The sequence below is a fragment of the Pontibacter sp. LHS2 genome (genome assembly GCF_058932845.1).
The window spans coordinates 1,787,813-1,980,296 of record NZ_JBZYWG010000001.1; the positions used below are offsets into that span (position 1 = coordinate 1,787,813).

The following is a 192,484-nucleotide window of genomic DNA, read 5'->3' on the forward strand; positions in this document are numbered from 1 at the left end:
TACCGGTGACGCTATTGAAATAGTCCGGCTCCAGTGCTGCTATACCTTGTTCTTTATAGTAGGTATAGATGGCCTGTGCGATCGGGTGCTCTGACTTGGCTTCGATCGAAAAGAAAAGCTGCTCCAATCGTTCCTTCCCTTGTACCCCATTGGCCCATACTACATCGGTCACGGCGGGTTTGCCCAGTGTGATAGTGCCCGTCTTGTCAAGCAGAATCGCATTCGCTTTGTAGGCATCTTCCAGACTTTGCGCGTCTTTGATCAGGATGCCGTTTTCCGCGCCCTTGCCCACTCCCACCATGATCGCAGTAGGCGTGGCCAGTCCCAGCGCACAGGGGCAGGCGATCACCAGCACCGAGATCATCGACACCAGCGCCTGCGATAAATAGGCTTCGCCACCAAGCACCACCCAGGCCACAAAAGTCAGTACTGCGATCAGCAGCACAACAGGCACGAAAATCCCAGCGATCTTATCGACCAGCTTCTGCACCGGCGCTTTACTACCTTGTGCCTCCTGAACCATCTTGATGATATGGGCCAGCATGGTTTCGCCTCCGGTTTTGAGGGCAATCAGTTGCAAACTGCCTTTCTGGTTGATCGTACCGGCAAAAATCTTATCACCAGCCTGTTTCTGTACCGGCAAAGGCTCGCCGCTCAGCATACTTTCGTCTACATAAGAGCCGCCTGACGACACTTCTCCATCCACTGGCACCCGATCACCAGGCAACAGTAGCACCTGGTCGCCTATACGCACCTCTTCTATGCGTATTTCGGCCTCAACCCCGTTGCGCAGCACACGCACTGTCTTCGGCTGCAGGCCCATCAGTTTCTTAATGGCTGCCGAGCTCCGGCTTTTGGCGCCTTCTTCCAGGTATTTACCCAGCAAGATAAAGGCAATGATCACGGCTACTGCTTCGTAGTAGACATGCGGTTCCAGCCCACGGTCCAGGAAAAACCGGGGATATATGGTGTTGAACACACTGAAAGCGAAGGCTATACCTGTACTCAGTGCTACTAACGTATCCATGTTGGCGCGCAAGTGCTTTGCCTGGCCCCAGGCATTCACGAAAAAGTGGCGCCCTGCCCATAGCAGCACTGGTGTAGTGAAAGCCAGCATTGCCCAGTTGCCCCAGCTAAATGTGTTGTGAAAGAACATACCCAGCACAAAAACCGGAAAGGCCAGTACAGCTGCCGCAATGGTTTTAGTTTTTAAAACCTGCAGCGCTTTCTCGTGTCGCTCTTCCAGTTCCTGCTCAGTTTGCTGGTCTATCAGCAGCTCAAAGCCGATCTCCTCCAAAGTATCGCGCAGTTGAGCTGGCTGTACCTGCTGTGGCGCATAGGCCACCTGTACGGTTTTACCGGCAAAGTTCACGTTGGCCTCCTGCACCCCCTCCACTGTGCGCAGCATGCTCTCGATGCTGGATGCACAGGAGGCGCAGGTCATCCCCTCTACTGGAAATGTATCTTTCTTATATACTGTTTTCTCTATTGTTGCCATTCTATGTCCTTGGTTTGTCTTCCAATCAATACAAAGGTACGCCCCATGTGAGCGTCCACTGTTACACTATCTTTTAAAAGGTTTACAGATTTTTGACTTGAACAGCTCCTCGGTTTACTTGGATAACACCGGTTTGACAGACGATGCTACTGAATGGAACTTTATGGGGAGGGGGTTTTTGTTTTTAGTATTACAATTGTTTAAGTTCGGTTATAAATACTGATAAATATCAGTGCAAATCCGCTACTCAAAAACATGTGCTACGTAATTTACTAAGCACCTGAACCTTACATATGTTGAAAACAAACCAGACAACGCATCTGCATGCAGCATCGCGCACGACTTATTTAGTGCTGTTTGCTTTTGCGGGTTTACTGATCACACTTCTCGTTCTGGTCTCCAACACGTTCTTCCAGGCTCGCCAGGTTCAGCTCAACCATGATGCTTATGTCGTACTGGCACTGCAGGAGTTAGAGCTGATCGATAACCTCCGGAGTAGCGACGATGCCATACACAAAGCCATTCTGCTGTACCTGACCACAAACAGTGAAGCAGAAAAAAACAATTACGAACAGGACATTCACACAGCCCAGGCGCATAGCGCCGAGATCGTCACCCAACTAAAAGGCATGATGGGAGATGCGAATCGCAGGAGGCTGTTGCGAGATTTTGAAAATGAAACAGCTTCGCATGATACCCTGATTGCGCGTTTGCTTCAACTTAGCCGTAGCGGAAACACGGCAGAGGCACTGGCCTACAACCGTATCGTGATCACGCCGGAGTACAGGCAGCATCAAAACCACCTCAATGAGTTAAGTGCCAGTATACGGCAGGCCACCCGTCAAAGCGGACGCCAGGCATCCGTATCAATCTCGTCATTTGTTAACAACTACAGGTTCATACTTGCGCTTATTGTGCTGATCAGCCTTGCCGCCCTGCTCCTGCTCCGCAACGTGATCCAACGGCTTCGCTTTGACAACAGACTGCTCAATGCTGAAATGAAGCAGCGACAGGACCTGCAGAGAGCGCTGCTGGATAGCCAGATCCAGTATAAGATGCTTTTTGACTTGAATCCCATGCCGATGTGGGTATATGACCGCCTGAACATGCAGTTTCTGGACGTGAATGAAGCTGCCCTTCGCGAATATGGGTATAGCAGAGAGGAGTTTCTGGCACTGAGCATATTTGATATTCGGCCGGAAAATGACGTTCCGCTGCTTAAATTCAGAATGGACCAGGTTGACAAGCAACAATCGCAGCAGAGCAGAATTCGCCATAAGCGCAGCGATGGCAGTGAGTTTGAAGTCGAAGCGATCTCACACGCCCTTCCACGGCATGGTGACAGCATGCCACGTCTGGTAGTGGCCATGAACGTGGACGAGCGCCTGCAGATGATAGATAAGTTGCAGAAAAGCGAAAAACAGCTGCGTGAGATCAGCTCCAGCATACCAGGGGCTGTTTTTCAGCTAGAAATGAATAGCACAACCCAGTACTCCTTCACATTTGTCAGTGAGGGCATCCGTGACTTATTCCAAATAAGCCCTGAGGAGGTATACGACAACATTGAAGCACTCTACCGCCACATTGAGCCTGAAGACATTTCACTTGTTTGGGAAGCTATCAGTGCCTCCTACCGTGACCTGTCTCCACTGGTTGTAGTCTTTCGGATAAGAGAGCCGCAGGATGGCAAGTGGAAGTGGGTGCAAACACACGGACTACCTACCTGGAAAGAGGCAGGTCACGTGATTTGGAACGGTACTATGATCGATATTACAGATCAGATTACAGCGCAGGACAAACTGATGGCCAGCGAGGCAAACCTAAGGGCACTGCTTGACAGCTCCCCACAGGCCATCTACCTGCTCGACAAGTCTATGCGCATCATGATGTGCAATTCTGTGGCCAAGAAGGACGTGCGGAACCTGATGATGAAGGAGCTCAAGACAGGCATGAATTTCATAGACTTGGTTGGCAAAGAAAAAGGACAGCAGTTCCGGGAACAGCACAAACGCGCGATGAGAGGCGAGACGATCCTTTACGAAGAGGGTCATGGCGACTACTGGCACGAAATAGCACTCCGCCCAGTACTCGGACCAGAAAACCGGGTGTTGGCAGTTGCCCTTACAGTGCTCAACATCTCGGAGCGCAAACTCGCCATGGAAACCATCAAGCGAAACGAAGAACAACTGGCGCGTGCTCAGCAACTGGCCTTGCTCGGCAGTTGGGAGCTCGACGTAGAGAATGATCTGATTTATTGGTCTGACAGCGTATATGACATCTACGGCGTCAGTAAGATGTCCTTCGTCCCGACACGCCTCAATTTTATGCACTTCTTGCCCGAGGCCGAGCACGCACAAGTACTGGCAGCCCTGGAGGATGCGACTGTGAACAATCGGATCTTGTCTGTTGAGCATACCGTTGTGCGACCTGACGGAAGCAAGCGCATTGTTTATACAGTAGGGGAACCTGAATACGATGAGCATGGCAAGTTTATCCGGTTTCATGGTTCTACACAGGACATCACAGATCGAAAAAAGGCTGAACAGGAGGTCTTGAAAGCGAAAAATTTGCTGCAATCCACGCTCGAGAACATTCCGGAGCTGATCTTTTCAGTGGACACTTCCCTTAATGTGCTCTATGTCAGCCCACAGTGCATTGAGTTGACAGGCTATACCGAAGAAGAGTTTTATAGCCAGCAAGACCTCTGGCACAGTATATTTCATCCTGAAGATAAAGCTTATGTGGAGCAGAACATTCTACCCGAACTACAACGGGGAGAGCGTCAGCATTACGAAGTACGCATCCTGACCAAAGACAATCAGAGTAAATGGTTGATGCTCCGCGTCTCTCCCAGAATAGACGAGAAAGGCATAGTTTACCGTCTTGATGGCTCAGCCTCCGACATGACATCCTACAAGGAGGCCCAGCACAAACGTGACGAGCTCACTGACCAGTTGCTGAAGCAGAACCAAAACCTACAGCAGTTCGCCTACATTGTATCACATAACCTGCGGGCTCCGATCGCCAACATCTTGGGCCTTACCACCATCTATAACAAGCACAAGCCAGACTCCCCTATGAACCCCCGGGTAATCGAAAACCTGTTCAAGTCTGCTAAGCTGCTTGACACCACCATAAGGGACCTGAATGACATACTTACCATCCGGAGTGAGCTTAACAATGTGCGGGAAGAGATCACTTTTGAGCAAGTCTATCACGAGGTATACGACAGCTTGCCTACTGAGCTGTTAGACAGGGACATCCGCATCGAATATGACTTCAAGGAAGCGCCTGCTGTAAATAGTGTTCGCAGTTATGTGCACAGCATTATGCATAATCTGGTTACAAATGCTTTGAAATACCGATCACCTGATAGAAATTTGCAGTTGCAGCTTAAAACTTTCACTATTCCTAACTATATTTGTCTCTGCGTATCAGATAATGGTCTCGGGATCGATCTGAGTAAAGATAAAGAAAAAGTCTTCGGTTTATACAAGCGTTTCCACTCGCACAGAGAAGGACGTGGTTTGGGATTGCACCTTGTTAAAACCCAGGCTGAGCTGCTTGGCGGCAAAGTAGAAGTAGATAGCCAGGTAAATGTTGGCACTACTTTTAACATATACTTTAGACACACCCTATAGTAATGAATATATTGAAAAGAGTAGTTTTGATTGATGATGACGAGGTGAACAATTTTGTTTGCGAAAGCATTATCCGAAATGAGCACTTTGCCGAAGACGTGTTCAGCTTTCAAGGAGCTGAAGAGGCACTAGATTTTCTGAAGTCTTCAGTTGAGCCATCAGGAGCTAATTTTCCTGACTTGATTTTCCTGGACATTAACATGCCAGGTATGGATGGTTGGAACTTCATAGAAGAGTACCGCAAGTTACCTGAGTACGCAACTCAGAAGTGTAGCCTGTTTATGCTTTCGTCGGCCGTGGACCGTAAGGACATACAGTGCGCCCGCAGCCACAAAGAAGTAAAAGAGTTTTTCTCAAAGCCGCTTTCTCCTGAAATTCTGGAGTTTATCAAAGAAGAATTTTTGATAAGGGTAGAGTAGTCTGCCTTTCTCAAAAGCAAGAGCGCATGCCCCGTCATTACCGACGCCGCATGCGCTCTTGCTTTTAACAGTCTTTTTATACCTGCCTTTCCTTTAATCTACCCGCTGTTCTATTTTCTCCATCTCGGCTATTTCCTGCTGCTGCGCCCGGATGATTTCCTCGGCCAACCGCTTCAATTCCGGATCGCTGATTCTGGCCTCTTCGCTTACAAGTATGGCTGATGAGTGGTGCGGTATCATGGATTGTATAAACTCATCATTCCCGACAAAGGCCTGGTTGCGCAGCATGATAAATGCTCCGATAGTCGCTATAACGCTCATAACTGCAATGATGGCGTTTAGCTTTTTGTCTTTGTACATGGAGCGCATCACTCCCAGCATGATCAACGCCATAGGAGCTACCATCAGGATGGTCATGTAAAGACGATTGAGGTTCAGACGAACATGACTCCATTCTGCTACATTGCTGAACATGACTGCATACATCACCACAAAGGAAAGCCCAAGCATCAACATTAGCTTCCCATAATTCCCATTCGTCATAATTCTTATATCAGGTTACATTATCAAGCGGCTTCCGCATTGGAGCTGTGGCTTTCTTATACTCTGATGGTGACATGCCGGTTACCTGCTTAAATTGTGCCGATAGGTGTGCTACGCTGCTGTAACCCAACTGAAAACTGATCTGGCTAAGCGTCAACTCATTGTATGCCAGCAGCTCTTTTGCCCGTTCCACTTTCTGCAGCACAACAAAGCGGGCAATCGTCAGCCCTTCCTCCGCCGAAAACAGCCCACTCAGGTAATGGTAATCACGACCGATGGATTGGGCCAGATAGTCGGATACATTCACGTCCAGGTTCTCGACCTCTCCGGAGCGAATCAGCTCAATGATGGCGATCTTGATTTTCTCTACCAGCTCCGCCTTTTTGTCTTCGATCAGCTCAAACCCGTTCTCCTGCAGAGATTCCCGTAGCTTTTGCATTTGCTCCGCAGTAGGCGGTTGTTCGAGCTTTACCTCTCCCAATTCGATGGCCACAGGATGCAGGTCAAGTTTGTCAAGCTCCTGTGTAACTACCTTAAGGCAGCGGGGGCATACCATGTTGCGGATGTGCAATGTATGTGGCTGTGTCATTGTCTTCTTCTAAAGGCATACACGCAGAAGCTATGTATTTTACAAATTCCCGGTGCCTGCCTGCTTATACTTACGCAAAGCTAACAAAACATTTTGCCCTGTGCACTTGCTGCCGTTAGCAGGCTGAGCTGTCTCTATTATACCCGCTTTGAATTATTAGTATACACTTCCTGTTGTACCCTTAATCAACCCACTGATACCTGCCTGGAGGCAGTAAATGGGGGTAACAAATAAAAAAGAGCAAGCCGGAATAATAGACTTACCTTTGTAGCTTGCAATAATCAATCATACATGACATTTAGCGAATTAAATTTAATAGAACCTATCCTGAAGGCACTACAGGCAGAAGGCTATACACAGCCTACGCCAATACAGGAACAGGCTATACCTCATCTTTTGGCAGGCACCGACGTGCTTGGCTGCGCTCAGACGGGCACAGGCAAGACAGCTGCTTTTGCCATACCTGTGCTGCAAATGCTGCACAATCAGAAAAACAGAGCATCTAACACCATCAAAACGCTTATCCTGACTCCTACGCGGGAGCTGGCCATACAAATAAATGAAAGCTTTGCCGCTTATGGCAAAAACACAGGCGTACGCCATACCGTTATTTTCGGTGGCGTGTCGCAGCATGCACAGGTTCAGACTATAAAGCGCGGCGTAGACGTGCTGATCGCGACACCAGGTCGACTGCTCGACCTGATCGGTCAGGGCTTTATATCATTGAAGCACGTGGAGTTTTTTGTGCTTGACGAGGCCGACCGCATGCTGGACATGGGCTTTATCCATGATATCAAGCGCATCATCCCGATGCTGCCGAAGCAACGCCAGTCGTTGTTCTTCTCAGCCACGATGCCTCCTGTAATTCAGGCGTTAGCTGATACTATCCTGATAAATCCGGTGAAGGTAGAAGTAACGCCTATCTCATCAACAGCTGAGAAAGTAGGCCAGGCTGTGTACTTTGTAGAAAAGAACGACAAGCGCGAACTGCTGCGTCACCTCCTCACTGAGTCTGAGATTGACCGCGTACTGGTATTCACCAGAACAAAGCACGGTGCTGATCGCGTAGCAAAGGACCTCAACAAAGCCAATATTCAGGCAGAAGCCATCCATGGTAACAAGTCGCAGAATGCACGTCAGCGGGCGCTAAGCAACTTCAAGGCAGGCTCTACCCGTGTGCTGGTAGCTACAGACATTGCCGCCCGCGGTATTGACGTAGAAGAACTATCACATGTGATCAACTTTGAGTTACCGAACGAGCCCGAAACCTACGTGCACCGTATAGGTCGTACAGGTCGTGCCGGCAACGCAGGTATTGCCCTCTCCTTCTGCGACGTAGAAGAGCGTGCCTACCTACGTGACATTCAGAAGCTGATTAACAAGCAGATCAAAGTGGACGCAAACCATCCGTTTGCTTTACCAGAGCACTTGTCAGTAAACCTGGAGAATGCCAAGAAGCCGAAAGGCCCTGCCGGAGGCGGCGGACGAGGCAGAGAGCCCCGCAATAGCAGCGCCCCTAATAATGGCAACCGCCCTGCTGCAAGTGGCAGCAGACCATCTGGAAGTGGTAATAACCGTTCTGGCAGAAGCGAGGGAAACAGTCGCGCAACAGCAAGCGCTGGCACAAGTAGCCGCTCAGCTAACGGTAACCGCAGAAACTGGCGTGATAAAAAGGGCAGTAGCCATAGCAGACCATCAGGAAATCTGGAGTACTAGTATTCCATAACACAAAAAAGCCCCGCCTCTTCTGAAGAGGCGGGGCTTTTTTGTGTTTTAAGGTATAGGCTATACCTTAGATTCGGCTTTGGTCGCTGTCGTTTGGTTCTGTGTCATCTTCACCAAATGGTTGTTGGCGACTGCGAATTCCATTTACATCATCGTCCATGGCGGTGTCGCTGCCCTCGTACTCAAAACCAGGACCCTGCGCAAACTCCTCTGTGCTCTTGGGGTTGTTGGCGCCGTAGCCCGTTGTTTCGTTACCCTGTATATGCAGGTTTTCCAGACTGTCTTTCTGGTCTGCCCGCTCCAACGCTCCCCCATACCCTACATTGCGTTTAGCAGACGGATCGGGTTTGTTGCCCATCGTCTGACCTTTGCGATGCTCGTCACTTATGTTTTTAGGGCTGTTGGGCGTGTTTTGTATATCTTCATCTCTGGTTGCCATAATTCAATTCATTTGTTTACCTGTGTATACGCTCTCCCGGAAGTTCAGTTAGGTATAGCATCACTTACTTAACATAACAAATCAACCAAACACTATTATACATCTCACCTATCTTTCGATTATCTTTGAACGAAATAATGCGGACGGATGGCACGTATGGCATCCCGATTGCGTTACAGGAAGAACCAGCAGCGAAAAGGCTTATGAAACTATCGAAAATATACGACCCGCGTGAGATGAACTCTTACCAGTTTGTGGCTATGACGGGCTTGGTGATGACCATTTTGGCGAATGTGATCCTCCTGTTTATTGACAAAACAGTGGATGATTTTAATGCGCTATACCTTTGCTGGTTTGTATTCTTCGGGCTGGGAACCATTGCCAATTTCAACAGCAGACCTAGCGATCACGATCATCACCACCATCATTAAGCCTCTGACTTAAAGTTTATTGCTTTAAGAACTCCAGTAGTGCTTTGTGAAACTGATCCGGTGCTTCAATGTGCGGGATGTGCCCCACACCTTTCAATTCAAATAGCCTGGCATTAGGTATGGCACCTGCAGTTTGCTGGCCCAGTTGCGGGTACTGCCCATATTGCTTTCGTTCTTCCTCGTTCTCAATGTAGGACTTCCCTACTACCGTGCGGTCTTCCAATCCAATTGCCAGAAGCACAGGCATCTTCAGCTCACTAAATTCATATACCACCGGCTGCTCATAGATCATGGCATAGGTATGCGCTGCCACACGAGCCACCAAGGGGTAGTCTGGACTGCGCAACTGAGCAGCAGGTATACGCACCCACTCATCGTAGGCTGGTTTCCAGGAGGTATAGTAGGTTTTGTGATAATCCCGAATGCCTGATTCAGTACGTTTCAGTTCTTCCTGGTACAACTCCTCCAGGCTTTTGTAAGGCACAATACGCCTGTAATCCTCCAGTCCGATCGGGTTTTCAAGCACGAGTTTGGCAGTTGTCTCCGGATACATCAGCGCAAAGCGAGTAGCCAGCATGCCACCCATCGAGTGTCCTACGACTACTGCTCCGTTTATTTTCAGGTGATCCAACAGCTGGCGTGTGTGCTGGGCCAATTGGTGGAAGCTATAATGCACCTCAGCCTTATCCGATTTGCCGAAACCCAACTGATCAGGCACGATCACCCGAAAGCCCTGTCCGGCCAGGAAATTCATCGTTTGTTGCCAATAGGCGCCCAGAAAGTTCTTGCCATGCAGGAGCACCACTGTTTGCGGATTTTTGAAACTGGGTGGCGGCGACACATCCATGTAAGCCATCTTGTACTTCTGCCCCTCCTGCTCTACTTCCAGGTAATTAACCGGATAACGGTACGCGTAATCACTCAGGGTGGCATTGTAGGTCCGCTGCGACTGCGCCACGGCAGAAACCTGGAAAAGCAAAAGGAATAGAATAAGGTATAGGGTAGATTTCATCAGTTTCAGGTATAGGTACTGCTCTTTCTACTCATAGCAGGCACCAAGAGTTATGATGCAAAAAGCCCGGCACTGCAGGCACCGGGCTTCTCTACTGAACTATTCTAACAACATAAACTACTGTACTAACACCTTTTTGGTATGATAGCGGTCTCCTTGCGCTACCTGCAAGAAGTAAAGCCCCCGGCCAAAAGGCGTCAGGTCTATCTCCCGCTCATATGTTCCTGTAAGTTTCTCGACTGTGTCCACAAACACTTCGCGGCCCTTGTCATCCATTACCCGCACGACGGTGGTGCCTTTGTTTTTGAGCGCAAAATTCATCTTGAAACGACCATTGTTCGGATTCGGTGAAAAATTGATTTCTTCCACTTTCAGCTCTTCGCGTGACTTCATTTCCACAGGGGCGCCAGTCGCCTTCAGTTGTTCTTTATCAGCTTTTGTTGCATCTTCTACTTTAACCTTGTGCATGATAAAAATCGCCCGGTTAGGTCTGGCAAAATGAAGCCCTATCTCCTCTCCTGATACCTCTGTTTCTTTTCCGTCACGGTCGATGCGGTACACCTTTCTGTCCTCCCCGTCTGTTATGATCCTAATGTAGTTCCTTTCTGCATTCATAAGCAGGGAGTCGGCAAGAAGTCCCTTAGGCAAAGTCTCTACCATTATTCGCTCGATTTCTCTTGGGTTTATGGCCATCACACGCTCTCCATTGAGCATTCGCAGTGAAAAGGCTGAGTCACGGGGCATGCGTATAAAGACGTCAGGATTACCCGCAATAGTCAGGTTCTTCCCTTGCTCACGAAGCACTTCGATGCGCTTCACCATCTCTTTGCTCATACTATCGGCAGACAGAGAGAGCACACGCACCTCTTTTAGAGCACGCAGCATAGCGCTATCTCCCTTCATACCCTGTACCCTTGCCTTGTACATGGCATTCCCCTCTCTGCCTAAGGTATAGGCTCTCACTTTCCCGTCCAGCATACGCATGTGTGCCGTGTCAAGCCGTGCCGCTTTAAGGGCTTTGGCAATGGCCTCCTCGGTCTCGGCTGTGAAAGTGGTATCGATGACCACCGTTTTACCATCTACCGTGCGAATCATCTTGATATGCATCTTATGCTTCTCCTGGCCCGTTTCCTGCGCCAGAGACTGGTATAATGGCAAGAGCCCCATCAGCAGGGCGAGGGCTAGTCTGATTAAGGTCTGAAAGTTGATGAAGAGGTCCATAGTGATGAGGTATAAGGAGTTAGCAAATCATTTCTACAAATGTACGCTGGCACGTAAGCCCTAAGCGTTAAAGCCAGGTTAAAGTCTGTTAAGGAAAAGTTAAAGTAATGGACAAGCCAAGCGAAATACGTAAATTTGTTATGTGAGCAAACTGACTATCATAGGTGTTATCGTGCTGATGAGCATATCGTTACTCGGTATGGTCGGCCTTCAGCTGTATTGGATATCGGATGCCATACAGGTGAAGCAGGAGCAATTTGACCGGAGCGTACACGAGGCGCTGGCCCGCGTAGTTGAAAAGCTGGAAACGCAGGAAGCCGTGTCGGCAGTGGCCAGCGGAATGGCCACGCTTCAACAACCCGTACAAGAAACGGTGCCACTGCATGGTATACCTTCTCTTACACAAGTAGCTTTCTCCAGCCCCAGGCAGTCAGAATCTTCTGATCACCCTCAGGGCACCAACACGGTTGCCTCACAAAGCCAACCCCAAGGTATAGCAACAGCAGCAGGTATAGCACTGTCAGAAAAGCAACAAACAGATAAGCCCACGCTCTCCAGAACTCTGAAAGGCCAGGCCCATCCCAATGCCGGCAACATTAGTTATCGGGTTGAGTTCAGATCCTTAGACTCCTTGGTGCATCACTTGTTACCCCCTGGCGTGCGTATGCCAGCTATGCCAGCCATCCCAATGGAGCAGCTACGGCACATGGCAGCCTGGCAAGCGCAGACAGACTCTTTACACGCACGTGCTTACCGCCTGAGCGATAAAGGAGCGGTGCGTGTCCGTAGACTGCCGGATAGCACTGTCAGGTATACCCGTCAGGTAAATGGCCGGAGCGTTCATTTTTCGGTTGATACACTGCAGTTCATTGCCTTGCACCTGGACAGTCTCCGCCGCAACAACACGTACAGCCAGGTGCTTTCACCAGCTGAAATAGCCTCGATCAATGTACGGAAAGACAGTATTTTCATTTTCAAAAAAGGTAACGCTTCCCGCAATAACCTGACAGAGGTAATTGTATCGGATCCGGGCATCGTCACTGGCAACAAAATCACTTTCCGGAGCATACACAGACCAGAAGAGCGGAAATCTGTGCAGGAAGCAACACAACGCGACATAACACTCCGGACCAGTGCTCAGACGGCTACTATACCTGCCGCATCAAAACCGGCTCAGAGCAGGCCTGCACCTGCCAGTCCCCCTACTCCTGACCCTGCCAAAATTGAGGCTAAAAAAGAAAAGCTGAATGATGTCGTAGAGAAAATGGTCGTGGAATACGTGGCCAAAGACCTCCCCCTGGCACAGCGAGTGAACCTGAACGAGCTAAAGCCCATGTTGCAAAGCGAACTGCATGACAAAGGCATTGCGTTGGATTTCGGCTATTGGGTACTCTCTGGCCAGCAGGATACCGTTATGGCCAGCCATTTGCCTGTGAGCGGCATCAACTCCTTCGCTACCTACAAGGCCAGCCTGTTCCCGAACGACATCTTTGACAAGTCAGATCACCTTGCCGTCTATTTCCCTGACAGTCAGGCGTACGCATTGAAATCACTTTGGATGATGCTGGTCTTTTCGGCGCTCTTCACTCTGATCATGGTGGCCACTTTCGGCACAACGATTCACATCATCTTCCGGCAGAAGAAACTCTCTGACATGAAGAACGACTTCATCAACAACATGACGCACGAGTTTAAGACGCCGATTGCCACAATCTCACTTGCCGCTGACGCCATCTCCAACCCCAAGGTATACGCCCGACCGGAGAAGGTGCAGTACTACACCGGCATCATCCGGCAAGAGAATAAGCGCATGAACTCCCAGGTGGAGAATGTGCTGCAGATTGCCCGACTCGAGAAGAATGATTATCAGATGAACCTGACCAGAACCGACCTGCATGCTTTGGTACTCAAGGCCATTGAGAGCATATACCTGCAGGTAGAGGAGCGCCAGGGTCATATCACTACTGAGTTGCATGCCACAGGGACCGAACTTGAGCTGGACGAAGTGCATTTTTACAACGTCATCTGCAACCTGCTCGACAACGCAAACAAATACTCTCCCGACCGCCCAGCCATCCGGATAGCAACCTACAACACAGCCGGAGGCACACTGCTGGCCGTGGAGGATAAAGGGATGGGCATGACACGGGACACGCAGTTGCGCGTATTTGATAAGTTTTATCGTGTGCCGACCGGCAACCTGCACAATGTGAAGGGCTTTGGACTGGGACTCAGCTATGTAAAAGCGATCGTGAAAGCGCATAACGGCACTATAAAACTTCAAAGTGAGCCGGGCAAAGGCAGCCGTTTTGAATTATTTTTGCCAGCCAGTGCCTAATCTAGCCTTAGCCATGCAACCAGAGCAGCCGGCACAGCATCTTTAAATAAAAGCCTATACCTATAATCCGTCATGCCATGAGCGACAAAGGACTGAACATATTGCTTGCCGAGGACGATCCTAATTTTGGCATCGTGCTCAAAGATTATCTGGAGCTGCATGACTATGAGGTAACGCTCTGCCCCGACGGCTGTCAGGCCATCACGGCTTTCCGGAAAGGAAGTTTTGACCTCTGCATACTGGATGTCATGATGCCTGGCAAAGACGGTTTCACATTGGCACGCGAAATCAAGAAACTACAGCCTGACATGCCGCTGATTTTCCTGACCGCCAAAGCGATGCGGGAGGATATGCTTGAAGGCTTCAAAATCGGTGCAGATGACTACATTACCAAGCCATTCGACTCAGAGGTGCTCCTTTACAAAATAAAGGCGATCATGCACCGTAAGGGCGGCAACCCAGCCGCAGAAAAGCAGGAAGTAACAGAGTACAACATCGGGCAATACCGGTTTCAGTACAAACTCCGACTGCTGCATCATAACGGGGACATCCAGAAACTGTCACCGAAGGAGGCCGAACTGCTGCGCCTGCTCTGTCAGCACCTGAACGACGTGATGCCGCGCGAAGAAGCGCTTTTGCGCATCTGGCACGAAGACAGCTACTTCACAGGCCGCAGCATGGACGTCTACATCGCTAAACTCCGCAAATACCTCCGCCATGACCCAGCTGTGGAAATCATCAACATCCACGGGCAAGGCTATAGGCTATGCGCCCATAACGGGGTGATGTTATAGCTCGATGCGTTATGCCGGGACTAAGGCAAGCCAAACCAACGATACTTTTTACATTTCACGTCAAGCACAGGTATAGCAAAGGGCTTAACCTTGCGCCCGCTATGGAATTATTTGCTTAAAATTTATTTTGCCATAACACTAGACAAATATCCCAAGACTATTATATTTGGTCCACTTTTTAAACAAACTTAACCATCATTCACATTTCACACATGAAAAAAATTCTACTTTTTGTTTTGCTTGCAGTTAGCTTCTCAGCTTGTGGCCCTCAGATCTATACTGCAGCGTCTTTCAAAGAAGTCAAAGCAAAACACGAAACACTGGCCATTGTACCTTTCGATGTGCTGATCGAATCCAGAAAACTTCCGAAAGGCGTAACACCTGAGATGGTGAAGCAGCAGCAGAAAGACTACGGCTATGGCCTGCAGGGCGACGTGTACGGCTTCTTCTTAAAGGAGATGTCAAAAAACAAGTACACTGTTAATTTCCAGGACGTTAGTAAGACCAACGCACTGCTGTCAGAGGCTGGCATCACATATGATAACATGAACACGGTGTCCAGAGACGAGATCTGCCAGATACTGGGCGTGGATGCTATCATCTCTGGAAAAGCGACTATGTCACAGCCAATGTCTGATGGTGCTGCCATCGCAGTTGGCTTGCTTGTAGGTGCCTGGGGCCCAACCAATAGCGTGAATACGTCCATCACCATCCATGAAGGCCTGAAGGGTGATCTGCTTTGGAAATACGACTACGCTGCCTCTGGTAGCATCGGCAGCAGCAGAAAATCTCTGTCGAATGCCCTGATGAGAAACTCTTCAAAGAAATTCCCTTACAAGAAATCTTAATCTAAGCGTCGACTGTTTGGCAAGCTGTTAAGCTGCTATGTTCAACAGGAAACGTAAAAACCCCTGCAGGTATACCTGCAGGGGTTTTTTATGGGGTGTATTCAAAAAATGCAGGCCGCTCCCAAAGGGAACGGCCTGCACATCTCACCAAAACACTTTAACAATCTATATTTTCTTAAAAAGTATAGCCAATTGAAGCTTTGATCACCCGGTTGAAGGTGTCGAAGTTGCGGTTGGCATCTACGGTAGTCAGACCGTAATCGTAGCCGGCGCTTAGGTTAAAGCCACTGGCAAAGCGGTAGCCTACACCTCCGGTTGCCGCCACATCCAACTCACGAAAGCCGCTGTTCATATCCCACTCCTGGTTCAGGGCATTAAAACCCAGTGCTCCTGCACGAACCTGTACCTTGTTTGAGATCAGGTAGGAGAATTGAGGACCCGCGAAAATATGGAAGCCATCGCCAATAAATATCTTCGCCAGAATCGGTAAATCAATGTATTCTGCCTTGTTGGTCACGGTAACCCCGGCATTCAGAAAGTCAAATTGCTCCATCGGGATCTTGCCAACCAGACGCATACCTTTCTGAGAATACAGCAGACCTGGCTCGATCTCGAAACCCGGCGCTATAGGAATAGACACTACACCGCCCACATGAAAGCCTTCCCGCATCTCGCGGCTCAGGGAACCGTTGGTCATATCCATTAGGTCCTGTGCACTGTTTATGGTTTGCCCCTGCCATTCGGCCATGTTCACACCCGCTTTTATACCGATGCGCACGGGCTGCTTTTGCTGCGCATTTGCCTGAGTTGCCGCCATTCCCAGAACGACGGCCAGTAGTAGAAATATCTTTTTCATCACACCTATCCTTAAATATTGAAAAACAAGAAATAAGCTGCGCAGCTTACTATGCCTGATGTAAGAATCGTGCCAAATTGGAGTCAGGTGTATTCAAAAAAGTTCATAATCAGGTATAATTATTTAAAAATCAATTAATTACGATTTAAAATAATTATTAAGCAGCAAAAATGGTGTAAATAAAGCAAGCTAAATCATGCATCTTATTTGCCCACAGGTATAGTTGCACCTTACCTTTGCAGCCCCATGGCTCAGAACAGAGGCAGGCATAATGATATAGGCAGATGAATGATAAAAGACAGGTACGGCTCAACAGATTGGCCGTGCACAGGGTAGGCAACAAGGCAAAGGAAGAAGGCGTGATCGCTTCGAAAGAACTGGTCGATCTGCGGGATGAACAACTGAGTGATTTGCTGACCAATTACTTTCTGGCTCCTTTTAAGCAGGAGGAGTTTTTCCGCTTTCACCATACCTCCGACCTGGCCCTGAACGAAATGTTTGCCTACTCGGCGCTGATGTTCACAGAGCCACAGAAGTTTCTGGAGTACTCGGTGCATGTGCTCAACCACCTCTACGAACAGTCGGACCACCCGAAAGTGAAAAGCGGTGAACTCTACGTGGTGCACCTGTCGGGCTGCGTAATGGAAGACGACATTGTGGACGCGATCGGCATATTCAAGTCTGAGAACAAAGATACCTTCCTGACCTTTCAGGAAGAAGATGATGACCTGAGCATGAACTACCATTTCGGGGTAAACATCAAGAGTGTCGACAAAGGCTGTCTGATCTTTAACACTGAGGCCGAAGACGGTTTCCGGGTAAAGATCGTGGACGCCAACAGCACAGACGCCGTGTTCTGGAAAGAGGACTTCCTAAACGTGACGGAGCTCAAGGACACCAACTTCAACACCAAAACGGCGCTGAACCTGTGTAAGGATTTCTCGGAGGAGGTATTTGCCCAGACGGACAGCAAAAAAGCACAGGTAGACTTTATTAGCCGCTCTGTAGACTATTTCTCCAAAAGCGAGACTTTTGATCTGGAGGAGTTTACGAGCAGCGTGATCGATGAGCCCGAAACGGCCGAGCGCTTCAAGAACTACACACAGGCTTTTGCAGAGGAGCGCGACATCGAGGGATTCACTGATTTTGCGATCAACAAGAACACGGTGAAGAACATGAAGCGCAAGTTCCGCAACTTCATCAAGCTGGATACGCAGATTGAGATCAAGTTCAGCGGCTATAACCCGGAGCAAAGTGAGCAGTATGTGGAGCGCGGCTTCGATCAGGAGCGTGGTATGCATTTTTACAAGGTATACTTCCACTCGGAATCTTAGCGTTATCTGCTCACAGAGCCTGATCAGAAACTATACCTGAGCACGGCTTGTTGCAAATAGACCTATACCGAAATACCGGAACAATATTTGATATAGAAAAAAGCACCTATGATAAGCTTTAAAAGAGATATGAAAAAGTCAGTTCTTGCCACCTTGTTTTTTGCCTTTGCTGCCACTGCTGTGTTTGCGCAGGCCCCAACTCAAAAGGTCGGCACTACCCAGCATGCCCCTAAAACACTGGATCAGCGTGCTGATGATATGACAGCTGGCATGGTGAAGAACCTGCGCCTTAACGCAAAGCAGGCTACTGCGCTGAAGGATGTAAACCGCAATAGCATAAAGCATGCTGAAGAGGCTCGCACCAAGTATAAGGACGACCCACGCAAACTGGCGGAGCAAATGGATATTATCAGCCAGACAAGGCTTTCGCTGATCAAAGACATCCTCACAGAGCATCAGTTTGCCCAGTACCAGTCACGCCGCGAAGAGAAGATGGGCGTGCCGCGTGAGGCCAGAAGCAACCCTGGCCAAAGTCAGGGCCAGCAGTACGATAACAACTATTAAGTAGTAACCCTATAGAAAACCAGAAAAGCATGGCGTCCGCCATGCTTTTCTGGTTTTAACCCACTCGTTGGTTTTCCGGTTGATTGATTCGCTCGTCAACTTCCATGTCAGTAGGTATAGCGGTGGCTACTTGCAACGCTGGCGCCACGGCCAGCGGCTGCGCCTGTTGTGCTGCCAGTGCCTCCTGTTCCCGCTGATAGGCTGTCACAACAGCTCCTGGCGGTTTAAACAGGATGTCCCACGCTTCTCTGAATGACCGTGCATGCAGCAGGTCTTTCCAGATATCTACCCATTCATGAAACACGAGGTAGATCGGGTTGAATGAGTTGACTGGTTTGGTCAGACCATACGTTGGGCGCTCTTCTTCAGTCTGAAATGTACCAAATAGGCGGTCCCAGATGATGAAGGTTGAACCGTAATTCTTATCGATGTATTTCGGATTGGAGCCATGGTGCACCCGGTGGTGCGAGGGTGTCACAAAGATATACTCGATGGGTGCAGGCAGCTTACTGACTAACTCCGTATGCACCCAAAACTGATAAAGTACTGCCAGTTGATGGCATACAAAGAAAGTAAAGGGATCAAAACCGAGGAAAGGCACCGGCAGGAAAAACAGGAACTTAATATGCTGCGTCCAGCCAGTGCGGAACGATACGGAAAAATTCATCTTCTCGGAAGAGTGATGCGTGACGTGGGTCGCCCACCAGAAGCGCTGCTCATGTGAGATACGGTGCGCCCAGTAGCGGCAAAGGTCTACCATCACAAATGCTAAGGCAAAGCCCCACCAAGAGCGCGGTATGGCCCATGGCACTGCATTGTAAATCTCAAGCGAAATGTAAAACAGTGTGACCTTAAGCAACGCGCCAAGCACCACACTGCCCGCCCCGATGGCCACCGCTGCCATAAAATCGCGTTTCTCGTAGTAATCTTTTTTCTTTTTGACACCGACATACCACTCTATCAGCACAGAAGCTACAATGATAGGCGCCGCAAAATGCATAATGGTCAGGTTATCCAGCTCAGTTATGTGATCAATTGTAAAAGCTTGCTTCTCCATGATTTATCAGTTTGTGCACGGATATAGCTTATTGTAACGACCAACACCGGAAAGGGTTAATTACCAGATTGTGACTTTTTACACTATAGCGGGTATAACATTGATTTAGCTTTACTTAGGAGACAGCTGTATCATCATAAAAAAATTGATTTTGTGAAAAAGGCTATGTATTCTTGCCGATAACAAGCATACAACATGAACATCCGCAAAAAAGTAAAAGTTACTATACCTGCAGGCACCAACCGCTATGTTGCCATCGAACAGTTTGTAAAAGCCGCTGAGAAGGAAAATTGGAGTGAGCAGGAAATCCAGTTTGTGATTGACGAAGTGGTAGAGGCTGAGGACAATGCCAAAGGGTTGGAGGCACTTCAATATTATCTGGCATAAAATAAAGCCGCACCGGGGCTATACCTGCCCCGGTGCGGCTCTTATCAATTTCAGGCAGACTTCAGGAAGCCTCGTTTTGCTCCAAAGGTTCGAGCTGTAACTCAGCCTGATGCTTTTGCAGTACCCCGATAATAAAATCGATATGCTCTTTCAAATCTACTCCAAACAGTTCAGCGCCTAACCGTACTTCCTCACGATCTACAGAGGCGGCAAATCCGCTCGTTTTTAGTTTCTTCATCACTGACTTTGCCCCCAGGCCTTCCAAACGCTGAGGCCTCACCTGCGCACAGGCAACAATAAAGCCCGTTATTTCATCGCAGGCGATCAGGGCTTTGTCGAGGGTGGTTTCGTAAGGTACGCCCCAGTGAGTATAATGCGCAGAGATGGCATGGGCGATCGTCTCCTCCCCTCTTTCCCGCAGCAGGTTTACGATCACATGAGGGTGCTGCTCCGGGTAGGCCTGGTAATCAGCGTCGTGGAGCAGACCGGTAATAGCCCACTGCTCCGCGTTTTCACCCAGTTTGCTGGCGTAGGCCTCCATTACGAGTTCTACGGTGCGTGCATGGCGCAGCAGACTCTCACTGCTGGTCATCTGCTCCAGTATGGCGCGTGCTTCATCTCTTGTCATAACTTAATCAGCTTTATGAACCTCCAATATAAGCAAAATCACGCTACGGGACTGCCCCAGCTCCAGATTATGGGCTTAGTTGTTCATCGCAAAGCCATAATAACTCGGCTGGAAGTCGGTTTCCTCGAAATCAGGAAATTCAGCTTTCGCAATCTGCACGTCTTCCCACTTTCCATAAATGTTGTCTTTGCGACCCACGAGTATATCTATGTGGTTTTTGAAGCGTCTGTTCATGGTGTCACGCACTATGTACTGCCCATCAAGTTCATCTGAAATTCCGCGCACCCATACCGTATCGCCATACTGTATATCACCGCCCCAGCGGGTCAGCATATCCCGTGAGAGGGCAATCCAGCGATGTCTTTTAGGGTTTTTGGGGTTGATGCGGGAGCCGTCGGCTGTGATGAAGGGATTTCCGTCGGTCTGGCCTTTTTCGGGGTAGTAAACCGTGGCCGTAACGGTAAAAGTTTCTGGGTAATCGGGGTATTCTTGTACTTTTTCTATGAGTCGGGGTGATAGTAGTTCTGGCTGGTTGCTCTCGTTCGGAGGGCTTGAAACTTCAGGTTTCAGAAAAGCCATTTCTTCGAAAAAAGTTACAAAAACGGAGACCATTACTGCGAGTATTTTGACCCTTAACATATGCAATCCATTTCGTGAAACATCATTTTCATAACAATAACACGCTTAAACGGCGGGCCATGTGATTAAGTTTTAGAAAATGGATTGATACAGGATGGATCGCTGCTACTATATCTTAATTCAAAATATCTAATTAAAGAGCAAATTCTACTCAAATCCCAGATTTTGAAGGTAAGTCAGCCTATCAAAAAAAATTAGAATTATCACTAAAAATTTATAGTTAAAATCAAAATTATTGCATTAGTAATGTTTAAATACAGTTGTTTTGAAGGAGTAACTCACGCTCATAATTGTAATTTACAAAGCACATCAATCGGCACTTAGTAGGATACCTGTACCTTAACTATGCTGCTGCTTCTTCTTGAAGTATTTGTCATAAACGACATAACCTATAAAGAGGGCAAGGCTTATACCTCCTACCCAAATGAGCCCATTCATCAGGCGTTCATCATCTTCGCCCAACCAGGCCAACAGTATGGTAAGCGGAGTGATACCTGCCAGGGTGGCGCCGATAAACTTAAAGTATCCCATTTTAGTTATACCAGCCACAAAACTGACTGCGTCATTAGACAGGAAAGGAGAGACTCGGGCTATGATCACTGCCCAGACACCGTAATCTGAAACGAACCCGCAGACTTTCTCCTCTGCCTTTTGGCCAATGATCTTGCGTACACCCGCCTCACCCAGGCCCCGGCCGATCAGGTAGCCTATAGTAGATGCCACCAACACAGCCGCCAATGCAATGAGTGAACCCCATACCGGCCCATAAGCGATAATAGCCACCAGCATAAGCGCCACCACGTTGATTACCAGCAAGAACATCTGTGCAACCATGGCCAGTATAATGAAGAATGGTCCCCAAAAACCAAACTGCTCTACCCAGGATGAGATGCGCTCCTCATCGCCGCTTGTAAGCACGTCCCATCCTTCCTGAATATTCGCCTGAAAGTCGGATGAAATAAAATAAGCACCCACCAACATGGCAATAATAGCCGCTGTCACCAAAAGGGGCCATTTACTTTGCTTGGTATCTTCTTGCTTTGTAGCTGTGTTGTTCATCATTAAACAGTCTTTTAATGTTTAGACGTAGATTGATCTATTGAGGTTGAAGGTTCCAGCATACCGGTGCGTGGACTGATTTGCGCCCTGTGCTCGTATACCTTGCCGGCTCCGTCAGGAGAAATAGAATAGCGCCAGGTATACTGCTGTGCCCCCCCTATCGTGCTGCTTTGGTGTAACTGCTGCGCGGACAGTTCACGCTGGCTCAGCGGTGGTTCTACAGGTATAGCAGCCTGCTTGTCCACATGCTCTCCATAGATCAAGGCTGCTACCAGCCCGGCTAGCAGGCCACCCAAGTGCCCTTCCCATGAAATGCGTTCCTCAGACGGAAACAAACCGTAAAAAAGGCCGCTGTACAAAAATAGAATAGCTAAGGAAACAGCCAGCCCAGCCCTGTCGCGGCGCACGATGCCATTGAACAACAGGAAGCCTGCTAAACCATACACCACGCCGCTTGCTCCCACATGGTAGGCATCCCGGCCAATAAACCAGGTAAATAAGCCGCTCAGCACATAGACCAACACAAATACCCGCAGTGCGACCGGGCGGTGCAAAAACAGAATGAAGCCGGAGAGCAGCACCAGCGGAAATGAATTGGACAGCAAATGGATGAGTCCAGAGTGGATGAGAGGCCCCATAAACACCCCGATCAGTCCCAGAAAATCGCGGGGATAAATGCCCAGCCAGACCAGATTGACCTCACTCAGGTAAGAGAGCAGCGCCACGAGCCAAATGAGTCCCACAAACAAAGTCCCGGGCAGAAAACTATAAGCAAAACGCTCATTTTCGGCTTTCAGGTCTTGGCGGCTATGCAGAGGAATTGCTCGCATCATAGGGCTTTATGTGGAGGAGGTAGAATTGCTCCTTTTGTTGTGGTCAGACTATACGTACGCGGGTGTAGGCAGGTCATGAATAAATAACCCTACCTATTGGCAAGATAAGGGCTGTCAGGCACAAAACGTATGCGTTATACCTACTTTTCACGTTCTATACCGTATCAGTTCCATTTCAACTTTGCTTTTAAGCGTATAAAAGTATCGTCAAAAACTAATTTAAGATTTGAGTGGTTATAAGATTGATTGCACTACGAGTACCATGCACGCGAATCCTTTTCACCCCCTGACCAACCGTCTGGCAGCAGTATGCTTCAGCCTCCTGAGCTGCATACTGCTGTTAAGCTCCTGCGAGAGTACAGACACAAGCAGGGCAGCTTATGCGCGGGACGAAGAACAACAGCGTGAGTTTGCACCGGAAGAGGTACCCTATACCCGACCTAACACCCTTATTGAAGCGATCGAGCACCCTTCGCCTTGGGTAGACTCTGTATTTGAGACATTGAGCCCGGAGGAACGTATTGCGCAGCTTATCATCATTGAGGCTTTTTCGAACAAAGGCCCGAGCTATGAAGCTGATGTAATGAACCTGGTGAAAAGGTATAAGATTGGCGGCATCATCTACTTCCAGGGTGGCCCCGTGCGGCAGGCTGTCCTGAACAATCGACTGCAAGCTGCCTCTAAAGTGCCGCTTCTTATATCGATGGATGCCGAAACTGGTGTGGGAATGCGTCTGGATAGTACGGTACAGTATCCTTTTCAGATGATGATGGGTGCTATTGAGGACAACGGCCTGATCTATCGTATGGGTGCTGAGGTGGCCGAGGAATTCAAGCGGCTGGGTATGCACGTTAACTTCGCTCCGGTGGCCGACATCAACAACAACTCTCAAAACCCCATTATCAGCTACCGTGCTTTTGGAGAAAACAAGCTGGATGTTACAGCCAAAAGTCTGGCCTATATGCGCGGCATGCAGGAGAATGGCATCATTGCCGTGGCCAAGCACTTCCCTGGCCACGGCGACACAGACGTGGATTCCCACTATGACCTGCCTGTGATTCCGCATGACCGTGCCCGACTCGACTCGCTTGAGCTATACCCCTTCCGGGAGCTGATCAAGCATGGCATTGGCGGTATTATGGTAGCACACATGCACATGCAACAACTCGACACGACCCAGAATCTACCCTCAACCCTTTCCAAACCCATTGTGACCAGTTTGCTCAAAAATCAACTGGAGTTTAAAGGACTGGTCTTCACGGACGCGATGGTCATGAAAGGCGTTACCAAATACTTCCCTCCCGGGGAGGCAGAGGCTCGTGCCCTGATCGCGGGCAACGATGTGCTGGAGCGTCTCAACAGTGTCCCTAAAGCGATTCAGGCTATCAAGCAGGCTATTGCCCGGGGTGAGATTTCGCAGGACGAAATCGACCACCGCTGCAAAAAAATGCTGGCCGCCAAAGCTTGGGTTGGCCTTGACAGGTATAGGCCCATTGAACTGAACAACCTGTACGAAGACCTGAACCCGGGTATGGCCGACAGCACCAATCATGCCCTGGCCGAAGCAGCTATGACGCTGCTCAACAACCGAAAGAGCTTTTTGCCCATCCGCCAGAAAAAGCGACAACGCATTGCCACACTTTCCTTTGGTGTGGTACGCCCCAGTATTTTCCAGCGAGAGATCAACAAGTATGCCCGCATTGATACTGACTTCGTCATTTCCCGTAAGGCCAATGCCAAAGAGATCAAGCGAATGAAGCAGCAGCTCAAAGGTTACGACCTGGTGCTGGTGGGACTTTACGGCCCCAGTGTGACCCCGAGCAACCGGCTAGGATACTCTAAGGAAGCTACTGCCTATGTATCGGACCTGGCCCGCTCCGACCGTGCCATCATGACACTATTTGATAACCCCTATACCTTGAACCAATTTCCTGACATACACAAAAGCCGTGTACTTATACTTGCTTACCAGGCGCACAAGCACGCGCAGGTGGCTGCCGCTAAACTGCTGTTTGGTAAAATACCTGCCCGCGGCAAACTGCCCGTTACCGTAAACAGGCACTACCAGTACGGACATGGCATCAGCAAGGACAAACCGCTGCTGGCTGTAAGTCCGTAGTATCTTGTATGGGGGCTTTGCGTATTATGGCAGTAAAGGCATCGCCTGACAACACCAACCCTAAAACTTTGAAAAATAAATGTTTAATACTAGAACAACGTACTTAGTAGGCATACTGGCAACCCTGCTCCTATGGAGCTGCGAAGGAAACCGCACCGCTCAGAACACAGAAGAAATAACCGTAGATGTACCCGCTGACACTGCCCGTGTGGAACGCACCGGCCGGACTGTAGGTGAGCGGCTGGAGTCGCTGCGCGGTTGGATGAACGAGAAAGTCGAGCGAGGCGATACTGCCATCCAGCGCGAGATGCCCGAAATCAAAGATGACTTCAGAAGACGATCCGCTGAGATCGAGGAGAACCTGGACAGCCTGTCCGCTGATTCGAAAGCGGAGTACGCCCGGCTGAAGGAGCGCTACGAACGCTGGGAGAACAGGCAGGAACGACGACTGAATACGCCGCTGGACCGTGCTGAACTGGATCAGTGGGAAGAGCAACTGCTCCGGGAGTTCCAGGAAGTCGAGAATATTGCGCCCCAGGACATGCGCGAAGCATACCTCACTTTTATGGGTGTGATACGGGCCAAGCGCCGTAACTGGACCCAGCACGACTGGGACTACGTGGATAACGTTTATGGCCAACTGAACCAGCGCCGTCGCCAGGTAGAGAACCAGATATCCAACAGCGACAAGCTCAAGATCAGAGCGCTGCAGGCAGAGTACCTGACTTTGGAGGGTGCTGCCGATGCCCAAAGTACCATGCGCAACATGCGTAATTAATGTCTTGGTAAAACTATTTTAGATATTTCCGGTTTAGGCCCTATACCTTTACACAGGTATAGCAACCAGCCTTTGGCATGCTGGCCTATACCTTAATTTAAACGAATACAATGGAAAAAGCGACATTTGGAGGAGGATGCTTCTGGTGCACCGAGGCAGTGTTTCAGGATCTGGCAGGCGTACAGAAAGTAGAGTCAGGTTATGCAGGCGGACATTTGGAGAACCCTACCTACAAGCAGGTAACTTCTGGCATGACCGGCCACGCTGAAGTGCTGCAAATAACCTATGACCCGGATACTATTAGCTACGACGAGCTACTGGAGGTATTTTGGAAAACCCATGATCCGACCACACTGAACAGACAGGGTAACGACATAGGTACGCAATACCGCTCTATCGTGCTGTACCATAACGATGAGCAGCGCGAAAAAGCAGAAAGGTATAAGCAGGAGTTGAACGCAGCGGGGGCTTTCAATGACCCGATAGTGACCACGATTGAGCCTTTGCAGGAATTTTACCCAGCCGAAGACTACCACCAGAACTACTTCAACACACACGGCCACGAGCCTTACTGCAGCTTTGTGATCCGTCCAAAAGTAGACAAGGTCAGAAACGTGTTTGCTGACAAGCTCAAGCCTGAAGCCAGAAAATAGTCAAACAAAACAAAAGCGTCAGCCATAATGAAGATGGCTGACGCTTTTTTCGTCTCAAGCTGGTAGTTATTAACCGTGTAGCTGCACCCATTGCTGGGCTATGATCGTTTTGGCATCGGCAAAACTCTCTCTCAGAAGCTCTTCACGGGTATAGCTTACCAGTTCAATATGCTCGTGCTCATCGTCTTTGCCACCCCCTTCGGCATGCTGGTGCGATACCTCCGCATAGTATAGCAGCACTTTCTCAGTTGTGCCACCCGGCGATGAGTAAAAGGTATGCAGGTGCTTCAGGTTGTCCACACCATAGCCAATCTCTTCTTCTATCTCGCGGGCGATGCTGGTTTCCGGGCTCTCCCCCTTGTCTACCATGCCTGCCACCACTTCTATCAGGTCTGATTCAGAACCTACCCGGAACTGCCTGGTCAGGATGTAGCGCTGTTTTTCTGTATCGTATACCATCGCAGCCACAGCAGTGCCCCGGTCAAATTGCTCACGGGTGAAGGTATGGCCGTTCTGAGCTACGGTTAGTTTATAGATCTTGAAGTAGCCGTCATAGGCCGTTTCTCTTTTTTTGATTTCCATAAGGGCGAATATAGGCAAAGCTAAGGTATAGCTTGCCGCTAGGTTTAGGTATAATGTTAGAGTTCGTTATTCCGGAAAGCAGCCTTTTGTGTGCGCTCTGTGAGCCCTGACATGGAAAGCGGGGTTTCACTTTCATAGCCTTTCTTGGCTCGCTGCTCCCCTGTTGGGCCGGGCAACATGCGGTTGAGCACAGCAAATATGTCGGTCGTTGTCTCTGGTGAGAGTCCGTGTATGAAAGCGCCAACCTTGGCAGGTATAGACGTTACCACTTCAGCGTCACCGTTCCGGCAGGCATCCAGAATCGACTTGGCTGATTCCTCTGCGCTAATGGAGGTAAGCGGACTTGAGTCTACAATTTTAAACAGGGTATACTCCTCTTCGTGCTGCCCTTTGATATTGGCATGTCGCGGACTGCCTGTCTGCATCAGGCCGGGAGAAGCACATGTAACGGTAATGTTATACTGCTTCAACTCAGCTCTTAAGCCTTCTGACAAGCCTACCAATGCAAACTTGCTGGCGCTGTAAGGCACCAAATGCGGTACACCCAGCTTTCCACCGATAGAGGCTATGTTGAGAATACGTCCGCTACCGCGTGCCTTCATAGAGGGCAGTACCGCCATAGTAGTATAAAGAGGACCCCAGAAATGCGTCTGCATGGCTTCCTCAAAGTCTTTCACGGTCATTTCCTCCAGTGGTCCAGCTGTGATAATACCGGCGTTGTTGATCAGCACATCGATCTGTCCAAACTGCTGCTGCACCTGCACGATCATCTGCTCTACCTGGTTCTGCTGTGTTACATCGCAGGTCAGTACCATTACATCGGCTCCGTTTCCTGCCAATTCCATGCGGGCATCTTCCAGTTGCATTTCATCGCGCGAGCAAAGCACCAGCCGGGCTCCCTCCTTGGCCAGCTGCCGTGCCATGACAAAACCGAGCCCACGGGCACCACCGGTAATCAATACTACTTTGTTGCGGAAGCTGTAGGCATTCAGCTTTCGGTTGATGGCACGGGCGGCAAGCAACGCTCCCGCTCCGGCTGCCAGCCACCACAGGTTTCTTTTTTGTTCCGTTTTCATAGTTGATAGGTATAGCAAATAAAGCCTGACACAGCCTACAAACAGCTGATCTGGCTTTCTTGTCTACGGGAAGGCAGGGTATGTAGGTTTGTGTGCTTTAAGCAGGCAGGTACAGGACTGCTTATTTCTTCTTCCTGAATGGATTTATACCTTGGTTCTTGCTGGTGAACACTTCGTTCTTAGGCATTGGGGTATAAAGCAGTTTCACCGATACGACTCCGTAATGATCTTTTGTATTGGCGTGACGGTCCACGTTATCGAGGTAGTCGGTAGTTGTGATATGGTACATGGCCTCGGGCGCTATGCTGATCTGGTCAGACAGGCGAAACCGTATGCCTCCCCCAAAAGGAATAACACCGGCTATAGCCGGATATGATCTCAGACGATCATAAGTGATATCGGAGTTAGCAGGCCTGTTGGTTGGATAAGAGCTAGGCGTATAATAAATAAAGCCTATTCCCCCTTTCACAAACGGTACGGCAAAACGCTTGCGCAAAGACCGGTAGTTATTGGACCCGGCGTAGCTGTCCATCAGGTTGTATACCAGCATACCTGACACTTCGATCACCCTAGACTCAAAAGTGATATTGTCTTGCGGGGTTTTCTCGGATGCCCCCAGCTTGATGTACTCTACTTCACCGCTAATAGACCAGAAAGGATTATATTTGAAAAGGGCGCCTATGCTAAAAGCCGGGCCGATGTCATTGCAACCGTAGCTGCCGCATATGTCGCTTTTCACGGCAGCCACACCAGCGCCGGCCTGGATCACCAAACCGCGTTCCGGAATCTTGCTCATGCCCATACGGCGGATGGCACTATTCTGCGCCTGTGCAGTAGTGCTTACTAGAAGGATGATCGAGAATAATAATAGAAGGAAGTAGTTGCTCCTGCTCATGCGTTAGACAGGTTTCTCTTTAAAGTTTGTGTGGAATGCGGCTCGCTTTTAAACAAAAGCAGGCTGGCTTCCCCTATTTACGCAAGGCCAAAAGAAAGGATCAGCAAAATTAATGGATACATTATAATATAGCCATGATAAAATAAATAGTGTCATACCTTACACTACTATTCCAGAGTTTATAAAGACACTTTGTCTAATCATCAATGACCAGTTCCTGAAGCAGTTGCACGAAAATCCGGACGCTTTTTGTTCAGCAACTGAACGAAGTCGATCACAAGGGCAGTTGCGTCCGGATAAAAGGCAGGATTGATGTTTTCGTAGATATCCGTTGACTTATGGTAGTGCGGATGGTCTTCAACGCCAAAGTACACGAACGGAATCTGACGCTTGTGGAATTGAAAATGGTCGGATTGTTTTGTCCAGTCATTCTGGCCTTGTTCCGGTCTGTCATGGCCTGTTAGCAACTTGGCCTGCGGCCTTGCCTTAACCTGCTGCAGCAGCGGCAAAAGGGCCGGATAGTGGTAGGCACCACTGGCATACAGTTCCCCTTTGTTGTTGAGGCTGAGCATATCCATGTTCACATTCAGCTGAATCTGATCCAGCGCAAGCGGCGGATGCTCGAGGAAAGCGTTAGCACCCTGCAAGCCCAATTCTTCACCATCTAGTGCAGCAAATACTAAGGTATAGTAAGGCTTGTTCTTCTTAAAATAAGCAGCGGCGGCAAGCAGTGCCCCTATGCCAGAAGCATTGTCGTCTGCTCCATTGTAAATTTCGCCTTTGCGTACTCCTACATGATCGTAGTGCGCTGTCAGGACGATGGCTTTATCAGTCTTGCCCGGTATAAAACCTACCAGGTTCACAGCTTCATCTACTACAACGCCCCTGCTTTCCAAACGGAAGGTATGGCGGTAGCTGTTGTTATAAGCTTGAAGTCCTATCTCGCTGAAACGCTTTTCTATATAAGCCTGGGCCATCCGGTTTCCTTCGGTTCCGCTTAGTCGGCCAGCCATCGAATCCGCTGACAGGACCTGCACGTCCCGCAGTAAAAGTTGGGGATCAAGTACCGCTTTCTGAGCAATTGCCGATAGTTGCAGCGCACATACAAAGAGGAAGGCAAAAGAGAGACGGCGTTTCATAGGTTTTATTTTAGGGCGAATTTACTATAAAATAGCAAGTTCGCCCTCACTAAATATTAACCGTTCACAACAGGCCAGGAGATCCAGCTTTTCTGGCGCACAACAGCTTTCTTTTGCTGCTCAGACACGCGACGCTCTACCTGCTGTGTAAAGCTCCCATCTTTCTCAAAAACCTCCCCTTTCAGAACCCAGCCTGTTTTCACATAGTCCTGTACTCTATTTACTAATGCCTGTAAATCAGTGGCTTCAATTACGTCGAATTCCATGTTCGTTCCTGTTTTAAATGGTCTTACAAATGGTTATCAGATGGTATTTAAACAAGGAGCGTGCCACTTACGTTCATTGAATGTAAATGTTACAATAAATTTAAAACAAACTACATAAATGCCCTCAGTAGCACCCAAAAGCCTTTTCAAACGCTCTAATAGCAAAAAGGGCCGGTCAAAAAACCAGCCCTTTTTGCAAACACAACTAATTGTATTCTAATTCTTTACATTAATAAAAGCAGGTACCTCGACAGGTCCTACAGATGTCTGGATAGTCGGCTTAATTTGAAGCAATACGTCTGGTCGACTCGTACCATCAGTTTTAGAAAGCATGGTAACCAGGCGCAACAGGTTGTTGTACCCCGGTTTACCATTTTCCTCCGTTATCCGGATCGGCGTGCGCACATTGATGGTATTAAGTCCATGGCGAAGTTCCACCGGCTCATCCACGATCCCGCTTAGCGTCTGCTTACCATCAAGCAGCAATTGCCACTTCAGCTTGGTAACTGTCATGCTACGGTCTTGGTTGCCTTCGTCCAACTCAACGTTCAACCCGAGGCTTGAATATGCTGACAGGTTATTATCAGAAAAAGCAGAAAGGAGTAGTGCTGCTTCGCCCAGCGAAAAGTCTTCCGGTCGTTTTTTGTTCAACACGTTCACACCGTTCAGTTTTACTTCATTGACACCTGACAGGCTATACTTGGCTTCCTTAAAAGCATCTACATCGCTCTTTGTGCCGCAAGAGAAAGCGAAAAAGGCTATACCTAGCAGCAGGGCGAAACTTAAGAGATTTGTCTTTTTAGTCATTTGCTTTATAATGCTCAGCGCTTAATCACTTTGCCTGAGCCTGAAATAGTTGAGTTAACAGTTGGGTTTCCTTGATAGTACACGTTGCCGCTTCCACTGATAGTGACTGCCAGATTCGTAGCGGCACTTACTTCTACATTGCCTGAGCCACTTAGTGCTACTCCTGCGCTTTCGCTGCTCAGCCTGAATGACTTGATATTGCCTGAGCCAGAGAGGTTAAGTTCTTCTACATCCGTATCTCCCAACATTTCTATTGAGCCCGAACCAGTCAGTCTGCTGTTTACTTTGGATGCTGACACATTGATTCGAAGATAGCCGGAGCCATCCAGCACTGCCCGAAAGTCAGTTGTCTCAAACTCATCCTGTAGTTCTATGCGCCCTGAACCAATCAGTTCGGCGCTATTCATTTCCGGCACAGTCATATGTACCTCAACTGTCTTGTGGCTGCGCAGGCACTTATCAAAGCTGAGGTCCCACACTCCGTTTGAAACATTGGTATTGATTGCGTCCAGCACATTAGGCTGAGCTCTTACCTCGATTCGTTGCGTAGCTCCCCGTCTGACAAAAACACGCGTATCGCCGTTCACCCGAAGTCCACTAACCGCGTTCAGGTTAAATTCACGACTTTCCACATCGCCCCGACCCCGAATACAGTCTACTTCGTCGCCACAGGAAGTAAAGAACAAGACTGGCAGGATGAGAAGCACCATCCAGCGTGTAAAATTAGTAGATTTCATAGTTTTAGGTAGCTTAATTAACGTTGCAAGTTAGCTAATCTTGCTACAGCCACATCAAACCACCTATTCCATCCACTCAATATTTTACAGCCATTACTAAATTTAGCTGAAATGCCCCACTTTTTGACCTCGCTGATTTACGAGCATGCCGCTGTCAGTCACAAACAAGCCCTGCAGGTATTCGCTCTCGAAATAAAAAGGGTAGTCACGGTTATTAGTGCGGGCCAGTTTACCGATAACGCGGGCGCCACGTTCCGTCATATGCACAAGTTGCAGCCTCGTAGTCAGAAAGAATTGCTCATCCGGCGCATTGTTGAACACTACTCTGCGCAACACGAGTCGGCTGTCCAGCCCCTGTGACGATGGCGCGGTTCTGACGCTCTGTTGCTGTTCCGGCTCATAAACCTGACTGCCACGTGTATCTCTTCCCATGGCATGTGTATCGCGTGGTTGCCCGCTGGTACTGGCTATAAGTTGTGCATCAGCATTTCGCCAGCCTTTGCTGATTGCTGCTAAGCGATAGCCGCGGCCAGGATGCGTAGCGGAGCTTCTTTCTTCGGATAGCACTTTTATGGCGGCCTGCGCCTCTTCCAAGCTAGCCCCCATCTTACGGAGCACAAACCCTGAAAATTCATCAGCTTCCAGTTCATCACCATGGTTACTGCCCTGTCGCGACAAGGTATGGCCATTGAGGTGGTGGCCGATCTCATGCGCCAGGATGCTCACGCCCGCCCAATCCGTATGCACGGCGTTGTTGATCGCAGCCAGAAAACGTTCATCGTACAAGATATAACGCTTGCCATTGTAAATCACAGCGGCGGCATTCTCAATATTTGCACTACGTACCTCAAAGCGTGGTTTCAGACCTATTACATCGATGATCTCACCTATCACGTCGCGGGGTGCGGCTTTAGTAGCGCCATATAGCGCAGGCGCAGGCACCGTCTCTGCCATTACGCCAACAATCGGTGTAAGGGCCAGCAGCAGTGCCAGGCTTATTCTCTTCAATTGATTCATATTATTTCCCTTTCTGTAAATGGATGTACACAGCATATCCAAAACGAAAAATGGGCGGAAGCTGGTATACCCTTCCATGCAAGTACTTTGCCAGAATTACGCTGTTTTATCCTTTGAAAGGCGCACTTACACCTATTCATGAAAGAAAGCGACTACGCTGGACGGCTTTGTAACCGTAATAAAAGCAGGTGATTCGATGTTGCCGACCGGCGTCTTGATCGTTGGCTTAATTTTGAGGGTGACGTGTTCCCGTATATCCGTTCGCTGCCCCAGTAGTGTGATCAACCTTGACAAACCAGTGTAATTTGGCAGGTCACCGTTTGAGGTCAGCCCGACAGGCGTAGCGATCGGCAGTTGATTCAGGCCCTCTTGCAGTACCATGGTCTCTTCAATAGTGCCAGTCAGGGCTTCCTCGCCATCTACTTCCAACAGCCATTTCATGCGGGTGATGGTGAGATTCCGTTCTGTTTCGCTTTGGTCCTGCAGGGTTACATGCAGCGCCAAAGTAGAGCTTACCTGCAGCGAATTGCTTGTTACAGCTGCCAGCAAACTGTCACGCTCTTCGTGCGAAAAACCGCGACGCTCCTGTATCCGCTGCTCTACATCGATGCCGTTCAGCTTGATATGCCGAACGCTTTGCAGGCTGTACTTTGCCTCCGTAAATGCCTTGATATCCTGTGCCTGCTGGCAGGAAAAACCAACCAGCAACATGACTAGCACGACAGCCAAGCTCCGTATTTTATTCATCCCTAACTGATTATTGTACATCTTGATAAGCAAATAACGCTCCAGTAGGTATAATCTGTTTCAAGTATAGCAACAAAAAAAGCAGGTATAGCTCATCGCCATACCTGCTTCTCCCTATAGTTATCGCTTTGCTGATCAGGTTGCCCCGAGCGGCTGATGGTGCTTATGCACATCCTCGCCAGTCTCCATGAAGCGCTTAAAGTACCGAAGGTCCTTCTCAACCATGCTCTTGAGCATAGGATTCAGCATTTTGGCAGCCAATCCGCCCACAGAGCCTGCCGGAGGGCTATAGGAAATCACAGCCTGCACAATGGTACCGTGGCCATCAGGAGAGTCAGAGAAGCGTACCTCACCGGCGTTGTCTATGTCAGCGTTGGGTAAAGAGCGCCAGGCGATCAGTTCGTTTTCCTTTTCGCTGATAATATCCGCATCCCACTCAATCGTACCGACACCTCCTGGTATCTTGGCAACCCAGTGTGAGCGCTGCGGACCGTTAGACTGCACACTTTCGAGGTGCTCCATGAACTTAGGCAGGTTTTCGAGCATGCGCCAGAACTGATATACCTCCTTGCGCGGACGCTGCACCGTGATGGTCTTGATGATGTCTACAGAAATATCCTCATTCTCGGCTGTGTCGCGACCGATCAGTTGGTTCATAGGGCAGAAACCGGTAAATCCTCTGAATAGCAGCAAGCCACCAGCCAGTGTTGTTAGCAAACCCGCCGTGCCGGACTGCCGCAGACCTACCAGTGCCATGGCGGCGCCACTTACTGCCGAGAGCACGCGTTCCGGACGGCTCACGTTAATGTGGCTCGACCCCGAGGCAGGTGGAAAAATATGCTCCGTCTGAAGCATTTTAGAATAATCAGGTTTATATGTATCCATAGCTTATTGGTTTTGTTCTATTTTGATATTATGGATACGTGCTTTGGGTCTATTATAGTTACTGTGAGTCGATTTTAATAGCACTATTTGATTTCAAGGAGCTTGCTTGCTCTAAACAACAAAGCCCCGGTTGATCACCGGGGCTTTGACGTTACTTGATATCAGGTTTAGCTTATTTAAATTTGCCTTTCAGCATGGCAAGTTTTGCTGCAAAGTCATTCATTGGTTCCTCTTCGCGCTTGGCGTTGCCTTTCTTGCTGCCACCTCCAGTTGGTCTGGCTGCGGCTGGGTCACCTTTCATGCTGAGAGAGATGCGCTTGCGCGGCACGTCTACTTCCAGTACCGTTACGTCCACCTTCTGCCCTACTTTGACCACGTCATGCGGATTGCTTACAAAGCGGTCTGACAGGTGACTTACGTGCACAAGTCCGTCCTGATGCACACCAATGTCAACGAAAGCGCCGAAAGCGGTGATATTGGTCACGAGGCCAGGTAGCTTCATGCCTTCGCGCAGGTCCTTCATCTCATTCACGCCTTCTGTGAAGCTGAACGCTTCAAAGGTCTGACGCGGGTCACGGCCCGGCTTGGCAAGTTCGCTTACAATATCCTGTAAGGTAGGCAGACCCACTGTGTCGGTTACGTAGTTCTTGAGGTTGATCTGCTTGCGCAGTTCATCTTTCTGGATCAGGTCCTGCACAGTTACGCCCAGGTCTTTGGCCATTTGCTCCACGATCGGGTAGCTTTCCGGGTGCACCGCTGAAGCGTCAAGTGGATTCTTGGCGCTGCGAATGCGCAGGAAGCCTGCCGCCTGTTCAAAGGCCTTGTCCCCAAGACGAGGTACTTTTTTCAGCTCAGCACGGCTGCTGAACGGTCCGTTCTGGTTGCGGAAGTCCACTATGTTCTGCGCAAGTGATGGGCCCAGACCTGATACATAAGTCAGGAGTTGCTTGCTTGCGGTATTTACTTCCACACCAACTGCGTTCACACAGCTCATTACCACATCATCAAGTGAGTGCTTCAATGCCGACTGGTCTACGTCGTGCTGGTACTGGCCTACGCCGATTGATTTTGGATCGATCTTCACCAATTCAGCCAACGGATCCATGAGGCGACGCCCAATGGACACGGCGCCGCGAACGGTCACATCCTGATCCGGGAATTCCTCGCGGGCTACGTCAGAAGCAGAGTAGATAGAAGCACCGCTTTCATTCACCATCACCACTTGAACCGAAGCAGGTAGTTTCAGGCTTTTCACAAACGCTTCGGTCTCGCGGCTGGCCGTACCGTTACCGATCGCAATGGCCTCTACCTCAAAGCGGGTCACCATATAGCGGACCGCCTGAGCAGCCTCGCTTTCCTTATGTTGTCCGGTATGCGGATAGATAGTCTCGTTATGCAGCAGTTTGCCCTGTTTGTCCAGTACCACTGACTTTACACCTGTTCTGAAGCCAGGGTCAAGCGCCAGAACGGTTTTCTGGCCGAGTGGTGAAGAGAGTAGCAACTGGCGCAGGTTGTCAGCGAATACGCGAATCGCCTCTTCATCTGCCCGCTTTTTGGAGCTGAGGCGCACTTCTGTTTCCATGCTCAGCTTGAGCATGCGCTTATAACAATCCTTGGCAGCCAGCTTCACCTGCTCTGAAGCCGCATTGTTGCCTTTCACGAACATACGCTCGAGTCTGTCAAGCGCTTCTTCTTCGTCTGGCTGTGCGCTGAGCAGCAACACCATCTCTGTTTCGCCGCGGCGCATAGCCAGAATGCGGTGCGAAGGGGCTTTCTCGATCGGCTCTTCCCACTCAAAGTAATCCTTGAACTTCTGGCCTTCCTCTTCCTTGCCCATCATCACACGGCTTTTGAACGTGCCCTTCTTCTCGAAAAGCTGACGCATGGTAGCACGTGCCTCGGCGTTCTCATTCATCCACTCGGCCATGATATCGCGAGCACCAGCTAAGGCTTCCTCGGCATCTTTCACCTCTTTCTCTTCTGAGATGAAGTTAGCAGCCTCAGCCGCCACATCAAAACTCTCCTGCTCAAACAGGCGCTGTGCCAATGGCTCGAGGCCTTTCTCACGGGCAATGGTAGCGCGGGTGCGGCGCTTCGGTTTGTAAGGCAAGTAAATGTCTTCGAGCACGGCCATCGTTTCAGCGGCCATGATCTGCGCCTCCAACTCCGGTGTCAGCTTCTCCTGGTCCCGTATGGACTTGAGGATGCTCTCACGTCGCTTGTCAAGTTCGCGTAGTTGTTCCAGGCGGTCGCGCACGGCTGCTACCTGTACTTCGTCGAGGGAGCCGGTCGCCTCTTTTCGGTAACGGGATATGAAAGGCACTGTGGCGCCTTCATCCAGCAATTTTGCCGTGGCTTCCACCTGCTTGATGGTGATGGACAGCTCGGTGGCAATCTTGATTAGGTGGTCAAGGTTTAATTCCATGTATTTGGGTAAAGAGTAATCTAAAGTCAGGCGGGAAAAGCACAGCCAAAGGTATAAACTAAGCCCTGCATGATTCGCCCGCACATTTTCCCCTGTTTCGGGATATACCTTCTTGCTTAAGGAACGTCAAATTTAAACGATATTGCCAGAAAGCGAAACAACTTAGTCGTGTAAATTGACCTTAACCCCTAACATACTGTCGCACTGTTTGCTTAATATTTTCATACCTTCGTTGACTTGAGATTCCTAAAACACGATAAAATCAGCCTGTGGGTGCTGTTCTGCCTGTTACTTTGCGCTTTGCAGGGCTGTGTGGTGCAGCGCATCGATCACACGCCCTATGTCCAGACAGACTATTACCGCCATACCTCGCAGGCGCTCGAAACGCAGCCCCCTGTTACAAGTCAAGCTGATTTGCTGCAGGTTGGTTGGGCCAAAGTGAACATTACTCCTCCTGTAGGAAGTCCGCTGGCTGGCTACGGCAAACGCAGAGGGCTCCGGTATACCGCAGTGCATGACTCGGTGTGGGTGCGTACTTTTGCTTTTGACAATGGGCAAACTGAAGTCATTTTTGTCGCGCTGGATATGCTCATTGCTCCCATGACGGTTGCTGCAGCATTGGAGAAAGAATATGCCGGGCTGGGCTTGAGTCCCGGGCAGGTATACCTGAGCGCTACCCATACCCATAGCAGTTTCGGGGGATGGGGGCAGAAGTTGGTGGGAAAACTCATGGCCGGCAGGTATAGCAAGCAGCTGGTACAGCAGACCACTGCCCATATCATACAGAGTATACAGCTGGCCAGGCAAAATAAGCAGGCCGCACAGCTCGGTTATGGTACCGCCTACGCACCCCAGTTGGTTCACAATCGTCTGACAGGCTCAGTTGCTGGACGGGATTCCACCATTCGTTTTTTCAAGATAGAGCAGGCTTCCGGTAAGACAGCCGTCCTTGCCACTTTTGCGGCACACCCCACCATCCTGCCGTCCATGGACCCAACGCTTTCGCGTGACTACCCGGGGGAGTTTGTGGACCAGCTGGAAAAAAACGTGGATTTTGCCGCCTTTGCAGCCGGCGCAGTAGGCAGCCAGGGCGTAGTTCCCCCGCACGGTGATAGCTATGAAAGCACGGCTGCCGTGGGGCAGCAGCTGGCAGCGGCCATACAGGAGAAGCTGCAGACAGTGGCATTAAGTTCTACGGCCCGACTTGGCTATTCCAGGCATTCCCTTTTGCTGCCCAAGCCGCAGTGGCGCCTCAACACGGATTATCGTTTCTCCCCTTTTCTTTTTAACTGGCTGTTTGGCAAATACCCTACCTATATAAACAGTATGCAGTTAGGCGAAGCTGTGCTTTTGGGTGTTCCGGCTGACTATTCGGGGGAGCTCCTGCCCCGCCTCGAGCAGCAAAGACTTCCAGTACTTGTGACTGGGTTTAACGGTGGCTACATCGGGTACATCACACCTGACGAACACTATTCATTGAAGAAGTACGAAACACGCGCCATGAATTTCTACGGTCCGAAAAGCGGAGCATACCTGACAGAAATCCTGAGCAGAATTCTCCAGCTCTACAAGCGGCCTCAAAACAAATAACTGCTCTGTTAGCTATACCTGCACCACTCCCCCGAAGAGCATAAATTGATATTGGGCACCTTTTCAGCCGAATAAATCCAATATACAACTCCCATATCACTCATATTCATATCATTGTATTAAAATAGTTATAAACAAAACCGTTGATAAACGGGTTTATTATAATGTAGGCCTTAAAATCCTCACTTTGTGTTACTTAAATCTTTGAATATGGAAACGTTTTTGCCAGATATAGCTAGTATACTCTTTTTTATGACCTTTGCCATTTACTCTTTACTCGTGATTTTCATGCTTGTATGGACTTACCATGACGCTGAGAGTCGCGGTGTGATGGGATGGCTGGTTGTTATCCCGGCTTTTATGACCGGTACTTTGCTGGGGGTGATTCTCTGGCTGGTATTCCGACCGGCTCCAAAACCAGAGCCAGTATGGGTAAGAGTGCAAGAGTAGGTGATTTGATGATAGATTGTTAACCAGCAGCCAGGTAATATACCTGGCTGCTTTCGTTTTATACGTACCTCTAAGCACTAATCTGCTATTTTTTAGACTATCAAACGGATTAAGTTCGTTAATTTGCAGTATAGTCTATGAACAAATGAAGTCAATTCGCCTCCTCCTATACCTATCCCTGTTTGGTGCCTCCTTATGGCTCAGTTCCTGCAACGACTGTGAAACAAAAGTAGCTCAGTTTGAAAATGGCGACAATACCTGGACCGTGTATAACGCAAGGGATACCCTGCTCATGATCGACAGCAGAACACCAGATACCACTCGCGTGTTTGTAAATACCCGTATTAACTCCGATCCTATACCTGGCGAAGGATTTGGCCCGGCTGATGTCTGCATCGAGCAATATTATACCCGGCGCACCAGTGTCATGCAGCATGCGAACCGGCGCTTCCCGGCATTAACGGTGGTAGCAGTTCGGATGCCCGACTCTATCACTGTAAGTTTGGTGGTAGCTGGAAGGGCTGAACTTCGCATCCCGGATATCAACACCCCGAATCATGCGACTTATCCGGTTGGTGGCATCACTTACCGGAATGTGTACGATCTAGCAAACCCTGACAGCGGCCCAACTGATGTGAGCCGCATTCTTTTCAACCGTGAGTTTGGCTTTCTACAGGTTGCTTATGCTGATGGACGCACGCTAACGCGCACTGTTGATTAATCCTAAGGTTCAGGGAAACAGTTACAACATTTATTTTTGCACTAACTTGCAACGCTCTGCCTCCAAAATGGCTCTTCTCATTAGGTATAGCTATACCTGATACAAAGGAACAATTTACCATTACAATCAAATTACACCCTAATGACACACAGTATTAAACTTGTCGGCGTATTTATTCTGACAACCCTGCTCTTTACCTCTTGCAAAGATTGCGATACCACCACGACTCAATTTGACGAAAAGGACGTGGAGTGGCTGGTTTATGATCGTACTGACACAATCCACTTTTTGAACGAGGTCGGTGATACCGTGACGTATGCCAATACTGCGCTCAGAGCGGAGCAAGTGCCTGGCGAAGGTTTTAACATCTCTGATGAATGCATCGAGCATTTTGATGTGCAGGCTTTCAGTGTAATGGAAGATATCGCCAGAAGCAGCACAAATAAGAATGCTAGTCCGGGCATTGCCACTTACTTCCTGAAGCGCGAAAACAGCCTGGAAGTATCAGTAGCTGTGAATGAACGAGGCGAGTATAAATTGAACCTGGCTCAACCAACCTATCCTTCTGTTGAAGTAAACGATGTACTGTATAGCGATGTGTATGAAATACTAAACAACGATGCCAGCAAGGTGACTAATGTAAAGCGCATATTGTTTAACAAGCAGCGTGGTTTCCTGAGCGTAGAGTTCTACAATGACAAAAAGCTGGAATTGATTTTCTAGTCTGAAAAACCAAATACACAAAAGGCCCGGCGTTGTTCACACCGGGCCTTTTGCATTTATCAAATGATACAAATTATCTAAGCGTACTGGCTTACGCTATCATGGTTAATGTCGTACAACACGTCCAATACCTGCTGCACGTGCTCGGCTGGCTTAGAAAGTGAATTGAATACATACTGCACTTCTCCTTTTCTGTCGATCACGTAAATGGAGCGGCCTGGCATGATGCCAAACTTGCGCGGCACCCCATACAGGTTTCGGATCTGCGCATCGCAATCGCTCAGCAAGGTGAAAGGCAGACGGTATACCCGCTCAAAACGCTTATGGGCGTCGGCCTTGTCGTAGCTGATGCAAACGATCTCCGTTTCCAGGTCCTGAAAGGTATCGTAGTGATCCCTGAACTCACAGGCTTGCTTGGTACAATCAGACGAACTGTCCTTCGGGTAGAAATACAGTACTACGTTTTTCTTCTTCAACAACTCGTAAAGTCGGAAAAACCCTCCATCCAATCGCTGCAATTCAAAATCAGGGGCTTTATCTCCAATCTTAACTACTTCTCTACTCATAATTTAAAAAGCTACTCTCTAAAAACCTTTCGTCCACCGAAAGGTTCAATTTGCAAAGTTAACACACTTCTTACTACAAAAGCCATACCTGACCCTCAATAGCTTAGCATATTTTTTTTGCACAAATTGCAGCATGCCCCAAATCACCGTTATCATACCCGCTTACAATGAAGAAAAATCCATCGCACACGTTATCAATGACATACCTGCCGATTTAGTACAGGAAGTGATCGTGGTGAACAACAACTCATCAGATAATACCGCTGAAGTTGCCCGTGCAGCCGGCGCCACCGTGCTGCACGAGCCCCGGCCTGGGTATGGTAATGCCTGTCTCAAAGGTATAGCTTACGCCGCATCCAGGCCTGCAGCGGAGCAACCCGACATCATCGTATTTCTGGACGGCGACTACTCTGACTATCCCGGTGAGCTGCCGCAGGTCATACAACCTATTCTGGATGGGAAAGCGGACCTGGTGATCGGCTCAAGGGTACTGGGGCAGCGGGAAGCAGGTGCCCTGATGCCCCAGCAAATCTTTGGCAACTGGCTGGCCACTACCCTGCTGCGCTGGCTCTATGGCGTCCGGTATACCGATCTGGGACCTTTTCGGGCCATTCGCTTCAGCACCCTGCAGCAGCTGGGTATGCGCGACCGCAACTACGGCTGGACGGTGGAGATGCAGGCAAGAGCGGCCAAACAAAAGATCAGGTATGCGGAAGTGCCCGTGAACTACCGCAAGCGCATTGGCGTGTCTAAAGTATCGGGCACGCTCAAGGGCTCGGTGCTGGCAGGGTATAAGATTATATTAACTATATTTAAGCTCCTGTAGCCTAAACCAGAGCAGCCGCATGACAATTCCTCAGCTTCTTCTTGTTGCCGTGTATGGTCTTTGTCTGGCCTTCATCTTTTGCTACAGCCTGGTGCAATTGCACCTGACCTACCTTTACTGGACCCGTCGCAAAACGGTAGCGGAGGCTATACCTGACGAAAGCTATACCTGGCCTGCCGTGACAGTGCAGCTCCCACTCTACAACGAGCGCTATGTGGTGGAGCGACTGATCGACGCCGTGGCCGCACTAGACTACCCTCGTCATCTGCTGCAGATCCAACTACTCGACGACTCGACTGACGATACAAGCGAACTGATCCAGCATAAGATCGCAACCTATGCCAGTACTGGCTTACAGCTGGAGCACGTGCGTCGTCCTGACCGCAGTGGCTACAAAGCCGGAGCCCTGCAGTATGGTTTGCAGCAGGCCATAGGGCAGTTTATCGCCATATTCGATGCCGATTTTGTTCCTGAACCTGACTTTCTGAGGCGCACTATACCTGCTTTCACACATGAGCAAGTGGGTGTGGTGCAAACCCGTTGGGGTCACCTGAACCAAGACTACTCACTCCTGACCCGGCTGCAGGCCTTTGGGCTCGATGCCCATTTTACAATAGAGCAGGTGGGTCGCAACAGCGGCAAACATTTTATAAACTTCAACGGTACGGCGGGGGTATGGCGCAAAAGCTGCATCATAGACGCCGGCGGTTGGCAGTCTGATACCCTGACCGAAGACCTGGACCTGAGCTACCGTGCCCAGTTACGGGGCTGGCATTTCCGCTACCTGCAGGATGTCAAAGCGCCCGCCGAACTACCAGCCGCTATGGGTGCACTCAAATCGCAGCAGTACCGTTGGACCAAAGGCGCCGCCGAGACCGCCCGCAAGCACCTGGGCAATGTACTGCGTACGCCTATGTCCCTCCCTACCCGACTACACGCTGTTTTTCACTTGCTCAACAGCGGCATTTTTGTGTGCGTTTTGCTCACGGCATTGCTCAGTATCCCGATGCTATACCTGAAACACAGTGTACCGGGACTAGAATTGCTTTTTGCGATGGGTTCGTTGCTGATCATCAGTTTGCTGGCTTTGCTGGCTTTTTACTGGACTTCCCGCTATCAGCAGACTGCCTCGGCATGGCGTACCACCAAGCGCTTTATACCTGATTTTTTCCTGTTTCTATCGATGTCGATGGGGATGTCGCTGCACAACACGGTTGCGGTACTGGAGGGATACCTGGGCCGTAAAACACCTTTCATCCGCACGCCTAAGCACAACTTGCAACACCGCCACGACTCCTGGCGCCAGCACGCTTACGCCATCACGAGCATTCATCCGGTCACCGTACTGGAGGGGCTGCTCGCATGTTATTTTGGCTATGGCATTTTGGTGGCTTTTGAACTGCAGGATTACGGTCTGCTGCCTTTCCATGTGATGCTGATGCTCGGTTTTGGTTCTGTTTTCGTATACTCGCTCTATCATAGCCGCCGCGCATGACCCTCGACCGAAAGCACATAGTGACCTATACCTTACTGGGAATATCGGCCCTGGTATACCTGGCGCTCGGCTATGCGACGCCCCGCGAGAATTTCGCACAACTGCTGCTGCTCACGTTGCTGGCTTTCGGCATCTACGCCTATGTCACCAACCAGAAGCTAAATGTATGGCATGGCATCGGGGCGGGGTTGTTTTTCAGGCTGCTGTTCTTGTTTGCTGTACCTGCCCTGTCTGACGATTACTTCCGCTTTGTGTGGGATGGGCGCCTGCTCCTGGCTGGTGAAAACCCTTACCTATACCTACCGGCACAGTTTGTGGGCGAAGAAGCCGCTGCTATACCTGGCCTAACAGCCGAACTGTTTTTGCATTTGAATTCCCAGCATTACTTCTCGGTATACCCACCGGTTTTACAGGGGGTATTCTGGCTGGCAGCTGCCCTTTCCCCCGAAAGCCTAACGGGCAGCATGTTGGTGATGCGGCTGATTATTCTGGTTGCCGAAGCGGGCTCTATCCTGCTTTTGCTCCGCCTCCTGCGCCGTATGGCCCTCCCCGACCGCTATGTGCACATCTACGCGCTCAACCCGCTTGTGATACTTGAGTTGACGGGCAACCTGCACATGGAGGCACTGCTTATTTTTTTCCTGCTACTCACCCTGTACCAGCTGCATTACCAGCGCTACCACATTGCGGCGGTGCCTTTTGCGCTGGCTATTGGAAGTAAGCTACTGCCCCTTATGTTTCTACCTTTTGTATGGCGCAAGCTGGGCCTGAAGCGTTTTATCGGATTCGGAATGGTAATGGCAGCGGTCCTTTTTCTAATCTTTTTACCGCTGCTTTCGCTGGAGGTGCTGCACAATATCTGGCAAAGCATCGATCTGTATTTCCAGCGGTTTGAGTTCAACGCCAGTGTCTACTACCTGCTCCGCTGGGTGGGTTACCGACTGACAGGCTACAACCAGATTGCTGTGATCGGCCCCCTGCTTTCGCTGGCAACATTCGTTGTGATTTTGTCGATGGCGGCGGTGAAGAAGCTGGGTTCGGTGCGCCGATTGGCCGGCTATATGGCGGCGGCCCTCACGGTATACCTGCTGCTGGCCACCACGGTGCACCCCTGGTACATCACGACGCTTGTAGCGCTCACTACCCTGAGTCACTTCCGCTACGCCACTGTCTGGAGCTGTCTGGCTATTTTCAGCTACTCCGCTTACCGTACCAGTGCTTATACAGAAAATCTGTGGCTTGTGGCGCTGGAGTATACCTTGGTTGGACTTTGGCTACTGGCCGAGCTATACCTGTACCGCCAGCAGAAGAAACACGCCAACCTGCCCCGGCAGAGTGTTGTGCAAACGAAGTGATTTTTAAGCCTGATACCATCCACCGTCATGGAGAAACCTTCTTTTTCTGACCGTATTTCATGCTTTCCTGAACTATGGTCTGCCCGTGGTAGGCACGGAATCAGCCTTCAAGTTCTACTACATGATTGCCGCCTCTGCCGTCACAGTTTTCTGGAGCAAGATGCCCGGCTTAGACCCAGCGAAGAAACAGCGGATTCATTCTCATCAACTGCATTTAACAGGTGCTATACCTAAGCTAACATTGATTAATCTGTTAAATTAGCTGTCCCTGCTCCTGCTGAAATATTAACCTATGACTGGAGTTATAAATACAATGCCCATACTTATTTGTACATGAAACTTTACCACCTGCTCCTGCTCACGATGCTACTCTCCTGCCAATCTTCTAAATTAACTGACGGGAAGGCTGCTGCGGAAAGGATTAACTTAGGTATAGCCGCCAGCACCAGCCAGAGCTATTCCTCCGAAACATTACAGATATACCCAATAACAGATCAGGTATACCAGCATATGTCTTTTCTGGAAACTCAAAGTTTTGGCAAGGTTCCCTGCAATGGCATGGTGATCATTGATCAGCAGGAAGCGATCATCTTCGATACGCCGACCACAGACCAAACAGCAATGGAGTTGATCGATTGGGTAGAGAAAAGTTTGGGATGCCGGGTCAAAGCAGTTGTCGCCACACACTTTCACGACGATTGCCTGGGAGGACTGAAGGCTTTTCAGCAACGAGGTATTCCAAGCTACGCCAGCCATCGAACGATTGCCCTGGCCGAAGCAAACCAGTCAGCGGTACCAGATCGCGGGTTTGAAGAAATGCTGGAGCTGAAGGTTGGAGCTGAAAAAGTAACGATCCTATACCCTGGCAAAGGACACACGCACGACAATGTGATTGGCTACTTCCCAAAGGCGGAGACGATGTTTGGTGGCTGCCTGATCAAGGAGATGGGTGCTGGCAAAGGCAACCTGGCCGATGCCGACACAGCCGCCTGGCCAATCACAGTAGCGAAGTTAAAAGCATCGTATCCTCGTGTCAAGTTTGTAATACCGGGGCACGGCAAAGTGGGTGGCCCCGAGTTACTTGACTATACTTTTCAGCTTTTCAAACAAAAATGATTTGCCGCCGAAGTTAACATCTTCAGGCTTTGGCGAGCTCAATTTTACTCCTCCCCAATATCCCGTAGTGGTGCTGTCAGGAATTCATTGAACGGTTTTATGGCTTTAAATCCTTCCAACACCGTGTTTAGAAAGTCTTTGCTGAGCACCACTTTGTCTGGTAACGGCATGGTAGCGTTCCAGCTTTTGAAGCGGAGATACTCAATAGCGGGATTGTCTTTGTCGTAGCCTTTTGGTGTAGTCTTGAGCTGCTCGCCTTGTATGCTGCCAAACCGCTCCTTAAAGTCAGGAGCCTGGATAATGCGCTCCAGTTCGTCCATGTTGTAGTCGATCTCCTGCCGCACAGCTTTGAGATAATCAGCGGGTGGCATCCATAAACCGCCAGCCAGAAAAGAATTATTATTAGCGGCCAGGTGCAGGTAGTAGCCCGGCAAAATGGACTTGCGGCCCCCTTCGGCAACGTAAGCTCCAAAGTGATCTTTGTAAGGACGTTTGTCATTGGAGAAGCGTACATCGCGGTAAATACGAAACACCAGGTCCTTGCCTTTCTGCCCGATCGCTGCCGGCTCGAAATGGGCCATCTCTTCGAGCATCTCATCCAAGAAAGTCATGTAGTTTTTGCGGGCGGTCTCATAGCGCGGCTTGTTTTCCTGAAACCATTCACGGTTGTTGTTCTGTGTCAGATCGGCCAGAAAGGCCAGTGTGCTTTTGTCTATTGTTGTTGCCATGGGCTGGTTCGTCTTGCTTTTAGCGATGCATTGGGGGTTTATACTGTTTGGCTGGTGGCTTTGTTTATAGCCATACCTGACAAGCCAATTTATACCTTTCTCACGAGCAAACAAATCTCAGTAGTAAGCTGTTAAAACAGAGAAGGATACGTCATCTTTTAGCCGATTTCGTACATTTAATTACGATCGCTTAGCTCACGCACATGGCACGCCTGCTACTTCTTGTTTCGCTGTTTCTGTACTCGCTGCCGGGTATGGCCAGCGATTCTACGGAGGTATGGCTCCTCGTCCCAGACCAGAAGCAGCAACTCCGCCAGGCCATTGCGCATTATCAGGACCTGAGCAACCGCATTTGGCATACCTTCCCCAGCAACTTACTACTCCGCCCAGGCGACTCCAGCCGCCATGCCCCTGCCTTGCGCGCCAACCTGCTCCTGACCGGAGATCTCACCAGCCCGGACACGACCGAAAACACTGCTTTCTATACCCGCCAGTTGGCAGCAGCCGTCGTGCGATTTCAGGCGAGGCACGCACTGAAGGCAGACAGCATCGTAGGTCCGCGCACAGTGGCTGCGTTGAACGTGCCACCTCTCCAGCGATTGCGGCAATTGCAGAATAGCCTGTACCGCTGGGAAGCCTTTAGCCGCGACCTGCCTCAGCCCTACATCATCATCAACGTCCCGGATTATACCTTGCGGTTGATCGACCAAGACAGTGTCTTGCTGCAGATGCGCACGATTGTAGGCAAACCCACTTTACCGACTATTGTGAATCACACACTGCTGCATACTATTGTTTTCAACCCCTACTGGTACATCCCTAACTCCATTGCTTCCAAAGAAATCTTACCCCTGCTCAAACGCAACCCCGGCTATCTGGCCAGCCGGGACATGGAGCTTTTCCGGCCTAAGGCGTTGGGTGGGTGGCAGAAAATAAGCCCCTGGGATGTGGATTGGAGCACGGTGTCAGCCGCCGGTTTTGATTACCGCATTGTGCAGGTAACAGGGCCGCATAATGAACTGGGACAGATGAAGTTTCTGTTCGATACCCGCGTGAGCCAGTACCTGCACGATACCAAAGACAGGCACCTTTTCGAACTGGAGCGGCGGGCCTTCAGCCATGGCTGCATCCGGTTGCAAAACCCCGAAGACCTGGCGCTATACCTGTTGCAGGAGCGAAGCGGTCTTTCGAACCAGCGCATCGAAAAAGTACTGGCATCAGAGAAAGACGAGCAGTTCATCCGACTTAAAAAGCCGGTGCCCCTCATCATTGTATACCTGTCGGTATGGGTCGATGAGTTTTCAATACTGCAGTTTCGGGAGGATATCTATGGGTATGACAAGTTAGAAGAAGCACAGCTCGGGCAATAAGGGCTAGCCCAGTTCCGGCCAGTTTTCCTGCAGGTCTTCCATCCTGTCCACATCGGAGAGGTAAGGCAACAGCGCATGACTCAGGTGCAGGCGCTTAATGTCGTGGAGGGTGTCAGAGAATACGTGCTCTGTGCTCCAACGCTTGTTTCTGAAAAACTCGGGATGCAGGTGCTTCATGCCCAGCAGGTAGTAGCCACCGTCCAGTGCCGGACCGATCACCACTTCGTGCGACTGCAGTACTTCAAAAGCCTGGTTGATGATCTCAGAGGTTAGTTGCGCACAGTCGCTTCCGATGATCACAACGGAGGTATAGCCTTCGGCAAAAGCCACTTCAAAAGCCATTTTCATCTTCTCGCCCAGATCGCCTTCAGGGTGCTGTACCTTTTTTTGGTAATGCTGCGCAGGCCAAAGATCGTCCTGTTCTACTTTTTCGGAGTAGTACACTGCTTTGTCCATGGACAGATTTTGAGTGATGTCGCGGGTATGGCGGAGCAGGTGCAGGTAAATATCGAGTGCCATTTCAGGCCCCACACTGGCTGCCAGGCGTGTTTTCACCTTGCCTAGTTCCGGGTTGCGGACAAAGAGCATCAACAGGTTTTTCTCAGTCATAAACTTTCGTTCCTTTTCGCAGCCAAACACCCCAAGTGCGGGTATAGGCATGCACTTTTGTTGTCTGTTCATGCCCAACATAGACGGGCATCCCTTGGTTTACCCACTCAAACAGGCCTCCATGCAGATTTCGCACCTGGGTATACCCTGCCGCCTGTAGTTGTTCTCCTATCTTTTCGCTACGATAACCGACAGCGCAGTAGACCACAAGGGGCGTATGTGAGGGTACGTCTTTCAGGTCAGAAAGGTCAAAGTCTACGTAGCCCACATACCTCGCCCCGGGCAGGTGACTTACCTGGTATTCGCCTTTGCTGCGGGTATCAAGTAGCAGTGGCGCTGTCCCTTGCCTCAGCTGCTGCTGCACTTGTGTAACTGAAATCGTATCGACGCTGTGACTGTACAGCTGCCGGAGCATCAGCTGGTATGCGGCATCAGCGGGCTGATTGCAAGCCGGGAGTAACAGGCAGAGCGTGAGTACCAGGTATAGCCGATGATGCCAGGTATAGCGCATAGGCAGATCAGGTCGTAGAGCCACCGCAGCTGGAACCGGCACCGGCCGTGCAACCATAGCAGTGCTGGTTCAGCATGATCTGACGCCCGTCGAGCTGCGCCAGGTCGAAATTGCGGATGTGCTGGGGCGTGCCGGGCTGTACCTTCAGCTCCAGCATCTGGTTGAAGTCGCAATCGTACAGGGCACCGTCCCAACCCACCGAGATGGTAGTTCGACACATCACATTGGCCGCCGCCACAGGGTTGAAGGCTGTCACCAGCTTCTCCATGTAGCTGCTATAGTTTCCGCTTTCCACCAGGTAGTCAAGGTAACGGCTGACCGGTAGGTTGGTGATACAAAACAAATGATCGAACACAATGCCGTAAGCGCTCAGCAGTCGTCGCTTAAACTCCGCTTCCAGCGACTTTTGACTCGACGGCAGGAAAGCTCCCGATGGATTGTAGACGAGATTCAACTCCAGGCCGCTTCCCTCCTGACCGTAACCGACCTGATTGAGCATCTGAAGCGCCTTGATGGATTTCTCAAACACGCAATCGCCACGCTGGGCATCGGTGCGTGAAGCTGAAAAGTAAGGGAGTGAAGACACTACCTGTACCTGATGCTGTTTAAAAAACTCTGGCAGGTCGCGGTATTTGGGATTGGCCAAGAGGATGGTGAGGTTACAGCGCACGATCACTTGCCGCCCCATCGCTGACAGTTGCTCCACAAACCAGCGGAAATCCGGGTTCATCTCCGGCGCACCGCCTGTCAGGTCCACAGTGGTGAGTTGCGGGGACTTGGCCAGAGCATCGAGGCAGAGCTGCATCGTAGCCCGGGTCATGATTTCTTTGCGGTCCGGACCGGCGTCTACGTGGCAGTGGCGGCAGGTTTGGTTGCACATCTTGCCCACATTCACCTGAAGGATACTCGTACTGGTAGGTCGCAAAGGGTACAGCCCGTGTTCCTGCAGCTTGGATCCGAAGAGCGGGAAATCACCTTCCTCCGTTCTCGCATGCTGCAGCACCTCCAGTTGAAAAGCCGGGTTGGCAAACTGGTGCTGCTGCGCCTTCAGCGATTTAACAGGTATAGGCATGGGCTACATGGTTAGGTCCTTGATCTTATTCATCATCTGTACGCCGTGTACCAGCGCAGCGCCTCCTTTAATGGCAGCGGCCACGTGCACGGCTTCCATCATCTGGTTCTCGTCGGCACCTTTTTCGAGGCAGTCAGAGGTATAGGCATCGATGCAGTAAGGGCACTGCACGGCATGTGACACGGCCAGGGCGATCAGGGCTTTTTCGCGTTCTGTCAGGGCGCCTTCTTTGAAAACCTCGCCGTAGTAATCAAAAAACTTACGGCCCATCTCAGGCTGCAACTCGCTGATGTTCCCGAATTTCTTCAGGTCCGCCGGATTGTAATACGTATTCTCCATATAAAAATAAAGTCTTATTTACCTTAAAGGTAACAAGAAACCCAGACTCCTGTTTTGTTAGCTCAGAATTGCGCTGAGTTGTCTGTGTAGATGATGGTATACGGGAAGGATGTTCAGTTGGCGGGATAGGTCTGCACCGCTTCCTGCTTCGGTCTTTTCGTCGAGCACGGTCAGATTGCCCATGCTGGCCTGCATGCGGTAGCCGTAAAGCACCAGTTCGTTCAGCAGTTCATCGGATTGCCAGTTGAGCATGGCCAGTGCCTCGGGGTCGAAGCAGTCGATGTGAAGGCCTACCAGGTAAGCGCCGCCTTTCGTACCCGGACCCACCACCATGCGTCCTGTGCTAAGAGCCTCCTGTGCCAGCAAGAGGTCGGTGGAGGTAAGTTCTACGCAATCAGCACCTATGCAAATCACGCGCTGGTAGCCCATGGAGTAAACTTCCTGAAAGGCATTCGCAAGGCGCTCTCCAAAATTACTCCCCTCCTGCCGCTCCGGATAAATGACCACGAGCGGAATGCCGGAGCCTTTGGAAACAAACAAGGTATGCTGCAACAGCAGGTCAGCCGCCTGTTGGTTCAGTTCGGGGCCATGCTCCTCCGTGAACGTTTTATAGCGGATCTGCTGCTCAGAGGTCTGAGCAAACAGTAAGATGACGGTATCGTGTTGTGGCGTATTCAAGAAGGAAAATTTTAAATAAAGGGCATCCACGAAAGGATAAATTCTTTGTGAGACTCTATTGGAAGGCAATTTATAAAGAAACCATATATAAAAAAGAGAATATTTGCGAAAGAAGTAACAATAGCTGCATAATCCCGCAAATAGAACTTTAACAACACAATATTTAACCTTATTTCAATCAGTGACTTGCGTCCAGCAGCGTAAATAGTCGTGCTTCCGTATATTTACAGCAATTCAACAATAGACCTGAACAAATGGCCATACAAACAATAAACCCTGCAACAAACGAAGTCATCAAAACATTTGAGCCTCATACCTCCGAAGAAGTAGAGCAGAAACTAAGATCAGCTGATGCCGCCTTCCAACAATGGAAGAACACCAGTTTTGGGGAAAGAGCCCGCCTGATGAACCGTTGCGCTGAGATCTTGGAGGAAGATGCAGAAAAGTACGGACGCATCATTACACTGGAAATGGGCAAACCCCTCAAGGATGCCATAGCCGAAGTGAACAAGTGCGCCAAGGTATGCCGCTACTATGCCGAGCATGCCGCTGATTTCCTGAAAGACGAAGAAGTGGAGTCCGGCGCCAGCCGCAGCCTGATCGCCTACCAGCCGCTCGGGGTAGTGCTGGCTGTTATGCCCTGGAATTTCCCTTTCTGGCAGGTATTCCGTTTCCTGGCCCCAGCCCTGATGGCCGGCAATGCAGGCGTGCTCAAGCATGCCTCCAACGTGCCGCAGAGTGCGCTCGCCATTGAGGAGATTATCCGTAAGGCCGGATTCCCGAAAGACATCTTTCATACCCTGCTGGTTGGCTCCAAAGAAGTAGATGCCATCATCGAGAATCCGATCGTAAAGGCTGTCACCCTGACTGGCAGCGAAGGCGCTGGTTCTAAAGTAGCCGAGAAGGCAGGTAGCGAGATCAAGAAAACCGTGCTGGAACTGGGCGGCAGCGATCCGTTCATCATCCTCGAAGATGCCGACCTCGAAGCGGCGGCCACTACCGCCGTCAAATCACGCATGGTCAACACGGGCCAGAGTTGCATTGCTGCCAAGCGTTTCATTGTGGTGGAAGGTATAGCGGATGACTTTTTGGAGAAGATGAAAGCGAAAATGCAGGCCCTCCGTACCGGCGATCCGCTCACTGAAGACTGCGATTATGGTCCGCTAGCCCGAAAAGACCTGGCCGAAGAACTGGAGGAACAGGTACAGGAATCCATTAAAAAAGGCGCTAAAGTCATCTTGCAGGGTGGCCACGAAAACAAAGACTCAGCCTATTTTAAACCGATGATCATCCAGGATCCAACCCCCGACTCTCCTGCCTATGAAGATGAGTTGTTTGGCCCGGTGGCGATCGTATTTGTGGTAAAAGACGAAGCAGAAGCTATTCGGATAGCCAATGATCACAGGTATGGACTGGCCGGCACTGTGTTCACAGGTGATCAGGAACGAGGTTTGCGTGTCGCCCGTCAGGTAGAGACCGGTGCCATGTTCGTCAACGCCATGGTCGCCTCAACCCCCGAAATGCCCTTCGGAGGCATCAAAAAGTCAGGCTACGGCCGCGAACTCTCCTATATCGGTATCCGCGAATTCACTAACCAGAAGAGTATTTGGGTGGGGTAAATCAAGCATACCCCACCACTTTATAAATCACAAAGCCCGTTACTTCGTGGATGATGCGATGCCAGAGCCGGAAGGCGTCAGGGTTAGGTATGAGCAGCTCGTCTGGGGTATAGCGGAGCTCGGTGGTGTAGAAATCGGTTGGGAAAACATCGGTGGCTATACCTGCTTTGTCGAAACAGGCTTTGGAACGGCGCATATGGAAGGCGGATGTCACAAGCAGACGGCGCTCCATCTCCGGATGCTTCTGTAGCACATCGCCTGTGAAGATGGCATTCTGGTAGGTGTTGTCGCTTCGGGTTTCGATGATGATGTCCTCTGCGGGCACACCTGCCAGCAGCAGAATTTCCTGTAGCATTTCGGCTTCGGGCCGACGGTCCATGGCTACGGTGCCTATACCTCCCGTGATTAGAAACTTATCTACTTTGCCCATGCGGTAGAGCTTCAGTGGATGCAGGAACCGGTCTGTACCCTTATTGGTGTGCACCCGGTCATCGGCAAAACCACGCGCCTGGGTCACGCCCGTCAGAATAATGGCTACGTCGTAATGCTCCACCTGCTCCATCGGAATACTTTCATATTCCCAGGCTCGCATCGTTACGTTTGCCAAAAAAGGGTTTGAGAAGACCAACAGGAGTACCGTAGCCGACACCAACGAGTATCGCCGCCATTTAGCTGATCGCAGGAAAATTGCCAGCAGCAGCAGTAAAGCAATCCAGATGATCGGCATCAGTAAATACTGCAGCAGCTTGGAGAGGATAAAGAACATAAAGCTTGTCAGGTATAGAAGGTGCCGCAAAGGTATAAAAGGCAACGCATCCCTGAAAGGCTAAGAATCTCAGTAGTGATCTGAGTTTGCAGTGAAAGAAGCATGAGGGACTAGGCCTCTTATACCTATTCCATCAAAAGTAATGAGGCCGTATAAAGCCTTTACTAACAGCTAAGGTATAGCCGTGTGCTTTTGTAGCCTGACTTAGACTTCGCCAAACTATTCCTTGCCAAATAGCCTTTCATCAAAAGAACCTCCTGAATACCCAAAGCAACACAGAAAGCACAATACTTAGCAGGATCATACTTGTAATGGGCATATAGAACCGGAAGTTTTCCCGCTCCACCCGAATATCACCTGGCAGGTGTCCAAACCAGCCCAGTTTGTCTCCGGCCAGCCAGACCACCAGGCCGATCACGACTATCGCTATACCTATCAGCACGATGTATTTCCCGAGTGGCTGCATACTTTTTCTTTTAAGTGAATCTGCCCTTGCTTACGGCAAAGCAAGTTTAGGGATTTATACCTTAAAAGCGTAAATTTGAATGTTAGAGTCACCCTAAAATTTACCCTATACCTTGAAAGTTTGCATTGCTGAGAAACCGAGTGTCGCCCGTGAGATAGCCAACGTGATTGGTGCGAAAACCAGAAAGGACGGCTATTACGAAGGCAACGGCTACCAGGTCACCTGGACTTTCGGCCACTTCTGCACGCTGCGTGAGCCTGACGACTACCGCCCCGAGTGGAAGCGCTGGAGCCTCTACGACCTGCCCATGTTGCCCGAGCGGTATGGCATCAAGCTGATGCAGGACAAAGGGGTGGTGCAGCAGTTCAACATCATCAAAAAGCTGCTCGATAACGCCGAGGAGGTGATCAACTGCGGTGACGCCGGACAAGAAGGGGAAGTGATACAGCGATGGGTGCTTACTGAAGCTAACTACCGCAAGCCCTTCAAGCGCCTTTGGATCTCCTCGCTTACCGAGGATGCCATTCGCCAGGGCTTTGCCCGACTCCGTGAAGGCTCCGAGTTCGACTCGCTCTACCAGGCCGGCAAGAGCCGCGCCATCGGTGACTGGCTTCTGGGCCTGAACGCTACCCGACTATTCACGCTCAAGTATGCACAGGGTCGGCAGACGCTTTCCATTGGCAGGGTGCAGACCCCTACCCTCGCCATGATCGTCAACCGCCACCACGAGATCGCCAACTTTGTGCCGCAGGCTTATTGGGAACTCAAGACTGTCTACCGCGACACCACTTTTTCGAGTACCAACGGCCGCTTCCACAAAGAGGAAGAAGGTCAACAGATACTGGAGGCCATTCAAAAGGATGAGCTTACCATCACCGACATCGAAACCAAGAAAGGTACTGAGAGTCCACCCAAGCTGTTTGACCTGACCTCGCTGCAGATAGAGTGCAACAACAAGCTGAGCATGTCGGCCGACGAGACGCTCAAAACCATTCAGAGCCTCTACGAGAAAAAGGTAGTCTCCTACCCGCGTGTGGACACCGTGTTTCTCCCAGACGATATTTACCCAAAAATTCCGGGCATCCTGCAGGGACTAACCAACTATCAAAGTGAAGTAGCGCCATTGCTGCAAAGCAAGATCAGGAAAAGCAAAAAGGTCTTTAACAACAACAAAGTAACCGACCACCACGCCATTATACCTACCGGTGCGCAAGCCAGTTTGTATGGACGTGAGGCGGATGTATATGACATCATCACACGCCGCTTCCTGGCCGCCTTCTACCCGGACTGTATTGTAAGTAACACGACAGTCATGGCAGAGTCGGCGGGCTATACCTTCCGGGTACGCGGCAAGCAGATTCTGGAGCCGGGTTGGCGTGTGCTCTATGGCGCTGACGATGTAAAATCGGACAGCCCTACAGGCAAGGACGGCAAAGAAGAGGAAGAGACAGCCGGCATCCTGCCTAACTTCGAGAAAGGCGAGCACGGACCGCATGCGCCACTGTTAGACAAGAAATGGACGAACCCGCCAAAAGAGTATACTGAAGCGACCCTTTTGCGTGCCATGGAAACAGCTGGTCGCCAGATAGACGATGAAGAATTGAAAGAGGCACTTAAGGAAAATGGCATTGGCCGTCCTTCAACCCGCGCCGCCATCATCGAAACGCTGTTCAAGCGCCAGTACATCCGCAAAGACAAAAAGAAGATCATACCAACCCAAATGGGCATCGACCTGATCGGGGTAATCCGCAACCAGACCCTGAAGTCGGCCGAGATGACTGGTCAATGGGAGCGCAAGCTGCGTCAGATCGAAGGCGGTTCTTTTAAGGCCGAGGCTTTTCTGCAGGAGCTGCAGGAGTTTGTGGTGAGTCTGGTGCAGGAGGTGAAGTACGATAAAGCTACCGTAACCATGGAAGCGCAGCCGGAGGCAGCGCCAACCAAAGGAGGATCAGCCAGGGGCGGCAAAGAAAAGGCTGCCACTAAAAAAACTATACCTTTAGCAGAGGCTGTACCCGGCAAAGGCCTTGGTGCCTGCCCTGCCTGCGGCGAGGGGCATATACTGAAAGGCTCCAAAGCCTACGGCTGTATCCGTTTCAAAGAAGGCTGCCGCTTTCTGATCCCAATCGAACAGCAGGGCAAAGCACTGACTGACAAACAGGTCATAGCCTTGCTTAGCAAAGGTAAGACGCCGGTGATCAAAGGTTTCAAAGACGAGCAGGGCAATAGCTTCGATGCCAGCCTGAAACTAGACAGCAGCAAGCAAGTGGTACTGGAGAAAGCAGAGAAAACTCCAGAGGTTGACCCTTTCGCGACCTGCCCAAAATGCCAGCAGGGCAGCATGCTCAAAGGCAAAACCGCCTACGGCTGCAGCCGTTTTCGGGAAGGCTGCCAGTTTGTGGTACCTTTCGAAATGGGTGGCAAGCAGCTCACCGAAAAACAAATCGGCACTTTGCTCACCAAAGGCAAAACCGGAAAGATCAAAGGTTTTACCTCCGCCAAGACTGGCAACAGCTTCGATGCGACGATAACCATTAATGATAACTGGCAGGTTGTATACCTGCTCAATTAAACAGCTTTTTAAATAGGTATACCCGGCTTATGCGTGGGTATACCTATTTAACTGAAAAAGCCACTTCATCAGTCGCCACATTCGTTCGGAAGTCAGTTGCTTCAATTGTCAGGGTATAATCACCCTGGCGCAGCATGGAGGCATTGAGCAGCGTATCGAACTCCAATATCTTCTTATCAGGGTAAGTGGTGAAATTGATAAAATCAGCGTCTCCTCCTATATCACGCACCCGTACCGTTAGCTCTTTCACTTTGTCTTTGTCGGAAGCAGTCAGCTTCACCCGAAGTCCCGATGACTTGGAGAGCTTTTGGTCTTTGGTAGGATTTCGGATTGTTAAAGCAGGCTTCGAACCATCTGGCTGCAGGCTCCCATCCTCAAACACATCTTCACAAGCTGTCAAAGACACGACAGCAATCACCGAGGCCAGCAATTTTGTAAATTTCATAATAAAGTAAATAGAAAAAAATAATCTGAAGGCCTGCAATTTACTAAATCAATGTAATTATCAAAAATTACAAAATAAAAAATATGCAATTACCCAACCAAACCTAATTCACCCCATCCAGGCCCAAACAAACCATTATCAACTATTTAGCAACCATACACCAACACTACCATTCACTAGTCAATATCAGAACACTTTACATAATTCAATTACCCCTATATAACTTAGCTTGCTTTATTAATATTTAAATACAATTTATAATTTCACTCATTTTGTTCATATGCTATGTTATGCCCATTCTTAGAACCTACATCTCAGCTGATCTTTGCAAGCAATAACTTATGAGCACTATAGCCGTAAAAAATACCGACGCACCCTATTTGGAGCGTCTCAAATTTGTTCTTTTTTCAAACCTAAAATTTAAGTAAAGCTATGAGAAGCTATGAAAATTTGGGCACAAACCCATACAATGACAATTATAGGTCTGAGAGCAGAGGCTCAGGCAGAAATTATTACTCAGGAGATTATGATCCAACCAGCCGTATAAGAGGCTCTTATGGAAGCGAATCATCAGGCAGAAGCAGCGATTCTTCCCGCATGGGTGGTTTTGGTAGCGGCCGTGATAGCCAGTCCTCTTCGGGCTATGGCGGCACCTCGTCTTATGGTCGTTCAGCTGGTAGCTCTAACTACGGCTCTGGCTCATCCAACTATGGTTCAGGATCCAACTATGGTTCCAGCTCAAACCGCCGTTATGGCAACAACGATTGGGATTCATCTAACCGCTATGGTGACCGTGATGCCTGGGATCGTGGCTCCGATGAAGTAAAATCATGGTTCGGCGACGATGATGCCGAACGCAGAAGAAGAAGAGACGATATGCGTGACCGTGACAGCGATAGCTATCGTTCAAACCGCGGTTACAGCGGCTCATCAAACTACGGCGGCTCTAACTATGGTTCAGGTTCATCCAACTATGGTTCTGGATCGTCTAACTATCGCTCCGGTAATTACGGATCAGGATCCTCATCAAACTATGGCTCCGGTTCATCTAATTACGGCGCTGGCAACTATGGCTCAGGCTCGTCTAATTACGGTTCTGGCAACTACGGTTCCGGCTCATCTAGCTACGGCTCAGGCTATGGCAGCGGCAGTAGCTATGGTTCATCTAACTACGGCAGCAGCCGTGGCTCAAGCGACTGGGATCGTGACAGAGACAGAGATCACGACAGAGGTTTCTTTGACCGTGCCGGCGATGAAGTAAAGTCATGGTTCGGTGACGAAGAAGCAGAGCGCAGAAGAAGAATGGACGAGATGCGTGACAGAGATCACGACAGCGACTATAACAGCCGCCAAAGAACGCATACTAGTTACGGTAACACCTACAGTGGTCCTCCGTACTCTTATGGTTCATCCTCTCGCAGAGACTATGAATGGTAGTAAACAGGAAGAAGGCTTATAGGCCATTCACCTGATTATACCTTTTAGAAATAAGGAAAAGCCCGGTCAATCATGACCGGGCTTTTTGCATGAGAAAAATAGCACAATTTATATATATCCTCCATTGACCTGTTTTTCGCTTCTGACTAATTTCACCCACATAAAACCAACCATAAAAACAGGTATTTCCTATGAAAAGATTCTTACTCGTATTCTGCTGCTTTGCACTCATGTCAGGCAGCGGATTCGCGCAACAGCTGGGCTTTAAAGGTGGCGCAACTTACACCACATTCAACGGTGCTGACACGGACAATTACAAGTACCGAGTGGGGTATACAGGGGGTATCTTTCTGCAGAAGCACCTTAACAATATGATGGGCGTACAGCTAGAGGCACTCTATACTTCGAAAGGTGCCCGCCGCGAAATCTACTCGGGTAGTAACCTGCAAACGGCTGAAGTATTTAAGTTGAACTACATTGACATCCCTGTATTGTTTCATGTATCGGCCAGTGGTGTGTTCTTTGACCTGGGGCCGCAGGTGTCCTTTATCTACAACGCTAGCCACATACACGAGGCGCACTCCAGCAGCGGCGACAAAATTGTAACAACCAAGCACGACATATCAGACAATCCTTACACCATTGATTTCGCCTACGTAGGCTCAGTGGGTTATCGCGCCACGAATGGCCTGGGCCTTGAAGTGCGCTATACCGGCGGATTGAAAAAAATTGATGATGAAGGTCCGTTCGTAAACCGAGAGCGCCGCAATGCAGGCTTCAGTCTTATGCTGAGCTACCTGTTAGGCGGACGTTAACAGGCTGTACCTTACATGAAGAGCCCTCCCATCTGGAGGGCTTTTTTTTATTGCTCCTAAGCCATCTCCCTAACCATTCGTAAGCAGGACGTCACAGTCTCTTTTCCTGTTTTCGGGTTGACAAAGCTTCTGACGACAGGTATATCTAAAAGAAAAAACCCCCACAAGTGTGAGGGCTTTTTCCGACAATTTAAATGTAATAGGGAAATTATAGGTAGTAGTTGTCTCTTTGTTGATTTAGGCCTCCTGCAGCAAGCTGTAGATGTGCTCATACTTTCTGATCGATCCTTCGCTTTCCAATGCGTTCAGGTCCTTCAGGTAGCCTTCTTTGATGTCGTATACCAGGCCGTAAAGCTTCGGCGGCTCATCGGTCTGCATGGCATTCTGGATGATAGAGGTCTTAGACAGGTTATGCACTTGCTCGATCACGTTCAGTTCTACTAATCTGCGCAGACGGGCTGTTTCATCCTCAATGGATGAGAACTCCTCTTCGTGCAACCTGATCACGTCTTTGATGTTGCGAAGCCAGTTATCGATCAGGCCATACTGCTTGTTGCCGGCAGCCGCCGCTACGCCACCGCAGCCGTAGTGACCGCACACGATGATTACTTTTACTTTCAGTACCTCTACTGCATATTGCAACACCGACAGCAGGTTCATATCAGTGTGCACGACCAAATTGGCTATGTTGCGGTGTACAAACATCTCCCCAGGGCCTGTGCCTGAAATTTCGTTAGCCGGCACGCGGCTATCGGAACAACCGATGAAGAGGTAGCGCGGTTCCTGGCCCATGGCCAGCTTGTTAAAGTAGTCTTTATCTTCGCTGAGCTTCTGCTCCACCCACTTCTTATTATTCTCGAATATTTTTTTCATAGTCTACTTTATACCTAGTGCATGTCCAGCACTTCTACTTCTTCTACATTTAGCACTTCCACAAATATGCCGCGCTCGTGAGCCGTTTTCTTAAACTCGTGGATAGCTTCCAGCACATCATAGTCGATGTACTCGGAGTTTGCCCCGTCAATGATGACATGACTGTTTTCCGGCAACTTCTCAAGTGTCAGCACAATACTGGCCTTGTTCAGGAATGATACGTGTTCACTCAGCTTGATGCGGATCGTCTCTGTATCGCGGTGCTCCTCCTTGTGGAAGAAGTAAGGCGACTTGTAATTTGCTTTCAGGATATAGAATACACCTACCGCCAAACCAATCAGGATACCCACCAACAGGTCCGTAAACAGAATCGCTACGATCGTCACCACAAACGGGATGAACTGTTCATGACCCAGCTTAAGCTGTCCTTTGAAGAGTGTTGGCTTAGTCAGTTTATAACCTACCATCAAGAGCACGGCAGCCAGCGCAGAAAGTGGCACCTGGTTTAGGAAACCTGCCAGGAACAACACAGAAAGCAAAAGGAATATACCGTGAATAAAGGCCGACATCTTAGTTTTACCGCCTGCTGCAATGTTGGCAGAGCTTCGCACGATTACGGCAGTCAATGGAATACCACCGAGCATACCAGCAATGATGTTACCAACGCCCTGTGCCTTCAGCTCGCGGTTGTTTGGAGTACGGCGCTTGTGCGGATCCAGCTTATCAACGGCCTCTACACTCAGCAAGGATTCCAGACTGGCGATGATTGCGATAGTAAAGGCAACCACATAAAGCGATGGATTCGTCAGTTGATCGAATGCAGGCATCCGAAGTTCATTCTGCAACGCACCTACGCTGGAGATTTCAGGCAAGTTCACAAGGTGAGTACCTGCTACAGCCAACTCAGGCAGGAAGTTAATGAACAAGTAATTTATAGCCACCGAGCCGATTACAACGATCAATGCGCCCGGCACAAGCTTGAATAGCTTAATGCGTTTCATGAATGGCTGTTCCCACAAGATCAAAACCGCAAGTGAGATAATACCAATGATCAGCGCACCCAGCTGAATAGCGCCGAATGCATGAAATATTTCTGAGAAGGTATTACGGCCATCTGGCTGAAAGAAAGTCATTTCGCCAAAGAAGTCGTCGTCAGCTCCCATAAAATGCGGAATCTGCTTCAGAATAAGGATTAGACCAATGGCGGCCAGCATTCCTTTGATCACAGATGAAGGGAAATAGAGACCGATAACACCGGCCTTTAGAAAACCAAGCGCAACCTGAAGCACACCCGCCAGCACAACGGCCAACAAAAAGGCTTCATAAGACTGCAGCGTTTCGATGCCGTTCAGTACGATTACCGTAAGTCCGGCCGCCGGTCCACTCACACTCAGGTGTGAGCCACTGAGCCAGGATACTACCAGACCACCTACAACGCCTGTGATAATACCAGCGAAGAGAGGAGCCCCGGAAGCGAGAGAAATGCCCAGACAGAGTGGTAGTGCTACAAGAAATACAACCAGGCCAGCCGGAATATCTTTACCAAGGCTTGCCATGTAATCTGGTTTAAAGGAAGTGTTTTTCATAATAAGGTGAGAGAGTAAAAATTCAGGTGAGGAGTTGAAACAGGAATTTCCAACTCACATCCCTGCGCCAGCCAACAGGCCGGCTGCAGGAACATAAGTCAGAATACTCACCTTATGTTTACAAATGTACGGGCGGGGTATTAACCCAGCATTAAAACCACATTAAAATGAAATTAAAATGCGTTTTTGGCTGAAATAAACCTGATTGCCTGCGGTAATCGCAAGGTGACAACCGTCCCTTCGTTCACGCGCGAATCTATTGAAATAGAGCCTTTATGGAGCTTAATGATACTTTCTGTCAGTGGCAAGCCGATGCCATGGCCTGTTATATTGCGCACATTATTAGCCCTGAAGAATGGAACAAAAACATGCTTGAGGTCGTGCGGCGCAATGCCTACCCCCTTGTCGGCAACCTGCAGTATTACTTCGCGCCGATCTGCGGAGAGCCTAACCGTGCTGTACTCTCCTTTTGGTGAGAACTTTGCGGCATTCTCAAGCACATTTACAATGGCGATCAGTAACAAGGCATCATTCCCTTTCACGATCAGGCGATCTTCGTCATCCGGCAAATTATCGAAGTCTATATCAAAGAGGGCACCCGGATGCCGCTTCAGGGCTTGCTCATGCGCCATCCACAGCAATTCATCAAATCGCAGCTGGGTGAGCTTTATTTTGGAAGTGTCGACGCTTGCCTGCGCAATCTGCAGCAGTCCGTTTGATAGCTCGGCAAGCAGCCGGGCGTCTTCCAGAATAGAGACCAGCACCCGTTGATACTCATCTGTCTCACGGGGTTTCATCAGGGCTACTTCCAGCTCGCCGATCATGGCAGTAAGGGGAGTGCGCAGTTCGTGTGAGGCATTGGATACAAAGGTGCTCTGCATCTCAAAAGCCAATTCCAGACGATCCAGCATTTTATTGAAGGTCTGAGCCAGGTATGACAGCTCATCTTTGCCGTCCGCATTGCTCAAGCGCAAATGCAGGTCCGAGGCACTGATCTTCTCCACCTCGCTCACTACATTCGTGATAGGCCGCAAGGCTTCGCGGGCAAAGGCCCAGCCAGCCAGCAAGATCACGACCATGGAGCCCATAAAGCCGACGATCAGAATGATCTTCAGATGTTGCAGCTTGCGCAAGCTGTATGCATCCACAGAAGAGGAAAGCACAATAAAATCGCCCTCGTTGTCTTCATATAGGACGCCCACCACCTGGCGCTCATCGTGGGTATACTGCACTATACCTTCCTGCTTCACACGCTCCAGTATGTCTGGGGCCACTTCCAGCTGCCCGTCTCCGTCTGAGAAGAACAAACTGCCATCGTTTCGGTAAATGCTCACTTTCTCAAAAGGAAGCACCCGGTAATAGCGAATCTGGTTAATGCGCTGAGCCCGTTCACTTACTTCGTCGGCATCGAGCACATGTGCAGCCGTGTCATAAGCCCGCCCCTCAATGCGCTTGTAAAAATCGTCCTGTCGGTAAAGTGAGGTGAAATAATAGATCACCAGCGAGAAAAGGACCAGGATAAGCGCAAAGATACCGGCAAACTGCAGAGTCAGTTTATTACGGATGCTCATGCGTCATCCTCCTTGAGCACATAGCCCATCCCTACCAGGGTATGGATTAGTTTACCAGGGAAGCCTTTGTCTATTTTTTTTCGCAAAAAGTTAATGTAAACATCGATCACGTTACTGCCCGTGTCAAAGGAGGTTTCCCAAACACTCTCAGTAATATCGACACGCGACACCACACGCCCCCTGTTGCGCAGCAGGTAATGCAGCAGGGCAAACTCCCGGGCTGTCAGATTGATGGGTTTGCCTCCACGGGTCACAGTCTTGCTGCTCATGTCCATTTCGAGGTCTGCGATGGAGAGTTTCTCCCCTCCCCCGTTATCACTTGAGCGGCGGGTAAGGGCACGAAGGCGGGCCAGCAGCTCCTTGAACTCAAAAGGTTTGGTAAGGTAATCATCAGCTCCGGCATCCAGGCCAATGATCTTGTCATCTGTAGAGCCGAGCGCCGTCAGCATAAGGATGGGAACCTGCGTTTTTTTCTTCCGGATGGCCTGACAGACCTCCAGTCCATTCATATGCGGCAGTATAATATCCAATATGATCAGATCATACTCATTCTGCAGGGCCATCTTCAGGCCAAAATTGCCATCGTAAGCCTGTTCCACTTCATATGACTGTTCTTCCAGTCCTTTCTTGATAAAGGAAGCTACTTTGGGTTCGTCTTCTACTAGCAGTATTCTCATATTCCTGTCACTTTTACGTCTTTACCCGGACAAGATACGATTAATACGCAACTGCGCTGTCCGGCAGCTTGCAGTTGCGCTAATATCTGTATATTTTAGATGAAGATAAGCAGTCTATGGCACACGATCATCACCACGGCGGCCACGGCCATCACCACCATCACGGGAGCGACAACATCAAGGTGGCTTTCTTCCTGAACCTGGGTTTCACCGTGATCGAGGTATTTGGCGGACTCTGGATCAACAGCATGGCCATTCTCTCGGATGCACTTCACGACCTGGGCGACTCCCTTTCACTGGGTCTTGCCTGGTATTTTAATCGTCTGTCACACAAAGGCAGCGATCAGCAGTTCTCTTACGGATATAAACGTTTTTCGCTGCTTGGCGCTATCATCAACTCGATCGTTCTATTGCTTGGGTCAGGTGTCGTGCTTTGGGTTTCGATTCCGCGTCTTTTCAATCCGGAGCCTGTGCACGCGCCCGGCATGATTGGCTTTGCCATACTGGGTGTGCTGGTGAACGGAGCTGCGGCCCTGCGGCTGAAAAAAGGCGAATCGCTGAATGAGCAGGTAGCGATGTTGCACCTGCTGGAAGATGTACTGGGCTGGGCAGCCGTGCTGGTAGGCGGTATTCTGCTCTATTTCTTCGACTGGCCTATTATTGATCCGCTGCTTTCCGTGTTTATCACAGCCTTTATCCTCTATAACGTAATACGCAACCTGCGCAAAGGACTCCAGATTCTGCTACAAGGTACGCCCGCCAATATAAGTTTGCAGGAAGTGCGCCGCCGCCTGGAATTACTCCCAGAGGTACGCTCTGTTCACGACCTGCATCTCTGGACGCTCGACGGGCTCAGCCATGTACTGACCATGCACGCCGTTGTGAACGATAATATGAACTTGGATGAGGCCCACAACGTGAAGCTACGCATACGCGACACCATGCAGGACGCGCAAATAAACCACGTGACGGTAGAACTGGAAATGCCGGGGCAGGAATGCAGGCAGGAGCACTGCACACCGGACCTGCCTAATTCTGGTTAAGCTGCACTGCCTGGCGCACCAAGTCACTGAAATACTCTTCGTCTATGTCTTCCAGCGAGCGAAGTTTGATGTGCGGCAGCTGACCGTTGCGGCTAACTAAGCGCTTGTTCGGGTCATCCAGTTCTTTCCCGCGGAAGAAGCCGAAGTGCAGTCCGCTACGTGAAGAGGCGAAGTAGCAAACAGGTCCGTAAAAGAAATAGCAGGGATTTTCCCAGCGCACACACTCTTCCAAGTGAGCAGCCGTCTGGCCGATGATGCGGCGTACTGCTTGCGCAATTAGCTGTTTCTCAGGTGTAAGTTTGTCGATGTATTCATCGACCTGGTTAGTAGATATCTTGCTTCTCATACAGGGTATGTATTGGCCTGAGTGGCCAGAGCCGTTAATTTACAGCTAAATATACATATCTTTTAATATTGGAGCAAAAAAACTGTTGATACAGTGAATTGACTCCCATGGCGCCGTTAGCAATACCTGCCATGCAATAGTGGCCTAATCACATCGTTCACAAATACTTATACCTTGGGTATAGGCTTATACCATTTCAAGGTGCTGCAACAACCTTTCTTCTAATTCGTCGAGCTGGCAAAAGCCACTGGCGAGCAACTCGGGTCCCATGCCGCCTTCCATGTATACACTGGGCAGATTCATAACACCCAGCATCTCTACAAACTCAAACTCCTTCTCTGTCGCGTCAATGATTTCTTCAGCTTCAAACAAGGTATAGAACAGGTTCTCCTGAATCCCGAAAGGACGGACCACATGGGCCAGCACCTGTGGGTCTGACAGGTTAAGGCCATCCGCATAAAAAGCTGAATGCATGGCACGCAGTATTTCCAGTGTGAGGGCTGGGCGCAGCCGACGCACAACATGCAGGGCTCGACAGGCGGGCTCCGTGTCATACACAAAGCCTTCCTGTAGAAACAGACTATAGTTAAACGGCAGGCTGGTACGCTCCTGCACCCGGTGCCAGCTTACTGCCAGGCGTTCCCGCTGTTCCCGGGAAATAGGTTCCCTGGCAAACGGGTGAAGCCCTCCGGCTATCACCTCTACAGAAAGCCGGCCATGCCACAAAGCGCGCAGACGCCGGATCACGTGCGTGAAGCCGTAGCACCAGGCGCACATGGGGTCGGTTACATATAGCAATACCGGGTTGTAAGGACTGTTGACCATAGGCAATTTTTACATCTTTCTTAGCTTTTACCCCAATGCAGTTGGTTAGGTTCAGGCATAGATCATCTTTATAGTCATCCCACCATCGATCACCAGATGCTGCCCTGTGATAAAGCCGGCCTTGTCTGAACACAGAAATAGTGCCGCTTCGGCGATATCCTGCGGCTCCCCTATCCTACCAGCCGGGTGCTGCTCTTTGTCTTCCCGGGTGTGTTGGGGTTCATAGCGTTCTTCTTCTTTTTGCCAGGGGCCCGTTTCGATCCATCCCGGCGCGATAGCATTGACCCGGATACGATCAGGTGCCAGGCTCACGGCCAGGGAATGGGTCAGCGCTTCCAGTCCGCCTTTGGAGGCAGAGTAGGCAAAGGTATCAGGTTCTGACATGAAAGCGCGTGTGCTTGTAATGTTAAGAATAGCCGGATGCGTTGCTTTGCGGAGCAGTGACAGGCCATACTTGGCGCAGAGCATCGGTCCACGCAGGTTCACAGCCAGCAGGCGGTCAAACGTAGCCATCTCTATTTCGTCCAGCTTGCCTGTAAAGGGATCGGCTATACCTGCGTTGTTCACCAGTACGTCCAGCAGGCCATGCGTTTCCCCCACTTTTTCCATCAGGGCAATTACCTCCTGCTCTGCACTGACATCGCAAGGTATAAAGGTAGCCTTCAGCTGTTGGCCCTGCAAGCGCTGCAGCGCTTCACGCCCGGCCTCCTCATCTGTGTCTGTCAGCACAACCTGCGCGCCTGCTTTTGCGAAAGCCTCTGCCATCCCTAAGCCTATACCTTGGCCGCCACCGGTAACCAGCACGACTTTGTCTTTATAATCTGCTGTAGCCATATATTAAGCTAAGTTTCTATACCTGTCTATACCTAACAGCAGACCCGCTGCCAGCCGGTGCTATACCTGTGCCATGCAGCGGGTCTGCTGTATTGTGCCTGTCGGCTTATTTTTTCTCGAGCTGCCGCTTGAGCTTGTCTTCCACATTTTTTAGCAGTTCGTACCAATTATCGCCATTGTCTTCCGCAAAGGCGTCTGTGCCCGGTATACCTACGCGCATGCTTAGCTTCTTGGCGTCTGTGGCGTGGTTCGCTTCTTCTTTGAAGTACACGTCCACGGAGTCAATCTTCTTGGCGTGGCGCTTCAGTTTGGTAATCGTGTTGCGAATGTGTTGCTGCACATCATCCGAAATGGAAATGTCTACAGCCTGTACGTCAATCTTGATTCCTTCGAAATTCTCTGTATAATTCATGTTCTGTCTTATATGTAGTTGATGAAGCGGGACCACCTGTCTTCAAGGCTTCCCGGTGCTGAAATTAAACGGCAGCATGCCATTAAAGTTTACGCAGACAATGAGAGCCGGAGAGCAACATCGCCGCCCTGCCTATCGTTTTTATGCATATTCACCCAACACTTACCGTTATGCAAAACTTACCTATCAACTGGCTGACAGAAGGATTGCTTGACTTTGAGTATAAAAAATACCGCTTGCTGGCCTACCTGCAGGCTGTCCGTTCTGAATTCGGGCAGCAGCGCCTCTACCCTGTTTTTTCAGACCTGATCATGCATTACCGTCACTTGCAGCAGGTGCGTGAACACAAGAAACTGGTATACGAATCGTTCCCGCAGCAAATCACCCGTGCCGACTTCGAGAAGCTGGAGCTGGTGTATGAAAAGATCGTACAGGATGACGAAACCATGGCCCAGATCGAAGAGGTGATCCAGTATGCCGCGCCGCTTTTTTCGGAGGCGCTGAGCGAAGGCAAGGAGCTCTATAACTTCATTGAGCGCCATCTGGAAATTAACCCGGTGGGGATTACGCCGATGTATTTTAACGAAGGCTATCTTTTCCTGGACGCCTTCCCGGGCAAAGAAACCCAGGTATACGTCTACCGCATCTCTGTTTTTGAGAACACTTATGAGAAGTACCGGGGTATCAACACGCAACTAGTCCGCACGGTGCGTCGAGGCCTGGCCCTGACACACGAAAACCTGAAGGTACAGCTGGTCAAAGAGAACCAGGAGCTACCCAATCCCGCTACTTTTGTTGTAGCTGCCAAGGTACCCTGCCCGATCGACAGCGCTCTGTTGCCAATCGCCAAGCGTTCGCTGGTAAAGTATGTGACCCACCTGGCTGCCTGAGCCGGACTTGGTGTATCGGGTATAAATTTATACCTTCGGACATCAAAAAACGAGATATACACCATGGAGATCAACCTCACCCGCGTAGACCAGGACTACCATTTTGAAGCCAGAGGCGCAGCCAACGTAGCGATAAACATAGATGCCAATCCTGAGATCGGTGGCCATAACGAAGGCGCCCGTCCAATGGAACTCATGCTGATGGGTCTGGGTGGCTGCAGCGCCATCGATATTATCAGCATCCTCAAAAAGCAGCGTCAGCCTATCGAAAGTTTTGATATCAACGTGAAAGCAGAGCGTCAGAAAGTGCAGGATTTCAATTTGTTCAGCACCATACACGTTCACTTCAAACTAGGCGGTCAGTTGGATGAGGACAAGGTTCGTCGCGCCATTGAGCTATCGCTGGAGAAATATTGCTCTGTTGCAGCCATTCTGTATAAAACAGCGACGATCACGCATTCTTTTGAGATTGTGTAGTATTTTTAGCGGCAATAGACAAAAGTCCCTACAGCCTTTCAGATCTGTGGGGACTTTTTTTGTTTTAGCCATTCTACAGCTATAAGCTCTATGGCTTCTGTTTCAGATACCGGGTCAAACCACCCCTACCCCTCCTTAGCCAAGGAGGGGAACTCCTTCTATTACTACCTGACAGGTATAAGCATTGTAGTTTATGTTACACACCACTGGTAGGTATAGCAAGACTAACTCGCACGCTAGCTATAAAACAAGCTGCAGTGCCAGGTGCACAAACGACGATTTTTTGTTTGAGCGGTCAGCGAGTTCAAAATCGTCTTGATTTTTTTGCTTACTGGGGGTAGGGGCCCTCTATTTTTTCATCAAGGAAAAAAGTGAGTGCCCGCCGCACAGGCGAAGCTATAAGACAATACTGTTCGATATACCATAAACTTACGCTACGCCAGTTACAAACTGGCCCTATGCAAAACCACAAGTTGCGCTAACGCTAAACTTGCGGTATGAATCAGAAAAAACAAACTCGCTGAACTTATATCTGGGCCAGAGGCCCCACCATAGTAGACACGAGCGTGGACGCTCGCGCCATAAAGCCCCCCCTGCTATACCTAACAAACCACCTTTCCCTCCACCAACCTCCCCTATTTACCGACGAATGACTAATAGGCTATATTAGGCTATTCATATAGAAATGCGACGCCTTGGTATATTCCATTTTCAGGAGTCAAAAACCCGGTTTTTCTTTACATCAGCAAGAAATTACAGAAGACCGGAAATATGAAAAGAGAACGTATACACCAACTCGAAAAAACTATGAAAAAGAGCCTGCTGCTCGCCCTGTTGGGTCTGAGCACTGTGCCGGCTCTAGCACAAGCACCTCAGGCTGCCCCACAACAAGCAGCTGCAGGTATGGCCGTGCCACGTGGCAACGCTACTATTGTCGGTATCGTGCAGGACGCTGATACCAAAAAACCAGTGGAATTTGCTACGGTGGCGCTGATCAACCTCGCCACTGGCAAACCGATCGACGGGGCCATGGCTGATGACAAAGGTCGCTTCACGATCAGCAAAGTGGCTGTTGGCAAATACAGGCTGCAGGTGAGCTTTCTGGGTTATCAGCAGAAGTTGGTAGAGGATGTTACGGTATCTTCTGACAATTCCAGTGTGAATGTAGGCGCTATTGCTATTGCCACGGATGCCAAAAAGCTCAGCGAAGTAGTAATCACCGGGGAGAAGCCGCTGGTAGAGGAGAAAATTGACCGTACAGTGTACAATGCCGAGAAAGATATTACAAACTCGGGTGGCAACGCAGCAGACGTGTTGCAGAAGGTACCAGCCCTTTCGCTGGACACAGATGGCAACGTGCAGCTGCGTGGCAGCTCCAACGTGCGCGTGTTGATTAACAACAAACCTTCTGCTATCATGGCGGGCAGCGTAGCCGACGCACTCAAGCAAATTCCGGCTGACCAGATCAAATCCGTGGAAGTGATCACCAGTCCTTCTGCCAAGTATGACGCGGAAGGTACAGCTGGTATCATCAACATCATCACCAAGAAAGACGGTGGCCTGCAGGGTGTAACCGGTTCGGTGGCTGCCACAGCAGGCACGCGCAACAGCAACGCCAATGCCAGCCTGAACATTCGTCGTGGCAAGCTGGGCATCAATGGTACCTTTGGTGGCAATATGTTCTACAACCATGGTAACATGAGCAATACCATCCTCTCGGGTAATAACACTAGCTTTCAGTTCGGCGAGACCCGCATTAATGGCAAATTCATGAACGCACTGGTTGGCTTTGACTATGACATCAACCCAAAAAATAATATCTCAGGTAGCATCCGTAGTAACGGCGGTATCTTCCGGATGGAAAATGACCAGGAAGTAAGTAGCGGCCGGGACAACGCTCTAAGCCTTGATTTCCGAAACCAAATTCGCAACCGCAACGAACGAATTGGCACTGATTATAATCTGGACTTTACGCATACCTTCAAGAAGCCGGGACAAGAGCTGGCGCTTCTTTCGCTCTACTCAGTTACCGACACAGACAATAACATCCGTCAAGATAATTTTAACACAGGAGAGACGCCATTCAGGCTGATCCGCAACATGAACGATGGGGCGAACAAGGAGCTCACTTTCCAGGCTGATTACACACACCCTTTCGCCAATAAAACCCTGTTTGAGATTGGAGCAAAGTCTATTTTCCGTGATGTGGAAAGTGACGCCCTAAATAGATCTATACCCATCTCAGGAAATGAGGAACGCCGTTTAATCGATTTCTTATACGAACAAGATGTGTATTCTTCATACATGACTTACGGGTTTATGTTGAAGAAGAAGCTAAACGTAAAACTAGGTGGTCGCTATGAGTATACTGATATTAAGGGCCGCTACAAGGCCATTGAAAACGATAAAGCACCAGAGGAAAGCAACTTCGTGGACGACTATTACAACTTTATTCCGAGTGTGGCCCTGTCTTATACACTGAATCAGAAGCATACATTTAAAGCGAATTATACACAGCGCATCCAACGCCCGTCATTCTTCTACTTAAATCCTTATTTGCAAGAGCAGACCTCAAACACGCGTGTGCAGGGTAATCCAAAACTCGAGGCCGAGCTAACTAACCTGTATGAAGTAGGCTACAGTACTTACTTTAAGACCACATCAATCAATGTGACTGGTTATATGCGTCAGACTGATAATGCGATTGAAACGGTGGCGAGTATTGACTCTGAGTACGACGAGCAGACCGAAAAACTTATTGATATCACAACGCTTACTTTTGCTAACATCGCCAAGAATAGAACCTATGGCGTGAGTCTGTTCGGTAATACCAAACCGACTAACAACTGGACTATAGGCGGTAGCTCGAATATATATTACGTTGACCTGAACGCGGGTGAAGGCCGAAGAAACAGCGGCTGGATGTACAACGTCAACTTAAACTCGTCTTACAACTTGGGCAAGGGCATTACGGCACAGTTTAATGGGGGCTTTAACTCCCGACGAGTGCAGCTGCTAGGTAACTTCGCTGCTTTCTCGTACCACACTCTAGCTTTCAAAAAAGAGTTGTTCGACAAGAAAGGTGGTATAAGCATAGGCATGGACAACCCATTCCGAAAGAGTATGCTGATGCGTAACGATGTGCGTGTAGCTGAAACAGAAGATTCTAGAGCTTACACTCAGCAGATCCGCATCAACAACTTCAACCGCGGCTTCCGTGTGAGCTTCGACTACCGCTTTGGCAAGATGGACCAGCAGCGTCCGCCTAAGCGCAAGAAGAGCATCCGAAACGACGATGCCAAGCAAGGTGACGGCAATGGCATGAACTAAACTTAACCCTTTCCTTTAACCCAGCAAAAAGCCTCTCCGCAATGGAGAGGCTTTTTCATTTCCTGCCTACAGTAGTTTTCATGTATTGCAACTAAGCCAGGCTATTATTTGAATTGTTCCAGCCAGGCAACTGCCTCTGTCTGATTGGTAAACATCAATGTAGGGTTTTTAGGCCTGTTTACTTTTATGTAGATGTTGGCCGCCATTTTTACCATCGGCGAACTCACCAAAATAGCACTGGCTGAAACTCCGGCATTGCCTTCATTGGCCAGGTAGTCACGGGCTTCTTTGGTGGAGTGCTTGACACGTGTGATATCAAACAAACTGGGGTACACCTGCTCACCGACATAGTTTAGCCGATCCTGCACGCATACACGGGCCTTTTCAAGGTCCAGCTCCTTTATCTCGTCATAAACACAATACAAGATTCCTCCCTTCAAATAAAGTTCGAGGCAATCCGTTTTAATTGGACTCTTTTCGTATTCTTTTTCGAAATTTGCCATTCAAATTTGAATTGGATCTATCGTTTGCATGTTCTGCTTTATCGAGAATGCGAACATAGCAAAACACATGGCAAAGATACGACATAATAACATCATTGATACGGTTGACTCCGTACTTTCTGTTTCTAAAAAAAAGGGGATCATTCACCTGCATGCCGAAGACCAAACACTTAGTGGTCAACACTTAACGCTTCATGGCAAACAGGTTCTGCACTTCGGCACCTGTGGCTATCTGGGGTTGGAGCATCACCCGCAGGTGAAGCGGGGTGCCATTGATGCGATCGAGCGCTACGGCACACAGTTCCCTATGTCGCGTACCTATATCTCCAATCCGTTGTACAGTGAACTGGAGGCACTGATCAGACAAATGTATGATGCTCCGGTTGTTATCTCTAAAAATTGTACACTTTCGCACCTCACTGTTATTCCCAGCATTATCCGCCAGTCGGACCTTGTTATACTGGACCACCAGGTACACGCCAGCGTGCAGGAAGCAGTTAAGAAATTGCTAAGCCAGGGCGTGACTGTCGAGATGGTACGCCACAATAACTTAGAGATGCTGGAAGACCGCATCAAGAAGCAGCGCGGCAAGTTTGAGCGTATCTGGTACATGGCCGACAGCGTGTACTCCATGTATGGCGACTTCGCACCGATCAAAGACCTGATCGCTCTGGCAGAAAAGTACGAACAGCTATACCTGTATGTAGATGATGCGCATGGTGCGAGTTGGGCGGGCAAAAACGGTACAGGCTATGCCATGAGCCAGATGCCGGATGGTCTATACCGTAAAATGATTTTGACGGCCAACTTAGGCAAAGCCTTCGGGGCCTGCGGTGGCTTGTCGCTCTTCCCTAACGAGGAGTGGTATAACAGAGTCAACAACTTTGGCGGACCGCTTACCTTCTCGGTACAGATAGAGCCCGCCACACTGGGAGCAGCCATTGCTTCTGCGAAGATCCACCTGAGTGACGAGATCTATACCTACCAGGAAGAATTGCAACGTAAGATCGCTTATTTCAACACCTTGCTTAAGCAGACCGACCTGCCCCTGGTACACGAAAGTGAGAGCCCTATCTTCTACATAGGTACAGGCACGATGGAGATGGGCAATCACCTGGTGCAGGCTCTGCTGCAGGATGGCGTATACGTAAACCTGGCTACTTTCCCTGCGGTACCTGCCAAGAACATCGGGGTGCGCATTACGATCTCGCTTACGAATGCTGATGAAGACATAGAAGAGCTGGTGCGCAAGCTGCAACTGCACTTCCACCTGGCTCTGGCTGCCACAAACCAGACCCAGGAAAACATCCGGAAAGCCTTTAAAATGCCGGCGCTGTCTCAACCTGTTGTACAGCATGAAACATCAGCAGCAGCTTCATCTGGTATCAGCCTGCAGTCCTATACCTCTATCACTCAGATCGAGGCTGCGCTTTGGAACGAACACCTCGGTCACCGGGCTATGTTTGACTGGGAAGGCATGCGCTTTCTGGAAGACTCGTTCAGCAACAACCCCGAGAAAGAAAACAACTGGACATTTCGATACTACACTGTGCGTGACCAGCAAGGCAAAGTCGTGCTAATGACCTTTGCGGCAATCGCCCTGCTGAAAGAAGACATGTTCTCGCAGGCCTCCATCTCCAAAGCGCTGGAGCGTGAGCGTGAGTTTAACCCCTACTACCTCACCACAACCGGTATTGTACTGGGCAGTTTATTCACAGAGGGCAACCACCTGTACCTGGACCGCAACAGCCCTTACTGGAAAGAGGCGCTAAAGGCACTTCTCACAGAGCTGAACAAAGAGCAGGAAGCAAACCAGGCCAGCAGCATCCTGCTGCGCGACCTCGACGATATGGATCCGGAATTGGATGAGTTTATGGTAGAGCAGGACTTCGTGAAAATGCACCTGCCGGAATCATGCGTGGTCGAGGACCTGAACTGGACAGACGAGGAGGGCTTCAGGAAAACGCTCTCCAAGAAAGGACGCGAGAATTTTGTACAGAAGATCAAGCGCAATGAGCACTTTTACGATGTGGCGATCAAAGACCAGCTCGACACCGATGAGTTGCAGCACGCCATTGCCTTGTTCCGCAACGTGAAGAACAACAATTTCGCCATCAATAATTTTCTGTTTCCAGAGAAGATGTTTCACCTGCTCAACGAGAGCAAGTCCTGGGAGTTTATCGTACTCTATATCAAGGAAGCGTACTCGATCAGTCGCAAGCCGGTGGCAGTGGCGTTCTGCCATAAAAATGCCGCGAATGTGTACAGCTTTATGCTGATCGGGATGGATTATGAGTACCTGATCACCTACGGAGTGTACAGGCAAACGCTTTACCAGGTGATAAAGCGCGCCAATGCATTGCAATGCACACAGGTCAACATGGGGATATCGGCCACCATTGAAAAAAAGAAAGTAGGCGCAACACCTTACCCTAAAGTCGGTTATTACCAGAGTAAAGATAACTTTGCACTGGAAATGATGGGGGCCACCTTTGCCGTCGAAAAAGAATAGCACCACACCGCTACAAGCGGTACAAAATAAAACGAGTGAAAGTACTGAAAGAGAGAATAGAGGAGATCATGACACTGATCACCGAGGTTGCCAACGGAAACTTCGACTACCAGATCGAAACCTCCGAGACAGGCGACGAAATGGACGCTGTCATTGCAGGTATAAACATGCTGGGACAGGAGCTTAAGAGCTCTACTGTATCCCGGGACTTTATGCAGAGCATTTACCGCGGCGTCGTAGACATGCTCCTTATTCTGAATCCTGACTTCACGATCAGGTCCGCTAACGAGTCTCTGGAAGAGGCACTAGGCTACCAGGAGGAAGAGCTACAGGGCAAGCATCTGTCTGTTCTGCTGCCTAAAGGACATGTTCCTACCCTTGTCTCGTTGATGGAGCAATGCCGCTCCCAGGACAAATGTCTGAACAAGGAGCTGCTCTTTAAGACGAAGCACAATGAGGAAGTCCCCGTTTCCTGTTCATTCTCACACCTCCGTAACAGCCACAAAGAAGTGGACGGCGTGCTGATCGTTGCCAAGGACATCACTGAGTTAAAGCAGAACGAGAAAGCGCTGCGCAAGGCGAAACGCAAAGCCGAAGAGGCGAACGAGGCCAAAAGTAATTTCCTCTCCAGCATGAGCCACGAGATCAGGACGCCGCTCAACGGCATCATGGGCTTTACGGACCTGCTACTAGGCACCGGGCTGAATGAGACCCAGATGCAGTACATCAACCTGATCAAGTCGTCGGGCACCACACTTACCAAACTGCTCAACGACATACTGGACCTGCACCGGGTAGAGCAGAACAAGATATACCTGGAGGCCATACCGTTTGAAGTACGCGAAGGGCTGGAAGCCAGCCTGAGTCCCTACCGCCATCTAGCGGAGAGCAAAGGCTTGAGCTTTTCCTGCTCATTTGATGACTCAGTACCACAGTGGGCGATCGGCGATCCTACCCGTATCAACCAGGTGGTAATCAACCTGGTGAGCAATGCCATCAAGTTCACAGAGAAAGGTAGTATTGAGGTGCTGTTTAAAGCAGAGCAGTTACCTGAAGGTGAGCTCTTGTTTTATTGCTCAGTCAGCGACACGGGCATCGGTATACCTGCCGATAAACAGCAAATGGTCTTTGAGTCCTTTACCCAGTCCGACCAGTCTACTTCACGCAAATACGGTGGTTCAGGACTAGGGCTGGCCATCAGCAAGAAATTGGCCAGGCTCCTGCAAGGCGATCTGCAGGTTATCAGCCCACTGCCCGGGCAGCAGAAAGGCTCTTTGTTCTGGTTTACCATCCGTCTCAAACGCATGCAGACCCAGCAACCAGCACAGCAAGAGGCTGTAGATGACAGCAACTACAGAGTGCCCAAAGGCAAACGCCTGCTGGTGGTGGATGACAATGAGATCAATGTGATGCTGCTCGAAACCGTACTCCAGAACTTTGGGGCGCAGGTGACCTCAGCCTTCAGCGGACAGGAGGCCATTGACCTGATGCATACGCAGCACTTTGACCTGATCTTCATGGATGTGCAAATGCCCGGCATCAGTGGGTTGGAGGCAGCCCGTATCCTGCGTAAGGAAAAATACGGTATCCCGATCATTGCGTTTTCCGCCAGCGCCTACAGCAGCGACATTGAGAATAGCCTGGCCTCCGGCATGAACGATTATCTCTGCAAGCCTTTTGAGCAAAGCGACCTGATCGGCCTGCTTAAAAAGTGGGTATAGCCGCCTTTCTGAACGTCCAGGCTATTTCATTCGTATAGCTAACTATAAGATTTGTTAAGTTTTAAGCATAAAATACGATGAACGAAGCTGAATATAGAACCAGAGGAAACTGGAACGAAATGAAAGGTAAGATCAAGCAGAGCTACGGCGACCTGACGGACGATGACCTGACATACGATGAAGGCAAGCAGGACGAATGGCTCGGAAAACTGCAGCAGAAGACCGGCAAAGCAAAAGGCGAACTCAAGAAATGGATTGATTCCCTGTAAGCCGCCTACCTTTTAACAAAAAAAAACACCCCGCGCAGGCTACGGTCTGCTGCGGGGTGTTTTTTTATACGCGCACAACTAGAATATTCTATCTAGCGCTAGTTCGGTGGGTAAGATAATCTCTGTGGCCGTTTTGCTCAGGCTTCTTTCAGCCACTCCAGCCCTTCTGCCTCAATCAGGAAATACTGGGTATCGAAGAATGGGGTCTGCTCCTTTACCCTGGCATCCAGCTTCTCGTTAGTGTGCTGTTGTAAGAAGTCAGTAGAGGAAATAATAGCCAGCTGCTTCAGGTTGCTTTGAGAGATCATTTTGATGGAGATAGCAGCCAACCACCCCTGGTCATCCATTGTTAGCACGCCCATTCGCTGGTTGTTTACCAGAAGTTTCTCCAGCCCCAGTTCCAACAGCATACGTCCAGTTTCCTCTATCCCGAAGCGGTATTCGTAGCTTTGCACCGGTCGCAGCCAGCGCACGAGCAGCAAAGCATCCGTGGCATTGTGTATGATCTCTATGAAATCGGTGGAGAGTAGACTTACCTGTCGCAGGTTATCAGGTGGGGTAATGGTAAGTATCATCAAAATTGCACCTGCTAATAGGGCCTCGAGTAGATAAAAATAAAAATTATACTAAAAGAAGAAAAAATCAGAAAATTAAACACCAAGAAGTCACTGCTAAATCCTTGGTTATTAATTCCTACTATACCCTTCTCCTGAGAAGCAAAGTTAGTTCTGGATTTTATATTTCTACACTATCTATTGCACTAATTTTAAGTAGTCCATACCAATCATGTATAAACAAGTATTAATACCGAGCCTAGGTGTTAAATAAGCGAAGCATCTATGTTTATAATAATTATTTCTGTTTAACTCCATTTTAAATTAGAACTAACTAAATTTAAAATGGAGCCAGTTTTTCAAAGTCTTACTATAGTAAAAAATTGAATTGTGCTGAATTTCATAAGGATATCAGGTTATAAATTGCTATTAATGTTGCTATAATACTATGACTTGAACTAAAGCAAAGCATGAACAAGCCAAAGGAATGTTCATAATGTTAGATATCTAAAACATAACGCGTACTCCGACCGCCACCTTCCTGGATAAGCGCTCCCAATTCCAGAAGATGCTGCAGATCTCTTGTGGCAGTTGCCTTAGAGGCTTTGGTGATGCCGATATATTTCCTTGCATTCATGCCTCCCTCAAAGCCCTCTGGTCCTGCATCCAACATCTTTCTCACAACCTTTGTTTGTCGTTCATTCAGTGAACTCTTGAACCGGTCAAAGAACTTCGATTTTTTCAGAATGAAATCGACAAGGCTGATCGTCTGTTGCTGTGAGCTTAGGATAATGCTTACAAAGTATTTAACCCAAGGCGTGATGTCGTTGCCTCTCTGGGCCTGCTCTAGGGCTTTGTAATACGCCTGCTTATCTGACTCTATTGTTCTGGAGAGGCTAAGCAACACCGGTCGGCCTAAGGTTTGCGACAAAGCTTTTTCTGCCAGGGCGCGTCCGATCCGTCCATTGCCATCTTCAAAGGGGTGAAGGGTTTCAAAATATAGATGTGCAACAGCTGACCTGACAGGAGCTTTTTTTATCTCCTCGACACCTCCGGGTACTGTCTGGTTGAACCATTGGATAAACTTACTCATTTCATCCGGTATGCAGGAAGAAGGAGGTGCTTCAAAATGCACCTTTTCATTGCCAAGCGCACCTGATACAACCTGCATCGGTTCTTCATGACTGCGCCACACCCCGGCATGAATTCCTCTCTGTTCATTTAAAAGCATGATGTGCCATTGAAAGAGCTTTTCCGCTGTCAAGGCATCTGCATAGGTTTTACGGACATCGGCCATCAGTTCCCCTGCCCCTCGTGCCATTTTATCTTTGATAGCCGCAGGAGTTTGATTAAGGCCGAGGTTATTGCGAATAGACGACACAACATCCTGGCGACTCAGGTACTCACCTTCTATTTCTGACGTTTTGATAGCCTCGGCCACCATGGTATCCAGCACTGCTTCCAATTGAACTGCTTCAGGCAAGGCCTTCAATATACCAGTAACATGGCCCGTCAGTTCCGCAAACTCGAAGAGCATATCCTCCACTACACGTATATCATACCTGAATGCAGGCCAGTCGGGTTGTTGCCAATTATAGATCATGAGCCGAATATAACATTTATTCGACTCAAATATAAAATGTAATTGAGCCGAATAATTAATTTATTCGGCTCACTTAAACATGAATGGGTGCTGTGTAAACAAAAAAAGCACTTACCTCTCTACGAGATAAGTGCTTGATTTTCTGTGGGCCCACCTGGAATCGAACCAGGCACCTACTGATTATGAGTCAGTTGCTCTAACCGAATGAGCTATAGGCCCGTTCCCTTAAAAGAATGTGCTTCCTTTGATTTGGGAGTGCAATTCTACATATTTGTACTGACAATTTCAAATACCAGACCAAAAAAATTCGTGGACCTGACTAGCGTTAAAAACATCATCTTCGACCTCGGAGGGGTTATCATCAACATAGATTATTTTAAAAGCATACGTGAGCTGGAGCAGTACTGTACCGAGGGGCACACCATCGAGTACAGCCAACGCGCACAGTCTCACCTCTTTGACCTCTTCGAAACAGGCAACAGCAGCCCCGAGGAGTTTCGCCAGCACCTCCGCGAAGCCTACCACCTCAACGCGACCGACGAGCAAATCGACGATGCCTGGAACGCCATGTTGCTCGATATTCCGGCCGAAAGAATTGAGCTGCTCCGCGAGCTCGGCAACAAATACCGCATCTTCCTGCTGAGCAATACCAACGCCATCCACCTGGAGCGCTTCAATGAAATGGTAAACCACAGCTTTACCATGCCAAGCCTTGACTCGCTGTTTGAACAGGCCTACTACTCGCACCTGATCGGGCAGCGCAAACCAGACGCCATCGTGTTTGAGCAGATACTGGAGCAGAACGACCTGAAGCGTGAGGAGACGCTCTTTATCGATGACAGCATTCAGCACATTGAGAGTGCCCAAAAAGTGGGGCTGCAGACGCTCTTCTTGGAGCCGCCGCTTACTATTAACCAGGTATTCAAGGATGTGGTTTCCTAAGCAGCAAAACAGGTATAGCCTGCACCTGCTGCTCTTTGTGCTCACCCTGACCACGACGACTATTGCCGGAGCCGAATGGCGTTTCGGCAAGCTGTTCTTCTGGGGAGCGGAAGGCTTTTCGTGGATGGGTACATTTACCTGGGCCGAACTGGCAGCCGGGCTATACTTCTCTATCCCTTTTCTGGGCGTGCTCACAGTACATGAGTTCGGTCATTACTTTACCGCGAAGCGCTACCGGGCCGACGTATCATTGCCTTATTACATTCCGCTGTGGTTCGGCATCACGTCCACCATCGGCACCATGGGGGCTTTTATCCGGATCAGGAGCCGCATCTACTCCCGGCAGCAGTTCTTCGACATTGGCATTGCCGGTCCGCTGGCCGGCTTTGTGGTGGCGATCCCGCTGTTATGGTACGGCTTCACGCACCTACCCAACCCCGAATTCATCTTCACGATACACCCTGAATACCAAGCTTTCGGGCAAGACTATGCCCAGTATGTGTACCAGGGTGTAGGCAATTTTTCGCTCGGCAAGAACCTGCTGTTTCTGTTTTTTGAACGCTTTGTGGCCGACCCGGCACTGGTGCCCAATGCCTATGAAGTGATTCATTACCCGCTGCTCTTTGCAGGCTATCTGGCCTTGTTCTTTACAGCGCTCAACCTTTTGCCCATCGGCCAGCTGGATGGCGGTCACGTGCTCTACGGCCTGATTGGGTACAGACGCTTCAACCAGCTATCGCCCATCTTCTTCTCACTATTCATTGTCTATGCCGGTATGGGAATGATCTCACCGCACCGTGCACCGCTCTGGGACGATAGCTTATTAATCGTGCTCGCTCCCTTTGTATACTTTGCATTCCGGGGCATTCTGCACGACAACCGCTACGGCTTGATGGCGGCGTTGGCCATGTTGCTAATCCAGTACAGCCTGGCCGAGACCTTCCCGGATCTGACAGGCTATATCTGGGTATGGCCGCTGTATGTGCTCTATTTGTTTTTCGTGCTGGAGCCTGCCACCCCAAAGCTACACTTTACGGCATACCTGGTGTTGATTGTAGTGGTAATCCAAGTATTGATTGCCTGGCTATACCCTTCGGCTGATGGCTATAGCGGATGGCTCCTGTTCGGTCTGCTGCTCTCCAGGCTCATGGGTATCTTTCACCCTTCCTGCCCCAACGAAGCACCGCTTACGCCAGGTCGGAAAGTTTTAGGTATACTCGCTTTTGTGATTTTCCTGCTGTGCTTCAGTCCGACACCGTTTGTGATTGAGTAGTCAGGATCTTTTATAGGGCCCCTACCCCAAGGAATTGCAGGATTTGAGTGGGTCTATATCCCCAAAACAGGGGAAGGAGTTGTGTACGATTAACCCACCCCTGCCCCTCCCTTAAAAGAGGGCCCCTACCCCCAAGGGGGACTCTTCTGTATTTGCCAATCCAAGGGTGTAAGCGCCGATCCATTTTTTATTACTCACAGACCACTGGCATGTATAGCAAGACTAACTTGTCCCTTAAGCAATGAAACAGATTACACTTACCAGGTGCACAAACGACGATTTTGTGTTTGAGCGGTCAGCGAGTGGGGGTAGGGACCCTCTATTTAAAAGCGTCTTGACTTTTTTGCCTACTGGGGGTAGGGGCCCTCGATTTTTGTGTCAAGACAAAAAGAAGGTGCCCGCCGCACAGGCGAAGCTATAGAACAATACACGTTGCTATACCTGCAAAATTGCCTCAGCTATACCTGGGCCAGAGGCCCCACCATACCCATCACAAGTGAGGACACTCGCACCAGTGAACCCTGCTTAAAAGAAAAAGGGGCCAGAGGCCCCTCTAAAGTAGACACAAGCGAAGACGCTCGCACCATATACAAAAATCAAATTACCCCTGATACCCAGCAATACCGCCAAGCAGATTCCTCACCTGCTTGAACCCTTGCTGCTGCAGAAACGCCTTGGCAGAAGCAGAACGCATACCAGACTTGCAGTGTACGATCACCTCCAGGTCTTTGTAATCCTCTATGTCATCCAGACGCTGTGGCAGAGCGCCGAGCGGTATATTCTGTGCACCTTCGATCTTAGTTTCCTGGTACTCCCAGTCTTCGCGAACGTCGATGATAACGGGCGTTTCACCCTTGGCCAATCGCTCCTTGAGTTCTTCGGCCGTAATGTCTGTAGTGATCATAAAATTATTAGGATGCGTTTGGTAGTGAATGTATGATGGTCGGTTTCAATTCGGATAGTATATATGCCTGGAGTAACACCTGTTATGCTGACCGGGTCTTGCCATACAGATGCTTTATGACGCAAAATCTCACGTCCGGTTACGTCGTACATCGAAAAAGATTGGTATGGACCCGAGAAATGTAAGATGCCCTTATTTGGGTTCGGGTATACCTGCAGACTGGTTTTATTCGCCTCTTCTTCCAGCCCAAGTGCCTGACCTGCCATAACAGGACGCAGCATCACAGCACCGGCATTTACAGAATCCTGCTGCCAGCCGCCTACCACTGTGTTGTAAAACAGGCGTCCGGTGGCTCCGGCGTTGCGGTCAAAGCCTATATTCAGGTATAAGGTAGCAGGCTGGCTGAAGCCCACATAAAAGGTGCCCTCCACCGGAACCGGCTGGTTCAGTTCTATTTCATAAAATGTATTGAGTCCCTCATTCTGTCGTACCGGGAAAGACTGTTCGTGCAGGGTACGACCAGGGCGTCCATTATCGTCGGCCCAGATACGGAACACGATAGAGACGTTGTTATGCCGCACACCCACCTGCGGGAAATGCACGCGAAAAGCACGTACCTGGTCTGCCGTTGCCAGTTCGAAGCGCTGTGCCACCTGGGTGTTGCCATAGGTATAGAGGCTGCTGTAACCAGCCTCTGCTGTGCCATCATCTAGGGCAAAATAATCGCTGAAAGTGGTGCGTTGCAGAGTGCTGTCATTAGCGCGCTGGCGGGCGTTCTGTTCTTTTGTATCGAGCCAGAAGCCATGCTGTAGCACAAAGCCCTCCGGATTAAGGTTGAGGTTGCTGATGCGTGGTGTGGCCGTGATCTGGCGCTGTCGTGCCTGGCCAGGTATAAGCCCTTCTTCGCGCAGAAAAGTGTCGGCTGACGTTGTACCGACCTGCTGTATAAAAGCACGCCAGTCAATGGCACCTGGGAGGTCGCCCAGGTTGTTCAGACTAGCGGATATTTCGTCGCGCAGGTATAGCGCTGGGTTGGCCAGAAACTGACGAGCGGGTACAGCACTATAGTCCATTAACGGGGATACGCTTTCGCTGATGCCGATGTCGCGTGTCGTGTTCTGTCCTCTGCGACGGTTGCGGTTCAGCTCCACATAGTCCAGGTTCCAGATGTCGCGGATGGCGTTGCGAGTGCCTTCACTGCGGAAGCGGAACTGGAAATTATCGTGTAGAAAACGTTGCTCCCTTACAGCCACCCAAGCCTGGGCAAACGCTGTTACCTGTCCCGGAGCAGTCTGCTGCCATACCTGTATCCAGTTGTTTTCGGCATCTTTAAACTCTAGTCGCAACAGACGTGGATTATTGTTGTTGCGCTCAGGCGCACTTCCCTGCCCACCGGACTGCCAGTAAAAGCTCAGGTATACCGAGTCGGCTGGTGTAAGGCCTCCCAAACGGATGGGCTGTGAAGTTAGGGTGTCGGTCGGTCCGCCAATATTGGTGCCGTATGGATTGCCTTGCGCGTTGAGTCCGTCGAAAGTAGCCACATTACGGGTCAGAGGACGGAGGGCGAAACGGTTGTTCACGTAAGTCCCGCCATTGATCCAGTATGCTGGGTCGGGGGTGATGGTGGAAGCTGAGAAATCGTCGAAAAACGGAAGGGTAAGCGGGTCGTTGTTCAGTCGGAGCTGGTAGGGGCTGCTGGCAGGTATACGCTGCGGGTCCTGTTGCAAGGGCATCAGAACGCCCTGAGCCGAAGCAAGTGAGCCGCAGCAGAGCAGTACCATCGTAAACAGAAACTGTCTTATACCCATACCTTGAATTATCTAAAATGCGCCCGCCACAGAGAGCAGCGGGCGCATTCACTAGTCTATACCTTGCACAGGCTCTTCGCCGGCTACCCAGAGGTCCACCAACTCACCTGTTCTGATCTTGGCTTTTACATCGGCAATCGGACGCTGGCGAATGATGGTGCCATCCGGCTTACCGCTGCCTGACACATAAATAATATTGCCCAGCTGTAGTTTCTGACCCACAAGCAGCACAGATGCTTCGTCGAGTGGCATACCTACAACGTCAGGTACTTCAAATTCAGTATTACCGAGGCCGTCGCCTACATGCAAGTCTACCACCGCACCCTTTGGCACCTGGTCACCTGGCTGTACTTCTTTACCGTTCACAAACTGCTTGAGCACAGCCCCATGCTGCAGGTCAGGCACATTGGTGATCGTACCGCGACGCAGGTTGTAACTCTTAAGGATAAGCTCTGCATTCTTCACCGAACCGTCGATCAGCTTAGGCATCTTGATCATCGGCGGGTTTTTCATGTTGATGCTGATGTAGATCTTGCGGTTCTCTTTTACTTTGGAGCCCGGTGCAGGGTCTTGTGTCAGAATCTCAAAAGGCTTGTACTCCGGGTGGAAGCTCGAGTCGTTTACGAAATAGCGTAGGTTCTGTTCTTCCAGAAACTCCTCAGCATCCGGCAACTGCATACCTGTAATCTTCGGTACCGAAATCGTCTCGCCATGGTTAGTAGCCGACGGCAGGTATAGGTAGAAGAATCCGAAGATCAACGCCGCCACAATCACTCCCATCAAAGCCAGGTGTACCAGCACTCCCACAAATGAATTCGTCTTTAACATTTAATTTATTGTTGATTGTTCGCCCCTGTGAGGGCTTTTTTGATTATTTATTGCTGTTCTTGCACGATTATCATCCCCCTACCCCCTTCAAAGGGGGACACTCAATATGCGTGAATCGTTACTGAAGTACGTATTGAGAAAAGTCCCCCTTTGAAGGGGGCAGGGGGATGATTTTCAACGATCTCTTTGAATCTCAAACTCCTAAACTCTCTAACTCCTCGACTTATACCCTTGTGCTTCTTTTGCTCGATTGTTTCGTTCCACACCGAATGTCAGAATGCGGTCAATGAACTCGTAGGGCTTGTAGCCGTTGATAGCGGTCTGGTGGAAGATACAGGTGGCCGGGGTCATGCCGGGCAGGGAGTTCACCTCAATGATGATCGTCTCCACCTCGTCATTCTCCAGCACACGCACAAAAGCATCGATACGGGCATAGCCTTCGATGTTAAGAATCTGGGCAACACGTTTCAGATCTTCCTTAACCTGGTCAGAGATCTTCTGGCGGCGCTCCGGGTCCTGTGCATAGCGGGCCGGGGTGATGTTCTGCCCCTCTCCTGCCAGAAACTTCTCTTCCAGCGACAGTACTTCACCTTCTGCCAAGGCTTCTGACGCTTCAAACACCTCGTACTCCACAGTACCATCCGGGTTATACCGGGTCAGTAAGCCACCAGTGACCTCCAGGAAGTGCTTCGCGCCGTTTTTGCTGATGAGCGTCTCCACCAGGAAGCCCTGCTTGTTCGGGAACTCCTCTTTGAAGCCCAGCGATAGAGTTCTGGCACATTCTGTATCCAACTCTTCCATCTCCCGGAAGATCAGGGTCGTGAAAGCGTCCAGTTCTGCGCGATTCTTGATCTTTTTCACAGCCGAGCTACAGCCATCATCGGCCGGCTTGGCGATGAAAGGATAGCGAAACTCGGTTTCGAGGCTCTGGTAGAAAGCTTCTTTGTCTTTCAGCCAGTCTTCTTTCCAGGCCATGCGGTGATGCGCTACCGGCACGCCGTGTTTAGCGAGTATCTCGTTGGTGTCGTATTTGTTGATCGTGATCTGCGAAGAGTTGATACCAGAACCGTTGTAAGGTATAGCCAGCTTCTCGAGCTCCTGCTGCAGGGCACCGTCTTCTCCCGGACGACCATGTAGTGCGATAAACACCGCATCCACCATGTTCTGCAACTGGCTATAGGTCAGGCGCTGCGGCTCGTCCAAACTCTTGCCTGTGTACTTGCGGGTGATGCTTTCGGCTTCGCTGATGATCTCCTGCAGCACCGGATGCGGCTTGCCGCCGTGCTCAAAATGCTGGATCTTCTCTTTGATGTCGTCGGCATTGTCCTTCAACATGATGTTGATCGGAATGCTATAGAGACGGTGTTCCTCATTGCTACCCGTCAGGAAAATCGGCAGCGGCTCGTATTTGGTAGACGAAGAAAGCTTTTCGTAAATGTTACGACCGCTCTCCACGGAAATGTGTCTTTCAGAAGAATAACCACCCATGATCACTCCTACCCGGATCTTGTCGTGGCGGTGGGCGTTCTCCTCGCGGATAGCATTGTCAAGCTTGCTCAACAGCCTAGTCAGCGTCACGGTGTCTTTACCAGACTTGAGGCGCTCAGCCACGGAGGTACGGATGATGTAGGTCAGGAACTGCGAAGGGTTCAAACCGATCTCAGCCGCCTGATGGAAGAAGAACGAAGATGGCAGCATACCTGACGTCGTGTTTGGGTCGTTCAGGAAGATGTTGCCTTCCTCGGTAATAAAGCCGTCGAGACGAGCGTAGACGTTGAAGCCAAGGTCGATGAACAGCTTGCTGCAGGCCTTGCGGATCTCCTGAATCTGCTCGCTTGGCAAATTGATCGGGGTGATCTTACGCGCCAGACCCGGCAGGTACTTCGAACGGTAATCAAACACCTCGCTGCCCTTCACGATCTCAGTCGGCGGCAAGGCAATTGGTGCATCAGTCTCGTCCTGCACTACGATGCAAGAAAACTCACGGCCGTTGATGAATGCCTCTACCAACACCTGTTGCTCATGCTCGACACTGGTCAGCACGATGGTTTCAGTATCGGTGGTGGCGAAGGTATGGTTGATATGGTTCAACAGCGCTTCCGGGTGGTATAGAATAGTGCCGTCTTCGAGTACTACCGGCATGCCGATGCCCTCGCGGATATCCACCAGTTGCTTCATGCTGCCCAACTGCTTCTCCTCGCCCAGCGCCTGCCATTGCGCCTTGTAAATGTTCTTGGTAAAGAAACTACGGTCCATGCCCTGCTCGAACAGGTCGTAGTTGTGCTCCTTGACAATGGAAACGCCAATAGAAGAACCCTGATGCGGTGCCTTGAGCACCAACGGCAGACCCAGATCAGTTACCAGCGACTCGAACAGCTGCTTACGGTTGTTAACATCTTTCCACTCAGCGTACTGCACCTTGCGGTAATCCGGGGTTGGGAAGCCATGCTGCTTGAGCATTTCCTTCTGAGCGGCCTTGTCTATACCTATCGCCGATGGCAAAATGCCAGAGCCAGAGTAAGGAATATGATACCATTCGAGCAAACCCTGAATACTGCCATCCTCGCCATAAGGTCCGTGCAGCGCCAGGAAGGCGAAATCAAAATGATTTTTAAACTCGTGTGGCAACAGGCGCTTACCAGCTTTCGCGATAATGCGATCCTGCTCCTCGATGCTCAGCTTGCCTAGCGACTCCAGGTAGATCTGCAGTCCGTGCTCACTTTCAGGCAGGGCCTCTACTGGCGGATAGAAGTCGCGGATGGTGCCTTTGTAGATGTACTGCCAGTCCAGCAAAATGAAGTTGCCAAGGCTGTCGGCAAACACTGGAACGGCTTCAAAAAGGGCTTTATCTAAGTTATCGTACACGGTGCGGCCGCCTGCGAAAGAGATCTCACGCTCACGGGACGGTCCGCCAAATATTATTCCTACTCTCATGGTATGCAAAGGTAACAAATACGGGCAGTATTTTAAGGGGCAAAAGATACAGGATGCTTTTGGAATTACATAGTAAAATCAGGATTTATGATGCTGCCTATTGTGATAACGGAGATGAGGGTGTGTAAATTCAATGTTTAACCAGGGGATGGGGTTCTTCGCTTTGCCTGCGGGGGCTCTATATAGTTCATGGCGCGAGCGTCCACGCTCGTGTCTACTTGGTGGGGCCACTTGCCCAGTGTATGCCGTAGCGCTTGCCTTACTTTGTAGCTATAGCTTTTACAGGTATAGCAACCTACCTTGTTTTATAGCTTCGCCTGTGCGGCGGGCACCTTCTTTTTTTCTTGATAAAAAAAGAAGGCAAAAAAATCAAGACGCTCCAAACTCGCTGAACGCTCAAACAGTGGAGCGTCAAAAGATGCACTGGGCATAAGTGATTTGTTTCATAGCCAGCGTGCAAGTTAGTCTTGCTATACCTGCCAGGGTTCTTGATGGTAGCAACAGTGCTTACACCTATGAATTAGCAGCTACAGAAAAGTCCCCCTTGGGGGTAGGGGCCCTCGACAAAGAAGGGGGCAGGGGGATGTAAATCGTGCACGGAGACGCTGCGGCTATACAACTCTATACCTGAGAGATGGCAAAACAGATTCCCCGCCTTAGAAAAGGAGGGGTTAGGGGTGGTTGGACCCGGTATCTGTATCACCAATTTAAGTCCCAATACTTATAAACTGGAAAAGCTAAAATTCCCCTCTGAGCATAGGCCCGTTTCACTTTGCTTTTTTGTCATCCCGTAGGGATCTTGGTCAAGAGAGCCCCTACCGCCGCCTGTAGCATCGGCCTATCACCTATATGACCAAGTTTCTTAACAGAATGACAAGGATTCTGGAACAAGTTCTCTTAGAATGAAAAGTCCCCATTTAGGTAAGGCCCCTCTTTGAAGGGCAGGGGGTGGGTTTAATCTTGCACAGCACCCTCCCCTTTTTTGGGGATTGGGTATACCCGGTAACTGCGATAATCCTGTCAATCTTAAAATCCTGAAAATCCTGATTCAGACAAATACCCTTTTCCCTATATTTGTACACCCATTTACGCTTACCGGAAACAAAAACTCCGTAAAAACGAAAAACGAGTAAGACTAACGAAAAAGACAAATCATGAGAACTGTAGACGCGTATAATTTTGCCGGCAAGAAGGCGCTGGTCCGGGTGGACTTTAATGTTCCCCTCGATGCTGACTACCGCATTACCGACGACACCCGTATCCGTGCGGCCGTGCCGACTATCCAGAAAATATTAAACGATGGTGGCGCTGTCATCCTAATGTCGCACCTGGGCCGTCCGAAGGCCGGACCGGAAGAGAAATACTCGCTGCGCCATCTCGTGGACCGTCTTTCACAGGAATTCAACACCACTGTCAAGTTTGCTACTGACTGCATTGGCCCTGAGGCTGCGCAACTGGCGCAAGACCTGCAGCCAGGAGAGATCCTGCTACTCGAAAACCTCCGCTTCCACAAAGCCGAAGAGAAAGGTGATCCGGAATTTGCAAGAGAGCTGGCCAATATAGGCGATGTGTATGTGAACGATGCTTTTGGTACAGCACACCGCGAACACGCTTCTACTGCCGTCATTGCACGCTACTTCCCGAACGACAAAGTAATGGGCTACGTGATGCATGCCGAGTTGGACAATGCACGCCGTGTAATGGACAACGCCGAGCGTCCTTATACTGCCATTATGGGTGGTGCCAAGATATCTGACAAGATCCTGATCATCGAAAAGCTGATGGACCGTGTGGACAACCTGCTGATCGGTGGGGGCATGAGCTATACCTTCGTGAAGGCAGACGGCGGCCAGATCGGATCCTCGCTGGTGGAAGAAGATAAAGTAGAACTGGCATCCCGCCTGATTGCCATGGCCAGAGAAAAAGGTGTGAATCTGATGATCCCAGTGGACTCCATCATTGCCGACGAGTTCAGCAACGATGCCAACGTGGATACCTCCCTCAGCCACCATATCAAACCGATGTGGATGGGCCTCGACATTGGACCAAACGCCCGCGAAATGTACGCCGACGTGATCCGTAACTCTAAAACGATTCTATGGAATGGTCCGATGGGTGTGTTCGAGATGTCGAACTTCTCGGTAGGAACCGAAGCCGTTGCTGAAGCGGTGGTTGATGCAACCCGTCGTGGTGCTTACTCACTGATCGGGGGTGGTGACTCGGCTGCCGCTGTTAACCAGTTGGGCTACGCCGACCGTGTATCTTACGTGTCAACCGGTGGCGGTGCGCTGCTCGAGTACATGGAAGGCAAGACCCTGCCAGGTGTTGCGGCCATCGAGCGTGACGACTACTAGTGGTAAACTTCAAAATATCTACAGAATCATTGAGTAAATAGCACGAGCAATCAGAGTTCGTGCTATAGCGTGTCATGCTATACCTGACTGAAATCCCCTGTTGCTACCCAGCGGCAGGGGATTTCAGTCAATTACAGGTAGTAACTGTTTCTCTCACCCCAGCACTGCCTGCTTGCAATTACATGATGAAATACAGCTCGTTTCTTACGCTCTGGGAACCTGCTGGCATCATTTTAAGAGCCAGGGACTAAAAACATGAAAATCTTTACCTCCTTCTTGCTGGCACTCCTGCTGGCATATCCCGCCGCGATGGTGGCACAAACCCCGGAAGGTAATCTACCGCTCTTCAATTTCAAACGCGGTGTTGGCATTGTGACTCCGGACAGCTCCTTCTCGATCAACATGCGCTTCCGTATGCAGAGCCGGGCAATGTATAATTCCATTGCAAGTGACGACTTCGGAGTGTCGGAGTATGAAATGCGGGTGCGTCGCCTGCGCCTGCGTTTCGAGGGTTTTATGTATTCCCCGAAACTGACGTACAACATTCAACTCTCTTTCTCACGCGGTGACATGGACTGGAGCATGCGCGACCAATCCAACATCAACACCAGCCCCAATGTGGTGCGTGATGCCGTGGTGTACTACCGGCCAAACGACAACTGGCAATTTGCTTTCGGACAGACCAAGCTACCGGGCAACCGACAGCGTGTGATCTCTTCCGGTGATCAGCAGTTCATAGACCGCTCTATCGTTAACGTGGCCTTTAATGTTGACCGTGATTTTGGTTTTCAGGCAGTGTACAGTAACAACTTCGGCGGTTTTCATTATATGCTGAAGGGGGCACTCACAGGTGGTGAGGGCCGCAACGTGTTCTCCACTGATAATGGGTTGGCCTATACGGGTCGTGTGGAGCTCCTCCCCTTCGGCAGGTTCACCAATGGGGGCGATTACTTCGAGGGTGACCTGGAACGCGAGCCTACCCCGAAATTATCCCTGGCTGGTGGCATGAGCCATAATGAACAGGCCCGCCGTACCGGAGGCCAGATTGGCCGCGACCTGTATGAGCAAAGTGACATGCAGACCTACATATTTGATGGCTTGCTCAAGTACAGAGGTATGGCACTGTATGCCGAATATATGGCCCGCGAAGCAGACAATCCTTTTACCTTCAATGCTGCGGGTGAGCAACGCTACATCTTAACTGGCCGCGGTCAGAATTATCAATTAAGCTATATCTTTCCGAACAATGTAGAACTGGCCGGCCGCTACTCCCGCATAAAACCTAATGCTGAGATGCGCTCTGTTGAAAATACTGAAGAAGCCTACTTAGCCGGTGTGACCAAATACCTGCGTGCGCACCGTCTCAAGCTGCAGGCAAACCTCGGCTATCACTCGTTCAATCCTTTCCTGCCCGTGAACAACGACTACCACTGGACAGCCGGTGTGCAGATTGAGCTTGGAATATAGGCAGCGTACAGGTATAGCAGCACACTGTTAATAAAATTGCGTATTCCCGATAATGTGCGGAACTTGCAAACCCTAACACCTGCGTATGGAAGAACAGAAAAACAACCCCCTGCATGGCAAAACGCTGGAGCGCATCCTGGTGCAGCTCGTAGATTATTATGGCTGGGAGGAATTGGGTTATAAGATCAACATCAACAGTTTCAACGTTAACCCAAGCATCAACTCCAGCCTGAAGTTCTTGCGCAAAACACCCTGGGCGCGGCAAAAAGTAGAAGACCTCTACATCCGCACCTTCAGCTAAGCCATTTTTTAAAAGCGATCGACATGAAAGACTACAAAAAATATTATATCATACCTGCTGCCCCTGAGGAGGTATACACAGCCTTGACCAACCCTAACACGATCCAGCTTTGGACAGGTGATCCGGCAGAGATGTCGACCGAGCCCGGTTCGGAGTTCTCGCTTTTTGAGGGCAACATTGTGGGCAAAAACCTGGAGTTTGAGGAAGGCAAAATGCTGATGCAGGAATGGTACTTCGGCGAACAGACTGACAAGTCGATTGTAACCATCAAGCTGCACCCGCACAAACATGGCACCTCTGCTGAACTGCGCCACCTCAACATACCTGACGAAGATTACGATGACATTGTGGAAGGCTGGAACGAAGCTTATTTCGGAGCGTTGATCGAGTTTTACGAAGAGGAAATGTAGTCTACAACATGCACAAGCTCTCGTCAGTTGTTCTCTTCCTGTCGCTCTGCCTGCTGCTTACGCATTGTGGCCCAAAGGCTGGTCAAAGCACTGCCTCAGTTGCCCCCTTTGAAGTAGAGGAAACTACCATTGCCCAAATACACCAGGCCCTGCAAGAAGGCACTTGCAACTGTGAGCAACTGGTAACCACATACCTGCAGCGCATCGAAAAGTACGATCAGCCCACTAAGCTCAATGCCATTGTGGTGACCAACGAGGAGGCACTGGCTACTGCGCGGGACATGGACAGAGAGTACCAGCGGACAAAGAAACTTAGGCGCCTACACTGTGTTCCACTCATTGTAAAAGATAACTACAACACTACCGGTTTACAGACAGCAGCGGGTTCGCTGGCCATGAAGGGTTTTATACCTGAGGAAGATGCCTACCAGGTACGGGTGCTGAAAGAGGCGGGTGCTATCGTGCTCGCTAAGTCCAATATGGCGGAGTGGGCTTTTAGCCCGATGGTGTCGATCAGCTCTATTGCGGGCGAAACCTTGAATCCATACAACCTGGAGCATGTGCCGGCCGGCTCAAGTGGCGGAACAGCTGCCGCAGTGGCTGCCAACATGGGCACTGTAGGTCTGGGTACAGACACCGGCAACTCCATCCGGGGACCTTCTTCGCACAATGCTCTGGTTGGCTTCCGTTCAACCCTCGGTCTGACCAGCCGACATGGCATTGTGCCCCTATACCTGCGCAACGATGTGGGCGGCCCCATGGCGCGTACCGTAGAGGATGCTACCCGAATCCTTGAAGTGATTGCCGGTTATGATTCGAACGACCCGATCACCAGGTATAGTAAAGGCAAAGTACCGCAAAACTATACCCAATTTCTGGATAAGGACGGGCTGCGAGGCGCACGCATTGGTGTACTTCGCGCACTAAGCGATAAAGACACAGATCCACAGGTGAAGGCACTTTTTGAGCAGGCGATCGCTGACCTGAAAAGACTCGGCGCCGTTATTGTAGACCCGATTGAAATTGCCGGCTTTGACAGCCTGCGTCAGGACCAGTGGTGTGATGTGTTTCAGGAAGATATCAATGCCTTCCTGGCTGCACAAGGAGAGCAGGTACCGGTAAAAAATCTGCAGGAGATCGTGGCATCAGGTAAATTCTCGCCCTATATCGAAGCCAACCTGCGACACTTTCTCAAGAATCAGGACGATCAGAATAAAGTGAACCATACCTGCTCCGATCCTTTTAATGATCCGAAACGGATTGCTTTTAGAGAAGCTATAGAGCGGGCCATGGACCAACACGAGCTGGGTGCCATCATCTTTCCAACCTGGAATAATCCGCCTGCGCGTGTAGGCGACTTTGAGGGTTACAAAGGCGACAACAGCCAGGTCATAGCTCCGCATACTGGTCAGCCAGCTTTTACTGTACCAATGGGCTATACCTATGACAACCTGCCCGCCGGTCTGCAATTCCTGGGGCGCATGTTTGATGAGCCTACTTTGATCCGCTATACCTATTCCTACGAACAGGGCACTAAGCACAGAAAACCGCCAGTAAAGTTCAGCGAGAAAAAAGGAACGGCTAATTAGAGTTTAATGCTATACCTGAGGTATAGTTGAAAAAACATTCAGGAGCGGTCAGATACTACTTACACTGCAGTTCCACGACATATACACGATGCTTTCAGAAAATATCCCTTCAGATCATATGAGTTTTTTAGAAGTATCCGGAATCAGTGTGCAGGAAGAAGGGAGTATCGTTTTAGAGAACATCAGCTTCACGCAGCAGGAGTATCAGAAGATCGCCATAGCCGGCGAAACGGGTTCTGGCAAGAGCACCTTGCTGCAAACCATCGCCGGGCTTGTACAGCCTAGCGCCGGAACCATCACCTTTGAAGGCAATCGGGTGATCGGACCCCACGACAAGCTGGTGCCAGGCCACGAAGGGATTGCCTACCTGTCGCAGCACTACGATTTGCCACAGTTCTTGAGGGTAGAGCAGGTACTCCGATATGCGAACATGCTACAGGGTGACGAAGCCGAAACGCTGTACGAAGTATGCCGCATCAGTCACCTGGCAAAGCGCAAAACCAACCAGCTTTCGGGTGGTGAGCGGCAGCGCATCGCTTTGGCCCGTCTGCTCAGTACCTGGCCCAGCCTGCTGCTACTCGACGAGCCCTATTCCAATCTTGACAAGGGACACAAATTATTGCTGCAGGAGGTTATCCATGATATCACGGAGCGACTCGCCATCACCTGCATCCTCATCTCCCACGACCCGCATGACACCCTTTCCTGGGCAGATCAGATTATTGTGATCAATGGAGGTCGCATTATACAGCAAGGTACGCCCGAAGAGATTTACCGCCACCCAGTCGACACGTACACGGCAGGCCTTTTCGGTAGCTACAACCACATACCTGCTGTCTTGTCTTCGGGATTTGAAGCTAAACTAAGTATAGACGCTCGGGGCCGTGACATGATCGTTCGCCCGGAGCACTTTCGGTTTGTGAGCGAAGGAGCTGATGCGGTAGCAGGCACTGTGCAAAAAATTACGTTCTATGGTGGGTTTTATGACGTGCAGGTAGAATTACCAGGCCTCAGCGTTATAGTCAGAACCCCGGTTATACCTGCCCCTAAAGGCGAAAAGGTATACCTGACGGTCGCACATGAGAATATCAGTTTCGTCTGACTTCTTAATCTCCTTTCTCCAGCTGAAACAGCTCCTCCACTTTTACTCTAAAAATAGCGGCCATCTTCAAAGCCAGCACCGTTGAGGGTACAAACTTCTTATTCTCGATGGCATAAATCGTCTGCCTTGTGACTCCCAGTAGATCGGCTAGCTCTGTCTGTGACATGTTGTTCCTGGCACGCTCTACCTTTATGCTGTTGTTCATGCGTTGTACTCCGGCCCTGTGGCAGTAATGATGTTAGACTTCATGTAATAGTAAATGCCGATAAAGCCGATAATCTGCAGGTTGATCAGGTAAGACGCATGAATATGGAGACTGGGAAAGAAAATGTAGATGAACAAGATGACCGCTAAGGAAATCAGAAAGGTCAATTTAAGTGACTCGAGCTTGAGACGGTGCAGCAACTCGTCGTATACCTTATCTTTGGAGAAGGCATAGAGTACTATCCCTACAATACCAATAATGTCTAATACGCGAATTGCCTCTTCTGATAACAAGGTATACTTCCCGTCTGTCCATCCATCTGAAACGCCTGCACAAAACGCAGGTATAGACATGGCTATAAATATGGCTAAGCCAATCTTTTTGAAATAATATGGAAGCAACTGTGTTTTCATATGAGCTTTTGTTTTTTATCAAACGTAAATAAAAGATTACATAATGTAAAGTATAGATTACATAAATATCCAAAAAAAGTATTCCTATACACATACAAAAAAGTCCTTCTGAAACAGATCATGGTAGATCAATCTCAAAAGGACTTTATATTTTAGTGTATACTAGCTCGCGCTAATCCACCATATTTCCGTTTGTCATTTCCCGTTCGCGCAGCACCCGGGCCGTTACCAGCAACTGCCCCACATGGCGCATGCTGTGTTCGGCGGCATGAAAGAGTAAGCCCATCACTGTAGACTCTACTTGCGCCCGCCCCACCCTTCTGCCTTCTGTTAGGCCATTTTCATCTGTCTGCCGCAACTGGTCCATGGCCTTGTCTACCTGCTCGTTGAACTTCTGCACCAGTGTTTCGGATTGCCTGTCCTCTCCTACCGGCTTGCCCTCTGCGTACAAATAGGCCAGCTGGTGTTCACTTAATTGTTCGCCACGGGCATAGGCAAACAGGCGCTCCAGTATACCGGTGAGGTGCTGCAGGTGGTAACCTACCGAGGCTACACCGGCAGGTCGCTCCCAGAGGAGTTCGTCCGGAAAGTCCTGCATGAAGCTTCCGACTTCTTCGCGGGCCTGCAACAGGGCATGGGCGACTGGCTGCAGCAAGGCAGGCACATCAGGCAGCGGACCGCGCAGCCATACTTCGAGGTTTTTGGTCTGTGTCATAAGATGAAGGGCTTGTATAGGAGCGATGTACGAAATCAGGAGCTAAAAAGTCTATCAATTTCAATTTTTCAAGTTAAAATTGATTTATCCGCCAGCCCGATTTTTGGTTTGCACCATCCGCAGATTATCCCTAATATGCAGCCATCCTAGTATTATAACCTATACCTAAGATTTATGCCAGCTTATATTATTGTAGATGTGGAGGTGAACAACTCTGCCGCTTATGAAGATTATAAAAAACTAACACCGGGCTCTCTGGAGCCTTTCGATGGCAAGTTCATCGTGCGTGGCGGCGCTCCCCAAAACATGGAAGGCGACTGGAACCCAAGTCGCATCGTAGTAATCGAATTCCCGACGATGGAGCAAGCCAAAGCCTGGTGGTCTTCTGAAGAGTACGCCCCAGCCAAAGCCCTGCGCCAGAGTGCATCCAGCACACGCATGATCGCGGTGGAGGGAGTTTAAAATTTCCTGTCATTTCGACCTTTGGGAGAAATCTGAAACATTACTCAGGCTTTGAGTTAATTCAGATCTCTCCTATTGTCGAGATGACAGATTAGAAAAATTGTTCCTTATACTGAAATTGGAGGTAGAGACAGATTAACTTTCTAACTTCTTCCTGTCTCTTCTATTCAGGTACTCGAGCGCCTCTTTCACAGAGATAAGATCGTCTTGCTCATGGTAGCATTGGATGCGCTCCATCTCACCGGATATGAGTCCCGCACGGGTGTCTTCGAGCTTGCCTTGCGAATGCACAACCTCTTCTTGCCAGGGCATCGCCTTGCCCGGCAGACTGTACAGGTATAGCTCCGGATACTCCCGCAAAGCGGCGGTGATGGCCGTCATTAAAGCACGGGGCTGTTGGAAAGGGGCCGCCGTTACCGCCAGGCTTTTATAGCCCTGTTCTTTGGCATAGCGCACCGCCGAAGTCGCTTCGATCAGGGTATGGAGCATCTCTGTGTCAGCAGGTACGGGTGGAACAGGTATAAGCTGCTCTTCTTCAATACCTAGTTTCATCATCTCCTTTTTCCATACCTCAAATCCGGGGTAGCCACTCATAGCTTTCGTGCCAAGGCAGAGCACTTTATCGGTGCGGCCGTTCTCCAAAAACTGATGAGCCGTTTCAAATGCTGCCTGCTGGTTATCTTCGGTCTGGCCGAATAAAAATAAGCCATTCACCGGCTTGTCAGGTATCGTGTCGCACAGTGCGCGAATGATGAGTTCTTCTATCATAGCTCCGCTTATACGCAACATGCTTGCGCAAGGTATATCCCCACAAAAATGCCTAATTTTGTGCATGATCAAATACCTGCTACCACTCCTCATCCTTTTATTTAGCAGCTGCACTGCCATGCACCAAAGCAAATCTGAAACGCCTGCCGTTGTGAAACCAGTAGAGTTACAGCTGAAAGGTTACAATAGCCGTGACATCGACCTGTTTGCCAGCGCTTTCAGCGATACGGTGAAGGTATACCGTCAGCCGGGCGTGCTCACCTACCAGGGACGCGACGAACTGCACAAGCGCTACGGCGCCATGTTTGCCAACACCCCGGACCTGCACTGCGAGATCGTGAACCGTATTGTAGCCGGTGATGTAGTCATCGACCAGGAAAAGGTGCAGCGCAAAAAAGGCGAGCCACGCACCGACGCTATTGCCGTTTACCGCGTAAAAGACGGACTGATCGTAGAAGTGACCTTTATTCCGCCCTACAATCAATAATTCTATACCTGCATTACCTATACCTAGTAGATGACCAACCAAATAGACAGTATCATATTCGACTTAGACGGCACCCTGTGGGATGCTGCCGAAACCGTAGCCAAAGCCTGGAGAGCCGCCCGTGAAAAAGTCGACTTTGAAATACAGGAGATCACACCCGATAAGATCCGGTCCATTGCCGGCACGCAGCACAACCTGATCTTTGATATGCTGTTTCCACACCTAGACCAGGCACAGCGACAGGAACTGATGGAGGTGAGCGGCAAAGAGGAAATGGCAAAAATACGAGAGTACGGGGGCGAGCTGTATGAAGGACTTGAAGATACATTGCGCTATCTCCATGACAAGTACCGTCTCTTTATCGTGAGCAATTGCCAGGACGGCTATATTGAGGCTTTCCTTGAGCGACATGATTTAGGTAAATACTTCGGCGACTTTGAGTGCTCCGGACGCACGGGCGACTCCAAGGACATCAATCTGAAAGCCATTGTAGAGCGTAACAACCTGGAAGCCCCGGTGTATGTCGGCGACACGCCTGGTGATCTGGATGCTGCCCGGAAAGCAGGGGTTCCGTTTATACATGCCGGCTACGGCTACCGTGAGGTAGGTGAGTACGAGCACCGCCTGGAGCGCTTCAGCGACCTGACCACGCTATTCTAACATCACTGCTATGATCTTTGAAGCTCAGCCAGATGATATTGATGAACTCTACGAGCTTTGGTGCCTGTTGCTCGACCAGCATCAGTCCCATCACGAAATCTTCAGGTATAAGTCAGGCAGTGAGCAGGCCCTGAAAACGGATCTTCTCCATCGCATCAAGGACAGAAGCACGCGAGTGTTTGTGTATCAGGTGGAGGATACCTGGGCAGGTATGTTGGTGGCTAGTCTCCGGCCTGGCTCTACAGGTTTTAAGCTTTCCAGTAAAGGATACATCGGCGAGACGGTGGTGCGGGAAGAATTTCGTGGCAAAGGGATAGGAAAGGAGCTGTTCGAAGCTGCCCGCAAATGGTTGAGCGACCAAGGGGTTGACCACCTTGAATTGCAGGTATCGGTACACAATCCGGCAGGCATTCGCTTCTGGGAATCGCTGGGCTTCACGCCATCAACACAGCACATGGTACTGCCTCTCCGGAAATCCGGAAACCCGAAAAAAAACTAAGAGGCAAGGGTAAACGGAAGTATAGCGCCTGCGTAAGCCTATATAGACAACACAGTATGTTGTTTTTCAGAACAGCTTCTACATACACATCCCATGGTTCTACAACTACGCCCTCTTGCGCCACTTCTGGTGCTTTTGTTGCTGCTTACAAGCGGCTGCGATAAAGAAAAAGAAGAAACATTGCCTATCCCGGAGTCACCTGTGTATACCAAAGAAGTGGCCTTCAAAATTTTTACGGAAACAGACTACAGCGAAGCACGCTGGGAGGATTCTAAAATGAATCTAACCTTGAAGCTGCGTCGCATCAATTCCGCTCTACCTAAAGAGGTGATCGTGCTTGATACGACTTTTGGATGGATGCCATTTCAGGAACTGCCTCTTAAGGGTGCCCCCCTGCAGCTGACAAAACAACTGCAGGAGGTTCACAAAGAACAGGATAAACTCATGCTGGATATCACCAAGGTCGTGTCCATTAACGGTTACGAAACCGTGTTTCACTATGACCAGGCACTGAACCACGATAAGCGGCAGGAAACCGTGGAAGTGAAGCTCTAGCCCAGCCTTTCTCTAGGGTCGCATTTCGTATACCTTGTCGTACCAGGTTTCGGCAACTTTGCGGAAAACCTTAAACCCGGCTGCCGTTGCTGCTCGCTGCAGTTCGTGCTCGTGCCCATCAATGCCACGCTCTACACGGTAAACATGCTCTGCCACTACGGGTGTAGCTCTGGAGGAGCGCAGGCGCTGGTAGTGCTCTTCGCTGACAAGGCTGCTGTCTTTTGCTTCAGCTACCACCAGCACACCATCTGATTTCAGCACCTGACGGCATTCTGACAACAGGTCCTGCATACTATCACCCATACAATGCAAGGTTTCGATAAGTGTCACAAGATCATATTGGTAGCTGTATACCTGCTCTTCAGTAGCGAGTTCGAAATGGACATTGCGGATGCGTTTCTCCTTAGCAAGCAAGTTGGCGCGTTCTACCGACGAGGTATACCTGTCAAAACCGAGGAAGGTAGACTGTGTGAAAACCTGTGCCATTACTAAAGTAGAGGCGCCGTGACGTCCGCAACCCAAGTCTGCTACCAGTATTCCCGCCTCTAGTTTCTCAGAAAGTCCCTCAACTGCCGGTATCCAGTTATGCAACAGGCTGGCCAGGTACTCTTCACTGAAGAACCTGCCCGACACATCTGCAGGCAGTAGATTGACGCCACTGGCATAATGGTTTAAGGTCGGTAACATCATATCTTTGGCTTTGCCCTGTTGGTTGCCATTTTCTTTCATGAAGCGGTTGCCGATATAATGCGGGCTTGTTGGGTCGGTCAGGGCGATGGCATGCGCTTCCGGGAGACAGAAGGTATCGGTCTCAGGTTCGTGTTGCAGGTAGCCGTCTGCAGCCAGGCTGTCTACCCAGTGCTTGACTAATTTTATACTGGCTCCAGTGTTTCGGGATATCTGACCTACTGTCATAGGTCCGGCGTTGACCATGGCTTTGTAAAGCCCCAGTTGGCTACCCAGGAATGACATTCTCACTCGCTCGGCAGCACTTAGGTCTTCCAGTACGTGGTGTGCAAAATCTTCCACCCTTTCTGGTCGACCTCTTCTACGTTTCATTGTATTCTCTTTCATAGCAGTAGTGTTTTGTGTGAAGATAACAACCTAAAATTAAAACACTTAAGGCAAGATGTATTGTATAAATTTCGGAATAATTTGTGCAAATCAGAAGCTCTTCCGAATTTCTAATGGCGTCTGTCCTGTTTTGCGTTTTATGAAGTGGCTGAAATGGGATTGGTCCTCAAAATGAAGTGTGTAGGCGATCTCGGCCATGCTCATCTCTGTACTGCCAAGCAGTGCACGGGCTTCCTGCAGCAAGCGGTTGTGGATCATTTCGTGAGGGGGTTTACCTGTGGTGCTTTTCACGACATCAGCCAGGTGTTTGGGGGTGATATTGAGTAAGCTGGCATACTGCTGTACCTCGTGCATTTCTCGGAAGTGCTCATCTACCAGGTGTTGGTAGGCACTTGTCAATTGCACGGCGCGGGTAGCTTTTTCTTTGATGTAAATGGTATACCTGGCTTTGTAACAATCCCGGATGAGCAATAGCAGTATATGGATGTAGTCGCGGAGCAGTTGGTTCTTTTCCCGCGAATGGCCGGTGTATACCTCAATGATGTTATCAAACGAGCGCTGCACCAAGTTGCTTTCATTCGGGGTAAGACTGATGACATGCTCCCCTTCCAGATCGAAAAATGGGAATTGCTCTGCCAGTGCTCCCTGCAAAACAGGTTCTAAGAACTCCGTCTTAAATTCGATGCAGTAGCCCTTGCAATCTTTGATGTTGGTAGAGGCATACAGCACATTGGCCGGAACGATCACCAGGTCATGTGGCATCAACCAGCGGTGCTTATCATCAAGCCGGATATCATGCAGGCCGTCGAGTAGCAGGTAGATCAAATTAAAATTTCTCCTCAAAGCTGGAATCCCCAGCTTTGGGTCTACATTTTGGTGCCTCTCCTCCATGCGTCCTGGCAGGAGCTGAAGGCCCGGATCATAGGGCCGTGTATCGTGGTTTATTTTTCTTTCAAAGGCAGCAATCGTATCAAAGGTCAATATATTATTTCTGGGCACAAATATTCTGTTAAATTTCCCTACATACCCTCCAGCGTCTGTTCCGCCCGTACTTGTGAAGGATGATCACCTGCAAAAAACTTCGTGTTGGTAGTGCGTCATGCACTCTTATGATTGCAGGGTTATTCTATTCTAATTAACAAGATACCACCGAAAAAAGTAACATTTTTAACCGCTTTAATTAAAGTCCATACCTGTTTTTGGGTGAAACGTGCCTTAGCCTTGATGTAGGGTTAGAATATTTTAGCTAACAGAGGGTGTAGCAGAACGAGTAACAGGAAGTTGTATCAGAATATCATCAAAATACCCCAGGTGAGCAAACCTACCAAAGCGCCCGCCAGCAAAGTTGGCAGGATGTTGGCAGCCAGAATGGCCTTATAGTTCTGGATATTCGCCACAGAGGCAGCAGCGATGATGTTGAACAGACAGATGGCATTACCCAAGCCGGCGCCGCTCAACTGCAGTGCCAGCATCACATTGGGGTTGAGCCCCAGGACGGTGGCTGTCTCCAGTTGTGAAGCCCCAAACACGACATTGGAGATAGTGGTACTGCCCGTGATAAACGCGCCCATGATACCTACAAAAGGGGCAAATACTACATACACAGGTCCCAGTCCGCTTAGCATTTCAGAGATATACCGGACCATGGAGGGCTGCGTCACACCGGAGTAAATCATCAGTTGGGCAATCGCGATGGAGGGAAAAAGCACAGCAAACACGGCTATCATCTTTTTAAGTGGCGCTGCCAGGTAGAGCGACTTGCTTCTGTAGAGCAGGGCTACCCCCAGTCCCACCGCTGCAAAGGGCAGCAAAGGCGACGCAAGAGGCCTGATGGCGGCCCGTATACCTGTGCCGAACATATCCTCGAATGCCAGTTCCCAACCTAGCCAGCTTCGCAGTACCGGGGAAAGCTTTGGCAAAAGCAGCATGACAGCAAGTAACGCATAAGGCAGCCAGGGCTTCAGGTCGATCTTCACATCCTTCTGCCGCAGGTATAGCACTGATAGCCCCAGCATCGTCAGGGCCGCCAGCACAGTCGCCAACTCAGCAGCCAGCCAGGCCAGTAAGAGAAAAGGTATGGCAATGAGGAGGTATAGCAGCAGCACCTGCCGGCGATGCTGCAAGTCGCCATGGCTTCGAGCTACCATCCGGAACACCAACCACAGAACGAGCAGCCCAACGAGTACATTCATACCTGCCGCCATCCAGGCAATGGAATGCACATCGGCATCAGCCAGGCCCAGGGGTATTTGCAAGCCGGTGAGTAAGGGCGTGCCAACCGCCCCGAATATGGCAAACAACCCATCGAAGAGCAGTACCACCGCCACTGACAGTACGGCCTCGAAACCCAGAGCAACGAGTATGAGCGGCACAATGGCGCCAGGCGTACCGAAGCCTGCCACTCCTTCAAAGAAAGCCGTGAGCCCAATGGCCAGCAGGAAAAACCTGATTTCTTTGGAGGGATGCAGCTGATCAAGGGAATGGGTGATCTGGCTGATCAGCCCGTTTTCTGACATGATGTTATAGAGAAAAGTAGCGCCCAGCACGATCATCAGAATATTGATCGTGGTCAGCAGGGAGGCTCCCATCGCCGCCATGAAATATGCTGCCGTAGCGCCCCAGTAAAAGAAGAGTACAGTCGTGACGGCTACCCCAACAAGCACCGCTACCTTTACACCCCGGGTAAGTGAGAGCACAACCAATAGCAGAATGGGCAGCAAGGAGAGCAAATAAGGCATGGGAGCGGTCCAAAATGAAGGTATAGGTATAGCCTAGGCCTTTACTTCGTTTTCCAGTTGCCGCCCCTGCTCAAAGTCCGCTATGTTTTGCAGGGTAACGGAGGCTATGCTTTCCAGTGCGTTGCTTGTGAAAAAGGCCTGGTGCCCTGTGATCAGCACATTGTTGAACGAGAGCAAGCGCATGAACACGTCGTCCTGTATCACGCGGTCTGACAGGTCTTCGAAGAAAAGGTCCGCTTCCTCTTCGTACACATCTATACCTAGGTACTTGATGCGCCCACTCTTGAGACCGGCAATCACGGCCTTGGTATCCACGAGGGCTCCCCGGCTGGTGTTGATGAGCATCACGCCCGGTTTCATTTGGGAGATGGTGTCTCTGTTGATCAGGTGGTGCGTTTGCGGTGTAAGGGGGCAGTGCAGCGAAATGATATCGGAGTTAGCGTACAGTAAAGGCAGGTCTGTAAACTCGACTCCCACTTCGTCAAACTCGTCTTTCTGCTCGATGTCATAGCCCAGGACACGGCAGCCAAAGCCTTTCAGAATTTTTGCTGTCACAAGTCCGATCTTCCCGAGTCCGATCAGGCCCACGGTTTTACCGTGCAGGTCAAAACCCATCAGTCCGTTTAGTGCAAAGTTGCCTTCCTTTACGCGGTTGTAGGCGCGGTGCGTTTTGCGGTTGAGCGTCAGGATAAGCGCCAGGGTATGTTCAGCCACCGAATAGGGTGAGTACGCCGGCACCCGGACTACTTTCATGCCGAGGGCAGCGGCCGCTTCGAGGTTCACGTTGTTGAACCCGGCACAGCGCAAAGCAATCAGTTTGACACCCTGATCAGCGAGCAGTTGCAGCACTTCCGCATTGGCTGTGTCGTTCACAAAAATACAGACAGCTTCGTAGCCTTTTGCCAGTACAGCGGTGCTTTTGTTGAGCGGCACTTCCAGGTAGCTGAGTTTATGCTGATGGGCTTCGTTGGCTGCGTTGAAAAAAGTGCTGTCGTATACCTTGGAGCTGAAGAAGAGTACGTTCATGATCTTGCGACTTATGGTAAAGAGGAGTTTTTCTATACGCAAATCCCTAGCTGGGTTATACTTATTGCGGCGCCAGGTATAGCTTACCGCTCTCAGCATACTTTACAATACCGGTGTCTACCAGTTCATGCAACAGCTCTGTTACTGTTTCGGCATGCCTGGCTTCGAACTGTTGCACGAGCTCTTTTGGCAGCATTTGTTTAGACTGCACAGTCTGGAGCAATCTCTGTCGCAAAGCCTGCTGCTCCTGCCCCTCCCGTTCCTTTTTGCGCTGCGCCAGACAGTAGTCACAGATGCGGCAGCTCTTGTCACTGACTTCGGCAAAATACTCCAGCAGCAACTGTGTGCGGCAGCGGTCCGTGGTTTCCACATAGTGGGCCATTTCTCTGGCTTGCTTCATGGCACGGTCTCGCAATGCTTCCAGTTTTTTGTGGTTGAGCGGCAAGTTGGCTGCATCCAGGCGAGGCGCCGTAAAGACTAATTGTGGTGCATCGTGTTGGGGCTCATAGATCAGTACTTTCAGTTTGTGCAGGTACTCAAGTTTGCGACGCACCTCCTGCTCCGGCTTCTTCAGTTGCTCAGCCAGTTTGCGCTCCGATATTTTCACAAAACCCGTAAAGGCCTCACCTCCATATATGCGCAAGATCATACGCAGCAAGGCATCATGCTCGGCATTCTTTACCTGAAACTCATAAAGCGCCATATTGTCGAGCAGCAGGTATAGCCGCGACGGACTGTAATAGGCTTCGTTGAGTTGCACATAACCCTCCCCTTCCAGTCGCTTGATGGCGTGGTGTGTTTCAAGCGCAGACAGTTTATAATTCTTGGAAAATGCCGCCAGATCAAAATCGAAGCTACCCATGAAGCCACTACCCACCGCAATCTGGTAATAATTGGCCAGACACTGGTATACCCGCCGGATCAACTCCAACGGCGGATGTGCCTCCTTCACTTTCTGCAAAAGGTCTTTGGTATCGCTGGGCCCGTAAAGAAGCGTGGCATAGGCATACTTTTCATCCCGCCCGGCACGCCCTGCTTCCTGGTAGTAGGCTTCCAGACTCTCCGGCAGATCAAGGTGCACCACCAACCGCACATCTGGTTTGTCGATGCCCATCCCGAAAGCATTCGTTGCGACCATCACACGTACCTGATCATCGATCCAGGCCTGTTGTACCTTGTTGCGCTCTTCAAACTTAAGTCCCGCATGATAGGCTGCCGCACCAATGCGTCTGCTCTGCAGGAAACGGGCTATCTCAACCGTCTGCCGGCGACTGCGCACGTACACAATGGCCTGCCCGGGCATGCGATTGAGAATTTCGAGCAGGCGGCCCACTTTATCTTCGGTGTAAAGGCAGGAGTAAGACAGGTTGGCCCTTGCAAAGCTCTTGACAAACACGTTTTGCTTTTTGAAAGCGAGTTTCTCCTGGATGTCGATACGCACCTGCTCGGTAGCGGTGGCTGTGAGGGCCAGCACAGGTATAGCAGGCAGTGTTTCGCGCAGGGCGGCCAGCTCGAGGTATGGCGGGCGGAAGTCGTAACCCCATTGGAAAATACAGTGCGCCTCGTCTACAGCCAGCAGGCTCACTTTCATGCGCTTCACCCGCTCCTGAAACAACTCGGTTTGCAAACGCTCCGGCGACAGGTATAAGAACTTGACGTTGCCATACACGCAGTTGTCCATGGCGATGTCGATCTCGCGACGGTTCATACCTGAGAAGATGGCTACGGCAGGTATACCGCGCTTCTTGAGTTGCTCCACCTGGTCCTTCATCAGCGCGATCAGTGGCGTGATTACTAGGCAAATCCCCTCCATGGCCATGGCCGGCACCTGAAAGCAGATTGACTTACCACCACCCGTTGGCAGCAGGGCCAGCGTGTCCTGCCCATCCAGCACCGAGCGGATAATATCTTCCTGCAAAGGCCTGAATTGGTCGTAGCCCCAGTAGGTTTTAAGTATGTGGTGGATGTCTTGCAAGGATGCGTGCTTTACAAAGGCGAAGATAAGGTATATCAGTTAAACTAGCTGCCAGGCTTGAGGCAGGACCAGGAAAATTACGCCGACAGGTATAGCCGACAGGTATAGCCGACAGGTATAGCCGACAGGTATAGCCGACAGGTATAGCCGACAGGTATAGCCGACAGGTATAGCCGACAGGTATAGCCGACAGGTATAGCCGACAGGTATAAAAAAAGCCCGCCTCTATTGAGGCGGGCTTTTGAGTGTAGTATGTTTTAGATTATGCGGCAGCAGACTGACCATCTTCACGGTCTTCGATCACTTTTTTCAGCTTCTCGATCGCCTGTGCAGCACGCTCTTCGTCAAAACGATTGATGTTAAGCAACATCTTCGTTTTTTCCTGGCGTGTGATCACCGGGTTGTTCAGCAGGCGGATAATCTCCTCTTTCTGCTTAGCTGAGGCGTAACGCACACCAGCTACCTGCTCGTCAACTTCAGCTTTCTCAGCCACGGGAGTTGCAGGGGCAGCCTTCATCGTTGCTTTCTTCTCAGTTGGCACAGCTGGCTTGGCAGACGATTCGTTGCCTGCGTAGTCCATCTCCTCTACCGGAGTTGGCTCGTAACCAGCCGCTCTGATAATCCAAGCCAGAATGTTACGATATGCTTTACCTATCGCACGTGTCTGCGCCATGGAAGCGATCGCAAATTCCTGGTAGTACTTCTTGCCCTGCTCTTTGTTGGAGCAGATCGCAAAGCCGGCACCCACTACCTGCTGACTACGCAGGTCCAGTAGATTTACCTTCGCCTGGTATTTGATCTCATCATCGGTGCTGATGTTCACCACATGCTCCACCACTGGCAAGATACCCAGACGAGAACCAGCATATTGCCAGCCTTCCACGTTCACGTACTCTTTACCTTGTATATTTTGATATAACCTGTTCTCTTTTATAAACTTAGCCAGGTCAACAGCTAAGTGAAGCGTCTCATCAGATTTAGCTATATCATAGCTTTCCACCTTCGGCTTCCTCTCCACTTTTGTCTCTTTATTCACTTGACTCATATCTTCGTTAGTTTTCATGTTTTAGTACATATATCAAACATAGCTCCTCCTGAAATGGTGCAAAAAAACACAAAAAATATTCATTTTAAATTCCTGATAATCAGTCATTTATAAAATAATTTCAGAAAGATATATTCGCCCTCCCATTTACCTCTTTTTTAGCACGAAAAAGCAAAGGGGGGATATATAGTACGTGAAAATTACAATTGAGATAAGGACAAGAAGTGCACCTTCAGACTTAGATGGAAAATACAGGGAAACAGCCCACCAGGGATTGGCAGGATACAGTACGAGCAGAACAGGTATAGGTATAGCTTGTGCAGGTATAGTCTAGGCTTTTACTTCCTGCACGATCAAGCCGTCTTTCATGATCAGAGTACGGTCGGCCATGGTAGCCAATTGCTCGTTGTGGGTCACGATCACAAAGGTCTGGTTGAACTCGTCGCGCAGTTTGAAGAAGATCTCGTGCAGCTCTTGTGCATTTTTAGAGTCCAGGTTACCGCTGGGTTCGTCGGCAAAGATGATGCGCGGGGAGTTGATCAGGGCGCGTGCCACGGCTGTGCGCTGCTGTTCACCACCCGACATCTCAGACGGCTTGTGGTGCATGCGGTGGCTCAGGTTCAACATGCTCAGCAACTCGGCGGCACGCTCAGTCACTTCCAGTTCAGGGCGGCCCGCCAGGAAACCAGGCAGGCAGGCGTTCTCGAGGGCTGTAAACTCAGGCAGCAAATTGTGGAACTGAAATATAAAGCCAATGTGCCGGTTACGGAAACGGGCCAGGTCAGCCGCGTTGAGGCGGGAGATATTTTTGTCATCAAAAAGCACATCGCCGGTGTCAGCCGAATCGAGCGTACCCAAAATATGCAGCAGCGTACTTTTGCCGGCACCTGAGGCACCCACTATAGAAACAACTTCTCCGGCATGGATTGTGAGGTCTATACCTTTGAGAACTTCCAGTGAACCGTATTTTTTGTGAACGTTGACTACTTGCAGCACAGCTTGACGAATAGATTTGTGAGAGTTGAACCTTCCAAAGCTACAAAACAAATGGTATAAGTACGGTGCCTACCCTCCAAAATTTAGCTTCAGCCTGTCTCGTAATCCTGCTCAGGAGGCTGCTGTATAAGTCCCTCAGCTTCCTGCAACATCGGTTTGGGCAGCAGATCCAGACTTCTCCAGCACATCCTTGATGTATATTTCCTGCACGATCACCATGACAACAGCCAGCAATGGCGCTGCCAGAAAAAGGCCGAGCCCACCCTGCACAATGCCCAGCAACACCTGAAAGAAAAGCAGCAGTGCTGGAGGAAGCGCTACCGTTTTCTGAAAGATCAGCGGTGTCAGTACATAGCCCTCTATACCCTGGATGACGCTATACACCAGGAACACCTGTAGTGCCATCTGCGGACTGACCAGCAGGCCCAGCAAAATGGCCGGAACACCCGCTATGATAGGCCCGATGTTAGGTATAAAAGCAAAGAAAAAAGCCAGCAGCGCCATCAAAATTGCCAGCTTAAGCCCGATGATTGTAAAACCGATCCATATGCTCACACCAATCAGACACATAGCCAGAAACATGCCCCATAGCCACTGGCGCAAGGTATCGTAGCATAGACTGAGTACCTCGTATACTCTGTTGCGCCTTATAACCGGAAAAAGTTTTACGAACCCTTTGGTGTAGAGCAGCGGGTTTGCCGCCAGAAACAGGCCAGTAATCAAGACGATAAGTAAATCAGTCAGAATGCTTAGAGTGGATGTGAACATGTTGGTGACACGCGAGAAAATCGCTTTGGACTCCGGTATCATCTTGCCTGTTCCGTCTTCCACCTCATGCAGTACTTGCCGTCCCCAGTTGGTTTCCCGCAGCCTTTCTTTCAGATCTTCCCACGCCTGTGGGATAGAGTCGCCCATTTCATCGACCTGCTCCCCCACAGTTGGCGCCACGATAAAGCCCAGCCCGACGAGCATGCCAAAAAGCACCACAGTCACGATGGTCAGGCTTACCCCTCTGCCTAAGCCTGTCTTGCTGCACAGCCATTCTGTGAGGCTCGTAAAAAGTACTGCCAGGAGGATGCCTGCAAACACCAACAGAAGAAAATGCGTGAGTTTAATGATCAGGTAAAAGGCCGCCGCCACCAGAAAGAAGATAAAGGCCGCCAGTGCTATTCGGCGAGCGTACGTGTAGATGTCTTGCATGTAGCGTTTCTGAGGAATGCAATGTAACCATACCGGATTATGTATATTACTCAGAAACTATATCCATCGTTGCAAAGCAATCATTTGGGAATCTTTATTTATGCATAAATCAGCATTGCTCATAATGGTAAAAACATTACAATTATCTGTTTCCGACAAACGCAACTTTATGCACAGCATCATAATTTTCTAAGAAGAGTTATGGCAGCAACACGAGGTTTCTGATAAGGAAAGAGCTGCTAAAAGGAGTTGACAAGTACTACATCTGACAATATCCGGCCTGTCACCCCTATCATCTTTTTTGATAGAAGAGAAGTTTCTTCTTCAATTAGCACAAGACATAAAGCACAAACAGTGAAAACTATAGCAATCATTATAAATGAATAGTTATATTTACATATTCTAATCATCTTCACTCCATTAGAGTACCTTGCCAAAAACTGGATGAACCTATCGGGTTGCCTAATTTCAGTTTACGCTTGCAATCGTTATCCTCTGTCTGCAGAGACCAGATAAGGTAAAGGAGATTTTACGAAGCAGTATACATTATACACGTTATACCTTATGCCCACTATCACATTAGAAACGGTTATCGATGCCCCCATATCCATTTGCTTCGACTTATCCAGAAGTATAGATCTGCACGCTATCTCGACTCGCCATTCCGGCCAGCAAGCCATTGCCGGTGTTACAATTGGTCTGATAGGCTACAATGAAACAGTTACCTGGAGAGCGAAGCATTTTTTCCTTTGGCTTAACATAAGCAGCCGGATCACGGTTTTTGATCAGCCCCGCTATTTCGCCGAAGAGATGGAAAAGCGTTCCTTTATAAAATTCAAGCACGAACGCTATTTTGAGGAAACGGCTGAAGGCTCCATCATGGTGGATGTCTTTAACTATACATCTCCTTTCGGCGCATTAGGAATTAAGTTAGATAAGTTGTTTCTGCAAAAATACATTACCGCCCTGCTCCAGAAGAAAAATAGGGTAATTAAGCATTTTGCTGAAACAGGTAGGTGGAAATCTGTATTAAAAGGGTATTCTAACACTTCCCAGACTTATGAGTCTAAACCTGACAGGCAAGTGTTGGCGCATGCCTGATGCCAGGTACATACGAGTAGGATAATCCCTGAACTTTAGACACCTTTCTTCCTTTGGATATGTAGTTGCATACAAGGCTGTACCTGATACAGCACCTGAGTATCCCGTCTGATAGCAGGTAGCGCCTTGGCCAGCCATGACGCTGTGGGCTCCAGTTTATATTTTAAAAACCTATTACTTGAATTTAAGCCGATAAACGATTACTTTCGTGCGACCATTAAAACTGAAAGCATGAACATACACGAATATCAGGCTAAAGAAATTCTGAAAAGCTACGGCGTTCGCATACAGGAGGGCATCGTGGCAGATACGCCAGACCAGGCTGTAAAAGCGGCAATGAAACTGACCGAAGAAACCGGTACAGGCTGGCACGTGATCAAAGCGCAAATTCATGCGGGTGGCCGTGGTAAAGGCGGTGGCGTGAAACTGGCTAAGAACCTGGATCAGGTGAAGCAGATCGCAAACGACATCCTGGGTATGACCCTGGTAACGCACCAGACTGGCCCAGAAGGCAAACTGGTACGTAAAGTATTGATCGCGCAGGACGTGTACTATCCTGGCGAATCAGATCCAAAAGAGTTTTACCTGAGCATCCTGCTGGACCGCGCTACAGGCCGTAACGTGATCATGGCATCTACTGAAGGCGGTATGGACATCGAGGAAGTAGCTGAGAAAACTCCTGAGAAGATCATCAAAGAGTGGATCGACCCTGCTGTAGGTCTGCAAGGTTTCCAGGCTCGTAAAGTTGCTTTTGCTTTCGGTCTGGAAGGCGAGGCTTTCAAGGAAATGGTAAAATTCGTTACCAACCTGTACAAGGCTTACGTGGAGACTGACTCTTCTATGTTCGAGATCAACCCTGTGTTGAAGACCTCTGACAACAAAATACTAGCTGTTGACGCGAAGGTAGACATCGACGATAACGCCCTGTTCCGTCACAAGAACCTGGCTGCCCTGCGCGACCTGAACGAAGAAGATCCGTTGGAAGTTGAAGCTAGCCAGTCAAACCTGAACTATGTGAAGCTGGACGGTAACGTTGGCTGTATGGTGAACGGTGCCGGTCTTGCGATGGCAACCATGGACATCATCAAACTTTCTGGCGGTGAGCCTGCTAACTTCCTGGACGTAGGGGGCGGGGCAAACGCGCAGACGGTTGAAGCTGGTTTCCGCATCATTCTGAAAGACCCGAACGTGAAGGCTATTCTGATCAACATCTTCGGTGGTATCGTTCGTTGCGACCGTGTTGCCAATGGTGTAGTAGAGGCTTACAAGAACATCGGTGACATCCATGTGCCGATCATCGTTCGTCTGCAAGGTACAAACGCTGAAGAAGGCGCCCGCATCATCGACGAGTCTGGCCTGAAGGTATACTCTGCTGTAGCTTTGAAAGAGGCTGCTGAGAAAGTGAAGCAGGTATTGGCTGAAGTAGGAGCTTAATCCTAGTAATACATAAAACAGAAAGGGCTGCCAGTGATGGCAGCCCTTTCTGTTTTATACAATCTCTAATTCTACATTGATATTGCCCTTCGTACCGATTGAGTAAGGACAAACTTCATGTGCCTGATCCACTAGTTCCTTTGCTTTATCTTTTTCAAGCCCCTGCAGGTGTACTTCCAGTTTCACACCTAACCCATATTTGCCATCTTCTGACTTGAGCAGGTCCACGTGGGCTTTTACTGTAGACTCAGGATTTAAGCGGATGTGCTGCTTACCAGCCACCAGCAGTAATGCACTCTGAAAGCAGGCAGCGTAACCTGCCGCGAACAACTGCTCAGGATTCGACTTCCCTTTCTCCCCTCCCAGGCCCTCGGGCACAGAGAGTGGCATATCAATAACTCCGTCAGATGACGTCACATGGCCGCGACGGCCGCCGGTGGCAGTTACCTCTGCCGTATACACTTTTTCCATAGCTTCCTTATTCTGTTGAGTGTTTTTTTAAATATTGTTTATTAACTCCCAATGTCTTTCTATTGTTTTAGGTATGAAGTAATTAAGTAATTGTTAAGGCGTTTTAAGAACCTGCCATACCGGTCTGACTTATAATTATTGATCCTAAAATTTCCTTTTTAGCGCATTGTTTCTATTTTTGCAACACGGAGAGCACCCGTAGTTCAATTGGATAGAATATCGGATTTCGGCTCCGAGGGTTAGGGGTTCGAATCCTCTCGGGTGCACTATTAATCAAACATTGACGCTGATTATCTAACTGGTAATCAGCGTTTTGTATTTAAAAACAAGCCTTTTAATCAAACAAATTCTGAAAATGTTTGGTTAAAAGGCTTTATTGTTTGATTAAATTTGATTGCTCTTAATTCAAATTGTTATATCTCAACCTTTTAAAATAACCCGTTTCATAGTCCTTTCAGACTACTTTTACTGTATCAAACAAAGTAATTATCGAACCGATTCTTCTGCTTTGTTACTCTTCTGGATGCTTAAAGGTGTAAATTGGGTAAGCCTATGACTACATAAGGTATGTATGTCTATTCTACTTAGAACTTGTCTATATGGATAGCAGCGATTTCAGCCGTTTAGAGACATCTTCACTCCTAATCTCTACAACCCCTTAAATTAAGCTTCTATGCCCACTATAAGGCTCGAAACAACCATCAGCGCATCAGTAGAATTGTGCTTTGATTTATCCAGAAGCATAGACTTACATGTTATCTCAACCGAGCTTACTGGTGAGCGTGTAATTGGAGGAGTAACTTCTGGGTTGATAGGTCTTGGTGAATCCGTAACTTGGAGGGCAAAGCACTTTGGCATCTGGCAGCATCTTTCCAGCAAAATTACCGAATATGAGCGCCCTTATTATTTCGCCGATGAAATGATAGAAGGTGCTTTTAAGCGTTTCAAACATGAACATTACTTCCAGGAGTATGGAAACGGTATCACACTGATGCGAGATGTGTTTGACTATACCTCCCCCATTGGCATGTTAGGCATGGTGGCAGACAAGCTATTTCTCATGAAGTATATGACCCAATTGCTTGTGAAGCGCAACAATGTGATAAAACACTATGCTGAATCTGGGAAATGGGAAAGCTTGTTAAAAGTTGATAAGTAACTTGTAGAGTCAACATCAGCTAATCTACACCAGTAACACCGACAATATTATCAATATTGCGGCTACTCATTACTATGTTTCTTTATAAAAAAATAAGGGTTTATCGTGGAGATAAGCATAACAATGGCATATGCTGTTGAAAAAATTTTTTACTAGCATAAAAAGCTTAGGAAGATACGTTCTCCTCTTTTCCGAATAATCGGTTATGGCAGCCCATCTACTATAACATAATACTTTTTTGTACAAAATTATTAGACATAAACTATTACATTTGAGGTTCAGTTGACGTATCTGTTAGCTAATTACTTTTAGAGTATCACAATTTAAATGACTGGACTGGCGATCAGACAAAAGGGAGTGTAATGGGTGTGAAAAAATACTTTATCACCTAAGGCAGCATAGATGCAGTAAAGTGTTGAATGACAACACCCATGTGACCAGCATCTGGTCTGACGCCTCCGGATGGGCGGCAAGGGACTGGTTCCCACGCATGTATGAGGTAGGTTGCAGCCTGTTCGCATGGGTTTACTCCCCTAATGTATACAGTAAACTTTCCGCTGACCAAACCCTAAGCTTTGGTGTAAAAGGTGTTATAGCAACTACTTACGAGGAGGTTGGCACTGCAAAAGCATGGTTAAAAGTATTCAGTTAGTATGTTCATTACATACATTGTTTTTAAAAAAGTATAAAACCCTTTACCAATTCCTCAGATGATTCTGCTTCGAAACAGCATTGTTGAATTAAATTATGAACCAGCTACTGACGTTTTAGAGGTTGCCTACCCTGACTTACATGACTATCTCCTATTAGAGATAAGGCATACGATAGACACCATGGTTGAAACCATTAAAAACTACCACATAAGCAAAATGCTCCTGGATTCGAGCAGGACTTCTATACTAGTCAGCAAAGAGAGAAGTGTTGAGGTTAGCATGTACTTGGCTGCTGGTCTGGCTACAACGAGACTGTCAAAGCTGGCACGGGTTCAGTCCCAAAGCACGACCGTTGAAACAATAGCGCAGAACAACATAAAACAAATTACTACATCTCAGAATTTGCCGTTTAAGCTGCAAAATTTCACATCTAAGGTTGATGCATTGGCTTGGTTAGTTGAAAAAAAGACAGGGAGTAGTGCTAACAAATGCTAATAGGCCCCGATTGGCGTTTTAAGCATAACATATTATAGGCAATGATTATTTATAAGAACGGTTTCTTGACGCTTGACTATGATCCAGCATCCGACATCCTCTCTTTTGAGATGCCGAACGTGGATGATGTTGTCATGCCAGAGATGAAGCGAAGCCTTACGGTGATCGTGGAGCATGTGCGCAACTATGATGTGAAGCGGGTGCTGTTGGACGCAAGGCAAACGAACATCTCTGTGGACGAGGACAGCTATGCATGCATCATATCTGAGTTCTACCGAAACCTGATGGCTACGCGAGTCCAGAAGATAGCACGGCTCGTCACACCCGATTCGAAAAGGGAGAGAGTCGTTCTTAATCTTTTGAATGATATGCCCCTTGCGGTTGAAGTCCAACGTTTCACTGAAGTCGGTACCGCTCTCGACTGGCTGAAGAGTGATGTTCTGCCGAAGGCTCGGCTTCAACCCCGCTCAGTTTGATAACGCATCTTACCAATTTTACATCACATACAGTATTACTCACCGAATGGATAATAGCATAATCAACGAAGACAGGATGCATGGCTCTATATTCGCCCTGTTGAAACGTTTTGTGGAAAGCTCATATGATTACAGTACCTGGGTAAAGCTGCTTCAAGCAACAGGCTTGGAAGGCGCAGCCTACCAGATGCACGAGATGTACTCCACCAAAGAACTGTTTGCCATTGTGAACAAGGCTTCTGAAATAACAAAAATTCCGATTTATGACCTAATGGAGCAGTTCGGGGAGTTTTTAGTGCCTGACCTGCTTTTGATATACAGCAAATATGTGAAACCGAACTGGCGCACCTACGACATGCTGCTGCACACGGAATGCTCGATGCATAGTGCCGTGAAGAAACTGGATGACAGGACAAATCCTCCCATGCTGCTGGTGACAAAGAAAGGTGAAAGGCAGTTGATTGTCGATTACCATTCCAAGCGCAGAATGTCGGGAGTAGCTGTTGGCATTATCAAAGGTATTGCTAAGCATTACAATGAGAGCGATACTGTTACAGTGACACGTCTCACTGCACCTGACGAGGAACGGGTGCAGATACAGATTGACTTTCTGAACTGATGCAGCCATAGTTCCGATCTATCACTGGCACCCTGCCTGCTGCTGGAGCGTGTTTTCTATTAAAGAATCTTCACTCGCAGCCACGTTGCGTTAAGTCCTTAATGTGGCTTGAACAACACTCACCTACTTATACAAATTCACGCCTTGGCGTCACTTTTGCTTTTAGAATGGACAATACTTTTGGAATACCCATCATCCCTGATAATGAAAACGAACGACTGGAAAAGCTGCGCAGCCTGCACGTTTTAGACACCTACGAAGAGAACGGAACCTTCAAGCACATTGCAGCCATCGCCTCCCGTATGTTCAACGTGCCGATTGCGCTGGTGAATTTTGTTGACAGAGACTATGTGGTTACAAAAGCCAGTGTGGGCGTGGATGGCTCAAACGAGGTGAGTAGGGGCGTGAGCCTGTGTTCGCTGGCTGTGCTAAGGACAGATGTTACCGTTTTTGAGAATGCCAGAGAAGAACCCTGTCTGCTGGCGAACCCCATGGTGACAGGTGATTATGGTTTGCAGTTCTATGCCGCTGCTCCCCTGACCACATCGGATGGTTTTAACATCGGGGCTGTATGCATAGTGGATAAAATGCCGAGGGAGTTCTCAGCCTCAGACCAGAAGATGCTCGAAAGCCTTGCCTCCATTGTGATGGACGAGATAGAGAAATCCTAAACAGATTCATGCTCAAGCGAAGCATTGGCTCTCACCCTTCGACTGAGCGCAGCCAGGCTTCAGCCTCTTTGTAGTCTTCAAAAACCCTAATTTCAAAATCCTTGTCAATCCGCTGTATCAGGCTTTCGATGGTCAGGGTAACGTAAATACTCTTCGGAATGACCTGCGCCAGATAACGCAAGCCTGAGGCTTTCATTTGGGGCGTCCACGTGGTCTCTACCCAATCAAGTGCCGTATCCCAGGAGCCGACTACATGCTTGTTGCAATTGAGCAGCTTCGAGTAGGGCTTCTCCTTTATCATCGAAAGCAGCCTGTGGCCGCCCTCTTTCACAGTCTCCACCGACTGCACGCCGTACCACTGCGCATACAGGATGGAGCCATCCTGTACCCTTGTGGCTTTGAAGAACACATCCCCAAACACCTTCTTTAACTCAACCTGCTGTTCCATGTACTTTGAATACTCCTTCTTATGTTATGAGAACCAATGATAGTTAAACCCTATTCTACTAAGGAATGCTGCTGCAACCACGCTTTGGCGGTCGTTTGATTCTCAAACACCCTGACCTCGAAGGCTTTATTGTTGGATGAAAAATGGGATGCCGTTGCTCCTGCAAAGGACTCAGGCGTGGTGATAAGGGCAAAGTGCTCTATTCCAGCAGCGGCTGCCTGCGATGCCCATTCGTCTAACACCCAGTCAAGCGAGTGGTCCCAACTGCCAAGAACCTCGCTCGTGTCGTTCAGTACACAGCTATACCCATGCTCCTTCACAGCATTCGTATAAGCCAAAGCACCTGACCTGATGTTCTCCTGTGTCAAATAACCAAACCAGTTGGTGTGTATCCACCTATTTTCAGTGTCGACCGCAATCGTGATAAATACCTTGCCGAAAGCGTTTGTAAGCTGCTGCCTCATTTATGGAAATCGTGTAACGAAACTACATACTGATATTGCCAGTGTAGGGTTTAGATAAAAAAAGACTATGTATTGCGTAATTCCCTGTTCTCCTTTTCAAGAAGGGCGACACGCTCAAAGCAGTTGGCAAGGGAAGTGCGGGCAGCCAGCCTCACCTCCATCTCGTCCATGACGATTCCTGCCATTTCCTTGAGCATTTCCATCTGCACCTTGTTCAGATACCTCTGATTTTTATCTATGACACACAGTGTGCCGAGATTGTAGCCATCATGCGTTTGCAGAGGGGCAGCGGCATAGAAGCGAAGCCCGAACTCACCGCACACCAAGGGGTTCTCCAAGGTTCTCGGGTCTTCGATGGCATTCTCTACAAGGTATACATCCTCGGAGAAAATGGCAGAAGCGCAAAGTCCTGGCACTCGGTCAATCTGTTCAACGCCAGGCAACCCGCTTTGGGATTTGAACCATATTCTATCGTGGTCTACCAGCGTGATAAGCGCAATAGGCATGTTGAACATCTTTGAGGCTAATGCGGTGATACGGTCGAAGCTACCATCGGGAGGCGTATCCAGAATGTCGTATCGCTTCAATGCTCTCAATCTTTCCTCTTCAATCATCATCGTTTTCATAAGTGAGTATAATTTTGGATTGAACATGTACAAGTAACCTAAGATTGGCAGATGTAAAAGTAAACAATTTAGTAAGATGCCTTTATTTATATTTTACATCCATTCCATATCCTATTCTTGGATAAGTTTTGTCTATACCAAGAGTAGGGTATGCCAAGAAATAAACTACTCATATTAGATGATATCAGAAATTGAATCACTCCTACAGATATCTTATTGTTTTCATTAGCTACAAATTATTGTCAGTTTCCTAACCTTAGTTTCCTAAACTTAATACGGATACCACCTTTTATCCTGAGTAAAACAAACGGTGGTTTCATATCCACTTGGGTCCGCTGAACATTTGCACCCCTTTGCTACGTTCTCTGAATTCAGTAAAGAAATTTATGACAAGAATGTTATCGACATACCAGGTTACTGAATCATCTATGAGAGTCATAATTAGTGTATCAAACCAGCTTGATGTACTTGTTGTACTTGACGTCAGAGACCAAGTCCAGCTTATAGGAATATCTTTTTAAAATCTCTTCTATCTGGGCGTCAAATATGAGCGGGATTTGGCAAAGCCCAGCGGTCTTTTCTGTGAAGCCATGTAGCACTCTGTCTGTAATGACCCACTCTGAAGCATAGATGTCGCTAGAACGCAGGCCGGTCAGGTTCCCGAAAACGCACAGATCCACGTACTTCTGGTACTCTGGTTTCACCTCGCCCCGGTATGCCCACAGCAGGTATACGCTATACCTGATTCCTTCTACAGAAAATAACTGTTTACTGAGGAAATAGCGAGTGCAATCACATAGATCAGGACTAACCATTTGAAAAGGTTCTTTCTGCTAATGTGTCGTTTTAAGATAGGGTAAAACAGAAAGTAAACAAAGCCTGTTAACACCAGTATGTAGAGGAGCGCTTTTAACACTTTTTAAGGCAAAATTATAAGATCCCGACTGGAGCCAACAGTGACAAACGTATAATGCCAAAGGTAAGAAATCGGTATTAAAGCAGATCACTGTAAAGATAGAAAGTAGACAATTAAGAAATGTGATCGAGTTTATACTAAGATTTATTTTTCAAAAGGTATACGATCAAGGATTTGCGCTAGAGCATCTCTGAAATTAATTAATCATAGCCATATTGTAAGACTTGCATCACCTGATATTGCATCAAATAGTCACTTTTATTATGTTGCAAAAAATTACGGGGTGTAGCGTAGCCTGGTATCGCGCCAGCATGGGGTGCTGGAGGTCGTGGGTTCGAATCCCGCCACTCCGACTACTAAAAAGGCCTTTTACAGCGTGTAAAAGGCCTTTTTATTGATAAAATACTGACGCAGGACGTTCAAAAATCAACTTAGGCTTCCTAAAAAAACAGCCCAAGTGCTCATTTAAGTATGTTCTCCTATAATATTTAAGCACTTATTATCCCGCCACCCCTACTTAACTATTTCTTACTACTCATTGATACATTATTCAATCAACAAAGAAGTCTAATGAGGTAATCTGCATATCATAACAGATATATTATATTTGCTATTCATATAAATTTTAGCCGTATCTAACTAACTCTCTTCAAACAAATGAAAACAACACTCAGCCTATTTATTTTGACATTTCTTCTATTTGCTTGTAAGAAGGACGAGCTGTGCACGAATGAAAACTACTGTGCAGAGATAGATGGAAAGAAGTGGTCCCCAGTCGATGATGGGGACCCTCAAACTGGGGGCTCGCTTATAGTTCATTTAATGCATGGAAACAATCTCTGGATAAGAGCAACAAACCAGCTTGATTCCTCCATTATATTTTTTGGAATTGTAGATAGCGTAAACCTAATTAGTGAAGGCTCCTATGTTTTAAATGGGAAAGGTGGAGATCTGCCTGATGGCCTTCGAAACGGCGGGTATTACCGGAGCACATCTGGTGAGGAGTTTATGACAGACTCTACCTATACTGGTTTGGTAACGGTGACAAATATTGACAAAGTCAAAGGAAGGATATCAGGAAACTTCTACTTCAAAGCAAAAAATCCAATTAATGGAAAAATAGCAGATATATTTAATGGCTCATTCAACACATTTTACTGGAAATATTAGTGCTTAATTGCCATTAGTCAGCAAGCAAAAAACTTCCTTGCGTCACTTCCTGCGTCAGTAGCGCTTGCGTCAGAATCTGAGTCAGCTGCAGTCAAAAACATCGAAATTTCAACAGAAACCAACATTTCAATAACGCTTTAGAGGCATTTCTACTTAGCATAGATTGGTGGTATTTGCGTTCGAATCCCGCCACTCCGACAAAAAGAGGTCTTGCATCTTACTGCAAGACCTCTTTTTATATTTGACAAAATTTCCTTACGACGGGATTTCCTCCACTAGTCGCGCTATACCTTTCTCAATTTGCTCCCGCAGCTTTTCTGGCTTATCTGAAATAACCCGCTCTGCCGTACCCTGCCACACAAGTTCGTTCTGTATAGGGTCTACCAAGTGTAAAGAGACAGAGCCAACGCTGTAGCGCCCTACTTCTACTTCCCTGCTCTGCCAGGTATAGCGGCGCTGCCCAATGTAGCGGGGCGGATCCGAAATGATATCTGTTTCCCTCGTTTGCACTTGCCTGTCGACCACTATCCCCAGATTGATCAGCAGGTCAGCCTCATCAGGAGAGGGCGCTTGCTGTAGTCCACGCTGTTCGAGTTGCCGGGTAAGCTCTTGCTTCAGAAAATGAACATGCCCCTGATAATTCTTGCCCATATCTTCTATGTCGGTGTCCACTTCCATGAAGGCAAACTGACGGTACGTACTCAATGCAAAACCTGGCGCAGGTTCAGAGTGGATACTGGTAGCAGGACTACAGGCCGACAACAGCAAAAACAACAGATAAACAGTACTAAATAACAGTTTTCCCATTTCGAAAATCCTTAAGTCAATACATTGAAAAATAATTGTGTATACGTAAGCACTTATTCAGAATGTGTGCCCTGATTACAATTTTTAATATCTAACTTAGCATCTCGCCTACAACAAGAACTATTCCGAGTTGAATTTAACGGCAACATAAAAACTATAATTCCACCAGCTACGTTTTGCCCTACCATGAACACAACGGCACAAATACTAGAGAAAAACAAAGACCGCATTCTGGAAAAGTGGATGCAAAATCAATTGTCGAATGATTCGCTCCGCGATGACCTGATGACAAATGAAGAGCTTCAACGCCAGTCGAGAGAAATGCTTGATGGGCTTGTACGGGCTGTCTCTAAAGGAAACTACGGTAACATCTACGACACAGAGTTTGAGCAGGTAACGGACACACTCCGTGATATTTCTATCACGAGAGCAAGACAAGGTTTTAGCCCGCGCGAAACAGGTGCGTATGTGCTAAGCTTGAAACAAGCAGTAATGGAAGTACTGGTGGAGCAGCGTAAAGATGACCCAACCACGCTTTACCAGGAAATCATGCAGCTCAACACGCTGCTGGATAACCTGAGCATTGTTACTTTCGAGACTTTTATCAAAGGACGTGAAGAAGTGATCTTGCGCCAGACAGATGAAATCAGTGAGATCTCGACGCCTGTTATCCGTGTTTGGGATGGCATACTTGCCCTTCCGATCATTGGAACACTGGACAGCGCCCGTACGCAGGTTGTGATGGAAAACCTGCTGCAGGAGATCGTGAACACAGGCAGCAACATCGCGATTCTGGATATATCAGGTGTGCCAGCTGTTGACTCTCTGGTAGCACAGCACCTTATCAAAACTGTAAGCGCTACCCGACTGATGGGTGCCGAGTGTATCATCAGCGGCATACGTGCTGAGATCGCGCAGACGATCGTGCACCTGGGCATTGACCTGTCAAACATCAAGACAAAAGCCAGCCTGGCCAGCGCACTGCAACTTGCCTTTAGCATGACTCACCTGGAAGTACGCCGCACAGAACGACACAAAGGATTTAAAATACCACGCTAATACTATGGAAAGGATACCAATTTTAAAAATGGGACCTTTCCTGCTGGTTACCATACAGATAGATCTCTATGACAGGCTAGCCCTGACGCTGGAGAACGATCTGATCACCATGGTGAGCCAGACCGGAGCACGAGGGGTCCTTATTGATATTTCGGCAGTGAGCATTGTAGACTCATTTATGGGACGCATATTGGGCAACATTGCCTCCATGTCGCGCATCATGGATGCCGAAACTGTTGTAGTAGGCATGCAGCCGGCTGTAGCCATTACACTAGTCGAGCTCGGACTCACACTACAAGGCGTACATACTGCCCTCAATGTTGAGAAGGGGATGGAATTACTCAATACTAAACTAGGCGATACCCTGGAACTATACGACGAAGAGGAGGAAGACCAGGATGATGGTAATGACTAAAGACACGATGGAAATCGTGCGCGAACAGGATGTGGTCCCCTTCCGCAACCGTGTACGCGAATTTAGCACCCGTATAGGTATGAGCCTGGTTAACCAGACGAAGCTGATCACAGCGGCGAGCGAACTGGTCCGTAACATGCTCAAGTATGCCAGTGGAGGCAAAGTTATACTTGAAATTATCAGCCACAATGCCAAAACCGGCGTAAGACTAACCTTCAAAGACGAAGGCCCAGGTATAGCCGACATAGCCATGGCCATGCGCGATGGCTTTTCTACGGGAAGAAGCCTCGGCCTTGGTCTACCCGGCGCTAAGCGACTGGTCAACGAGTTTGATCTCAAAAGCAACCCGGGTGAGGGCACAACTGTTACTGTCATCCACTGGAAACATGGACGTTAACCAACATTACCGCTTCGCAGTACCGGAGCGCAGCTACGCCAGCCTTACTAAAAAAGACATCACACGCCTTGCTGAGAGCTTTTCCTTATCGGAGAGCGCTGTAGGAAAGGTCAATATCATAGTGGCGGAGATGCTTAGCAACCTCGATAAGCATACCACACAAGGCGGAGAGTTGCTCGTCAAAGCCATCGGCAAACCCATCAAAGGTATTGAGATCATCTGCCTGGATAACGGCCCTGGCATGAGCGACCCTGCTCGTATGCAGGAAGACGGAGTGTCCACTTTCGGATCTGCTGGCGAGGGCCTTGGGGCCATCAAAAGACAGGCTGACGTTTTTGATCTCTATTCACAGCCTCTGATAGGCACTGTGATTGTCACCCGCGTGTACAAATCGACTAAGACCATACCAACTACCCGGCGTTATGAAATAGGCAACATCATGGTGCCCAAGCCGAAAGAAGTGGACTGTGGCGATGGGTATGCCATCGTGCATCACGATCGGGGCGCTTACCTGCTGGCTCTTGATGGATTGGGCCACGGCACACATGCACAGGAGGCATCTCAGCTTGCTGTCAAAACCTTTTGCGACAACCCTATACCTGATCCGGCTTCGGCTTTGCAGGTTATCCATGCGAACATACGCCGTACCAGAGGTGCAGTCGGTTTTGCCGCCAGTATCGATATCAGCCAGAACAGCTTCACATACTGTGGCATCGGCAACATAGCCGGCAAGCTTTTTTCAACAGAAAGCTCGCTGGGCAACATGCCTTATAAGAATGTGATCTCTTACAATGGTATACTTGGCCACAATGTGCCGGGCAACTTCAATAACCAGAAGCTGGAATGGAACCGCAACAAAATACTTATAGTACACAGCGATGGCCTGAAGTCTCGCTGGGATCTGAGCCGTTACCCTAACCTGCACCGGCACCTGTCCACCACCATCGCGGCTGTGCTTTACAAAGACTACAATCGCCAGACAGATGATACACTCGTACTTGTATGTAAAGCCAAACCATAGCCCATGCCCAGGAGTTTTCTCAAAATAAACATTGCCAATGAATTGGATGTAGTACTCGCCTATAAAAGGGCGATGCAGCTATCAGAGAAAACAGGTATGGCCCAAGCCAGTCAGACGAAGTTTGCCACTGCCGTGTCTGAGATTTGCCGCAACGTGGTAGAGCATGTGGGCAGCGGCTCCATACAGTTCGGCATCGTGGAAGTGGGCGGGCATAATTACCTGGAGGCGAAAGTGTCGGACAGAGGACGCGGTATCGGGAACCTTGATTATATCTACGAGCGTGCCCGGTACGGCAGCAATGCTACAGGGCGTGGCATGGGCATCGTAAATTCCCGTAAGCTGGTTGATTTTTTTGAGATCGTAACCGAGCATGAGCAAGGCACCGCAGTGACCCTCCGCAAGCGCATCCCTACGCAGTCTCCTGTGTTTACCAAAAGTCTGCAGGATATATGGCTGCGTGAGTTTAACGACGAAGAGGGCATATCGCCTTATGCAGAGATCAAAAAACAGAACATGCAGCAGCTCGACCTGCTTGAGAAACTGCGACTGCGCAACCTGGAAGCAGAACAACAAATCCAGGAAATCAGGAGGCTGAACCTGCAACTCCAGCAATCCAACTTCGAAATCCAGACCCTATCGGAAGAGCGTGAGCGCCGCAACCTGGACTTGCAGAAGGCCAATGCAGATCTGGATGCCTTTGCCCATACTGTGTCACATGACTTACGGGCACCCTTGCAAAATATCGGAGGGATCATCAATTTCCTGGAAAGCAGCCTGCAGAGCGGCAACAAAGAAGATGCAGCCTCTCTCCTGCCTATGTTACGGGAACAGGCTAGTAAGATGGACAAGCTGATCACAGGTATACTGGCCTATTCGCTTGCCGGACACCACAGCATACACCGTCAAATTGTATCAGTCCGATATGTGCTGCAACGAGTACTAGAGTCGCTCTACATACCGTCCTCATATAAGGTTATCCTTCCAGATAATCTGCCTACTCTATACACCCAGGAAATATACCTGTACCAGATATTCAGCAACTTGCTTGGCAACGCGGTAAAGTATCACGACAAGCCGGAAAAAGCTGTGATTGAAATACAGTGTGATCGGCAAGCAGATTTTATCTACCTCGTGGTGCAGGACAACGGCCCAGGTATAGCCCAGGAAGACCAGGAGCAGATATTTGGCAAGTACGAAGCCCTCGGGCACAATATGACACGCCCAGACAGCTCAGGTTTGGGTCTTGCCATCGTGAAACGAATTCTTGAAGAAAAAAAGGGAAAGGTTTGGGTGGAGTCTACCGGGCGTGGCACACGTTTCGTGTTTTCGTGGCCAGCCAGCGAGGTTGTAACAGAGCCGGAAGAAGATGCAGAGTAAAAGACAAAGCCTGCATACCTCGCGGCATACAGGCTTTGTTGTATAGTCGTAGAGTTTTTCCTAGTTCTTTGTCTTTTGAAAAAACTCGGCCAGAATTTCTTTCACATCATGGTTGGTGAGCGCCTTGGAGTAGTGCTTCTTCACTTTGTTAAAGCTCTTGATGCGCTCCAGGTCATAAAAGCTCGCTGAGGATGTCAGCATCAGAATAATCACATGATCGCCAGCGTCCAGTCCTTTGCGCTGATACTCTTCCAGAAATTCAAAGCCATCCATCATGGGCATTTTGATATCCAGGAAAATAAGATCAGGGCATTTGAGATCACCTTTAAGTTGATCGTCGCAGGCTTTGCTCAGGTAGTCAAGCGCTTCCTTCCCGTTCTTCAGTACCAAAATTTCTTTTGCTACCTTCATATCAGTCAATAGTCGCTTATTCAGATAATTTGTGGTGTCGTCGTCGTCAACCAACAGCACTAGGTCAAGCATTTCAGATGCTTCCTTCATAGTCAGTTCTTTTATCTCTCTCTTAAATCAACGGTAAGGTATAAAGTATTACCTTATATGCTCTGTTACCCGGTTGAGCCACTAACACATTGTAAACAATTAATGTTCAATATTGCTGTGCTTTGTGGTGTATAGTGCGAATATCAAAGGTAATTTAGCAAATGCTCCACCCAAGTGCCGCAAAAATACATTTTTGATTTTAAACTATAAAGATAATTTAGCAGTAGCCATCACTAATTTAGTAAGGCCAAAATTTTAGCCCTTCTCTCACTTAAACTTACTAATTATCCATCTGGCTTATGGCAGCCACAGCTTAATATAATGCTTTTTCTCAACCTGCCATTTACTAGCTGTGTACATCCTTTTCAGGTCTTTTTAAGTATTTAGATTGACGCCTGCTAATACAAGCAGGTTCCGTTTAACATTGAACCAGAACGAAGACATATGGATACGTACAACCTGAAACCTGAGCATATGCGTGCACCCAACAACCTGACACGTGAGGAAATTGAGAAAAGCCTCGGAGAACTTGATAGCAAAATAAAAACCTTGAAGGCGCGTGTGAACGCCACCGCCGCCGACTCGAACCATACCTACCACGAGCACATTGCAGCGTTGGAGGCCAAGCGTGAATTGATTGCCAACAAACTGGGCGATCAGGAAGACAGCCAAAGCAAATGGCAGGGACTGAAAGATGGCCTCGACAGCCTCAAAAATGACATGGACAACTTGTTCAAGTAAAAACAGAAAGCCCCGGTACTAGATCTAGTACCGGGGCTTTCTGCTTTTAATTAGTCAAACCGGATTAGCCGGCTACGGGCTCACGGAAGCCTACCCAGGTAAAGCGCTTGATCACAAACTCAGGGTTGGTGAAAGATGCGTTACCAGCCGGGTTGCCGCCTGTTACGTGGAAGTCTGAGAACGCTGCGTTCTGGTTCACATAGATCCCACCTGTCAGGTTGAAGCTTACCGGTGTTCCTGCTAAGCTCATCTCATCCATGATCTTCTCTTTTATCTCCTCGTCAGTAGTATAGGCGCCGCAAGAAATTGCTCCGTAATTCATGGCCATCTCTTTTGCCAGTTCGATCGACTGGTCTGTATCCTTGGTCTTGATCACAAGGGCAATTGGTCCAAACAACTCACGGCTGAAGCTTTCCTTCTCAGTCGCATCCACTTCATAGATCACCGGCGTACAAGTGCGGGCGTTTTCGAACATGGGGTTGCTGAAGTCGCAGGTGCTCAGCACTTCTTTGCCTTTCACGCTGGCCGCCTCTTTCACGCGTTCCGATGTGGTCGGGTTCTGGATAGCACCCAGAATATGCGGTCCGGCTTTCGGATTGTTTACAAGACCCGTTACGGCATCTGCCAGTTTCTTTACTACCTCTTCGTACGGCATCATCTCCTCTCCTACTTTCACGCCAGATGCCGGCACAAAGAAGTTCTGCGGAGCGGTACACATTTGTCCCGAGTAAAGGCTCAGTGAGAAAGCCAGGTTCTGGGCTACCTTATCAATATCCTGCACCGAATCCAGTATAATAGAATTCACACCTGTTTTCTCGGTAAAAGTCACCTTGCCCGGCAGGCTTTCTACATAGTTGCCAAACTCAGTACCACCGGTATAGTCAATCAGTTTTACTTTCGGGTTCTCTGCCAGTTCCTTTGTGATCAGACGATCATCGGCATCTACCCCAAGCTGACAGATGTATGGGCTAAGGCCATTTTCTACCAGCACCTTCTGTACTTCTGCCACTACAATTGCGATCGGCAATACGGCTTTCGGATGCGGTTTTACGATTACCGGGTTGCCGGTTACCAAGCTGGCATACATGCCCGGCACCGTGTTCCAGGTCGGGAAAGTTGAGCAGCCAATTACCAGGCCAATCCCTTTCGGTACGGCACGCCAGCTCTTGTTCAGTTTCAGGTTATACTTGCCCATTGGCTTCTCCCATTCCATGTGCTCCGGAAAGCGGGTTTGCTCTTCGTAACCAGCTGCTATGGCCTCCAGTGCCCTGTCAGCTGCATGCGGTCCTGATGCCTGGAACGACATCATATAAGCCTGACCGGTAGTGTGCATCGTAGCGTAGGCAATTTCGAAGAACCGGGTTTTCATGCGCTCTAGTGATTCGACCAGGATAGCGGCCCGATCAGCAGGCTTCACTTTGCGCCATTGATGGAAAGCCTCGTCAGCTCGTGTCACCAGTGTTTCTGCACTGAAGTAAGGGTACTTTATACCTAGCGGCTGCTGCTCATATGGAGATTCTTCCTGACCGGCCCAATTTTCAGCATCATCGTGCACCAATTCCGTAAATTTGTTGTTAAGGTGCTGCTTGTAGCTCTCACGACCTTCTTTATCAGCGGTTTCGCCATAAATGTCGGGCATCGGGTTTTCGGGATATTGGGCAAAAAAACGACGCTCGTGAAGGGCATTCACAGCGTTTTCTATAATGGGAAGATGTTTATTTTTCAAATCCGAGGTCATAGTATTTATTTTATATAATTAAACACATATATTAGAATCAATTGTTGGAAAGTTACGTATTTTTTTAATAAGCACGGGAAGCATCTATAAATTTTGCCGTGTTGTATGCTCTTTACCCTATCCCTCTGCTAGCGCTGCAGAGGTCGTATTCACCTAATAGTTTAATATGATTTAATGTTTACCCAAGGGCCAGTGGTTTACCGCTGCATACTTTCTTTCCTGTTTATAGTCCTGAGTACTTCCTGGCTGGTAGCACAGCATCTGCCTGCTCCCAAAGGTATAGGTACAGCGACTAAGCCTTATACCGTTGTCTACAAGCTGAAGCCTCAGACAGGCAACCAGCTGCGCATGGCTACCGGCAATCCTATGCAAAAAGCCTTGCAAAAGGTGGGAGCCAAATCGGTAGAACAAAAGTTCCCGGGGAAAGCGTCCTCTCCTTTTGCCCGCAAATCCCGTGTGGATCTTTCGCTTATATACGAATTAGCATACGATCCTTCTCATAACCTGGAAGCCGTACAGCAAGCCCTATTGGCAACCGGTATGGTTGAGTACGTAGAGCCGCTCTATGAACGCGTTCCACTCTATCAGCCTAACGACCCCGCCTCCGACTCAACTAAAACAACGCAAGCCTACCTGAAATTGATTCAGGCCTACAGTGCCTGGGCCGTTCAGAAAGGCGATACCAACATTGTCATAGGCGTGTTGGATTCAGGCTTCCGGTTTAGCCACGAAGACATTAAAAACAAGATCAAGTTTAACTATGATGATCCTATAGATGGGATTGATAATGACGGTGACGGACTGATCGATAACTTCTACGGTTGGGACTTCGGTGATAGGGACAACAATCTTACAGATGATACCCCTTACAGAGGGCACGGCACCAAGGTAGCAGGCGTAGCAATTAGCGAGGTCGACAATGGGCTAGGTATAGCGGGCACAGGTTTCAATACCAAGTTCATGCCTATCAAGGTTTTCCCCTCCACTTCAGTTGGCAGCTTCGGCGGCTATGAGGCTATTGTGTATGCTGCAGACAAAGGCTGTAGCATCATTAACTTATCCTGGGGCGGAACGGGCTCTTCTAAGTTTGAGCAAGATATCATTGACTATGCGGTGCTCGAGAAGGATGTCGTAATTGTGGCGGCTGCTGGAAACACCAATGCTTTTGTAGACATCTATCCGGCGGCATACGACAATGTGCTGTCAGTAGGTGGCATCCATAACGATGTCAAAACAAATGGGCATACCTGGAATTATAGAATAGGCCTGACAGCACCAAGCCAAAGTGTGTACAGTACTACTTTTAACCGTGACAACTCCTATGGCACCGATACAGGAACATCACTGGCTTCTCCGATTGTAGCGGGTGCTGCCGCTCTTTTGCGCTCTCAACTGCCGCACCTCAATGCGGTTCAGGTTATTCAGCGTTTACGTGCTACAGCTGACGATATTTATCACCTGCCCGGCAACGCTCCCTACCATGAACTTCTTGGCAAAGGTCGCCTCAATATGAAACGGGCGCTTCGTGACAAACAGGTTAAATCGGTACGGTGTACTTCTTTCAGCATTGTCGATGATAAAGTGGCGCAAATTGGGGATACTCTGTCGCTACACCTTAGCCTGACGAACTACCTCGATCCTACAACTGCCCTGAAACTCAAACTCACTTCAACCTCCCCTTTTATCAAAGTACTGGAAGGTGACCTTACCATCGGCGCTATGGGGACCTTGACATCCCGCAATAACCACAGCAAGCCATTCCGATTTGTTGTGTTACCGGATGCACCTCACAATGCCCTGGCTACTTTTAGAGTTGGGTTTGAAGATGGTTCTTCCTACCAGGATTTCCAGTATTTCCAGACCCCGGTTAATCCAGACTACATTACCTTAACAGCGAACAACCTGCATATTACCTTGAACAGCAAGGGCAACCTCGGGTATAATGGCTATAACTTCAGGCAAGGCATCGGCATCACTTATAAAGGTAGTCCTTCTATGCTTTTTGAAGGAGGACTGTTGGTAGCTACTGCCCCTGACCGTGTGTCAGATAATGTGCGCAACGCCAGCTGGCAAACTGACAACGACTTTGTGTCCGTAAACTCCGTGCGGCTGCGTCATAAGACAGGCGTAGCTGATCAGGAAATCAGCGGCATGATGCGTGACAAATTCCCGGTTCCAACCCAGGCGGGTGTGCAGGTAAGCTATAAAGGGATGGCCTGGAGCGGATCACCGGACGCAGACTTTGTCATACTTGAGTACCGTATCCGCAATATCACTCCTGACACTATAAAAACTTTGCATGCAGGCTTGTTCGCTGATTGGAATATAACGGATGCGTACATGAACGTGGCGGATTGGGACGAAAACCTGAAAATGGGCTATGTCTATAACATGGGACAGGCTTCGCCATACGCAGGTATTAGTCTGCTTTCCGTGACGCCTCCTTCCTATTACGCGATTGATAACCTATCTGGTGGCTCCGCTACTTTCGCTATTGCTGACGGTTTCAGTACTTCGGAAAAATACCGGTCACTGTCAGGTGGGGTGGCCAGAAAGAAAGCATGGGGAAGCGGTTATGGCAATGATGTAGCCCATGTTGTAGGCACTACGGCCAAAGGATTAGCGCCAGGTCAGAGTCAATTGGTATCGTTTGCTATCGTAGCGGGTGACGACTTGGAACACCTTCGGCAAAATGCCAGGGCAGCCCTCTTAAAATATCAGGTCATGAAAGCGGGACCTGCCCCATTGGCCATCAGCGATACGGTGTGCATAGGTTCTTCAGTGAAACTAGCGCCTGTGGGTGGTAAGCAGTTCAAGTTTTTTGCAGACGAAGCTAAAACCAAACTGCTCGGTGCTGGCGCTAACTTAGAACTGGCCTCACTTGACACAAGCACAGTGCTGTACGTTTGTAATGCCGACTCTTTGTTCGACAGCCCGCTAGTGCCTTTCCGTATTGCGGTCGCCAACTCTCCTGTCGCAGGTTTCAGCATCGCCAAACAGTCTGAAACCTTAGAGCCTGGCAAGGTGCTGGAGTTCCGTAATGAAAGTGAGCATGGCAACAGTTGGCGCTGGAGTTTTGGCAATGGAGATACCTCTACTGAACAGCATCCTTCTTATACCTATGAACTGCCAGGCAATTATGATGTGACACTAATCGTAGCCAATGCTTATGATTGCGCTGAAGACACCGTCACACAGCGGATAGAGATCAAGCAGAGCGAGACGGTCATTCCGCCGCAGGAGGCCCCTAAGCAATTTCAGGTATACCCTAACCCAGCGGTTTATGAACTTTATGTCGCGATGCCTGCAGCAGACGCTGCACTCACGCTCTTTATGACAGATACGATGGGACGACGCGTTAGTCCTAAGCTACGCAGTCGTCTGCCCCATGAGGCTATCTATGACTTAAGCGGTCTGGCTGAAGGGCTTTACATCATGCAGCTTACGTACGAGCAAAACACAATCTCGAAGCGTCTGCTGATCATAAGACCCTAAACACGCCCCCCTGAAACGAGGTCTATACCTATAATAAAAACGCCCCACTCTTTCGAGCGGGGCGTTTTTATTATAGGCAGCTTGTAGCGTTGGTTACGCGTTAGCTGACTGCTTCTGCTGCAAACGGATCAGGTTAAGGGCTGAACCAGCCTTGAACCAGGCAATCTGACCTTCGTTGTAGGTATGGTTAACCATGAATGCATCCTGTGAACCATCTTTGTGCGTCAGAACTACTTTCAGCGGTTGACCTGGCGTGAAGTTCTCAAGACCCAGGATATCGATCGTATCGGTCTCCTCAATCAGGTCGTAATCAGCTTTGTTGGCGAAGGTAAGACCCAGCATACCTTGCTTCTTCAGGTTGGTTTCGTGGATACGTGCGAATGACTTCACGATAACGGCACGAACTCCGAGGTGACGTGGCTCCATGGCCGCGTGCTCACGTGATGAACCTTCACCATAGTTCTCGTCACCTACTACTACCGTACCAATGCCGGCAGCTTTGTAGGTACGTGCAGTGGCAGGAACTGTATCGTAACCACGGGTCATGTCATTGTACACGTTGTTGGCATCTCCGTTGAAGGCGTTGATCGCACCGATCAGCATGTTGTTGGAGATGTTATCCAGGTGACCGCGGTACTTTAACCAAGGACCAGCCATAGAGATATGGTCAGTTGTACACTTGCCTTGTGCTTTGATGAGCAGCTTCAAACCTTTGAGGTCAGTGCCTTCCCATGGCTTAAAGCCTTCCAGCAACTGCAGACGATCGGACTTTGGATCAACTACTACTTCTACACTGCTTCCGTCTTCAGCAGGGGCTACATAGCCTGCGTCTTCCACGGCAAAGCCTTGTGGCGGCAACTCAATACCTCTTGGCTCGTCCAGCATTACTTCTTCACCGTCAGCGTTGATCAGCTTATCAACCAGTGGGTTGAACGTCAGGTCACCGGCGATAGCGAAAGCTGTTACGATTTCAGGTGAAGCCACGAACGCGTGTGTGTTCGGGTTACCGTCGTTACGCTTAGCAAAGTTACGGTTGAATGAAGTGATGATAGAGTTTTTGCGGGTAGGATCGTCTGTGTGACGAGCCCACTGCCCGATGCACGGACCGCAAGCATTGGCCAGTACCACACCGCCCATCTGAGCGAATGTATCTAACAAGCCGTCACGAGCAGTTGTAAAGCGTACCAGTTCAGAACCTGGGGTAATGGTGAATTCAGCCTGTGCCACCAGTTTCTTAGTTACTGCCTGCTCAGCGATAGAAGCCGAACGGGTAAGGTCTTCATAAGAAGAGTTGGTGCAAGAACCGATCAAACCTACTTCCAGTTTAGCTGGCCAGTTGTGCTCTTTTACAACAGCAGCGAACTGAGAAATTGGCCAGGCAGCGTCTGGTGTGAATGGACCGTTTACGTGCGGCTCCAGTGTGTTCAGGTCGATCTCGATCAGTTGATCGTAGAAAGCAGCTGGGTCAGCGTATACCTCATCATCGGCACGCAGTTGATCTGCTACCTCGTCAGCCAGTTGTACCACTTCGTCGCGGTTTGTGGCACGCAGGTATGCACGCATGCTGTCGTCGTAAGCAAATACGGAAGTAGTCGCTCCAATCTCTGCACCCATGTTACAGATGGTACCTTTACCGGTACATGACATAGACTCAGCACCTTCGCCGAAGTACTCCACAATAGCACCAGTACCACCTTTTACAGTCAGGATACCAGCTACTTTTAGGATCACGTCTTTTGGAGATGTCCAACCGCTCATTCTGCCGGTCAGCTTCACACCGATCACTTTCGGGAATTTAAGCTCCCAAGCCATGCCGGCCATTACGTCAACGGCATCAGCGCCACCAACACCGATCGCTACCATACCCAGACCACCAGCATTTGGTGTGTGTGAGTCCGTACCGATCATCATACCGCCAGGGAAGGCGTAGTTTTCAAGTACTACTTGGTGAATGATACCAGCACCTGGCTTCCAGAAGCCGATGCCATATTTATTTGAAACAGAGGCAAGGAAATCGTATACCTCTTTGTTTTCGCTATAAGCGTCTTGCAAATCCTGGTCAGCACCCACGCGGGCCTGGATCAGGTGATCGCAATGTACTGTAGAAGGTACAGCTGCCTGAGGCTTGCCAGCCTGCATGAACTGAAGCAAGGCCATTTGTGCCGTGGCATCCTGCATAGCCACCCTGTCCGGAGCGAAGTCCACGTAAGACTTTCCGCGCTCAAAAGACTGCGACGCGTTGCCCTCGTAAAGGTGCGCGTACAAGATTTTCTCTGTCAGGGTAAGCGGTCTGCCTACTGCGTTACGGGCAGCATTCACTCGCTCGGCCATCCCGGCATATACTGCCTTGATCATTCCTAAATCAAATGCCATAGTTTTGCTATTGTTAATATTTTTAATGCTTCCTTGTGAAGTTTACAAATGTACGAAATATGAGTGTTTAAGCACAACATTAGCGGGCATGAATATAACATTTCCGCAACCCTGCATGCTATTTGTGGCATGTTTCGCTTTTCACGAATTCATCTAGTAATTTCGCAGCATGAAACTTACTTGTTTTAATACCCCAATGAAGCTGATTTTGTTGTTGGCACTGTCCTTCACACAGCTTTTAACATCCTGTGGCTCTTCCACATCTAATGATAAGACCATACAACCAGGCCCGTGGCGCGTCGTGCTGCAAGCCCAGGGGCAGGAGATTCCGTTCATCATGGAGGCTGAAGAGCAGAATGGCAAGACGGTACTATACCTGGTGAATGCCGATGAGCGCATCCTTGTGGACGAAATAAAGGAAGAAGGCGATTCGCTTAAGATCCGACTACATATATTCGACGCCGACCTGATCGCCAAAGTAGACGGCGATAAAATGGCCGGTCGCTTTACCCGTAACGATCTTAGCAAGCGCTACTCAGTTCCTTTTACGGCACAGCATGGCAAGAACAACCGCTTCAAGGAAAATCCTGCTCCGGCTACATTTGACTATTCCGGTAAGTGGGAAGTAACGTTCACAAAGGCAGACGGCAAAACCTACCCGGCGATCGGTGTATTTGAGCAGAAGGAGAATCATGTAACCGGCACGTTCATCACCCAAACAGGCGACTACCGCTACCTGGAAGGACAGGTGGAAGGCAACGAGCTGAAGCTGTCGACTTTTGACGGCAACCATGACTACCTGTTCAAAGCCACCCCACAAGCGGACAGCACTTTGCAAGGTGAGTACTTTGCGGGCCTGTATGATTACGAAACATGGACTGCTAAACGCAACGAAAATGCAGCGCTGGCCAATGCTAACGAACTGACTTATTTGAAGCCAGGGTACGAGTCACTGTCGTTTACCTTCCCCAACCTGGAAGGCAAGCAAGTATCGCTATCGGATGACAAATACAAAGGCAAGGTAATACTGGTGCAGTTGCTGGGCTCATGGTGCCCGAACTGTATGGACGAAACGCAGTTCCTGGCGCCGTACTACAGCAAGAACAAGGACCGTGGCCTAGAGATCATTGGTTTGGGTTTTGAACGCACCAAAGGCTACGAGCAGGCTGTGCCACGCCTGAAGAAAATGAAAGACCGTTTCGACATTGAGTACGACCTGCTCTATGCTGGTCCAGCCGACAAGGAAGCTGCTGCTCAGGCACTCCCAGCCCTCAACCACGTCCTCTCCTTCCCTACTACGATCTTCATCGACCGCTACGGCAAAGTACGCAAGATCCACACCGGCTTTTCTGGTCCTGGAACTGGAAAATACTACGAAGAATGGGTTGCAGACTTTAATAAGACGATGGATGAGCTGCTGGCGGAGAAATAGAATTGTTACTTGTTAATTGCCGATAGTTTGATCGGCAGGTATAGCACAGGCCGCTACTTTACCAGTAGCGGCCTGTGCGTTTAGCGGGTATCAATAATTAATTATGTGCTGCTGTAATAAACGTCGGTAGTAAGGTGCAATTCATTGTGCTTAGTTCTGTACCATCGTCAAAGGAGAGCATGTTGGCCATACCTACATTAAACTTATTTGAGCGACTAACTTCCATATCTCCCTTACAGCCCAAAGAGTAGTAAAAAACAAAGGGCATAATAAAAGGATCACTTTCTACAGATTTCCCCTCTATCTTCTTTGGTATCCAATAACCGTTAGTTGCTTTTACAGCTTACTTTAAAGCATGAGCTATAGCCTCTGGTGTTTCTACTGACACGGCGACATTTATTACTAAACCATCTGCCCCAATATTGAATTTTACAAACGTAACCGAATTCATGCAAAAGCTGGACAGTTCTTGCCTGCTGGGTTTATAACTCTTCTGTATCAAATCTACTGGATGGTTTAGCTTTCCATCATTAAATATAGGCTCTTGTGCCCTAACTTGAGCCAAAACAGGACTGAAGCAAAGAAATGTTAGCGTTAGATGTAAGATTAACTTTTTCTTCATGATGAGGGCATAAATTCTAATAGAATAATGGCTACATGGCGTCGTAGTTGTCTCTTCAATTTAGCATATTCCAATCAGAAACAATTACCTAAAGAAGATTATGCAGGTTTCCTGAGCCTCACAATCCTGAACGTGCCTCCAAAAGCTGCTGGCTCGTTCAGCTCCACTTCCAGCGAGGTATGGCTGACGATATTTCCGATGCTGCGGTTGACATTCGAGAAGAGTGTGTTGGCGACCTGGTTGAACAGGCGACGCAACAATGAGGGCTTTTGCCCATCCGGCAGAAACTTATCGAAGACCATGACCGTGCCACCCGACTTTAGTACCCGCTCTACTTCCTGGATGCAGGCCACCGGATCAGGTATAACCGCAATGATCAGGTGCAGGATCACTGCATCAAAACTATTGTCAGGATAAGTAAGCTGCTGGCCGTCCATCACCTGTGCGTCGACAGGTATACCTAGTTTCTCGGCTCTGACTTTTAGCTTGGTGATCATGCCGGGCGTGATGTCGTTGGCGGTAATACGGGTATAGCCTTGCAGGTATAGGAGGTCGAGGCCAGTGCCGGCACCGACTATGAGTATAGCATCGTCAGGTTTTGCTTGCAGCAGCTCAATGGAGCGTTGGCGGTACTTGCGGAAGACTCGGTCAGCGATCAGGTCATAAATCGGCAGGTATACGGTATAGCGCAGCCGGTTCCAGGTGTTGGTATTGAGACTCATACTTTCATAGGTTATTTTGTACGCCTCAAAATTATCTGATGTATATACCTATAGAATTACAGTTTTAGAAAAGAAGTTTATAAATATTTCTGGTCAAACAAGTTTAGGTATAGCGGGAATAAGTGTCTGCTTCCTGTCTGTCGTCTCGACAGACAGGAGAGATCTGGATTATTGTAACATAGTCAAGCTTTCAGAATTCTCAGAGCTACGCTCGCCCCCTTCGAATCATGTCTCGGGCATGTTCGAAATGACACGGGAGTTCTGAAGCAGGCCTGCCTCTGACGTTCAGGTATAGCGCATACTCTAGATGCCCGCGTGAGTTGCGCGAACCACGAGGTCAAAAAACAATTTAACTACCAACAATTTAAATTATTTCTCCCTCTCGATGGTATAGGCGATCAATTGCTCCAATGAAGTGCGGGATGGGGAGGCTGGGAAGGTATGGAGAATGGCGAGCGCCTCAGCATGATATTGATTCATGGCCTCAATGGTATACTGTATACCGCCGGAGGACTTCACGTAGTCAATCACGTGCTGCACACGCTTGTTGTCGCCGTTGTTGTTCTTCACATTGTAGATCACACGGCGGCGGGTCATCCAGTCGGCTTCGCGCAGGGCGTGGATCAGCGGCAGGGTCATCTTCTTTTCCTTGATGTCTATACCTACCGGCTTGCCGATCTCAGCGGTACCGTAGTCGAACAGGTCGTCTTTGATCTGGAAGGCGATGCCTACCTTCTCTCCGAACAAACGGGCTTTTTCGATGTCTTCTTTCGAAGCGCCAGCCGAGGCAGCACCTACTGCACAGCAAGAGGCAATCAGCGATGCCGTTTTCTGACGAATGATATCGAAATAAACACTCTCGTCAATGTCCAGGCGGCGGGCTTTTTCGATCTGCAACAGCTCCCCTTCGCTCATCTCTTTAACAGCATTCGATACGATCTTGAGCAATTCGTAATCGTCGTTTTGCAGCGAGAGCAGCAGGCCTTTGGAGAGCAGGTAATCACCCACCAACACGGCAATTTTATTTTTCCAGAGGGCATTTACGGAGAAGAAACCACGGCGGTAGTTGGCGTCGTCCACCACGTCGTCGTGCACGAGTGTGGCGGTGTGCAAGAGCTCGATCAGGGCGGCACCGCGGTAAGTGGCATCCCCGATGGCGTCGCCACGGAAAAGCTTGGCCATGAAGAACACGAACATAGGCCGCATCTGCTTGCCTTTGCGCTTTACGATGTAGCTCATGATCTTGTCGAGCAGCAGTACTTTGGACTTCATCGAAGTCCTGAACTTTTTCTCGAACAGCTCCATCTCCTGGGCAATGGGCGCTTGTATTTCCTTTAGGCTAATGCTCATGTGATATTCCGCAATATTACTAGGTGTGGGGGTCGTTTCCAAACAACTATAGCAAATCAGCGTTTAAATAATCTAAGATAAGCTCAGCGGTATACCTTAGCAACAGCACAGCCCTGTGCTGGTTTGCCGCTCGCTTAAAATAACTATATTGCCTTCTGATAACACAGCGCATCTCACCATGGCAGACACACTCAAAGTAGACTTCGTGGTATACCCGGAGCACGAGCGCCCTTTCACCGCCGACGCCACCTACCCACAGGACGGCTATAAAAAGCCCGTCGTCATCTATACCCACGGTTTCAAAGGCTTCAAAGACTGGGGACACTTCAATCTACTGGCAAACTACTTTGCAGGGCAAGGATTTGTCTTCATCAAGTTCAACTTCTCGCACAACGGCACCAGTATCGACAACGACTCCGATCTGCACGACATGGAGGCCTTTGGACGAAATAACTTCAGCATAGAGCTGGAGGACCTGAAGTCGCTCATTGATTTGGTGCATGACGAAAAAGGACCGTTGCCCCAGCATGAATTAGATCTGAAACGCATCTATCTGATCGGTCACAGCCGAGGAGGCGGATCTGTAATACTCAAAGCTGCTGAAGATTCCCGCGTGCGGGCCCTGGCCACCTGGGCCGCCGTGAATAATTTTGACCAGCGCTGGGACGAACTGGAGCAGGAATCCTGGAAAAAGGAAGGCGTGCAGTGGGTTTCTAATGCCCGTACAGGTCAGCGTATGCCACTTTATTACCAAATCGTGGAAGACTACCTGGCTAATGTGGAGCGACTGGAAATTCCGAAGGTAATTCAAAAAATGCAGCAACCCTTGCTGATTCTGCATGGTGAGGATGACGAAACCCTGCCTGTGCAAATGGCTCACGACCTCCATACTTGGAAACCAGACGCTGAGCTGCACTTGCTGCCCGGCGCCGATCACTCCTTTGGCGGACAGCACCCCTACGAACAAGAAATGTTGCCCACAGCAGCTAAAGCCGCTGCTGACCTGAGCATCGCTTTTTTTAACAAACATGCCTAAGCTATACCTGCTACTGGGCGGTAACCTCGGTGACCGCCCGCTATACCTATCCCAAGCCCGCCAGCAGATTGCTGCACAAGTCGGCCCAATTATTCAAAGCTCCTCACTCTACGAGACAGCTGCCTGGGGCAAAACAGACCAACCCGCTTTCCTCAACCAGGTGCTGGAGGTGCAGACCGAGTTTAGCCCGGAGCAAGTACTGCAAGGCATACACCGGATCGAGCAGGAACTGGGCCGCATCCGTCACGAGCACTGGGGAGCACGCGTCATCGACATCGACATTCTCTTCTATGACGACCAGGTATTGCAGACGCAACGCCTGACGATCCCCCATCCGCAGTTACATTTGCGTCGTTTTACACTTTTGCCTTTAAGTGAGATTGCCCCAGATCTGCTGCATCCAGTGCTGAATAAACACATCGTACAACTCCTTCAAAGTTGTCCTGATAAACTCCCAGTTCACTTGTTTGTTTCTACTACAAACTGAGGGACTGTTAGCAAACTGCAGTTTTTCTGAAAATGCCTTACTTTATAGCGAAGCTCAGCTAATGAAGTAAAATTTTGCTTATATTGTGGATTAACTATACTTAAAAAGTAGACGTGAATCGGTGCTTCAGTTCTGCGCCTCTTCTGAATAGCATATGAACGACCTGCTCGCCATCATCACAAACGAAAAGAGAAGCCTTTTGCGGGGCTTTCTGATTGTGTTCATACTGGTGTTACCTTTTACTTTTGTGCCTTCTCTATTCACGCAGCGCTTGTCGGTTGAAACATTTAGCCAGCAGCTATCAACAAAGGCCTTGATCGCAGCCCTGATTGCCGCCGGAATCATTGTCCTGCTACTGCTTAACAACTATGAAAAACTGTTGCAGAAGAAGCGTTTGTATGATTTTCCCGCATTCTCATCACTGCAGTTCAATGGGGCAGTTGAAGGATACAATGCTATTGTAAGAGAGATCTCTACATACCTGTTCGGCAAAGTCGGCAATTATTTTTTTAGGGTGAACATCATCAACCCGAAACAACCTAATATACTGATCGAGCTCTCACCGCTCATTTATGTAGGGCAAAACCAGGAGTTGCTCGACAGACTCATGGAAGACCTTCAATTGAAGGAGAATCTATACCTGTCACGCATGATTATCCTTCCGGAAGAGCACCTGTTACAGGATGATATTATTAAAAATGAGCTCCTGAAACTGTCAGACGAGTTAAGCAGGATGGGGGTAACGCCGATGGCTGTGGAAGAAAACGGTCTTTGAACCCTGCCTAAGGTAAATAAAGAAAACAAAAAGACCATTACAGCTGAAGCCGCAATGGTCTTTTTCAATTTACTTGAAGTATTATTCTACAGAGCTCACCTCTGCCGTGCGTTCGATCTTTTTTACAAGTCCCTGCAATACCTTGCCTGGGCCACACTCCACAAAATGCGTAGCACCATCAGCTACCATTTGCTGCACCGATTGCGTCCAGCGCACTGGGGCGGTCAGCTGGCTTATCAGGTTTTGCTTGATCTCTTCCGGATCAGTATGTGGCATGGCGTCCACGTTTTGGTAGATCGGGCAAATACCTTGGCTGAACGTCGTTTCGTTAATGGCTTTGGCCAGTTCCACTTCGGCAGGCTTCATCAGCGGCGAGTGAAACGCGCCGCCCACCGGCAGCGGCAACGCACGTTTGGCACCGGCTTCTTTCATTTTCTCACAGGCGATCTCAATTCCTCTGTTAGAACCTGAGATCACTAGCTGACCCGGGCAGTTATAATTGGCGGCTACGACCACTTCGCCTTCCACAGAAGCACACACCTCCTCAACTTTCGCATCATCCAGACCAAGTATAGCGGCCATGGTAGATGGGTTGGCCTCACAGGCAGCCTGCATGGCCATCGCTCTTTTGTACACTAGTCTCAGACCGTCTTCAAAGCTCAACACCTTGCTGGCAACCAAGGCCGAAAACTCTCCAAGTGAGTGCCCGGCCACCATGTCAGGATTGAAATCCTGGGCAACGGCAGCCTGTGCTACCGAGTGCAGGAAAATAGCTGGCTGCGTTACTCTGGTCTGCTTCAACTCCTCGTCCGTACCACTAAACATGATCGCTGTAATATTGAATCCCAGAATCTCGTTTGCTTTGTCGAACAACTGACGAGCCGTTTCGTGCTGCTCATACAGGTCCTTGCCCATACCCACAAACTGTGAACCCTGTCCCGGGAATACGTATGCCTTTTTCATTCTTTATTATTAATGTTGATTGCCAATGATTGAATTGTTGACGACTAAATTGTCAAAAGCTTAAGTCTGGTTATAAAATGCGCATGTCATATTTGACTTGATTGAGTTTACAGGTATAGGCAACGTTTATCCTCAGCTATACCTGCGCACTTATACCTGTCTCCAAATTATAAAAATTTGCAACACAGCCAATAACCGTTCGGCAAACTAAAGCCCAACAACAATTTAAACAGCAACAATTAAATAATTTAATACGCCACAAACCGGGCCCTTTCTTCGGGGCTGGGTAGCATGCAGGCTTCGTTACGCCCTGCTATGCGGTAGCGGTGTTTCGCGATGAAGCGGTACACAAAATTGCGGAAAGATAAGGGAATAAACCTGAAATAGTAAAGCACAGCCCATGGAAAATTGAGATGACGGGCAATGCGAAGGGCAGCCTCAGACTCAGTATAGAGCTGGCCGTTTTCGAAGAAAAGAATGGAATCAGGCAGCGGATCAGGTACAAGCTGTTGTGGCACGAGCTGCTCCACCAGTCCAGACTGCAGTGCGGCAAAATGCAGGTTCTGCCGCTTATTATACTTCAATGCGATCTGAATGCTGGCCTGGCAAAAGCCGCAGGTGCCATCGTAAAACACGATGGGTAAGCCCTGCAGCCGGTCCAGTTCCTCTGTTGTCATTAGCGTACTATTTCTACCCAGCCTTTGTATTTACTGCGGCTGCGATTTGGATCAATGGATATAAACTCAACCTCGGCTTCGTAATAGTAAACCCCATCTGAAAGGCGCTTACCATCATTATCGGTGCCTGGCCAGTTGATATACGCATCTGAGTTGCTTTCGTATACCTTCACGCCCCACCGGTTGAACACCTTGAAGGTAGTGGAGCGGATGAACGCAGCCCTCGGGTCAGGTCTGAACACATCATTTTTGCCATCAGCGTTTGGCGTAATGATGTTCGGCAACTCGAAGAAGAAGCAGTTGTCCTTGCATTCTTCATTGCTTGGCTCACTCTCCTCCCCTGCCAGACTGGTGGCGGTTACGTAGTAGCATGCCGCAAAAGACTCTAGCCCGGTATGGGTAAAGGTGGTCTCTTTCGTTGTGGCAATAGCGCGGTAGTCCGTCTCACCAGGTCCTCTGAAGTATACAGTATAGAAATCGATCTCGTCCGTGCATCCGTTTCCGATCTGCGGCACCCAGTTGAGCACATTCTGATAAGGCGGTTGCGTAGGATTCGCGAAGAAAGCCTCACAGTTCAGCACATCCAGGGTCAGTTCAGGCGGACAGATCACAAGAGGTATTTCCACGCAGACTTCCTGACTCAGGTTCTGCAAAGGCTCCGGCAATCCGTCTATTTGGTAAGTGCCCTGGGTACGCACAACGTAGCAGTATGTCTGGCCACGTTCCAGCGGTGCGGCGGCAGTACCTCTGTCTACAAAGGTGCCGCTCGTAGCCGATGCCGTCACGCTGCCTACCTGCACGAGTTCACCTCCCACTACCCGGAAGATCTGGTGCTCCAGCACTTCATTGCGCCATGGCACATTATAAGTCCAGTTGAGCGATATGCCCAGTTCATCGCCAGTACTCTGCGACTCAGCAGCCAATCGTACGCTCGAGGCTGATGTCGAGTCTCTTAATATATTCGGTGTAGGACCACCTGGTGTATTGGTACTGTAGAATTCGAGCTTGTATCGGTAGGCATTTTCCTCGGTATTTAATCCGCTATTCACATAGACAGTATCGCTCAGTCTGCGTGAAGAGAATACCTGCTGATAGGCTCCACCTGGCTCCTGCCCTGTTTTACGGTACAGTCTGTATTCGTAAGGAGGGTTCAGGCGCTCTATACCTGCACCTGGCTGTGTCCAGCGAACAGTGATTTGCCCATTGGTCACATCAGTACGGTCTACTGTTACATTGGTGATATAAGGTATGTCACGCTCCAACACCACGCAGGCCTCCAGCGAAGCGATACTCTGCCCACCAGCCGGTCTTGGGAACTCCGCGTAAATCACATAGCAATACTCTGCTCCTGCAGACAGTCCCTGTCCATTGTTATTATCCAGAAACTCTGTTGCTTCTTTGCCTACTTCGCCTATCAATACATAGCCTGTACTGGCCGGAACACCGGTCTCGCAAGGTCCCGGTCGCCAACCCGAAGGCCCTTCACGCCTGTAAATGCGAATGGTAGAGGCGTTCTGACAAATGTAGCTATCCCAGGTCAGGCGCACAGAACGATCCTCACCGGTTGCCAGTAAGTTTTGAGGCGGCGGCCCTATGACAGTGATGCGATAAGGCTGCAAGTCGGCCAGCTGCCTCGAAGGCGGCGGCGGATTATCCTCTGCTCTGAAGATGATTTGGTAAGGGTTTGCACGTACATCGTTGCAGGAAGTGTTCCATACCAAGCGTCCGGCAGCGCGGCCAGGCTGGTTTACAGTTACATTAAAGGTAGCCGGAGGCAGAATGCCACCTGTACCCGGAGCAGTCAGTGAAATGAGGTGGCCATCAGGGTCAACTGCCGTGATGGTGGTTCGCAGGGTCTCACCCGCCACAATACAAGTATCGCGTGGCACCAGCACCGGCGGACGGTTTCGGGCATCCACCACCAAGATCTGCATATCGCGCACCACTGTACTGATCAGTACAGGGGCAGCACCTGTTACACGCCACTCCTCTACCACAAAGGCAACGTTGTATTCACCCAGACGACAAGGTGCATCCCAGGTCAACTGTCCGGTGATAGGGTCAAGGGTAAAAGTAGAAGGTCCGGTGTTAGTGGAGTTGCGGCAATTGTCTACCAGATTTGGGTCGCGGTAGCCAGGTACGTTGGTGATAGTGCCTGTCTGCTGATTGCGGTGCTGCGGTTGGATCAAGCGGTAAGCCAGGCTGTCGCCGTCGTCGTCAATTGCTCCCGGGTTGTGCACCCAGCGCTCTCCTGCTGTCGCTTCGTCGATAGGCGCCACGGTAAGCACCGGCGTACTGTTCAAGCCACGGAGCGGGTTTATAGAAATCGTTGTTGAAATGGAGAAGGTTAGCTGATCGGTTGGAGCGGCCATGTTCAGGATGCCCCCGTTGCGGTTTTCGCCCACCCACGTTACGGTATAAGTGCCGTTAGCCGGGAAGGTATACTCCCATCTGTATTCGGACCTGTTAACATCCGGCTTCACGATCGTCTTCGAGAATCTTTCCACTGTCACAAAATCACCTGTACCCATCGAAATATTGACAGTGGGGTCATCAGCTGGCGAGCTATCTTTGTTATAGATCACCATGGTGAAAAAGAACTTCCGGGGATTCGGGTTGGGCCCGGTATCCCGGCGAGCAGTGATATCTCCTGCCCGGATATGAGTTGCTTGCGCCTGGTATGCATATCCCAACAACATCAATAATACCAACAGCACAATGCGGCCAGGCAAGCAACAGCTCAAGCGTAAACTATTTGGCATAAGCGTAGAGTTAGGTTTGGCGCTGAACAAAGGTAAAATGAAAACTGAAATTTTACCTTTTTATTATCAACAAACGAAAGAAAAGTGGGTTAATAGTATATGGTTTTCAGTCCTACGCATTGCAATTTAGATTGATTCAAAATACGCTATTTAAATTGTTTTATAGCGGGTCTGCTTGTACCTTTGGGCATTAAAAAGCATTCATTACTTAACCTTCTAACAAATACAGATGAATTGGTTTACTAAAACGTTTTCCAGTACAATCGGCCGCAAGATCATCATGTCTATCACGGGCTTGTTCCTGTGCTCTTTTCTGGTAGTTCACCTGATCGGTAACTTAACGCTATTCAAAGGTGATGACGGCGTGACATTTAACCTGTACTCTCACTTCATGGCGAATAACCCGATTATCCGCACTATGGAAATTGTATTGGTTCTGGGATTTGTGTTTCACATCTACGATGCGCTTGTACTGACGCGCCGCAACAAAGCAGCCCGCCCGGTTGGATACGCAGAGAATCATCCGCAGGAGAACAGTACATGGTCTTCCCGCAACATGGGCCTTTTGGGTACTGTAATTCTGGTATTCCTGATCATACACCTCTGGAATTTCTTTGTTCCAGCTCGTTTCGGTGCCGCTGGCGGCCTGGAGGGTGTTGTGATTGAGAATGTAGACTATGACAACCTCTACCTGAAGGTAGTGCAGTCTTTCCAGATTTGGTGGTATGTGCTGATTTATGTTATTGCCATGATCGCTCTTGCTTATCACCTGATCCACGGTTTTCAGAGTGCCTTCCAGTCACTGGGTCTGACGCACAAAAAGTACACGCCGTTCATTAAGACTTTCGGTGTTGTTTTCTCTGTTCTCGTATGCTTTGGCTTTGCCATCATACCGATCTACTTCTTTTTCGCTGCATAACATTAACTTTCAAAAGTTGCTATGATATTAGATTCAAAAATCCCGGAAGGACCTTTGGCCGAGAAATGGGATAAGCATAAATTCAATGTGAAGCTGGTAAACCCAGCTAACAAACGTAAATATGACATCATTGTAGTAGGTACCGGTCTTGCCGGTGCTTCTGCTGCAGCTACTCTTGGTGAACTGGGCTATAACGTGAAAGCGTTCTGCTTCCAGGATTCTCCACGCCGTGCGCACTCTATCGCTGCGCAGGGTGGTATCAACGCCGCCAAAAACTATCAGAACGACGGTGACTCTATCTTCCGTCTGTTCTATGACACGATCAAAGGTGGTGACTATCGCGCACGTGAGGCGAACGTGTACCGTTTGGCTCAAGTGTCGGTTGACATCATTGACCAGTGCGTGGCGCAAGGTGTTCCTTTCGCGCGTGAGTATGGCGGCTTGCTGGCTAACCGTTCATTCGGTGGCGCGCAGGTATCCCGTACCTTCTACGCCCGTGGCCAAACCGGACAGCAGCTGTTGCTGGGTGCTTACTCTGCCCTGAACCGTCAGGTAGCTTATGGCAAAGTGAAGATGTACCCTCGCACCGAGATGCTGGACCTGGTAATGGTTGATGGCAAAGCCCGCGGTATTGTGGTGCGAAACCTGATCACCGGTAAAATTGAGTCACACAGCGCACATGCGGTGGTACTGGCAACAGGTGGTTACGGTAACGTGTTCTTCCTTTCTACCAATGCGATGGGTTCTAACGCTACGGCGGCCTGGAGAGCACACAAGAAAGGTGCTTTGTTCGCAAACCCTTGCTTCACTCAGATTCACCCAACCTGTATCCCTGTATCCGGTGAGTACCAGTCTAAACTGACACTGATGTCAGAGTCGCTGCGTAACGACGGACGTGTATGGGTACCTAAGACGGTGGAGATCGCTCAGCGCCTGCGCAAAGGTGAGATCACAGTGAACGATATTAAAGAAGAAGACCGCGACTACTATCTGGAGCGTAAGTATCCTGCCTTCGGTAACCTGGTACCACGTGACGTGGCATCGCGTAACGCGAAACTGATGTGCGACGAAGGTCGTGGTGTGGGAGCTTCAGGCCTGGCGGTATACCTTGACTTTGCTGATGCAATCAGACGCGAGGGCCAACCAGCGATCGCGGCGAAGTATGGCAACCTCTTTGATATGTATGCCAAGATCACGGACGAGAACCCGTACGAGCGGCCGATGCGTATCTACCCAGCGGTACACTACACGATGGGTGGCCTTTGGGTGGATTATAACCTGATGACTAACATCCCGGGTCTGTATGCTACTGGTGAGTGTAACTTCTCTGACCACGGTGCTAACCGCCTCGGTGCTTCTGCCCTCATGCAGGGTCTGGCTGACGGTTACTTTGTTATACCTTACACTATTGGTGATTACCTGGCGCAAACCCCTTATGATAAGGTAAGCGTTGATCACCCTGCCTTCAAAGAAGCAGAGCAAAACGTAAAAGCGACGACAGACAGACTCCTTTCTATCAAAGGAAACCGCACAGTGGATGATTTCCACAAGGCACTAGGCCTGCTGATGTGGGATTACTGTGGCATGGCCCGTAACGCGGAAGGCTTACAGTTTGCGAAACAAGAGATCCGTAAGCTTCGCGAAGAGTTCTGGCAGAACGTGAAAGTAACTGGCGTGAACGAAGAGTTAAACCAGACACTGGAGAAAGCACACCGTGTAGCTGACTTCCTGGAATTGGGCGAGCTGATGGTAGACGACGCATTGAACAGAAATGAATCATGCGGCGGTCACTTCCGTGAAGAGTACCAGACACCAGAGAACGAAGCCTTGCGTGATGACGAGAACTACGCTTATGTTGCTGCCTGGGAGTTTACAGGTGTTGGCAACGAGCCGATCCTGCACAAGGAAGATCTCAAGTTTGAGAACGTGAAGCTGACGCAGCGTAGCTATAAATAATTGATAATGAATAATTATGAATGATTAATGAACACCAACTCATTCGTAATTCATAATTCTTAATTCGTAATTAAAAAAAGAAATGGCTGGAAGTAATCCAAATGCTAATCCAATGGATCTCACATTGAAGATTTGGCGCCAAAAAGATAGAAATACTGCAGGTCAGCTGGTAACATATCCATTGAAAAACATATCCCCGGATATGTCTTTCCTGGAAATGCTGGACGTACTCAACGAAGACTTGCTGGTAAGAGGCGAAGAGCCTGTTGCCTTTGACCACGACTGCCGCGAAGGTATATGCGGTATGTGTAGCTTGTTCATCAACGGTCGTGCTCACGGTCCGGAGCGTGGCACTACTACCTGCCAGCTGCACATGCGTCACTTTAACCACGGCGACACCATCACCATCGAGCCTTGGAGAGCAGCTGCTTTCCCGGTACACAAAGACCTGATCGTAGACCGTTCAGCTTTTGACCGCATTCAACAGGCTGGTGGCTATGTGTCTGTAAACACAGGTGGTGTACCTGATGCTAACGAGATCGCTATACCTAAAACAATAGCTGACAAGGCATTTGATGCTGCGACTTGTATTGGTTGCGGCGCTTGCGTGGCAGCCTGTAAGAATGCTTCTGCGATGCTATTCGTTAGTGCGAAGGTTTCTCAGCTCGCTATGTTGCCACAGGGTAAGGTAGAAGCGAAGACGCGTGTGGAGAACATGGTAGCGCAGATGGACGTGGAAGGATTCGGTGCCTGCTCTAATACAGGTGCCTGTGCGGCTGAATGCCCGGTAGGTATATCGCTTGACAACATTGCGATGCTGAACCGTGAGTATCTTGGCGCGAAGGCAAGCTCTGAGAACGTTTAGTTAACCTGATTCTAATTAGCTCGAAAGGCGAGACAGGAAACTGTTCTCGCCTTTTGCTTTTATATTCGCACAATTATTCTGGATATCTATACCTACCTTTAAACCGTAGAGCCTAGCGACTGTTTACAGGTAAACACCTACACGACACTATGATCACCATTATAACGGGTACCAACAGACCTTCTTCCAACTCCACTGCAGTCGCCAAACTATACGCGAAACTGCTGGACGAGCATCAGGTAGATAATCAGATCCTGGACCTCGCTGATCTTCCAGCTGACTTTACAACTTCTGCCCTGTATGACAACATTGGCACAAATCAAGTTTTTAATGACCTGAGCGCTATGATCGGGGGTTCAGAGAAGTTTGTATTTATCGTACCGGAATACAACGGCTCATTTCCAGGCGTGCTAAAAGCTTTTATTGATGGGCTCTCTTACCCTAATACCTTTCGTAACAAGAAAGCAGCGCTTGTAGGTCTTTCCTCTGGAGTGCAGGGAAGCGGTCTGGCCATGAGTCACCTCACCGACATCTTCAACTATTTAGGCATGCACGTGCTGGCTCTAAAGCCTCGCCTGGCCCAGATCGAGAAAAATTTTGATGGCACCGCTATTACCAACGAATTATACCTGGAGTTACTGAATCAACAAATCGATCAGTTTATTCATTTCTAAAATAGCGTATACCTGCTAAACATCTGATAATGCGCTACCACCTTTCACTTGCAATGCTGGTCAATCTGGTGATCTTATTTTGCTTACCAACAAGGTATGGACAGGCAAGGACAAGGCCCCAATCTTATTCATCTTTGCATACCTCCTACTTATAGTAGTTGCTAACACAGTAGCATTGGCTCTACTCAAGGGCATCCTACTGCCTGCAGCTTTCATTGATAAGCTGAGAAACTCTTATCTAACCTACAGATACCTGCAGTCTTGGCTTATGGCCTACGCTGAAATAATAGGGCTATAGATAGCTATAGGATGAAAGCAAAAGAGCCCACTATAACAGTGGGCTCTTTACATTATTAGAAAACAGGATTACTTATTAGTCCACATTATCATGCAGGAAGCGGTTGTCGCCTAGTATCTCGTTGTCATCGTTCAGATTGAAACGGGATATGTTGCGCTCAGAAGAATGTGCAACTGAATCAAGAGCTACATTGCGGCGCAGGTAAGCAGGTACGTCCAGCTTTTCCTTCATCGCTTCACTTGTTGTCATATCAGCGCTCAACATCTTCAGGCGCTCACGGCGCTCATTTGCTCTTTGCTTCATCAGCTCGCGCTCAGCTTCCAGACGCTTTGCTTCACGTGTGGCGTAGTCTTCTTGCGGCTGTGCACCGTTGCTATACTCTTGTGTAGTAGAACCCTCCAGGTTAAACACACGGCGCTGTGGCTGCTGCTGTACTGGCTGCTGTGGCTGAGGAGCCTGCGGCTGCTGATACTGCTGTTGTTGCGGCGCTTGCGGTTGAACTGGCTGTTGCGGCTGCTCTACTACCGGGCGACGAATTTCGAACTGCTGCTGCACAGGCTGTTGCTGAGGCTGCGGCGCCACAACAGGCGCTACCACCGGCTCAGGCACAAAGTTCACCATTTTAGGCTGCTCTGGCTTAGCAGGCTCTGCTACTTCAATTTTTTTTTGGCTCTCGAGGTCAAATACCGTCTTTTTTGGCTCAATGATCGCCTCAGCACTGCTAGCAAAGCCAGTAGCGATTACCGTCACGCGGATGCTCTGACCCAATGAAGAGTCGATACCGTGGCCAAAGATAACTTCAGCTTCCTGACCGGCTTTGTCCTGGATATATTCTGTGATCTCAGTCAGTTCGTCCATTTCCAATTCTGCCTGGTCACCAGACATGATGGAAAGGAGAATTTTCTGAGCACCGTGGATATCGGTGTTGTTAAGAAGCGGTGAAGAAAGCGCTTCTTCAGCGGCACGAAGGGCACGCCCCTCACCTTCTGTCGTTGCAGAACCCATCACTGCAGCTCCAGAATCTTTCATAACCGTTTTCACGTCTTCAAAGTCAACGTTGATCTCGGCTGTTACAGTAATGATTTCAGCAATAGATTTAGCGGCTGTAGTTAGCACGTTGTCTGCCTTAGCGAAAGCCTCACGGATAGCCAGGTTACCAAACATTTCGCGCAGCTTGTCATTCAGGATCACAAGGATGGTGTCGCAGTTCTCGCTAAGCTCTTTGATACCATTCTCAGCAGCGGCTTTTTTCTTTCTGCCTTCAAAGGCAAACGGAGCCGTTACAATACCAACTGTTAGGATACCCAACTCTTTAGCGACTTTAGCAATAACTGGCGCAGCACCAGTACCAGTACCGCCACCCATACCAGCTGTGATAAACACCATTTTGGTATCGTTGCTGAGTAGCTCACGTATCTCCTCCTTGCTTTCAAGGGCGGCATGCTTTCCTTTCTCAGGGTTGGCGCCAGCACCCAGACCTTCGGTCAGGTTCAGTCCAATCTGAAGTCTGTTGGGTACGCTGCTGCTCTTCAAGGCTTGCATATCCGTGTTGCAAATCACGAATTCTACATCCTTGATACCTTGGCCGTACATGAAGTTTACCGCGTTGCTGCCTCCGCCTCCGACGCCAATCACCTTAATGATGGACTTACCGCTTGACGGCAGGTCAAAACTGTACATTGATGTCATGCTAAAATCTCCTGCTATTATGAGTTTCTAATAATTATGCTTCTAACTAATCGATATCGTCCGACAGAAGACCTTTGATTCTGTCAAGCAATCCTTTGCCGCTGCTTTCTTTGCTGGCGGACTTTGTTGTTACTACTCTATTGTATTCTTCGTGTTGCTGTACTTCCACATGCTTCTCAGCACGCTGGTCAAGCGACTGGTATCCCGCCAGCACCAAGCCTACGCCTGTTGCGTGCATCGGGCTCTTCACAGCATCGATCTTCGACTTGCCCAGGTGCTCATTCGGATAGCCAATGCGGGTATCCATGCCGGTGATGTACTCTACCAGTTGCACCAGGTTCTGAAGCTGAGCACCTCCGCCTGTGATCACGATACCGGCCGCCAGGCTGTTGCTATACCCTGAACGAACAATCTCTGAGTAGATCAGTTCCACAATCTCCTCCATTCTCGCCTCAATAATGTAGGCGAGGTTTTTCAGAGATATCTCTTTAGGCGTACGGTCGCGCAAGCCCGGGATCGACACGATCTCGTTTTCTGATGCCTCGTCCGCAATCGCCTTTCCAAACTTCACTTTCAGCTGTTCCGCTTGGTTCTGCATCACCATACAACCCTGCTTGATGTCAGACGTGATGATGTTACCCCCGAAAGGTAGAACTGCCGTGTGGCGAATAATATTGTCTTTGAAAATGGCAAGGTCCGTCGTACCACCACCGATGTCAACAAGAGCTACTCCGGCCTCTTTCTCTTCGTCACTCAGTACTGACATGCTGGAAGCAAGCGGCTCCAGAATCAGATTGTCGATTTCCAGTCCGGCACGGGCTATACATTTGTTGATGTTACTGATCGCATTAGACTGCGCCGTGATGATATGGAAGTTACCTTCCAAACGAACGCCCGACATACCTACCGGATCAGTAATACCTTCTTCGTAGTCCACTTTGTACTCCTGCGGCATCACATGGATGATCTCGCTGCCTGGAGGCGTCACCAGACGGTACATGTCATTTGTAAGGCGGTTCACGTCCTCCACCGTAATCTCATCATCCGTCATCTGGCGGGTGATGCTACCATTGTGCTGCAGGCTCTTGATGTGCTGCCCGGCTATACCCACATTGACCACCTTGATGTTGATGCTCGCCTGATCTTCGGCCTGCTGAACGGCTTTCCTGATCGCTTCTACGGTTTTGTCGATATTGCTGACAATACCGCGTACCACCCCTTCTGAAATGGCTTTACCCATCCCAAGAATTTCCAGCTTTCCATACTCATTCTTCCGACCAACAAGTGCGCAAACTTTGGTTGTGCCGATGTCCAAGCCTACTACAATTTTGTCGTTCTGCATATGCTGTATATGTTATTCACAAATTATCTGATCTTCGTACTCCACATTGACTCTCTTATATTTATCCCAGCCCATCACAGGCAGTACTTCTTTATAAAAGACCATCAACTTACTAAATTTCGCATCCATGTCATTTGGCTTCCCAAACTCAATGGTATGTTCCCCTACCTGTGGCAGAAAAGAAACTTTGCCCTTTTCATCGATATGCATCTGGGCTAATTGGGCTTTCCAAAACTGATCGGTTTCAATAAAACGCAGTAAGGAAAGATAGGCCTGGCCTGTAGAGTCCTGAAAGAAATCCCTGCCGAACGGTCTGCCGGATTGGGTCTTCGTAATGGGTATTACACGAGCGGTGTATCGGTCGGACAGGGGCAGCATATTACCCTCTGCGTCGATGTAGACATCTTGATCTGGTCGTATAATTCTAGCTATAGGCCTATTCTGTTTAATGCTTACTTTGATATTACCGTCCAACCCTTTGAACACTTCCGCTTCTTTCACAAAACTATGTGCCTCGATGCGTTTCTCTAGGTTTTTCAGATCGATCTGCTGATTCGGCAGACCTTCCAGTTTTCGTTCACCTTCACGGGTCAAGAGGTCTCTTACTTCCTCTTCCCCAATAAAGTAATTGTTGTACTCATTATCAATATTTATTGACACTTTCTCACACTTTTTTTCATTTTGGCGAGAAGAAGCAAATCCTGCAAGAGCGGCGATCGTAATCACGCTACAACATGCAAAAATTAAAGATTTTATTTTACTATTCAAGCCCATTTCAGTTATTTTCTAAAATATTTTTTATAGGCTTCACTAACGTGTCGATATCACCAGCCCCAACCGTCGCCAATACCTCAAAATCAGCGTTTTCAGCTAAATAAGCCGCCACATCTTCTTTATGCAAAAGTTGTTTTTTAGGGCCGTTCACTAAGCCTAAAATCATCTCTGATGTTACGCCCTCAATTGGCTTTTCCCGTGCTGGGTATATATCCAGCAGAATCAACTCGTCAGCAGCACTTAAACTTTGTGCAAATTCGGTTGCAAAGTCGCGGGTGCGGCTGAAAAGATGCGGTTGGAACACAACCGTCAGCTTTTTGTCCGGGTATATAGCACGCAAAGACGTCATAAATGCATCAATCTCTTTCGGGTGATGCGCATAGTCGTCGATGTATACCTTGCCCTGTCCTTCGTACACCACTTCAAAGCGTCGCTTTACACCTCTGTAAGTTGCCAGCGCATCACGCAGTCTGTCTTCTGACACCCCCATGATCTGACCTGCTATTAGTGCAGCCAACGCATTCTCCACATTGTGATATCCGGGCAAAGCCAGCACCAAACGTGCTATGTTACCGAAGGGTGTTTCCGCGTCAAAACAGAAGCTGTATCCCTGTATGTCAAGCTGTTGCACATGTCCTTGCCCTTCGTTCAAGCTGTAGCGAATCACCCGTACACCGTCCTGCACTTTTTCAAGCAGGCGTGCATCAGTGCCGCTATGCAAAATCAGGTAGCCGCCGGGCTTTACCTGACTGATGAACTTCTGAAAGGTCCTGATCAGTTCCTCTTTGTCACCATAAACATCCAAGTGATCGGGATCAGCCGAAGTCACAATGGCAATGTCTGGGTAGAGCGTCAGGAATGAGCGGTCGTACTCGTCGGCTTCCACCACGATCGTTTCTTGCTCAGCCGTTCCTTTCCCGATCAAAAGATTCGAGTTCAGGTTGGTCGCGATACCTCCGAGGAACGCGGAACAATCCACGCCGCCCTCGTGCAGCAAATGCGTTACGATGGATGAAGTAGTGGTTTTACCATGCGTGCCGGCCACAGCCACAGTATAGGCCGAACCGGTAATGATACCCAATACCTCCGAACGCTTCTTGATGGTATAGCCCTGCTCTTTCAAGTAGGCCCACTCGGTGTGCTCGGCAGGTATAGCCGGCGTAAGCACCACCAAAGTCGTCTCCTTGTTATCCAGTATTTCTTTGGGTAACAGGTTTACATCATCTTCATAATGCACCCGGATACCCTCTTGCTCCAGCGCCTCGGTGAGTGGGGTGCGTGTTTTGTCGTAACCCCATACCGGAAGCTTCCGGGCATTGAACCAGCGGGCAATGGCACTCATGCCAATTCCGCCAATGCCAAGGAAATAGATATAGCTATAATCTTCCAGTCTCACTTGATCAACTTTAACAGTTCGTTTACAATGTCGACAGCGGCATTTGGCCGCGCCAGTTTCAGTATGTTCTGCGACAGGCGTTGCTGCTCTGCCTCGTTTCCGGCTAGCTCCAAGGCGGCCGGTATCAGTTTTTGCTGTGCTTCGGCGTCGCGCACCAACAAGGCGGCCTGCTCCTGCACCAGCGACATGGCATTTTTAGTCTGGTGATCTTCGGCCACATTCGGCGAAGGCACCAGTATCGATGGCTTGCCAGCCAGACACAGTTCCGAAATAGAAAGCGCTCCGGCTCTGGATACCACTACATCGGCAGCGGCATAGGCCAGATCCATCTGGCGGATGAAATCGAAGGCCCTTATACCTGCATCGGCATAAGGCTTCTCCAACTCCTGCGCCTGCGGATAAAATACTCTGCCCGTCTGCCAGATCAGTTGATAGCCTGCATCTGCGATCTGCTGCAGCCCTGCAGCTATACTTTGGTTAATGGTTCTGGCGCCTAGGCTTCCGCCTATCACCAATATGGTTTTCTTTTCGGAGGTCAATCCGAAGTGCAATAAAGCCTCTCGACGCTTGCCTTCCAGCTCCATGATGTCCTTCCGAACCGGATTGCCTGTCATTACCAGCTTTTCGGCCGGGAAGAAGGCGTCCATGTTGTGGTAAGCCACACAGATTTTCTGCACCCGTTTTGCCAACAGTTTATTGGTTATACCTGCATAAGAGTTCTGCTCCTGAACAAGGGCCGGAATCTTCTTGGAAGTCGCGGCATACAGAAGCGGACCACTGGCATAGCCTCCTACACCCACTACGGCATCCGGCTTAAAATCACGTATGATCTTGTTCGACATCCGGATACTGGAGATCACTTTCCATGGAAAAGAGAGGTTGTCCAGTGTGAGACGGCGCTGCAGGCCGCTGATCCAGAGACCAACAATCTTATAGCCCGCTTCCGGCACGCGTGTCATTTCCATACGTCCGATCGCTCCCACAAACAGGATTTCCGCATCAGGGTGCACTACCTTGATCTGGTTGGCGATGGCAATGGCCGGGTAAATATGCCCGCCGGTGCCGCCACCGCTGATGATGAAGCGATATGGGCGCTGCTGATTAGGCATTGGCTGTCACTTTTGCGGTTGCACCAAATGTTTCCTCCGCCTTCACGGTACGGCTCACGCTCAGGATGATCCCGATCGAAATGCCGGTAAAAATCAGAGAGGTACCACCCATACTCAGGAGTGGGAGTGGCAGACCTGTAATCGGTCCCAACCCAACGGCTACGCCCATGTTGATCATCCCTTGCAGCACCAAACTAAAACTCAGACCTGCTGCCAGCAGACCACCAAAGGCACCATTACTTTTCGTGACCGTTACCAGTCCTCGATAAAGCAAGGCCAGGTATAGGAACAGCACCAAAGCACCGCCTACCAAACCGTATTCTTCCAGTATAATAGCGTAAATAAAGTCAGAGTATGGGTGCGGCAGAATATCGCGCTGATCGCTGTTGCCTGGCCCTTTGCCTACTACACCGCCAGTCGCAATGGCGATATAGGACTGCTCCAACTGGAACGCGGTTTCGGATTCGTCAAAAAAAGCCTCTACCCTGCTGATGGCCGTACCCAAGCGCTGGCCAGCCGCCAGACCAACTCCGCCCAGCATAGCACCCGCTAATACAAAAACTGCCAATGATTTCATTGGTACACGCCCAATGAACATCAGCAATAGACTTGTCAAAAACAGCAAAACAGCTGTCGAAGTGTTTGTCAAAGCGATCAGTGCACAGATAAAACCTGTCCAGGCGAAGATGGGGATCAGGTTGCGCTTCCAGTCATCAAGGTGGTTTTGCTTCTTAGAAAGCATACTCGCCAGGTATGAAATCAGCGCCAGTTTGGCCAAATCCGAAGGCTGGAAGGTCTGGTTGATCACCGGGATCGTGATCCAGCGGGATGCCTCGTTGATGTTCGAACCAAAGAAGAAGGTATAGAGCAAAAGCGGCACAGACAGGATAAGCGCCACCAATGATAATCGGGAATAATAGCGGTAATCGATCTTGTGCGCCAGCCACATAAAGGCCAGTCCGATGAAGATCAGCGACGAGTGCTTGAAGAGGAAGTACTCGGTGTTACCGTCTTTTTGCTTGTACGCCAAGGTACCGGTAGCCGAATAAACGACTGCCATACTGATAAGCGAGAACATCAGCACGATGCCCCAAAGCACCGCGTCCCCTTTCAGGTTTCGCTGCAACCATTGCTTGATCATATTACCTTTGGCTAAAAATTAAAAACTTACTTTTTCAAAACTATCTTCTCCACGGCCTCCTTGAAGCGCTGTCCCCGATGCTCGTAATTGTTGAACAAATCGAAACTCGCACAGGCCGGCGACAACAACACCACATCGCCCGGTGTCGATAGCAGGCGGCCCATCCGAACGGCATACTCTATCGAGGTCGTTTCCACCACCACTGGCACAATGCGCCCGAAAGCTTCCTTCAGCTTGTCGTTGTCCTTGCCCAGACACACCAGCACTTTCACTTTCTCTTTCGCTAGCTCGGTCAGCACGCTATAGTCGTTGCCTTTGTCCACACCGCCCGCAATCCAGATGATCGGCTGCTTTATACCTTCCAGGGCATAGTACACAGCTTCCACATTGGTTGCTTTCGAGTCGTTGATGTAGGTAACTTCCTTTGAAACTGTGATCACCTGCAAACGGTGATCGGCGTTCTCAAAAGTCTCCAGCCCCTTTTCAATCTGGCTGTCTTCCACGCCCATCAGCTTGGCAACCGCCACAGCGGCCATCGTGTTGTACTGATTGTGCTTGCCGATCAGGGCAGAGCGCGAGGCGTCTATGTCGCCTTCAAAGAATTTAACGTTTACTTTAACATGTGTTCCTTCACATAATATTTTCGCACCTTCCGTTGCTTGGAGCGAGAATGGGACTGTGGTTCCGCCAAAAGACGCAGAATCGAACGCATTACGGATAATATCATCATCGTTGTTGTAGATAAAGTAGTCCGCGCCGCTCATGTTCTGCGCAATGCGCAACTTTGAGGCGGCGTACTTGTTCATGTCATAGCCATACCGGTCTAGGTGGTCTGGCGTAATATTTAACAGTACTCCAATATGTGCTTTGAACTGGTACATGTTGTCAAGCTGAAAGCTGCTCAGCTCCACCACGTAGTACTCGTGTTTGTTGTCAATTACTTTCTCGGCCAAGCTCTCGCCTATGTTACCCGCCAGACCCACATTTATACCTGCGCTCTTCAGCAAGTGGTAAGTGAGCAAGGTCGTCGTGGTCTTGCCGTTGGTGCCCGTGATGCAAATGAACTTCGCATCGGTATACCTGCCGGCAAACTCAATCTCCGATATCACCGGAATTCCCTTTTGCGTCGCTTCCTGAATGATGGCCGCCTTGTCCGGTATACCCGGGCTTTTGATGATTTCGTTGGCTCCAAGTATGCGCTCGAATGTATGGGTGCCTTCTTCGTAAGGTATAGCCGCTGTTGCTAATTTGGCTTTGTATACCTCCTTGATCTGCCCCATGTCAGACACGAACACATCCAGGCCCTTTGCCTGGGCCAGCAAAGCCGCTCCTACACCACTTTCTCCCGCTCCGAGTATTGCTAGTTTCATGGTTCGTTTTCGTTAGGTTTAGCGCAGTTTCAGGGTAGCCAATGTCAAAATCGCCAGCATAATACCTACAATCCAAAAGCGCGAAACGATCTTGGATTCGTGGTAGCCGTTTTTCTGATAATGGTGGTGCAGCGGCGACATTTTGAAAATGCGACGGCCCTCCCCGTATTTCTTTTTAGTATACTTAAAGTAACTCACCTGCAACATCACCGAAAGGTTCTCAATCAGGAAGATGCCGCATAGGATAGGTATAAGCAATTCTTTGCGCACGATCAGGGCCATTACCGCGATGATACCACCAATGGCTAAACTTCCGGTGTCACCCATAAACACTTGGGCCGGATATGAGTTATACCACAGGAAGCCCACACAGGCTCCCACAAAGGCCAGGGCAAATATGGTCAGCTCACCCGAGTTAGGAATGAACATGATATCGAGATAGTCCGCGAAAATGGTGTTACCCGAAACCCATGCAAAGATCGCCAGTGTCAGACCAATGATAGCTGAAGTACCAGCTGCCAGACCGTCGATACCGTCGGTGATGTTGGCGCCATTGGATACGGCCGTGATCACCAGAATCACAAATGGAATGTACAGGTAGCATGACCAGTCTGCGAAAAGCGGACCCGCGAAAGAGAATAGATTGCAGTAATCGAGCTCGTTATTTTTGCGGAAAGGAATGGTTGTAATCATGGACTTGATGTCTACCCATTTGCTCGTGGCGTTCACGGCAGAGGTAGAGCCATCGGTGAAAATGTACTGTCTTACGACAACATCGTCACTAAAGTATAGGGTCAAACCCACAATAATTCCTAAGCCAATCTGACCCAGTACCTTAAATTTTCCGGCTAGACCCTCTTTGTTCTTTTTGAACACTTTGATGTAGTCATCCAGAAAGCCGATCAAGCCCAGCCAGATCGTCGAAACGATCATCAGGAGCACATAAATATTGTCCAGACGGGCAAACAGTAGCGTCGGCACCAGGATGGCTAGAAGGATGATCAGACCACCCATAGTCGGGGTGCCTTTCTTTTCCATCTGGCCTTCCAAACCAAGGTCGCGAATGCTTTCGCCTACTTGTTTGCGCTGTAGTATTTTAATCAGTCGTCCGCCAAACATCATCGCAATTAACAATGACGTTAACGTTGCCATACCCGCCCTGAACGAGATGTACTGGAATACACCCGCCCCTAATAGGTCGTACTCACGGTCAAGGTATGTAAAGAGGTGGTAAAGCATTTATTCAGTAATCGTTTCCTATGTCTTTTATAAGTTTGTCTTATTTGCCAAGCTGTTGCAGGGCTTCCTGCAGCACTTGTTTATCGTCGAATGGGTATTTCACGCCCTTTATCTCCTGATAAGTCTCATGGCCTTTACCGGCCACCAGAATGATGTCGTCCTTGCCGGCCAGCATGCAGGCTGTACGAATCGCTTCTCTCCTATCCAGCACACTCAGCGTCTTCTTGAAATCCAGCGGCTTTACGCCTTTCTGCATGTCTTCCAGTATCGCCTGTGGCTCTTCGAAACGCGGATTATCGGACGTCAAAATCACCTTATCGCTTAGACGGCAGGCGATGTCCGCCATCACCGGGCGCTTAGCTGCGTCGCGGTTGCCACCACAGCCAACTATTGTTATCACCGTTTGCAGCGGCGTACGGATTTGCTGAATCGTATTGAGCACGTTCTCCAGCGCATCCGGCGTATGAGCGTAGTCCACTATACCTGTAATTTGCTCGATGTCTGACACGATATAGTCAAAGCGACCTGCTGCCGTATTTAAACTAGATAGGATTGTCAGTGCTTCCATTGGGTCTTCTTCGAGCAACACCGCCACGCCATAGGCGCCTAGCAAGTTGTAGGCGTTGAAAGCCCCGATCAACTTGGCCCAGATCTCGTGACCGTCTATCTCCAAATGCAGCCCCTGCAACGTGTTATCGATCAAGCGTGCTTTGAAGTCAGTTACTTTACGGAGCGAGAAGTAACGCACGTCGGCTTTGGTGTTCTGCACCATTACCGGACCACGTTTGTCGTCAGCGTTAATCAGCGCGAAAGCACCCGCTGGCAGTATATCAAAGAAAGATTTCTTGGCTTTGATGTACTCGTCGAAAGTGCCGTGGTAGTCCAGGTGGTCGTGGGTAATGTTGGTGAACACGCCGCCTGCAAAAGTTATACCTGCCACACGTTGCTGCACCATGGCATGCGAACTCACTTCCATAAAAGCATAAGCACAGCCTGCCTTTACCATCTTATCCAGCAAAGCATTCAGCGACACGGCGTCAGGCGTGGTATGCGTCGAAGGGATAATCTCTTCGTCGATCTGGTTCTGCACTGTAGAGATCATCCCCACATGGTAGCCCAATTCGCGGAACAGCTTGTGCAACAAAGTCACCGAAGTGGTCTTGCCGTTAGTACCCGTTACGCCTACCAGTTTCAGTTTTCGAGAAGGATGGCCGTAAAACGCAGAAGCCATTAAGCCCAAGGCCTGACCGCTGTTTTTCACTTTGATATAAGTAATATCTCCGGCCAGTTCTGCCGGTAATTCTTCGCACACAATAGCAACGGCCTTCGCCTCCACGGCTTTCGCCATGAAGTCGTGTCCGTCCACTTGCACGCCGCGCATGGCTACAAACAGCACGCCTTGCTGTACCTGCCGCGAGTCGAAAGTGATCAACTCGACCTGCACATCCAGTGGGCCGTGGCTTTCCAGCACGGTTACGTCTTTCAATATGTCCTGTAGTAGCTGCATTAGCTCAGTACAATCGTAATTTTAGTTTCTTTGTTAATTTCAGTGCCCGGCTGCACGGATTGTTTCACCACACGCTTGCCCATTCCTTCCACACTTACTTTCATGTGCTGATTACCCAAAATGAACAGGGCGTCGCGCAATGTCATGCCGGTTACGTCGGGTACCTGACCACCTCTTACGGGGTTCGGCTCAAACTTCAGCGAGCGCATTTGCGGCGTCACGCGCACCCACTCGTCATCATTATTGGCAGTGGAATGATTGCTGATTCCGATCTTATTCAGGATCAGGCTCAGGTCATCGAAGCTGCCGGCTTTCACCTGTGGCAAACTGTCTTTGTTCGGCACCACACGGGCACGCAGCGGCTGGTGCATGGCCAGGTCGCGGGCGTATGCCTTGTCGGCCACTTCCTTAAACACCGGCGCGGCCACATCGCCGCCGTACACGTTCACCCCTCTCGGGCTGTCAATTATCACAATGCAGCTATACTTCGGATTGTCAGCCGGGAAATAACCAGCGAACGATGTTGAGTATAGCTTCACGTATTTACCGTCCTTCACCTTGCGGGCGGTTCCGGTTTTACCAGCCACTTTATAATCGGCGCTGCGGAGGTTTTTGGCGGTACCGTTCTGCACCACACCCTCCAGCATCGCACGTACCTTTTTAATCGTCTCTTCAGAAGCGATTCTCTCGTTCAGCACCCGCGTTTGGAACGTCTGTATCACCTGATCCGCGCGACGAATCTCTTTCACGATGATTGGCTGTACCTTCACGCCATTGTTCGCCACGGCATTGTACAGTGCCAGCGTCTGCAGCGGAGCCAGCTTCATTTCGTAGCCAATCGACATGGACGTGAGCGAGGTGCCATACCATGTTTTATCACTGGTGTTCTTGATATAAGGCCTTGCCTCACCGTCCATCTGGAAACCCAGCGTGCTGCTCAAACCGAACTTGTGCAGGTAGTCCACAAATGCCTGCGGATTGTCATTGAAGTTCTCCTGAATCAGTTTGGCCACCCCGATGTTAGACGACTTCTCGAATACCTCCTGTGCCGTGATCTTTCCGTAACCTCCGATTTTCACGTCGGTCATGGTCGTATTTTTAATGCGGTATCTGCCGTCTCCGGTATCTACTGTATCGGTCAATTCCACATCAGAATGTTCAAACAAAGCCAGCATAGAAGCCAGCTTGAAGGTAGACCCTGGCTCCGTACGCCCCTGGTTACCAACCGCATAGTTATAATCTTCAATGTAACCGCCCTTGGTTTTACCCAGGTTAGCCATCGCCTTGATCTCTCCTGTTTTCACCTCCATCAGAATCACGCAACCGTAGTCTGCGTTCTTCTCTACCAATGCTTTGTAGAGGGCGTTCTCCGCTACGTCCTGCAGGTTGATGTCGATGGTGGTCTTAATATCGTAACCGTTCTGCGGGGCCACTTCCGTCCCGTCGTAGATCGGTTTATTACCGCCCGCTATACGCTCAAAAAGGGCCTCCCCATCGGTGCCCGCCAACTCGCCGTTATAGCTGTATTCCAAGCCGGCGCCGTTCTTGTCTTCGTTTATAAACCCAATAGTTCGCTCTGCCAGCATGCCGAAAGGCTTGAAGCGCTTCTCCACTTTCTCGAAGATCACACCGCCTTTGTTCTTACCCGCCCGGAAGATTGGCCAGCTTGCCATCATCTTCTTCTCCTGGTAGTTGATTTGGCGGCTATTTAGTCTTATATACCTTCTGCCGGCATGGCGCGCATTTTTGATCTTGCGGCGGTAATGCTCTGCCGACTGGTCTTTGTAGAAGCGCGACAGCAGCATCGCCAGCGAATCTATACCTCCATTAAAGGTCTCGGCCTGAGCGATAGCCGGGTCAAAAGCAACACGGTAAAACGGCAGTGACGTGGCCAATATGCTCTCGTTGTCAGAGTAGATATTGCCACGGGTAGCCGGAACCGGCTGGTAGCGGATACGGCGCTCTTTCGAAATCTCTTTCCACTTGGTACCATCCAGCACCTGTATCTGTACAATCTTGTACACGATCGCACATGCAAAAAGGCAGACCAGTAAGAACACGATCCGCACGCGCAATACTATTTCCTTCTTAATATTCATCTGCCGCTACTTCTACTTGGTAAGGTGGAGATGAACTTTCAACAAGGCCCAGCGGTGCCACGTTGCGCGCCACTTCAGACTGTTTGCTGGCGCCCATATAATCAGACTTCAGAGTGGTATAATCCGCCCGAAGGTCTTCTGTCTCTACTTTGATCTTGGCAATTTTGCGGATAGTCTTCTCGGCGTAGTGGGTGTTGCCGATATAAAACAGCGTGATGCCTGTCATGAAAAGCACATGCGGCAAGAAACGGGTAGGAACCCCCTCCTGAAACAGGAAATCTACATTAGTGTATTTATCCAGCAATTTAAAAAGGCTGAATCCCTTCTTGGTAGCCTTCACCTCCGGCTTCGCCTCTTCCTCCGGCTTCACACGTAGCGTGTTGCCTTTGGGTGCGGCAGCTGTCTTAGTCATAAGGTTAGGAGCCATAGTTGAGTTTCGGTTACTACACTGTTATTGATTCTATTTCTGCATTCGCTATCTCTTCTCTGCGATTCTTAGTTTGGCGCTGCGTGAGCGACTGTTCTCGAGCAACTCCTGTTCTGAGGGCACGATCGGCTTGCGGTTGACGGCATCGAGCGGTTTTTTCTCATTCCCGAACAGGTCTTTTTCCACCTCCCCGAAAAACTTGCCCTTGGCGATGAAGTTCTTCACCAGTCGGTCTTCGAGTGAGTGGTATGACATCACCACCAATCGCCCGCCGGGCTTCAGCACTTCGGCCGCTTGCTCCAACATTTCCTCAAGCGCCTTTAGCTCATCGTTTACTTCTATGCGTAGCGCCTGAAACACTTGCGCCAGATATTTGTTCTCTTTTCCACGAGGGGTGCAAGAGCTGATCGCTTGCTTGAACTCGCCAATCGTTTGGATCGTATTTCGGGCCCTTTGCGACACGATTACGCCAGCCAGTGTCTTGGCATTTTTCACTTCGCCGTAAATACCGAAGATCTTGTGCAGCTGCTCCTGGCTGTAAGTATTGACCACTTCGCTTGCCGGCGTACCTGACTCAGGATCCATGCGCATGTCCAATGGTCCGTCAAAACGGGTCGAAAAACCACGCTCTGCTTCATTGAACTGATGCGATGAGACACCAAGATCAGCCAGAATACCGTCCACTTCCTTAACACGGTAGAGGCGCAGGTATTTTTTCAGATCGCGAAAGTTGGCGCGCACAAACGTGAAAGCTGGGCTGTCAATCTTCTTCGACTGCTCTTCCGCGTCGCGGTCCTGATCAAACGAATAAAGCTGACCTGTTGTCAGCTTGCTGGCGATTACCTTAGAGTGACCGCCTCCCCCAAATGTCACATCCACATACACGCCATCTGGTTTGACCTCCAGTGCGTCTATACATTCCTGCAGCATAACCGGTCTGTGGTACTCCATTAAATCAAAGGCGCTTCCGCCGGTTTATCTCCTAAAAACTTCTCGGCCAGTTGTGAGAAACTCTGCTGGTCCTTGATCAGGAAGTCCTCATACTTGTCAGGATTCCAGATCTCAACGCGGTTTCCCAAGCCTACTACAATTGCTTCCTTTTCCAGGTCAGCGAAGCGGGCCATCGTGCGGGGCACGATAAAACGACCGGTGCCATCCAGCTCGATCTCCGTGTTACCACGGAAGAAGTTGCGCTGAAACTGGCGGTACTCCTCATTGAACTCGTTCAGACCTGCCACCTTATCATAAATTGTCTTCCACTCTGATTTTGGGTAGAGCACAAGACAAGGCTCGAAACCTCTTGTTAGCACCACATGATTGCCAGATGCCTCCGGTAGGTTGGATTTTATCTTTGCAGGTAAAACCAACCTTCCCTTTGGGTCAATCTTGCATTCATATTCGCCAGACAGGAAGTTCATGTATATGACAGTTAAATCCGTATAGTTTTCGGAGTATACAAATGTAACGATTCACCAAAACACCGCAACCACAATCTCCCACTTTTTACCACTTTGTGGATAAATTACGGTTATCCACCCCACTTATCCACATTATCCACATTTTGGACCTTCATTTTGCGGATAAGTTTATTTGCATAAAATATCACCTTTCGTTAATATACGAGAGAGTATATATTTTAAATTACTGAATAACAGCTATTTACCTAACAAATAACACACAATTATTCACTAACTCTGTGGGATTTCGGCAAAAGTGGGACAAAGTGGAGAATGTGGGACAAAGTGGGTGAATATCCCCAGCGTGGATAAAGTTTGTGGTAAAGTGGGGCAAATTTCCGTATATTTGTGGTGTGAATCAGACCATCCGCCATACGGTTACACTATTACTGACCCTCAGCATTTTGCTAGGTTCTTTTGGCGTAGCTTTGAGCGAACAGCTGTGCCTGATGACTGGCTTGAAAATGTCAGCCATAGAGGAACAAGCGGATGGTTGTTGCCAAACACCTGATACACAAGAAGCTACTGAAGATGACTGCTGCACAATGGAGCTTTCCTTTGAGAAGTTAGAGCCGGTTTCTTCTATTAAGAGTCTTTCACTTGAGATCCCGGTTTTCTTTTCGATTGGTTTCACGCCACTTTTCACTACTTGGGCTCCGGCCATCACCACCGACCAACGGATTCTCACTTATTCCGATAGTTCTCCTCCGCTCTACGGCATTCAACTACTCCATCGGCTTCAGATTCTTATCGTCTAAATCTTCTCTGCATTCCAAGACAATGGTGCTATACCTATGTCTATAACTGCCTGCTTAAGATTTAATCGAATAAGATTTATGCATTTCAACAGACCTTTGCGATCATTTTGCCGCCTTTTCGGTACGTTCGCACTATTTATAAGTATCCTATACCCTGCCACCGCCCAGCAACTGACGGGCAAAGTGGTAGACAAAACCAATAATTCCCCGCTTGTCGGTGCCAACGCTGTATGGAAGGGCACTACCAAAGGCACCCCGACAGATGCTAGTGGTAACTTCACACTTCAGTTAGCCGACGCTATCAGTCCACAGATCATCGTGTCATATTTGGGTTACAAGCCTGATACGATTGACGTGAGCGGCAAAACAGCTATAACCATTGCACTCAGCCCAACCAGCTCCATAAGAGAAGTTGTAATAGAAGGTCAACAGACCCGATATTCAACCCTCACACCCACCAATTCGCAGATTATCACGACCCGCGACCTGGAAAAATCGGCCTGTTGCAACTTGGCAGAGAGTTTCGAGACCAACGCCTCGGTGGAGGTAACGACAACCGACGCAGTTTCGGGCGCTAAACAGATTCAAATGCTGGGGCTTGACGGTTCCTATACCTTGCTGACCACCGACAATGTACCGGCGCTGCGTGGCCTTTCCACTCCCTACCGCCTCAATTACTTATCCGGCACCTATATTGAGTCGATCGATATTATCAAAGGGATGGGTTCGGTGCTGAATGGCTACGAGTCGATTTCGGGGCAGGTGAACGTTAAGCTGAAGGATCCTGAGAAAAGCGAACGGCTATACCTGAACTTGTATGGAAACAGCCTGGCCAAGTTCGACGCCAACCTGAATGTGTCGGCGCAGGTGAGCCCAAAATGGAGCACACTCCTCATGCTTCACTCCGACCACCTCGGCAACCGCGTAGACCGCAACAAAGATGGCTTTATGGACCTGGCCTTGGGTACGCACCATAACGTGTACAACAAGTGGAAGTACACCCACGGCGATTGGGTATCGGAGTTTGGCATTAACGCCTTGCGCGAAACCAAACTGGGCGGACAAATGGGCTATGAAAAAGGTGAACCGATTGGACCTGAGCAACACTATGGCACCGAGTCGGAGACGGACCGCTTATCCTTTTATAATAAGACCTCTTATACCTTCAAGGGCAAGCCCTATCAGAGTTTGGGTTTCATCTCTTCGGGCGTGCACCACAAGTTTAACTCGCTATACGGCCGGCGGCAGTATAACGGAGAGCAAAACACCGGCGATCTGCGCTTCATTTTCCAGTCTATCATCGGGCACACAGGCCATACCTATAAAGTGGGCGCAAGCTTCCTGTACGATGATTATTCTGAGCGGCTGGAACAGACTAGACTGGCTCGTACCGAGCAAGTACCGGGTATTTTTGCAGAGTACATCTTCAACAACGCCGAGAACCTGACTGTGGTGGCTGGGGCCCGTACCGACTTCCACAACCTGTACGGTACCGTGTTTACGCCACGTCTGAATGTAAAGTATGACTTCACGCCAAATACCATTTTCAGATTGGCTGCAGGGAAAGGATTTAGAGTGGCTAACCCGATTTCGGAAAACACAGCTGCTCTGGTCAGCAATCGTGCCTTCACTTTTCAGGAAGAACTAGAGCCTGAGAAGGCTTGGAATCTGGGTGGGTCCTTTACGCAGTATTTTGAGCTGGGCGGTCGTCCGGGCGCTTTCATCACTGACTATTACTATACCATGTTCCAGAACCAGGTAGTGGCTGACATGTATAGCAGTGCTAATGAGATTGCCTTCTACAACCTACAGGGCCGCTCCTTTTCCCGCAGTTTTCAGGCAGAACTGCAGTACGAAGTGTTGAAAGGCTTTGATGTAAAGACGGCCTATAAGTACTATGATGTGCAAACCACCTACAATGGTACCCTGCAGCAACGGCCTATGATTCCGCAGCACCGTTTCTTTGTGAACCTGGGCTTTGCTACGCCATTCGACAAGTGGCGCGCAGACCTGACCACCCAGTACTTTGGCCAGATGCCGCTGGCCTACATGGAAGGCCACAGCGGTGCAGCCAACGTGCGTCAGTCTGATGCCTTCTATACCTTGAACGGGCAGGTGTCGCGGGCCTTTAAGCGATGGGAACTATACCTGGGCGGCGAGAACCTGTTGAACTTCCGACAACCGAATGCCATTATAGGAGCCAATGACCCCTTCGGTGCTAATTTCGACGCCAGCATGGTATGGGGCCCGATCACAGGCCGCGTGATATACGCAGGTCTGCGCTTTAAAATTGAATAGCGGTATAGATTTTGCAGAAGCCATCCCGGCTAGAGTTGAGTATATTTAAATCAGTAAACTAAATTCACCATTTACTTTATCAACATGAAAATTTTCAGAAACCTCGGATTAGCATTCATCATGTTCTTCGCTACGCTGAGCGTACAAGCACAGAACAGCAACGAGAAAACAGTTCAGATTAAAACCTCAGCCGTATGCGGCATGTGCAAGAAAAGCATAGAGAAAGCCATGGCTTACGAGAAAGGCGTGAAGAAATCCAATCTGGACGTTGACTCCAAAATGCTCACTGTGACTTACGACAGCAAGAAGACCAACGAAGACAAAATTCGCAAAGCTGTGAATGAGACAGGCTATGACGCCGACGACAAGCCAGCCACACCGCGTGCTTACAATAAACTAGACGATTGCTGCCGCAAGGAAGCAGGAGCGCACTAAGTCGCTTATAGCATACAAATCAAAAAGGGTAGCTGACACCAAGTCGGCTACCCTTTTGCTTTGTATAGCTGCCACCACGGCAGGTAGGGCTTGTCATGGTGCTCATAGTGGTAGCCGAAAAAGTAGCAACTCACAAAAGCCCACAGGTGGTTCTTGGCCTGCGTACCTGACTTATGCCTGTTATCCGGCGCATGCTCGCCACGATGCGGCAAGTAGGTGCCGAAGTAGAACAGCTGGAAGGTAGCTAGTATGGCGGGCACCATCCAAAACATGATGACATTCTCAATCGGAAAAAACAACTGCAGCACATTATAGGTAATGGCCATCAGCACGATTTGCCACCACGTGATGTAGTTTTTCAGAAAACTATAGTACCAGGGCCAGAAAGAACCATGATGGTAGTCCGGGTCTTCTTCGGTAGCTACATGCTTATGGTGCTGGTGATGTTTGGGCAAAAGTCGTGGGTACCAGTTATAAGCAAACAAAAAAGCGGTGACGGTGCCAATAATACGGTTGAGCTTTGGCCTACCGGGAGCGACTACACCATGCATGGCGTCGTGCGCCGTGATGAAAAGGCCAGTGTAGAGATGTGTCTGTAACAACAAAAACAGGTAGAGTAAAGGCGAAGTGAAATCAACCGGGAAGTGCAGCAGGTATACGAGCAAGCCAAACCAGCAGACCACAATGATGGCTGCGATCGCTACTCCCCTGCTATCTCGTTTGATTGTCTTTACCATTTGATTTATTGAAGGCTATACCTGTTCTTATCCGCTTCGATCAGGCCGTAACTATACCTGATTGTTCTGAATGGCTATACCTGTTTTTGGAATTTAGGCTAGAATTGTCGCTAGTTTATGCAAGACTATACTCAGTTCAAACCGTCTCCCGGAGCAGCATATTTCGCACCTCCTCCATTAGCCACATCGGCGTGGACGTCGCACCGCAAATGCCTACTTTATCACCATCGGCAAACCACTCGGGCTGAATCTCTTCTACCTTCGAAACAAAATAAGTAGCAGGATTAGTGTCCTTACATACCTGATAAAGCACTTTGCCATTGCTCGACTTAGTGCCCGACACGAAGATAATCTTATCAAACTGCGCGGCAAACTTCCGCAAGTCCTTATCACGGTTCGATACCTGCCGGCAGATGGTGTCGTTGGCGTCTACTTCGTAGCCCTGTTGCTCGAGTGTATCTTTGATGTTATAGAAGCTGTTGGTACTCTTAGTGGTTTGGCTATAGAGTGTGATTTTAGAAGGCAGGTCATGCTGCATAAGTTCATCCAAATTCTCAAATACGACTCCTTTGTTGCTCGTTTGCCCTAATAGGCCCATCACCTCGGCGTGCCCGTGCTTCCCATATATAAAGATCCTCTCGTCTTTGTCATAAGACGTTTTGATCCTGTTTTGCAGCTTAAGTACTACAGGGCAGGAAGCGTCAATCAGAGTCAGGTTGTTTTGGAGAGCTACATGGTAGGTTGAGGGCGGTTCGCCGTGAGCGCGTATCAGCACAGACTCACCATGCAGTTCCTTTAGTTGGGCATGGTCAATAATGCGCAACCCCCGCTTCTGCAGGCGCTCCACCTCCACGTCGTTGTGCACGATGTCGCCCAGGCAATACAGATAGCCGCGCTCGTCGAGGATATCTTCTGCCATCTGAATGGCATAGACCACGCCGAAGCAAAAGCCTGAGTTAGAATCGATAGTGACTTGAAGGTTTCGCATATACCTTTATACAGCCAAGCGTTGATATTGTTTAACGGCGAAACGCTGTTTTAAGCCTTCGTAAATCGAAATTGTCAACAAAAGCATCAGCATCGAGTACATGGAGTCTTCTACAGGTATAGACACAATGCGCAAACCCAGGTTGTAACTATTGTTATACCAAACAATTGGCAGATAGGTGAGAACGCCGTTTACCGTCAGGAACGGGACCAGGTGCACTAGGTAAGCCAGGTAGAAACGTCCTAATTTTTGAGTGTTGAAAAAATAGTAATGCATCCCCAGCACAGCAGCCAGCAAGATGAAGGTGATAGAGGTATAAAGTCTTTCGAGATTAAGACCAGCTATGAGCAAGAGGACGGGTATAAGCACAAAGGTTATTCCTTTGGCATAAGGCTGCATCAGGTCTTTGGTAATGTAGGCATTCAGGCACTCATAGATGAAAACGCAGGCATAAGGCACTGTGATGAAAAAGAGTACTTCCTCGATCGGCAGATTAAAAAGGTAGATCCCGACTAGATATTCCGGATTGAAGCCCCACACACCTGATTCTGTGAACAGCACGTCCCAGAAAATGAAGAGCGCCGCGTTGATGATGATCGCCGGCCAAAGGTATGGCCAGTTTTTATAGAAGGTCACTTTCCTGTCGAATGAGAGTAACAGAGGAAACAGAATGGTGAAAATGTTCAGGTACAGGTATAGCGGCATGCGGCTTAAATCGGTATACGTTTGAGTCTTTGTTTTTCCTGCTCTGTGCAGTGGTCCTTCGTCAGCATGAAGGCGCGAATGTCCCGGGCCATGTCATCAGATAGCCCGGATTTTGGATGGCGCTCCAAGCCGGCGATGATCTTTGCTTTATCGTCCTGCAGGTTTTTGCTCATGTTAAGGTAGCGCGGCACGTAATGCTCTACCGTAAAGCGCAAAAACCTTATTTCCGGATTTGAAGCATTGAGCCGCACTGCCTCTTCAAATATCTCGGAGGAACGCTGCAGATGCTTCATTTTCATATAAGGATTCCAGACATGCTTGGCCATGATTGCTTCTGAAATTGCCTTATAAGCCAGTATCACCGGATTATTATCCTCGTAGCTGCTCATCAGCTCATGAAAATTCCGACCGGCCTTGCTGTCTTTGCTGGCCTCCAGAAACTGCACTCGCAGATCTGACAATTTGTAATCTTTGGAATTATCGGCAAGCGCCGTAAAACTTAAAAACAGAAAAACGAATAGTATTTGTAAGCTATTTCTCACGAATTAAATGGCGTTTAGTTGGTACCTGACATAGGAGCCCAAAAGTAAGGCAAACTTTGTGTTATCAGGTACTCTTACGCGCTCATTTAATATATGGGTTGCCGGCAGCCCTTTGATTTTGTGGAAAAGCTTGAGGTAATATACATAGGCAAGGTATACACCCATGCGCGCCGAACGTGGCAAAGCGAGTATACCAGCGTAGGCGTCTTTGAAATCCAGCGCAATGTCGGCCTCTATCTCCTCTTTGCTGGCGTTGTTGAAAGTGCGAATGTCCACGGAAGGAAAATAAACCCTGCCCCGGTCTTTAAAGTCGCTCTGCATGTCACGCAGGAAGTTCACTTTCTGAAAAGCCGCCCCCAAGCTGCAGGCTGGTTTCTTAAGACGCTCAAACTGTTCTTCATCTCCCTCGCAGAACACTTTCAGGCACATCAACCCAACTACTTCGGCAGAGCCATAAATGTACTCTTTGTAAAGCGCCGGGTCGTATACATGATCCTCTAGGTCCATGGCCATGCTGTTCAGGAAAGCCTCGATGTATTCACGGTCTATCTTATACTCGTTGACTACACACTGAAAGGCATGCAACACAGGGTTCAGGCTTATACCTTGCTCAATGGCCTCAAAAGTCTGTTTGCGGAACTCACTGAGCAGTTTACGCTTGTCGAAGTCATGGAAGGTGTCTACAATTTCGTCTGCGCAACGCACAAAGCCATAAATAGCATAGATGGGTTGGTGGAATTTGCGGTGCAGCGTTTTAATTCCAAGTGTAAAGGAGGTACTATACGCTTCAGTTATCAGCTTGCTACAGTTCAGGCAGGTCTCTTTAAATAAATCCATAGTTCTAATGGGGAGTTATGTACTCATTATTTCTCGTTGACCCGTAGCCAGCGCATATTCTTTCGCCACTTCCTTTGCCACCACTTGTCCTGAGATCAGCGAGGGTGGTACTCCTGGACCAGGCACCGTCAATTGACCGGTATAGTACAGGTTTCTTACTTTTTTACTCTTCAGGCTAGGCTTCAGCAGGGCTGTCTGCATCAAGGTGTTAGCCAAGCCATAGGCATTGCCTTTGAAGGCATTGTAATCAGAGATAAAATCCCGATGCGCGTAGCTACGCTTGTAAACCACGGCACTGCGCACATCCTGTTTGGTTAAACGCTCCAAACGATCCATGATAAGGGTATAGTAGCGCTCCCGCAACGCTTCGGTATCTTCCAGGTCTGGTGCCACTGGCATCAGCACAAACAAGTTCTCACAACCTTCCGGGGCCACGCTAGCATCCGTTACCGACGGAGCTGACACATAAAACAGTGGTTTAGCCGGCCATTTGGGATCGGTGTAAATCTCGTGCGCATGCGGCCCAAAATCTTCGTCAAAGAACAGGTTGTGATGACGTAGGTTGTCCAGTCTCTTGCTTATACCTAAATAGAAAATAAGGCAGGAGGGCGCCATCACGCGTTTATCCCAATAGGCCTCCGTATAACTACGGTAATCCGAAGCTAACAGATGACGTTCGACGTGGTGGTAATCAGCGCTGCCTACTACCACATCCGCCTCGAAAGTGCCTGTAGCGGTGCGTACACGTCGAGCTATACCTTGCTCTACCTCAATTTCCTGCACATCCTGGTTATAGAGAAAAGAAACCCCCTTCTCCTCTGCCAGCTGTACCATACCTTCAATAATCTTATACATCCCGCCCATTGGGTACCAGGTACCCAGGCTGATGTCGGCATAGTTCATCAAACTATAGAGTGCCGGGGTGTTCTGCGGCAGCGCTCCGAGAAACAGTACCGGAAACTCCATTAGCTTGATGATCTTGTCATGCGAAAAGAATCGACGGATATGGGCGTGAATAGACTGAAAAACATCCATGCGCAACACATCCATTAAGAGTTGCAAACTCATGAACTCGCTCACTGAGCGTCCGGGTTTGTACACGAGCTGGTTTATCCCTACCTCGTATTTGTAAGCAGCCTGCTCAAGAAACTTATCGAGACGAGAAGCGCTGCCGGGCTCCCACCTCTCGAACAGCGCCTTCAGCTCGTCCAGCGAGGCAGGCACGTCCACAAAGTCATCCTCACCAAATACGACAGTATAAGATGGGTCGAGCCGCACGAGGTCATAGTAATCGGAAACAGTCTTGCCAAACTTCCGGAAGTAAGACTCGAAGACATCCGGCATCCAGTACCAGCTCGGGCCCATGTCGAAGGTATAGCCTTCGGCTGCAAAGCTGCGGGCACGTCCTCCGGGTGTGGCATTCTTCTCGAGCACCGTTACTTCATAGCCTAGGTCGGCCAGACTAGTAGCGGCAGACAGTCCAGAAAATCCAGCACCGATTACGATTACTTTTTTTGACATCATCTAGAAATTTACTAAAAAAAACTGGTTTAAGTTGTAGCTAGTCGCCATAAACCTGCAACAGTTTCTTCAACTCCTTGCGGGCAATGTGGATACGGTTTTTCACAGTGCCGATTGGGATGTTAAGTTTTTCAGCGATTTCCAGGTATTTGTAACCGATGTAATACATCATGAACGGTGTGCGGTGCTCTTCATTGAGCTTGGCGATAGCCGCTTTAATGTCACTCATCACAAAGGCAGCCGTGCCCTTGTTCACAGTGATGAAGCTATCGTCCGTGTTCATGTACTGCAGGTATTCAGTACTGTCTACCTGACTGCTGCGCTTTGTAATTTTGTTGTAATTGTTGATAAACGTATTGCGCATGATGGTGTAGAGCCATGCCTTCAGATTAGTGCCGGCATTGAACTTCTCACGGTTTGAGAGCGCTTTAAGCAACGTTTCCTGCACAAGGTCCTTGGCATCGTCCGCATTGCGGGTAAGGTTCATAGCTACCGGCTTCAACGAACCAGCTGCCATCTGAATATGATTGGAAAATTCTAATGCCGTCATACTGTTTAACATTTAAGGTAAATCACTAAACAATTATACGGACATCTAAATTTTAAGTCAAGTTTTGTTTAATATATTTTCGGATACATTAAACAATATAAACTTCTCCGATTATTCCACTTTAGCACTTTAACCAACAAAAAAGGCCAAACCCAATTGGATTTGACCTTTCCTGTTGAACTATCCCGTTTCAGAGACCTGTTTAATTATCAGCAAAATCTTTTCAACAAAGCTTCAAAATCAGCAATACTACTCAAGCGATGTGTATTTTTAGGGTACTCCAGAAAGCTATGTTGTGCCTGATAGCCATAAAAGTAGATCTGGGCATCAGGGAAAGTGGTTGCTACCTTATCAATATATTCCTGCACAAACTCCCGCTCAGGCACTATGGTCAGAACCGTACAGATAATGGCAGGTTTCAGCTGGTCATAAGTTCTCTTTAAGTCTTCGAATGGCAGGTTCTGTCCTAAGTAAATTACCTGTTGATGGTGTGCCCGGATCAGGTAGTTCATGAAAAGAAGCGCTATCTCGTGCAGTTCTCCTTCAGGCAGGTATAGTAAATAAGACGGAGATCCTTCTTTACGCTTCAACACCTGCCCATCGATGGCTACTATCAATTTTTGCCGCACCAGATTGCTCACGAAGTGCTCATGGGCGGGCGTGATGTTGTTGGTCTGCCAGAGTATTCCAATCTTATGCAGAAACGGATAAACCACCTGCAGCATCGCATTCTGAAAACCCAGCTGCAGTGTGACTGTGGAAAATGACTTGTCGAAACGCTCTTCATCCATGTCAATCATGGCTGTCACCATGCTGTTGATGTGATGAGATAGCGTATGGGCCTCCTGCTCGGCCAGCTGCTGCACTGTTAGCTTGAGCTGCTCAGAGCTCATCTTCGCGATTTTAGAGATCTTATACCCTTGCTCATTGAGGAGCGAGATATTAAGCAGGGTTTTAAGGTCGGCGTCGCTGTAGTAGCGAATGTTGGTATCGGTTCGCTGGGGACAAAGCACATTGTAGCGCTGCTCCCAGATGCGGATCGTATGAGCCTTGATACCTGAAAGGTGCTCTAGCTCTTTGATGGTGTATTGCGCCACGTCTGTTCCCCTTGTTGTCGTTTCTGTAAAATTGAGTATGCTGCCCTAAAGTACTTCGGTGCCACCCACAGCATTCCGTAAGATTCGGATCCGTCGCGGCTCGTGTGCTTATGATGCACCTTATGCGCCATGTTTAAGGCTTTCAGGTAAACGTTAGACGTATTACCGAAAAACTTAATACGCCTGTGGATGAATACATCATGTATTAGGAAGTAAGCTACGCCATAAAGTGTAATACCTGCTCCTATCCAGAACCTATAGTCAATGGGCTCACTGCCGAAAATAAAAAACAGCATAGCAAGCGTTCCATAATAGGCAAAAAACAGGTCATTCCACTCAAAGGCGTGCTTGTGATGCGTGTGATGGGACTTGTGCAGAAACCACATAAAACCGTGCAGCACGTACTTGTGCATGGCCCAGGCCACACCTTCCATTGCTACAAAAGTAATCAACATGATTCCAAGGCCCATCAGCATACTCATCAAACAACAAGTTTAACAAATGGTTTTGAAAGTTCTACAGAAAATTACCAAGTCAGCGCCTCTTTATTCAAAAATGCGGCTATACCACGCTGACAGTCCTCACTGCCACGGGCAACGGCATTCATTTCAGCCGCATACTGCAACCCATCTTCCAGCGACATTTCCTGCACACGGGCAATCATCTCTTTGGTGACTTCCATGCTTTGGCGGGAGTTCTCTTTGCAGAGCTTCTGAGCGAAGCTGAACACCTTCTCTTCGAGTTCTTCAGCAGCCACTACATAGTTTACCAGGTGAAAACTCTGTGCCTCCTCGGCTGAAATCAGATCACCTGTAAGCAACAGTTGCTTGGCACAGGCCTCTCCTATCTTACGGAGCAGAAACACCTTCACGATAGCAGGTATAAAACCGATCTTCACTTCGGTATAGCCAAACTTGGCCTCCGGCACCGTAAATGCGAAGTCACAGATGGCAGCCAGTCCGCAGCCACCTGCAATGGCGTGGCCATGCACCTGCGCGATCACAACTTTCTTTAAGGTATAGATCTGGCGGAACAGCTCCATCAGGTGAGTAGAGTCGGCGAGGTTATCGTGGTAGTCGTACTGCTGCAGGCGCTGCAGGTATTCCAGGTCGGCACCTGCGCAAAACACTTTGCCTTCGGCGCGCAGTACGATCACTTTGCACGACTCATCGTCTTCGGCAGCAGCAAAGGCGCGCTTTAGCTCTGTGACCATTTCAGCATTCAGCGCATTGCGCTTCTCAGATCTGGTTAGGGTGATGTACCCAACACGCTCTTTCACTTCGTAATGCACGAAATCCATGGTTTGCGTGATAGGTGGTTGTGTTGTGTCAGTCATGGTAATAGCTTCTAAATTTAGATTTATCACACCGGCGAACCGGTATCAGGTATACGCGAGCAATTTGGTAATGCTCCATTAATATAAGCAATCGTCAGCTATTATTAAGCTTTTAGCGCAACTTCTTATCACTACAATGATCGCAAAATCAGAAGGAAGGTTGCATAGGCTCTATAATGACGACCTATTCCTTTAACAGGTAAACAGCCAAATTGTGCAGGCGCTTACGCGTTAACTTTTGTAGCTCGCAATTAGCCAGCAACTTCCATTCCATAATTCGCGTAAAATTTATTTGCTAACGAACGTTAGGTTGTTTACATTTGTTGTTATCTATATAAGGAGTATACTTTGAGCAGGAAAGAACAGATAGAGCAAACGGCTACGGCCCTATTCAAAACCAGAGGATTCTCGGCCACGTCCATGCGCGACCTGGCCAATGCCCTGGGTATAGAGGCTGCCAGCATTTACTCGCATATCCGTTCCAAAGAAGAGATTCTGCAGCGAGTGTGTTTCCGGATGGCAGATGAGTTTTTTGGAGCGATAGAAGCTGTGAAAGACGAGAACACCAGCGCAACTGAGCAACTGAAGCGGGCCATTTCGGCGCATGTGCAGGTGCTTACCCGCAACACGGAAGCCTCAGCAGTGTTCCTGCAGGAGTGGCGCCACTTAAGTGAACCATTCCATACGGAGTTTCTGGCGCTGCGTGACCGGTACGAAAATTATTTCCGTGAGATTATCCGCCAAGGTATAGCAAGCGGAGAGTTTCAGGTACCGGACGAGAAGTTTGCCGTGCTCACTATTCTTTCGGGACTCAACTGGATCCATACCTGGTATAAGCCGGAGGGAAAAATGAAACCGGAGGAAATTGCAGAGAACCTGTCGGCCATGTTGCTGAACGGACTAAAGACGAACCTTAATTAAACTGATCTATACCTAACCTTTACCTAGTACACCCTAACTAAACCTAACCTTTGCCGGACTGTCCACCTTAACAGTCCGGCAATTTTTACCGAACCTTAAAACTAAAGATATTATGTACGGAGGAGGAAACGTTTTTGAAGCTACCAAATTCGACGACCTGCAGACCGAAGATCCTGCAAAGCTAGCCGAATTTGAAGCGCGCATCGCCCGTGGCGAGAAGATCGAGCCAAACGACTGGATGCCGCAACTTTACCGCAAGCAGCTGATTCGTATGATCGAGCAGCACGCGCACTCTGAGATCATCGGCGCTTTGCCGGAAGGTACGTGGATCACCCGTGCCCCAGGCTTCCGCCGCAAGATGGCCCAGATGGCCAAGGTGCAGGACGAAGTAGGACACGCACAGCTGCTTTACTCTGCCGCTGAAACCTTGGGCAAGACCCGTGAGCAAATGCTGACGGACCTGATCAACGGCAAGAGCAAGTACTCCAATGTGTTTAACTACCCGGCTTTTACGTGGGCAGATTCCAACATCATCTCCTGGCTGATTGACGCAGGTGCGATCGTAAACCAAATGGCTAACGCAAAGGGTTCATACGGTCCTTACTCCCGTGCGCTGGAGCGTATCTGCGCTGAGGAGGCTTTCCACCTGAAATATGGCCACGACGCCGTAGTACATATGGCAACCGGCACACCGAAGCAGCGTGAAATGATTCAGGCTGCCTTGAATCGCTGGTGGCCTCCGATTATGACGTTCTTCGGACCGTCTGATAAAATGAGCACGCACACCGAAACACTGATGCGCTGGAAAGTGAAGATGGCCTCAAACGATGAGTGCCGTCAACAGTTCCTCGACATGTACGTGCCCAAAATTTGGGAGCTTGGCCTTACCGTGCCAGATCCGAACCTGAAGAAGAATATGGAAACCGGCCAGTGGGAATATACTGAGCCAGATTGGGATGAGTTCAAGCGTGTGATTAACGGTGACGGTCCTTGCAACGCTGAGCGTCTTGCCGTACGCCGTACTGCCGAAGAGCGTGGCGCCTGGGTTCGCAGAGCCCTCCTCAACCCGAAAGCAAAATATGTGAAGCCATTGGCCTAGTCAATGGAAGTTTAACTAATAAAACTATGTCTCTGACATCACTAGACCCAAGAGTAACCCGACTGAACCTGCCGGAGGAGATGGCTCCTATCGAACCAAAACCCGAGCTGGATCAGTTTGAAACATACGAGGCCTTCCATCAGAAGAAAGAAGGCGCTGCCCATACCTATGTTGGCCCGGTACATGCCCCGAACGAAGATGTTGCCTTCTTATTCGCCAAAGAGCAGTATAGCCGCCGCTTTGCTTGTGTGGGACTTTGGATTGCACGTACTGAGCACATCCAGGTAACGCCTTATGTTGGCGATGGCGAAAACGTGTATGATATGATACGTGTGGAAGAGCCAGCTGAGCGCAGCGAAGAGGCCGAGGCTTACGAAATTTTCCATCTGAAGAAGCGCGGCAAAGCCCATGCCCATGCCGGTCGTGTGATGGCGACTTCTTACCAGGAAGCCTTACAGGAAGCCCGTAACCAATTCGGCGAGAAAGGTCCGATTGTGAATGTATGGGTAGTGAAGTCGAAGCATGTGCTGCAGTCAGCGGATGAGGACAAGGACATGTGGACCACTATACCTGAAAAGAAGTACCGCGAAGCCATCGCTTACAAGGTGATGGACAAAATCACGAAGTATAAAGAAGAACACAAAACGACCGCGCAATAATGAACGAGCTAGCGATAAAAGACCTGTTATACAAACTGGCCGACGACCAACTGATATTGGGCCACCGCAACTCTGAGTGGACTGGCTTCGGTCCGATCCTCGAGGAGGATATTGCTTTCTCGTCGATGGCGCAGGATAAGATTGGCCACAGCCTGGCCTTCTATACCTTACTGCAGGAGCTTGGCGAAGCTGAGCCAGACACAGTTGCGTTCACACGCAACGCCAACCAGTTCCACAACAGCCAGCTGGTAGAGTTACCTAATGGCGAGTACGACTTCAGCCTGATCCGCCACTTTCTGTACGACAACGCCGAGATCATTCGCTTCGAAATGCTGAGCCAGTCAAGTTACGAGCCGATTGCCAAGGTAGCCACCAAACTGAAAGGTGAAGTGAAATACCATGTGTTGCACGCCAATACTTGGATCAAGAACCTGGGCTCGTCCACAGAAGAAGCTATTCTGCGTTTGCAGTCGTCGCTGAACGAAGCTATACCTTATGCACTGGGTATGTTTGAGCCGTCACAGTATGAGCAGGAACTGATCGAGGCCGGTGTATACATGGGCGAGGAAGCTGTTAAAGCTGAGTGGCTGAAGCGCATCGAGGCAGTGATTGAAAAGACGAATCTGAAATTACCAGATCTTGCTTCAGTTGAACCAATACTGGGAGGCCGCTACGGTGAGCACACTGAGCACCTGCAGCCGCTTCTGGACGAGATGGCCGAGGTGTTCAAGATTGACCCGACAGCGGAATGGTAAAATAAAAAATGGAGTTGACGAAAGAGAACATATTGACCCTGTTGGAGGAGGTGAAAGACCCTGAGATACCGGTATTATCGCTGGTAGATTTGGGTGTGATCACGGGTGTGGATATTTCACGGGAAGGACACGTGACTGTGAACATGACACCGACCTTCGCTGGTTGCCCTGCCATGGACTATATGAAAAAGGACGTGGAACGCACCTTGGAGAAGCACGGCATTCCAGACCACACCGTCATTATGTCTTTTGACAAACCTTGGGACAGCAACAAAATCTCAGAGAAAGGCCGCCAGCATTTAAAGGAATTTGGCCTGGCGCCACCTCCAAAGTATGACCTGATCTTAGACCTTGACATTTTGGAGCACGTAAAGTGCCCTTACTGCGATAGTGAAAACACGGACATGCGCACCCCATTCGGACCAACCCTTTGCCGCTCTATGCACTACTGCAACGACTGCAGACAGATGTTTGAACAGTTTAAGCCGCTGTAAAAGACTTTTATAAAGAAATAGGAATCGCCTGTTGGAAACGACAGGCGATTTTTTTTATTCACTACTATCCTGAGCGTCTTACTCTAAAATCATTAGCTTAAAAGTCATTTTCATGCTGCAAAGAAATCTGACTGAAGGTAACTTGGGCTTAAGCTAATCGTCCTCCGGTTCTTTTAAAGTAAAAAAGTCTTATGCAACGGCTCTATACCTATTCTCCTCTCTTAAACATCATCACTCCTTTGCCATCTAGTATAAGTTCCAGCCACTCTTCAGTCACCTTATATCTTAGCTCCTGATTACTCAGTACTTTCAAAAACTGGTTCTCCACTTCCATATTCGGACAGGCCATTTTGGTCGCTGCAATGGGACCGAAATTTATTCTGTCGGCAACTGGTTCAAGCGTACCCGTCAGTCTATTGCAGCCCGCACTGCCTGACACCCTGCCTTCGGTCAAGTCAATGACTAGAGATGGCTCATTCCGCTGAAAATCTTCCGGGTTAATGGCTTTACCTTGCAGTTCAACCAGATTCCAGGTGCCATTTAAGCGGGAGTCGCGCAGGTACATGCCGCAGCCTTTGTATTCCATATCATCTTTGAGCACAGTGACGGTATAGGGTAACTTACGACCTGACATTGTATTCTCACAAGTCTCTTTTATGATCCTGATCTCCAGGTTTCCTGATACAGTTTGTACTCTATAGATTGTCCCTTCCCCCGTCTCGGGCATTTCAGCGATGGGCACCGGTGTGAGGACGCTGCCGTTTTCTTCGTCGAGGGCTTTGAATTCTATCATCTTTTCCAGGTCAATCTCCAGTGACCAGAATGGCTCGTTCCCCACTGCTGCAAAGTCAATTCCTCGTTCGTACTTATCACGCCATAATCGGGGGTTGTCTTCCGGTTCGTCCGGATTTTGCCGGCGCAAACGGTAGGCTTCTGCAAGCGTTGACTCTATTCGGTTGCCTTCGCTATCGAGCATCACCAGTGCTTCCCCATCTATTGCAAACTGGTTGTTCCCTGTACCTTGTTTGTTCAGCCTCACGCTGCCATTACCCACACCCCATGTACCCGACTGCACAAAAGGTGTTGCGCTGCGCCCTTGATAAACCATTCGCTCCCGGTAGGTACTGTCTGGGTTGAGTTCCAAGGTATAGTCTATTCCCGGGCAATCTGCGCAAGGGATGGTTCCGACCCACTTTCCAACAGCAGCACGGGCAACCTCAGCATTCGACATCCCACTATTGGATTGCGAAACAGAGGTTGGAGTAGTAGAACAGGCTGTGACAATGCATAGCAAAAGAATCCCGATAGGAATCAATAGTTTAAATGGATCCATTGAACAAAGTAAACAGGTGTACAATTCTCTACGATAAAGGGAATAGTGCAGGTAAAAGCATCTTCAAAAACTGAGCTGGTAAAGCTATGCCTAACAAATCAAAATGCAAACCTCGTTAAATAAAAGAAGCCCCGTCGTTACCTTTTCGGTAATGACGGGGCTCCTCTGCAGGTATAGCTATACCTTAGACTTTCTCCATTTCGCCTTTCACGAAATCCACCAGACTCTTGATGTATTCGGTGCTGAAGTCAAACTTGATGCCAGCGGCTTCATACACTTCACCTATTGAAACGGTATAACCTAAGCTAAGGGCACGCTTGTAAGCGGCCAGCCCTTCAGTGGGATTCTCTTTGTAGTTTTTCCAAACAGCGATCGCACCTAGTTGTGCCATGGCATATTCTACATAATAGAAAGGCACTTCGTATATGTGCAGCTGTTTCTGCCAGATGAAAGGCTTATACTTCTCCAGTCCGCTCCAATTCACTTCCAGGTGATTAAAACGCTCGAAAATGTTAAGCCATTCCTGATGACGTTCCTCCTGCTTGTGCTCCGGGTGCTCATACAGCCAATGCTGAAATTTGTCTACGGTAGCTACCCACGGGAAGGTCTCGAGCACACTCTCCAAGTGCGTTCGCTTGGCGCGACGCAACTCATCTTCGTTGCTAAAGAAGGTGTCCCAGTAGTCCATCGAAATCAACTCCATCGACATGGAAGCTAACTCGGCTACCTCTGAAGGTGGATGCTTGAAAGCGCCCAGCGTCAGGTCGCGGGTCAGGAAAGAATGCACAGCGTGGCCTCCTTCGTGCAGCATTGTTATTACATCGCGCAGACTAGAAGTGGCATTCATGAAAATGAACGGCACACCAATCTCGTCCAGCGGATAATTATAGCCGCCCGGTGCCTTGCCTTTTCTCGACTCCAGATCCAGGTGCCCCATCTCACGCATGGTGGCCAGGCAGTCGCCCAGGTAAGTGTCAAGGTTATAAAATACCCGTATCGTCTTCTCCAGCAATTCCTCGCCAGAACTGAATGGCTCAAGAGGCGATTTCCCGCTTGGGTCCACGTCCAGGTCCCATGGGCGCAGGTCAGCTATACCTAGCTTCTCTTTGCGCTCGCGGTCTATACCTGTCAGCACAGGCACGATGGTTTCCTCAATGGATTGGTGGAAATCAAAGCAATCCTGTGGGGTATAGTCGAAGCGACCCATAGCCGCAAACATATAGTCACGGTAGTTGTCGAAGTCGGCGTTTTTGGCCAGCTGCGTACGCAACTTCAAAAGCTCATCGAATAGGTCGTCGAGTTTTTGGCGGTCCTGTGTGCGGCGCTCCTGTATGGCACGCCATGCCTCTTCGCGCACATCACGCTCGTTGCGTTTCAGGCGGTCGGCGGCACGTTGCAGCGTCATCTCCTCCCCGTCCAGCGTTACAGTCATGGCCCCTGTTATGGCGGCGTATTGTTGCTGTTTGGTGCTGATTTCAGTGTTCAGCGGGATGTTTTCTTCCCTAAAAATCTCCAGCGCACGTTCTACGCCGCGCAGATAGATGCGGTACTTGTCTTTGTCGAGCCCGGTCACATAAGGCGAATGCATCAACTTCAGGTTGAGCTCGTGGTCATATGGCGCTATCTGGGGTTCTATTTCAGATACGAAATACTGGAAAGCTTTCGTAATGTCCTCGTTTTGGGTGTCGCAGGTCATGCGGATGTAGCGCCAGCCAAGGTCTTCAGAGAGTACACTCTCAAGTTCGCTGCGGTCTTTCATCCACTTTTCCAGCCCCTCCACAGAGTCAATATTCCGGCTTTTCAGTTCTTCAAAATATGGCTGAATGGTTTCCCAAGTGTCTATCCCAAAGTCTTCCGACAAGTATACCCGCTGTTTTCGTTCGGGTATTTGTATCATAGCTTCTGTTTTACTCATAGATAGTTCTGTATAAGAAAAGGTAATATATACACTTCTCCTGAAAGTGCAAAAAAAAGCTGCACTATATATGTAATAATATAGTGCAGCCAAATTGAAGTTATAACAGGTAATTTCTATCCTATTTCGATGACCACATTAGAGGTTAGCGGATGGCCTACACAGTTCAGTACGTAACCTTCGTCAAGCTCTGCATCCGAAAGGCCTTCCCGCTCATCCAAATGTACTTTTCCGCTCAGGCACTTGCCGCGGCAGGCGGTACACAAACCCGCCTGGCAAGAATATGGCAGGTCCACATCCTGATCGAGGGCTGCCTCCAGAATGGTCTGGTCGGGCTGCACCTCCACACTGTACTCGGCTCCTTCATAAATGATGGTCACTGTCTGGGTGGTGATTTCACCATCGTCGTCAGAAGATGATACATCGCCATGATGCTCTTGCTCCTGTTGCTCCACTAATTTGTTGCTTACAAAGCTTTCGCGGAAAATACGCTCAGCGGGCACATGCAGTACGTTCAGCGCTTTCCGCACTTCTTCCATCATCCCTTCTGGTCCGCACATGTAGTAGAGCGCATCCGCTGACTTGGCCAATTGTCGGCGCTCGAGAATCTTGAGTATCACACTCTGGTTCATGCGGCCGCGGTGGTCGCAGGCATGCTTCGGTTGGCTATAAATATACTCTACATGCAGACGCTCCGGGTTGGCGCCCTCCAACTCTTGCAGCTGTTGCTTGAAGATGACGGAGTTTTCGTCGCGGTTTCCGTAAAGCAACGTTACTTTGGTATTCGGCTCCTCGCGCAAGGTGGCTCTGAGCATGGACATCAGCGGTGTTATACCGCTGCCAGCCCCAAAAAGGATAATATGACGACTTTTGCCAGCCTCCGGCACGAAGTTAAAATTGCCAAGCGGCTCCATTACTTCCATTTCCTGCCCAACTTCCAGATTATCAAGCAAATAATTGGAAACCAGACCGCCTTCTACACGTTTAACAGTAACTGACAGGCGGCTGCCCTCATTCGGGGCGCAGCACAGTGAATATGAACGGCGGACTTTCTTTCCGTCTATCGGAATGATAAGTGTCAGGAATTGCCCTGCCTTGAATGGAATCGGTTTTTTATCGGGATGTTCTAAGTGTATCGTAATCGCATCTGAGGTTTCGCGGGTTATCTCCACGACCTTCAGCGTGAAATAGGGGCTACTCATATCGTTTTTTTAATAGTCTTTTAGAGGGAAACATGGTTTCAGACTGAAAGTTACGACAATCTGGGCTGTTCAGTGAAAATTTAAAGGAATTTTTAAAACCGATTTCACGAATCACGTATTATAACCAAATCATTAACAGAATGAACGGTGAATGAAAAAAAAACTGCACATTTGTAACATAGTACATACAAGTGCTGTAGTCGGGTAATAACCAACCCCCGCATTCCGTTCTTTACCTTACAATTACTGAAAACACCAATGCTCTACAAACTAACTCTCAAAAACTGTGAAAAAACCGTAGTGGTGGACGACCGCACCTACGAGTATATTCAAAACAACGCCTACCTGCAGCAGATCGAGTTTCTGAAGCACCTGCGCATTCACTCCAACGGTTATGCCTTCTTCCAGAAGAACTGGCCGTTGAAAAATGGCAAGTACCGCAACGAAACCATTTACCTGCACAAAATGATCGGTGAACAGCTAATCGAAAAGCCAGAAAGCAATATCAAGCTTTATGTGCACTTCAAAAACGGCAACAAACTAGATTGTCGCCTCGAAAATCTGGAGTGGGCACCGCTTTGCAAGATTGTGCGCAACACCTCTAAAACGGAAAACAAACTGGGCGTACGTGGTGTGCACAAAGAGGCACAGAAGTACCGCGCCATTATTCACCATAACAAGCAACGCATCAACCTCGGCACGTTTGACACGCTGCAGGAAGCTGCTCAGGCTTACAGCAAAAAATCTGAAGAGCTTTTTGGCAAAACCAAAAGCCTGAAGACACTCTCCAAGTATGTTGAAGAAGTAGCATAATTCTTCTTATACTTGCGTGGCGGCTCATCCCCCGCTTCACTGATACATGCTGAATACTGAAAAGAAACTTAGCAATATACTAAGACGGCACACTGTTGCTTTTGGCCCCGTACTTGATGCGGACCTAAACGGCGAACATGTGTGCCGTCTTGATTTTACGGCAGCTAACCAGCTGTTGCAGCAAACCGACCTGCGCAATACACAAGCCTTTAACGAGGCTGTCAACCAGATGCTGCAGGAACAGAACGCCACCATCGGGGTGGGTGGCTACCTCGAGAACCGTTTCATTTATCGCCGCAGCCACCACTTTGATGTAGCCCAGGAAAGTCGCGATCTGCACTTAGGCATAGATGTGTGGCTACCTGCTGGCACGGCTGTGTTTGCCCCGCTCGACGGTAACGTGCACAGCTTCGCCGACAACGCCAACTTCGGCGACTATGGTCCGACCATTATTCTGGAACATGAGTTGGAGGGTACTACCTTCTATACCTTGTATGGTCACCTGAACATTGGTTGTTTAGAAGGACTGTCTGTGGGCAAGGAATTCCGTAAGGGCGACAAGATAGCTGAGGTGGGCCCATACCCTGAGAACGGCGACTGGCCGCCACATCTGCACTTTCAGGTGATGTGCTCTATGGAAGGCAAATATGGCGATTATCCGGGTGTAGCCAGGTTATCAGAGCAGGCATTGTATGAAGGCCTTTGCCCCAATCCAAACCTGATTCTGCGGTGCCGCCACTTGGACTAGTTTTGCCTTTGCTGTAAAAAATACCCAAATTTGAACTCTGGTATCCTACAAGATGCCAGAGTTTTTGTTTTTAACGCATACTTGATCACATGTTTGACCTTTTTAATTTTGAAGCCTACAGCGCTAACTTTACCAATTTTGTCATGCTCTACGGCATGCGTCTTGTCTCCGCCATCATCACACTTTTAGTCGGTCTTTGGGTTATCAACAGGCTCAACCGCATGGTGTTTAACCTGATGGTGAAAAAAGATGTGGACGTATCGTTGCGCCCATTCCTGAAGAGTGTGCTGGCAGTTGTGATGCGTGTGTTGCTGATTATTCTGGTCATCGCGCAGCTGGGGGTAGAGATGACTTCATTCATCGCCATACTTGGTTCAGCGGGTCTGGCTATAGGCCTGGCTTTGCAAGGTAGTCTTTCCAATTTCGCGGGTGGCGTGCTGATTCTTACCATCAAGCCTTTCCGGGTAGGCGACTACATCGAGGCACAAGGCCAAGCTGGTACCGTGAACATGATTAACATTTTCAACACGGTAGTAAAAACGCCTGACAATAAAACGATTTTTATTCCTAACGGACCTCTGGCCAACAGTGTAGTAGTGAATTATACTATTGAGAGTACACGTCGCGTAGAGCTAAAATTTGCTATATCGGTCAACAACGACATTGGAAAAGTACGTCAGATTTTGCAGGATCTTATCAACGCTGATGAACGTGTTTTGCCCGAGCCAGCACCGGTGATTGTGGTCACTGACTTTGCCGAGCATTCCCTGACGTTGAGCGTACGCACGTGGGTGAACAAGGAGAACTTCTGGGCCTTCTTCTGGGACATGAACGAACGTGCCAAGTCAGCTTTTGAGGAGCAAGGTATACAGATGCCAGTACCACGACGAGAGATGGTGGGCGGCAGTTCAGGTAATGGCCAGGCTCAAAAGGCGGTGGCGCAGGTATAGCTTAGATTTAGTAGAATGAAAACGGCGGCTCAGGTTTGGGCCGCCGTTTTTTTTAATCAAACTTAATCGCTCTTACTGGTTTAATGCGGGCGACCATAGCGGCAGGTATAAGGATGGCGAGCATGGTCATCAGAAGGGTAATCACGTTGAGCGCGATGATGATGCCGAAGTTCCAGCTGATGGGAACGGTATCCATGTAATAGTTCTCAGGGTCAAGTGGGATGACTTTGAAGTAATATTGGATGACACAGAAGCCCAGGCCGATGATGTTGCCCCAGAGCATACCTTTGAGCGTCAGACTCAGGCCGCGGAAGTAGAAGATTTGCCGTATCTGGGCGTCGGTGGCTCCGATGGCTTTGAGCACACCAATCATGCTGATTCGCTCAATAATCATGATGAACACCGTGGACACCATGTTGAAAGTCGCCACGAAAATAATCAGAACCAGAAAAATGACCACGTTCTTACGTAACAGTTGCAGCCAGTCGAAAAGCTGGGCGTGTCGGTCGGTTATTTTTTCAAGCTGCAGATCGTAGTTCATTTGGTCGAATACCTGATCAGCCACCTGGTCTATCTGCTCAAAATCCTTGAGCAGTATTTCTACACCACCTACCAGCGAATCAGGCCAGTTGTTGAGTTCGCGGATCAGTTGCAGGTCGCCGATGACAAACACTTCGTCAAACTCTTCCAGACCTGTGTTGAAGACTCCCACTACTTTGAGCTTTCGGGCTCGTGGCGGATTCTGGATGAAATAGAATATTGCCTCGTCTCCTACTTTCAAGCGGAGTTTATTCGCAATACGCCGACTCAGCATGACATCTTTGGAAGAAGCCGTGTCCGAGAACGTCACCACACCGCCTTCGTCTAAGTTGGCCTTCATAGAACTTAGGTCGTAGTCTTCACCCACACCTTTCATCACCACACCTAGCACTTCGTCATCGGTTTTGATGATGGCCGTTTTGCGGGCGAAACCCTGAATGTGCTGTATACCTGCTATTTCTTCGGTGCTGTTAATACCTGTGGCCGTGCTGATGGGAGCACCCTCAAAGGAATTATTGGTGTCGTACTTGCTGATTTGCAGGTGTGCTCCGAAGCTGAAAATCTTGTTCCGGATTTCGTCACGGAAGCCTTCCAGAATCGCAAATGATACAATCATGATGGCAATGCCTGCAGCTATGCTTATAATTGCTATTTTTGTCACAGACGTGGTGAAAGAACCAGCCTGTACTTCAGAAATCTTATCAGAGATGTATTTGGATACGTTCACTCGCTTGCGTCTAAACTGCCTTAAAGATAGGTATGAATTTTGATTTAGGTCCTGTTAAAGTTTCGTTTTTGTGAGCGAATCTCCAAACGCGGCCCTGAAAAAACAACACCGATGATACAACCTCTTGCTATACTTTGCAGTGCCCTGCTGCTCAGCTTTAACAGCTGCACACCTAAACAGGCGCCTGCAACTGCCGCTGATCAAAACGCCCCGGCCACTGAAGAAAATGCCCAAGTTCCCGCCCAGAAACCACTGGTACTCGGAGCAGAGCAACTTGACCGCTACCTGAAACACCTCGAAGGCAAGCGGGTAGGTATGGTCGTAAACCAAACCTCCGTGATTGGTAACACCCACCTCGTGGATACGCTGATTAGCCGTGGCATACAAGTAACCACTATTTTTGCACCAGAGCATGGTTTCCGTGGTGAGGCCGATGCAGGCGCGCACATCAAAGACGCGAAAGACACTAGAACGGGCCTTCCGATTATCTCGCTTTACGGTAGCAACAAGAAGCCTTCAAAAGCCCAGATGCAGAACCTCGACGTGCTCGTTTTCGACATTCAGGACGTGGGCACGCGCTTCTATACCTACATCAGCACCATGCACTACGCCATGGAAGCCTGCGCCGAAAACGGCAAGTCCATGCTTGTGCTTGACCGTCCGAACCCGAACGGTCACTACGTAGACGGCCCTGTTTTGGAGATGGAGCACAAGTCCTTTGTGGGCATGCACCCAATTCCGATTGTGCACGGCCTTACGGTGGGCGAACTGGCCGAGATGATTAACGGCGAGAAATGGCTGGAAGGCGATAGAAGTTGCGACCTGACCGTCATTAAAATGCAGAACTACGACCACACGATGGCCTACGAACTGCCGGTGCGACCTTCCCCAAACCTGCCAAACCCACAGTCCATTGCACTGTATCCGTCCATCTGTTTCTTTGAGGGAACCAATGTGAGCGTGGGCCGCGGCACTCCTACTCCTTTTCAGGTAATCGGCTCGCCGTTCTACCAGAAAAAAGGCTTCTCGTTTACCCCCGTAAGCACCCCAGGCGCCACAGACCCACCCCACAAAGGCGTAAAGTGCTACGGCATGGATTTGACTGATGTGTCACATGCACAGCCGTTCACACTGAAGTACCTGCTGGAGATGTACAACAACTCGTCGAACAAGGATAAGTTCTTTAACAACTTTTTCGAAAAACTGGCAGGTACTTCAGAACTGCGCAAGCAGGTGATTGCCGGCAAAACCGAAACCGAGATTAGAGCCAGTTGGGAGCCGGAGCTGTCGGACTACAAAGTGCTCCGCAAAAACTATTTGCTATACCCTGATTTTGAATAGAACCATGCCCGAATTGCGAATCGTGTTTATGGGTACGCCCGACTTTGCGGTGCCTACCCTGCAAGCACTTGTCGAACACCACTACAATGTAGTAGCTGCCATCACTGCCCCTGACAAACCAGCGGGCCGTGGTCAGAAGATACAGCAATCGCCAGTGAAGGAGTATGCCGTGTCGCAAGGTATACCTGTGCTACAACCGACTAACCTGAAGTCAGAAGCATTTCTGGAAGAGCTGCGCAGCTACCAAGCCAATCTGCAGATTATCGTGGCCTTCCGTATGCTGCCCGAAGTAGTATGGGCAATGCCGGAACTTGGTTCTTTCAACATACACGGCTCTTTGCTGCCGCAATACCGTGGCGCGGCTCCTATCAACTGGGCCATCATCAACGGTGAGAAAGAAACGGGGGTCACCTCTTTTTTCCTGAAACACGAAATCGACACGGGTGACCTGATTTTCCAGGACCGCCTGCCGATACTGGAAGAGGACGACTTTGGCAGCATGTACGAGAAGTTGAAGTACAAAGGCGCCGAACTGGCCGTACGCACCGTGCAGGCTATTGAGCGCGGCGAAGTACAGTCGCAGCCGCAGCAAACCACCGCTGAGACAAAGCATGCTCCGAAGATTTTCAAAGATACCTGCGAAATCAACTGGAATCAACCTGCCCGACAAGTACGCGATTTCATTCGTGGCCTCTCCCCTTACCCGGCAGCCTGGACCCGCTTTGACGGCAAGACGTTTAAGATTTTCAAGACGGAAGTGTTGGAGGACACTGCCTATACCTTAGCGCCGGGCCAAATCATAACCGACAATAAAACTTACTTGCATGTGCAGACAGCTGATGGCGCTCTTTCGATTTTAGACCTCCAGATGGAAGGTAAAAAACGCATGCCTGTGCAGGATTTGTTGAGGGGCTATACATTTAAAACAGAACAAGTATGATAGCCATTGTCGTCGCCATAGCTGAGAACAACGTCATAGGCAAGGATAACCAGCTAATCTGGCACTTGCCCGCGGACCTGCGCCATTTCAAGCAAAAGACCATGGGCCACCCCATGATCATGGGCCGCAAAACGTTCGAGTCTATTGGAAAGCCGCTGCCTGGTCGTACTACCATCATCGTGACGCGTCAGAAAGACTACCAAGCAGAAGGTTGCATCGTGGTGAACTCCGTGGAGGAAGCTATAGCAAAAGGCAAAGAACTGGATAGTGAGCATGTGAGCATTGTTGGTGGCGCTGAAATCTACAAGCAAGCCTTGCCTAATGTAGATACGCTATATCTGACAGAGGTGCACCACGATTTTGATGGTGACACTTTCTTCCCAGAGCTAAAGCAAGAGGAGTGGCACGAAGTAAGTGCTGAAAGCCACGAGCCTGACGAGAAGAACAAGTATGCTTATACCTTTAAGGAGTTACGCCGCAAGGTATAGCCGCAAGGTATAGCCGCAAGGTATAGCCGCAAGGTAT

At 49.3% G+C, this 192,484-nt stretch carries 185 protein-coding genes and 3 tRNA genes (1 of these 188 only partly in view); 86 read left to right on the forward strand and 102 right to left on the reverse strand.

The genetic code is table 11. From position 1 onward, the window contains the following. Positions 1-1,498: the 5' portion of a heavy metal translocating P-type ATPase gene (locus AC5FX6_RS07725; RefSeq protein ID WP_493596452.1), read on the reverse strand. 737 nt of this gene lie to the left of the window's left edge; only the first 1,498 of its 2,235 coding nucleotides appear in the window; the start codon lies at positions 1,496-1,498; the stop codon falls past the left edge of the window. 293 nt (positions 1,499-1,791) lie between these two features. Here AC5FX6_RS07725 and AC5FX6_RS07730 point away from each other — a divergent pair, with 293 nt between their 5' ends. Then, positions 1,792-5,139: a PAS domain S-box protein gene (locus AC5FX6_RS07730; protein WP_493596453.1), complete on the forward strand. Its 3,348-nt coding sequence runs from the start codon at positions 1,792-1,794 to the stop codon at positions 5,137-5,139. Between the two features lie 2 nt (positions 5,140-5,141). After that, on the forward strand, positions 5,142-5,558 hold the full coding sequence (locus AC5FX6_RS07735; RefSeq protein ID WP_493596454.1) for a response regulator: 417 nt from the start codon (positions 5,142-5,144) through the stop codon (positions 5,556-5,558). Positions 5,559-5,651: 93 nt separating this feature from the next. Here the strand turns inward: AC5FX6_RS07735 and AC5FX6_RS07740 are convergent, their stop codons facing one another. Next, entirely contained in the window at positions 5,652-6,101 is a 450-nt protein-coding gene (locus tag AC5FX6_RS07740) for a DUF305 domain-containing protein (RefSeq protein WP_493596455.1), read from the reverse strand. Between the two features lie 10 nt (positions 6,102-6,111). Continuing rightward, positions 6,112-6,690 (reverse strand): helix-turn-helix domain-containing protein, encoded by a 579-nt coding sequence (locus AC5FX6_RS07745; RefSeq protein ID WP_493596456.1) that lies wholly within the window; start codon positions 6,688-6,690, stop codon positions 6,112-6,114. 291 nt (positions 6,691-6,981) lie between these two features. Between AC5FX6_RS07745 and AC5FX6_RS07750 the strand changes: the two genes are divergently transcribed. Further along, on the forward strand, positions 6,982-8,406 hold the full coding sequence (locus AC5FX6_RS07750; protein WP_493596457.1) for a DEAD/DEAH box helicase: 1,425 nt from the start codon (positions 6,982-6,984) through the stop codon (positions 8,404-8,406). 76 nt (positions 8,407-8,482) lie between these two features. Here AC5FX6_RS07750 and AC5FX6_RS07755 read toward each other — a convergent pair whose 3' ends face one another. Continuing rightward, a complete protein-coding gene (locus AC5FX6_RS07755; RefSeq protein WP_493596458.1) occupies positions 8,483-8,854 on the reverse strand; it encodes a hypothetical protein in 372 nt (123 codons plus the stop codon). Between the two features lie 125 nt (positions 8,855-8,979). Between AC5FX6_RS07755 and AC5FX6_RS07760 the strand changes: the two genes are divergently transcribed. Beyond that, positions 8,980-9,285: a hypothetical protein gene (locus tag AC5FX6_RS07760; RefSeq protein ID WP_493596459.1), complete on the forward strand. Its 306-nt coding sequence runs from the start codon at positions 8,980-8,982 to the stop codon at positions 9,283-9,285. Positions 9,286-9,301: 16 nt separating this feature from the next. Here AC5FX6_RS07760 and AC5FX6_RS07765 read toward each other — a convergent pair whose 3' ends face one another. Together AC5FX6_RS07765 and AC5FX6_RS07770 are read right to left on the reverse strand one after the other, a co-directional pair. Next, entirely contained in the window at positions 9,302-10,297 is a 996-nt protein-coding gene (locus AC5FX6_RS07765) for an alpha/beta fold hydrolase (protein ID WP_493596460.1), read from the reverse strand. A gap of 117 nt (positions 10,298-10,414) precedes the next feature. Beyond that, positions 10,415-11,518 carry a T9SS type A sorting domain-containing protein gene (locus AC5FX6_RS07770; RefSeq protein WP_493596461.1) on the reverse strand — a complete coding sequence of 368 codons (1,104 nt, stop codon included), beginning with the start codon at positions 11,516-11,518 and terminating at the stop codon, positions 10,415-10,417. A 142-nt stretch (positions 11,519-11,660) separates the two neighbouring features. Here AC5FX6_RS07770 and AC5FX6_RS07775 point away from each other — a divergent pair, with 142 nt between their 5' ends. The 3 genes from AC5FX6_RS07775 (at position 11,661) to AC5FX6_RS07785 (ending at position 15,498) form a co-directional block, all read left to right on the forward strand. Then, positions 11,661-13,856 carry a sensor histidine kinase gene (locus AC5FX6_RS07775; protein WP_493596462.1) on the forward strand — a complete coding sequence of 732 codons (2,196 nt, stop codon included), beginning with the start codon at positions 11,661-11,663 and terminating at the stop codon, positions 13,854-13,856. 77 nt (positions 13,857-13,933) lie between these two features. Further along, positions 13,934-14,650, forward strand: coding sequence for a response regulator transcription factor (locus AC5FX6_RS07780; protein WP_493596463.1), 717 nt, complete (start codon positions 13,934-13,936; stop codon positions 14,648-14,650). Between the two features lie 212 nt (positions 14,651-14,862). Next, positions 14,863-15,498 (forward strand): hypothetical protein, encoded by a 636-nt coding sequence (locus AC5FX6_RS07785; RefSeq protein ID WP_493596464.1) that lies wholly within the window; start codon positions 14,863-14,865, stop codon positions 15,496-15,498. A 175-nt stretch (positions 15,499-15,673) separates the two neighbouring features. Here AC5FX6_RS07785 and AC5FX6_RS07790 read toward each other — a convergent pair whose 3' ends face one another. Further along, positions 15,674-16,354 (reverse strand): porin family protein, encoded by a 681-nt coding sequence (locus tag AC5FX6_RS07790; protein WP_493596465.1) that lies wholly within the window; start codon positions 16,352-16,354, stop codon positions 15,674-15,676. 284 nt (positions 16,355-16,638) lie between these two features. Here AC5FX6_RS07790 and AC5FX6_RS07795 point away from each other — a divergent pair, with 284 nt between their 5' ends. Together AC5FX6_RS07795 and AC5FX6_RS07800 are read left to right on the forward strand one after the other, a co-directional pair. Continuing rightward, positions 16,639-17,688, forward strand: coding sequence for a nucleoid-associated protein (locus AC5FX6_RS07795; RefSeq protein WP_493596466.1), 1,050 nt, complete (start codon positions 16,639-16,641; stop codon positions 17,686-17,688). A gap of 129 nt (positions 17,689-17,817) precedes the next feature. Continuing rightward, positions 17,818-18,252 carry a DUF4890 domain-containing protein gene (locus AC5FX6_RS07800; RefSeq protein WP_493596467.1) on the forward strand — a complete coding sequence of 145 codons (435 nt, stop codon included), beginning with the start codon at positions 17,818-17,820 and terminating at the stop codon, positions 18,250-18,252. 55 nt (positions 18,253-18,307) lie between these two features. Here AC5FX6_RS07800 and AC5FX6_RS07805 read toward each other — a convergent pair whose 3' ends face one another. After that, on the reverse strand, positions 18,308-19,309 hold the full coding sequence (locus AC5FX6_RS07805) for a sterol desaturase family protein (protein ID WP_493596468.1): 1,002 nt from the start codon (positions 19,307-19,309) through the stop codon (positions 18,308-18,310). Positions 19,310-19,504: 195 nt separating this feature from the next. Here AC5FX6_RS07805 and AC5FX6_RS07810 point away from each other — a divergent pair, with 195 nt between their 5' ends. After that, positions 19,505-19,696, forward strand: coding sequence for a hypothetical protein (locus AC5FX6_RS07810; RefSeq protein ID WP_493596469.1), 192 nt, complete (start codon positions 19,505-19,507; stop codon positions 19,694-19,696). Positions 19,697-19,757: 61 nt separating this feature from the next. Here the strand turns inward: AC5FX6_RS07810 and AC5FX6_RS07815 are convergent, their stop codons facing one another. From AC5FX6_RS07815 to AC5FX6_RS07830, 4 genes are all read right to left on the reverse strand, one after another. Continuing rightward, positions 19,758-20,324: an HD domain-containing protein gene (locus tag AC5FX6_RS07815; protein WP_493596470.1), complete on the reverse strand. Its 567-nt coding sequence runs from the start codon at positions 20,322-20,324 to the stop codon at positions 19,758-19,760. Between the two features lie 75 nt (positions 20,325-20,399). After that, positions 20,400-20,903, reverse strand: a complete 504-nt coding sequence (locus tag AC5FX6_RS07820; RefSeq protein ID WP_493596471.1) for a hypothetical protein — start codon at positions 20,901-20,903, stop codon at positions 20,400-20,402. Between the two features lie 399 nt (positions 20,904-21,302). Next, positions 21,303-22,025, reverse strand: coding sequence for a TVP38/TMEM64 family protein (locus AC5FX6_RS07825; RefSeq protein ID WP_493596472.1), 723 nt, complete (start codon positions 22,023-22,025; stop codon positions 21,303-21,305). Between the two features lie 11 nt (positions 22,026-22,036). Beyond that, positions 22,037-22,855: a rhomboid family intramembrane serine protease gene (locus tag AC5FX6_RS07830; protein WP_493596473.1), complete on the reverse strand. Its 819-nt coding sequence runs from the start codon at positions 22,853-22,855 to the stop codon at positions 22,037-22,039. A 262-nt stretch (positions 22,856-23,117) separates the two neighbouring features. On the opposite strand from AC5FX6_RS07830, the gene AC5FX6_RS07835 reads away from it, so the two are divergent. From AC5FX6_RS07835 to msrA, 3 genes are all read left to right on the forward strand, one after another. Continuing rightward, positions 23,118-24,974 (forward strand): glycoside hydrolase family 3 protein, encoded by a 1,857-nt coding sequence (locus AC5FX6_RS07835; protein WP_493596474.1) that lies wholly within the window; start codon positions 23,118-23,120, stop codon positions 24,972-24,974. A gap of 79 nt (positions 24,975-25,053) precedes the next feature. Further along, complete coding sequence (locus AC5FX6_RS07840) at positions 25,054-25,752, forward strand: DUF6565 domain-containing protein (RefSeq protein WP_493596475.1); 699 nt, start codon at positions 25,054-25,056, stop codon at positions 25,750-25,752. Positions 25,753-25,862: 110 nt separating this feature from the next. Continuing rightward, entirely contained in the window at positions 25,863-26,405 is a 543-nt protein-coding gene (msrA, locus tag AC5FX6_RS07845; RefSeq protein WP_493596476.1) for a peptide-methionine (S)-S-oxide reductase MsrA, read from the forward strand. A 69-nt stretch (positions 26,406-26,474) separates the two neighbouring features. Here msrA and AC5FX6_RS07850 read toward each other — a convergent pair whose 3' ends face one another. The 11 genes from AC5FX6_RS07850 to AC5FX6_RS07900 form a co-directional block, all read right to left on the reverse strand. Then, positions 26,475-26,987 (reverse strand): NUDIX domain-containing protein, encoded by a 513-nt coding sequence (locus AC5FX6_RS07850; RefSeq protein WP_493596477.1) that lies wholly within the window; start codon positions 26,985-26,987, stop codon positions 26,475-26,477. Between the two features lie 56 nt (positions 26,988-27,043). Continuing rightward, positions 27,044-28,063 carry an SDR family NAD(P)-dependent oxidoreductase gene (locus tag AC5FX6_RS07855; protein ID WP_493596478.1) on the reverse strand — a complete coding sequence of 340 codons (1,020 nt, stop codon included), beginning with the start codon at positions 28,061-28,063 and terminating at the stop codon, positions 27,044-27,046. Between the two features lie 121 nt (positions 28,064-28,184). Next, the gene (locus AC5FX6_RS07860; protein ID WP_493596479.1) at positions 28,185-28,958 is read right to left on the reverse strand and encodes an outer membrane beta-barrel protein; all 774 of its coding nucleotides are present in this window, start codon (positions 28,956-28,958) and stop codon (positions 28,185-28,187) included. A gap of 203 nt (positions 28,959-29,161) precedes the next feature. Next, positions 29,162-30,097 (reverse strand): M28 family peptidase, encoded by a 936-nt coding sequence (locus AC5FX6_RS07865; RefSeq protein WP_493596480.1) that lies wholly within the window; start codon positions 30,095-30,097, stop codon positions 29,162-29,164. Between the two features lie 56 nt (positions 30,098-30,153). Beyond that, entirely contained in the window at positions 30,154-30,363 is a 210-nt protein-coding gene (locus AC5FX6_RS07870) for a hypothetical protein (RefSeq protein WP_493596481.1), read from the reverse strand. 216 nt (positions 30,364-30,579) lie between these two features. Further along, positions 30,580-31,170 (reverse strand): hypothetical protein, encoded by a 591-nt coding sequence (locus tag AC5FX6_RS07875; protein ID WP_493596482.1) that lies wholly within the window; start codon positions 31,168-31,170, stop codon positions 30,580-30,582. A gap of 14 nt (positions 31,171-31,184) precedes the next feature. Further along, positions 31,185-31,907 (reverse strand): head GIN domain-containing protein, encoded by a 723-nt coding sequence (locus AC5FX6_RS07880; protein WP_493596483.1) that lies wholly within the window; start codon positions 31,905-31,907, stop codon positions 31,185-31,187. Positions 31,908-32,009: 102 nt separating this feature from the next. After that, the gene (locus tag AC5FX6_RS07885) at positions 32,010-32,924 is read right to left on the reverse strand and encodes a membrane-binding protein (RefSeq protein ID WP_493596484.1); all 915 of its coding nucleotides are present in this window, start codon (positions 32,922-32,924) and stop codon (positions 32,010-32,012) included. Between the two features lie 132 nt (positions 32,925-33,056). Beyond that, entirely contained in the window at positions 33,057-33,671 is a 615-nt protein-coding gene (locus AC5FX6_RS07890; protein ID WP_493596485.1) for a hypothetical protein, read from the reverse strand. Positions 33,672-33,806: 135 nt separating this feature from the next. Further along, positions 33,807-34,556 (reverse strand): YgaP-like transmembrane domain, encoded by a 750-nt coding sequence (locus AC5FX6_RS07895; protein WP_493596486.1) that lies wholly within the window; start codon positions 34,554-34,556, stop codon positions 33,807-33,809. A gap of 172 nt (positions 34,557-34,728) precedes the next feature. After that, a complete protein-coding gene (locus AC5FX6_RS07900; RefSeq protein WP_493596487.1) occupies positions 34,729-36,981 on the reverse strand; it encodes a Tex family protein in 2,253 nt (750 codons plus the stop codon). Positions 36,982-37,218: 237 nt separating this feature from the next. On the opposite strand from AC5FX6_RS07900, the gene AC5FX6_RS07905 reads away from it, so the two are divergent. The 4 genes from AC5FX6_RS07905 (at position 37,219) to AC5FX6_RS07920 (ending at position 40,465) form a co-directional block, all read left to right on the forward strand. Beyond that, positions 37,219-38,571, forward strand: a complete 1,353-nt coding sequence (locus AC5FX6_RS07905) for a neutral/alkaline non-lysosomal ceramidase N-terminal domain-containing protein (RefSeq protein ID WP_493596488.1) — start codon at positions 37,219-37,221, stop codon at positions 38,569-38,571. 210 nt (positions 38,572-38,781) lie between these two features. Continuing rightward, entirely contained in the window at positions 38,782-39,021 is a 240-nt protein-coding gene (locus tag AC5FX6_RS07910) for a hypothetical protein (RefSeq protein ID WP_493596489.1), read from the forward strand. 145 nt (positions 39,022-39,166) lie between these two features. Further along, complete coding sequence (locus AC5FX6_RS07915; protein ID WP_493596490.1) at positions 39,167-39,742, forward strand: hypothetical protein; 576 nt, start codon at positions 39,167-39,169, stop codon at positions 39,740-39,742. A 141-nt stretch (positions 39,743-39,883) separates the two neighbouring features. Then, positions 39,884-40,465, forward strand: a complete 582-nt coding sequence (locus AC5FX6_RS07920; RefSeq protein WP_493596491.1) for a hypothetical protein — start codon at positions 39,884-39,886, stop codon at positions 40,463-40,465. 77 nt (positions 40,466-40,542) lie between these two features. Here the strand turns inward: AC5FX6_RS07920 and AC5FX6_RS07925 are convergent, their stop codons facing one another. Then, the gene (locus tag AC5FX6_RS07925; protein WP_493596492.1) at positions 40,543-41,031 is read right to left on the reverse strand and encodes a peroxiredoxin; all 489 of its coding nucleotides are present in this window, start codon (positions 41,029-41,031) and stop codon (positions 40,543-40,545) included. 133 nt (positions 41,032-41,164) lie between these two features. On the opposite strand from AC5FX6_RS07925, the gene AC5FX6_RS07930 reads away from it, so the two are divergent. The 4 genes from AC5FX6_RS07930 to bla all read left to right on the forward strand — a co-directional run bounded on the left by AC5FX6_RS07930 (position 41,165) and on the right by bla (position 45,823). Further along, the gene (locus AC5FX6_RS07930) at positions 41,165-41,857 is read left to right on the forward strand and encodes a glycosyltransferase family 2 protein (protein WP_493596493.1); all 693 of its coding nucleotides are present in this window, start codon (positions 41,165-41,167) and stop codon (positions 41,855-41,857) included. Positions 41,858-41,876: 19 nt separating this feature from the next. Then, on the forward strand, positions 41,877-43,352 hold the full coding sequence (locus AC5FX6_RS07935) for a cellulose synthase family protein (RefSeq protein WP_493596494.1): 1,476 nt from the start codon (positions 41,877-41,879) through the stop codon (positions 43,350-43,352). After that, positions 43,349-44,707 (forward strand): MptA/MptB family glycosyltransferase, encoded by a 1,359-nt coding sequence (locus AC5FX6_RS07940; RefSeq protein ID WP_493596495.1) that lies wholly within the window; start codon positions 43,349-43,351, stop codon positions 44,705-44,707. Before AC5FX6_RS07935 ends, AC5FX6_RS07940 begins: the two co-directional genes overlap by 4 nt. 333 nt (positions 44,708-45,040) lie before the next feature. Continuing rightward, positions 45,041-45,823 (forward strand): subclass B1 metallo-beta-lactamase, encoded by a 783-nt coding sequence (gene bla / locus AC5FX6_RS07945; RefSeq protein ID WP_493596496.1) that lies wholly within the window; start codon positions 45,041-45,043, stop codon positions 45,821-45,823. A gap of 44 nt (positions 45,824-45,867) precedes the next feature. Here the strand turns inward: bla and AC5FX6_RS07950 are convergent, their stop codons facing one another. Beyond that, positions 45,868-46,551, reverse strand: a complete 684-nt coding sequence (locus tag AC5FX6_RS07950; RefSeq protein WP_493596497.1) for a DUF2461 domain-containing protein — start codon at positions 46,549-46,551, stop codon at positions 45,868-45,870. A 203-nt stretch (positions 46,552-46,754) separates the two neighbouring features. On the opposite strand from AC5FX6_RS07950, the gene AC5FX6_RS07955 reads away from it, so the two are divergent. Beyond that, the gene (locus AC5FX6_RS07955) at positions 46,755-47,921 is read left to right on the forward strand and encodes a L,D-transpeptidase family protein (protein WP_493596498.1); all 1,167 of its coding nucleotides are present in this window, start codon (positions 46,755-46,757) and stop codon (positions 47,919-47,921) included. Between the two features lie 3 nt (positions 47,922-47,924). Here the strand turns inward: AC5FX6_RS07955 and AC5FX6_RS07960 are convergent, their stop codons facing one another. From AC5FX6_RS07960 to AC5FX6_RS07980, 5 genes are read right to left on the reverse strand one after another with little or no spacing between them, the layout of a single operon-like run. Further along, on the reverse strand, positions 47,925-48,530 hold the full coding sequence (locus tag AC5FX6_RS07960; RefSeq protein ID WP_493596499.1) for a TIGR04282 family arsenosugar biosynthesis glycosyltransferase: 606 nt from the start codon (positions 48,528-48,530) through the stop codon (positions 47,925-47,927). After that, complete coding sequence (locus AC5FX6_RS07965; RefSeq protein ID WP_493596500.1) at positions 48,523-49,098, reverse strand: rhodanese-like domain-containing protein; 576 nt, start codon at positions 49,096-49,098, stop codon at positions 48,523-48,525. The genes AC5FX6_RS07960 and AC5FX6_RS07965 overlap by 8 nt, the downstream gene beginning before the upstream one ends. Then, complete coding sequence (gene arsS / locus AC5FX6_RS07970; protein WP_493596501.1) at positions 49,049-50,113, reverse strand: arsenosugar biosynthesis radical SAM (seleno)protein ArsS; 1,065 nt, start codon at positions 50,111-50,113, stop codon at positions 49,049-49,051. Before arsS ends, AC5FX6_RS07965 begins: the two co-directional genes overlap by 50 nt. Before the next feature lie 3 nt (positions 50,114-50,116). Beyond that, the gene (locus AC5FX6_RS07975) at positions 50,117-50,452 is read right to left on the reverse strand and encodes an arsenosugar biosynthesis-associated peroxidase-like protein (protein ID WP_188500166.1); all 336 of its coding nucleotides are present in this window, start codon (positions 50,450-50,452) and stop codon (positions 50,117-50,119) included. A gap of 57 nt (positions 50,453-50,509) precedes the next feature. Then, positions 50,510-51,130, reverse strand: coding sequence for a DUF2064 domain-containing protein (locus AC5FX6_RS07980; protein WP_493596502.1), 621 nt, complete (start codon positions 51,128-51,130; stop codon positions 50,510-50,512). A 254-nt stretch (positions 51,131-51,384) separates the two neighbouring features. Between AC5FX6_RS07980 and AC5FX6_RS07985 the strand changes: the two genes are divergently transcribed. Continuing rightward, positions 51,385-52,749 carry an NAD-dependent succinate-semialdehyde dehydrogenase gene (locus AC5FX6_RS07985; RefSeq protein WP_493596503.1) on the forward strand — a complete coding sequence of 455 codons (1,365 nt, stop codon included), beginning with the start codon at positions 51,385-51,387 and terminating at the stop codon, positions 52,747-52,749. A 1-nt stretch (position 52,750) separates the two neighbouring features. On the opposite strand, the gene AC5FX6_RS07990 is transcribed toward AC5FX6_RS07985, so the two are convergent. Both AC5FX6_RS07990 and AC5FX6_RS07995 read right to left on the reverse strand, forming a co-directional pair. Continuing rightward, the gene (locus AC5FX6_RS07990; protein ID WP_493596504.1) at positions 52,751-53,545 is read right to left on the reverse strand and encodes a YdcF family protein; all 795 of its coding nucleotides are present in this window, start codon (positions 53,543-53,545) and stop codon (positions 52,751-52,753) included. 214 nt (positions 53,546-53,759) lie between these two features. Then, positions 53,760-53,981, reverse strand: coding sequence for a DUF2905 domain-containing protein (locus tag AC5FX6_RS07995; RefSeq protein WP_493596505.1), 222 nt, complete (start codon positions 53,979-53,981; stop codon positions 53,760-53,762). Positions 53,982-54,093: 112 nt separating this feature from the next. Between AC5FX6_RS07995 and AC5FX6_RS08000 the strand changes: the two genes are divergently transcribed. Then, entirely contained in the window at positions 54,094-56,550 is a 2,457-nt protein-coding gene (locus AC5FX6_RS08000) for a type IA DNA topoisomerase (protein ID WP_493596506.1), read from the forward strand. Positions 56,551-56,593: 43 nt separating this feature from the next. Here AC5FX6_RS08000 and AC5FX6_RS08005 read toward each other — a convergent pair whose 3' ends face one another. Next, positions 56,594-56,995 carry a hypothetical protein gene (locus AC5FX6_RS08005; RefSeq protein ID WP_493596507.1) on the reverse strand — a complete coding sequence of 134 codons (402 nt, stop codon included), beginning with the start codon at positions 56,993-56,995 and terminating at the stop codon, positions 56,594-56,596. Between the two features lie 432 nt (positions 56,996-57,427). Between AC5FX6_RS08005 and AC5FX6_RS08010 the strand changes: the two genes are divergently transcribed. Then, on the forward strand, positions 57,428-58,432 hold the full coding sequence (locus AC5FX6_RS08010) for an SWFGD domain-containing protein (RefSeq protein ID WP_493596508.1): 1,005 nt from the start codon (positions 57,428-57,430) through the stop codon (positions 58,430-58,432). Positions 58,433-58,623: 191 nt separating this feature from the next. Then, positions 58,624-59,247: a porin family protein gene (locus AC5FX6_RS08015; RefSeq protein ID WP_493596509.1), complete on the forward strand. Its 624-nt coding sequence runs from the start codon at positions 58,624-58,626 to the stop codon at positions 59,245-59,247. Between the two features lie 237 nt (positions 59,248-59,484). Here AC5FX6_RS08015 and AC5FX6_RS08020 read toward each other — a convergent pair whose 3' ends face one another. The 4 genes from AC5FX6_RS08020 to AC5FX6_RS08035 form a co-directional block, all read right to left on the reverse strand. Further along, positions 59,485-60,120: a carbonic anhydrase gene (locus AC5FX6_RS08020; protein ID WP_493596510.1), complete on the reverse strand. Its 636-nt coding sequence runs from the start codon at positions 60,118-60,120 to the stop codon at positions 59,485-59,487. A gap of 14 nt (positions 60,121-60,134) precedes the next feature. Then, positions 60,135-61,676, reverse strand: a complete 1,542-nt coding sequence (locus AC5FX6_RS08025) for a SulP family inorganic anion transporter (RefSeq protein ID WP_493596511.1) — start codon at positions 61,674-61,676, stop codon at positions 60,135-60,137. A 203-nt stretch (positions 61,677-61,879) separates the two neighbouring features. Further along, a complete protein-coding gene (locus AC5FX6_RS08030; protein WP_493596512.1) occupies positions 61,880-63,277 on the reverse strand; it encodes an ATP-binding protein in 1,398 nt (465 codons plus the stop codon). Then, on the reverse strand, positions 63,274-63,954 hold the full coding sequence (locus tag AC5FX6_RS08035; protein ID WP_493596513.1) for a response regulator: 681 nt from the start codon (positions 63,952-63,954) through the stop codon (positions 63,274-63,276). The genes AC5FX6_RS08030 and AC5FX6_RS08035 overlap by 4 nt, the downstream gene beginning before the upstream one ends. A gap of 116 nt (positions 63,955-64,070) precedes the next feature. Between AC5FX6_RS08035 and AC5FX6_RS08040 the strand changes: the two genes are divergently transcribed. Next, positions 64,071-64,997 (forward strand): cation diffusion facilitator family transporter, encoded by a 927-nt coding sequence (locus AC5FX6_RS08040; RefSeq protein WP_493596514.1) that lies wholly within the window; start codon positions 64,071-64,073, stop codon positions 64,995-64,997. Here AC5FX6_RS08040 and AC5FX6_RS08045 read toward each other — a convergent pair. The 4 genes from AC5FX6_RS08045 to hpf all read right to left on the reverse strand — a co-directional run bounded on the left by AC5FX6_RS08045 (position 64,984) and on the right by hpf (position 67,414). After that, a complete protein-coding gene (locus tag AC5FX6_RS08045; protein ID WP_493596515.1) occupies positions 64,984-65,343 on the reverse strand; it encodes a DUF1801 domain-containing protein in 360 nt (119 codons plus the stop codon). The genes AC5FX6_RS08040 and AC5FX6_RS08045 overlap by 14 nt on opposite strands. Before the next feature lie 186 nt (positions 65,344-65,529). Then, complete coding sequence (locus AC5FX6_RS08050; RefSeq protein WP_493596516.1) at positions 65,530-66,168, reverse strand: DsbA family protein; 639 nt, start codon at positions 66,166-66,168, stop codon at positions 65,530-65,532. Between the two features lie 51 nt (positions 66,169-66,219). Next, positions 66,220-67,002 carry a glucose 1-dehydrogenase gene (locus AC5FX6_RS08055; protein ID WP_493596517.1) on the reverse strand — a complete coding sequence of 261 codons (783 nt, stop codon included), beginning with the start codon at positions 67,000-67,002 and terminating at the stop codon, positions 66,220-66,222. 106 nt (positions 67,003-67,108) lie between these two features. Continuing rightward, a complete protein-coding gene (gene hpf, locus AC5FX6_RS08060) occupies positions 67,109-67,414 on the reverse strand; it encodes a ribosome hibernation-promoting factor, HPF/YfiA family (RefSeq protein ID WP_493596518.1) in 306 nt (101 codons plus the stop codon). Between the two features lie 170 nt (positions 67,415-67,584). Here hpf and AC5FX6_RS08065 point away from each other — a divergent pair, with 170 nt between their 5' ends. From AC5FX6_RS08065 to AC5FX6_RS08075, 3 genes are all read left to right on the forward strand, one after another. After that, complete coding sequence (locus AC5FX6_RS08065) at positions 67,585-68,304, forward strand: hypothetical protein (RefSeq protein WP_493596519.1); 720 nt, start codon at positions 67,585-67,587, stop codon at positions 68,302-68,304. Between the two features lie 63 nt (positions 68,305-68,367). Next, positions 68,368-68,781 (forward strand): OsmC family protein, encoded by a 414-nt coding sequence (locus AC5FX6_RS08070; RefSeq protein ID WP_493596520.1) that lies wholly within the window; start codon positions 68,368-68,370, stop codon positions 68,779-68,781. An 807-nt stretch (positions 68,782-69,588) separates the two neighbouring features. After that, a complete protein-coding gene (locus tag AC5FX6_RS08075; protein ID WP_493596521.1) occupies positions 69,589-72,111 on the forward strand; it encodes a TonB-dependent receptor domain-containing protein in 2,523 nt (840 codons plus the stop codon). Between the two features lie 104 nt (positions 72,112-72,215). Here AC5FX6_RS08075 and AC5FX6_RS08080 read toward each other — a convergent pair whose 3' ends face one another. Then, the gene (locus AC5FX6_RS08080; protein ID WP_493596522.1) at positions 72,216-72,614 is read right to left on the reverse strand and encodes a DUF7793 family protein; all 399 of its coding nucleotides are present in this window, start codon (positions 72,612-72,614) and stop codon (positions 72,216-72,218) included. 67 nt (positions 72,615-72,681) lie between these two features. Between AC5FX6_RS08080 and AC5FX6_RS08085 the strand changes: the two genes are divergently transcribed. The 3 genes from AC5FX6_RS08085 to AC5FX6_RS08095 all read left to right on the forward strand — a co-directional run bounded on the left by AC5FX6_RS08085 (position 72,682) and on the right by AC5FX6_RS08095 (position 77,116). Further along, the gene (locus AC5FX6_RS08085) at positions 72,682-75,126 is read left to right on the forward strand and encodes a GNAT family N-acetyltransferase (RefSeq protein ID WP_493596523.1); all 2,445 of its coding nucleotides are present in this window, start codon (positions 72,682-72,684) and stop codon (positions 75,124-75,126) included. Between the two features lie 35 nt (positions 75,127-75,161). Then, positions 75,162-76,847, forward strand: a complete 1,686-nt coding sequence (locus tag AC5FX6_RS08090; RefSeq protein WP_493596524.1) for a PAS domain-containing hybrid sensor histidine kinase/response regulator — start codon at positions 75,162-75,164, stop codon at positions 76,845-76,847. A 77-nt stretch (positions 76,848-76,924) separates the two neighbouring features. Beyond that, positions 76,925-77,116, forward strand: coding sequence for a CsbD family protein (locus AC5FX6_RS08095; RefSeq protein ID WP_493596525.1), 192 nt, complete (start codon positions 76,925-76,927; stop codon positions 77,114-77,116). A 137-nt stretch (positions 77,117-77,253) separates the two neighbouring features. Here AC5FX6_RS08095 and AC5FX6_RS08100 read toward each other — a convergent pair whose 3' ends face one another. From AC5FX6_RS08100 to AC5FX6_RS08110, 3 genes are all read right to left on the reverse strand, one after another. Then, positions 77,254-77,694, reverse strand: coding sequence for a hypothetical protein (locus AC5FX6_RS08100; RefSeq protein WP_493596526.1), 441 nt, complete (start codon positions 77,692-77,694; stop codon positions 77,254-77,256). Positions 77,695-78,169: 475 nt separating this feature from the next. After that, entirely contained in the window at positions 78,170-79,273 is a 1,104-nt protein-coding gene (locus AC5FX6_RS08105; RefSeq protein ID WP_493596527.1) for a Fic family protein, read from the reverse strand. 145 nt (positions 79,274-79,418) lie between these two features. Next, a tRNA-Ile gene (locus AC5FX6_RS08110) sits at positions 79,419-79,492 on the reverse strand. Between the two features lie 90 nt (positions 79,493-79,582). On the opposite strand from AC5FX6_RS08110, the gene AC5FX6_RS08115 reads away from it, so the two are divergent. After that, on the forward strand, positions 79,583-80,215 hold the full coding sequence (locus AC5FX6_RS08115; protein WP_493596528.1) for an HAD family hydrolase: 633 nt from the start codon (positions 79,583-79,585) through the stop codon (positions 80,213-80,215). Further along, positions 80,202-81,488: a site-2 protease family protein gene (locus AC5FX6_RS08120; protein ID WP_493596529.1), complete on the forward strand. Its 1,287-nt coding sequence runs from the start codon at positions 80,202-80,204 to the stop codon at positions 81,486-81,488. The genes AC5FX6_RS08115 and AC5FX6_RS08120 overlap by 14 nt, the downstream gene beginning before the upstream one ends. A gap of 601 nt (positions 81,489-82,089) precedes the next feature. Here AC5FX6_RS08120 and AC5FX6_RS08125 read toward each other — a convergent pair. The 4 genes from AC5FX6_RS08125 to AC5FX6_RS08140 form a co-directional block, all read right to left on the reverse strand. Further along, positions 82,090-82,392, reverse strand: coding sequence for a rhodanese-like domain-containing protein (locus tag AC5FX6_RS08125; protein ID WP_493596530.1), 303 nt, complete (start codon positions 82,390-82,392; stop codon positions 82,090-82,092). After that, on the reverse strand, positions 82,389-84,200 hold the full coding sequence (locus tag AC5FX6_RS08130) for a T9SS type A sorting domain-containing protein (RefSeq protein WP_493596531.1): 1,812 nt from the start codon (positions 84,198-84,200) through the stop codon (positions 82,389-82,391). Before AC5FX6_RS08130 ends, AC5FX6_RS08125 begins: the two co-directional genes overlap by 4 nt. Positions 84,201-84,251: 51 nt before the next feature. Beyond that, positions 84,252-85,028, reverse strand: coding sequence for a PASTA domain-containing protein (locus tag AC5FX6_RS08135; protein ID WP_493596532.1), 777 nt, complete (start codon positions 85,026-85,028; stop codon positions 84,252-84,254). A 210-nt stretch (positions 85,029-85,238) separates the two neighbouring features. Continuing rightward, complete coding sequence (locus tag AC5FX6_RS08140) at positions 85,239-87,962, reverse strand: D-alanine--D-alanine ligase family protein (RefSeq protein WP_493596533.1); 2,724 nt, start codon at positions 87,960-87,962, stop codon at positions 85,239-85,241. A 1,154-nt stretch (positions 87,963-89,116) separates the two neighbouring features. Here AC5FX6_RS08140 and AC5FX6_RS08145 point away from each other — a divergent pair. The 6 genes from AC5FX6_RS08145 to AC5FX6_RS08170 all read left to right on the forward strand — a co-directional run bounded on the left by AC5FX6_RS08145 (position 89,117) and on the right by AC5FX6_RS08170 (position 95,185). Beyond that, a complete protein-coding gene (locus AC5FX6_RS08145; protein WP_493596534.1) occupies positions 89,117-90,316 on the forward strand; it encodes a phosphoglycerate kinase in 1,200 nt (399 codons plus the stop codon). Between the two features lie 255 nt (positions 90,317-90,571). Next, positions 90,572-91,783 (forward strand): porin, encoded by a 1,212-nt coding sequence (locus AC5FX6_RS08150; RefSeq protein ID WP_493596535.1) that lies wholly within the window; start codon positions 90,572-90,574, stop codon positions 91,781-91,783. Positions 91,784-91,868: 85 nt separating this feature from the next. Further along, the gene (locus AC5FX6_RS08155; RefSeq protein ID WP_493596536.1) at positions 91,869-92,084 is read left to right on the forward strand and encodes a VF530 family protein; all 216 of its coding nucleotides are present in this window, start codon (positions 91,869-91,871) and stop codon (positions 92,082-92,084) included. Positions 92,085-92,107: 23 nt separating this feature from the next. After that, a complete protein-coding gene (locus tag AC5FX6_RS08160; protein WP_493596537.1) occupies positions 92,108-92,494 on the forward strand; it encodes an SRPBCC domain-containing protein in 387 nt (128 codons plus the stop codon). Positions 92,495-92,502: 8 nt separating this feature from the next. After that, on the forward strand, positions 92,503-94,083 hold the full coding sequence (locus AC5FX6_RS08165) for an amidase (RefSeq protein WP_493596538.1): 1,581 nt from the start codon (positions 92,503-92,505) through the stop codon (positions 94,081-94,083). Positions 94,084-94,201: 118 nt separating this feature from the next. After that, on the forward strand, positions 94,202-95,185 hold the full coding sequence (locus AC5FX6_RS08170) for an ABC transporter ATP-binding protein (protein ID WP_493596539.1): 984 nt from the start codon (positions 94,202-94,204) through the stop codon (positions 95,183-95,185). 4 nt (positions 95,186-95,189) lie between these two features. On the opposite strand, the gene AC5FX6_RS08175 is transcribed toward AC5FX6_RS08170, so the two are convergent. From AC5FX6_RS08175 to AC5FX6_RS08185, 3 genes are all read right to left on the reverse strand, one after another. Then, entirely contained in the window at positions 95,190-95,390 is a 201-nt protein-coding gene (locus tag AC5FX6_RS08175) for a helix-turn-helix transcriptional regulator (protein WP_493596540.1), read from the reverse strand. Then, on the reverse strand, positions 95,387-95,803 hold the full coding sequence (locus AC5FX6_RS08180; RefSeq protein WP_493596541.1) for a hypothetical protein: 417 nt from the start codon (positions 95,801-95,803) through the stop codon (positions 95,387-95,389). The genes AC5FX6_RS08175 and AC5FX6_RS08180 overlap by 4 nt, the downstream gene beginning before the upstream one ends. Positions 95,804-95,975: 172 nt before the next feature. Continuing rightward, positions 95,976-96,518 (reverse strand): DinB family protein, encoded by a 543-nt coding sequence (locus AC5FX6_RS08185; RefSeq protein WP_493596542.1) that lies wholly within the window; start codon positions 96,516-96,518, stop codon positions 95,976-95,978. Between the two features lie 174 nt (positions 96,519-96,692). On the opposite strand from AC5FX6_RS08185, the gene AC5FX6_RS08190 reads away from it, so the two are divergent. Further along, positions 96,693-96,980 carry a DUF1330 domain-containing protein gene (locus AC5FX6_RS08190; protein WP_493596543.1) on the forward strand — a complete coding sequence of 96 codons (288 nt, stop codon included), beginning with the start codon at positions 96,693-96,695 and terminating at the stop codon, positions 96,978-96,980. A 135-nt stretch (positions 96,981-97,115) separates the two neighbouring features. On the opposite strand, the gene AC5FX6_RS08195 is transcribed toward AC5FX6_RS08190, so the two are convergent. After that, positions 97,116-97,748, reverse strand: coding sequence for a YdcF family protein (locus AC5FX6_RS08195; protein WP_493596544.1), 633 nt, complete (start codon positions 97,746-97,748; stop codon positions 97,116-97,118). Positions 97,749-97,866: 118 nt separating this feature from the next. Here AC5FX6_RS08195 and AC5FX6_RS08200 point away from each other — a divergent pair, with 118 nt between their 5' ends. From AC5FX6_RS08200 to AC5FX6_RS08215, 4 genes are all read left to right on the forward strand, one after another. Beyond that, the gene (locus AC5FX6_RS08200) at positions 97,867-98,235 is read left to right on the forward strand and encodes a nuclear transport factor 2 family protein (protein WP_493596545.1); all 369 of its coding nucleotides are present in this window, start codon (positions 97,867-97,869) and stop codon (positions 98,233-98,235) included. A 30-nt stretch (positions 98,236-98,265) separates the two neighbouring features. Then, on the forward strand, positions 98,266-98,895 hold the full coding sequence (locus AC5FX6_RS08205) for an HAD family hydrolase (RefSeq protein WP_493596546.1): 630 nt from the start codon (positions 98,266-98,268) through the stop codon (positions 98,893-98,895). 10 nt (positions 98,896-98,905) lie between these two features. Further along, a complete protein-coding gene (locus AC5FX6_RS08210; protein ID WP_493596547.1) occupies positions 98,906-99,394 on the forward strand; it encodes a GNAT family N-acetyltransferase in 489 nt (162 codons plus the stop codon). Positions 99,395-99,487: 93 nt separating this feature from the next. Then, positions 99,488-99,949: a hypothetical protein gene (locus AC5FX6_RS08215; protein ID WP_493596548.1), complete on the forward strand. Its 462-nt coding sequence runs from the start codon at positions 99,488-99,490 to the stop codon at positions 99,947-99,949. A gap of 12 nt (positions 99,950-99,961) precedes the next feature. On the opposite strand, the gene AC5FX6_RS08220 is transcribed toward AC5FX6_RS08215, so the two are convergent. The 8 genes from AC5FX6_RS08220 to AC5FX6_RS08255 form a co-directional block, all read right to left on the reverse strand. Next, positions 99,962-101,023 carry a class I SAM-dependent methyltransferase gene (locus AC5FX6_RS08220; protein ID WP_493596549.1) on the reverse strand — a complete coding sequence of 354 codons (1,062 nt, stop codon included), beginning with the start codon at positions 101,021-101,023 and terminating at the stop codon, positions 99,962-99,964. A 90-nt stretch (positions 101,024-101,113) separates the two neighbouring features. Further along, the gene (locus AC5FX6_RS08225; protein WP_493596550.1) at positions 101,114-102,022 is read right to left on the reverse strand and encodes a helix-turn-helix domain-containing protein; all 909 of its coding nucleotides are present in this window, start codon (positions 102,020-102,022) and stop codon (positions 101,114-101,116) included. Positions 102,023-102,309: 287 nt separating this feature from the next. Further along, positions 102,310-103,761, reverse strand: coding sequence for an L-lactate permease (locus AC5FX6_RS08230; RefSeq protein ID WP_493596551.1), 1,452 nt, complete (start codon positions 103,759-103,761; stop codon positions 102,310-102,312). A gap of 33 nt (positions 103,762-103,794) precedes the next feature. Next, positions 103,795-104,787, reverse strand: coding sequence for a 2-hydroxyacid dehydrogenase (locus AC5FX6_RS08235; protein ID WP_493596650.1), 993 nt, complete (start codon positions 104,785-104,787; stop codon positions 103,795-103,797). A gap of 61 nt (positions 104,788-104,848) precedes the next feature. Next, on the reverse strand, positions 104,849-106,762 hold the full coding sequence (locus AC5FX6_RS08240) for a RecQ family ATP-dependent DNA helicase (protein ID WP_493596552.1): 1,914 nt from the start codon (positions 106,760-106,762) through the stop codon (positions 104,849-104,851). Between the two features lie 262 nt (positions 106,763-107,024). After that, entirely contained in the window at positions 107,025-107,825 is an 801-nt protein-coding gene (locus AC5FX6_RS08245) for a hypothetical protein (RefSeq protein ID WP_493596553.1), read from the reverse strand. A 312-nt stretch (positions 107,826-108,137) separates the two neighbouring features. Further along, a complete protein-coding gene (locus tag AC5FX6_RS08250) occupies positions 108,138-108,803 on the reverse strand; it encodes an ABC transporter ATP-binding protein (RefSeq protein ID WP_493596554.1) in 666 nt (221 codons plus the stop codon). 135 nt (positions 108,804-108,938) lie between these two features. Further along, complete coding sequence (locus AC5FX6_RS08255; protein WP_493596555.1) at positions 108,939-110,003, reverse strand: AI-2E family transporter; 1,065 nt, start codon at positions 110,001-110,003, stop codon at positions 108,939-108,941. A gap of 564 nt (positions 110,004-110,567) precedes the next feature. Between AC5FX6_RS08255 and AC5FX6_RS08260 the strand changes: the two genes are divergently transcribed. After that, the gene (locus AC5FX6_RS08260) at positions 110,568-111,104 is read left to right on the forward strand and encodes an SRPBCC family protein (RefSeq protein ID WP_493596556.1); all 537 of its coding nucleotides are present in this window, start codon (positions 110,568-110,570) and stop codon (positions 111,102-111,104) included. Positions 111,105-111,335: 231 nt separating this feature from the next. After that, the gene (gene sucC, locus AC5FX6_RS08265; RefSeq protein ID WP_493596557.1) at positions 111,336-112,538 is read left to right on the forward strand and encodes an ADP-forming succinate--CoA ligase subunit beta; all 1,203 of its coding nucleotides are present in this window, start codon (positions 111,336-111,338) and stop codon (positions 112,536-112,538) included. 54 nt (positions 112,539-112,592) lie between these two features. On the opposite strand, the gene AC5FX6_RS08270 is transcribed toward sucC, so the two are convergent. Next, positions 112,593-113,009: an organic hydroperoxide resistance protein gene (locus tag AC5FX6_RS08270; protein WP_493596558.1), complete on the reverse strand. Its 417-nt coding sequence runs from the start codon at positions 113,007-113,009 to the stop codon at positions 112,593-112,595. 192 nt (positions 113,010-113,201) lie between these two features. Here AC5FX6_RS08270 and AC5FX6_RS08275 point away from each other — a divergent pair. The 7 genes from AC5FX6_RS08275 (at position 113,202) to AC5FX6_RS08305 (ending at position 117,082) form a co-directional block, all read left to right on the forward strand. Continuing rightward, positions 113,202-113,275 (forward strand) — tRNA-Arg (locus AC5FX6_RS08275). A gap of 407 nt (positions 113,276-113,682) precedes the next feature. Further along, positions 113,683-114,168, forward strand: a complete 486-nt coding sequence (locus AC5FX6_RS08280; RefSeq protein ID WP_493596559.1) for an SRPBCC family protein — start codon at positions 113,683-113,685, stop codon at positions 114,166-114,168. A gap of 415 nt (positions 114,169-114,583) precedes the next feature. After that, positions 114,584-114,820 (forward strand): hypothetical protein, encoded by a 237-nt coding sequence (locus AC5FX6_RS08285; RefSeq protein WP_493596560.1) that lies wholly within the window; start codon positions 114,584-114,586, stop codon positions 114,818-114,820. A 58-nt stretch (positions 114,821-114,878) separates the two neighbouring features. Next, entirely contained in the window at positions 114,879-115,316 is a 438-nt protein-coding gene (locus tag AC5FX6_RS08290) for a hypothetical protein (RefSeq protein ID WP_493596561.1), read from the forward strand. Between the two features lie 41 nt (positions 115,317-115,357). Further along, positions 115,358-115,792: a hypothetical protein gene (locus AC5FX6_RS08295; RefSeq protein ID WP_493596562.1), complete on the forward strand. Its 435-nt coding sequence runs from the start codon at positions 115,358-115,360 to the stop codon at positions 115,790-115,792. Between the two features lie 46 nt (positions 115,793-115,838). Further along, on the forward strand, positions 115,839-116,411 hold the full coding sequence (locus AC5FX6_RS08300) for a heme NO-binding domain-containing protein (protein ID WP_493596563.1): 573 nt from the start codon (positions 115,839-115,841) through the stop codon (positions 116,409-116,411). Between the two features lie 167 nt (positions 116,412-116,578). After that, positions 116,579-117,082, forward strand: coding sequence for a GAF domain-containing protein (locus AC5FX6_RS08305; protein WP_493596564.1), 504 nt, complete (start codon positions 116,579-116,581; stop codon positions 117,080-117,082). A 31-nt stretch (positions 117,083-117,113) separates the two neighbouring features. Here the strand turns inward: AC5FX6_RS08305 and AC5FX6_RS08310 are convergent, their stop codons facing one another. From AC5FX6_RS08310 to AC5FX6_RS08325, 4 genes are all read right to left on the reverse strand, one after another. Further along, on the reverse strand, positions 117,114-117,530 hold the full coding sequence (locus AC5FX6_RS08310; RefSeq protein ID WP_493596565.1) for a hypothetical protein: 417 nt from the start codon (positions 117,528-117,530) through the stop codon (positions 117,114-117,116). A gap of 50 nt (positions 117,531-117,580) precedes the next feature. Then, the gene (locus tag AC5FX6_RS08315; protein ID WP_493596566.1) at positions 117,581-117,994 is read right to left on the reverse strand and encodes an STAS/SEC14 domain-containing protein; all 414 of its coding nucleotides are present in this window, start codon (positions 117,992-117,994) and stop codon (positions 117,581-117,583) included. Positions 117,995-118,059: 65 nt separating this feature from the next. Next, positions 118,060-118,620, reverse strand: a complete 561-nt coding sequence (locus AC5FX6_RS08320; protein WP_493596567.1) for a GAF domain-containing protein — start codon at positions 118,618-118,620, stop codon at positions 118,060-118,062. Positions 118,621-119,069: 449 nt separating this feature from the next. Then, complete coding sequence (locus tag AC5FX6_RS08325; RefSeq protein WP_493596568.1) at positions 119,070-119,324, reverse strand: site-specific integrase; 255 nt, start codon at positions 119,322-119,324, stop codon at positions 119,070-119,072. Positions 119,325-119,815: 491 nt separating this feature from the next. Here AC5FX6_RS08325 and AC5FX6_RS08330 point away from each other — a divergent pair. Beyond that, a tRNA-Pro gene (locus AC5FX6_RS08330) sits at positions 119,816-119,889 on the forward strand. Between the two features lie 304 nt (positions 119,890-120,193). Continuing rightward, positions 120,194-120,706: a Riean_0653 family protein gene (locus AC5FX6_RS08335; protein WP_493596569.1), complete on the forward strand. Its 513-nt coding sequence runs from the start codon at positions 120,194-120,196 to the stop codon at positions 120,704-120,706. A 255-nt stretch (positions 120,707-120,961) separates the two neighbouring features. Here the strand turns inward: AC5FX6_RS08335 and AC5FX6_RS08340 are convergent, their stop codons facing one another. Then, positions 120,962-121,513, reverse strand: coding sequence for a DUF4136 domain-containing protein (locus tag AC5FX6_RS08340; protein WP_493596570.1), 552 nt, complete (start codon positions 121,511-121,513; stop codon positions 120,962-120,964). A 186-nt stretch (positions 121,514-121,699) separates the two neighbouring features. Between AC5FX6_RS08340 and AC5FX6_RS08345 the strand changes: the two genes are divergently transcribed. The 5 genes from AC5FX6_RS08345 to AC5FX6_RS08365 are packed head-to-tail and all read left to right on the forward strand — an operon-like array spanning position 121,700 to position 125,782. Beyond that, the gene (locus AC5FX6_RS08345; protein ID WP_493596571.1) at positions 121,700-122,572 is read left to right on the forward strand and encodes an STAS domain-containing protein; all 873 of its coding nucleotides are present in this window, start codon (positions 121,700-121,702) and stop codon (positions 122,570-122,572) included. 4 nt (positions 122,573-122,576) lie between these two features. Further along, a complete protein-coding gene (locus tag AC5FX6_RS08350; protein WP_493596572.1) occupies positions 122,577-122,987 on the forward strand; it encodes an STAS domain-containing protein in 411 nt (136 codons plus the stop codon). Further along, positions 122,980-123,384 carry an anti-sigma regulatory factor gene (locus tag AC5FX6_RS08355; protein ID WP_493596651.1) on the forward strand — a complete coding sequence of 135 codons (405 nt, stop codon included), beginning with the start codon at positions 122,980-122,982 and terminating at the stop codon, positions 123,382-123,384. Before AC5FX6_RS08350 ends, AC5FX6_RS08355 begins: the two co-directional genes overlap by 8 nt. Continuing rightward, the gene (locus tag AC5FX6_RS08360; protein WP_493596573.1) at positions 123,374-124,405 is read left to right on the forward strand and encodes an ATP-binding protein; all 1,032 of its coding nucleotides are present in this window, start codon (positions 123,374-123,376) and stop codon (positions 124,403-124,405) included. Before AC5FX6_RS08355 ends, AC5FX6_RS08360 begins: the two co-directional genes overlap by 11 nt. A gap of 3 nt (positions 124,406-124,408) precedes the next feature. Continuing rightward, the gene (locus AC5FX6_RS08365) at positions 124,409-125,782 is read left to right on the forward strand and encodes an ATP-binding protein (protein ID WP_493596574.1); all 1,374 of its coding nucleotides are present in this window, start codon (positions 124,409-124,411) and stop codon (positions 125,780-125,782) included. A 60-nt stretch (positions 125,783-125,842) separates the two neighbouring features. Here the strand turns inward: AC5FX6_RS08365 and AC5FX6_RS08370 are convergent, their stop codons facing one another. Continuing rightward, on the reverse strand, positions 125,843-126,283 hold the full coding sequence (locus AC5FX6_RS08370; RefSeq protein WP_493596575.1) for a response regulator: 441 nt from the start codon (positions 126,281-126,283) through the stop codon (positions 125,843-125,845). Positions 126,284-126,727: 444 nt separating this feature from the next. Here AC5FX6_RS08370 and AC5FX6_RS08375 point away from each other — a divergent pair, with 444 nt between their 5' ends. Further along, complete coding sequence (locus AC5FX6_RS08375) at positions 126,728-127,024, forward strand: sll1863 family stress response protein (protein WP_493596576.1); 297 nt, start codon at positions 126,728-126,730, stop codon at positions 127,022-127,024. 64 nt (positions 127,025-127,088) lie between these two features. Here the strand turns inward: AC5FX6_RS08375 and paaN are convergent, their stop codons facing one another. Beyond that, positions 127,089-128,762 carry a phenylacetic acid degradation protein PaaN gene (gene paaN, locus AC5FX6_RS08380; protein WP_493596577.1) on the reverse strand — a complete coding sequence of 558 codons (1,674 nt, stop codon included), beginning with the start codon at positions 128,760-128,762 and terminating at the stop codon, positions 127,089-127,091. A 174-nt stretch (positions 128,763-128,936) separates the two neighbouring features. Here paaN and AC5FX6_RS08385 point away from each other — a divergent pair, with 174 nt between their 5' ends. Then, positions 128,937-132,257, forward strand: a complete 3,321-nt coding sequence (locus AC5FX6_RS08385; RefSeq protein WP_493596578.1) for a S8 family serine peptidase — start codon at positions 128,937-128,939, stop codon at positions 132,255-132,257. Positions 132,258-132,350: 93 nt separating this feature from the next. Here the strand turns inward: AC5FX6_RS08385 and AC5FX6_RS08390 are convergent, their stop codons facing one another. Further along, entirely contained in the window at positions 132,351-134,630 is a 2,280-nt protein-coding gene (locus AC5FX6_RS08390; protein ID WP_493596579.1) for an aconitate hydratase, read from the reverse strand. Between the two features lie 196 nt (positions 134,631-134,826). On the opposite strand from AC5FX6_RS08390, the gene AC5FX6_RS08395 reads away from it, so the two are divergent. Then, positions 134,827-136,062: a peroxiredoxin family protein gene (locus tag AC5FX6_RS08395; protein WP_493596580.1), complete on the forward strand. Its 1,236-nt coding sequence runs from the start codon at positions 134,827-134,829 to the stop codon at positions 136,060-136,062. A 720-nt stretch (positions 136,063-136,782) separates the two neighbouring features. Here the strand turns inward: AC5FX6_RS08395 and AC5FX6_RS08400 are convergent. Both AC5FX6_RS08400 and AC5FX6_RS08405 read right to left on the reverse strand, forming a co-directional pair. Beyond that, positions 136,783-137,406, reverse strand: coding sequence for a class I SAM-dependent methyltransferase (locus AC5FX6_RS08400; RefSeq protein WP_493596581.1), 624 nt, complete (start codon positions 137,404-137,406; stop codon positions 136,783-136,785). Positions 137,407-137,775: 369 nt separating this feature from the next. After that, positions 137,776-138,756 (reverse strand): polyprenyl synthetase family protein, encoded by a 981-nt coding sequence (locus tag AC5FX6_RS08405; protein WP_493596582.1) that lies wholly within the window; start codon positions 138,754-138,756, stop codon positions 137,776-137,778. 178 nt (positions 138,757-138,934) lie between these two features. Here AC5FX6_RS08405 and AC5FX6_RS08410 point away from each other — a divergent pair, with 178 nt between their 5' ends. The 3 genes from AC5FX6_RS08410 (at position 138,935) to AC5FX6_RS08420 (ending at position 141,054) form a co-directional block, all read left to right on the forward strand. Next, positions 138,935-139,792: an alpha/beta hydrolase family protein gene (locus tag AC5FX6_RS08410; RefSeq protein WP_493596583.1), complete on the forward strand. Its 858-nt coding sequence runs from the start codon at positions 138,935-138,937 to the stop codon at positions 139,790-139,792. Next, complete coding sequence (folK, locus tag AC5FX6_RS08415; protein WP_493596584.1) at positions 139,785-140,279, forward strand: 2-amino-4-hydroxy-6-hydroxymethyldihydropteridine diphosphokinase; 495 nt, start codon at positions 139,785-139,787, stop codon at positions 140,277-140,279. The genes AC5FX6_RS08410 and folK overlap by 8 nt, the downstream gene beginning before the upstream one ends. A gap of 154 nt (positions 140,280-140,433) precedes the next feature. Then, on the forward strand, positions 140,434-141,054 hold the full coding sequence (locus AC5FX6_RS08420) for a hypothetical protein (protein ID WP_493596585.1): 621 nt from the start codon (positions 140,434-140,436) through the stop codon (positions 141,052-141,054). 81 nt (positions 141,055-141,135) lie between these two features. On the opposite strand, the gene fabD is transcribed toward AC5FX6_RS08420, so the two are convergent. The 3 genes from fabD to AC5FX6_RS08435 all read right to left on the reverse strand — a co-directional run bounded on the left by fabD (position 141,136) and on the right by AC5FX6_RS08435 (position 145,456). Beyond that, positions 141,136-142,017: an ACP S-malonyltransferase gene (gene fabD, locus AC5FX6_RS08425; protein ID WP_493596586.1), complete on the reverse strand. Its 882-nt coding sequence runs from the start codon at positions 142,015-142,017 to the stop codon at positions 141,136-141,138. Between the two features lie 248 nt (positions 142,018-142,265). Then, complete coding sequence (locus AC5FX6_RS08430) at positions 142,266-142,694, reverse strand: thiol-disulfide oxidoreductase DCC family protein (RefSeq protein WP_493596587.1); 429 nt, start codon at positions 142,692-142,694, stop codon at positions 142,266-142,268. After that, the gene (locus AC5FX6_RS08435; RefSeq protein WP_493596588.1) at positions 142,694-145,456 is read right to left on the reverse strand and encodes a T9SS type B sorting domain-containing protein; all 2,763 of its coding nucleotides are present in this window, start codon (positions 145,454-145,456) and stop codon (positions 142,694-142,696) included. The genes AC5FX6_RS08430 and AC5FX6_RS08435 overlap by 1 nt, the downstream gene beginning before the upstream one ends. Positions 145,457-145,685: 229 nt before the next feature. On the opposite strand from AC5FX6_RS08435, the gene AC5FX6_RS08440 reads away from it, so the two are divergent. The 4 genes from AC5FX6_RS08440 to AC5FX6_RS08455 all read left to right on the forward strand — a co-directional run bounded on the left by AC5FX6_RS08440 (position 145,686) and on the right by AC5FX6_RS08455 (position 149,870). Then, positions 145,686-146,375 carry a succinate dehydrogenase cytochrome b subunit gene (locus AC5FX6_RS08440; RefSeq protein ID WP_493596589.1) on the forward strand — a complete coding sequence of 230 codons (690 nt, stop codon included), beginning with the start codon at positions 145,686-145,688 and terminating at the stop codon, positions 146,373-146,375. Positions 146,376-146,396: 21 nt separating this feature from the next. Beyond that, positions 146,397-148,331, forward strand: a complete 1,935-nt coding sequence (locus AC5FX6_RS08445; protein ID WP_493596590.1) for a fumarate reductase/succinate dehydrogenase flavoprotein subunit — start codon at positions 146,397-146,399, stop codon at positions 148,329-148,331. Positions 148,332-148,443: 112 nt separating this feature from the next. Beyond that, complete coding sequence (locus tag AC5FX6_RS08450) at positions 148,444-149,196, forward strand: succinate dehydrogenase/fumarate reductase iron-sulfur subunit (RefSeq protein WP_493596591.1); 753 nt, start codon at positions 148,444-148,446, stop codon at positions 149,194-149,196. 149 nt (positions 149,197-149,345) lie between these two features. After that, positions 149,346-149,870, forward strand: coding sequence for an NADPH-dependent FMN reductase (locus tag AC5FX6_RS08455; protein WP_493596592.1), 525 nt, complete (start codon positions 149,346-149,348; stop codon positions 149,868-149,870). A gap of 373 nt (positions 149,871-150,243) precedes the next feature. On the opposite strand, the gene ftsZ is transcribed toward AC5FX6_RS08455, so the two are convergent. The 13 genes from ftsZ to mraZ form a co-directional block, all read right to left on the reverse strand. Continuing rightward, a complete protein-coding gene (gene ftsZ, locus AC5FX6_RS08460) occupies positions 150,244-151,857 on the reverse strand; it encodes a cell division protein FtsZ (protein WP_493596593.1) in 1,614 nt (537 codons plus the stop codon). 46 nt (positions 151,858-151,903) lie between these two features. Continuing rightward, complete coding sequence (gene ftsA / locus AC5FX6_RS08465) at positions 151,904-153,199, reverse strand: cell division protein FtsA (RefSeq protein ID WP_493596594.1); 1,296 nt, start codon at positions 153,197-153,199, stop codon at positions 151,904-151,906. Positions 153,200-153,211: 12 nt separating this feature from the next. Beyond that, positions 153,212-153,925 (reverse strand): cell division protein FtsQ/DivIB, encoded by a 714-nt coding sequence (locus AC5FX6_RS08470; protein ID WP_493596595.1) that lies wholly within the window; start codon positions 153,923-153,925, stop codon positions 153,212-153,214. 49 nt (positions 153,926-153,974) lie between these two features. After that, positions 153,975-155,369, reverse strand: coding sequence for a UDP-N-acetylmuramate--L-alanine ligase (gene murC, locus AC5FX6_RS08475; RefSeq protein ID WP_493596596.1), 1,395 nt, complete (start codon positions 155,367-155,369; stop codon positions 153,975-153,977). After that, positions 155,366-156,478, reverse strand: coding sequence for an undecaprenyldiphospho-muramoylpentapeptide beta-N-acetylglucosaminyltransferase (murG, locus tag AC5FX6_RS08480; protein ID WP_493596597.1), 1,113 nt, complete (start codon positions 156,476-156,478; stop codon positions 155,366-155,368). Before murG ends, murC begins: the two co-directional genes overlap by 4 nt. Further along, positions 156,471-157,619: an FtsW/RodA/SpoVE family cell cycle protein gene (locus AC5FX6_RS08485; protein WP_493596598.1), complete on the reverse strand. Its 1,149-nt coding sequence runs from the start codon at positions 157,617-157,619 to the stop codon at positions 156,471-156,473. The genes murG and AC5FX6_RS08485 overlap by 8 nt, the downstream gene beginning before the upstream one ends. A gap of 26 nt (positions 157,620-157,645) precedes the next feature. Then, positions 157,646-158,989 carry a UDP-N-acetylmuramoyl-L-alanine--D-glutamate ligase gene (gene murD / locus AC5FX6_RS08490; RefSeq protein ID WP_493596599.1) on the reverse strand — a complete coding sequence of 448 codons (1,344 nt, stop codon included), beginning with the start codon at positions 158,987-158,989 and terminating at the stop codon, positions 157,646-157,648. Between the two features lie 18 nt (positions 158,990-159,007). After that, positions 159,008-160,228: a phospho-N-acetylmuramoyl-pentapeptide-transferase gene (gene mraY / locus AC5FX6_RS08495; protein WP_007652469.1), complete on the reverse strand. Its 1,221-nt coding sequence runs from the start codon at positions 160,226-160,228 to the stop codon at positions 159,008-159,010. A 40-nt stretch (positions 160,229-160,268) separates the two neighbouring features. After that, entirely contained in the window at positions 160,269-161,735 is a 1,467-nt protein-coding gene (locus AC5FX6_RS08500) for a UDP-N-acetylmuramoyl-L-alanyl-D-glutamate--2,6-diaminopimelate ligase (protein WP_493596600.1), read from the reverse strand. After that, positions 161,735-163,834 carry a penicillin-binding protein gene (locus AC5FX6_RS08505; RefSeq protein WP_493596601.1) on the reverse strand — a complete coding sequence of 700 codons (2,100 nt, stop codon included), beginning with the start codon at positions 163,832-163,834 and terminating at the stop codon, positions 161,735-161,737. The genes AC5FX6_RS08500 and AC5FX6_RS08505 overlap by 1 nt, the downstream gene beginning before the upstream one ends. Beyond that, a complete protein-coding gene (locus AC5FX6_RS08510; RefSeq protein ID WP_493596602.1) occupies positions 163,824-164,246 on the reverse strand; it encodes an FtsL-like putative cell division protein in 423 nt (140 codons plus the stop codon). Before AC5FX6_RS08510 ends, AC5FX6_RS08505 begins: the two co-directional genes overlap by 11 nt. Before the next feature lie 63 nt (positions 164,247-164,309). Then, a complete protein-coding gene (gene rsmH, locus AC5FX6_RS08515) occupies positions 164,310-165,212 on the reverse strand; it encodes a 16S rRNA (cytosine(1402)-N(4))-methyltransferase RsmH (protein ID WP_493596603.1) in 903 nt (300 codons plus the stop codon). After that, positions 165,212-165,679 carry a division/cell wall cluster transcriptional repressor MraZ gene (gene mraZ / locus AC5FX6_RS08520; protein WP_007652473.1) on the reverse strand — a complete coding sequence of 156 codons (468 nt, stop codon included), beginning with the start codon at positions 165,677-165,679 and terminating at the stop codon, positions 165,212-165,214. Before mraZ ends, rsmH begins: the two co-directional genes overlap by 1 nt. A gap of 392 nt (positions 165,680-166,071) precedes the next feature. On the opposite strand from mraZ, the gene AC5FX6_RS08525 reads away from it, so the two are divergent. The 3 genes from AC5FX6_RS08525 (at position 166,072) to AC5FX6_RS08535 (ending at position 169,209) form a co-directional block, all read left to right on the forward strand. Then, the gene (locus tag AC5FX6_RS08525; protein WP_493596604.1) at positions 166,072-166,476 is read left to right on the forward strand and encodes an HYC_CC_PP family protein; all 405 of its coding nucleotides are present in this window, start codon (positions 166,072-166,074) and stop codon (positions 166,474-166,476) included. 78 nt (positions 166,477-166,554) lie between these two features. Next, a complete protein-coding gene (locus AC5FX6_RS08530) occupies positions 166,555-168,774 on the forward strand; it encodes a TonB-dependent receptor (protein WP_493596605.1) in 2,220 nt (739 codons plus the stop codon). Between the two features lie 84 nt (positions 168,775-168,858). Beyond that, positions 168,859-169,209 carry a heavy-metal-associated domain-containing protein gene (locus AC5FX6_RS08535; protein WP_493596606.1) on the forward strand — a complete coding sequence of 117 codons (351 nt, stop codon included), beginning with the start codon at positions 168,859-168,861 and terminating at the stop codon, positions 169,207-169,209. A gap of 47 nt (positions 169,210-169,256) precedes the next feature. Here the strand turns inward: AC5FX6_RS08535 and AC5FX6_RS08540 are convergent, their stop codons facing one another. The 10 genes from AC5FX6_RS08540 to AC5FX6_RS08585 all read right to left on the reverse strand — a co-directional run bounded on the left by AC5FX6_RS08540 (position 169,257) and on the right by AC5FX6_RS08585 (position 177,486). Continuing rightward, positions 169,257-169,946, reverse strand: a complete 690-nt coding sequence (locus tag AC5FX6_RS08540; RefSeq protein WP_493596607.1) for a fatty acid desaturase — start codon at positions 169,944-169,946, stop codon at positions 169,257-169,259. 136 nt (positions 169,947-170,082) lie between these two features. Continuing rightward, complete coding sequence (locus AC5FX6_RS08545; RefSeq protein ID WP_493596608.1) at positions 170,083-170,934, reverse strand: 4-hydroxy-3-methylbut-2-enyl diphosphate reductase; 852 nt, start codon at positions 170,932-170,934, stop codon at positions 170,083-170,085. A gap of 6 nt (positions 170,935-170,940) precedes the next feature. Next, on the reverse strand, positions 170,941-171,639 hold the full coding sequence (locus AC5FX6_RS08550; protein ID WP_493596609.1) for a lycopene cyclase domain-containing protein: 699 nt from the start codon (positions 171,637-171,639) through the stop codon (positions 170,941-170,943). Between the two features lie 5 nt (positions 171,640-171,644). Further along, entirely contained in the window at positions 171,645-172,100 is a 456-nt protein-coding gene (locus tag AC5FX6_RS08555) for a hypothetical protein (protein WP_493596610.1), read from the reverse strand. A gap of 84 nt (positions 172,101-172,184) precedes the next feature. Next, complete coding sequence (locus AC5FX6_RS08560) at positions 172,185-173,018, reverse strand: phytoene/squalene synthase family protein (protein ID WP_493596611.1); 834 nt, start codon at positions 173,016-173,018, stop codon at positions 172,185-172,187. 15 nt (positions 173,019-173,033) lie between these two features. Next, entirely contained in the window at positions 173,034-174,542 is a 1,509-nt protein-coding gene (gene crtID, locus AC5FX6_RS08565) for a bifunctional phytoene desaturase/3,4-desaturase (RefSeq protein WP_493596612.1), read from the reverse strand. A gap of 37 nt (positions 174,543-174,579) precedes the next feature. Further along, positions 174,580-175,089, reverse strand: coding sequence for an RNA polymerase sigma factor (locus tag AC5FX6_RS08570; RefSeq protein ID WP_493596613.1), 510 nt, complete (start codon positions 175,087-175,089; stop codon positions 174,580-174,582). 209 nt (positions 175,090-175,298) lie between these two features. Continuing rightward, the gene (locus AC5FX6_RS08575; protein ID WP_493596614.1) at positions 175,299-176,186 is read right to left on the reverse strand and encodes a MerR family transcriptional regulator; all 888 of its coding nucleotides are present in this window, start codon (positions 176,184-176,186) and stop codon (positions 175,299-175,301) included. Then, entirely contained in the window at positions 176,159-176,668 is a 510-nt protein-coding gene (locus AC5FX6_RS08580; RefSeq protein ID WP_493596615.1) for a sterol desaturase family protein, read from the reverse strand. Before AC5FX6_RS08580 ends, AC5FX6_RS08575 begins: the two co-directional genes overlap by 28 nt. Before the next feature lie 44 nt (positions 176,669-176,712). After that, positions 176,713-177,486, reverse strand: a complete 774-nt coding sequence (locus AC5FX6_RS08585) for an enoyl-CoA hydratase/isomerase family protein (protein WP_493596652.1) — start codon at positions 177,484-177,486, stop codon at positions 176,713-176,715. A gap of 384 nt (positions 177,487-177,870) precedes the next feature. Here AC5FX6_RS08585 and AC5FX6_RS08590 point away from each other — a divergent pair, with 384 nt between their 5' ends. From AC5FX6_RS08590 to paaD, 5 genes are all read left to right on the forward strand, one after another. Beyond that, a complete protein-coding gene (locus AC5FX6_RS08590) occupies positions 177,871-178,443 on the forward strand; it encodes a TetR/AcrR family transcriptional regulator (protein ID WP_493596616.1) in 573 nt (190 codons plus the stop codon). Between the two features lie 112 nt (positions 178,444-178,555). Beyond that, positions 178,556-179,542 carry a 1,2-phenylacetyl-CoA epoxidase subunit PaaA gene (gene paaA, locus AC5FX6_RS08595; protein ID WP_083674181.1) on the forward strand — a complete coding sequence of 329 codons (987 nt, stop codon included), beginning with the start codon at positions 178,556-178,558 and terminating at the stop codon, positions 179,540-179,542. A 26-nt stretch (positions 179,543-179,568) separates the two neighbouring features. Further along, positions 179,569-180,201 carry a phenylacetic acid degradation b gene (locus AC5FX6_RS08600; RefSeq protein ID WP_493596617.1) on the forward strand — a complete coding sequence of 211 codons (633 nt, stop codon included), beginning with the start codon at positions 179,569-179,571 and terminating at the stop codon, positions 180,199-180,201. Beyond that, positions 180,201-180,956 (forward strand): 1,2-phenylacetyl-CoA epoxidase subunit PaaC, encoded by a 756-nt coding sequence (gene paaC, locus AC5FX6_RS08605; protein ID WP_493596618.1) that lies wholly within the window; start codon positions 180,201-180,203, stop codon positions 180,954-180,956. The genes AC5FX6_RS08600 and paaC overlap by 1 nt, the downstream gene beginning before the upstream one ends. 8 nt (positions 180,957-180,964) lie before the next feature. Beyond that, complete coding sequence (gene paaD / locus AC5FX6_RS08610; protein ID WP_493596619.1) at positions 180,965-181,450, forward strand: 1,2-phenylacetyl-CoA epoxidase subunit PaaD; 486 nt, start codon at positions 180,965-180,967, stop codon at positions 181,448-181,450. Between the two features lie 208 nt (positions 181,451-181,658). On the opposite strand, the gene AC5FX6_RS08615 is transcribed toward paaD, so the two are convergent. From AC5FX6_RS08615 to AC5FX6_RS08625, 3 genes are all read right to left on the reverse strand, one after another. Next, the gene (locus AC5FX6_RS08615) at positions 181,659-182,783 is read right to left on the reverse strand and encodes a copper resistance protein NlpE N-terminal domain-containing protein (protein ID WP_493596620.1); all 1,125 of its coding nucleotides are present in this window, start codon (positions 182,781-182,783) and stop codon (positions 181,659-181,661) included. A gap of 184 nt (positions 182,784-182,967) precedes the next feature. Then, positions 182,968-184,680, reverse strand: coding sequence for a M3 family oligoendopeptidase (locus AC5FX6_RS08620; protein WP_493596621.1), 1,713 nt, complete (start codon positions 184,678-184,680; stop codon positions 182,968-182,970). A gap of 134 nt (positions 184,681-184,814) precedes the next feature. Then, complete coding sequence (locus AC5FX6_RS08625; protein ID WP_493596622.1) at positions 184,815-185,900, reverse strand: 2Fe-2S iron-sulfur cluster-binding protein; 1,086 nt, start codon at positions 185,898-185,900, stop codon at positions 184,815-184,817. Positions 185,901-186,158: 258 nt separating this feature from the next. Between AC5FX6_RS08625 and AC5FX6_RS08630 the strand changes: the two genes are divergently transcribed. From AC5FX6_RS08630 to AC5FX6_RS08640, 3 genes are all read left to right on the forward strand, one after another. Beyond that, entirely contained in the window at positions 186,159-186,713 is a 555-nt protein-coding gene (locus AC5FX6_RS08630; protein WP_493596623.1) for an HNH endonuclease, read from the forward strand. 46 nt (positions 186,714-186,759) lie between these two features. After that, positions 186,760-187,461, forward strand: a complete 702-nt coding sequence (locus AC5FX6_RS08635) for a peptidoglycan DD-metalloendopeptidase family protein (protein ID WP_493596624.1) — start codon at positions 186,760-186,762, stop codon at positions 187,459-187,461. Positions 187,462-187,550: 89 nt separating this feature from the next. After that, positions 187,551-188,411 carry a mechanosensitive ion channel family protein gene (locus AC5FX6_RS08640; protein WP_493596625.1) on the forward strand — a complete coding sequence of 287 codons (861 nt, stop codon included), beginning with the start codon at positions 187,551-187,553 and terminating at the stop codon, positions 188,409-188,411. 52 nt (positions 188,412-188,463) lie between these two features. On the opposite strand, the gene AC5FX6_RS08645 is transcribed toward AC5FX6_RS08640, so the two are convergent. Continuing rightward, complete coding sequence (locus AC5FX6_RS08645; protein WP_493596626.1) at positions 188,464-189,678, reverse strand: ABC transporter permease; 1,215 nt, start codon at positions 189,676-189,678, stop codon at positions 188,464-188,466. Positions 189,679-189,789: 111 nt separating this feature from the next. On the opposite strand from AC5FX6_RS08645, the gene AC5FX6_RS08650 reads away from it, so the two are divergent. The 3 genes from AC5FX6_RS08650 to AC5FX6_RS08660 are packed head-to-tail and all read left to right on the forward strand — an operon-like array spanning position 189,790 to position 192,447. Further along, positions 189,790-191,019 (forward strand): exo-beta-N-acetylmuramidase NamZ family protein, encoded by a 1,230-nt coding sequence (locus AC5FX6_RS08650; RefSeq protein ID WP_493596627.1) that lies wholly within the window; start codon positions 189,790-189,792, stop codon positions 191,017-191,019. Between the two features lie 4 nt (positions 191,020-191,023). Continuing rightward, positions 191,024-191,959 carry a methionyl-tRNA formyltransferase gene (fmt, locus tag AC5FX6_RS08655; protein ID WP_493596628.1) on the forward strand — a complete coding sequence of 312 codons (936 nt, stop codon included), beginning with the start codon at positions 191,024-191,026 and terminating at the stop codon, positions 191,957-191,959. Further along, positions 191,956-192,447, forward strand: a complete 492-nt coding sequence (locus AC5FX6_RS08660; RefSeq protein WP_493596629.1) for a dihydrofolate reductase — start codon at positions 191,956-191,958, stop codon at positions 192,445-192,447. The genes fmt and AC5FX6_RS08660 overlap by 4 nt, the downstream gene beginning before the upstream one ends. Positions 192,448-192,484 lie beyond the last annotated feature (37 nt).

Coding starts and splice junctions, on each gene's coding strand:
- AC5FX6_RS07840 (WP_493596475.1), top strand. CDS start 25,054: ATGTTTAATACTAGAACAACGTACTTAGTAGGCATACTGGCAACCCTG.
- AC5FX6_RS08485 (WP_493596598.1), bottom strand. CDS start 157,619: ATGATCAAGCAATGGTTGCAGCGAAACCTGAAAGGGGACGCGGTGCTT.
- AC5FX6_RS08230 (WP_493596551.1), bottom strand. CDS start 103,761: ATGCCTTATTTGCTCTCCTTGCTGCCCATTCTGCTATTGGTTGTGCTC.
- AC5FX6_RS08155 (WP_493596536.1), top strand. CDS start 91,869: ATGGAAGAACAGAAAAACAACCCCCTGCATGGCAAAACGCTGGAGCGC.
- AC5FX6_RS07815 (WP_493596470.1), bottom strand. CDS start 20,324: ATGACAAGAGATGAAGCACGCGCCATACTGGAGCAGATGACCAGCAGT.
- AC5FX6_RS08065 (WP_493596519.1), top strand. CDS start 67,585: ATGCAAAACTTACCTATCAACTGGCTGACAGAAGGATTGCTTGACTTT.
- AC5FX6_RS07855 (WP_493596478.1), bottom strand. CDS start 28,063: ATGAAAACGGAACAAAAAAGAAACCTGTGGTGGCTGGCAGCCGGAGCG.
- AC5FX6_RS08175 (WP_493596540.1), bottom strand. CDS start 95,390: ATGAACAACAGCATAAAGGTAGAGCGTGCCAGGAACAACATGTCACAG.
- AC5FX6_RS08400 (WP_493596581.1), bottom strand. CDS start 137,406: ATGAGTCTCAATACCAACACCTGGAACCGGCTGCGCTATACCGTATAC.
- AC5FX6_RS07830 (WP_493596473.1), bottom strand. CDS start 22,855: ATGATGCGAGCAATTCCTCTGCATAGCCGCCAAGACCTGAAAGCCGAA.
- AC5FX6_RS07785 (WP_493596464.1), top strand. CDS start 14,863: ATGAAAAAAATTCTACTTTTTGTTTTGCTTGCAGTTAGCTTCTCAGCT.
- AC5FX6_RS08505 (WP_493596601.1), bottom strand. CDS start 163,834: ATGAATATTAAGAAGGAAATAGTATTGCGCGTGCGGATCGTGTTCTTA.
- AC5FX6_RS07790 (WP_493596465.1), bottom strand. CDS start 16,354: ATGAAAAAGATATTTCTACTACTGGCCGTCGTTCTGGGAATGGCGGCA.
- AC5FX6_RS07915 (WP_493596490.1), top strand. CDS start 39,167: ATGAAGTCAATTCGCCTCCTCCTATACCTATCCCTGTTTGGTGCCTCC.
- AC5FX6_RS08500 (WP_493596600.1), bottom strand. CDS start 161,735: ATGCAGCTACTACAGGACATATTGAAAGACGTAACCGTGCTGGAAAGC.
- AC5FX6_RS08075 (WP_493596521.1), top strand. CDS start 69,589: ATGAAAAAGAGCCTGCTGCTCGCCCTGTTGGGTCTGAGCACTGTGCCG.
- AC5FX6_RS08220 (WP_493596549.1), bottom strand. CDS start 101,023: ATGAAAGAGAATACAATGAAACGTAGAAGAGGTCGACCAGAAAGGGTG.
- folK (WP_493596584.1), top strand. CDS start 139,785: ATGCCTAAGCTATACCTGCTACTGGGCGGTAACCTCGGTGACCGCCCG.
- mraZ (WP_007652473.1), bottom strand. CDS start 165,679: ATGAACTTCCTGTCTGGCGAATATGAATGCAAGATTGACCCAAAGGGA.
- AC5FX6_RS07930 (WP_493596493.1), top strand. CDS start 41,165: ATGCCCCAAATCACCGTTATCATACCCGCTTACAATGAAGAAAAATCC.
- AC5FX6_RS07880 (WP_493596483.1), bottom strand. CDS start 31,907: ATGAAATCTACTAATTTTACACGCTGGATGGTGCTTCTCATCCTGCCA.
- AC5FX6_RS08360 (WP_493596573.1), top strand. CDS start 123,374: ATGGACGTTAACCAACATTACCGCTTCGCAGTACCGGAGCGCAGCTAC.
- AC5FX6_RS08335 (WP_493596569.1), top strand. CDS start 120,194: ATGAAAACAACACTCAGCCTATTTATTTTGACATTTCTTCTATTTGCT.
- AC5FX6_RS08295 (WP_493596562.1), top strand. CDS start 115,358: ATGATTATTTATAAGAACGGTTTCTTGACGCTTGACTATGATCCAGCA.
- paaC (WP_493596618.1), top strand. CDS start 180,201: ATGAACGAGCTAGCGATAAAAGACCTGTTATACAAACTGGCCGACGAC.
- rsmH (WP_493596603.1), bottom strand. CDS start 165,212: ATGGAGTACCACAGACCGGTTATGCTGCAGGAATGTATAGACGCACTG.
- AC5FX6_RS07810 (WP_493596469.1), top strand. CDS start 19,505: ATGAACATCCGCAAAAAAGTAAAAGTTACTATACCTGCAGGCACCAAC.
- AC5FX6_RS08435 (WP_493596588.1), bottom strand. CDS start 145,456: ATGCCAAATAGTTTACGCTTGAGCTGTTGCTTGCCTGGCCGCATTGTG.
- AC5FX6_RS07770 (WP_493596461.1), bottom strand. CDS start 11,518: ATGGACCTCTTCATCAACTTTCAGACCTTAATCAGACTAGCCCTCGCC.
- AC5FX6_RS08290 (WP_493596561.1), top strand. CDS start 114,879: ATGATTCTGCTTCGAAACAGCATTGTTGAATTAAATTATGAACCAGCT.
- AC5FX6_RS07940 (WP_493596495.1), top strand. CDS start 43,349: ATGACCCTCGACCGAAAGCACATAGTGACCTATACCTTACTGGGAATA.
- AC5FX6_RS08045 (WP_493596515.1), bottom strand. CDS start 65,343: ATGAGAAGCAAGATATCTACTAACCAGGTCGATGAATACATCGACAAA.
- AC5FX6_RS08025 (WP_493596511.1), bottom strand. CDS start 61,676: ATGGCAAGCCTTGGTAAAGATATTCCGGCTGGCCTGGTTGTATTTCTT.
- AC5FX6_RS07995 (WP_493596505.1), bottom strand. CDS start 53,981: ATGCAGCCACTCGGGAAATACATCGTGCTGATAGGTATAGCGATAGTC.
- AC5FX6_RS07850 (WP_493596477.1), bottom strand. CDS start 26,987: ATGGAAATCAAAAAAAGAGAAACGGCCTATGACGGCTACTTCAAGATC.
- AC5FX6_RS08200 (WP_493596545.1), top strand. CDS start 97,867: ATGCACCAAAGCAAATCTGAAACGCCTGCCGTTGTGAAACCAGTAGAG.
- AC5FX6_RS08625 (WP_493596622.1), bottom strand. CDS start 185,900: ATGAGTAGCCCCTATTTCACGCTGAAGGTCGTGGAGATAACCCGCGAA.
- msrA (WP_493596476.1), top strand. CDS start 25,863: ATGGAAAAAGCGACATTTGGAGGAGGATGCTTCTGGTGCACCGAGGCA.
- AC5FX6_RS08550 (WP_493596609.1), bottom strand. CDS start 171,639: ATGCCGCTATACCTGTACCTGAACATTTTCACCATTCTGTTTCCTCTG.
- AC5FX6_RS08305 (WP_493596564.1), top strand. CDS start 116,579: ATGGACAATACTTTTGGAATACCCATCATCCCTGATAATGAAAACGAA.
- AC5FX6_RS08120 (WP_493596529.1), top strand. CDS start 80,202: ATGTGGTTTCCTAAGCAGCAAAACAGGTATAGCCTGCACCTGCTGCTC.
- paaD (WP_493596619.1), top strand. CDS start 180,965: ATGGAGTTGACGAAAGAGAACATATTGACCCTGTTGGAGGAGGTGAAA.
- AC5FX6_RS08260 (WP_493596556.1), top strand. CDS start 110,568: ATGCCCACTATCACATTAGAAACGGTTATCGATGCCCCCATATCCATT.
- AC5FX6_RS08140 (WP_493596533.1), bottom strand. CDS start 87,962: ATGAGAGTAGGAATAATATTTGGCGGACCGTCCCGTGAGCGTGAGATC.
- AC5FX6_RS08385 (WP_493596578.1), top strand. CDS start 128,937: ATGTTTACCCAAGGGCCAGTGGTTTACCGCTGCATACTTTCTTTCCTG.
- AC5FX6_RS07965 (WP_493596500.1), bottom strand. CDS start 49,098: ATGGTTGCACGGCCGGTGCCGGTTCCAGCTGCGGTGGCTCTACGACCT.
- AC5FX6_RS08630 (WP_493596623.1), top strand. CDS start 186,159: ATGCTCTACAAACTAACTCTCAAAAACTGTGAAAAAACCGTAGTGGTG.
- AC5FX6_RS08035 (WP_493596513.1), bottom strand. CDS start 63,954: ATGAGAATACTGCTAGTAGAAGACGAACCCAAAGTAGCTTCCTTTATC.
- AC5FX6_RS07870 (WP_493596481.1), bottom strand. CDS start 30,363: ATGGAATTCGACGTAATTGAAGCCACTGATTTACAGGCATTAGTAAAT.
- AC5FX6_RS07865 (WP_493596480.1), bottom strand. CDS start 30,097: ATGAAACGCCGTCTCTCTTTTGCCTTCCTCTTTGTATGTGCGCTGCAA.
- AC5FX6_RS08350 (WP_493596572.1), top strand. CDS start 122,577: ATGGAAAGGATACCAATTTTAAAAATGGGACCTTTCCTGCTGGTTACC.
- AC5FX6_RS07985 (WP_493596503.1), top strand. CDS start 51,385: ATGGCCATACAAACAATAAACCCTGCAACAAACGAAGTCATCAAAACA.
- murD (WP_493596599.1), bottom strand. CDS start 158,989: ATGAAACTAGCAATACTCGGAGCGGGAGAAAGTGGTGTAGGAGCGGCT.
- AC5FX6_RS08410 (WP_493596583.1), top strand. CDS start 138,935: ATGGCAGACACACTCAAAGTAGACTTCGTGGTATACCCGGAGCACGAG.
- AC5FX6_RS08255 (WP_493596555.1), bottom strand. CDS start 110,003: ATGCAAGACATCTACACGTACGCTCGCCGAATAGCACTGGCGGCCTTT.
- AC5FX6_RS07745 (WP_493596456.1), bottom strand. CDS start 6,690: ATGACACAGCCACATACATTGCACATCCGCAACATGGTATGCCCCCGC.
- AC5FX6_RS08650 (WP_493596627.1), top strand. CDS start 189,790: ATGATACAACCTCTTGCTATACTTTGCAGTGCCCTGCTGCTCAGCTTT.
- AC5FX6_RS07765 (WP_493596460.1), bottom strand. CDS start 10,297: ATGAAATCTACCCTATACCTTATTCTATTCCTTTTGCTTTTCCAGGTT.
- AC5FX6_RS07890 (WP_493596485.1), bottom strand. CDS start 33,671: ATGAATAAAATACGGAGCTTGGCTGTCGTGCTAGTCATGTTGCTGGTT.
- AC5FX6_RS08015 (WP_493596509.1), top strand. CDS start 58,624: ATGAAAAGATTCTTACTCGTATTCTGCTGCTTTGCACTCATGTCAGGC.
- AC5FX6_RS08615 (WP_493596620.1), bottom strand. CDS start 182,783: ATGGATCCATTTAAACTATTGATTCCTATCGGGATTCTTTTGCTATGC.
- AC5FX6_RS08210 (WP_493596547.1), top strand. CDS start 98,906: ATGATCTTTGAAGCTCAGCCAGATGATATTGATGAACTCTACGAGCTT.
- AC5FX6_RS08050 (WP_493596516.1), bottom strand. CDS start 66,168: ATGGTCAACAGTCCTTACAACCCGGTATTGCTATATGTAACCGACCCC.
- AC5FX6_RS08340 (WP_493596570.1), bottom strand. CDS start 121,513: ATGGGAAAACTGTTATTTAGTACTGTTTATCTGTTGTTTTTGCTGTTG.
- ftsA (WP_493596594.1), bottom strand. CDS start 153,199: ATGCAGAACGACAAAATTGTAGTAGGCTTGGACATCGGCACAACCAAA.
- AC5FX6_RS08300 (WP_493596563.1), top strand. CDS start 115,839: ATGGATAATAGCATAATCAACGAAGACAGGATGCATGGCTCTATATTC.
- AC5FX6_RS07860 (WP_493596479.1), bottom strand. CDS start 28,958: ATGAGCAGGAGCAACTACTTCCTTCTATTATTATTCTCGATCATCCTT.
- AC5FX6_RS08005 (WP_493596507.1), bottom strand. CDS start 56,995: ATGAAATTTACAAAATTGCTGGCCTCGGTGATTGCTGTCGTGTCTTTG.
- AC5FX6_RS07805 (WP_493596468.1), bottom strand. CDS start 19,309: ATGGAGAAGCAAGCTTTTACAATTGATCACATAACTGAGCTGGATAAC.
- AC5FX6_RS08445 (WP_493596590.1), top strand. CDS start 146,397: ATGATATTAGATTCAAAAATCCCGGAAGGACCTTTGGCCGAGAAATGG.
- AC5FX6_RS08245 (WP_493596553.1), bottom strand. CDS start 107,825: ATGAAAACTAACGAAGATATGAGTCAAGTGAATAAAGAGACAAAAGTG.
- AC5FX6_RS07910 (WP_493596489.1), top strand. CDS start 38,782: ATGGAAACGTTTTTGCCAGATATAGCTAGTATACTCTTTTTTATGACC.
- AC5FX6_RS08085 (WP_493596523.1), top strand. CDS start 72,682: ATGGCAAAGATACGACATAATAACATCATTGATACGGTTGACTCCGTA.
- AC5FX6_RS08235 (WP_493596650.1), bottom strand. CDS start 104,787: ATGAACGTACTCTTCTTCAGCTCCAAGGTATACGACAGCACTTTTTTC.
- AC5FX6_RS08585 (WP_493596652.1), bottom strand. CDS start 177,486: ATGGATTTCGTGCATTACGAAGTGAAAGAGCGTGTTGGGTACATCACC.
- AC5FX6_RS08270 (WP_493596558.1), bottom strand. CDS start 113,009: ATGGAAAAAGTGTATACGGCAGAGGTAACTGCCACCGGCGGCCGTCGC.
- hpf (WP_493596518.1), bottom strand. CDS start 67,414: ATGAATTATACAGAGAATTTCGAAGGAATCAAGATTGACGTACAGGCT.
- AC5FX6_RS08215 (WP_493596548.1), top strand. CDS start 99,488: ATGGTTCTACAACTACGCCCTCTTGCGCCACTTCTGGTGCTTTTGTTG.
- AC5FX6_RS08280 (WP_493596559.1), top strand. CDS start 113,683: ATGCCCACTATAAGGCTCGAAACAACCATCAGCGCATCAGTAGAATTG.
- AC5FX6_RS08020 (WP_493596510.1), bottom strand. CDS start 60,120: ATGAAAAAAATATTCGAGAATAATAAGAAGTGGGTGGAGCAGAAGCTC.
- AC5FX6_RS07820 (WP_493596471.1), bottom strand. CDS start 20,903: ATGGCTTTTCTGAAACCTGAAGTTTCAAGCCCTCCGAACGAGAGCAAC.
- AC5FX6_RS08040 (WP_493596514.1), top strand. CDS start 64,071: ATGGCACACGATCATCACCACGGCGGCCACGGCCATCACCACCATCAC.
- AC5FX6_RS08315 (WP_493596566.1), bottom strand. CDS start 117,994: ATGAGGCAGCAGCTTACAAACGCTTTCGGCAAGGTATTTATCACGATT.
- AC5FX6_RS07885 (WP_493596484.1), bottom strand. CDS start 32,924: ATGAATCAATTGAAGAGAATAAGCCTGGCACTGCTGCTGGCCCTTACA.
- AC5FX6_RS07875 (WP_493596482.1), bottom strand. CDS start 31,170: ATGACTAAAAAGACAAATCTCTTAAGTTTCGCCCTGCTGCTAGGTATA.
- AC5FX6_RS07950 (WP_493596497.1), bottom strand. CDS start 46,551: ATGGCAACAACAATAGACAAAAGCACACTGGCCTTTCTGGCCGATCTG.
- AC5FX6_RS08345 (WP_493596571.1), top strand. CDS start 121,700: ATGAACACAACGGCACAAATACTAGAGAAAAACAAAGACCGCATTCTG.
- AC5FX6_RS07895 (WP_493596486.1), bottom strand. CDS start 34,556: ATGGATACATATAAACCTGATTATTCTAAAATGCTTCAGACGGAGCAT.
- AC5FX6_RS08010 (WP_493596508.1), top strand. CDS start 57,428: ATGAGAAGCTATGAAAATTTGGGCACAAACCCATACAATGACAATTAT.
- AC5FX6_RS08165 (WP_493596538.1), top strand. CDS start 92,503: ATGCACAAGCTCTCGTCAGTTGTTCTCTTCCTGTCGCTCTGCCTGCTG.
- AC5FX6_RS07755 (WP_493596458.1), bottom strand. CDS start 8,854: ATGGCAACCAGAGATGAAGATATACAAAACACGCCCAACAGCCCTAAA.
- AC5FX6_RS08545 (WP_493596608.1), bottom strand. CDS start 170,934: ATGCGAAACCTTCAAGTCACTATCGATTCTAACTCAGGCTTTTGCTTC.
- AC5FX6_RS07975 (WP_188500166.1), bottom strand. CDS start 50,452: ATGGAGAATACGTATTACAATCCGGCGGACCTGAAGAAATTCGGGAAC.
- AC5FX6_RS07750 (WP_493596457.1), top strand. CDS start 6,982: ATGACATTTAGCGAATTAAATTTAATAGAACCTATCCTGAAGGCACTA.
- AC5FX6_RS08570 (WP_493596613.1), bottom strand. CDS start 175,089: ATGACGGCATTAGAATTTTCCAATCATATTCAGATGGCAGCTGGTTCG.
- AC5FX6_RS08170 (WP_493596539.1), top strand. CDS start 94,202: ATGAGTTTTTTAGAAGTATCCGGAATCAGTGTGCAGGAAGAAGGGAGT.
- AC5FX6_RS08560 (WP_493596611.1), bottom strand. CDS start 173,018: ATGGATTTATTTAAAGAGACCTGCCTGAACTGTAGCAAGCTGATAACT.
- AC5FX6_RS08105 (WP_493596527.1), bottom strand. CDS start 79,273: ATGATCTATAATTGGCAACAACCCGACTGGCCTGCATTCAGGTATGAT.
- AC5FX6_RS07780 (WP_493596463.1), top strand. CDS start 13,934: ATGAGCGACAAAGGACTGAACATATTGCTTGCCGAGGACGATCCTAAT.
- AC5FX6_RS08535 (WP_493596606.1), top strand. CDS start 168,859: ATGAAAATTTTCAGAAACCTCGGATTAGCATTCATCATGTTCTTCGCT.
- AC5FX6_RS08600 (WP_493596617.1), top strand. CDS start 179,569: ATGTCTCTGACATCACTAGACCCAAGAGTAACCCGACTGAACCTGCCG.
- paaN (WP_493596577.1), bottom strand. CDS start 128,762: ATGACCTCGGATTTGAAAAATAAACATCTTCCCATTATAGAAAACGCT.
- AC5FX6_RS08580 (WP_493596615.1), bottom strand. CDS start 176,668: ATGAGTATGCTGATGGGCCTTGGAATCATGTTGATTACTTTTGTAGCA.
- AC5FX6_RS08370 (WP_493596575.1), bottom strand. CDS start 126,283: ATGAAGGAAGCATCTGAAATGCTTGACCTAGTGCTGTTGGTTGACGAC.
- sucC (WP_493596557.1), top strand. CDS start 111,336: ATGAACATACACGAATATCAGGCTAAAGAAATTCTGAAAAGCTACGGC.
- AC5FX6_RS08145 (WP_493596534.1), top strand. CDS start 89,117: ATGAGAACTGTAGACGCGTATAATTTTGCCGGCAAGAAGGCGCTGGTC.
- AC5FX6_RS08440 (WP_493596589.1), top strand. CDS start 145,686: ATGAATTGGTTTACTAAAACGTTTTCCAGTACAATCGGCCGCAAGATC.
- AC5FX6_RS08135 (WP_493596532.1), bottom strand. CDS start 85,028: ATGTTAAAGACGAATTCATTTGTGGGAGTGCTGGTACACCTGGCTTTG.
- AC5FX6_RS07925 (WP_493596492.1), bottom strand. CDS start 41,031: ATGAGTAGAGAAGTAGTTAAGATTGGAGATAAAGCCCCTGATTTTGAA.
- AC5FX6_RS07935 (WP_493596494.1), top strand. CDS start 41,877: ATGACAATTCCTCAGCTTCTTCTTGTTGCCGTGTATGGTCTTTGTCTG.
- AC5FX6_RS08430 (WP_493596587.1), bottom strand. CDS start 142,694: ATGACAACAGAGGAACTGGACCGGCTGCAGGGCTTACCCATCGTGTTT.
- bla (WP_493596496.1), top strand. CDS start 45,041: ATGAAACTTTACCACCTGCTCCTGCTCACGATGCTACTCTCCTGCCAA.
- AC5FX6_RS08205 (WP_493596546.1), top strand. CDS start 98,266: ATGACCAACCAAATAGACAGTATCATATTCGACTTAGACGGCACCCTG.
- AC5FX6_RS08620 (WP_493596621.1), bottom strand. CDS start 184,680: ATGATACAAATACCCGAACGAAAACAGCGGGTATACTTGTCGGAAGAC.
- AC5FX6_RS08395 (WP_493596580.1), top strand. CDS start 134,827: ATGAAGCTGATTTTGTTGTTGGCACTGTCCTTCACACAGCTTTTAACA.
- AC5FX6_RS07795 (WP_493596466.1), top strand. CDS start 16,639: ATGAATGATAAAAGACAGGTACGGCTCAACAGATTGGCCGTGCACAGG.
- AC5FX6_RS07735 (WP_493596454.1), top strand. CDS start 5,142: ATGAATATATTGAAAAGAGTAGTTTTGATTGATGATGACGAGGTGAAC.
- AC5FX6_RS07835 (WP_493596474.1), top strand. CDS start 23,118: ATGCACGCGAATCCTTTTCACCCCCTGACCAACCGTCTGGCAGCAGTA.
- AC5FX6_RS08355 (WP_493596651.1), top strand. CDS start 122,980: ATGACTAAAGACACGATGGAAATCGTGCGCGAACAGGATGTGGTCCCC.
- fmt (WP_493596628.1), top strand. CDS start 191,024: ATGCCCGAATTGCGAATCGTGTTTATGGGTACGCCCGACTTTGCGGTG.
- AC5FX6_RS07920 (WP_493596491.1), top strand. CDS start 39,884: ATGACACACAGTATTAAACTTGTCGGCGTATTTATTCTGACAACCCTG.
- AC5FX6_RS08660 (WP_493596629.1), top strand. CDS start 191,956: ATGATAGCCATTGTCGTCGCCATAGCTGAGAACAACGTCATAGGCAAG.
- ftsZ (WP_493596593.1), bottom strand. CDS start 151,857: ATGACATCAATGTACAGTTTTGACCTGCCGTCAAGCGGTAAGTCCATC.
- paaA (WP_083674181.1), top strand. CDS start 178,556: ATGTACGGAGGAGGAAACGTTTTTGAAGCTACCAAATTCGACGACCTG.
- AC5FX6_RS07900 (WP_493596487.1), bottom strand. CDS start 36,981: ATGGAATTAAACCTTGACCACCTAATCAAGATTGCCACCGAGCTGTCC.
- AC5FX6_RS08160 (WP_493596537.1), top strand. CDS start 92,108: ATGAAAGACTACAAAAAATATTATATCATACCTGCTGCCCCTGAGGAG.
- AC5FX6_RS08185 (WP_493596542.1), bottom strand. CDS start 96,518: ATGACACAGACCAAAAACCTCGAAGTATGGCTGCGCGGTCCGCTGCCT.
- AC5FX6_RS08530 (WP_493596605.1), top strand. CDS start 166,555: ATGCATTTCAACAGACCTTTGCGATCATTTTGCCGCCTTTTCGGTACG.
- AC5FX6_RS08310 (WP_493596565.1), bottom strand. CDS start 117,530: ATGGAACAGCAGGTTGAGTTAAAGAAGGTGTTTGGGGATGTGTTCTTC.
- AC5FX6_RS08070 (WP_493596520.1), top strand. CDS start 68,368: ATGGAGATCAACCTCACCCGCGTAGACCAGGACTACCATTTTGAAGCC.
- AC5FX6_RS08450 (WP_493596591.1), top strand. CDS start 148,444: ATGGATCTCACATTGAAGATTTGGCGCCAAAAAGATAGAAATACTGCA.
- AC5FX6_RS08055 (WP_493596517.1), bottom strand. CDS start 67,002: ATGGCTACAGCAGATTATAAAGACAAAGTCGTGCTGGTTACCGGTGGC.
- AC5FX6_RS08130 (WP_493596531.1), bottom strand. CDS start 84,200: ATGGGTATAAGACAGTTTCTGTTTACGATGGTACTGCTCTGCTGCGGC.
- crtID (WP_493596612.1), bottom strand. CDS start 174,542: ATGATGTCAAAAAAAGTAATCGTAATCGGTGCTGGATTTTCTGGACTG.
- AC5FX6_RS08540 (WP_493596607.1), bottom strand. CDS start 169,946: ATGGTAAAGACAATCAAACGAGATAGCAGGGGAGTAGCGATCGCAGCC.
- AC5FX6_RS08390 (WP_493596579.1), bottom strand. CDS start 134,630: ATGGCATTTGATTTAGGAATGATCAAGGCAGTATATGCCGGGATGGCC.
- AC5FX6_RS08190 (WP_493596543.1), top strand. CDS start 96,693: ATGCCAGCTTATATTATTGTAGATGTGGAGGTGAACAACTCTGCCGCT.
- AC5FX6_RS08195 (WP_493596544.1), bottom strand. CDS start 97,748: ATGATAGAAGAACTCATCATTCGCGCACTGTGCGACACGATACCTGAC.
- AC5FX6_RS08405 (WP_493596582.1), bottom strand. CDS start 138,756: ATGAGCATTAGCCTAAAGGAAATACAAGCGCCCATTGCCCAGGAGATG.
- AC5FX6_RS08420 (WP_493596585.1), top strand. CDS start 140,434: ATGAACGACCTGCTCGCCATCATCACAAACGAAAAGAGAAGCCTTTTG.
- AC5FX6_RS08365 (WP_493596574.1), top strand. CDS start 124,409: ATGCCCAGGAGTTTTCTCAAAATAAACATTGCCAATGAATTGGATGTA.
- AC5FX6_RS08510 (WP_493596602.1), bottom strand. CDS start 164,246: ATGACTAAGACAGCTGCCGCACCCAAAGGCAACACGCTACGTGTGAAG.
- AC5FX6_RS08125 (WP_493596530.1), bottom strand. CDS start 82,392: ATGATCACTACAGACATTACGGCCGAAGAACTCAAGGAGCGATTGGCC.
- AC5FX6_RS07740 (WP_493596455.1), bottom strand. CDS start 6,101: ATGACGAATGGGAATTATGGGAAGCTAATGTTGATGCTTGGGCTTTCC.
- AC5FX6_RS07730 (WP_493596453.1), top strand. CDS start 1,792: ATGTTGAAAACAAACCAGACAACGCATCTGCATGCAGCATCGCGCACG.
- AC5FX6_RS07955 (WP_493596498.1), top strand. CDS start 46,755: ATGGCACGCCTGCTACTTCTTGTTTCGCTGTTTCTGTACTCGCTGCCG.
- AC5FX6_RS08150 (WP_493596535.1), top strand. CDS start 90,572: ATGAAAATCTTTACCTCCTTCTTGCTGGCACTCCTGCTGGCATATCCC.
- AC5FX6_RS07800 (WP_493596467.1), top strand. CDS start 17,818: ATGAAAAAGTCAGTTCTTGCCACCTTGTTTTTTGCCTTTGCTGCCACT.
- AC5FX6_RS08640 (WP_493596625.1), top strand. CDS start 187,551: ATGTTTGACCTTTTTAATTTTGAAGCCTACAGCGCTAACTTTACCAAT.
- arsS (WP_493596501.1), bottom strand. CDS start 50,113: ATGCCTATACCTGTTAAATCGCTGAAGGCGCAGCAGCACCAGTTTGCC.
- AC5FX6_RS08375 (WP_493596576.1), top strand. CDS start 126,728: ATGGATACGTACAACCTGAAACCTGAGCATATGCGTGCACCCAACAAC.
- AC5FX6_RS08455 (WP_493596592.1), top strand. CDS start 149,346: ATGATCACCATTATAACGGGTACCAACAGACCTTCTTCCAACTCCACT.
- fabD (WP_493596586.1), bottom strand. CDS start 142,017: ATGAAAAAGGCATACGTATTCCCGGGACAGGGTTCACAGTTTGTGGGT.
- AC5FX6_RS08320 (WP_493596567.1), bottom strand. CDS start 118,620: ATGAAAACGATGATGATTGAAGAGGAAAGATTGAGAGCATTGAAGCGA.
- AC5FX6_RS07825 (WP_493596472.1), bottom strand. CDS start 22,025: ATGATGAACAACACAGCTACAAAGCAAGAAGATACCAAGCAAAGTAAA.
- mraY (WP_007652469.1), bottom strand. CDS start 160,228: ATGCTTTACCACCTCTTTACATACCTTGACCGTGAGTACGACCTATTA.
- AC5FX6_RS07960 (WP_493596499.1), bottom strand. CDS start 48,530: ATGACTGAGAAAAACCTGTTGATGCTCTTTGTCCGCAACCCGGAACTA.
- AC5FX6_RS08030 (WP_493596512.1), bottom strand. CDS start 63,277: ATGAGCATCCGTAATAAACTGACTCTGCAGTTTGCCGGTATCTTTGCG.
- murG (WP_493596597.1), bottom strand. CDS start 156,478: ATGCCTAATCAGCAGCGCCCATATCGCTTCATCATCAGCGGTGGCGGC.
- AC5FX6_RS08635 (WP_493596624.1), top strand. CDS start 186,760: ATGCTGAATACTGAAAAGAAACTTAGCAATATACTAAGACGGCACACT.
- AC5FX6_RS08180 (WP_493596541.1), bottom strand. CDS start 95,803: ATGAAAACACAGTTGCTTCCATATTATTTCAAAAAGATTGGCTTAGCC.
- AC5FX6_RS08080 (WP_493596522.1), bottom strand. CDS start 72,614: ATGGCAAATTTCGAAAAAGAATACGAAAAGAGTCCAATTAAAACGGAT.
- AC5FX6_RS08095 (WP_493596525.1), top strand. CDS start 76,925: ATGAACGAAGCTGAATATAGAACCAGAGGAAACTGGAACGAAATGAAA.